General features: G+C 71.2%; 191 protein-coding genes, 1 tRNA gene, 1 pseudogene and 1 riboswitch (2 of these 194 cut by a window edge). Of the genes and pseudogenes, 75 read left to right on the top strand and 118 right to left on the bottom strand.

From position 1 onward, the window contains the following. Positions 1 to 982: the 3' portion of a thiolase family protein gene (locus OG782_RS33355; RefSeq protein WP_406457446.1), read on the top strand. 194 nt of this gene lie to the left of the window's left edge; the window shows 982 of its 1176 coding nt (coding positions 195-1176); its start codon lies beyond the left edge, outside the window; the stop codon is at positions 980 to 982. Positions 983 to 1052: 70 nt separating this feature from the next. Here OG782_RS33355 and OG782_RS33350 read toward each other — a convergent pair whose 3' ends face one another. The 5 genes from OG782_RS33350 to OG782_RS33330 all read right to left on the bottom strand — a co-directional run bounded on the left by OG782_RS33350 (position 1053) and on the right by OG782_RS33330 (position 5956). Continuing rightward, positions 1053 to 2168 carry a CaiB/BaiF CoA transferase family protein gene (locus tag OG782_RS33350; RefSeq protein WP_406457444.1) on the bottom strand — a complete coding sequence of 372 codons (1116 nt, stop codon included), beginning with the start codon at positions 2166 to 2168 and terminating at the stop codon, positions 1053 to 1055. Positions 2169 to 2301: 133 nt separating this feature from the next. After that, positions 2302 to 3459: an acyl-CoA dehydrogenase family protein gene (locus tag OG782_RS33345; RefSeq protein ID WP_406457442.1), complete on the bottom strand. Its 1158-nt coding sequence runs from the start codon at positions 3457 to 3459 to the stop codon at positions 2302 to 2304. Positions 3460 to 3571: 112 nt separating this feature from the next. Next, positions 3572 to 3961: a MaoC/PaaZ C-terminal domain-containing protein gene (locus tag OG782_RS33340; protein WP_406457440.1), complete on the bottom strand. Its 390-nt coding sequence runs from the start codon at positions 3959 to 3961 to the stop codon at positions 3572 to 3574. Continuing rightward, positions 3958 to 4416 carry a MaoC family dehydratase N-terminal domain-containing protein gene (locus OG782_RS33335; RefSeq protein ID WP_406457438.1) on the bottom strand — a complete coding sequence of 153 codons (459 nt, stop codon included), beginning with the start codon at positions 4414 to 4416 and terminating at the stop codon, positions 3958 to 3960. The genes OG782_RS33340 and OG782_RS33335 overlap by 4 nt, the downstream gene beginning before the upstream one ends. Positions 4417 to 4633: 217 nt before the next feature. After that, positions 4634 to 5956, bottom strand: coding sequence for an MFS transporter (locus tag OG782_RS33330; protein ID WP_406457436.1), 1323 nt, complete (start codon positions 5954 to 5956; stop codon positions 4634 to 4636). A 152-nt stretch (positions 5957 to 6108) separates the two neighbouring features. Between OG782_RS33330 and OG782_RS33325 the strand changes: the two genes are divergently transcribed. Both OG782_RS33325 and OG782_RS33320 read left to right on the top strand, forming a co-directional pair. Continuing rightward, complete coding sequence (locus OG782_RS33325) at positions 6109 to 7374, top strand: PucR family transcriptional regulator (RefSeq protein ID WP_406457434.1); 1266 nt, start codon at positions 6109 to 6111, stop codon at positions 7372 to 7374. Between the two features lie 108 nt (positions 7375 to 7482). Next, the gene (locus OG782_RS33320; protein ID WP_406457432.1) at positions 7483 to 8706 is read left to right on the top strand and encodes a TetR/AcrR family transcriptional regulator; all 1224 of its coding nucleotides are present in this window, start codon (positions 7483 to 7485) and stop codon (positions 8704 to 8706) included. 62 nt (positions 8707 to 8768) lie between these two features. On the opposite strand, the gene OG782_RS33315 is transcribed toward OG782_RS33320, so the two are convergent. After that, a complete protein-coding gene (locus OG782_RS33315; RefSeq protein WP_406457430.1) occupies positions 8769 to 10676 on the bottom strand; it encodes an alkyl/aryl-sulfatase in 1908 nt (635 codons plus the stop codon). A gap of 190 nt (positions 10677 to 10866) precedes the next feature. Beyond that, positions 10867 to 12777: an alkyl/aryl-sulfatase gene (locus OG782_RS33310; protein WP_406457428.1), complete on the bottom strand. Its 1911-nt coding sequence runs from the start codon at positions 12775 to 12777 to the stop codon at positions 10867 to 10869. Between the two features lie 766 nt (positions 12778 to 13543). Between OG782_RS33310 and OG782_RS33305 the strand changes: the two genes are divergently transcribed. The 8 genes and pseudogenes from OG782_RS33305 to OG782_RS33270 all read left to right on the top strand — a co-directional run. Then, complete coding sequence (locus tag OG782_RS33305) at positions 13544 to 14557, top strand: ISAs1 family transposase (protein WP_406457426.1); 1014 nt, start codon at positions 13544 to 13546, stop codon at positions 14555 to 14557. A 119-nt stretch (positions 14558 to 14676) separates the two neighbouring features. Further along, positions 14677 to 15582, top strand: a complete 906-nt coding sequence (locus OG782_RS33300) for a sterol desaturase family protein (RefSeq protein ID WP_406459413.1) — start codon at positions 14677 to 14679, stop codon at positions 15580 to 15582. A 147-nt stretch (positions 15583 to 15729) separates the two neighbouring features. Continuing rightward, positions 15730 to 25056: an amino acid adenylation domain-containing protein gene (locus OG782_RS33295; protein WP_406457424.1), complete on the top strand. Its 9327-nt coding sequence runs from the start codon at positions 15730 to 15732 to the stop codon at positions 25054 to 25056. Then, a complete protein-coding gene (locus tag OG782_RS33290; RefSeq protein ID WP_406457422.1) occupies positions 25043 to 26728 on the top strand; it encodes a phytoene desaturase family protein in 1686 nt (561 codons plus the stop codon). Before OG782_RS33295 ends, OG782_RS33290 begins: the two co-directional genes overlap by 14 nt. An 11-nt stretch (positions 26729 to 26739) precedes the next feature. After that, positions 26740 to 28383 (top strand): phytoene desaturase family protein, encoded by a 1644-nt coding sequence (locus tag OG782_RS33285; protein ID WP_406459411.1) that lies wholly within the window; start codon positions 26740 to 26742, stop codon positions 28381 to 28383. Further along, the gene (locus OG782_RS33280; RefSeq protein ID WP_406457420.1) at positions 28380 to 29435 is read left to right on the top strand and encodes an MDR family NADP-dependent oxidoreductase; all 1056 of its coding nucleotides are present in this window, start codon (positions 28380 to 28382) and stop codon (positions 29433 to 29435) included. Before OG782_RS33285 ends, OG782_RS33280 begins: the two co-directional genes overlap by 4 nt. Beyond that, positions 29432 to 30526, top strand: a complete 1095-nt coding sequence (locus tag OG782_RS33275; RefSeq protein WP_406457418.1) for a Rieske 2Fe-2S domain-containing protein — start codon at positions 29432 to 29434, stop codon at positions 30524 to 30526. The genes OG782_RS33280 and OG782_RS33275 overlap by 4 nt, the downstream gene beginning before the upstream one ends. Positions 30527 to 30637: 111 nt before the next feature. Then, positions 30638 to 30870: pseudogene (locus OG782_RS33270) on the top strand (site-specific integrase); the annotation flags it as partial. A 118-nt stretch (positions 30871 to 30988) separates the two neighbouring features. Here the strand turns inward: OG782_RS33270 and OG782_RS33265 are convergent. Further along, a tRNA-Pro gene (locus OG782_RS33265) sits at positions 30989 to 31062 on the bottom strand. Between the two features lie 128 nt (positions 31063 to 31190). On the opposite strand from OG782_RS33265, the gene OG782_RS33260 reads away from it, so the two are divergent. Together OG782_RS33260 and OG782_RS33255 are read left to right on the top strand one after the other, a co-directional pair. Continuing rightward, positions 31191 to 31892, top strand: a complete 702-nt coding sequence (locus OG782_RS33260) for a transketolase (RefSeq protein ID WP_406457416.1) — start codon at positions 31191 to 31193, stop codon at positions 31890 to 31892. Positions 31893 to 31946: 54 nt separating this feature from the next. Continuing rightward, on the top strand, positions 31947 to 32849 hold the full coding sequence (locus tag OG782_RS33255) for a transketolase family protein (RefSeq protein ID WP_406457414.1): 903 nt from the start codon (positions 31947 to 31949) through the stop codon (positions 32847 to 32849). Between the two features lie 107 nt (positions 32850 to 32956). Here the strand turns inward: OG782_RS33255 and OG782_RS33250 are convergent, their stop codons facing one another. The 5 genes from OG782_RS33250 to OG782_RS33230 form a co-directional block, all read right to left on the bottom strand. Then, complete coding sequence (locus OG782_RS33250) at positions 32957 to 35155, bottom strand: right-handed parallel beta-helix repeat-containing protein (protein WP_406457412.1); 2199 nt, start codon at positions 35153 to 35155, stop codon at positions 32957 to 32959. Beyond that, complete coding sequence (locus OG782_RS33245; RefSeq protein WP_406457410.1) at positions 35152 to 36618, bottom strand: M1 family metallopeptidase; 1467 nt, start codon at positions 36616 to 36618, stop codon at positions 35152 to 35154. The genes OG782_RS33250 and OG782_RS33245 overlap by 4 nt, the downstream gene beginning before the upstream one ends. Next, positions 36615 to 38288: an extracellular solute-binding protein gene (locus OG782_RS33240; protein WP_406457408.1), complete on the bottom strand. Its 1674-nt coding sequence runs from the start codon at positions 38286 to 38288 to the stop codon at positions 36615 to 36617. The genes OG782_RS33245 and OG782_RS33240 overlap by 4 nt, the downstream gene beginning before the upstream one ends. Positions 38289 to 38339: 51 nt before the next feature. Further along, complete coding sequence (locus tag OG782_RS33235) at positions 38340 to 39200, bottom strand: carbohydrate ABC transporter permease (RefSeq protein WP_406457406.1); 861 nt, start codon at positions 39198 to 39200, stop codon at positions 38340 to 38342. A gap of 82 nt (positions 39201 to 39282) precedes the next feature. Then, complete coding sequence (locus OG782_RS33230) at positions 39283 to 40296, bottom strand: ABC transporter permease (protein ID WP_406457404.1); 1014 nt, start codon at positions 40294 to 40296, stop codon at positions 39283 to 39285. Positions 40297 to 40635: 339 nt separating this feature from the next. Between OG782_RS33230 and OG782_RS33225 the strand changes: the two genes are divergently transcribed. The 5 genes from OG782_RS33225 to OG782_RS33205 all read left to right on the top strand — a co-directional run bounded on the left by OG782_RS33225 (position 40636) and on the right by OG782_RS33205 (position 48705). Next, positions 40636 to 41622, top strand: coding sequence for a hydroxyacid dehydrogenase (locus OG782_RS33225; protein WP_406457402.1), 987 nt, complete (start codon positions 40636 to 40638; stop codon positions 41620 to 41622). Between the two features lie 62 nt (positions 41623 to 41684). Further along, positions 41685 to 42779, top strand: a complete 1095-nt coding sequence (locus OG782_RS33220; RefSeq protein WP_406459409.1) for a LacI family DNA-binding transcriptional regulator — start codon at positions 41685 to 41687, stop codon at positions 42777 to 42779. A 158-nt stretch (positions 42780 to 42937) separates the two neighbouring features. Then, a complete protein-coding gene (locus tag OG782_RS33215; protein WP_406457400.1) occupies positions 42938 to 44296 on the top strand; it encodes a M60 family metallopeptidase in 1359 nt (452 codons plus the stop codon). Positions 44297 to 44318: 22 nt separating this feature from the next. Further along, a complete protein-coding gene (locus tag OG782_RS33210; protein ID WP_406457398.1) occupies positions 44319 to 46733 on the top strand; it encodes a polysaccharide lyase 8 family protein in 2415 nt (804 codons plus the stop codon). Between the two features lie 34 nt (positions 46734 to 46767). After that, positions 46768 to 48705, top strand: a complete 1938-nt coding sequence (locus OG782_RS33205) for a DUF2264 domain-containing protein (protein WP_406457396.1) — start codon at positions 46768 to 46770, stop codon at positions 48703 to 48705. Between the two features lie 35 nt (positions 48706 to 48740). Here OG782_RS33205 and OG782_RS33200 read toward each other — a convergent pair whose 3' ends face one another. The 10 genes from OG782_RS33200 to OG782_RS33155 all read right to left on the bottom strand — a co-directional run bounded on the left by OG782_RS33200 (position 48741) and on the right by OG782_RS33155 (position 58325). Then, complete coding sequence (locus OG782_RS33200; protein ID WP_406457394.1) at positions 48741 to 49328, bottom strand: GAF domain-containing protein; 588 nt, start codon at positions 49326 to 49328, stop codon at positions 48741 to 48743. Continuing rightward, positions 49325 to 49894: a GTP-binding protein gene (locus OG782_RS33195; RefSeq protein WP_406459407.1), complete on the bottom strand. Its 570-nt coding sequence runs from the start codon at positions 49892 to 49894 to the stop codon at positions 49325 to 49327. The genes OG782_RS33200 and OG782_RS33195 overlap by 4 nt, the downstream gene beginning before the upstream one ends. A gap of 244 nt (positions 49895 to 50138) precedes the next feature. After that, entirely contained in the window at positions 50139 to 50510 is a 372-nt protein-coding gene (locus OG782_RS33190; RefSeq protein WP_406457393.1) for a DUF742 domain-containing protein, read from the bottom strand. Between the two features lie 2 nt (positions 50511 to 50512). Further along, complete coding sequence (locus tag OG782_RS33185; RefSeq protein WP_406457391.1) at positions 50513 to 50947, bottom strand: roadblock/LC7 domain-containing protein; 435 nt, start codon at positions 50945 to 50947, stop codon at positions 50513 to 50515. Positions 50948 to 50954: 7 nt separating this feature from the next. Beyond that, positions 50955 to 52892 carry a sensor histidine kinase gene (locus OG782_RS33180; RefSeq protein WP_406457389.1) on the bottom strand — a complete coding sequence of 646 codons (1938 nt, stop codon included), beginning with the start codon at positions 52890 to 52892 and terminating at the stop codon, positions 50955 to 50957. A gap of 356 nt (positions 52893 to 53248) precedes the next feature. Further along, complete coding sequence (locus OG782_RS33175) at positions 53249 to 54244, bottom strand: alpha/beta hydrolase (RefSeq protein ID WP_406457387.1); 996 nt, start codon at positions 54242 to 54244, stop codon at positions 53249 to 53251. Then, positions 54241 to 54954: a C39 family peptidase gene (locus OG782_RS33170; RefSeq protein ID WP_406457385.1), complete on the bottom strand. Its 714-nt coding sequence runs from the start codon at positions 54952 to 54954 to the stop codon at positions 54241 to 54243. Before OG782_RS33170 ends, OG782_RS33175 begins: the two co-directional genes overlap by 4 nt. A gap of 174 nt (positions 54955 to 55128) precedes the next feature. Beyond that, entirely contained in the window at positions 55129 to 56121 is a 993-nt protein-coding gene (locus OG782_RS33165; protein WP_406459406.1) for an ArsR/SmtB family transcription factor, read from the bottom strand. A 401-nt stretch (positions 56122 to 56522) separates the two neighbouring features. After that, the gene (locus tag OG782_RS33160) at positions 56523 to 57785 is read right to left on the bottom strand and encodes an MBL fold metallo-hydrolase (protein ID WP_406457383.1); all 1263 of its coding nucleotides are present in this window, start codon (positions 57783 to 57785) and stop codon (positions 56523 to 56525) included. 99 nt (positions 57786 to 57884) lie between these two features. Beyond that, positions 57885 to 58325 carry a PPOX class F420-dependent oxidoreductase gene (locus OG782_RS33155; protein ID WP_406457381.1) on the bottom strand — a complete coding sequence of 147 codons (441 nt, stop codon included), beginning with the start codon at positions 58323 to 58325 and terminating at the stop codon, positions 57885 to 57887. 266 nt (positions 58326 to 58591) lie between these two features. On the opposite strand from OG782_RS33155, the gene OG782_RS33150 reads away from it, so the two are divergent. Together OG782_RS33150 and OG782_RS33145 are read left to right on the top strand one after the other, a co-directional pair. Further along, the gene (locus tag OG782_RS33150; RefSeq protein ID WP_406457379.1) at positions 58592 to 59800 is read left to right on the top strand and encodes a Glu/Leu/Phe/Val dehydrogenase dimerization domain-containing protein; all 1209 of its coding nucleotides are present in this window, start codon (positions 58592 to 58594) and stop codon (positions 59798 to 59800) included. Between the two features lie 123 nt (positions 59801 to 59923). Next, positions 59924 to 60514 (top strand): TetR/AcrR family transcriptional regulator, encoded by a 591-nt coding sequence (locus OG782_RS33145; RefSeq protein ID WP_406459404.1) that lies wholly within the window; start codon positions 59924 to 59926, stop codon positions 60512 to 60514. A gap of 180 nt (positions 60515 to 60694) precedes the next feature. On the opposite strand, the gene OG782_RS33140 is transcribed toward OG782_RS33145, so the two are convergent. Both OG782_RS33140 and OG782_RS33135 read right to left on the bottom strand, forming a co-directional pair. Beyond that, complete coding sequence (locus OG782_RS33140) at positions 60695 to 61696, bottom strand: DUF6745 domain-containing protein (protein WP_406457377.1); 1002 nt, start codon at positions 61694 to 61696, stop codon at positions 60695 to 60697. A 90-nt stretch (positions 61697 to 61786) separates the two neighbouring features. Beyond that, positions 61787 to 62113, bottom strand: a complete 327-nt coding sequence (locus OG782_RS33135) for a hypothetical protein (protein ID WP_136330525.1) — start codon at positions 62111 to 62113, stop codon at positions 61787 to 61789. Between the two features lie 175 nt (positions 62114 to 62288). On the opposite strand from OG782_RS33135, the gene OG782_RS33130 reads away from it, so the two are divergent. The 5 genes from OG782_RS33130 (at position 62289) to OG782_RS33110 (ending at position 67588) form a co-directional block, all read left to right on the top strand. Beyond that, positions 62289 to 63242, top strand: coding sequence for an STM4015 family protein (locus tag OG782_RS33130; protein ID WP_406457375.1), 954 nt, complete (start codon positions 62289 to 62291; stop codon positions 63240 to 63242). Positions 63243 to 63331: 89 nt separating this feature from the next. After that, a complete protein-coding gene (locus tag OG782_RS33125) occupies positions 63332 to 64477 on the top strand; it encodes an STM4014 family protein (protein ID WP_406457373.1) in 1146 nt (381 codons plus the stop codon). A gap of 37 nt (positions 64478 to 64514) precedes the next feature. Next, positions 64515 to 65330, top strand: a complete 816-nt coding sequence (locus tag OG782_RS33120) for an STM4013/SEN3800 family hydrolase (protein WP_406459402.1) — start codon at positions 64515 to 64517, stop codon at positions 65328 to 65330. After that, a complete protein-coding gene (locus tag OG782_RS33115) occupies positions 65327 to 66691 on the top strand; it encodes an STM4012 family radical SAM protein (protein ID WP_406457371.1) in 1365 nt (454 codons plus the stop codon). The genes OG782_RS33120 and OG782_RS33115 overlap by 4 nt, the downstream gene beginning before the upstream one ends. Positions 66692 to 66697: 6 nt before the next feature. Next, entirely contained in the window at positions 66698 to 67588 is an 891-nt protein-coding gene (locus tag OG782_RS33110; RefSeq protein WP_406457369.1) for an STM4011 family radical SAM protein, read from the top strand. A 14-nt stretch (positions 67589 to 67602) separates the two neighbouring features. Here the strand turns inward: OG782_RS33110 and OG782_RS33105 are convergent, their stop codons facing one another. Both OG782_RS33105 and OG782_RS33100 read right to left on the bottom strand, forming a co-directional pair. Then, entirely contained in the window at positions 67603 to 68448 is an 846-nt protein-coding gene (locus OG782_RS33105; RefSeq protein ID WP_406457367.1) for an SGNH/GDSL hydrolase family protein, read from the bottom strand. Positions 68449 to 68631: 183 nt separating this feature from the next. Beyond that, positions 68632 to 69579 carry a peptidoglycan DD-metalloendopeptidase family protein gene (locus OG782_RS33100; protein WP_406457365.1) on the bottom strand — a complete coding sequence of 316 codons (948 nt, stop codon included), beginning with the start codon at positions 69577 to 69579 and terminating at the stop codon, positions 68632 to 68634. 5 nt (positions 69580 to 69584) lie between these two features. Continuing rightward, positions 69585 to 69742: riboswitch (cyclic di-AMP (ydaO/yuaA leader) on the bottom strand. 413 nt (positions 69743 to 70155) lie between these two features. On the opposite strand from OG782_RS33100, the gene OG782_RS33095 reads away from it, so the two are divergent. After that, positions 70156 to 70968, top strand: a complete 813-nt coding sequence (locus tag OG782_RS33095; RefSeq protein WP_406457364.1) for a tyrosine-protein phosphatase — start codon at positions 70156 to 70158, stop codon at positions 70966 to 70968. Between the two features lie 24 nt (positions 70969 to 70992). Here OG782_RS33095 and OG782_RS33090 read toward each other — a convergent pair whose 3' ends face one another. The 18 genes from OG782_RS33090 to OG782_RS33005 all read right to left on the bottom strand — a co-directional run bounded on the left by OG782_RS33090 (position 70993) and on the right by OG782_RS33005 (position 91055). Then, on the bottom strand, positions 70993 to 71169 hold the full coding sequence (locus OG782_RS33090) for a DUF6126 family protein (protein WP_326740262.1): 177 nt from the start codon (positions 71167 to 71169) through the stop codon (positions 70993 to 70995). A 48-nt stretch (positions 71170 to 71217) separates the two neighbouring features. Continuing rightward, positions 71218 to 71826 carry a helix-turn-helix domain-containing protein gene (locus OG782_RS33085; RefSeq protein ID WP_406457361.1) on the bottom strand — a complete coding sequence of 203 codons (609 nt, stop codon included), beginning with the start codon at positions 71824 to 71826 and terminating at the stop codon, positions 71218 to 71220. 71 nt (positions 71827 to 71897) lie between these two features. Continuing rightward, on the bottom strand, positions 71898 to 73295 hold the full coding sequence (locus OG782_RS33080; RefSeq protein ID WP_406457359.1) for an aspartate aminotransferase family protein: 1398 nt from the start codon (positions 73293 to 73295) through the stop codon (positions 71898 to 71900). Beyond that, positions 73292 to 75220: a 1-deoxy-D-xylulose-5-phosphate synthase gene (gene dxs / locus OG782_RS33075; protein WP_406457357.1), complete on the bottom strand. Its 1929-nt coding sequence runs from the start codon at positions 75218 to 75220 to the stop codon at positions 73292 to 73294. The genes OG782_RS33080 and dxs overlap by 4 nt, the downstream gene beginning before the upstream one ends. A gap of 104 nt (positions 75221 to 75324) precedes the next feature. Beyond that, positions 75325 to 76344, bottom strand: a complete 1020-nt coding sequence (hpnH, locus tag OG782_RS33070; RefSeq protein ID WP_406457355.1) for an adenosyl-hopene transferase HpnH — start codon at positions 76342 to 76344, stop codon at positions 75325 to 75327. Positions 76345 to 76349: 5 nt separating this feature from the next. Further along, a complete protein-coding gene (locus OG782_RS33065) occupies positions 76350 to 77009 on the bottom strand; it encodes a 1-hydroxy-2-methyl-2-butenyl 4-diphosphate reductase (RefSeq protein ID WP_406457353.1) in 660 nt (219 codons plus the stop codon). Further along, on the bottom strand, positions 77009 to 79012 hold the full coding sequence (gene shc, locus OG782_RS33060) for a squalene--hopene cyclase (protein ID WP_406457351.1): 2004 nt from the start codon (positions 79010 to 79012) through the stop codon (positions 77009 to 77011). The genes OG782_RS33065 and shc overlap by 1 nt, the downstream gene beginning before the upstream one ends. Positions 79013 to 79119: 107 nt before the next feature. Beyond that, the gene (locus tag OG782_RS33055; protein WP_406457349.1) at positions 79120 to 80223 is read right to left on the bottom strand and encodes a polyprenyl synthetase family protein; all 1104 of its coding nucleotides are present in this window, start codon (positions 80221 to 80223) and stop codon (positions 79120 to 79122) included. Then, positions 80220 to 81608 (bottom strand): hydroxysqualene dehydroxylase HpnE, encoded by a 1389-nt coding sequence (hpnE, locus tag OG782_RS33050; protein WP_406457347.1) that lies wholly within the window; start codon positions 81606 to 81608, stop codon positions 80220 to 80222. The genes OG782_RS33055 and hpnE overlap by 4 nt, the downstream gene beginning before the upstream one ends. A 119-nt stretch (positions 81609 to 81727) precedes the next feature. Continuing rightward, complete coding sequence (gene hpnD, locus OG782_RS33045) at positions 81728 to 82648, bottom strand: presqualene diphosphate synthase HpnD (protein ID WP_406457345.1); 921 nt, start codon at positions 82646 to 82648, stop codon at positions 81728 to 81730. A gap of 29 nt (positions 82649 to 82677) precedes the next feature. Then, positions 82678 to 83598 (bottom strand): squalene synthase HpnC, encoded by a 921-nt coding sequence (hpnC, locus tag OG782_RS33040; protein WP_406457343.1) that lies wholly within the window; start codon positions 83596 to 83598, stop codon positions 82678 to 82680. A gap of 438 nt (positions 83599 to 84036) precedes the next feature. Further along, entirely contained in the window at positions 84037 to 84822 is a 786-nt protein-coding gene (locus OG782_RS33035; protein ID WP_406457341.1) for an ABC transporter ATP-binding protein, read from the bottom strand. After that, the gene (locus OG782_RS33030; RefSeq protein WP_406457339.1) at positions 84815 to 85744 is read right to left on the bottom strand and encodes an ABC transporter permease; all 930 of its coding nucleotides are present in this window, start codon (positions 85742 to 85744) and stop codon (positions 84815 to 84817) included. Before OG782_RS33030 ends, OG782_RS33035 begins: the two co-directional genes overlap by 8 nt. A gap of 105 nt (positions 85745 to 85849) precedes the next feature. Further along, the gene (locus OG782_RS33025; RefSeq protein WP_406459400.1) at positions 85850 to 86722 is read right to left on the bottom strand and encodes a glycosyltransferase family 2 protein; all 873 of its coding nucleotides are present in this window, start codon (positions 86720 to 86722) and stop codon (positions 85850 to 85852) included. An 8-nt stretch (positions 86723 to 86730) separates the two neighbouring features. Then, positions 86731 to 87510, bottom strand: coding sequence for a CDP-alcohol phosphatidyltransferase family protein (locus OG782_RS33020; protein ID WP_406457337.1), 780 nt, complete (start codon positions 87508 to 87510; stop codon positions 86731 to 86733). After that, positions 87488 to 88549, bottom strand: a complete 1062-nt coding sequence (locus OG782_RS33015; RefSeq protein ID WP_406457335.1) for an iron-containing alcohol dehydrogenase family protein — start codon at positions 88547 to 88549, stop codon at positions 87488 to 87490. Before OG782_RS33015 ends, OG782_RS33020 begins: the two co-directional genes overlap by 23 nt. Then, positions 88537 to 89274, bottom strand: coding sequence for a sugar phosphate nucleotidyltransferase (locus OG782_RS33010; protein ID WP_406457333.1), 738 nt, complete (start codon positions 89272 to 89274; stop codon positions 88537 to 88539). The genes OG782_RS33015 and OG782_RS33010 overlap by 13 nt, the downstream gene beginning before the upstream one ends. After that, positions 89271 to 91055, bottom strand: a complete 1785-nt coding sequence (locus OG782_RS33005) for a DUF5941 domain-containing protein (protein ID WP_406457331.1) — start codon at positions 91053 to 91055, stop codon at positions 89271 to 89273. Before OG782_RS33005 ends, OG782_RS33010 begins: the two co-directional genes overlap by 4 nt. Positions 91056 to 91570: 515 nt before the next feature. Here OG782_RS33005 and OG782_RS33000 point away from each other — a divergent pair. From OG782_RS33000 to idi, 3 genes are all read left to right on the top strand, one after another. Beyond that, positions 91571 to 92512 carry a cation diffusion facilitator family transporter gene (locus OG782_RS33000; RefSeq protein WP_406457329.1) on the top strand — a complete coding sequence of 314 codons (942 nt, stop codon included), beginning with the start codon at positions 91571 to 91573 and terminating at the stop codon, positions 92510 to 92512. A 226-nt stretch (positions 92513 to 92738) separates the two neighbouring features. Further along, positions 92739 to 93329, top strand: coding sequence for a GNAT family N-acetyltransferase (locus tag OG782_RS32995; RefSeq protein ID WP_406457327.1), 591 nt, complete (start codon positions 92739 to 92741; stop codon positions 93327 to 93329). Positions 93330 to 93475: 146 nt separating this feature from the next. After that, entirely contained in the window at positions 93476 to 94069 is a 594-nt protein-coding gene (gene idi, locus OG782_RS32990) for an isopentenyl-diphosphate Delta-isomerase (RefSeq protein WP_406457325.1), read from the top strand. 24 nt (positions 94070 to 94093) lie between these two features. On the opposite strand, the gene OG782_RS32985 is transcribed toward idi, so the two are convergent. Further along, complete coding sequence (locus OG782_RS32985) at positions 94094 to 94549, bottom strand: ATP-binding protein (protein WP_406457323.1); 456 nt, start codon at positions 94547 to 94549, stop codon at positions 94094 to 94096. Positions 94550 to 94682: 133 nt separating this feature from the next. Then, on the bottom strand, positions 94683 to 95306 hold the full coding sequence (locus OG782_RS32980; RefSeq protein ID WP_406457321.1) for an HdeD family acid-resistance protein: 624 nt from the start codon (positions 95304 to 95306) through the stop codon (positions 94683 to 94685). A gap of 80 nt (positions 95307 to 95386) precedes the next feature. On the opposite strand from OG782_RS32980, the gene OG782_RS32975 reads away from it, so the two are divergent. After that, positions 95387 to 96145 (top strand): enoyl-CoA hydratase/isomerase family protein, encoded by a 759-nt coding sequence (locus tag OG782_RS32975; protein ID WP_406457319.1) that lies wholly within the window; start codon positions 95387 to 95389, stop codon positions 96143 to 96145. Between the two features lie 13 nt (positions 96146 to 96158). Here OG782_RS32975 and OG782_RS32970 read toward each other — a convergent pair whose 3' ends face one another. Together OG782_RS32970 and OG782_RS32965 are read right to left on the bottom strand one after the other, a co-directional pair. Then, on the bottom strand, positions 96159 to 96794 hold the full coding sequence (locus OG782_RS32970; protein WP_406457317.1) for a DJ-1/PfpI family protein: 636 nt from the start codon (positions 96792 to 96794) through the stop codon (positions 96159 to 96161). Positions 96795 to 96815: 21 nt separating this feature from the next. Further along, positions 96816 to 97817, bottom strand: coding sequence for a GlxA family transcriptional regulator (locus tag OG782_RS32965; RefSeq protein WP_406457315.1), 1002 nt, complete (start codon positions 97815 to 97817; stop codon positions 96816 to 96818). Positions 97818 to 97951: 134 nt separating this feature from the next. Here OG782_RS32965 and OG782_RS32960 point away from each other — a divergent pair, with 134 nt between their 5' ends. After that, positions 97952 to 98809 carry an SCO6745 family protein gene (locus OG782_RS32960; protein ID WP_406457313.1) on the top strand — a complete coding sequence of 286 codons (858 nt, stop codon included), beginning with the start codon at positions 97952 to 97954 and terminating at the stop codon, positions 98807 to 98809. A gap of 155 nt (positions 98810 to 98964) precedes the next feature. Further along, entirely contained in the window at positions 98965 to 101406 is a 2442-nt protein-coding gene (locus OG782_RS32955; protein ID WP_406457311.1) for a Tex family protein, read from the top strand. 138 nt (positions 101407 to 101544) lie between these two features. Here the strand turns inward: OG782_RS32955 and OG782_RS32950 are convergent, their stop codons facing one another. Next, a complete protein-coding gene (locus tag OG782_RS32950; RefSeq protein ID WP_406457309.1) occupies positions 101545 to 102753 on the bottom strand; it encodes an amidohydrolase family protein in 1209 nt (402 codons plus the stop codon). A 106-nt stretch (positions 102754 to 102859) separates the two neighbouring features. Further along, positions 102860 to 104497: an ABC-F family ATP-binding cassette domain-containing protein gene (locus tag OG782_RS32945; protein ID WP_406457307.1), complete on the bottom strand. Its 1638-nt coding sequence runs from the start codon at positions 104495 to 104497 to the stop codon at positions 102860 to 102862. A gap of 71 nt (positions 104498 to 104568) precedes the next feature. On the opposite strand from OG782_RS32945, the gene OG782_RS32940 reads away from it, so the two are divergent. Beyond that, positions 104569 to 105528 carry an FAD-dependent oxidoreductase gene (locus tag OG782_RS32940; protein ID WP_406457305.1) on the top strand — a complete coding sequence of 320 codons (960 nt, stop codon included), beginning with the start codon at positions 104569 to 104571 and terminating at the stop codon, positions 105526 to 105528. Positions 105529 to 105575: 47 nt separating this feature from the next. On the opposite strand, the gene OG782_RS32935 is transcribed toward OG782_RS32940, so the two are convergent. The 3 genes from OG782_RS32935 to OG782_RS32925 form a co-directional block, all read right to left on the bottom strand. Continuing rightward, on the bottom strand, positions 105576 to 107321 hold the full coding sequence (locus tag OG782_RS32935) for a BCCT family transporter (RefSeq protein ID WP_406457303.1): 1746 nt from the start codon (positions 107319 to 107321) through the stop codon (positions 105576 to 105578). A 74-nt stretch (positions 107322 to 107395) separates the two neighbouring features. After that, positions 107396 to 108700: a M14 family metallocarboxypeptidase gene (locus OG782_RS32930; RefSeq protein WP_406457301.1), complete on the bottom strand. Its 1305-nt coding sequence runs from the start codon at positions 108698 to 108700 to the stop codon at positions 107396 to 107398. Positions 108701 to 108788: 88 nt separating this feature from the next. Continuing rightward, a complete protein-coding gene (locus OG782_RS32925) occupies positions 108789 to 109688 on the bottom strand; it encodes an oxygenase MpaB family protein (protein WP_406457299.1) in 900 nt (299 codons plus the stop codon). Between the two features lie 294 nt (positions 109689 to 109982). On the opposite strand from OG782_RS32925, the gene OG782_RS32920 reads away from it, so the two are divergent. Then, on the top strand, positions 109983 to 110981 hold the full coding sequence (locus OG782_RS32920) for an oxygenase MpaB family protein (protein WP_406457297.1): 999 nt from the start codon (positions 109983 to 109985) through the stop codon (positions 110979 to 110981). On the opposite strand, the gene OG782_RS32915 is transcribed toward OG782_RS32920, so the two are convergent. Together OG782_RS32915 and OG782_RS32910 are read right to left on the bottom strand one after the other, a co-directional pair. Then, the gene (locus tag OG782_RS32915) at positions 110899 to 111531 is read right to left on the bottom strand and encodes a TetR/AcrR family transcriptional regulator (protein WP_406457295.1); all 633 of its coding nucleotides are present in this window, start codon (positions 111529 to 111531) and stop codon (positions 110899 to 110901) included. The genes OG782_RS32920 and OG782_RS32915 overlap by 83 nt on opposite strands. Positions 111532 to 111904: 373 nt before the next feature. Beyond that, positions 111905 to 112384, bottom strand: coding sequence for a macro domain-containing protein (locus OG782_RS32910; RefSeq protein WP_406457293.1), 480 nt, complete (start codon positions 112382 to 112384; stop codon positions 111905 to 111907). A 133-nt stretch (positions 112385 to 112517) separates the two neighbouring features. On the opposite strand from OG782_RS32910, the gene OG782_RS32905 reads away from it, so the two are divergent. Beyond that, positions 112518 to 113249: a MerR family transcriptional regulator gene (locus OG782_RS32905; RefSeq protein WP_406457291.1), complete on the top strand. Its 732-nt coding sequence runs from the start codon at positions 112518 to 112520 to the stop codon at positions 113247 to 113249. A gap of 59 nt (positions 113250 to 113308) precedes the next feature. Here the strand turns inward: OG782_RS32905 and OG782_RS32900 are convergent, their stop codons facing one another. The 4 genes from OG782_RS32900 to OG782_RS32885 all read right to left on the bottom strand — a co-directional run bounded on the left by OG782_RS32900 (position 113309) and on the right by OG782_RS32885 (position 119176). Then, positions 113309 to 115480 carry a 3-hydroxyacyl-CoA dehydrogenase NAD-binding domain-containing protein gene (locus OG782_RS32900; RefSeq protein ID WP_406457289.1) on the bottom strand — a complete coding sequence of 724 codons (2172 nt, stop codon included), beginning with the start codon at positions 115478 to 115480 and terminating at the stop codon, positions 113309 to 113311. Between the two features lie 38 nt (positions 115481 to 115518). Beyond that, positions 115519 to 116733 carry an acetyl-CoA C-acetyltransferase gene (locus OG782_RS32895; protein ID WP_406457287.1) on the bottom strand — a complete coding sequence of 405 codons (1215 nt, stop codon included), beginning with the start codon at positions 116731 to 116733 and terminating at the stop codon, positions 115519 to 115521. Positions 116734 to 116882: 149 nt separating this feature from the next. Then, positions 116883 to 118025 (bottom strand): acyl-CoA dehydrogenase family protein, encoded by a 1143-nt coding sequence (locus OG782_RS32890; protein WP_406457285.1) that lies wholly within the window; start codon positions 118023 to 118025, stop codon positions 116883 to 116885. Then, positions 118025 to 119176: a CaiB/BaiF CoA transferase family protein gene (locus OG782_RS32885; protein ID WP_406457283.1), complete on the bottom strand. Its 1152-nt coding sequence runs from the start codon at positions 119174 to 119176 to the stop codon at positions 118025 to 118027. The genes OG782_RS32890 and OG782_RS32885 overlap by 1 nt, the downstream gene beginning before the upstream one ends. A 207-nt stretch (positions 119177 to 119383) precedes the next feature. On the opposite strand from OG782_RS32885, the gene OG782_RS32880 reads away from it, so the two are divergent. Continuing rightward, positions 119384 to 120574, top strand: coding sequence for a saccharopine dehydrogenase family protein (locus OG782_RS32880; protein WP_406457281.1), 1191 nt, complete (start codon positions 119384 to 119386; stop codon positions 120572 to 120574). A 7-nt stretch (positions 120575 to 120581) separates the two neighbouring features. Here OG782_RS32880 and mmpA read toward each other — a convergent pair whose 3' ends face one another. The 3 genes from mmpA to OG782_RS32865 form a co-directional block, all read right to left on the bottom strand. Beyond that, the gene (mmpA, locus tag OG782_RS32875; RefSeq protein ID WP_406457280.1) at positions 120582 to 120725 is read right to left on the bottom strand and encodes a morphogenic membrane protein MmpA; all 144 of its coding nucleotides are present in this window, start codon (positions 120723 to 120725) and stop codon (positions 120582 to 120584) included. Between the two features lie 82 nt (positions 120726 to 120807). Continuing rightward, entirely contained in the window at positions 120808 to 121470 is a 663-nt protein-coding gene (locus OG782_RS32870; protein ID WP_406459398.1) for an endonuclease V, read from the bottom strand. A 55-nt stretch (positions 121471 to 121525) separates the two neighbouring features. Further along, positions 121526 to 122599 (bottom strand): WD40/YVTN/BNR-like repeat-containing protein, encoded by a 1074-nt coding sequence (locus tag OG782_RS32865; protein WP_406457278.1) that lies wholly within the window; start codon positions 122597 to 122599, stop codon positions 121526 to 121528. Positions 122600 to 122812: 213 nt separating this feature from the next. On the opposite strand from OG782_RS32865, the gene OG782_RS32860 reads away from it, so the two are divergent. Together OG782_RS32860 and OG782_RS32855 are read left to right on the top strand one after the other, a co-directional pair. Beyond that, a complete protein-coding gene (locus OG782_RS32860; RefSeq protein WP_406457276.1) occupies positions 122813 to 123226 on the top strand; it encodes an SsgA family sporulation/cell division regulator in 414 nt (137 codons plus the stop codon). A 379-nt stretch (positions 123227 to 123605) separates the two neighbouring features. Beyond that, the gene (locus OG782_RS32855) at positions 123606 to 125237 is read left to right on the top strand and encodes an ABC-F family ATP-binding cassette domain-containing protein (RefSeq protein ID WP_406457274.1); all 1632 of its coding nucleotides are present in this window, start codon (positions 123606 to 123608) and stop codon (positions 125235 to 125237) included. 46 nt (positions 125238 to 125283) lie between these two features. On the opposite strand, the gene OG782_RS32850 is transcribed toward OG782_RS32855, so the two are convergent. Further along, positions 125284 to 125688 carry an ATP-binding protein gene (locus OG782_RS32850; RefSeq protein ID WP_406457272.1) on the bottom strand — a complete coding sequence of 135 codons (405 nt, stop codon included), beginning with the start codon at positions 125686 to 125688 and terminating at the stop codon, positions 125284 to 125286. Positions 125689 to 125912: 224 nt separating this feature from the next. On the opposite strand from OG782_RS32850, the gene OG782_RS32845 reads away from it, so the two are divergent. The 3 genes from OG782_RS32845 (at position 125913) to OG782_RS32835 (ending at position 128224) form a co-directional block, all read left to right on the top strand. Continuing rightward, on the top strand, positions 125913 to 126764 hold the full coding sequence (locus OG782_RS32845) for a helix-turn-helix transcriptional regulator (RefSeq protein WP_406457270.1): 852 nt from the start codon (positions 125913 to 125915) through the stop codon (positions 126762 to 126764). Positions 126765 to 126775: 11 nt separating this feature from the next. Next, on the top strand, positions 126776 to 126967 hold the full coding sequence (locus OG782_RS32840; protein WP_406457269.1) for a hypothetical protein: 192 nt from the start codon (positions 126776 to 126778) through the stop codon (positions 126965 to 126967). Positions 126968 to 127246: 279 nt separating this feature from the next. Further along, positions 127247 to 128224, top strand: a complete 978-nt coding sequence (locus OG782_RS32835; protein ID WP_406457267.1) for an acyl-ACP desaturase — start codon at positions 127247 to 127249, stop codon at positions 128222 to 128224. Positions 128225 to 128359: 135 nt separating this feature from the next. Here OG782_RS32835 and OG782_RS32830 read toward each other — a convergent pair whose 3' ends face one another. From OG782_RS32830 to OG782_RS32785, 10 genes are all read right to left on the bottom strand, one after another. Beyond that, entirely contained in the window at positions 128360 to 131716 is a 3357-nt protein-coding gene (locus tag OG782_RS32830; protein WP_406457265.1) for a hypothetical protein, read from the bottom strand. Between the two features lie 48 nt (positions 131717 to 131764). Next, positions 131765 to 132019 carry a WhiB family transcriptional regulator gene (locus tag OG782_RS32825; RefSeq protein ID WP_406457263.1) on the bottom strand — a complete coding sequence of 85 codons (255 nt, stop codon included), beginning with the start codon at positions 132017 to 132019 and terminating at the stop codon, positions 131765 to 131767. Positions 132020 to 132095: 76 nt separating this feature from the next. Beyond that, positions 132096 to 132896 (bottom strand): VOC family protein, encoded by an 801-nt coding sequence (locus OG782_RS32820; RefSeq protein ID WP_406457261.1) that lies wholly within the window; start codon positions 132894 to 132896, stop codon positions 132096 to 132098. A 282-nt stretch (positions 132897 to 133178) separates the two neighbouring features. Beyond that, positions 133179 to 134252: an LLM class flavin-dependent oxidoreductase gene (locus OG782_RS32815; protein WP_406457259.1), complete on the bottom strand. Its 1074-nt coding sequence runs from the start codon at positions 134250 to 134252 to the stop codon at positions 133179 to 133181. Positions 134253 to 134256: 4 nt separating this feature from the next. Then, entirely contained in the window at positions 134257 to 135156 is a 900-nt protein-coding gene (locus tag OG782_RS32810) for an ABC transporter substrate-binding protein (RefSeq protein WP_406457257.1), read from the bottom strand. Then, the gene (locus OG782_RS32805) at positions 135157 to 135945 is read right to left on the bottom strand and encodes an ABC transporter ATP-binding protein (RefSeq protein WP_406457255.1); all 789 of its coding nucleotides are present in this window, start codon (positions 135943 to 135945) and stop codon (positions 135157 to 135159) included. After that, complete coding sequence (locus tag OG782_RS32800) at positions 135942 to 136826, bottom strand: ABC transporter permease (RefSeq protein ID WP_406457253.1); 885 nt, start codon at positions 136824 to 136826, stop codon at positions 135942 to 135944. Before OG782_RS32800 ends, OG782_RS32805 begins: the two co-directional genes overlap by 4 nt. After that, positions 136823 to 137845, bottom strand: coding sequence for an NrtA/SsuA/CpmA family ABC transporter substrate-binding protein (locus OG782_RS32795; protein ID WP_406457251.1), 1023 nt, complete (start codon positions 137843 to 137845; stop codon positions 136823 to 136825). Before OG782_RS32795 ends, OG782_RS32800 begins: the two co-directional genes overlap by 4 nt. Beyond that, a complete protein-coding gene (locus OG782_RS32790) occupies positions 137842 to 138870 on the bottom strand; it encodes an ABC transporter substrate-binding protein (protein ID WP_406457249.1) in 1029 nt (342 codons plus the stop codon). Before OG782_RS32790 ends, OG782_RS32795 begins: the two co-directional genes overlap by 4 nt. A gap of 143 nt (positions 138871 to 139013) precedes the next feature. After that, positions 139014 to 139124 (bottom strand): putative leader peptide, encoded by a 111-nt coding sequence (locus OG782_RS32785; protein WP_311309001.1) that lies wholly within the window; start codon positions 139122 to 139124, stop codon positions 139014 to 139016. Between the two features lie 193 nt (positions 139125 to 139317). Between OG782_RS32785 and OG782_RS32780 the strand changes: the two genes are divergently transcribed. Both OG782_RS32780 and OG782_RS32775 read left to right on the top strand, forming a co-directional pair. Then, positions 139318 to 140100, top strand: a complete 783-nt coding sequence (locus tag OG782_RS32780) for an IclR family transcriptional regulator (protein ID WP_406457247.1) — start codon at positions 139318 to 139320, stop codon at positions 140098 to 140100. A gap of 106 nt (positions 140101 to 140206) precedes the next feature. Next, complete coding sequence (locus OG782_RS32775; protein WP_406457245.1) at positions 140207 to 142405, top strand: DEAD/DEAH box helicase; 2199 nt, start codon at positions 140207 to 140209, stop codon at positions 142403 to 142405. Here OG782_RS32775 and OG782_RS32770 read toward each other — a convergent pair. Beyond that, positions 142399 to 143412 carry a multicopper oxidase domain-containing protein gene (locus tag OG782_RS32770; protein WP_406457243.1) on the bottom strand — a complete coding sequence of 338 codons (1014 nt, stop codon included), beginning with the start codon at positions 143410 to 143412 and terminating at the stop codon, positions 142399 to 142401. The genes OG782_RS32775 and OG782_RS32770 overlap by 7 nt on opposite strands. Before the next feature lie 261 nt (positions 143413 to 143673). Here OG782_RS32770 and OG782_RS32765 point away from each other — a divergent pair, with 261 nt between their 5' ends. Together OG782_RS32765 and OG782_RS32760 are read left to right on the top strand one after the other, a co-directional pair. Continuing rightward, positions 143674 to 146166, top strand: coding sequence for a ThuA domain-containing protein (locus OG782_RS32765; RefSeq protein WP_406457241.1), 2493 nt, complete (start codon positions 143674 to 143676; stop codon positions 146164 to 146166). Beyond that, complete coding sequence (locus tag OG782_RS32760; RefSeq protein ID WP_406457239.1) at positions 146163 to 148400, top strand: OmpL47-type beta-barrel domain-containing protein; 2238 nt, start codon at positions 146163 to 146165, stop codon at positions 148398 to 148400. The genes OG782_RS32765 and OG782_RS32760 overlap by 4 nt, the downstream gene beginning before the upstream one ends. Before the next feature lie 14 nt (positions 148401 to 148414). Here the strand turns inward: OG782_RS32760 and OG782_RS32755 are convergent, their stop codons facing one another. Beyond that, positions 148415 to 149494 (bottom strand): ABC transporter permease, encoded by a 1080-nt coding sequence (locus OG782_RS32755; protein WP_406457237.1) that lies wholly within the window; start codon positions 149492 to 149494, stop codon positions 148415 to 148417. Further along, positions 149491 to 150501 (bottom strand): non-homologous end-joining DNA ligase, encoded by a 1011-nt coding sequence (gene ligD / locus OG782_RS32750; RefSeq protein WP_406459396.1) that lies wholly within the window; start codon positions 150499 to 150501, stop codon positions 149491 to 149493. Before ligD ends, OG782_RS32755 begins: the two co-directional genes overlap by 4 nt. A 97-nt stretch (positions 150502 to 150598) precedes the next feature. Here ligD and OG782_RS32745 point away from each other — a divergent pair, with 97 nt between their 5' ends. Further along, entirely contained in the window at positions 150599 to 151663 is a 1065-nt protein-coding gene (locus OG782_RS32745) for an ATP-dependent DNA ligase (protein WP_406457235.1), read from the top strand. Positions 151664 to 151746: 83 nt separating this feature from the next. Here OG782_RS32745 and OG782_RS32740 read toward each other — a convergent pair whose 3' ends face one another. From OG782_RS32740 to OG782_RS32675, 14 genes are all read right to left on the bottom strand, one after another. Next, complete coding sequence (locus OG782_RS32740) at positions 151747 to 152976, bottom strand: lytic murein transglycosylase (RefSeq protein ID WP_406457233.1); 1230 nt, start codon at positions 152974 to 152976, stop codon at positions 151747 to 151749. A gap of 22 nt (positions 152977 to 152998) precedes the next feature. After that, positions 152999 to 153742 (bottom strand): hypothetical protein, encoded by a 744-nt coding sequence (locus OG782_RS32735; RefSeq protein WP_406457231.1) that lies wholly within the window; start codon positions 153740 to 153742, stop codon positions 152999 to 153001. Positions 153743 to 153780: 38 nt separating this feature from the next. Continuing rightward, positions 153781 to 154311 (bottom strand): nuclear transport factor 2 family protein, encoded by a 531-nt coding sequence (locus tag OG782_RS32730; RefSeq protein ID WP_406457229.1) that lies wholly within the window; start codon positions 154309 to 154311, stop codon positions 153781 to 153783. A gap of 95 nt (positions 154312 to 154406) precedes the next feature. Next, positions 154407 to 155132 carry a hypothetical protein gene (locus OG782_RS32725; RefSeq protein WP_406457227.1) on the bottom strand — a complete coding sequence of 242 codons (726 nt, stop codon included), beginning with the start codon at positions 155130 to 155132 and terminating at the stop codon, positions 154407 to 154409. Further along, on the bottom strand, positions 155129 to 155650 hold the full coding sequence (locus tag OG782_RS32720; RefSeq protein WP_406457225.1) for a hypothetical protein: 522 nt from the start codon (positions 155648 to 155650) through the stop codon (positions 155129 to 155131). Before OG782_RS32720 ends, OG782_RS32725 begins: the two co-directional genes overlap by 4 nt. After that, complete coding sequence (locus tag OG782_RS32715) at positions 155647 to 156909, bottom strand: MCE family protein (RefSeq protein ID WP_406457223.1); 1263 nt, start codon at positions 156907 to 156909, stop codon at positions 155647 to 155649. The genes OG782_RS32720 and OG782_RS32715 overlap by 4 nt, the downstream gene beginning before the upstream one ends. Then, positions 156909 to 158063 carry an MCE family protein gene (locus OG782_RS32710; RefSeq protein ID WP_406457221.1) on the bottom strand — a complete coding sequence of 385 codons (1155 nt, stop codon included), beginning with the start codon at positions 158061 to 158063 and terminating at the stop codon, positions 156909 to 156911. Before OG782_RS32710 ends, OG782_RS32715 begins: the two co-directional genes overlap by 1 nt. After that, positions 158060 to 159175 (bottom strand): MCE family protein, encoded by a 1116-nt coding sequence (locus OG782_RS32705; RefSeq protein WP_406457219.1) that lies wholly within the window; start codon positions 159173 to 159175, stop codon positions 158060 to 158062. The genes OG782_RS32710 and OG782_RS32705 overlap by 4 nt, the downstream gene beginning before the upstream one ends. A 1-nt stretch (position 159176) precedes the next feature. Beyond that, the gene (locus OG782_RS32700; protein WP_406457217.1) at positions 159177 to 160196 is read right to left on the bottom strand and encodes an MCE family protein; all 1020 of its coding nucleotides are present in this window, start codon (positions 160194 to 160196) and stop codon (positions 159177 to 159179) included. Then, positions 160193 to 161224 (bottom strand): MCE family protein, encoded by a 1032-nt coding sequence (locus tag OG782_RS32695; protein ID WP_406457215.1) that lies wholly within the window; start codon positions 161222 to 161224, stop codon positions 160193 to 160195. Before OG782_RS32695 ends, OG782_RS32700 begins: the two co-directional genes overlap by 4 nt. Beyond that, positions 161221 to 162534 carry an MCE family protein gene (locus tag OG782_RS32690; RefSeq protein WP_406457213.1) on the bottom strand — a complete coding sequence of 438 codons (1314 nt, stop codon included), beginning with the start codon at positions 162532 to 162534 and terminating at the stop codon, positions 161221 to 161223. The genes OG782_RS32695 and OG782_RS32690 overlap by 4 nt, the downstream gene beginning before the upstream one ends. Continuing rightward, positions 162534 to 163337 (bottom strand): MlaE family ABC transporter permease, encoded by an 804-nt coding sequence (locus OG782_RS32685; RefSeq protein ID WP_406457211.1) that lies wholly within the window; start codon positions 163335 to 163337, stop codon positions 162534 to 162536. The genes OG782_RS32690 and OG782_RS32685 overlap by 1 nt, the downstream gene beginning before the upstream one ends. Positions 163338 to 163340: 3 nt before the next feature. Then, complete coding sequence (locus tag OG782_RS32680; protein ID WP_406457209.1) at positions 163341 to 164189, bottom strand: MlaE family ABC transporter permease; 849 nt, start codon at positions 164187 to 164189, stop codon at positions 163341 to 163343. Further along, positions 164186 to 165181 carry an ABC transporter ATP-binding protein gene (locus OG782_RS32675; protein WP_406457207.1) on the bottom strand — a complete coding sequence of 332 codons (996 nt, stop codon included), beginning with the start codon at positions 165179 to 165181 and terminating at the stop codon, positions 164186 to 164188. The genes OG782_RS32680 and OG782_RS32675 overlap by 4 nt, the downstream gene beginning before the upstream one ends. 1024 nt (positions 165182 to 166205) lie before the next feature. On the opposite strand from OG782_RS32675, the gene OG782_RS32670 reads away from it, so the two are divergent. Next, positions 166206 to 166388 carry a hypothetical protein gene (locus OG782_RS32670; protein WP_406457205.1) on the top strand — a complete coding sequence of 61 codons (183 nt, stop codon included), beginning with the start codon at positions 166206 to 166208 and terminating at the stop codon, positions 166386 to 166388. Positions 166389 to 166532: 144 nt separating this feature from the next. Here OG782_RS32670 and OG782_RS32665 read toward each other — a convergent pair whose 3' ends face one another. From OG782_RS32665 to OG782_RS32650, 4 genes are all read right to left on the bottom strand, one after another. After that, on the bottom strand, positions 166533 to 167408 hold the full coding sequence (locus tag OG782_RS32665) for a RimK family alpha-L-glutamate ligase (protein WP_406457203.1): 876 nt from the start codon (positions 167406 to 167408) through the stop codon (positions 166533 to 166535). A 241-nt stretch (positions 167409 to 167649) separates the two neighbouring features. Then, the gene (locus tag OG782_RS32660; protein ID WP_406457201.1) at positions 167650 to 168609 is read right to left on the bottom strand and encodes a hypothetical protein; all 960 of its coding nucleotides are present in this window, start codon (positions 168607 to 168609) and stop codon (positions 167650 to 167652) included. A gap of 60 nt (positions 168610 to 168669) precedes the next feature. Continuing rightward, complete coding sequence (locus OG782_RS32655; RefSeq protein WP_406457199.1) at positions 168670 to 170115, bottom strand: DUF6801 domain-containing protein; 1446 nt, start codon at positions 170113 to 170115, stop codon at positions 168670 to 168672. A 296-nt stretch (positions 170116 to 170411) separates the two neighbouring features. Then, entirely contained in the window at positions 170412 to 171056 is a 645-nt protein-coding gene (locus OG782_RS32650) for a hypothetical protein (protein WP_406457197.1), read from the bottom strand. A gap of 953 nt (positions 171057 to 172009) precedes the next feature. Between OG782_RS32650 and OG782_RS32645 the strand changes: the two genes are divergently transcribed. The 6 genes from OG782_RS32645 to OG782_RS32620 all read left to right on the top strand — a co-directional run bounded on the left by OG782_RS32645 (position 172010) and on the right by OG782_RS32620 (position 178691). Next, positions 172010 to 173224: a helix-turn-helix domain-containing protein gene (locus tag OG782_RS32645; RefSeq protein WP_406457195.1), complete on the top strand. Its 1215-nt coding sequence runs from the start codon at positions 172010 to 172012 to the stop codon at positions 173222 to 173224. A 222-nt stretch (positions 173225 to 173446) separates the two neighbouring features. Then, the gene (locus OG782_RS32640; protein WP_406457193.1) at positions 173447 to 173710 is read left to right on the top strand and encodes a hypothetical protein; all 264 of its coding nucleotides are present in this window, start codon (positions 173447 to 173449) and stop codon (positions 173708 to 173710) included. 87 nt (positions 173711 to 173797) lie between these two features. Then, complete coding sequence (locus tag OG782_RS32635) at positions 173798 to 174271, top strand: SCP2 sterol-binding domain-containing protein (protein WP_406457191.1); 474 nt, start codon at positions 173798 to 173800, stop codon at positions 174269 to 174271. 4 nt (positions 174272 to 174275) lie between these two features. Beyond that, entirely contained in the window at positions 174276 to 175490 is a 1215-nt protein-coding gene (locus OG782_RS32630) for an acyl-CoA dehydrogenase family protein (RefSeq protein ID WP_406457189.1), read from the top strand. Positions 175491 to 175735: 245 nt separating this feature from the next. Further along, on the top strand, positions 175736 to 176563 hold the full coding sequence (locus OG782_RS32625; RefSeq protein WP_406457187.1) for a hypothetical protein: 828 nt from the start codon (positions 175736 to 175738) through the stop codon (positions 176561 to 176563). A gap of 55 nt (positions 176564 to 176618) precedes the next feature. Then, positions 176619 to 178691: an MDR family MFS transporter gene (locus OG782_RS32620; protein WP_406457185.1), complete on the top strand. Its 2073-nt coding sequence runs from the start codon at positions 176619 to 176621 to the stop codon at positions 178689 to 178691. A gap of 19 nt (positions 178692 to 178710) precedes the next feature. Here OG782_RS32620 and OG782_RS32615 read toward each other — a convergent pair whose 3' ends face one another. The 4 genes from OG782_RS32615 to OG782_RS32600 all read right to left on the bottom strand — a co-directional run bounded on the left by OG782_RS32615 (position 178711) and on the right by OG782_RS32600 (position 181255). Next, complete coding sequence (locus tag OG782_RS32615) at positions 178711 to 179166, bottom strand: YchJ family protein (RefSeq protein WP_406457183.1); 456 nt, start codon at positions 179164 to 179166, stop codon at positions 178711 to 178713. Between the two features lie 81 nt (positions 179167 to 179247). Next, positions 179248 to 180057, bottom strand: a complete 810-nt coding sequence (locus OG782_RS32610) for an SAM-dependent methyltransferase (RefSeq protein ID WP_406457181.1) — start codon at positions 180055 to 180057, stop codon at positions 179248 to 179250. A 101-nt stretch (positions 180058 to 180158) separates the two neighbouring features. After that, a complete protein-coding gene (locus OG782_RS32605) occupies positions 180159 to 180395 on the bottom strand; it encodes a DUF397 domain-containing protein (protein ID WP_406457179.1) in 237 nt (78 codons plus the stop codon). Then, on the bottom strand, positions 180395 to 181255 hold the full coding sequence (locus OG782_RS32600; RefSeq protein ID WP_406457177.1) for a helix-turn-helix domain-containing protein: 861 nt from the start codon (positions 181253 to 181255) through the stop codon (positions 180395 to 180397). Before OG782_RS32600 ends, OG782_RS32605 begins: the two co-directional genes overlap by 1 nt. Positions 181256 to 181461: 206 nt before the next feature. Between OG782_RS32600 and OG782_RS32595 the strand changes: the two genes are divergently transcribed. The 3 genes from OG782_RS32595 (at position 181462) to OG782_RS32585 (ending at position 186151) form a co-directional block, all read left to right on the top strand. After that, complete coding sequence (locus OG782_RS32595) at positions 181462 to 181920, top strand: ATP-binding protein (protein WP_406457175.1); 459 nt, start codon at positions 181462 to 181464, stop codon at positions 181918 to 181920. Then, positions 181914 to 182354, top strand: coding sequence for a hypothetical protein (locus OG782_RS32590; protein WP_406457173.1), 441 nt, complete (start codon positions 181914 to 181916; stop codon positions 182352 to 182354). The genes OG782_RS32595 and OG782_RS32590 overlap by 7 nt, the downstream gene beginning before the upstream one ends. 188 nt (positions 182355 to 182542) lie before the next feature. After that, positions 182543 to 186151, top strand: a complete 3609-nt coding sequence (locus OG782_RS32585) for a DUF4132 domain-containing protein (protein ID WP_406457171.1) — start codon at positions 182543 to 182545, stop codon at positions 186149 to 186151. Positions 186152 to 186226: 75 nt separating this feature from the next. On the opposite strand, the gene OG782_RS32580 is transcribed toward OG782_RS32585, so the two are convergent. From OG782_RS32580 to OG782_RS32550, 7 genes are all read right to left on the bottom strand, one after another. After that, positions 186227 to 186826 carry a hypothetical protein gene (locus tag OG782_RS32580; protein ID WP_406457169.1) on the bottom strand — a complete coding sequence of 200 codons (600 nt, stop codon included), beginning with the start codon at positions 186824 to 186826 and terminating at the stop codon, positions 186227 to 186229. Positions 186827 to 186896: 70 nt separating this feature from the next. Beyond that, entirely contained in the window at positions 186897 to 188237 is a 1341-nt protein-coding gene (locus tag OG782_RS32575) for a 6-phospho-beta-glucosidase (RefSeq protein ID WP_406457167.1), read from the bottom strand. A 131-nt stretch (positions 188238 to 188368) separates the two neighbouring features. Beyond that, the gene (locus tag OG782_RS32570) at positions 188369 to 189958 is read right to left on the bottom strand and encodes a cytochrome P450 (RefSeq protein ID WP_406457165.1); all 1590 of its coding nucleotides are present in this window, start codon (positions 189956 to 189958) and stop codon (positions 188369 to 188371) included. A gap of 92 nt (positions 189959 to 190050) precedes the next feature. Continuing rightward, positions 190051 to 190665 carry a GTP-binding protein gene (locus tag OG782_RS32565; protein WP_406457163.1) on the bottom strand — a complete coding sequence of 205 codons (615 nt, stop codon included), beginning with the start codon at positions 190663 to 190665 and terminating at the stop codon, positions 190051 to 190053. Next, complete coding sequence (locus OG782_RS32560) at positions 190646 to 191017, bottom strand: DUF742 domain-containing protein (protein WP_406457161.1); 372 nt, start codon at positions 191015 to 191017, stop codon at positions 190646 to 190648. Before OG782_RS32560 ends, OG782_RS32565 begins: the two co-directional genes overlap by 20 nt. After that, the gene (locus OG782_RS32555; protein ID WP_024494673.1) at positions 191014 to 191421 is read right to left on the bottom strand and encodes a roadblock/LC7 domain-containing protein; all 408 of its coding nucleotides are present in this window, start codon (positions 191419 to 191421) and stop codon (positions 191014 to 191016) included. The genes OG782_RS32560 and OG782_RS32555 overlap by 4 nt, the downstream gene beginning before the upstream one ends. Continuing rightward, on the bottom strand, positions 191418 to 193019 hold the full coding sequence (locus tag OG782_RS32550) for a sensor histidine kinase (RefSeq protein WP_406457159.1): 1602 nt from the start codon (positions 193017 to 193019) through the stop codon (positions 191418 to 191420). The genes OG782_RS32555 and OG782_RS32550 overlap by 4 nt, the downstream gene beginning before the upstream one ends. 485 nt (positions 193020 to 193504) lie before the next feature. Between OG782_RS32550 and OG782_RS32545 the strand changes: the two genes are divergently transcribed. Next, positions 193505 to 194293 (top strand): IclR family transcriptional regulator, encoded by a 789-nt coding sequence (locus tag OG782_RS32545; RefSeq protein ID WP_406457157.1) that lies wholly within the window; start codon positions 193505 to 193507, stop codon positions 194291 to 194293. Positions 194294 to 194324: 31 nt separating this feature from the next. Here the strand turns inward: OG782_RS32545 and OG782_RS32540 are convergent, their stop codons facing one another. Both OG782_RS32540 and OG782_RS32535 read right to left on the bottom strand, forming a co-directional pair. Beyond that, positions 194325 to 194831, bottom strand: a complete 507-nt coding sequence (locus OG782_RS32540; protein WP_406457155.1) for a MarR family winged helix-turn-helix transcriptional regulator — start codon at positions 194829 to 194831, stop codon at positions 194325 to 194327. After that, positions 194828 to 196540: an FUSC family protein gene (locus tag OG782_RS32535; RefSeq protein ID WP_406457153.1), complete on the bottom strand. Its 1713-nt coding sequence runs from the start codon at positions 196538 to 196540 to the stop codon at positions 194828 to 194830. The genes OG782_RS32540 and OG782_RS32535 overlap by 4 nt, the downstream gene beginning before the upstream one ends. 138 nt (positions 196541 to 196678) lie before the next feature. On the opposite strand from OG782_RS32535, the gene OG782_RS32530 reads away from it, so the two are divergent. Next, the gene (locus OG782_RS32530) at positions 196679 to 197443 is read left to right on the top strand and encodes a VOC family protein (protein WP_406457151.1); all 765 of its coding nucleotides are present in this window, start codon (positions 196679 to 196681) and stop codon (positions 197441 to 197443) included. A gap of 32 nt (positions 197444 to 197475) precedes the next feature. Here the strand turns inward: OG782_RS32530 and OG782_RS32525 are convergent, their stop codons facing one another. From OG782_RS32525 to OG782_RS32515, 3 genes are all read right to left on the bottom strand, one after another. Beyond that, the gene (locus tag OG782_RS32525) at positions 197476 to 198747 is read right to left on the bottom strand and encodes an MFS transporter (RefSeq protein ID WP_406457149.1); all 1272 of its coding nucleotides are present in this window, start codon (positions 198745 to 198747) and stop codon (positions 197476 to 197478) included. Positions 198748 to 198885: 138 nt separating this feature from the next. Next, entirely contained in the window at positions 198886 to 199497 is a 612-nt protein-coding gene (locus OG782_RS32520; protein ID WP_406457147.1) for a GNAT family N-acetyltransferase, read from the bottom strand. Between the two features lie 84 nt (positions 199498 to 199581). Next, on the bottom strand, positions 199582 to 200163 hold the full coding sequence (locus OG782_RS32515) for a helix-turn-helix domain-containing protein (RefSeq protein ID WP_406457145.1): 582 nt from the start codon (positions 200161 to 200163) through the stop codon (positions 199582 to 199584). 117 nt (positions 200164 to 200280) lie between these two features. Between OG782_RS32515 and OG782_RS32510 the strand changes: the two genes are divergently transcribed. Further along, the gene (locus OG782_RS32510) at positions 200281 to 201405 is read left to right on the top strand and encodes an aryl-sulfate sulfotransferase (RefSeq protein WP_406457143.1); all 1125 of its coding nucleotides are present in this window, start codon (positions 200281 to 200283) and stop codon (positions 201403 to 201405) included. 8 nt (positions 201406 to 201413) lie between these two features. Then, the gene (locus tag OG782_RS32505; RefSeq protein WP_406457141.1) at positions 201414 to 202754 is read left to right on the top strand and encodes a uracil-xanthine permease family protein; all 1341 of its coding nucleotides are present in this window, start codon (positions 201414 to 201416) and stop codon (positions 202752 to 202754) included. A gap of 78 nt (positions 202755 to 202832) precedes the next feature. Here OG782_RS32505 and OG782_RS32500 read toward each other — a convergent pair whose 3' ends face one another. Further along, positions 202833 to 203732: a phospholipid scramblase-related protein gene (locus OG782_RS32500; protein ID WP_406457139.1), complete on the bottom strand. Its 900-nt coding sequence runs from the start codon at positions 203730 to 203732 to the stop codon at positions 202833 to 202835. A 143-nt stretch (positions 203733 to 203875) separates the two neighbouring features. On the opposite strand from OG782_RS32500, the gene OG782_RS32495 reads away from it, so the two are divergent. From OG782_RS32495 to OG782_RS32480, 4 genes are all read left to right on the top strand, one after another. Next, positions 203876 to 204316 (top strand): hypothetical protein, encoded by a 441-nt coding sequence (locus OG782_RS32495; RefSeq protein WP_406457137.1) that lies wholly within the window; start codon positions 203876 to 203878, stop codon positions 204314 to 204316. 81 nt (positions 204317 to 204397) lie between these two features. Further along, entirely contained in the window at positions 204398 to 205048 is a 651-nt protein-coding gene (locus OG782_RS32490) for a DUF3105 domain-containing protein (RefSeq protein WP_406457135.1), read from the top strand. A gap of 26 nt (positions 205049 to 205074) precedes the next feature. Then, positions 205075 to 205692, top strand: coding sequence for a DUF305 domain-containing protein (locus OG782_RS32485; RefSeq protein ID WP_406459394.1), 618 nt, complete (start codon positions 205075 to 205077; stop codon positions 205690 to 205692). A 112-nt stretch (positions 205693 to 205804) separates the two neighbouring features. Continuing rightward, complete coding sequence (locus OG782_RS32480; RefSeq protein ID WP_406457133.1) at positions 205805 to 207049, top strand: ROK family protein; 1245 nt, start codon at positions 205805 to 205807, stop codon at positions 207047 to 207049. Positions 207050 to 207181: 132 nt separating this feature from the next. On the opposite strand, the gene xylA is transcribed toward OG782_RS32480, so the two are convergent. Further along, entirely contained in the window at positions 207182 to 208351 is a 1170-nt protein-coding gene (gene xylA, locus OG782_RS32475; protein WP_406459392.1) for a xylose isomerase, read from the bottom strand. A gap of 286 nt (positions 208352 to 208637) precedes the next feature. On the opposite strand from xylA, the gene xylB reads away from it, so the two are divergent. The 4 genes from xylB to OG782_RS32455 all read left to right on the top strand — a co-directional run bounded on the left by xylB (position 208638) and on the right by OG782_RS32455 (position 214063). Continuing rightward, on the top strand, positions 208638 to 210140 hold the full coding sequence (xylB, locus tag OG782_RS32470; RefSeq protein WP_406457131.1) for a xylulokinase: 1503 nt from the start codon (positions 208638 to 208640) through the stop codon (positions 210138 to 210140). A 94-nt stretch (positions 210141 to 210234) separates the two neighbouring features. Further along, a complete protein-coding gene (locus OG782_RS32465; RefSeq protein WP_406457129.1) occupies positions 210235 to 211509 on the top strand; it encodes a VWA domain-containing protein in 1275 nt (424 codons plus the stop codon). Continuing rightward, entirely contained in the window at positions 211509 to 212333 is an 825-nt protein-coding gene (locus tag OG782_RS32460) for a hypothetical protein (protein WP_406457127.1), read from the top strand. The genes OG782_RS32465 and OG782_RS32460 overlap by 1 nt, the downstream gene beginning before the upstream one ends. A 179-nt stretch (positions 212334 to 212512) precedes the next feature. Beyond that, positions 212513 to 214063, top strand: a complete 1551-nt coding sequence (locus OG782_RS32455) for an aspartate:alanine exchanger family transporter (RefSeq protein WP_406457125.1) — start codon at positions 212513 to 212515, stop codon at positions 214061 to 214063. Here the strand turns inward: OG782_RS32455 and OG782_RS32450 are convergent. From OG782_RS32450 to OG782_RS32440, 3 genes are all read right to left on the bottom strand, one after another. Next, positions 214042 to 214782, bottom strand: coding sequence for a GNAT family N-acetyltransferase (locus tag OG782_RS32450; RefSeq protein WP_406457123.1), 741 nt, complete (start codon positions 214780 to 214782; stop codon positions 214042 to 214044). The genes OG782_RS32455 and OG782_RS32450 overlap by 22 nt on opposite strands. 97 nt (positions 214783 to 214879) lie before the next feature. Beyond that, positions 214880 to 216067 carry a GDSL-type esterase/lipase family protein gene (locus tag OG782_RS32445; RefSeq protein WP_406457121.1) on the bottom strand — a complete coding sequence of 396 codons (1188 nt, stop codon included), beginning with the start codon at positions 216065 to 216067 and terminating at the stop codon, positions 214880 to 214882. Positions 216068 to 216145: 78 nt separating this feature from the next. Then, complete coding sequence (locus tag OG782_RS32440) at positions 216146 to 216715, bottom strand: TetR/AcrR family transcriptional regulator (protein WP_406457119.1); 570 nt, start codon at positions 216713 to 216715, stop codon at positions 216146 to 216148. 224 nt (positions 216716 to 216939) lie between these two features. Here OG782_RS32440 and OG782_RS32435 point away from each other — a divergent pair, with 224 nt between their 5' ends. From OG782_RS32435 to OG782_RS32425, 3 genes are all read left to right on the top strand, one after another. After that, positions 216940 to 218307, top strand: coding sequence for a cytochrome P450 (locus OG782_RS32435; RefSeq protein ID WP_406457117.1), 1368 nt, complete (start codon positions 216940 to 216942; stop codon positions 218305 to 218307). 117 nt (positions 218308 to 218424) lie between these two features. Beyond that, positions 218425 to 218667 (top strand): hypothetical protein, encoded by a 243-nt coding sequence (locus OG782_RS32430; protein WP_406457115.1) that lies wholly within the window; start codon positions 218425 to 218427, stop codon positions 218665 to 218667. A gap of 279 nt (positions 218668 to 218946) precedes the next feature. Further along, positions 218947 to 219486 (top strand): DUF4232 domain-containing protein, encoded by a 540-nt coding sequence (locus OG782_RS32425; protein WP_406457113.1) that lies wholly within the window; start codon positions 218947 to 218949, stop codon positions 219484 to 219486. 69 nt (positions 219487 to 219555) lie between these two features. Here the strand turns inward: OG782_RS32425 and yicI are convergent, their stop codons facing one another. Both yicI and OG782_RS32415 read right to left on the bottom strand, forming a co-directional pair. Next, positions 219556 to 221835 (bottom strand): alpha-xylosidase, encoded by a 2280-nt coding sequence (yicI, locus tag OG782_RS32420; RefSeq protein WP_406457111.1) that lies wholly within the window; start codon positions 221833 to 221835, stop codon positions 219556 to 219558. Between the two features lie 70 nt (positions 221836 to 221905). Beyond that, on the bottom strand, positions 221906 to 224782 hold the full coding sequence (locus tag OG782_RS32415; RefSeq protein ID WP_406457109.1) for a glycoside hydrolase family 3 C-terminal domain-containing protein: 2877 nt from the start codon (positions 224780 to 224782) through the stop codon (positions 221906 to 221908). A gap of 456 nt (positions 224783 to 225238) precedes the next feature. Here OG782_RS32415 and OG782_RS32410 point away from each other — a divergent pair, with 456 nt between their 5' ends. From OG782_RS32410 to OG782_RS32395, 4 genes are all read left to right on the top strand, one after another. After that, complete coding sequence (locus tag OG782_RS32410; protein WP_406457107.1) at positions 225239 to 226912, top strand: extracellular solute-binding protein; 1674 nt, start codon at positions 225239 to 225241, stop codon at positions 226910 to 226912. Between the two features lie 100 nt (positions 226913 to 227012). Then, the gene (locus tag OG782_RS32405; protein ID WP_406457105.1) at positions 227013 to 228125 is read left to right on the top strand and encodes an ABC transporter permease; all 1113 of its coding nucleotides are present in this window, start codon (positions 227013 to 227015) and stop codon (positions 228123 to 228125) included. Further along, positions 228122 to 229093 (top strand): carbohydrate ABC transporter permease, encoded by a 972-nt coding sequence (locus OG782_RS32400; protein ID WP_406457103.1) that lies wholly within the window; start codon positions 228122 to 228124, stop codon positions 229091 to 229093. Before OG782_RS32405 ends, OG782_RS32400 begins: the two co-directional genes overlap by 4 nt. A 90-nt stretch (positions 229094 to 229183) precedes the next feature. Beyond that, positions 229184 to 230686 carry the 5' portion of a WD40/YVTN/BNR-like repeat-containing protein gene (locus OG782_RS32395; RefSeq protein WP_406457101.1) on the top strand. Its footprint extends 744 nt past the window's final position, so the window shows 1503 of its 2247 coding nt (coding positions 1-1503); it begins with the start codon at positions 229184 to 229186; its stop codon lies beyond the right edge, outside the window.

Here is a 230686-nt window from a genome sequence, read left to right as displayed (position 1 = left end):
CGTCGGCAGGTTCGCCGCGCTGGCGGCCGGCTGGCCGGAGTCCGTGCCCGGGGTCTCCGTCTCGCGCGCCTGCGGTTCCTCGCAGCAGTCGGTGCACTTCGCGGCGGGGCTCGTCGTCGCCGGTCAGTACGACATCGCCGTCGCCGGCGGTGTGGAGTCGATGAGCCGGGTGCCGATGGGATCGGCCCGAGACGTCCCGGGCGCCGGAAGGGCGTACGGCCCACTGCTCCTCAACCGCTACTTCCCCGGCGGACGGGGCACCTTCGACCAGGGAGTCGGCGCCGAGCTGATCGCCGAGCGGTACGGCTTCAGCCGCGCGCAGCTCGACCAGCACGCCCTTGACTCGCACGCCCGCGCCGCCCGGGCCATCGACGAGGGCCGCTTCACCGCCCAGACCGCCCCGGTCACCGTCACCGGCGCGGAGGGCACCACACGGGTCTTCGCCACCGATGAGGGCGTGCGCCGCGGGTCGACCCCGGAGAAGCTCGCCACCCTCAGCACCCCGTTCAAGGAGGGCGGCGTGGTCAGCGCCGGCAACTCCTCGCAGATCTCCGACGGCGCCGCCGCGCTGCTCATCACCACCAGCGAGATCGCCCGCCACAACGGCTGGACCCCGATCGCCCGTGTCCACACCGCGGTCCTCGCCGGCGCCGATCCGGTCACCATGGCCCTCGGCCCGGCCCCGGCCACCGCGAAGGCCCTGAAGCGCTCCGGCCTGTCGATCGGCGACATCGGGGCGTTCGAGATCAATGAGGCGTTCGCACCGGTCACGCTGGCATGGCTGAAGGAGACCGGTGCGGACTACGCGCTGATGAACCCGCTCGGCGGCGCGATGGCGATCGGCCACCCGCTCGGCGGGTCCGGTGCGCGCCTGATGACGACGCTCGTCCACCACATGCGGGACAACGGCATCCGTTACGGCCTCCAGGCCATGTGCGAGGCCGGCGGCATGGCCAACGCGACGATCCTCGAACTCTGCTGACGTACCCTCCGAGAACGCGGAGAGGGGGTGCTGCCCCACCGGGCAGCACCCCCTCCGCGCGCACACCGTGTCACCGCACGACGCCGGCCTCCGCCAGGACCTCCCGGGTGTGCGCGCCGACCACCGGCGCCGGCCGCGGTGTGCCCGGCGGGGTGCCACGAAAGCGCGGGGCGGGGGCGGGCTGGAGCACACCGCCCTCGGTGTAGTAGGTGCCACGCGCCAGGTTGTGCGGGTGAGTGGCGGCCTCCGTCAGTCCGTACACCGGCGTGACGCAGGACTCGGTGCCCTCGAAGGCAGCGGTCCACTCCTCGCGGGTCCGCCCGGCGAAGACCTCCTCCAGACGTGTGCGCATGGCGGGCCAGCCGTCCCGGTCGTGCTGCTGGGCGAACAGCGGGTCGCCGGTGAGGCCGAGTACCTCCAGGAGCACGGCGTAGAAGAGCGGTTCGACGCTCCCGACGGCCATGTGACCGCCGTCAGAGGTGCGGTAGGTGCGGTAGAAGGGGGCACCTCCGTCGAAGAGGTTGACGCCGCGCGTGTCCTCCCACCGGCCCACCGCCAGCAGGCCCTGGATGAGGGCGAGCTGGACGGCCGTGCCATCGGTCATGGCGGCGTCGACGACCTGCCCCTTGCCCGTGCGCCCCGCGCTGACCAGTGCGGTGGTGATGCCCAGGGCGAGCAGCATGCCGCCGCCCCCCATGTCGCCCACGAGGTTCAGCGGGACGGGCGGGTTCTCGTCCGCGCCGCCCATCGCCCCGAGAGCGCCCGCGACGGCGATGTAGTTGATGTCGTGGCCGGGCGCCTGGGCGAGCGGCCCGTCCTGGCCCCAGCCGGTCATCCGGCCGTAGACGAGCCCCGGATTGCGGGCCAGGCAGACGTCCGGCCCGAGGCCCAGCCGCTCGGCGACACCGGGGCGGAACCCTTCGATGAGGGCATCGGCGGTGTCGATGACGGCGAGTACGGCCTCGACGTCCGCCGGGTCCTTCAGATCGAGCACGACGGAGCGGCGGCCCCGGTGCAGGATCGGATGCCTGGACGCGGTGCCGGCCTCGGCGGGCCGGTCGACGCGGATGACCTCGGCGCCCTGGTCGGCCAGGAGCATGCCGGCGAAGGGGCCGGGGCCGATGCCGCCGAGTTCGACGACGCGGATGCCGGCCAGCGGGCCGGCGGGAGTGGGTTCGGTACTCACAGGGGGTCGGCTCTTTCCGGGCGACGGGGAGGGGGAACGGCCGCCCCGCCAGGGGGTGGGACGGGGCGGCCGGGGTGCCGGCGGGCAGCCCGCCCGGGGGCGGCCGGACGGCCCGGGGCACGTGGGTACGGGCCTACAGGCCCAGGTCCTTGGCGATGATCGTCTTCATGACCTCGCTGGTCCCGCCGTAGATGCGCGAGACGCGGGTGTCCGCGTACAGGCGGGCGATCGGGTACTCCAGCATGTAGCCGTAACCGCCGTGCAGCTGAAGGCACTTGTCGATGACGCGCCCCGCGGTCTCGGTGCCGAACAGCTTGATCTTCGCGGCGTCGGCGCCGGTCAGTTCTCCCGCGTCGTCGAGTTCGATGCCCTTGTCGACGAGCGCCTGGAGGGCCTCCACCTCGGTGGCGCACTCGGCGAGGACGAACTTGGTGTTCTGGAACGCGGCCACCGGCTTGCCGAAGACCTGGCGCTCCAGAACGTACTCGCGTGCGAACTCGACCGCGGCCGTGGCCGTGGCGACGGCGCCCACGCCGATGGAGAGCCGCTCGCGGGGCAGGTTCCGGCCGAGGTAGGAGAAGCCCTTGTCCTGCTCGCCGAGGAGGTTTTCGACAGGCACCCGGACGTCGGTGAAGGAGAGTTCGGAGGTGTCGGAGGAGCGCAGTCCGATCTTGTCCAGCTTACGGCCGTACTCGAAGCCCTCGCTGCCGGTCGGGACGACCAGCAGGCTGAGGCCGTGGCGGCGGTCGTCCGCGGTGGCCGGGGCGGTGCGGGCCGCGACGACACACAGTTCGGAGTTGCGGGCGCCGGTGATGAAGGTCTTGGAGCCGTTGAGAAGGTAGTGCGTGCCGTCCTCGGAGAGCCTGGCGGTGGTGCGGATCCCCGCGAGGTCGGAGCCGGTGCCGGGCTCGGTCATCGCGATGCAGAGCATGAGGTCCCCGGAGGCGACGCCCGGGAGCCAGCGCTGCTTCTGCTCGTCGTTCGCGAGGTCCAGCAGGTAGGGCAGCACGATGCCGGTGGACACGCCGTAGTGGCCGAAGGAGACGGCGGCGCGGGCGCACTCCTCGTTGATGACGACCTGGTACTTGTAGCTCGTCTCGCCGGCGCCGCCGAGCTCCTCGGGGATGTCGAAGCCCATCACGCCCAGCGCGCCGAGCTTGCGGAAGAGGTCCCGGTCCACGAGGTTGTCGTGCTCCCACTGCTCGAAGTGGGGTTTCACCTCCTTGGCGATGAAGTCCCGGATCATCGCCCGGAAGTCCTCGTGCTCCTGGGTGTAGAGGGTGCGCTTCATGTGTCGGTCCTGTCGTGGCGCGGTGCGTGGATGAGGGGGTGGCCGGCGGGAGCCGCGTCGACGGTCGGACCTGCGCGCCGCCCCATGGTGAGGTGCGTCCTCGTGCCGAGGGTCAGTCGGCGGTGACGACGGCGGAGCCCCGGAGGGTCACGGTGCCGTCGGGCAGGGTGACGGTCAGGTCGACGTGGGCGAGCCCGTCCTCGATTCCGGTGACGGTGCCGGTGCAGACGGGCGTGGCGTTGACGGGTGTGATCGCGGAGAACCGCACACCGAAGGAGCGGATGCGGCCCTGCTCCACCCAGTCGGTGAGCAGCCGGCCGAGGTAAGCCATGGAGAGCATGCCGTGGGCGAAGACGTCCGGGATGCCGACCGCCTTGCAGGCGTCGGTGTCGATGTGGACCGGGTTGTGGTCGCCGGAGGCACCCGCATAGAGGGCGAGCGTGGTGCGGGTGACCTTCGGGGCCTGGATGGTGAGCGTGTCGCCCGTGATCAGGGTGGTCATCGCCGGTCCGCCTTCGGGTCGCGCACCACGACTGTGCTGGTGAGCGTGGCGACCGGTGCACCGTCCCGGGTCACCTCGGTGTCACGCACGATGAACCGCAGTGCGCCGCCCTTCTTCTCGTACACGTCCCTGACCTCGGTGACGAACGTGAGCACGTCCCCGGCGTACGCCTGTGCGTGGTAGGTGAACTCCTGGCCGCCGTGCAGGACCGCGCGGACATCGATGCCGAGGCCGGCCAGGATGCTGCCCCGGTCCGGGTTGTCCATCTCCAGGCAGAACAGGAACGTCGGCGGAACGGGGAGGTCGCGGTGACCGGCGGCCCTGGCGGCCTCCACGTCGCAGTGGACCGCCTCCGCCTGGCCGGTGGCGTGGGCGAAGAGGCGGAGCCGGCCGCGTTCGGCCACGGTCGAGAAGGCGGGGGTGCGGCTGCCGATGACGGCTGGATCGATAGCCATGGGTCAGGACACCTCCTCGAAGAGGGTGACGCCGCCGGATCCGAGGTGGCACTTCCCGGCGGCGCCGGGCGTGGCGAACGGAACCATCGCGACCCCGGCCGCCGGCACTCTGCAACCCATACAACTCTCCTATCATCAGGTTATTCCATATTCACTTTCTTTCGCATCATGGCTGGTGTCAAGGGCTCCGCTAAGAAGTACAGGCGATTTCAATGATTCACTCCGAAGTGAACTTCGCAGCATCGCGCGCAGGGTTGACCAGCAGGAGCGCGGCCAACGCTCCGACGATCATCGTCACGCCGAGGACCAGAAAGCCGTCCCCGTAGCCGAGCGCGACGGAGTCCCCGGCGTCCACCAGCCTCCCGACGACCAGCGGGGCCACGACGCCGCCGAGGCTGTAGATCCCGGTCACGATCCCGAAGACGGTGCCGCGCTGCTTCGCCGGCACGACGTCGGCGAGCCCGGCGAAGGCGACCCCGTACCCCGCGGAGTTCAGACAGGAACTGAGCACGAGCAGCACCATCTGCGGCACACCCCGGTCCAGCGAGGAGAACGCGATGGTGCACACGCCGGAAGCAAGGACCATCGCACCGGGCAGGACGCCCCGGGTCATCCGGCTCCCCACACCCCTCCGGGTCAGCGCGGCGGAGAGCACGCCGACGGCGATCACCGCGATCGCCGAGCCCAGGTACGGCAGCGCTACCAGCTTCCCCGCCGTGGTGGCGTCGTAGCCGAGCCCTTCGCGCAGGTAGAGCGGCAGCCAGCTGACCTTGACCGAGGTGTTGGCGTAGGCGACGAAGAACAGCAGCGACATGCCGATGAGCGTCCCGGTCGAGAAGAGGCGCCGCAGCGGCACCCGCTCGGGCAGCACGGGCGCGGTCGCCGCCGCACCATGGCCGCCTTGCGCACCCTCCGGTCCGGAATCGCCCCCGACCAGCCAGAGCAGGGTGACCACGGCGCCGCAGACCGCGAGCACCGCGAAAGCGGCGTGCCAGGAGTAGGTGAGGATCACCCAGGTAAGAACGGGCGCCGCGATCAGCGGGCCGATGCCCGCGCCGGCGACGACGATCGAGCTCGGGACCGCCCGCCGGTGCGCCGGGAACCACGAGTGCGCCACCTGCATCGCGATCGCCGTGGTCGGCCCCTCAGCGAAGCCGAGCAGCACCCTGCACACGACGATGGTCGTGAAGCCGACCTGGGCGGCCATCGGTGCAAGGCTCAGGGCCCACAGGGCCCCGATGCCGGTGAGGAGCCGGCGCGCCCCGACCTTGCCCCCGAGCAGGCCGCCGAGGACGCTCCCGACGGCGAAGAGCCAGAAGAAGCTGCTCTGGATGACGCCGAACCCGGCGTCGTCCAGGCCGAGATCCTCCTTCATGCCGACCCCGGCCAGCCCCACCACGACCTTGTCGGCGTAGTTGACCAGCATCAGACACACGAGCAGCGCGAGGACGATCCACGCCTTGCGCCGCACCGGGGCCACGCACTCCGGGGCCGCACCCCCCGGCTCGGATGCGGACACTTCCTGCTGTTCGACGGCCACGACGGCCCTCCCTTGTCCAGCGGGGCGAATGTGGCAGGAAGTGAACCATCCCTAACCCATATGGACAAGCACTCAAGTTGATATTGCAGGACACTGGACGCAGGAGTGACTCGTCTCTAACTTGACAGTGTTCGACTCACGCGGAGGTGACGATGAACCAGCGGCACACCGGGGAGCCCGTACGGCCCGCACGCCCGGCTCATCGGCCGCCCGGGCTCCCCGGGGAACCCGCCAAGGAGGGCGCCGCCCGCGTGCTGCGCCATGCGGCGGAGCTGCTTCATCCCCGTATCCCGGCCTTCGCCGAGTCGGCCCTGACGGAGCTGCGCGGCGCCAGCTCCTACTACGGGAACCCCCTGCTCGAACCGCCCGGCCTCCGGGAATCCGCCCACACCGCGCTGGAGTGCTTCGCCGGCGGGATGGTCGAGCCCAGTCGCACGTCGGAGTCCGGCGAGTACGCCTGGCACCTCGGCGGCAAGCGGGCCGAGGAGGGTGTCCCGCTCCAGGCCGTGCTGCACGCCTACCGGGTCGGCGGCGCCGAGATCTGGGACACCCTGGTCGGCCTCGTCATGCGCGACTGCCCCGAGCAGGGGCATCTCATGGCGTTCGCCGCCAATGACGTGTGGGGCCGGGTCGACCGGGACACCGCCCTGGTTATCGAGGCGCACCGGCGCGCCGCCGGCCGCCTCCCGGAGGACGACGGCCGCAAACAGCTCCCCCTGCTGAAGATCCTGTTGCGGGGATATACCGAGGCCACCCGTGTGTCGGCCATCGCGGTCGCGTTCGGCCTGCCGCTGCACGCACGCTACGCGGTGGCGCTGCTCCGCGGCGGAGCCGCGGAGCGCCCCGTCACGGAGCCCTCCCGGGAGGTGCGCGACGGAATGGCACTCCACTGGTGCCCCCAGGAGGACGGCCTGGCCGTGGTGGCGCTGCTCGGCGACCGTTCCGTCGACGACCTCGCCTCGGCGATCCCCGCGTCACCGGGGCGGCGTGGCGGGATCAGTACCGTCGTCTCCGGCCTCATGGAGCTGGGGCACGCCCGGGAGCTAGCCGAACTCGCCCTCAGCAGCGGCTCGGCGGACGGCGAGGTGGTCCGCCTCGCCGACCGGCTGCCAGGCGCGTTCATCCTCGCCCGCCCCGACCTGGCCCAGGAGTTCGCCGTCCAGGTACTCGGCCCCGTACTCGAAGGGGATCCGGTGGAACGCGATCAGCTGCTGGCCACCCTGGCGGCCTGGCTCGACTGTCAGGGCTCGACGGAGGAGGCGGGAAAGAGGCTGTACTGCCACCGCAACACCGCCCTCAACCGGCTGCGACGCCTGGAGCGGCTGACCGGACGGCTGCTGGCCCGGCCGCGCGACGTGGTCGACCTCGCGTTCGCGCTGGAATCGCCCCGGCTCACCGGCAGGCCGTCCCGCGGGTGAGCAGGCATTCGCTTTCCGCGTACCTCGGCAGTCCTGTAGCGCGTCCGAGTGAGACAGGCAGGGTGAGCATGTGATCACCGGGCGACGGCGATGTTGTACTTTTCCCAGATGACCGACAGTGAGGGACGCGCGGGGATGCAGACCGACGGGACGAGGCGGAGACCCGCGCGCAGGCCTCCCGACCGCAAGGCCCGGATCATCGCCGCCGCGGCCGAGCTCTTCCGTAGCCGTGGCTACCACAACGTCTCGCTGGCCGATGTCGCGACCGATGTCGGGATCACCGCCCCGGCGCTCTACCGCCATTTCCGCGGCAAACCCGACCTACTGCTCCACGTCGTGGACTCCACCGTCGCAGCTGTCGCCGCCTCCGTCGCGGCAGCGCCGGACCTCGACACCTATCTGCGCGCATCGGCGTCCGAGACACCGGACCGTCGCGGGTCGGCCGTCCTGTGGCAGCGCGAGGCGCGCCATCTGCCGGAGGACCGGCGCAAGGAACAGCGTCACGCGCTCAACGGTGTCGCCGAGGCAATCGGCGGTCTGATCCACGAGGCGCGGCCCGAACTCGGCCACGCCGACCGGCAGTTGCTGGCCTGGGCCGTCCTTGCCGTGTACGGCTCCGTCTCCTGGCACCGTACGTCGCTCCCCCGCCGCCGCTTCGAGGCTCTGCTCTACCGGCTCGCGTACGCCGCGGCGCACTGCCCCCTGGGAACCGGTCCGTCCCACGGGGCCGCACCGCCTCCGGGCGGCTACGCCGGTCTCGCGGTGTCCCGGCGCGAGGAGATCCTCGTCGAGGCCATCCGGCTCTTCGACGAGCGGGGCTTCCAGTCGGTGAGCACCGACGACATCGGCGAGGCCGCCGGGGCGACGGGCCCGAGCATCTACAAGCACTTCCCCACCAAGACCGACCTGCTGGTCGCCGCCGTGGTGCGGGGCGGTGAGCAGCGCAGGGCAGGCACGGCACGGGCCCTGTCCGCTCCGGGCACCCCGCGCGAGACGCTGGATCGGCTGCTGCGCTCGTACGTCGAGTTCGCCGTGGACCAGAGCCATCTGATCGGTCTGCTGATCGGCGAGCTCGACCAGCTGCCGGAGAAGGAGCGCAAGGGGGCGCGGCAGACCCAGCGCGAGTATCTCGGGCTCTGGGTGAGGCTGCTGGACGAGGTACGCCCGGGTCTCGACCCGGCAGAGGCGAGGATCACCGTCTCCGCCGTTCTCACCGTCATCGACAACGCCGCCCGGACCGGCGCCTCCGGCGATCGCCCCGACCTCGCCGACCGTCTGACCGAGATCGGCAGCGCCGTACTGCTCGCACAGAGCGCGGCCGACCCGGCGTAGGGTCCCGCGTCCGGATCCTGCCGGGGCCGTGCGGCGCCCCGGCAGGATCCGGCGCCTCGCTGTTACGGGGTGGCGATGGCGAAGTGGGGGTCGAACGTCTCGACCACGGCCCCGAGTGCGGTGAGCGCCGCCAGGTCACCCTCGGCGATCAGCCCGTGCCGCTCGATGGCATCGGCTGCGGAGCCGGGTGCCAGCAGGAGCGCGGCGAGCGCGGCTTTGGGGCCCTTCACCGTCAGCTGCGCGTCGCCGGCGTGGCCGGGGCGCGCGTTGAGTACCCCGTTGCGCACCCACATGGTCCAGTCACCGCCGGAGTCGGCAAAAGTGAAGTCGATCCGGATGTCGGCGTCGGCGGCCTTGGTGCCGTCGATGTGGACGCCGACGAAGTCGAAGAGCAGATCGACGGGCATCGCCAGGATCGTGTCGATGCTGTCGGTGTGGACCCCGCCCTCCGCCCGTACGCCCTCGCGGAGTTCCTGCGCCGCCGTGAGGAAGATGGCCCGGTACTGCGGGACTTCGGCCTGGTAGCCGAGCTGTTCGTACGCGTCGGCCTGGAGGTTCTTGCCTTCGGTGTCGTCGGGGTCGGCGAAGACGAGATGGTGCAGGACCTGGACGGCCCACCGGTAGTCGCCGCCCTCGATCGCGTCGCGGCCCTCCTTCAGGATCCTGTCGCGGCCGATCAGGCCGACGTGCCGCCTGGCGTGGTCCTGGGGAAGCAGCGGCATGATGGTGGCCGGATCCCCGTCCCAGAAGCCGAGTTCCTTGTGGAAGACGGCGCGGACGTTGTGGTGCAGCCCGCCGTGGTAGTAGCGGTTGAACCATTTCTTGCCCAGCGCGTCGGGCAGTTCGACGATCTCGGCGGCCTCCAGGGGCGTCAGCCCCTGGTTGGCGAGGCGCAGCGCCTGGTCGTGGATGTACTTGTACATGTCGCGCTGGGACTCCAGGAACGCGACGACGTTCTCGTTTCCCCACACCGGCCAGGTGTGGGGTCCGTAGTGGACCACGGCCTCCTCGCCCCAACGGACCAGGGTCTCGTCCAGATAGCGGGCGAAGTTCCGGGCGTCGCGGGTGCGGGCACCGCGGATGGTCTGGATGTTGTGCATGGTGTGGTTGGCGTTCTCGGCGCAGGTGAGGGCCTTGATCGCGGGGATCCAGATGTGCATCTCCTCCGGCGCCTCGGTGTCCGGGGCGTAGAGGAACTCGAACGTCCAGCCTCCGAGCGTACGCGTCTCACCCGTCCGCGTGATGGGGTCGGTGGGCGGGATGTAGCTGAACTTCGTACGGAACCCGTCGTCCTCGGACCCGATGCCACCGGTGACCACCCCGCAGTCGCAGTGCGGCAGCAACAGGCCGAAGGTGTACGCCATCCGCCGGGACATCGCGTTGCCCGTGATGACGTTCTCGCCGATCGCGTGCTTGTTGAACGACTCGATCGTGCCCGGTGCGACGATCGGGATCTTCCCCGAGGTGACGTCGGCCTCGTCGACGATCCCCTTGATCCCGCCGTAGTGGTCGAAGTGCGTGTGGGTGTAGATCGCGGCCACCACCGGCTTGTCGTTCCCGGTCTCGCGCCGGAACAGCTCCAGGCCGGCCTTCGCCAGTCCGATGTCGGTACCGAAGTCGATCACGACAAGACCGTCCGGGGCGTCGACGATCGTGATGTTCGCGCTCAGCCGCACCTGGTAGAGGCCGTCGACGACCTTGTACAGGCCCTCCCTCCTGATCAGCTGGGACTGCCGCCACAGGCTCGGGTTCACCGAGTCCGGGGCCGGTGCGTCGTCCGTGACGTAGTCGAGCATCCGCCCGTCCCGCAGTAGTTCGCCCTCGTCGCTGTAGAGCTTCTCCGGGAAGGCGGCGACGAACCCGCGGTCGACGTCGGCGAAGTCCTCACGGTCATCCATCGCGTAGGACGCCGACGCCGACTTGTTGACCGCTGCCGTGAAGGACGACGCCTGCTGTGAACCAGCCACCATGATCTCCATCCCTTGAACGAAACCGCAAAATGCTATATATGCAACAACTCGGACGCTATTGGGCTGCGCACTCCGCCGCCACCGCACGACGTGATCGCCCTGACTGCTCGCCGCCGCAGCCCCGCGCCAGGGCAGCGGACCGTGCGGGGCCGGTGCCCGGTCACGCGCACCGGCCCCGCGACTTCGGCGGTCAGGGAGTGACGATGGGGAAGTCGGGGTCGAAGTCGTCGAGCAGCCCGGCCAGCGTCTGAAGAACGGTCTCGTCACCGTTCAGGGTGATCTGTCCCGCCCGGGCCAGCTGAGGGGCGCTCGCCGGCTTGAGAAGAGTGCCGACGAGTGCGGCCTTGGGACCGGCGACCGTGAGCTGCGCCTCGGGCGATGCTCCGCGGCGGGCGTTGAGCACCCCTCGGCGCACCCACATCGTCCATGTCTCCTCGGCCCCGGCGTCCGTGAAGTGGAAGTCGACGCGTAGGTCGGCGGTGGCGGCCTTGTCGCCGATGAGATGGACGGCGACGTAGTCGAAGAGGATGTCGACCGGCATGGCCAGGATCGAGTCCGGGCTGGCCGTGGCGAACGCCGCCGGCAGCACACCCTCGCGGAGTTCCTTGGCGGCGGTGAGGAAGATGCCCCGCCACTGGGGCCCTTCGGCCTGGTAGCCCATCTGCTCGTAGGCGTCGGCCTGGAGGTTCCTCGCCTCGGTGTTCTCCGGATCGGCGAACACCAGGGCGTGCAGGATCTGGGCGGCCCACCGGTAGTCGCCGGCGTCGAACGAGCGGCGCCCCTCGGCGAGGATCCGCTCGGGACCGATCAGGTCGGTGAGGCGGCGGGCCGTCTCGGTCGGGGGGTGCGGGTGGAGGGAGACGGGATCGCCGTCCCACATGCCGAGTTCCTTGGTGAACACGGCCCGGACATCATGGTGGAGCGTGCCGTGGTACCCGCGGTTGAACCACTTGCGGCCCAGTTCCTCCGGCAGCTCGACGACCTCGGCCGCCTCCAGCGGCGTGTACCCCTTGTTCGCGAGCCGGAGCGCCTGGTCGTGGATGTACTTGTACGTGTCGCGCTGCGACTCCAGGAACGAGGTGATCTGCTCGTTTCCCCAGACGGGCCAGGTGTGCGGCCCGTAGTGGACCGCGGCCTCGTCACCCCAGCGCTCCAGGGTCTCGTCGAGGTAGCGGGCGAAGTTGCGGGCGTCCCGGGTCCGCGCACCGCGCAGGGTCTGGATGTTGTGCAGGGAGTGATTGGCGTTCTCCGCGCAGGTGAGAGCCCCGAGCTGAGGAATCCAGATGTGCATCTCCTCAGGCGCCTCGGTGTCCGGGGCGTACAGGAACTCGAACTCCAGGCCGCCCAGTTCGCGCTTCTCACCGGTCTTCGTGACGGGGTCGGTCGGCGAGATGTACGAGACCGTGACGCCCGGCACGGTGGAGATGCCGATGCCGCAGGTGACGCAGCCCGTCGGGCCGTTGTCGAGCAGGCTGTTGAAGGCGTACCCCGCACGGCGTGACATGGCGTTGCCCGCGATCACGTTTTCGCCGATGGCGTGCTTGTCGAAGGAGGCGATGGTGCCCGGTGCGATGATCGGCACCTTCCCCGAGGCGACGTCTTCGGCGCTCACCACACCCTTGACGCCTCCGTAGTGGTCGATGTGGGTGTGGGTGTAGATGACGGCGGCGACGGGTTTGTCGCTGACGTGCTCCCGGATCATGCTCATGCCCTGGCTGGCCGCTTCGACGGAGGCCATGCAGTCGACGACGACCAGACCGGTCTCGCCCTCGATGACGGTGAGGTTCGCGATGTCGTTGTTGCGGACCTGGTAGACCCCGTCGACCACCTTGTAGAGGCCGCCCTTCCGGATCAGCTGCGACTGCCGCCACAGACTCGGATTCACCGTGTCGGGGGCGGGAACGTCGTCGCCGATGTAGTCGAACCGCGCCGCGTCGAAGATCACCCGGCCGTCCCCGCCGTACAGCTTGTCGGGCAGCGGGGCGATGAAGCCCCGGTCGCGGTCGGCGAAGTCCTGCCGGTCCTCCATCGCGTACCGGGCGAGCGCCTCCCGGTTGACGGCCGCGGTTGCGGCGCTGGCGGGCTTGGACGAGTCGGCCATGGTCTTCCTCTCCGTCACGGGCGAGGCGGGGGATTCCGGCACGCCCTGGCTTCGAGCCTCGTGCGGCGGTTTCCGGTCGGCCAGACGGGTAGTCCGTTCGGGTGAGCGTTGGCTCGTCCAGAGGGAGCCGCCGGTGCGTACACGGCGCTCGATCCCCTGCGGCGCGCTCGGGATCGGCGGAAGCATCGGCGCAGGCGTCGGCCGATCCGCTGTCGCTCGCTTCGTGCCGCGCCGGAGCCGGGCGGCTCGACCATGCACGCGCTCCCGCGCACTGACCGCCGACCCGATCGGTCCCCGAAACGACCGAGAGGCCGCTCCGGATTTCTCCGAAAGCGACCTCCGACCTGCGACTCATTCGAGTCGGGACGACAGGATTTGAACCTGCGACCCCTTGACCCCCAGGAGTGAGGGTCAAGGGTATTTTCTGGATAGAGCGGACTTAATCCGGGTGCGAGTTGTGCGTGTAGGCATGCATCGTGCACCACCGCACGTACCGTGTGGTCCCCAACTGGTCCCCAGGATCGCCGTCCTGGCGGTGAGGATCGCTCCAGCATCTCTGGTCACTGCAGGGTGGAGAGGGCAGATTGACCGGCGGACTGTCAGTGCTTTGCCCCCGGCCCGCTCACCGGGCAGATCCCCATCCCGCATATTGCGACCGTCCGTCGCCTTCTGGAACGTCTCGACGGCGATGTCCTGGACCGGGCCATCGGCGCCTTCCTCGACACCCGCCTCAACCAGACCTCCCCGGACGGTGAGCGGGCCCCGCATGCGGGCCGTCGGGCTGTCGCGGTGGACGGCAAGGCGGTGCGCGGCTCACGCACGACCGAGAAGACCGCGGTGGTCCTGTTCGTCGCGATGGAGCACCGGCACCGTCCTGGCCCAGCGGCAGATCGCCGACAAGAGCAACGAGATCCCCGCCTTCGCACCCCCGCTGGATGCGATCGAGAATCTGGACGGCGTCGCGATCACCGCTGACGCGCTGCACACCCAGCACGCCCACGGCGCCTACCTCCGCTCCCGCGGGGCCCACTACCTGGCGATCGTGAAGAAGAACCACGCCAAGCTCCACGACCGGGTGCGTCATCCGCCCTGGCGGGACATGCCGTTGGAGCACTACGACCGCACCCGCGCCCACCACCGCATCGAGATCCGCAGGCTGAAGGCCGCCGCCTTTGATCACCTCGACCACCCCGACGCGAAACAGGCCCTCCAGATCGCCCGGTGGCGCCTGGACCGGGCCACCGGAGAACTCACGATCGAGCGGATCCACCTGATCACCAGCCTCGCCCCCGGCGCCGCGACCGGCCCCGAACTCGCTTCCTGGATCAGAGGCCACTGGGGCATCGAGAACCCTCTGCACCACGTCCGCGACCGGACCTTCCGCGAGGACGACTCCAAGCTCCGCACCGGTCATCTGCCCCGCACCATGGCCTCCCTGCGCAACCTCGCCATCGGGATTCACCGCCAGGACGGTGCCGCCAGGTTGGGTGGGCCTGTATACCCGGGCAATTCTCTCCTTGCGGGCTCCTGTGCGGTCCGGCCGCCCGAGTTGTACAGCTCGCGTTCCGCCCGTGGCCCCACACGCACCCCCACGGGGCGATGGTTTCGGGCATATCCGCCGGGCCCGGACCCCGCGGTATCCGCTCTTTACGCGGGTGGCGACCGGCATGGCCGGCGCCGCCCACGCGAGTGCGGAATCGTTACTTCCGGTCACCGGCACCCCGTGCCCTCCACCCCGCCCCTACGGGCAGCGAACAATAAAAAGAACTTCTTCTTATAAATTACCCTCGTGCGCCCCCTTACCGTGCTGGCCAAAAAACGCCGTTCACTCATTCACGTCCCCTCACGTCCGCTGCTACTCTGCGAACTCCCTATTCGGATGTGATGGAGATTCTCCGCATGGAAGATCGACCCGATACGGGGTCGCTGCCGGCGAATGCGCGGACCACCGGCGCGTCCGCCCGCGAGTGTCTCCGCTATGCCGCTTACCCGATTCTGCTCCTGTCCGCAGTCTGGCTCTTCACCTCGGTTCTGCGCTTCGACTGGGACCGGGGCCGGGCCGTCCAGCTCTTCCTGATCGGCACCATCGTCTATCTCGCGGCGCTGGAGCGGCTGATCCCGCACCGGACCGACTGGCACCCAAGCGGCCGGGAACTGTGCTGGTACGCAGCCTATTTCGGGTTCACCATGGCCGGCGCCGTGCTCGGCCAGTCGGTCGTCGCGGCCGTTCTGGCCGCGACCCCCGTCACGGGACCGGGGCTCGCGCTCGGGGCCGAGGTGCCCCTCGCGCTGCTGGCCTCCTCACTGACCGGCTACCTCGCCCACCGCTGGGCGCATTCCAATCGGTGGCTGTGGAAGGTACACGGAATTCATCACGTCCCGGGAAAGGTGAACGTCGCCAATAACGGCGTCAACCACCTACTGGATGTCGCCTTCAAACAGGGCGCGGTCCAATTGACACTGGGATTTCTCGGATTCTCCGCCGACTGCCTTTTCGCGGTGGCGCTCTTCACCCTTGTCCAAGGCTATTTCGTGCACGCGAACGTGGACGTCCGACTCGGTCCGCTCCACCACGTTCTGGCCAGCCCCGAGCAACACCGGCTGCACCACAGCGCCGACCTGGCCGAGGCCGGTCACTTCGGCGTGGACCTCTCGGTCTGGGACCGCCTCTTCGGCAGTTTCACCTGGCGACCGGACCGCCGCCCGGCGATCGTCGGTGTCAAGGACCGCGCCACGTTCCCGGAGACCGGCTCGATCGTCGCCAGCCTGCTCCACCCCGTGCGCCGCCCGCCCCACACCGCGTAGTCCCCCGTACCGCGCACACCCGCTCCGTACCGCGACCTCCCCGCGCCGTACCGCGCCGTACCGCGCCGTACCGCGCCGTACCGGCGTCGTGCCCCCATACACCCCCGCCCGGCCCGTACCGAGGCGTCGTCTCCACCGGATTGGACCATGACGGACTCACCCAGCGCCGCCCACCGCGACAAGGTCGCCATCATCGGCATCGGCTGCCGGCTCCCCGGACACGCGGGTGACCACCGGTCCTTCTGGCGCAATCTGATCGAAGGCCGGGACTGTCTCGTCCCCACCCCGGCCGACCGGTACGACACCACGACCCTCGGCAGCCGCGACCGGGCCAAGCCGGGCCGGCTGACCGGCGGCCGGGGCGGCTACATCGACGGCTTCGACGAGTTCGACCCCCACTTCTTCGGGATCAGCCCGCGCGAGGCCGAGCACATGGACCCGCAGCAGCGCAAGCTCCTGGAGGTGTCCTGGGAGGCGCTGGAGGACGGCGGGCAGCGGCCCGCCGAACTGGCCGGGCGGGACGTCGGCGTCTTCATCGGCGCCTTCACCCTGGACTACAAGATCCTGCAGTTCGCCGACCTCGGCTTCGAGACGCTGGCCGCGCACACCGCGACCGGCACGATGATGACGATGGTCTCGAACCGCATCTCGCACTGCCTCGACTTCCGCGGCCCCAGCGTCTCGATCGACACCGCGTGCAGCTCCTCCCTGGTCGCGGTCCACCTGGCCTGCCAGAGCCTGCAGCGCGGCGAGAGCGAACTCGCCCTGGCCGGAGGCACCCTGCTGCACCTCGCGCCGCAGTACACCATCGCCGAGACCAAGGGCGGCTTCCTCTCCCCCGACGGACGCTCCCGCGCCTTCGACGCCTCCGCCGACGGTTACGTACGGGCCGAGGGCGTCGGCGTCGTGGCGCTCAAGCGCCTCTCGGACGCGCTGCGCGACGGCGACCCGGTGCACGCCGTGGTGATCGGCAGCGGGGTGAACCAGGACGGACGCACCAACGGCATCACCGTGCCCAGCGCCGACGCCCAGGCCAGGCTCATCGAGCGGGTCTGCGCCGAGGCGGGAGTGACACCGGGCAGCCTCCAGTACGTCGAGGCGCACGGCACCTCCACCCCCGTCGGCGACCCGATCGAAGCGCGGGCGCTGGGCCGGGTGCTGGCGCAGGGCCGGGCGCCCGGGGCGCGGTGCTACGTCGGCTCGGTCAAGACCAACATCGGGCACACGGAGGCCGCCGCCGGCGTCGCGGGCCTGATCAAGACGGCGCTGGCCCTCCGGCACCGCCGCATCCCACCGCACCTGAACCTCGAACAGCCCAACCCCGCCATCGACTTCGCCGCGCTGCCCTTCGAGATCCCGACCGCACCGGTCGACTGGCCGGAGCACGAGGGACCCGCGCGGGCAGGCGTCAACTCCTTCGGCTTCGGCGGCACCAACGCCCACGTCCTGCTGGAGGAGGCGCCGCCCAGCCCGCCGGAGGAGCCGCGCGCGACGGCCCGGACGCCCGCCCGCTCGGTCCTCCCGCTGAGCGCCCGGCACGCGTCGGGCCCGGCCGAACTGGCCGCGGGCGTCCGCCGCGAACTTGCCGCCGGAGTGCCCCTCGCGGACCTCGGGCACACCCTGGCCCACCGCCGCCAGCACTTCGAGGAGCGCCTCGCCGTCGTCCACTCCCCCCTCGGCCCGCCCGGCTCCCTCGACGAGGTACTGGCCGCCTGCGAGCACGGGGAGCAGCACCCCCGGGCCGTGCGGGGCCGCATCCGGGAGCCCGGCGCGCAGCGGCTGGTGTGGGTGTTCACCGGCATGGGGCCGCAGTGGTGGGGCATGGGGCGCGAGCTCCTGGACGCCGAGCCCGTGTTCCGGGAGGCGGTCGAGCGCTGCGATCGGGAGGTCCGGCGCCAGGCGGGCTGGTCGCTGCTCGACGAGCTGACCCGGCCCGAGGCTGAGTCCCGGATGGCTGAGACCTGGCTCGCCCAGCCCGCCAACTTCGCCGTCCAGGCGGGGCTCGCGGCGCTGTGGGAACATCACGGGGTGCGGCCGGACGCCGTCGTCGGGCACAGCACCGGCGAGATCGCGGCCTTCCACCAGGCCGGGGTGTACGGCCTGGAGGACGCCGTCCGGATCGCGCTGGCGCGCAGCGCCCTCCAGCACCGGCTCGCGGGCACCGGCGTGATGCTGGCGGCGAACCTGTCCGAGGAGGAGGCCGAGCGGCTGGTCCGCCCGTACCGGGACCACGTGTCGGTCGCCGCCGTGAACAGCCCGGCGTCGGTGACGCTGTCCGGGGACCGGGACACCCTCGGGGAGCTCGCCGGGCGGCTGGAGCGGGAGCAGGTCTTCGCCCGGTTCCTCGACGTCGAAGTGCCGTACCACAGCGTGCGGATGGACCCGATCGAGGCCGAGCTGCACGAGGCCCTGGCCGGGATCGCACCGCGCGCCGCCGGTCTCCCGCTGTATCTGACCGCCCGCGAGGGGCGTGCGCGGGGGCCGGAGCTGGACGCCGCGTACTGGTGGGAGAACGTCCGGCGGCCCGTCCGGTTCCGTGCCGCGGTCGACCGGCTGGTCGACGACGGGTACACGCTGTTCCTGGAGATCGGTCCGCACCCGGTGCTCGGCCACTCGATCCGGGAGTGCCTGGAGGGCCGGGCCGTCGAGGGGGTGACGCTGCCGTCGATCCGGCGCCGGGAGGACGAGCCCGAGCGGTTCGCCCGCTCCCTCGCGGAGCTGTACACGCTGGGCGTCGACGTGGACTGGTCGGTGCTCCAGCCCGTGGGGCGGCCGGTGCCGCTGCCGGGCTATCCGTGGCAGCGGGAGCGGTACTGGGTGGAGCCCGCGCCGGTGGAGCAGATCCGGCTCGGCCGGCTGGACCACCCGCTGCTCGGCCGGCGGACCTCCGCGCTGCAGCCGACCTGGGAGAGCCGCCTGGACACCGAGCGGCTGCCGTACCTGGCCGACCACCGGATCGAGGACAGCACGGTCTTCCCGGCCGCCGGGTACCTGGAGATGGCCGCGCAGGCGGTCCGGGCGCTGACCGGCGGCGACACGGCGACCCTGGCCGACGTCGAGTTCTCCCGGGCCCTGTTCCTGCCCGACGGCGAGGCGACGACCGTCCAGCTCGCCTTCGCACCGGAGGAGGCCGGGTTCACCATCGCCTCCCTCGCCGGTTCCGGGACCGGGGCTCCGGACCGTACGGTCCACGCGAGCGGGGTCGTCCGCACCGGGCAGCCACGCCGGCTCGCGGAACCGCTGGACACGGACGCGGTACGGGCGCGGGCGGGGCGTCGGCTCGACCGGGAGGCATGCTACGGCGAGCTGGCGGCGCTCGGCTACCACTACGGCCCGGCGTTCCGGGCGATCGACGAGGTGTGGACGGCGCCTGGCGAGGCGCTGTCGCTGATCCGGCCCACCCCGGGCATGGGCGACGGGGCCGCGGACTGCCATGTGCACCCCGTGCTCCTGGACGCCTGCTTCCAGACCATGCTCACCGCGATGACGCCGGACGACGGCCGGTCCGCCGGGATCCGGCTGCCCGTCGGCATCGCGGAGCTGCGGCTGGACGCGGTCGGCGACCGGGCCCTGTGGGCGCACGCGACGGTGACCGCGGAGAGCGACGAGGAACTGGTCGGCGACCTCGCCCTGTACGCCGAGGACGGGACGCCGCTCGGCCGGATCAGCGGCTTCCGCGCGGCGGCGGTGGACCGGGTGGCCTCCTCGGTGAAGCTCGGCACCATCGACGGCTGGCTGGCCGAGGTGGTCTGGGAGGAGACGCCCACCGAGGCGCCGGAGGACGGCGGGACCGCCGAGGGGACCGGGGACGGTCCCGACGGCTCCCCCGCGCCCGACCTGGTGGTCTTCGCCGACGAGGGCGGACTCGGCGCGCGGATGGCCGAGGCGGTCGTGGCGCGCGGCGGGCGGTGCCGGCTGGTCCGCCCGGGCAGCCGATACCGAAGCGGGGCCCGGCACATGACCGTGCGACCCGATTCGGCGGCCGATCTGCGCAGGCTGTTCGACGAACTCGGGCCGGGGTTCGGAGCCGTGGTGCATCTGTGGAACCTCGATCTGCCCCCGCTGGACACGGTCGGCGCGGCGGACCTCGACGGGATCGGCACGGTCGGCGGCTACTCGCTCGTCCTGCTCGCCCAGGTGCTGCCCGAGGCGTGCCCGGAGGGGCGTCTGCACATCGTCACCCGGGGCGCCCAGGCGGTGGTGCCGGGCGAGCCGGTGGAGCCGTTCGGCGCGCCCGCCTGGGGCATCGGCCGGGTGCTGTGGCAGCAGGAGCTCACCGGTCACAGCGGCAAACTGATCGATCTCGACCCGGCCGGGGGTCCCGGCGAGGCCGAGGTGCTGCTGCGCGCGCTCACGGCGGACGACGGCGAGGGCGAGATCGCGCTGCGGTCCGGGCGGCGGCACCTCAGCCGGCTGCGTCCGCCCGCGGGGCTGACCCGTCCGCTGCCGCTGCGGCTGCGCGCGGACGGCGCCTATCTGGTCACGGGCGCGTTCGGGGCGCTGGGGCGGCTGCTCTGCCGCACCCTGGTACGGCGCGGGGCCCGGCGCCTGGTCCTGCTCGGCCGCACCGGCGTGCCGGAGCGCGGCGCGTGGCGGGGGCTCGATCCGGGCGGCCCCGAGGGGCGGCGGGTCGCGTTCCTGCGCGAGCTCGAAGCGCTCGGCGCAGAGGTGCTGGTCGCCGCGGTAGACGTGACCGACGCAGCGGCCATGGAGGGCTGGCTGGCCGGGCGTCGGGCCGCCGGTCTGCCGCCGGTGCGGGGCGTGTTCCACCTCGCGGGACAGGTGCGGGACGTCCTGCTGCCGTCGTTGGACCGCGAAGCGTTCGACGCGGGCTACGGGCCGAAGGTGCACGGCGGGTACCTGCTGCACCGGCTGCTGCGCGACGAGCCGGTCGAGCACTTCGTACTGTTCGCGTCGGTCGCCTCGCTGCTGACCACGGCCGGTCAGGTCAACTACGCGGCCGGGAACGCGTTCCTGGACGCGCTCGCCCATCACCGCCGGGCGCTCGGTCTGCCCGCGCTCAGCCTGGACTGGGGGCCGTGGGCCACCGGCATGATCGAGGAGCTCGGGCTGGTCGCCCACTACCGGGACGCGCGCGGGATGAGCTCGCTGGCGCCGGAGGCGGGCATGGCGGTCCTGGAGCGGGTGATCGGGCAGGACCGGGCCCAGTTGCTGGTGGCCGCGGTGCTGGACTGGCCGGTGTTCCTGTCCTGGTATCCCACCCCGCCGCCGCTGGTGTCGGCGCTCGCCGCCGCGGCGGCGCGGGAGGTCCCGGCGGGGCAGGGCGGCAGTCTGCTCGACGCGTTCCGCGCCGCCGACGAGGCAGCGCGTACGGCGTTGGTGGCCGAGCGGTTCTCGGCCCTCGCGGCGGGTGTGCTGCGGGTGCGGCCGGAGCTGGTCGACGCGGACGCCCGGCTCGGCTCGCTCGGTCTGGACTCGCTGCTCGCCATGGAGCTGCGGGCCCGGACCCACACCGAGCTGGGGGTCTCGCTGCCGGTGGTGGCGCTGCTCAGCAATGGGCCGGTGAGCGAGCTGACCGAGCGGCTGCACGCGGGGCTGACCGAGCTCGCGGCGGCCGGGGGTCCGGTGGCGGAGACGGCGGTGGAGTTGTTCACCGACGAGGCGTGCTACCCACTCACCCACAACCAGCAGGCCCTGTGGTTCCTCCGGCAGCTCAACCCGGACGGCTTCGCGTACAACATCGGCGGCGCGGTGGAGGTGCGCGCGGAGCTCGACCCGGAGCTGCTGTTCGATGCCTTCCGGACGCTGATCGCCCGGCATCCGAGCCTGCGCGTCAACATCACCACCGAGGACGGGCGTCCGGTCCAGCGGGTGCGGCCCGAGGCCATCGCCGACACCGGTCTTCTCGATGTGTCCGGGCTGCCCTGGGACGAGGTCCGCGCCCGGCTGGTAGCGGAGTACCGCAGGCCGTACGACCTGGAGCGGGATCCTCTGGTGCGGCTGCGGCTGTTGCGACGGGCACCGGACCGCTGGGTGCTGATGAAGGCGGTCCACCACATCGTCTCGGACGCGATCTCCACCTTCACCTTCATCGAGGAGCTGTTCGAGGTCTACCACGGGCTGCGCACCGGCCGGCCGGCGGAGCTGGCCCCGGTCCGGGCCCGCTACCTGGACTTCCTCAACCGGCGGAACCGCTTCCTGGCCGGGCCCGAGGCGCGGCGGATGCTGGAGTACTGGCGGGAGCACCTGCCGCGGGAGGTCCCGGCGCTCGAACTGCCCACCGACCGGCCGCGCCCGCCGGTGCAGACCGACAACGGCGCCTCCGAGTTCTTCCAGCTCGACGACGAGCTCAGCGCCCGGGTGCAGACGCTGGCCCGGGAGCACAACGTCACCGTGTTCACGGTGCTGCTCACCGCGTACTACCTGCTGCTGCACCGCTGGTCGGGGCAGGACGAGATCGTGGTCGGCAGCCCCGTCACCGGGCGCACCGAGGAGGAGTTCGCCTCCGTCTACGGCTACTTCGTCAATCCGCTGCCGCTGCACGTGAGCCTGGCCGGGGAGCCGTCGGTGGCCGAGCTGCTGGGCCGGGTGCGGGACACGGTCCTCGGGGGCCTCGACAATCAGGAGTACCCGTTCGTGCTGCTCGTGGAGCAGTTGGGCCTCCAGCACGACCCGAGCCGCTCGGCGGTCTTCCAGGCGATGTTCATCCTGCTCACCCACAAGGTGGCCGTGGAGCGCTTCGGATACACACTGGAGTACATCGAACTCCCCGAGGAAGAGGGGCAGTTCGATGTCACGCTGTCCGCGTACGAGGACCGGTCCGACGGGCGCTTCCACTGCGTGCTGAAGTACAACACCGACCTGTTCGACGCGGCGACGGTGCGCCGGATGGCCGCGCACTACCGGAACCTCCTCGACGGCCTGACCCGCGCGGAGGGCGAGCGCCCGGCGGGACGGCTGCCGATGCTGGGGGCCGGGGAACGGGAGCGGATCGTCACCGGGTTCGGCGGCGTCGGCCGACGGATCGACCACGACGTGCCGGTGCACGAGCTGGTCGGGAAGATCGCCGCGCAGTTCCCGGAGGCGGTCGCGGTGTCCGTGCCGGGCGGGCGGCGGCTCGGCTACCGGGAGCTGGACCAGCGCTCGCGGCGCGTGGCGGCCTCGCTGCGCGAACGCGGCGTCGGTGCCGGGACGGTGGTGGCGGTGCGTCTTGCGAAGTCGCCGGAGCTGGTGATCGCGCTGCTCGCGGTGTGGCGGGCCGGGGGCGCGTATCTGCCGCTGGACCCGGACCACCCGGCGGAGCGGCTGGCCGAGCTGATGGAGAACGCCGGGGCCACGCTGGTTCTGACCGACGGGCGGCGGGGCCGGGCGGCCCGGCTGCCGGGACGGCCGGTCACCCTCGACGAGCTGGACCGGCCGGGGACCGAGGAGCGGCCGGAGCCGGCCGTGGGCCTCGACCAGACGGCATACGTGATCCACACCTCGGGTTCCACCGGCCGCCCCAAGGCGGTGCGGGTCAGCCACCGCAACCTGGCCTCGGTGTTCGTCGCCTGGCAGCAGGAGTACCGGCTGGACACCGACGTCCGGGTGCACCTGCAGATGGCGGGCGTCTCCTTCGACGTGTTCACCGGGGACCTGGTCCGGGCGCTGTGTTCGGGCGGGACGCTGGTCCTCGTCGACCGGGACCTCCTCTTCGACACCGCGCGGCTCTACCGGACCATGCGCGCGGAGGGCGTGGACTGCGGCGAGTTCGTGCCGTCGGTGGCGCGCGGGCTGCTGGCGCACTGCGAGCGGGAGGGGCTGGGCCTGGAGTTCATGCGCCTGGTGATCGTCGGCTCGGACGCCTGGCGGGCGGGCGAGCACCGGAGGCTCGTCGCGCTGTGCGGGCCGGGGACCCGGGTGGTCAACTCGTACGGGCTGACCGAGGCCACCATCGACAGCGCCTACTACGAGGGGCCGGCGGAGGGGCTGGAGCCGGGCCGGATGGTGCCGGTCGGCCGGCCGCTGCCCAACAGCGAGCTGTACGTCCTCGACCGGAACGGCGAGCCGGTGCCGCCGGGGGTGGCCGGTGAGCTGTGGATCGGCGGCGCCGGCGTCGCCGACCGCTACCTGGGCGATCCGGAGCGGACGGCCGAGCGGTTCGTGACCCTCGAACCGGGCGGCGAACCCGTACGGCTGTACCGGACGGGGGACCTCGGGCACTGGGACGCGGAGGGGGTGCTGCACCTCCTCGGGCGGGCCGACGGGCAGGTGAAGGTGCGCGGCCACCGGGCGGAGACCGGGGAGATCGAGACGCGGCTGGCCGCCCGGCCCGAGCTGGCGCAGGTGTGCGTGACGGTACGGCCGGACGAGACGGGCGAGAACGTGCTGTGCGCCTACTGCGTGCCCGCGCCGGGCGCGGTGGCCGACGCCCGGGAGCTGCGCCGCCACCTCGCGGAGCAGCTGCCGACGTATCTGATCCCGACGCACTTCACGGAGCTGTCCACGCTGCCGCTGACCGCGAACGGCAAGGTCGATCTCGGCGCGCTGCCGGAGCCGCGCGCGGAGGCGGGACCGGAGAGGTACGAACCGCCGGTGACACTGTACGAGACGCGGATGGCGGGGCACTGGCGGTCGCTGCTCGGGCTGGAGCGGCCGGGGCTGCGGGACGACTTCTTCGAGGCGGGCGGCAGTTCGATCAAGCTGATCGAACTGATCCACCACCTGCGGACCGAGTTCAACGCGTCCGTGCCGGTCGGGCCGCTGTTCCGGACCAGCACCCTGCACGGCATGGCCCGCACCCTGGAGGACGTCGTCACCGGGCGGGTGCCCGGCGCCGAGCCGTATCTGTGGTTCAACCCGGGCGCGGACCCTGCGGCGACGGTGTTCTGCCTGCCGCCCGCAGGCGGGCACGGGCTGGTGTACCGGCAGCTCGCGGCACGGCTGCCCGAGCACCGCTTCGCCGCGTTCAACTACCTGTCCGGTCCGGACAAGGCGGCCCGGTACGCGGATCTGGCCGAGGAGCTGCACCCGGGCGGGCCGTACACGCTGTTCGGTTACTCCCTCGGCGGCAACCTCGCGTTCGAGATCGCCGGGGAGCTGGAGCGGCGGGGCCTCGCGGTGGACCTCGTGCTGATCATGGACTCGTACCGGATCGCCGAGGCCGTCGCCCTCGGCGAGGAGCACCTGGCCGAGTTCGAGGCGGAACTCGCGGAGCACCTGCGGCGGCACACCGGTTCCGAGATCGTCGCCCGGGAGACCGTGGAGCAGGCCCGCGAGTACCTGGCGCACTGCGGTGCTCACCCGTCGCTCGGTGTGCTCGGCGCGCCGATCGCGGTGATCTCCGACCAGGACAAGCTGCTCCGCTTCGCGGCGGACGAGCTCGGCGGCTGGCACGGAGTCACCGCCGCCGGGTGCACCGTACGCCAGGGGCACGGGCGGCACGCCGAGATGCTCGACGGCTCGTTCCTCGACGGGAACGCGGAGCTGGTCCAGGCGCTGCTGGCGGGAGGTGCCGCGGATGGGCGTGCGTGACGGCGGGCCCCGTTGGGGGGCCCGGCCTCCCGGCGGGCGGCCCCGGGTGATCATCATCGGCGCGGGCATGTCGGGTCTGGCCGCCGGCTGCTACGCGCAGATGAGTGGGCTGGAGAGCCGGATCTTCGAGAAGCACGTGCTGCCAGGGGGCTGCTGCACCGCCTGGGCCCGGCAGGGCTACCTCTTCGACTACTGCATCGACTGGCTGATCGGCACGGCACCCGGGACCGGAGCGAACGACGTGTGGCGCGAGCTCGGGGCGCTGGACGGGAAGCGGATCACCCATTTCGACCAGTTCAACCGGGTGGTGACGGAGGACGGCCGGTCCGTCACGTTCTACAACGACCCGGACCGGCTCCAGAAGCACCTGCTGGAGCTCTCGCCCTGCGACGAGCGCCTGATCCGGGCGTTCTGCCGGGACCTCAGGCGCTTCGCGGGGCTCGCCCCGCACTGGGAGCTGAAGCCGCCGCCGCTGAAGTCCCTGACGGAGAAGGCGCGAACGCTGCTCGCGATCCTGCCGGCGTTCCGGCTGTACTGGCGCACCGCGGCCACGCCGATGCGCCGGTTCGCGGACCGCTTCGAGGACCCGCTGCTGCGCCAGGCGTTCCCGAACATGTTCCTCCAGGAGCTGACCGGCTTCCCGCTGCTCCCCTTCCTCTTCACGATGTCCTGCGCCTTCAACGGCAACGCGGGCTTCCCGGAGGGCGGTTCGCTGGGTCTGGCCCGGTCGGTGGAGGAGCGGTACACGGGGCTCGGCGGGCACATCGGCTACCGCGCCAGGGTGGAGCGGATCCTCGTCGAGGACGGGCGGGCGGTCGGCGTACGGCTGCGGGACGGGCAGGAGCACTTCGCCGACCATGTGATCGCCGCCTGCGACGGGCCGACGGTGCTGGACCGGCTGCTGGAGGGGCGGTGGAGCAGCCCGCGCACCGAGCGGCTGTACACGGAGCTGCTGGACCGGCCGGACAACCTGTACCCGGCGGTGGTCTCCGCGTTCGTCGGGATCGACGGCCCGCTGCCCGCCGGTGAGCCACACAGCACCACGTACCTCCTCGGTCCGGAGCGGGGCGCGGCGCTGCCGGGGAGCCTCCAGCACAGTCTGGTGGTGCAGCGGCGGTCCGACTACGCCGACGGCTTCGCGCCGGCCGGGAAGTCGGTGCTGCACTGCACGTACTTCACCGACCACCGGTCCTGGCAGGATCTGCGGAAGGCGGACCGGCGGGCGTACCGGGAGCGCAAGCAGGAGGTCGTCGACTTCCTGCGGGGCTTCCTGGCCGAGCGTCATCCGGGCCTCGAGGAGCGGATCGAGCTGGTGGACGTGGCGACGCCGGCGACGACGGAGCGGTACACCGGCAACACCTACGGCAGCATCCTGGCCTGGAAGGCGTTCTCCGAGGCCGACGACGTGTCGACCGCGCTGGTGGACCGGGACCGGATGCGGCTGCCGGGGCTGAGCGGCTTCTCGATGGCCGGGCAGTGGACCGGGATGGGCGGCCTGATCCGGGCCGCGACCAGCGGCCGGTACGCGGTCCAGTTCCTCTGCGACGAGCTGGGCCGGGAGTTCCGGGCCTGGCCGAGCGAGGGTGCCGGGCCGTGGCATCCCGGGAAGCTGGGCCGGCTGCCACGACTCGAACAGCGGGGCGACGCCGGGAAGGCGGCGGTGGCCGAATGACCAGAAGGACCATGCTGATCATCGGCGGAGGGCTCGGCGGGCTCTCCACCGGCTGCTACGCCCAGATGAACGGCTATCGCAGCAGGGTGCTGGAGATGCACGAGATCCCGGGCGGCTCCTGCACGGCCTGGGACCGGGGCGACTTCACCCTCGACTGCTGTGTGAGCTGGCTGCTCGGCAGCGGGCCGGGCAACGAGATGCACCAGATCTGGCTGGAGCTCGGCGCGCTCCAGGGCAAGCGGATGCGCAACTTCGACGTGTTCAACACGGTGCGCGGCCGGGACGGGCGGGCGGTCCACTTCTACTCCGATCCGGACCGCCTCGAAGCGCACCTGCTCGCCCTCTCCCCCGGCGACGCCCGGGTGATCCGCGACTTCTGCGCCGGGCTGCGGACCTTCCGCAAGGCACTGGCCCGCTACCCGTTCCTCACCCCGGTCGGGCTCATGGGCCGCCTGGAGCGCTGGCGGATGCTGGCGTCCCTGGTCCCCTACTTCAACGTGATCCGGCGCTCCATCGGCACGCTGATGCGGGACTACTCGCAGCGCTTCCGGGACCCGCTGCTGCGCGAGGCGTTCAACTTCATCCTGTACGAGAAGCATCCCAACTTCCCCGTGCTGCCGTTCTACTTCCAGCTCGCGGCGCACGCCGACGCCTCGGCCGGTGTCCCCGAGGGCGGCTCGCTGGGCCTGGCCCGCTCGGTCGAGGAGCGCTACCGGGGGCTCGGCGGCGAGGTCATGTACAACGCCAGGGTCGTGGAGATCCTGGTGGAGAACGACCGGGCGGCCGGGGTCCGGCTGAGCGACGGCACGGAGCTGCGGGCGGACATCGTGGTCTCCGCCTGCGACGGGCGCACCACGCTCCTCGACCTGTTGAAGGGCCGCTACCTCACCGACACGTACCGGGAGCTGTACACCCGGACCATCACGGAACCCGACATGGTCTTCCCCGGCTACCTCACGGTCTTCCTGGGGCTGCGCCGGCACTTCCCGGACGGCGAGCCCTGCACCACGTACCTCCTGGAGGACGCGGTCGCGGAACGGCTCACCGGCATCCGGCACCCCAGCGTCAACGTGCAGTTCCGCAGCCGCCACTACCCGGAGCTGTCGCCGCCGGGCACCTCCGTGGTGTACGCCACGTACTTCTGCGACATCGCGCCGTGGCGGGAGCTGAGCACCGGTCCCGAGCAGTTCACCCGGATCCGCCGCGGCGAGGAGCTGCACACACTGCCGGTCGGGCGCGGGCGCGACTACCAGCGGGCCAAGCGGCAGGTGCGGGACACGATCGTGGACTTCCTCGACGAGCGGCACCCCGGGCTGCGGGACGCGATCGTGGTGCGGGACGTGTCCACCCCGCTCACCCAGGTCCGCTACACCGGCAACTACGACGGCACGGTGCTCGGCTGGCAGCCGTTCGTGGACAGCGGCGAGACCGTGGAGCAGGAGGTCAAGCGACACGGTCCGGGACTGCCGGGGCTCGCGGACTTCTATCTGTCCGGCGTCTGGGCCACCACCGGCGGCCTGATCCGGGCCGCGGCCTCGGGACGGCACGTCATGCACTTCGTCTGCCGCGACGACGGGCGGCCGTTCACCGCCTCCGTCGACGGCAGCGCCCCTCTCCCCGTACAACTCATCGAACCCGCAGGAGCGACCCCGTGAAGACCGAGAAGTGGATCGTCAGCGAGCACAACGACGGCGTGCCGGACGTGGACCGGATGTACGTGAAGGTGGTGGAGGAGCTCGACACCGACCTGGCCGAGGACGAGATGCTGCTGCGCACGCGGTACGTCTCCGTCGACCCGTACCTCCACGGGATCGCCCTGGACACCCCGGTGGGCGACCACATGGGCGCCGACTCGATCATGGAGGTGCTGGCGGCCGGACCGCGGGCGATGTTCGGCGTCGGGGACCTCGTGCAGGGCTTCGGCGGCTGGCGCACCCACCTGGTCAGCAACGGCGCGGGGGCGCTGTGGCAGACCGGCACGTTCCCGATGGTCTTCCCCGCGTACCGGAAGCTGGACCCGGCCCACTACGACGAGGGGTTGCCGCTGAGCACCGCGCTCGGCATCCTCGGCGGCGCCGGGATGACCGCGTGGGGCGCCCTCACCACCTTCCTGGCCGTACGGCCCGGCGACACGGTCCTGATCAGCGGCGCGTCCGGCGCGATCGGCACGCTGGTCGGGCAGCTGGCGAAGCGGGCGGGCGCGCGGGTGGTGGGCACGACCGGTTCGCCGGAGAAGGCGGCGCGGCTGACGGCGCTCGGCTTCGACGCCGTCGTCGTCTTCCGGCACGGCGGGGACCCGGCGCAGCTCCGCGAGGACCTGGCGAAGGCGGCTCCTGGCGGCGTCGACCGGTACTTCGACAACCTCGGCGGGGTCATGACCGACACCGTCTTCACGATGCTCACCGTGGACAGCCGGGTCGCGGTGTGCTGGCAGTGGGCGAGCCAGGTCGGCGGCGAGTGGACCGGGCCCCGGCTGCTGCCGTACATCATGTTCCCGCGCACGACGATCCGCGGGATCTTCGCGCTGGAGTGGTTCACCGAGGACAACTGGGCGGCGCTGCACGCCGAGCTGGGGCCGCTGGTGCGCGCAGGTGAGATCCGCTACCAGCAGACCGTGCACCACGGCTTCGACTCCATTCCCGCCGCCTACCGCAGCCTGTACACCGACCGCGCGGCGTCCTTCGGCAAGGTGCTGGTCGAGCTGTGAGGCGCGGACACACCCGGGCGCTCACGGAGGGCCCGAGCCCGGCCGACGCGCACGAGCCAGTCCTGCCGTACCCCGACGGCTGGTTCTCGGTGGCGTTCTCCTCGGAGGTGGTGCGGGGGGCGCTGCTGACCCGGCCGCTCCAGGGCGAGGACGTGGTGCTCTACCGGCTCCGCGACGGCGAGGTGCGGGCGGTCCGCCCGTACTGCCCGCACCTGGGGGCGCACCTCGGGCTCGGCGCGCTGGAGGGCGACGAACTGCTGTGCCCCTTCCACCGCTTCGCCTTCGGCCCGGACGGCGCCTGCACGCGGACGGGGTACGGCACGCCCCCGCCGCCGTCCTCGGACCTGACCCTGCTGCCGGTGCGCGAGGTCGACGGCGCCGTCTTCGTGTGGCGGCACCACGACGGGCGGGCGCCGGACTGGGAGCTCACGCCCTGGCACACGCTCGGGACGCGGGCGCCGCGGTGGGCCGCGTGGGAGATGGCGGGGCACAGCCAGGACGTGGTCGAGAACACGGTGGACATCGGGCACTTCACGCCGCTGCACGGCTGGGGCGCGTCGGAGGTAGCCGAGCCGGCGGTCTTCGAGGGGCGGTCCTTCCGGGTCTCTGTCCGCTCCGAGGAGCGGGTGCCGCTGCTGGGAGCTAGTCCGCTGGAGGTGACGCTGGAGGGCAACGGGATCAGCCGGGTGCACGTGTGCACGGCGCTCCCTCGGTTCGGGGTGCGCACCTGTGCCGTATACACGACCACGATGATCGCGCCCGCGGCCTTCCAGCTGCGCCAGACGAGCCGCTTCGAGGTGGCCGAGCCGGCCGCCCTCCCGGCCCCGCTGGCCCGCTGGGTGAGCGGCTCGGTACACCGGCTGCTGGCGGGTCTGATGTTCCGGGGCAACTGCGCTTTCGTGTCCCAGGACTTCCCGGTCTGGGCGACGAAGCGGTACGTGTCTCCGCCCCGGCTGGCCCGCGGCGACGGCCCGATCGGCCCGTTCCGCCACTGGGCCCGGCAGTTCTACCCGCCGGACCGGCTGCGGGCGCGGGTGCCGTCGTCGGTGATGCGAGGAGCGGCGGGGGAAGCGGAGAGCAGGGTGACGTAGCCTGGCCGCTCCGAGAAGCCGGGGGCGGGGGCTTCGCCGGACGGGAGGACGGGGCGGTTCGGATGACGGCGGGCCGCCAGGCGCTCCGCCACGCCGGTGCTCTTCGAGCGCGAGCATCTGCGCCGCCACGACCTCCGACACACCGGGCTGACCTGGTTCGCCGACGCAGGCGGCAGGTCCACGTCCTGCGACGCATCACCGGCCGCGGCTCCCTGACCACCACCCAGCACTACCTGCACCCCGACGTACACAAAATCACGGCCGCCGGGGCGGCGCTCTCCGCACACCTCAGCGTGCTGCGCGCACCACGCTCACTCCCGAGCCCCATCGTCATGACCCGCTGACCCGCTGCCCCGGTCAAGGACGCCGGACCTCCAGCTGGTCCCCAACTGGTCCCCAAAAATGGTCAAGGGCCGGTTTCGGATTGCTCCGAAACCGGCCCTTGACCTCGACTGTCTCCAGTCGGGACGACAGGATTTGAACCTGCGACCCCTTGACCCCCAGTCAAGTGCGCTACCAAGCTGCGCCACGTCCCGTTGCCCGCCTGACCTGGGCTTTCCCCCTGGCCGAACGCGCATGAGAACAATACCGCACTTCAACGGGTGGTCACGAACCCCTTTCACCGCTTGACCTCAACCATGGTTGACGTTGAACGCTGAGCGGCATGACGAACACGACTGCCGCGCCGGCGCCCGAGTACACCGAGCTGGCCCGGCTGATGAGCCTGATGACCGGGGACGAGAAGCACGGCCCCGCCGCCACCTCGACCCTGGACGCCCTGTGGGTGCTGTACGACCGGGTGCTGCGGGTGACACCGGAGACCGCCGACGCGCCCGGCCGGGACCGCTTCCTGCTGTCGAAGGGGCACGGGCCGATGGCGTACTACGCGGTCCTCGCCGCACACGGCTTCTTCGACGAGGAGCTGCTGGCGGGCTTCGGCGCGTACGACTCGCCGCTCGGCCACCACCCCGACCGACTGCTGGTACCCGGCGCCGAGATCGGCAGCGGATCGCTCGGGCACGGGCTGCCCCTGGCCGTGGGGAGCGTGCTGGGGCTGCGGGCCCAGGGCCTGACCGGCCCGCGGGTGTGGGTGCTGACCGGGGACGCCGAGCTGGACGAGGGCAGCAACCACGAGGCGATCGCCTACGCCGGTCCGGCCGGCCTGGAGCAGCTGCACACCGTGGTGATCGACAACGCCTCGGCGACGTACGGCCGCCCCGGCGGAATCGCCGACCGGTTCGCGACCGCGGGCTGGTCGGTCGGCTCCGTGGACGGGCGGGACCACGAGGCGCTGTACGCGGCCTTCACCGCACCGCACCCCGGGCAGCCGCGGGCCGTGGTCGCCGGGGTCGCCCCCAAGCGCTGAGCCGCACCGCCCGCAAGCCCGACGGAAACCAGGAACGGAAGAAGAGGCCCCCCCATGGACACGATGCGTGACCGCTTCATCGCCACCACCACACGGCTGCTCGACGAGGACCCCCGTCTGGCGCTCGTGCTGGCCGAGATCAGCCGCGACGGCTTCGGCCGGGCCGAGCGGGACCACCCCGACCGGGTCGTCAACGTCGGCATCCGCGAGCAGCTGCTCATCGGGGCCGGGGCCGGGATGGCGCTCACCGGGATGCGGCCGATCGTCCACACCTTCGCGAGCTTTCTGGTGGAGCGGCCGTTCGAACAGGTGAAGCTGGACTTCGGCCACCAGGGGGTCGGCGGGGTGCTGGTGAGTGCCGGGGCCTCGTACGACTGGCCGGCCGGCGGATTCACCCACATGTCGCCCGGGGACGTCGCGCTGATGGACACCCTGGACGGCTGGACCGTGCACGTCCCGGGCCATCCCGACGAGGCCGAGACGCTGCTGCGGGCGGCGGCCGCCGGGGACGGGCGGGTGTACGTGCGCCTGTCGCTGCAGTCCAACGACCGGGCGCGCCCGGTGGGCGGGGCGGCCGGGTTCACCACCGTGCGGGAGGGCGGGCGCGGAGTGGTCGTCGCCGTCGGACCGATGCTCGACAACGTGCTCGCCGCGACGGAGGGGCTCGATGCGACCGTGCTGTACGCCACGACCGTGCGGCCGTTCGACGCCGAGGGGCTCCGCCGCGCGGCCGGCGACCGGGCCACCGCCGATGTGGTCGTCGTCGAGCCGTACCTGGCGGGCACATCGACGGGCGCGGCCAACGACGCGCTCGCCGCCCTCCCCCACCGGATCCTGGGACTCGGTGTGGCCCGCGAGGAGCTCCGGCGCTACGGACAGATGGATGAACACCTCGCGGCGCACGGACTGGACCCGCACGGACTGCGGCAGCGGATCGGCGGATTCCTGGCCGCGTGAGCGGGCGGACGAGCGGGCGGACGAGCGGGCGGACGAGCGGGCGGACGAGCGGGCGGACGCCGGACCGGCCTCGACGGCCGGCCCGGCGTCCGGGTGCGGGGCGGGTGTCAGGGGTGGATCAGTACCTGGGAGAGGGCGACCCGGCCCGTTCCCGAGGTCACGATCCTCACGGTGCGGGTCCGGCTGTCCAGGTCGATCACGGTGGGGCGCAGCGCCTTCCCGCTGACATGGACGGTGGCGTCGTCCGTCACGATGTCGAAGTCGGCCGTGGTGGAGGAGGAGTTGTTCCAGACCTCCACCTGCCGGATGTGCCGGACGGTGCCGAGGTCCGCCTGCCACCAGGCACCCGCTTCGGCGAGCGTGCGGGTGTCCGTGTTGGTGTCGGCGTCCAGGGCGAGCGCCGCCGTGGCCGTGCCCTCGGTGGAGGACTGGGTGGCCGTGCCGGTGCGCGCGAGGTCGGTGCGCAGCTGCTCGACCGGTCCGCCGCGGGAACCCGCGCGAGCGGCGACGGCGAGTGCTTCGGCGGGCAGCCGGTCCAGTCCGGTGAGGTTGTCCGTCATGACGGAGCCGGTGCCGGCGAGCGCGGGCGCGGCGGTGTCGGTCCAGTTGCCGCGCGCGGCGTTGGCGATCCCGTAGTCCGCCCAGTTGGAGACCCACTTGTAGCCGATGCGGGTGATGACGTTGTGCTCGACGGTGATGTGCGAGGACTGCTCGTCGAGGTAGATGCCGTTGCCGTCGCGTTCGGTGTTCCCGTAGGCGGAACGGTTGATGTAGTTCCCGCTCAGGACGGTGCCGGGCTGTGCGCCCTGGGTGTAGATCGCGCCGCCGTCGTGCTGCTGCTGTGCGACCTCCATGACGTCGGTGATGCGGTTGGCGGTCACCTTGTTGTCACGCAGTACGGACTTCTGGGCCTCGGGCTGGTTCCAGCCCCAGCCGACGGAGATCCCGGAGTACGGGAGGTGGTCCAGGCTGTTGTGGTCGACGGTCAGCTCCGCCTCGTAGCCGGCCCAGATGCCCACCGAGTCGGTGTACTCGACACCGGAGCGGCTGATCGTGTTGTACGCGACGGTGTTCCGCTCCCCGGCGAGTTCGGCCCCGGGCAACGGCTCGGTGTCGCCGACGTACACCGCTCCCGAGGACAGATCGGTGAAGGACGAACGGGTCAGGGAGCTGTCCTTCGTGCCGGCTTCCAGGATCGCGCCGGCCCCGCCGAGATGGGTGAAGCGGCTGTTGTCGATGCTCACCCGCCGGCCGCCGCGGACGGTGACCGCGGCGGCGGGCTTGGTGTAGTAGCGGCCCGCGTGGTCGACGGGGCCGGTGGCTCCGGTCAGGGTGAGACCGGCCTGCATGCCCGCATAGCCCTCGTCGGTGCCGGGCTGTCGGTACGCCGCATACGCGAAGCCGATCCCGCCGACGGTGACGTCGTGGGCGCCGTCGACGACGAGCAGCTGTTCGGTGTGCGGAGTGATGGCCTGCGCCCGGCGCATGTCCTCGCCCTTGCGCGGCAGGTAGGTGACGGTGCGGTCCTGCGAGTTCCAGACGAACTCGCCCGGACGGTCGAGGAGTTCGGGGGCGTTCTCGAAGAACGCGACGCCGCTGTAGCGGGTGGAGTCGACCGTGGTGGAGTCCCAGGCGGGGCCGGTGCGGTCCGTGCCGCTCGCCGAGTTGGTCCAGCAGGGCTGGGCGAAGGTCATGGTGTCGCCGCTGACGCCCGTGATCCGGCAGTGGTAGTCGCGCCAGCGGACCCGGATGACGGCCTCGGCGTCGGTGGGGCGCTGCCAGCGGTCGATCCCGGTGGCGGTGGCGCCCGTCATGCCGGTCTTCGTCGCGTCGCACGTGGCGGCCGCGCACGCCTCGCCGCGGGCGCGGGTCGCGCGCCTGCCGTCGACGAAGAGCTGGCGCGGGGTGAGGCCGGCGGGGACGCGGGCGCTCCAGGTGCCGTCGGTGTTCTGCCGCCAGCCCGTGATGTCCTGTCCGCCGGAGAGGACGGGGCGGGCGCCGGGGGCCGCGGTCCAGGAGACGCCGGAGTCCGCGGCGCCGAGCTTCAGGGGTGCGTCGAGCCGGTACGTACCGTCCTCGAGGACGACGCGGACGTCGCGTCCGGTCACCGTGCGGGCCAGGTCACGGGCCCCTTCGGGGGTACAGGGCCGGGCCTGGGTGCAGGAGGCGCCGCGGCCGTCCGGGGCCGCGTACAGGGTGCGGGCGCCGGGGGCGGCCTGGGCGGCCGGGGCCGTGAGGAGGGCGGCCAGGACAGCGGCGGTGGCGGCAGCGGCGGCTGTTCGTACGACGTTCACGGTGCGGTTCACGCGGTGGCCTTCCAGTCGGGGTGGCCGGGCATGGGCGGGTTGACGGCCCCGAAGAGCCAGTCGCGCAGGAACGGGTCCACGGAGCTGTCGCCGGTGACGTCGGCGGTGTGCCGGATGAAGGCCTCGCTGGTGTAGGTGGAGTCCTTGAAGCGCGTCACCCACTCACGCATGACCTTGTCGAACGCGCGCCCGCCGATCTGCTGGTTCAGGGCGTACAGGACGAGCGCGCCGCCGTCGTAGATGTTCGTTCCGCCGAGCGCCTTGGGCAGTCCGGGCGGGCCGTCGGCGGCGCGGACCGCGTCGAGCTTCTCGTACGTCGACTTCATCTTGTCGGCGAGGACCGACCAGCCGCGCTCCTCGCCGTAGAGGCCCGCGTAGTACACCGCGGGTCCCTCGTTGAGCCAGGCCTGCTGCCAGTCGTCCGGGGTGACGGAGTCGCCGAACCACTGGTGGACGAGCTCGTGGACCATGGTGGTCTCGTAGCCCGGCTGACCCGCTGCATTGAGCTTGAACCAATTGGTGGAGAACAGCGAGAGGGTCTGGTTCTCCAGGGCGTCGGTGTAGCCGTCGTAGATGTGGAGCCCGTAGACGGAGAAGGGGTAGCGGCCGAACTTCGCCTCCAGCCACGCGAGATGGTCGGCGGTCCGGGCCACGATCGGGCCGTACCTGTCCTCCTGGCCCTGCGGGACGATGTGCCGCAGCGGCAGTCCGCGATGGCTGCTGCCGTACAGGTAGGTGCCCTTGACGACGGCGATCCCGATGAGTTCGGTGGCCATGCGCTCGCGGAGGGCGAAGTGCCAGACGGCCGAGCCGTCGGCGCGCGGGGTCCGGTGCGTCAGCTCGCCGTTGGCGGTGGCGACGAAGCCCTCGGGGGCGCTGATGTGGAAGGTCCACGTCGCCTTGTCGGACGGGGTGTCGTTGCACGGCAGGAAAGTGTCGGCGCGCGAGGACTGGGCGGCCGAGGCGAAGCCGCCGTCGGTGCCGAACTTCCAGCCGGTGAGGCCGAGCCGGGGTGCCTTGCCGTTGCCCCGGTAGCGGATCTCGGTGGTGAACGCCTGTCCGTCGTGGAGCGGGCGGGCCGGGGTGATGGTGAACTCCTGGCCGCTCTGTCCGGGTGTCAGCTCCCAGGCGGCGGGGCGCCCGGCGACGGTGACGGAGTCGATGGTGTGGCCGTCGGTGTCCAGGTTGAAGGCCGAGAGGTCCTGGGTGGCCCTGGCGTTGATCTTCACGGTCGCGGTGAAGTCGTACGTCACCGGGGTGAAGTCGAAGGTCAGGTCGTAGTGGACGACCTGGTAGCCGCCGTTGCCGAGGGTCGGGAAGAGCGGGTCGCCGACGCCGTTGGAACCGGGCTGCGGGTCGAATCCGTGCGGCCGCGCCGAGGCCGGAGAGCCGAGGACCGGGACGGCGACGGCCGCGGCGACCGCGGCCCCGCCGAGTGCGAGTACCGAGCGTCGTGTGGTCACTTCTCGCCCTTCTGGAAGGCGTCCTCGAACTCGCCGCGGGCCTGCTCGCCGCCCTTGGCCAGGTAGTCCTTGACCAGCTGGTCGTAGGCGGACATGGGCTTGCGGCCGGCGATGATGTCCTTGAGCGCGTCCTGCTTGAGCGTGTAGAGGCTGCCGTAGCCCTTGGAGTCCCAGGTGGGCGAGGAGTACTGGAGCGTCGGGTCCGGCTCCATGATCGGGATCATCCTGGTGAAGGCGTCGTGCACGTGGCGGACGCCCTGCTCCGAGTCGGCGCTGAAGATCGCGGGAACCGCGGAGGCCATGAACTTCCAGGGCACGGTGACGTCCTGTGTGCCCTGTTTGGTGAGCGCGGGGTTGCCCTGGGCGTCGCGGGTGAAGTCCTTGCCCTCGACTCCGTAGTTGATGAGGGTGTACTCCTGGCTCCCGAACGGCGAGGCGGCGAAGTCGGCCAGCGCGAGGACCTGCCGCACCCGCTCCTCGGACGCCTTCTTGACGTGGGTGTTCTCCAGCTTGACGTTGTCCATCCAGGCGACGGGCGCGGAGCCGAACGGCACGAAGGGCCTCGGGTCGTACTTCTTGTCGATCGCCTTCATGGCGGCGATGTAGCCGACACCGGGTGCCAGGTAGGTGGGCATGCCGTCGTAGACGTACGCGCCCTTGCCGTTCTTGAACATGTCCGTGTACTGGGCCTTCTGCGCCCCGGACATCTGGAGGGTGCCCGGGTAGAAGCAGCCGGCTTTGTAGAGCGACCGCGCGGTCTCCACCGCCTTGCGGAACTCCGGGGTCTCCAGGTCGGTGGTGAACTTTCCGGTCTTGGCGTCCATCCGCCAGGAGTACGGTGCGCCGGCCGACATGGCGAGGACGTTGGTGACCCCCGCGATGATCGCGTACTGGTCCTTCTTGGGCCGCGTCAGCTCCTTGCACGCCTCGACGAACCGGTCGAGGCCGGTGATCTGGTCGAGGCTCGTGATGCCGATCTCCTCGAACAGGTCGTGCCGGTAGAAGCCGGCGCCGCCGGTCCCCGTACGCGCGATCGGGATGCCGAAGAGCTTTCCGCCGAAGATGGCGGCCTGCCAGGCACCCTTCGGGATCGCGGCCAGATTCGGGTAGTCCTTGACCTTGTCGCCGGCGAGGTACGGAGTCAGGTCGGCGCACGTGGCCTGGAGGAACCCGGACTTGTTGTCGACGCCGCCGACCTCCGGGTACATGAAGAGGTCGGGCAGGCTGTCACTGGCGACCATGGTGGAGAACTTGGTGCCGTAGTCGTCGGCGGGCACTGCGGTGATGTTCACCTGGCCGCCGAGGAGCTTCTCGATCTCCTGCCAGGCGGCGTTCCTGCCCCGCGAGGGCGGCGGCGGGGAGAACGTCTCCATCGTCGCGCTGATCGGCTTCGCGCCCTTGAGCGGGGTCTTCCCGGTGGCCCTCAGCGGCTTGGCCGGGTAGCTGAAGAAGCCCTGCGGGACACCGGCGGCGGTGCCGGCCAGATCGGGCTTGAGGCCGATGTTGCGGACGGCGGTGTCCGGGAGCAGCGAGGCGCTCTTGGCCTCCGCCTTGGCGGTCGTGCCGCCGTCGCCGCAGGCGGCGAGCAGCGGGGCGGCGGCCAGTCCCAGACCGATGCCCGCACCCATGCGGAACAGTGATCTGCGGTTGATGGGGGTGGAGCTCGACACCTGGATCTCCTTGGGAGAGGGGAAGGAAGGAGTGGGGGGCGGGGGCTGCGCTCAGCCCTTGACGGCGCCCGTGAGCACGCCCTTGGTGAAGTAGCGCTGGAGGAACGGGTAGACGCAGAGGATCGGGACGACGGCGATCACGAGGACCGCCATCTGGACGGCCTGCTGCGGGGCGAGCACCTCACCGGCCGACGCGGCGTTCAGGCTCTGGCCCTGGAGCACATAGGTCCGCAGCACCATGGGCAGCGGCCACTTCTCGGAGTCGTTGAGGTACAGGAGCGAGTTGAAGAAGGCGTTCCAGTACGTCACCGCGTAAAAGAGGCTGATCACGGCGAGTACGGCCTTGGACAGCGGCAGGACGATCCGCACCAGGATGCGCAGGTCGCCGGCGCCGTCGACCTTCGCCGCGTCGTACAGCTCCTCCGGCAGGTTCATGAAGAACGAGCGCAGGACGACGAGGTTGAAGGCGCTGACCAGGGTGGGCATGACGAGCGCCGCATAGGTGTCGTACAGGCCGAGTCCCTTGACCAGCAGGAAGTTCGGGATGATGCCGGCGTTGAACAGCATCGTGAACAGGGCCGTCATCAGGATGAAGCGGGAGCCGGTGACCTCGCGGCGGGAGAGTCCGTACGCCATGCCGACGGTGACGAGCAGGCTGGCGAGGGTGCCGAACACGGTGATGCCGAGCGAGACGATCAGCGCCCGGGTGACGACGCCGCCGGTGAAGATCGTGCGGTACGCGTCGAGGGTGGGGTGGCCGGGCCACAGGACGAGGCCGGAGCTCTTGATGATGTCGGTCTGCGAGGCGAAGCTCGTGCCGATGACGCCGGCCAGTGGGTAGGCGACGGCGAGGACGACCACCACGACGGCGACCGCCTTGGCGGCCTGTCCGATGCGGGTCGGGCGCTCCATCCACGGGGGCCTGCCGTCGGACTTGCGGGGAGGAGCGGGACGGGGCGCCGGCCGGGCACTCCCGGTCGTGGCGCGCGTCTTCTCAGCGGTCAGCACTGCGGTACACCCCTTCGTGGCCGAGTCGGTGGGCGAACTTGTTCGCGCCCAGCACGAGTGCGGTGCCGATGACCGCCTTGACGAGTCCGACGGCGGCGGCGACGCCCCAGTCGTTGTCCTTGATGCCGTGGTAGTAGACGTAGGTGTCCAGGACCTCGCCCGCGTCCGGGCCGACCGCGTCGCGCTGGAGCAGGATCTGCTCGAAGCCGACGGAGAGGATCTGCCCGAGGTTGAGGATCAGCAGCAGGATGAGTACGGGGGCGATGCCCGGCAGCGTCACGTGCCACAGGCGGCGCCGGGGCCCGGCGCCGTCGATCGCGGCTGCCTCGTACTGCTGCCGGTCGATGTTGAGGAGCGCGGCGAGGATGATGATCGTGCCCCAGCCCGCGTCCTTCCAGGCCACCTGGAGGGTCAGCAGCCAGGGGAAGGCGTCGGGGTCGCTCATCATGTCGTAGCGCGGCAGCCCCAGTCCGCCCAGGACGTCGGGCAGCACCCCGGCGCCGCCCAGGATCTGCTGGAAGATCGAGACGATGATGACCCAGCCGATGAAGTGCGGCAGATAGACGACGCTCTGCACGAAGCGCCTGATCCGGTCGCTGGCGATGCTGTTGAGCAGCAGGGCCAGGGCGATGGGGACCGGGAAGAAGAACACCAGCTGGACGAGGGCGATCTCCAGGGTGTTGAACGTCGCACTCCAGAAGGCCGGTTCGGCGAACGCCGCGGAGAAGTTGGCGAAGCCCACCCAGACGCTGTGCATGTATCCGAGGTACGGCTGGTAGTCCTGGAACGCCACCACGTACCCGAGCAGCGGCACGTAGTGGAAGACGACGAAGTAGAGCAGGCCGGGCAGGGTGAGCAGCAGCATCACCCGGTCGCGCTTGATCCGCTGCCCGAGTGTCAGCCGGCGTGGGGCCGCGTGAGCCCGGCCGGCCGGCGGGGCGGGTTCTTCGACCCGCTTCCGCCGCTTTTCCCGCGGCAGCGGGGGTGCTGTGTCAGCCATGGTGCGTCCTGTTCGGCTGGGTGGCGCGTGGTGAGCCTTATGCGGCCGCAAGTTAGTAAGCGGTTAACCCAAGCGTCAAGAGATCTGGGCGAACGTCTTTGTTCCGGGATGTTCCAGGAAGGAATTTCGTGCGCCCAGATGACTAAATAACGTCAGAATCAGGGCAATTCACGGAGCACGAAGCTTGACGGTCGGCCGTCACGCTCCCTAGCGTGCCGGTCATTCCATAGAAAACGATTACTGTCCGGAGGCAGGGTGCGAACCACCGAAGAGGCGCCGGCTCATTGCGGTGCCGATGCTGCGGCCCCGCCCGGGAGGCGCCCGCGCACGGTCCTGGTCATGAGCCCCGGGCTGCTGGACGACGTCTTCCCACCCGCTGTCCGGGCCCGCCTCGAGGAGACCGCCGAACTCCTCGAGCCGTCCGTGATCAGCGAGTTCGACTCCCCCGCCGCCACGCGGGCACTGGCCGGCGCGGAGGTGCTGCTCACCGGCTGGGGGTGCCCGCCCGTGGACGCCGCACTGCTGGAGAGGGCTCCGGAGCTGCGGGCGGTGATCCATGCGGCGGGGACGGTGAAGACGTTTCTGTCCCCGGACGCCTTCGACCGCGGGATCCAGGTCTCCTCGGCCGCCGCGGCCAATGCCGTGCCGGTGGCGGAGTTCACCCTGGCCGCGATCATCATGGGCGCGAAACGGGTGTTCCCCCTGGCGGGGCTCTTCCGTACCCGCCGCACCCACCGCACCGGGGCCGACCTCGACCGGCAGCACTGGCTCGGCACCCACGGGCTGACCATCGGCATCGTCGGCGCGTCCCGGATCGGCCGCCGGGTGATCGAACTGCTGCGGGTCCTGGACGCCCAGGTGCTCCTGTACGACCCGTACGTGAGCGCGGCCGAGGCCGAACTCCTCGGAGTGACCCCGGCCGACCTGGACACCCTCGTGGCGACCAGCGACGTGGTGAGCGTCCACGCCCCGGACACCCCCGAGACCCGCGGGATCATCGACGCCCGCAGGATCGGCCTGATGCGCCCCGGCACCCTGCTCGTCAATACGGCGCGCGGGCCCCTGGTGGACACCGAGGCGCTGACCGGACACCTGGTCAGCGGGCGGCTCGACGCGGTCCTGGACGTCACCTCACCCGAGCCGTTGCCCGCGGATCACCCGCTGTGGGACCTGCCCAACGTCTTCCTCACCCCGCACCTGGCGGGCGCCCAGGGCAACGAGGTGGGCCGGCTCGGGGCGCTCGCCGTCGACGAGCTGGCGCGGTACGCACGGGGCGAGCCCTTCGCCCATCCGGTGCACCGGGCCGACCTGGGGAGGATCGCATGAACAGCGTGCCGGGGCAGGCTCTAGGCTCGGCGGCACACAACAGCCACCAGGGGGTGAGCCGGATGCGCCGGCAGAGCACGGCCGCGGACGGACAGCGGCGGGCGACGGTCACCGACGTCGCACGGCGCGCAGGCGTCTCGACGGCCACCGTCTCCCGCGTCCTCAACCGCAACTACCCCGTCGCCGAGGCGACCCGGGAGCGGGTCGAGTCCGCCATGCGCGAGCTCGGTTACGTGGTCAACGCGCACGCCCGCGCACTGGCCGGTGTCTCCAACCGCACCGTCGGCATCATCGTCAACGAGGTCATCGACCCGTTCTACGCCTACATCGCACGCGGCGTGGAACGCGAGGCGGCGCTCGGCGGGCGGCTCTGCCTGGTCTGCTGCACCCAGGGCGACCCCCAGCGCGAGCTGGCCTTCATCGACCTGATGCACGAGCGCAGGGCGGACGCGGTCGTGGTGGTCGGCGGATCCATCGCCGACCGCGGCTACACCTCCGAACTGGCCCGTCGGGCCCGCGAGCTGGACGCGGGCGGGTCGAAACTGGTGCTGTGCGGCAGGCCGCCCCTGGGCGAGGCCGCACCGACCGCGGCGGTCGAGTACGACAACGAGGGCGGCGCCTTCGCCATCACCGACCACCTGCTGATGCAGGGCCACGAGCGGATCCTCTACCTCGGCGGCCCGCCCAAGCTCTCCACCACCCGCGACCGGCTGGCCGGCCACCGGCGCGCCCTGGAGCTGCGCGGGGTCGCCATCGATCCCGAACTGGCTCAGCCCGGCGCCTTCAGCCGTAACTTCGGCTACCGGCGTATGACCGAACTCCTGCGGGACGGGCCGGAGTTCACCGCTGTCTTCGCGGCCAACGACATGGTCGCGGCCGGGGCGGCGCAGGCTCTGGAGGAGGCCGGTGTGCGGGTGCCCAGGGACGTCTCGCTGGTGGGGTACGACGACATCCCGGTCGCCCAGGAGCTGCGTCCCCGGCTGACCACCGTCCATGTCCCGCTGGAGGAGATGGGACGCCAGGCGGTGCGGCTCGCCGTCTCGGGCGGCGACGAGGACGACTGGCGCGAGCCGACCACGGGTGCGCTGCGGCTCGGCACCCACATCGTGGTACGCGATTCCGTTGCGCCCCGGGCCGACAGGTCCAGCCGCATGTGACCGGTTACTGTCCGCCTGTCCGCAGTTGGCCATAGTAAATAACAGTAACTTCCCGACTCCCCTTGCGGCTCGATAGCAACCGCTTACATGCTGACGGAACGCCTCACCCCGTTCCGCACGCTTCCGCCCCTCATTCGTTTCTGCAGGGAGAGTTCCGCATGCGTAAGCCCAGTTCCTCCACCCCGCATTCCCCCTCGGTCGGCCGTCGCGCCGTCCTCGCCGCAGGTGCGGGAGCGGTGGTCGCGCTCGGCGCCACCGCCACCGCCGCACAGGCCGCCCCCGGCCGCCCCGGCGTCCGCCCTCTCTCACTGACCGTCACCGCCCGCCCCGCCGCCGAGGCCGAACGGCTGCGGCTGGCGCAGGCCCTGCGCGGCTCGGAGTTCCAGCCGACCGGTCTGTACGCTCCCGCAGCCGCCCCGCTCTCGCTCACGGTCCAGCCGTACGACGGCCTGGTGCCCACCCTCTGGATCGGTGCCTGGGACTACTACGGCGAGATCACCGAGCCGCGCGGCTACCCGCTCACCGCGGGGGCCAACACCGTGACCGACCCGCACGGCGGCCCGGTCTATCTGACCCTCACCGGCCATGGCGAGCGGGCGGGCGTGGTGTTCCGCTCCGGCGCCGTCCCCATGCCGGTCTTCACCCTGGGACGCACCACCGAGGCCGAGTACCAACGCCGGCTCGACACGCTGACCGCCTCGCCCTGGGTGGAGCTCCACGGACCGAACACGATCATGACCCTGACCCGTGAGGGCGCACTGCTGTACCGCGGCGAGGACCATGCCGCGCTGCTCTCGCTGGTCGAGACGGTCATCGACTCGCACGCCCGCATCAGCGGACTCGACGGCTCGAAGCCGGTGCACCGGCGCAAGGCGGGGCCGTACCACTTCACCGAGGTCAGCAAGGTGCCCACCGGTGTCGGCGCCTACGCCACGCACGGCTACAACGGCTTCCCGAGGGCGTACCTCGACCGGGCCACCACCGTGGAGGGACTGCGCACCCGCGGCTGGGGGCTCTACCACGAGCTCGGCCACCTGCACCAGCAGATGGCGTACAAGCCGGGCGGCCTGACCGAGGTCACGGTGAACATCTACTCGCTGGCCGCGCAGCGCACCCTGCACCAGCCGTCCAATCTGCTCACCGTCGACCCGGCGACCGGGCTCACCGCCTTCCAGACCTCACGGGCGAAGTTCGGCACCGCCGGCCTCACGTACGAGAAGTCCTTCGGCGCGTACGAGAAGCTCGTGCCGCTGCGGCAGTTGGAGCTCGCCTTCGGGGACGACTTCTGGCCCCGGCTGCACAAGCTGGTGCGTGAGGAGAACCCGCAGTCGGACTACACGGAGAACGACAAGCGCTACCGGGCGCTGGCCACCTGCTCCAGCCGGATCGCGGGCTACGACCTCACGGACTTCTTCGTGAACACCTGGGCGTTCCCGGTCGACGCCGTCGGCCGGGCTGAGCTCGCGGCCCTGAACCTGCCGCAGCCGCCCGTCGACCCCAGCACACTCACCGACTGACCACGCGGGAAAGGGAGTCACCATGCAGCTGAGCAGAAGGACGCTGATCGCCGCGGGCGGCGCGACCGTGTCCGGAGTCCTGAGCACGGGTGCGGCACGGGCCGCGGAACCGGCACGGAGTGCGGCGCAGAGTACCGGCGAGGACTTCGACGTACTGCTGTCCCGGGCCGAAACCCTGCTGACCGGGGGCGCGTTCGACCCGTCGGACCCCGACTTCGCCGCCGGCCTCGCCGCGCTGGACCGTACGGCGAAGGGCCTCTGGGACACTCTGGACCGCGGCGCCGGACGCACCGCGCTGTGGCCCGATCTGGCCCCCGTCACCGACCCCGGGAACTTCGGCCAGAGCTATACGCGGCTGCGCACGCTCGCGACCGCCTGGGCCACCCCGGGGACCTCCATGTCGGGCAGTGCGGAGACGGCCGTCGCGCTGCTGTCCGCGCTGCGGTTCACGTACGACACCGCCTACCGCCCGGACGCCCGCGAGAGCGGCAACTGGTGGTTCTGGGAGATCGGTGCGCCACGCGCCCTGATGGACTGCTGTGTCCTGTTGCGCGGATCGCTGCCGGCCGGGGATCTCGCGGACTACCTGGCGGTCGTCGACCGCTTCTGCCCGGACGCGGACCGCCGTACCAACTCCCCCGCCCTGTCCGAGACCGGCGCCAACCGCACCGACAAGGCCGTGATCGTCGCGCTGCGCGGACTGCTCGGCAAGGACGCGGACAAGGTGGCGTCCGCCCGCGACGCACTCTCCGATGTGCGCGACGCCGGACGCAACAGCCTGTTCCGGTATACGAGTTCGGGTGACGGCTTCTACGAGGACGGTTCGTTCGTCCAGCACGACGTGGTCGCGTACACCGGTTCGTACGGCACCGTGCTGCTCGGCGGCGCCGCGTATCTGCTCTCGCTCCTCGCCGGATCCCCCTGGGCGGTCGCCGATCCGAAGGTCTCGGTGATGTACGAGGCCGTGGAGCGCAGCTTCGCACCGGTGGTCTTCGACGGGCTGATGATGGACGCGGTCCGCGGGCGCGCCGTGTCCCGGGAGCGCGCGGGCGACCACCGGGACGGCGCGACGGCCGTGGCGGCGATCCTCCTCCTCGCCTCCGGCGCACCGGCCGACCGGGCGGACCGCTGGCGGGCGCTGGCCAAGGGCTGGCTGACCCGCAACCGCACCGCTCCCTTCGCCGCTCTGGCCACCCTCCCCCAACTCGCCCTGGCCAAAGCCGTACTGAACGACCCGGCCATCCGTGCCGGAGCCCGGACCACGGGCAGCTTCGTCTTCGCCGACATGGACCGCGTCGTGCACCGCCGCCCCGGCTGGGCCTGCACACTGTCGCTCTCGTCCAAGCGGATCTCCGCCTACGAGGCGGGCAACGGCGAGAATCTGCACGGCTGGTACACCGGCGACGGCATGACGTACCTGTACGACGGCGACGACCTCGGGCAGTACAACGACGGCTTCTGGCCGACCGTCGACCCGTACCGCCTCCCGGGCACCACGGTCGACACCCGGGCCCGTGACGATCTCGGCACGGGCGCGGGCACCTCCACCTACCGGCCGGCGAACGCCGTCGCGGGCGGTGCGGTACTGGACGGCCGGTACGGGGCCGCCGCGATGGAGGTCATGGGCGCCCCGGGCAGCACCCTTCGGGCCAGGAAGTCATGGTTCCTGCTCGACAACGCGGTGGTCGCGCTCGGCGCGGGCATCACGGCGGGCGACGGCCGGACGGTCGAGACGGTGATCGAGAACCGCAACCTAGGTGCGGAAGGCCGCAACCGCCTGCTGGTCGACGGTGTGCCACTGCCCGTTCAGCAGGGCAGTGCCCATACGTTCGGCGGGGCCCGGTGGGCGCACATCGACGGCGTCGGCGGGTACGTCCTGCCGGAGGGCACGGCTCTGCACGCCCTGCGCGAGGAGCGCACCGGTACCTGGCGGGCGATCAACACCGGGGCGGACACCGGCGGCAGCGCCGATCCCGTCACCCGCCGCTACCTCACCCTCTGGACGGACCACGGCATCTCCCCCACCGACGCGGGATACGCCTACGTGCTGCTGCCCGGCGCCTCGGCGGCGGCCACCGCGGCGTGGTCGCACTCCAGGCCGGTCCGGGTCATCGCCAACGACTCCACCGCGCAGGCCCTGGAGGACCGCAGGACCGGATTGACGGCCGTTCACTTCTGGGGCGCCGGCACGGCGGCCGGGATCACCGTGTCCGGTCCGGCGACGGTCCTCGTACGGCGGCGGGGCGCACAGGTGTCCGTCGCGGTGGCCGATCCGGGCCGGGCCCAGACCGCTCTCACGGTCGAACTCCCGTTCCGGGTAAGGACCTTGGCTGACGCCGATGAATCCGTGACCCTCGCCCCGGGGCGCAGGCCCGTCCTCACCGTCGCCGTCGGCGGCTCGCGAGGTCACACCCACCGCGCCGAACTCATCCAGTAACCACCCCGCACCGACCCCGAGGAGCAGCACCACCATGTCCGTCCCGCCGTATCTGCAGCTGCCGCCGACCGACCGGATCCTGTCTTCACGTACCGGCTGGACCCGGGCGCACTGGGAGGCGACGGCCGACCGGATGCTGGACGCGCTGACGCCGTACGCGACCCCCGGATTCGCTCAGTACCGGCTGCCCGGCCGGGGCAGCTGGTCCGGGGTCGTCTCCGACGGGCTGGAGGGTTTCGCCCGGTCGTTCCTGCTCGCCGCCTGCCGGATCGCGGGTGCGCGCGGAGCGGTCGATCCCGCGCTGACCGAGCGGTACGCGGCCGGGCTCGCGGCCGGTACGGACCCGGGCAGCGGGGAGGCGTGGCCGCGTCTGACGGACTGTTCGCAGCAGATGGTGGAGGCCGCGTCGGTCGCGGTAGCGCTGCACGAGACCCGGCCGTGGATCTGGGACCGGCTGGACGCACGGGTACAGGAACGGGTGGTCGACTGGTTCTCGGGGTTCGTCGGCGGACGCACCTGGGACAACAACTGGCGGCTCTTCCAGGTGGTGTCCGAGCAGTTCCTCGCCTCGGTGGGTGCTCCGTACAGCTCCTCGGACATCGAGGAGGGGCTGGACAGGATCGAGGACTGGTACGTCGGTGACGGCTGGTACACGGACGGGGACGGCCGCAACTACGACTACTACGTCGGCTGGGCCATGCATCTGTACCCGCTGCTGTGGGCCCGGATCGCGGGCCCGGACGGCGACGGCGGCCGGGCAGCGGCCTACCGGCAGCGCCTCGGCCGGTTCCTGGAGGACTACCAGCACTTCTTCGGCGCCGATGGCGCCCCCGTCCACCAGGGCCGGTCACTCACCTACCGGTTCGCCGCGCTCGCCCCGGTCTGGATGGGCGCGCTGGCCGACTGCACCCCGCTGGCGCCCGGGCTGACCCGTCGGCTCGCCTCGGGTACGCTGCGGCACTTCGCGGAGCGCGGGGTGCCGGACGAGCGGGGGCTGCTGAGCCTCGGCTGGTACGACACCTTCCTGCCGTCGACCCAGCCGTACTCCGGACCGGCGTCGCCGTACTGGGCGAGCAAGGGCTTCCTCGGCCTGCTGCTTCCCGCCGACCACGAGGTGTGGACGGCGCGGGAACTCCCGCTGCCCGTCGAGGAATCCGACACGTACACCGCGCTGCCCGCCCCCGGCTGGCTGCTGCACGGCACCCGGCACGACGGCATCGTCCGGCTGGTCAACCACGGCAGCGACCACCAGCCGCCCGCCCCGGACGCCACGGCCATCGAGGCCGGTGCCGATCCGGACGAGGGCGCCGGTGAGGACGATCCCCATTACGCGAAACTGACGTACTCGACGGCGACGGCACCGGAGTCCGCACCGCACGCCCTGGCGCGCAACATCGACGGGCAGCTGGCCCTGATCGCCCCCGACGGCACTCCGTCCCGGCGCCGCCGCATCCATCCGCTGCGCTGCGAGGGCCGCGTCGCCGCTTCCTGGTCAGCGGCCCGGCTGCCGGGTGACGAGCGCGTCTACCGGATCGAGTCGGCGAGTGTGCTGCACGGCCCGTGGGAGATCCGGGTGCACCGTGTCGACGCGCCCGAGGGTGCGGTGGTCAGGGAGGGCGGCCACGCTGTCGCGCACGCGCAGAGTCCGTTCGCCTCGTCGGGGCCGGACTGGGCGCTCGCCCGCACGGCCGAGGGGCTGAGCAGTGCGGTGGTCGCCCTGCACGGTTGGGACGGGGGCGTCGAAGGGGCCGCCGTGGCGCGCGATGTCGAGTCCAACGCGTACGGGCCCCACTCAGCGGTCCCGTATCTGCGCAGCGGCCCGCATCCGGGCGGCCGGAGCATCCATGTCTCGCTCGTCGTGCTCTCCCGCGACCGTGTCCATCCGGAGGCGCTGCGTACGGCCGTGCGGGTGCGGGTGGACGGCGACGCGGTGGCGCTGACGTTCCTGGACGGCAGCACGGTCGAGGTCTGACGGCGGTGACCGGCACCGGGCACGGCGGGCGGAACTCAGAGTCCGAAGGCGTTGTCCTCCCTGCGGTGGAGGTGCCCGAGGAGCTCCTGCGCCAGTGACTTGATCGTGTCGAGCCCCGCCCGTCCCCATGGGCGGGGCACGGTGTCCACGGCGCAGACGGCGCCCAGGGCGACACCCGTACGGTCGATGAGCGGCGCCCCGAGGTACGAACGGATGCCTATGTCGTCGACGACCGGATTGCCGGCGAAGCGCGGGTAGTCGCAGACGTCCTCCAGGACCAGCGCCTTGCGCCGTACGACGACGTGCGGACAGTAGCCGTGGTCGAGCGCCACGTACCGGCCGTTGCGCCCACTGCCCGCCGCCGTGGCCCCCAGGTACGAGCCCTTGCGGGTGCCGGCTGGGGTGTGCATCCCGGCGAAGAACTGCCGGTTGCCATCGATGAAGTTGACCATCGAGAAGGGCACGTCGGTCACTTCGGCCACCCGGTCGGCGAAGGCGTCGAAGTTGTCGAACGAGAAGTCGGCCCGCTCCCCCAAACCGAGGCTGCGCAGCCGCTGGGTCCGGACGACCGCCTCCTGGTCGACGGGTGTCAGCAGCAGCCGTCCCAGGGCATGCGGGGTCACTGACGGGCTCCGAAGCTTCCGTGACCGGAGAACGGGGCCGGTTCGGCTGTGGCGTTGATGAGGTGCTGGACCAGGGTGACGAGCGCGCCGGTGCCCGAACTGGCGATGCGGGCGTCGCAGAGGACGACCGGCACCTCCGGTGCGAGGTCGAGAGCGGCCCGTACCTCCTCCGGGCCGTAGCGGAAGGCCCCGTCGAACTCGTTGACGGCGACGATGAATCCGATCCCGCGCCGCTCGAAGAAGTCGACGGCCGCGAAGCACTCCTCCAGTCTGCGGGTGTCGGCGACCACCACCGCGCCCAGCGCGCCCTGGGAGAGTTCGTCCCACATGAACCAGAACCGTTCCTGGCCCGGTGTGCCGAACAGGTAGAGGACATGCTGTTCGTCCAGCGTGATGCGGCCGAAGTCCATCGCCACCGTGGTGGAGGTCTTGGACTCGATGCCCTCGAGACTGTCGGTCGCCGCACTGACCTGGGTCAGCAGCTCCTCCGTGCTCAAGGGCGCGATCTCGCTGACCGCGCCGACGAAGGTCGTCTTGCCGACACCGAACCCGCCCGCCACCAGCACCTTGAGGGCGACGGGAAATCCCTCGGAGCCGCCGGGGGCCTGCGCGTACCCGGAGGCAGAGCTACCGGTGCCGTCCGCATACCCGGAGGTGCCGGATCCGTCCGGGTACCCGGAGGTGCCGGATCCGTCCGGGTACCCGGAGGTGCCGGGTCCGTCCGCGTACCCACCGAACCCGGAGCCGTCCGCGTAGCCGACGTGTCCGGGGCTTCCGGTGCCCGCGTACGGGGCGGGGCTGTCGAAGCCGTCAGAGCTGTCGTCGTAAGCCATCGAGCACTGCCTCCAGCAGGGATCGGTCAGTGGGCATGTCGTAGAAGGCGGGCGGGTGCGCGGTGACCGCACCGCAGTCGACCAGGTCCGAGAGCAGCACCTTGGTCACGACTGCGGGCAGCCGCAGATGCGCGGCGATCTCGGCCACCGAGGTGGGACCGCCACACAGGCCCAGCGCCACCGAGTGCTCGGGGCCCAGGTGCGTCTGCGGAACGGTCCCGGTGGCCATCACCAGGGACAGCAGATCGAGCACGGTCGTAGGACGGGTACGGCCGTTGCTCACGGTGTACGGACGGATGAGGCGGCCTGCCGCGTCGTCGAGCAACGGCCCGTCGTGCGTGGCCGGCATGTTCACAGCCCCGAGGCGCCCGGCACCCCGGCCGCTTGTCTCGTCGGCGTCATCAGATAGGGCCGGACGCTCTTGACCAGCATGGTCATCTCGTATCCGAGCACGGCGGCGTCGGCGTTCCGCCCGGCCAGCACGGCCAGACAGGTGCCGGAGCCGGCGGTGGCGACGAAGAGCAGCGTCGAGTCGAGCTCCACCACCACCTGCCGGACCTCCCCGTTGTCCCCGAAGCGGGCCCCGGCACTGCGGCCGAGCGAGTACAGGCCGGCGGCCAGCGCCGCCATGTGGTCGGCGCTGTCCGCGTCCATGCCATGGAGGGATTTCACCAGCCCGTCGGCGGAGAGCAGTACCGCACTGCGCGTGTACGGCACGCGCTGTACCAGTCCGCTCAGCAGCCAGTCGAGGTCCGAGACCTGACCGGACGGCATTTCGGTCGCCATGGTGCATCTACTCCTTGGTGGTGTTCGCGTCGAGTGGGTCTTGATCGTTGTGGTACGAGCCGGCCTGGAGCAGTTCCACGGGTGCGGCGGCGCCGCGGACCGGGAGCGGATCCAGCGGCGCCCTGACCGGTGCGGCCGCTGCCACGAGGCCCGGACCGCCCTCCGGCGTGCCGACGCCCGGGTCCGTCCCGAAGCCGTTGTCCGTTTCCGGCTCCGCCTCGGACTCGGCCCGCGCCTCGGCGAGATCGATGCCGCGCCGGAACGCCGCCACGAGCCCGGGGTCGTGCAGGACCGGCTCGTCTACCGTCCGCGGGGCGGGAGCCTCCCGGAGCTGCGGGACCAGGTGCTCCTGGTTGGCGCGCCTGGGGAGCTGGGGCCGGCCCATGGTGCCGCGTACGGCCCCGGTCTCCTGAGGGAGTGCCGGGACGGCGTCGTCCGCGGGCCGGATGCCGGGGAAGGCCTCGGCGGGGGCGGGCCGGTCGAGGCGTTCGGCGCGCAGCGGGAGCGGCGGGCCCTCGCCCTGGCGCCGGGTCTGCTGCGGCGTCTGGTGCAGCCGCAGCTGCTGGTTGGGGACGAAGGGCCGGCGCTCCGGCTCGGGGGCGGGCGCCGGTGCGGGGATCCGGAGGGCCGCGGTGTCGTCCTGGGGCGGCGGGCGGTGCACGGGGCCGGGGGGCGGAACCGGCGCGTCCGCGGAGTCGCCGGTTGCGCCGTCATCGGCACCGAGCAGGGTCTGCGGGAGGACGAGTACGGCTTGCGTGCCCCCGTAGATGTTGCTCTGCAGACGTACGGCGATGCCGTGCCTGCGGGCCAGCGAGGCGACGACGAACAGTCCGATGCGGCCGTCCTGGAGCAGGCGGGCGACATTGACCTGGTCGGGGTCGGCCAGCAGGGCGTTCATCCGCTTCTGCTCGTCCCCCGGCATGCCGAGTCCCCGGTCCTCCACCTCCAGGGCGAGACCGGCGGTGACGTGCTGGGCGCGGAGCAGTACCTGGGTGTGCGGGGCGGAGAACACGGTGGCGTTCTCCACCAGTTCGGCCAGGAGATGGATCACGTCGGCCACTGCGTGCCCGCGGAGCGTGCCGCCGATCGGGGGTACGAGTTTGACCCGCGGATACTGCTCGACCTCGGCGATCGCCGAACGCAGCACCTCGGTCATGGTGACCGGGTTGCTCCACTGCCGCCGGGAGACGGCGCCGCCGAGGACGGCCAGGTTCTCCGCGTGGCGGCGGATCCGGGTGGCCAGGTGGTCGACGTGGAAGAGGCCCTTGAGCAGATCGGGGTCCTCGACCTCGTGCTCCAGCTCGTCGAGCAGCTGGATCTCGCGGTGCACGAGCGACTGGAGCCGGCGGGCGAGGTTGACGAAGACCTCCACCTTCTGGTCCTCGCCGGTGTGCTCGGACAGCCGGGACGCCTGTACGACGGCGGCCACGGCGGCTTCCTGCTGGCGTCCGAGCTCCTGGCCCAGCAGCTCGAAGGCGTCGCTGCCGGGTGCGACGGGCTGCGGGGAGCGGCGCGCGGGCACGGGTTCGCCGTTGCGGAGCTGTTCCACCACCCGTTGCAGGTCGGCCTGGCCCTGGGCGCTGGCCCGGCGCAGGGCCAGGCAGCGGCCGAGGACCGTGGTGGCCACCCGGTTGGCGGCCAGGAAGGCGGCCACCATCGCGGCGAGCGCCAGTGCGCCGGCGGCGCCGAGCGCCGTCCAGAGCTCCCTGGAGGGCGGGGTGGAGCCGGAGCGGGCGGTGAAGATGACGGCCGCGGCACCGGCGAGCGCGACGGCGACGGCCGGCAGCACTGCGGTACGCAGGAGTTGGGGGCGTATACGCGCCTCTGGGGACGGCCGGGCAGCACGTGGTCTGGCCGCGGCCGAGTGGGATCGGGCTCCCGGTCGGCCGTGCCGCCCGCCCTCTCGTCGTTCCGGTCGCGCGTCGGGTGCGCGAAGTTGAGACATCAGCGTCCTCGGTACGTGGGGCCCCAGGCATCGGCGTTCATGTGGTGGCACCTACGGTGGTCGGTCGTTCTCGGGTCATCGGCCGGGCAGGCTCGGAGAATATGAGCCCACCGTTGATCACCGGGCACACACGGTAGTCGCCTGTGGCGAGGGTGCGACGGGCAGTTGTGGAACTTGCCCGCCATCCGTCCCGCTCTGGTATGACCTCTCGCACGGGCGCCCGATTTCCAGGGCGGGTCACCAGGGACACCCACACCCGAACGGCGGTGTCCCCGAAAGCCGGAGCACCGTGCCGGCCTACTCACACGGCAAGCCCCCTCGACGGTCGTCGAGGGGGCTTGGCGGTGCGGGTTCGCTCAGGCCTTGCGGAGCCGGGCGATGATGCCGTCGAGGTCGCGCCGGAACATGTAGTCGCGGAAGACGTGTCCGCCGGGCTCCTCGTACCACTCGTGCGGGATGCCGGCCGCGCCGAGGAGGGACCGGAACTCCCGCTGCCCGGCCAGCACCTGGCCCTCGTTGGCCTGGTCGAACCAGTTGACCGGATCGGGACTGGTGCCCGCGACCAGGAAGACGCGCTTGTTCCGGTAGCTCTCGATCCGCTGGACCGGGTTGTCGGCGCTGACCCTGGCCTCGTCCCACAGCGGTACGCCGTAGACGGTGCCGCCGGCCAGTTCCACGGCGGCCGACGACGCGTTGGCCCAGTGTCCGACCAGGCCCGAGTCACGGCGCAGGCTCGCCGGGCCCGAGTGCGCGCTGACCGAGGCGAAGTGGCCGTAGTACTTGGCCGCGTACTTCAGCGCGCCGAAGCCGCCCATCGAGAACCCGGCGACGGCACGGCCGTCGTACTCGGCGTACGTACGGAAGTTGGCGTCGATCCAGGGCAGCAGCTGGGCGATGTGGAAGGTCTCCCAGTTGCGGGGACCGGCGTTGGAGCTGACGGGGTTGGAGTACCAGCCCGCGTGACCTCCGTCGGGCATCACGACGATGACCGGCTTGCCGGCCGTCCAGTCGCGGATGCCCATGCGGTCGAAGGTGATGAAGTCCTGGTCCGTGCCGCCGCCGTGGAGCAGGTAGAGCACCGGATAGGAGCGTCCGCCGGTGTGGTAGCCGTCGGGGAGCAGGACGTTCACCCCCGGGTTCCAGCCGATGGCGTCGGTCGCGAACCGGTAGTACCACATCCGGGGGTCGCCCTCGTTGCGGTCCACGATGCGCAGTCCGAATCCGTCGCCGGCCGCACTGGCCGGCGACGCCGACGCGAGGATTCCCCCGGCTCCCAGAGCCATCGCCGCGGAGATCCCGCCGGCGGCCCTGATGACGCTTCTGCGGGTGGGGCGGGGCCCGTTCGCGCTCATGCGGAGTAGCCCTTCGGCGGGATCAGCGTGGCGAGCTGATCGAAGGAGATCCAGTAGATCTGGTTGCCGCTGAAGGAGGCGGGGTCGGCTATGAGAACGGTGCGGTCCACCTCGTCGTAGCCGAAGACGGTGAAGTAGTGGTAGATCGTCTGGTTCGACGGGTAGCCGGGCGGCTGATTGCCGGGCGGGGCCACGATGTTGGCCACCAGCGGGTAGTTGCGGTCGATGTCGAAGACGATGTCGTACCAGAGCAGGTCGCGCTGGGCCTGGGTGGGCGGGTCGTTCGGCATCTCCTTGGTCTCGTACCAGCCCCCGCCGAGGTTCGAGTTGAGCACGTTGGTGACCTGACCGATGTGGTCGGTGCCCGCTTCGGTGGTGCCGAGCTGCCAGGCCAGATCCCCCTGGCTGGGCGGGGCCATCCGGGCGGAGAGCGCGATACGGGTGGCGGCCGGACCGCACCAGTAGCCGGTCTCCTGGACCTGGTAGTCGATCTGCAGCCAGTGCGCGCTCTGAGTGCGTCCGGCATCGACCGTCAGCCGGGTGCCCGGCCGGTTGTGTCCGCTGACGACGGCCGTTCCGGCCTTCGAGCCGTTCGCGAGCACGGACACCGACGGCGTGTGCGGTGTGGACGAGGCCAGTGCGGTGCCGGGATGGAGCAGGGCTCCGACGGCGGCCGCGGCAATCGCGGTGGACACAAGTCTCCTGCGCATGAAGGCTCCTGAGGGTGGGGGGGGCGGCCTCGTGGGAAGCAGCGGCTTCGTGGAAGCGCTCAGTCGTCTGCGACGGGCCGGGATCAGCGTCGCGCCTGCCCGACTGCCGGCGCAAGCGGCGAAAGTTCAGGCTTACGAGTGAACTTGACGGACCGTCATTCCTGAGGTCCCGCGCTACCCCCGCGCCCGTTCCTCGGCGGCCAGCAGCGCGCGGCCTTCCGCGGTCGCGACGTGGAAGGACCGCCCGGCCCTGCGCACGGTGGTGACCAGGCCCGCCGCCCGCAGCACGTTCAGGTGCTGGCTGACGGCGGGGTGGGTCACGTCCAGGAGGCGGGCGGCCTCGACGGTGGAGCAGCCGGTGCGGGTGGCGCGCAGGATGCCCGCACGGGTGTGCCCGAGCAGCGGTCCCAGCGGCCCGGACCCCGTTCCGGGGCGGGCGTCGGCGGGACCGGCCCAGTCCGCGGTGTGGTGGATGGGATAGACCAGAACGGGCGGCAGGTCCCCGTCCGCCAGCGTGATGGGGGTGGGCCAGCAGAAGAACGAAGGCTGCAGTACGAGGCCCCGGCCGCGCAGCCGCAGTTCCTGCTCGACGGGGTACGTCACCTCCAGCACCGGCGCGCGCCAGCGGAACTGCGGGCCGAGTCCCGCCAGCAGCCCCTCGGTGCCGCCGTCGAGGAGGCTGTGCAGCCGCAGGGCGCGGTCGGCGTCGATGTCGGCGTGGACGCGCCGCCAGTACGGCGCGAGCGCCTCCAGCTGGTACGTACGCAGGGCTCCGCCCAGCAGGTGCAGGGTTTCGGTGTCGCCTCCGGCCAATGACCGCACCCAGCCGGGCAGTTGCAGCGAGGACGCGAGCTGGTTCAGATCCGAGCGCAGACGGGGGCGCGGAGTGCTCATCAAGGTGTCGACGGAGGCCTGCAGTGTGGCCCGGTCGCCGGCCGTGGGGGTGAGGAAGTCCGGCGAGTACCCGCGCGGGGGCAGCAGGCAGGAGAGCAGACGGGGACTGCCGGAGAGCCGTGGCCGCACCCAGCGGCGCCACGCGCCGAACACCCTCTCGCCGTCACGTCGTTGCAGGGTCTGCACGCTGTTGCTGATCTCCCAGAGGAAGTCCGGCCCCGGAGCCACCCGGACCCGCGCCAGGTCCTCCGACGTGAAGTACACCCGCAGCATGGTCGCTCCCTCGGGAAGTGGAGGTGTACCGATACCGACCACGGCCGTGCCCATCGGATCAGCGAGCGGTGGAGGGGAGTCGCACCGGGAGCCGCCGTGCCGCACCGGCTCCCTCCGGGCAGCGTACCGCCGCCCGGCCCCCGCACGGCTGTCACCCGAGGCAATCACGGGGCATGGATCCGGGGCTCCCGAGGCCCCGTTGCGGAGTGCGGACGGGCAGGGGGGCGGGTGGGTCGCCGGTGAAGGGGCGCCGCCCTTCCGGCACGAGGATCGCGCGGGTCGGGTGACCGGGTCCGGCCGGCGGCCGGCCCCTGGTTCGGAGCGGCTCGGCTCACCCGGCCGGGTGGCCGGCTCCGCGAGGTGGGCGGACAGGACCGCGGGAACGCCCGACCGCCCACCCGTCACACCTGGGGCGCGCGGTCCCGGTCACGGTCGGGTGCGGGAGTCGCGGCCGCACCGGGGAGCTGTACGTGGACCGGGGGCCAGTTGCCCCATCCCTGCGACGGCTCGGCGGCCACGGCCCGCCACCACGGCTCGACCGCCGGCGGATCGGCGGGCTCGAACGGCTGGCCGGGCCGGGGGGAGGCCATCCTCACCCCGGCGGCCCGGGTGGCGCGCATGGACCATTCGGCGGGTTCGGCCCAGGGATGCAGCGCGAGATTGAACGTCCCCCAGTGGATCGGCAGCATGACGCCCGCCGCCGGGTCATTGCCCTGGAGGTCGAGGTGGGCCTGGACACCCTCGTCGGGACTCATGTGGATGTCCGGCCACGCGCCGGGCTCCGGCCTGCCCTCCGTCCGGTCCTTGGGCCAGTACTGGCTGTACGCGCCGATCTGGATCATCGTGGCGTCGAACGGACCGTGCTCGGCGCCGATGGCCTTGAAGCCGGGGAAATAGCCGGTGTCACCGCTGTGGTAGATCCGGTGCACGGGACCTGCGACGGCCCAGGACGCCCAGAGGGTGTGCTGCTGGTTGCGCAGACCGCGGCCGCAGAAATGGCGGGCCGGGGTGGCGGTGAGGCTGATCCCCGCCACGGTCGTGGTCTCGTTCCAGTCGAGCTCCCGGATCCGGTCCGGCGGGACGCCCCAGCCCTCCAGATGCGCACCGACTCCCAGCGGCACCGCGAAAACGGTGTCCGTACGCGCCAGAGCTCGGATCGTCGGAAGGTCTAGGTGGTCGTAGTGGTCGTGCGAGATCACGACCACATCAACCGGGCCGAGCACGCCGAGCGGCAGCGGGGCGGGGTGCACACGCCTGGGGCCGGCGAAGGCGAAGGGCGAACAGCGCTCGCCCCAGACCGGGTCGAAGAGCACCCGCCGGCCGTCGATCTCGGCGAGCACGCTGGAATGCCCCATCCAGGTGAGCCGCAGCCCGGACGCGGGAGGCTCGGCGAGGTCGGCCAGGGTCGTGGCGTGCACGGGCACCGTGCCGGCCGGCGCCCTGAGCACCCGCTCCTCCTTGCGGAAGTAGACCTTCGCGAACTCCAGGGCGGACCCGGACGGTCTGGTCCGCGCCCCCACCGGGTTCTGGAAGACCCCGTCGGCGAAGTTGGGGGAACGGCGGATGCGCTCCATCCGGGCACCGGCCGGGTCGGCGCCGAAGGCCGCGGGTCGCAGCGCGCGCAGCCGGGTGCGGAGCGAAAGCTTGGAGTCAGCGCCGGTCACAAGATCTCCTGAGGGAGTCGGTGTCGTCCCATTATGGACAGGGGGTACGACAGTGCGAGAGCAGAGCACCCAACGGGATGGCGCTCCGGAAGGACGGCTTCAGCCACGCTGCTGCCCGTACACGTGCTCGACATGGAGCCTCAGGACCACGCGCCGGTCCCTGACCATGGCCCTGCGGTAGTCGTCCCAGTCGGGGTGCTCGCCCTGCACATCCCGGTAGAGCTTGATCAACTCCGCCACGGTGGCGTCATCGGGATCGGCGGCCACCGGAGTGAGCTCGGCGGTGCCGTCCGCGACCGTCCAGGCCCAGCGGTCCTGGCTGGTGACGTGGTAGCTCGCCCGCGGGTCCCGGCGGAGGTTCCGGGTCTTCGCGCGGCCCTCGGTGACCGAGACACGGACGATGCGCTCGTCGGGGTAGTAGAAGTGGTTGACGTTGGACAGCTGGGGACGGCCGTCCTGCTTGAGTGTGACCAGTACGCCGCTGTTCTCCTCGGCGAACAGGCGAAGCAGCGCGTCCTGGCGTACATCGAATCCCGTCATGACGAATCCAACGTTGCGGACGTGCGCAGGATTCCGCATCCGGATCCGCGTCCGCCGGCCCGCCCTCCGTTCCGGCCGGGGCCTGTGCACCGGCCGGAACCGGCCATCGGGCGGTGTCGCGGCGAAGGCCGCGTTGACAGGGACTCCTCCGCCTCCCGATACTGACCGACGGTTCAGTAATCGAGCCCGGACCGGCCCTCGCGAGAGGCCCCGGTGACGCGGAGCCGCCGCCGGGCCCGCCCCCGCAGCGACCGAGGAGTAACCCCATGACGACGCCTCCGGTGTCCCCGCCCGCCCCACTGATCTCGTTGACGTGGACGGATCACACCACCGGCCATCAGGGACATCTCGTCGTCGACCGGCTGGTGCGCGGGGTGTCCAGCGGCGGGCTGCGGATGCGGCCGGGCTGCACCCTGGACGAGGTGGCCGGGCTGGCCCGCGGCATGACGATGAAGGAAGCCCTCCACTTCGACGCGGACCGGACCGGTGCCCGCTACATACCTCTCGGCGGCGCCAAGGGAGGCATCGACTGCGACCCCCGCGATCCGGCGGCGTACGGCGTCCTGGTGCGCTACCTGCGGGCCATGCGTCCGTACATCGAGAGCATCTGGACCACCGGCGAGGACCTGGGGCTCACCCAGGATCTCGTCGACCGCGCCGCCGCCGAGGCCGGTCTCGTCTCCACGGTCCAGGCCGTCTACCCGCTGCTCGACGACGAGAGCGGGGCCCGCCGGCGGCTGGCCGACGCCTTCGCCCTCGATGTGGACGGCATCGGCCTGGACGAGCTGGTCGGCGGCTGCGGGGTCGCGGAGTCCGCGCTCGCCGCGCTGGACCGGGCCGGGGTCGCCCACGGCGACGCGCGGGTCGCCGTGCAGGGTCTGGGCACCATGGGCGGGGCGACGGCCAGGTTTCTGTCCCGGGCCGGGCTCCGGGTGGTCGCCGTCGCCGACATCAAGGGCACGATCGCCAATCCGGCCGGTCTCGACGTCGAGGCGCTGCTGGCCGCCAGGGACGCCCATGGCGCGGTGGACCGCGGCGCCCTGCGCGCCGCCGACCGGGAGCTGCCCGCCGCCGACTGGCTGGCCCAGGACGCCGAAGTACTCGTACCGGCGGCCGTCTCCTATGCCGTGGACGCGACGAACCAGGCAAGGATCAGGGCCCGTTGGGTGGTCGAGGCGGCCAATATGCCCGTGCTGCCGGAGGCAGAGGCGCTGCTCGCCCGGCGCGGGATCACGGTGCTTCCCGACGTGGTCGTCAACTCCGGTACCAACGCCTGGTGGTGGTGGACCCTGTTCGGCGACATCGGCGCCGACGCGGACGAGGCGTTCGCGCACGTCCGGCACTCGATGCGCGCCCTCATCGATCTCGTGCTGACCCGCGCGGCGGCGGACGGCAGCACGCCGCGGGCGGCGGCGCACGCCGTCGTCGCCGACCGGCTGCCGGTGATGGCCGAGCGTTTCGGCTGGTACCGCTGAGCCGCGCCCCCGACTCCGGCCGCCATGGCATCCGGTGCCGGCCACGCCGCTCCGGACCCGCCCCCGGCCTGCTCCGTGGCGGGCATTGGTTAGGGTGACGGCGTGGCAAGAGTGCGGTTGGGTGTGGCGGAGCGGCGCGAGGAGTTGCTGCGCGCTGCCATCGAACAGATCGAGGTGCGCGGTGTCGCAGCCGTACGGATCGCCGATGTCGCGTCCGTGCTCGGTGTGAGCAACGCACTCGTGCTCTACCACTTCTCCACCAAGGAGAAGCTGGTCGCGGCCGCGTTCGCACACGCCGCCGAAGCCGATCTCGCCCAATTGCGCAAGCTGTTGGGCCGTCGCACCACTGCTGTACGCAGGCTGCGCGCCGCCGTCCGCTGGTATGCGCCGACGGGTCAGGCCAAGGGCTGGCGGCTGTGGATCGAGGGCTGGGCCGCGTCCCTCCGCGACCCTGCGCTGCGCAATGTGGCGGGCGATCTCGACCAGCAGTGGAAGGCGGAACTGGCCGAGGTCATCGAGGAGGGTGCGGCGGCGGGCGAGTTCCACTGCGACGACCCGATGTCCGTGGCCTGGCGGCTGACCGCACTGCTGGACGGTCTGGCGGTGCAGATGACGTCGTACGCCGGGCCGCTGTCCAGGCCCACGATGCTGGAGTGGACCGAGCAGGCCCTCGCCCGCGAACTGGGCATCGACCACGAGACCCTGACGGCCTGACCGCTCCGCCTCCCCCGGTCCCGGCAGCCGGGACGCCGCCCGTCCCCCGCCATCCGGTCCCGGCGGCCGGGACGCCGCCCCCGTCCCTCCGGGACAGCCCCCCGTGCGCTGTCCCGCTGCCCGGCCGCCACCGCGTCCGCCGCCCGCCCGCGCCCTCTCCCCCCGCCTGCCGGACCGCGCTCAGGTCTGGCGCAACGGTGCGTAGGCCTCGCCCTGGAGCCCGAACGTCCACGCGACCCCCTCCTTGGCGGTCCTGGTCCTCGGCGGCACCCGCAGCCAGTACGTGCGATGCGTCCCGTCCGGCTCCGGGGTGGAGTTGACCACCTCGACCATGACCACATCCTCGTCACCGTCGAGCGCGATCCGCCAGAGGATGCCCGTCTCGTCACGGTGGACCGGCTCGGCGCCCGACTCGGTGAGATAGCGGTCGTATCCGTAGAACTCCAGCATCACGCGGCGCAGCTCCGCGTTCCCCTCGGCCCGGATCCGCTCGGGGGTCAGCGCTGCCAGCTCCGCGAGGAAGGCGGCGGGTACGGGCATGCCGCGCCAGGCGTACAGGGCGAAGCCGTCACGGTAGGAGAGTGCCGGGCCGTCGCCCCGGTCCAGCCTTCCCGCCTCGTCGCGGTGGAGTGCCTCGGGTCGTTCGCTGATCACCACGGCGCGCTCGTAGGGCCACCACCAGCCCGCGTTCCTCGCGACGGCCGCGAGTCCGTCGAGCCGCTCGCCCCGGCCGTCGAAGGCGGCGAGCCAGGCCGCGTCGTGCTGGCCCAGAACGGCGTCGAGCAGCACGAGGCGGACATCCGATTCGTCCTCGGGCTTCGCGGCGAGGCCGTCCACGACGCCCGCCCGTATCCGTTCGGCGAGGGCCGCCGTGGTCTCCCAGAGCTGGGCGCCGGTGGCCGACCACAGCGCGGCCCAGCCCGCCGGGCCCAACTCGTCGTACATCCGGCGCCGTTCCTCCGCCCAGGGGCGGGTCCGCACCTCCTCCCGGACGGAGCGCCCCGCGTCGGCCAGCTTCTCCACGGCCTCGACGGCCGCCCTGGGCGAATCGGCCCAGACGAACTCCTGCGGCTCGGCCAGACCCGCGCGGCGGTAGGCGAGCCGCACCCCGTCCTCGGCCGCCGCCCGGTCCGCCGCGCCGGTCGCCGCCGCCACGGCCCGCCATGAGTCCACGTACTGCATCGGTTTCCCCGTCCCCTGTTCCCTGTTCCTGAATTCCCGGATCGTGCTGCGCTGCCACGCGTCCCCGGCCCACCGGCCGGGGCGTCCCGCTCAGTCCGCGACGATGCGGACCGCCCCCGGCGCGTACTCCCGCTGGCGCACGACCCGGAACCAGCCCTTCGGCAGCGAGATCACCGCATGCTCCTCGTGCACCACGCGTCCGCCGTCGGGGAGGTGGAGCAGCATCGGGCCGAACACCCCGCCCTCCCGGATCAGCCGTCCCGGTCCCGGCACCGCGTGCGCGTGTCCGGTGACCTCGCCGAGCGCGAGCACCAGCCGGCCGCGCCCGTCCCGCAGTTCACCCGGTGCCTCCAGGAGGTTCGCCGGGACCGCGGACTCCTCCAGAGCCATGATCAGTACGTCGCCCTGCCGGTACACAGATGTCTCCCCTCCGCACCGGCACCCGCTGTGCCGGCCACATCGAAAACGCTACGGCGGGGGTCTGACAATCGGCCGGTGAGCGCCGTCGGCGGGGCCCGGTCGTCCCGTTGTCAGTGGGACTTGATAGACCTTGCGCACATCAATCCGTCGCCGTCATCAGGAGCTCAGGGCCATGTCCGATGTGGACCACCTGCACGAGTTGCTCGGCCTTCCGGCCGTCGATTTCCAGTCCGGCACGAACGACAGCCCCCGGCCGGCCGCGGATGCCGCGGCCTGGCGCGTGTTCGTCGAGCCGTACGAGGACGAGGACCGCACCTGGGAGCAGGAGTTCGCCGCGTTCCTCGACGAGGTGGACCCGGCCGGTGTCCGCGCGCTGATCATCGGGCAGTGGGGCGAGTCGTACGAGGAGAGGTCGTCCTACCCGATCGGGCTCGTGATCGCCGCCGCCGAGCGGCTGACGTCGCTGGAAGCGGTGTTCGTCGGCGATCTGACCATGGAGGAGGCCGAGATCTCCTGGATCGAGCAGAGCGATGTCACCGAACTGCTCACCGCCTTCCCCGCACTGGTGGAACTCGGGGTACGGGGCGGTTCCCACCTCGTCTTCCCCGCCACGAAGCACGAGCGGCTGCGTTCGCTCACCATCGAGACGGGCGGGCTGCCGGTGCAGGTGGTGCGCGGGGTGCTGGACAGTGAGCTGCCCGCGCTGGAGCGGCTCGACCTCTGGCTGGGGGTCTCCGCCTACGGGGGCGACGCCGATGTCTCGGATCTCGCGCCGCTGCTGTCGGGGACGCGCTTCCCGGCCCTGCACCATCTCGGCCTGCGCAACAGCGAGGTGGAGAACGAGATCGCGGCCGCCGTCGCCTCCGCCCCGGTCGTGGCCCGGCTGCGCACGCTCGATCTGTCGTGCGGCACGCTGGGCGACGAGGGTGCGGCGGCCCTGCTGGAGGGCCAGCCGCTGACCCATCTCGAAGTCCTGGATCTGCACCACCACTTCCTCACCGAACCGATGGAGCGCCGGGTCACCGAGGCCCTCGAGCCGCACGGGGTGCGGGTGGATCTGTCGGACCGCTGCGAGCCGTGGGGCGACCGCGGGGCCGCGGGCCGGTACGTCACGGTGTCGGAGTGAGTGCCCCGTGACCGCCATCGAGCGCCCCGGCACCGTCCACGGCCGGCCCGTCCTGACCGTGCCGCTCGCCGAGGGTGACGAGCCCCGCCATGTCGCGGTCGGCGCGTAGCGGGCCGCCGCGCCTGGCGGTGGTCGGCAATCCCGGCAGCCGCCGGGTCGCTCTCTTCCAGGACGCCGTGCGGGCCGCCGGGCTGCCGGGGGCCCGTGTGGTGTCCTGGCTCGAGGTGTTGCACGGGAAAGCGGACTTCCGGCCCGGGGAGACCGTGCGTATCGACTCGCCCGGCGAGGACGCCGACGTCGAGCGGCTGCTGCGCGGCGTCGACGACCCGACCAGGGTGGAGGGTTCGGCCCTCTGGTACGCGCGGTTCACCTCGGCCGTACGGGACGTGGCACGGGCGGCGGAGACCGCGGGTGCGGTGCTGCTGGACAGTCCCGGCGACATCGCGTCGCTCTTCGACAAGCGCCTGTGCCACGGCGTCCTGGACACCGCGGGCGTGCCCGTGCCCTACTCGCCGACGTCGGGTCCGCTCGCGGGTCCCGTGCGGGGCTGGGCCGATGTGCGGGAGCTGATGGCCGGCCATCGCATGCCCCGTGTGTTCGTGAAGCCGGCCCACGGGTCCTCCGCCTCCGGGGTGATGGCCGTGGAGACGGCGGGTCCCGGCCGGGTGCGGGCGAGCACCTCGGTCGAACGCGACCCGGCCGGCCACCTCCACAACTCGCTGAGGGTGCGGCAGTGCACAACGGAACGCGAGGTGGCGGCGATCGTCGACGCGCTCGCACCGGACGGTCTGCACATCGAACGATGGCTGCCGAAGGCCTCGCAGCGCGGCCGGGCCGCGGATCTGCGGGTCGTGGTGGTCGACGGCCGGGCCACCCACGCCGTCGTCCGCACCAGCCGCTCCCCCATGACCAATCTGCATCTCGGCGGCGCGCGCGGCGATCTGGACGAGGTGCGGGCCGCCGTCGAGGCGGCGGGCGGCAGCTGGAGCCGGGCGCTGGCCGTGTGCGAGCGGGCGGCCGCCGCCTTCCCGGACACGCTGTGCGTGGGCGTCGATCTGCTGCCCGCGACCGGCTGGCGGCGCTTCGCCGTCGGCGAGGTCAACGCCTTCGGTGACCTGCTGCCCCGGCTGACGGGTCTGCCGGGCAGCGGCGCCGAGGGCCTGGACACCTACGCGGCGCAGGTCGCCGCCGTACTGAACCGAGCAAGGAACCACCGTGGCAGCGCAGCACCCTGAACCACCCTCCGGCGTCATGGAAGCCGTCGACCCCGATATGAGCGAGGTGGTGGGCAGCCACGATCTGCTGCTCGTCACCCTGGACACCCTGCGGTACGACGTCGCGGCCGAGCTCGCCGCCGCCGGGCGCATCCCCAATCTGGCCCGGCATCTGCCGGGCGGCGTCTGGGAGAAGCGGCATGCCCCGGGGAGCTTCACCTATGCGTCGCACCAGGCGATCTTCGCGGGGTTCCTGCCCACACCCGCCTCCCCCGGACCGCATCCCCGGCTGTTCGCCGCACGGTTCGCCGGCAGTGAGACCACGGCGGAGCACACCTTCGTCTTCGACTCCCCCGACCTGGTCTCGGGGCTCGGCGCGGCCGGATACCGCACGGTGTGCATCGGCGGCGTCGGGTTCTTCAACCGGCAGGCACCGCTCGGCTCGGTGCTGCCCGGTATGTTCCACGAGGCGCACTGGGAGCCGGAGTTCGGTGTCGCCTCGCCCACCTCCTTCGAGGCCCAGGTGGCCCGCGCCGAGCAGATCGTCGAGGAACTCCCGGCCGGGCAGCGGCTGTTCCTCTTCGTCAACGTCTCCGCCCTGCACCAGCCCAACTGGTTCCACCGCCCGGGTGCGACCCGCGACGCAGGTGACAGCCGTGCCACCCACGCCGCCGCCCTGGAGTACGTGGACGCCCACATCGGGCGCCTCTTCGCCGCCGTGAGCAGCCGCCGCCGCGCCTTCGCCGTGGTCTGCTCCGACCACGGCACGGCGTACGGCGACGACGGCTACACCGGTCACCGGCTCGGCCACGAGTCGGTCTGGACCGTTCCGTACGCGCATTTCTTCCTGGAACCGGGGGCCACCGCACGATGACCAGTCGGCACACCATTCGTCCGTACCAGAGCTACGTGTACGCCTACCCGCACAAGACGGCGTACGGCAGGCTCTCCGAACATCCCGGCGGGCGGCCCGCGCTGAAGGATCTGTGGGCCGGTGAGAACAAGGACGCGCTCTCGCTGTATCTCCACATACCCTTCTGCGAGGTCCGCTGCGGCTTCTGCAACCTCTTCACCCGGATCGGTGCGCCCGACGAGCTCACCTCCCGGTATCTCGACGCGCTGGACCGGCAGGCGACGGCCGTGCGGGACGCGCTCGGTGACGGGGAACCGGTGCGCTTCGCCGCCGCCGCGTTCGGCGGCGGGACGCCCACCTTCCTGACCGCGGGCGAGCTGGAGCGGCTGTGCGACATCGCGGAGAAGCGCATGGGCGCGGATCTGCGGTCGGTGCCGCTGTCCGTCGAGACGTCTCCGTCGACGGCGACGGCCGACCGGCTGGCCGTCCTCGCCGACCGGGGGACGACCAGGATCAGCATCGGTGTGCAGAGCTTCGTCGAGGGCGAGGCCCGTGCGGCCGTCCGCCCGCAGCGCCGCGCGGATGTGGAGGCGGCCCTCGGCCTGATCCGGGAGACCCGTATCCCGGTCCTCAACATCGACCTGATCTACGGCATCGACGGGCAGACCGAGCAGAGCTGGCGCACCTCCCTGGACGCCGCGCTGCACTGGCGGCCCGAGGAGCTGTACCTCTACCCGCTGTACGTCCGTCCGCTGACCGGCCTGGGCCGGCTCGGGGCCGGTGACGAGGCCTCGGCGGACGCGGCGTGGGACGAACAGCGGCTGCGGCTGTACCGGGCCGGCCGCGACCATCTCCTGGCCCACGGCTACGAGCAGGTGTCGATGCGGATGTTCCGCCACGCCGACGCCCCACGGACCGACGGCCCCGACGACTACGCCTGCCAGACAGACGGCATGATCGGGCTGGGCTGCGGCGCCCGCTCGTACACCTCGCGGCTGCACTACTCCTTCGACTACGCGGTGGAGATGCGCGAGGTGCGGGCGATCATCGACGGCTACACGGCAACCGAGGACTTCTCGCACGCCGAGGTGGGACGGTTCACCGACGGCGACGAGGCGCGCCGCCGTCACCTTCTGCAGTCCGTCCTGCAGGCCGAGGGCCTGCACGTGTCCGAGTACCGCGAGCGCTTCGGTACGGATCCGGGCGAGGACTTCGCCGGGGAGCTGGCCCGGTTCGGGGCCCGGGGCTGGCTCGACGCAGATGCCGCGTCGAGCGGGCTGCTGCGCCTGACGCCCGAGGGGCTCGCCCACTCCGACGCCCTGGGACCCGACCTCTTCTCCCCCGCCGTACGGGCCGCGATGGCCGCGTACGAGCTGAAGTGAGCCCTCATGGACCTGACGATTCTCTACCGCGGTCCGCTCGCCTCGTGCGACTACGACTGCCCGTACTGCCCGTTCGCCAAGCGGCGCGACAGCCGGGAGCAGCTGCGGGCCGACCGGGCGGCGCTGGAGCGCTTCACGGCGTGGACGGCGGCGCAGACCGGGGACCGGATATCGGTGCTGTTCACCCCGTGGGGCGAAGGACTGGTCCGCTCCTGGTACCGCCGGGCGCTGGTCGAGCTGGCCGGGCTGCCGCACATCCGGCGGGTGGCGATCCAGACGAACCTCGGCGGCCGTACGCAGTGGCTGGCCCAGGCGGGCACCGCGGGCCGCGACAAGATCGCGCTCTGGTGCACGTACCACCCGGGACAGACTCCGTACGAGCGCTTCCTCGCCCGGTGCGAGGAGCTGACGTCGCTGGGAATCCGCCACAGCGTCGGCGTGGTCGGCCTCGCCGGCCATCTCGGCGAGGCCCGGCGGCTGCGGGAAGCCCTTCCCGAGGAGGTGTACCTCTGGGTCAATGCCGCGGAGGGCCACACCTATACGGACGAGGAGGCGGACCGGTGGACGGCGATCGACCCGCTGTTCCCGTACAGCCGCCATCCGCACCGTTCGGCCGGGCTGCCCTGCCGGACCGGTGAGTCGGTGATCTCGGTGGACGGTGAGGGAACGGTGCGCCGCTGCCACTTCGTCCGGGCCGAGCTCGGCAATCTGTACGACGGGAGCTACCGCGCGGCGCTGGGGCCGCGGGCCTGCCCGCTCGCCGTCTGCGACTGCCATATCGGTTACGTGCATCTGGAGACGCTGCCGCTGTACGACGTCTTCGCCGGCGGTGTGCTGGAGCGCATACCGGCGCATCCGCTGTCCCCCGCCGCCGCGACGAGCTCCCCGGGCGGCTGAGGACAGCGGATGCGTCAGAGCGGCAGCAGGTCCGGCCGCTTGGCCTCGACGTGGTCTCCCGAGGACTCGCCGCGCAGCCGCCGGCCGATCCACGGGACCAGGTACTCGCGCGCCCAGTGGATGTCGTCGCGCCGTACTTCGAGCGTTCCGCGCTGTGCCTGCGGCGGCCACGCCTGGTCCGGGTCGGCGGGCACGTCGATACCGAGGACCTGGGCGGCGCGCAGCGCGACCCGGGTGTGCCCCTCGGGCGACAGGTGCAGCCGGTCGTTGTCCCAGGCCCGCCGGTCCTGGACCGAGCGCAGGGACCAGAGGTCGAGCACCGGGCAGTCGTAGCGGTCGGCGATGGACCGCACATGGGCGGTGTAGGTGGCGATCTTGCCGCGCAGATGGCGCAGCACGGGAACGTTGCGGGTGTCGAAGCCGGTGGTGACCATGACGGTGCCGACCGACTGCGTCAGCTCGGCGACCGCGCGCTCGAAGCGCTCGGCCACGTCGTCGGGGTCGGTGCCCGGCCGGATGATGTCGTTGCCGCCGGCGCAGAAGCTCACCAGATCGGGGGCGAGTTCCCTGGCGCGCGGCACCTGCTCCGCGACTATCTGGTCGAGGAGGCGTCCTCGTACCGCGAGATTGGCGTATCCGAAGTTCCCGTGCGCGGTTCCTGCGGTGCCCGTTGCCGCGTCGGGGTCCGGGAGCTGGTCCGCGAGGAGTACCGCGAACCGGTCGGCCCAGCCGACGAACGTTCCGTCCGGGCCGGGGTCACCGACTCCCTCGGTGAAGCTGTCGCCAATCGCCGCGTACGACTCGATGACGCCCTGTCGGTTGATGACGCCCTGCTGGATGTTGTTCGAATCGTCTGCCACAACGGCATATCCTGCACCGCCGAATGTGACCTACGCGACCGTAATAAGGGGTTGACGGGTGGTGAGATAGACCACCTGGTCAGTTTTTGGTAAAGGGGGAATAAGCAGAGGGACGGTGCGCCGCCGCACACCGTCCCTCTATGCATTGCTCAGGTCCGGATCACCGGACCGTTGTTGCCTGGATCAGACGTTGATCCCGTGCGACGCCAGGTAGGCGATCGGGTCGATGTCCGAGCCGTACGCCGGGCCCGTGCGGACCTCGAAGTGCAGGTGCGGGCCGGTGGCGTTGCCGGTGGCGCCGGACAGGCCGACCTGCTGGCCCGCGGTCACGGTCTGGCCCGCCGAGACGGAGAGCGAGGACATGTGGCCGTACTGCGAGTAGTGGCCGTCGGCGTGCTTGATGACGACCTCGTTGCCGTACGCGCCGCCCCAGCCCGCGGTGACGACGGTGCCGGAGGTGATGGCCTTCACGCTCGTGCCGGTGGACACGGGGAAGTCGATGCCGGTGTGGCTGCCGCTGGACCAGTTGGCACCGGAGGCGCGGTAGGCGGTGGTGTGGTTGCCCGGGACCGGGTGGACGTAACCGGAGCTGTTGCTCTCGGTGGCCGGGGCCGCGGGGGCCTTCGACTCGGTCTCGGCCGGGGCCTGCGACTCGGTCTCGGCCGGGGCCTCGGGGGCCTTCGACTCGGTCTTGACCGGGGCCTCGGCCGGGGCCTTCGACGGGGTGGTGGCACCCGTGGAGGTGGCCGCGGTGCCCCAGGCCTTGCCGCCGAGGGTCAGCTTCATGCCCGGGAAGATCAGGCTCGGGTCGTCGCCGACGACCTTGCGGTTGTCCTGGTACAGCTTCTCCCAGCCGCCCTTGAGCTTGTGCTCGGCGGCGATCTTCGACAGGTAGTCGCCGGAGACCACGGAGTACGTCTTGGAACCGGCCTGCTTCTTCGCGACCGGCTTGGCCGGGGTGGCGTGGGCGGCGACCGAGTTCGAGGCGGCGGGAGCGGACTGCTCCGCGGCGCTGGCGCCGGTGGCACCGAGCAGCGGAAGCGCGATGACGGCTCCGCCGGCACTCGCGACGACGATGCCGCGGGCGATGGTGCTGGACTTGGGACGACGGTGCTTACCCGATATGGGCATGAAGGTTTTCCTCTCCGTCGCCTGCGAGGTGAGCTGTCGGGTTCGGGCTGGAGATGCCCGGCCGCGTCTGGCGCGGCTTCACCCCGAGCCGGCCGGATTTCCCGGTCGGCGGCTTACCTGGTTCCCCCGCTCCTGCCACACGGTGAGTGGGTGCGAATTCCGGGCGGCGGCAGGATTAGGCGTTCCGTCCGGATTGACAGCGAACGTAAGCGAGCCGGGACGACGGAAACAAGCCATGGGTTCCACACCGGATTCCGCACCGGAAATTCGGCCCGGAATTCCGGTCACACTCCGTGGATTACGGATCTTGCCTTTCCGCGCGGCGTACGGAGTACCCAACCGCCGCGTCACCACACACCGTCACGGATATGATCCCGCTCACGAGAGGGTGATCATCTCCCTTAGAAGTAGGGCATGTTCGACTAAATACCCCAATACGGACACGTCTCGCTCATAGCCCGCCGCGCGGCCACAGAGGGCATCGACAGAGATGGTTGCCCCGGGAATCGATGTCGTATCGTCACAAGAGTGGACCCGTCGGCGACACGCGCCGGGGCAGAGCCTCCAGGAGTGACCGTGACGCAGCAGCTGCCGCAGACCCCGTCGACGGAGCCCGAACTGGACGGGGTCCGCAACTTCCGTGACGTGGGCGGGCTGCCCGCCTCTGACGGCCGCAGGGTTCGGTACGGACGGCTCTTCCGCAGCGGTCACCTGGCACACGCCACGGCCCGGGACGCCGCGTTCCTCACCGGGCTCGGGCTGCACACCGTCTTCGACTTCCGCAACGCCGCGGACCACCGGCTGGACGGCTTGGACGTGGAACTGCCCGGCGTGCGCAATGTGAGCATCCCGCTCAGCGACCCCGCGGACGGCGCCGAGTTCTGGCGGATGGTGCGCGACGGGAACATGGACGAGCTGCGCTCCATCCTGGCCGACGGCAAGGGAACGCAGCGCATGACCGCCTCCTACCGGACGATCATCCTGGAGCGCACCGCCGAGCACAGCCGCGTACTGCACGCGCTGGCCGAGGACAGCGTTCCCGCCCTGATGCACTGCGCGGCCGGCAAGGACCGGGCGGGTCTCTCCATCGCGGTGTCGCTCCTCGCGGTCGGCGTCGAGCGGGAGGCCATCGAGGCGGACTACCTCAAGTCCAACGACGCCCACCGCCGCTACCGGGTCCGGCGCAGCGACACCTCGGCGGCCGGAATGTCGCCCGAGGTGATGGAGCTGCTCAATCCGCTCTTCGGCGCCCACTCCGACTATCTCGCCGCCGCCTTCGCCGCCATCGACGAGACCTGGGGCGGCACCGACCGCTACCTCGCCGAGGGGCTGAAGATCGCCCCCGAGACACGGGAGCGGCTGCGCGAGCGCCTTCTCGACGAGGCCTGATCCACCCGGGCGGCGCCCCCTCGGCTACTGGTTGTGCATCCCCACGGCAAACAGCAGATAGAGGAAGCCGGCGATGATGTGGCCGGCCACCAGGTAGGCGAAGAGCCTGATGACGAGCCCGCGAGGCATCTTCTTCTCCTGCGGGTCGTAGTTCTTGGGCCGGCCCGGGCCGAGCGGGTCGTAGTTCTCGGAATCGGACATGACAGGTCCTCTCTGGCCGCCGGGCGTGCCGGTGGCGGGAACGACGCCTCAGCGGTGGTGGATCCCGCTGCCGAGACACAGCTCGGCGGCGGGGCTCTGCAGCAGGGTGTGAACGAAGAGCAGCTCGGCGCCGTCGGCTTCGGGGGCCGCGATCCGGTGCGGGGTGAGCGAGTCGAAGTGCGCGCTGTCACCGGGGGCGAGGTCGTGCACCGTGTCCCCGAGAGTCACCCGGAGATGCCCGGCCAGGACATACAGCCACTCCTCGCCGGGATGGACGCGCACCAGGTCGCCCTGTACTCCGTACGGAACCCGGACGCGCAGCGCCTGCATCGCACGGCCGGAACCGCCGGCCTGCTGATACGTCCAGCCGTCGGCCTCGGCCCCCTCGAACCTGCGGCCGCGGACGATCGCGTCACGTTCCGGCGGCATCTCGCCGAGCAGCTCGGAAACCGTCGTACCGTAGATCCTGGCGAGTCCGAGCAGCATCGGCAGCGAGGGCTGGCGACGGCCCGTTTCGAGCCGGGACAGATGGGCGGGTGAGAGACCGGCCCGCTGAGCGGCGGCCTCCAGGGTCAGACCACGGCTGCGGCGCTGATCGCGCAGGCGGGGCGCGACACCGGGCAGCTCGTCGGCCGCCCCTGCGTCTGGAGGATTCATGTCTCCATTGGGCCAGGAACTTTCCTCGGAGGCAAATTTCTTGCCTCCGAGGCAAACCCTGAAAGTACTGGTCAGCGGTTGGCGACGGCCTGCTTCACCAGGGTCCGCCCGAAGTCCCACATCAGCCCGCCGCCGCTGTGCGCGTCGTCCATGACGGCCGTGAACGCGGCTACAAAGCGCTCCACGTCCGCCTCGTCGATCACCAGCGGCGGAATCAGCTTGATCACTTCGAGATGGTCACCGGAGACCTGCGTGAGGATCCGGTGCTTCTGGAGGAGCGGCACGACCACCATCTGCGCGAAGAGCCCCTTGCGGGCCGCCTGCAGCATGGTCCAGCGGCTGCGCAGTTTCAGCGAGCTCGGCCGGCCGAACTCGATGCCGATCATCAGTCCGCGCCCCCGCACCTCGTGCAGCAGCTCGTACCGGCCGACCAGCGCGGCCAGCCGTTCGCGCAGCAGATCACCGGTGCGGCGGGCGTGCGCCACCGTCTCCTCGTCCTCCATCACCGAGAGGACCGCGAGTCCGGCCGCCATCGCCTGGGCGTTGGAGCCGAAGCTCGCCGAGTGGACCAGGACCCGGTCCATCGAGGAGTAGACGCGCTTGAAGATCCAGTCCTTGCCGAGGGTCGCCCCGACCGGCACGTATCCACCGGACAGGGCCTTGGCGACGCAGACCAGATCGGGTTCGACGCCCTCCTCGTGCTGGTAGGCGTAGAAGTCCCCGGTCCGGCCCAGACCGGTCTGCACCTCGTCGGCGACGAGCAGGGCCTTGTGCTTGTGCAGCAGCTCCTGGGCGGCGCGCAGAAATCCGGGCGGTGAGGCGTGCACGCCCTTGCCCTGGATCGGTTCGACGACGAGTCCGGCCACGTCCCCGCGCTTCAGCTCGCGCCGCAGGGCGTCGAGGTCGCCGAGCGCGATGGCGGTGTCGGGCAGCAGCGGGGCGAATCCGTCCCGGAAGCCCGCCTCGCCGTTGACCGACAGCGAGCCGGTGGTCAGCCCGTGGAAGGCGTGCGTGCAGTACAGGATCCGGGGCTTCCCGGTGGCGTACCGGGCGAATTTGAGGGCCGTCTCCACGGCCTCCGTACCGCTGTTCCCGAAGAACACCCGGTCCAGGTGCGGGCTGTGGGTGAGCAGCTTCTCCGCCAGCAGTCCCGGCAGCGGCTGGCAGTCGAAGCGGGTGAGGTCGGCGAGGGAGGCGTCCAGCACGTCGTGCAGCGCCTTGCGTACGACGGGGTGGTGCCGGCCGAGCCCCATCACACCGAATCCGGCGAGCATGTCCAGGTAGTCGTTGCCCTGCGCGTCCCAGAAGTGCGCACCCTCGGCCCGTTCGTAGACCTTGTCGAAGCCGATGGTGTGCAGCATGCGCGGGAGCTGATGGTTGAGGTACTTCGTGTGCAGCTCGTAGCGTTCGGCGCCGCGCTCCGCGAGGAGCCGCGCCAGATCGAAGCCCTTGGGCCCGTCGTCCTTCATGCCCCGCTCTCCTTGTGCCCGTTGCCCGGGGTGCCCGGCCCGCTGCCCGTGGCCGCGTCCCGGGCGGCCAGTACGGCGCCGATCCGGCCCGCGATCTCGACGGGTGTGAGCCCGATGTCGGCCAGCACCTCGGAGCGCTTGCCGTGTGCGAGGAACTGCTCGGGAATGCCGAAGGTCCGCAGCGGCACGTCGACCCCGGCGTCGCGCAGCGCCTGCCCGACCGCCGAGCCGACTCCCGCGGTCCGGCTGTTGTCCTCGACGACGGCGACGAGCCGGTGCCGTGCGGCGAGCGGCGCGAGGTGCTCGTCGACCGGTTTGACCCAGCGCGGGTCGACCACGGTGCAGCGGATTCCGGCTCCCGTGAGAAGATCGGCGGCCCGCAGACAGACGGGGGCCATCACGCCGACCGCGACCAGCAGCACATCGGCGTCCTCGGCGCGGTGCAGGACGTCCATCCCGCCGATCCGGCCGATCGCGGGGACCGGCTCCCCCACCGACTCCTTCGGGAACCGGATCAGGGTCGGCGCGTCGTCGACGTCGACGGCCTCGCGCAGTTCGGCCCGCAGCTGCTCGGCGTCGCGCGGTGCCGCGATCCGGAGCCCCGGCACGACCTGGAACACGGACAGGTCCCACATGCCGTTGTGGGAGGCGCCGTCCGGCCCGGTGACCCCGGCGCGGTCGAGGACGAACGTGACACCGCAGCGGTGCAGGGCGACGTCCATCAGCAGCTGGTCGAAGGCCCGGTTGAGGAAGGTGGCGTAGACGGCGACCACCGGGTGCAGCCCGCCGGTCGCCAGCCCGGCCGCCGAGACCGTCGCGTGCTGCTCGGCGATCCCGACGTCCCAGACCCGGTCGGGGAACGCCTCGGCGAACTTGGTGAGTCCCACGGGGTGCAGCATCGCCGCGGTGATCGCGACGACGTCCGGCCGCTCCGCGCCGATCGCGGCGATCTCGTCCCCGAACACGGAGGTCCAGGAGGGACCGGCCGCGGGTGTGAGCGGGACGCAGGTCAGCGGGTCCATGGCGCCGACGGTGTGGAACCGGTCGGCCTCGTCCCGGAGCGCCGGAAGATAGCCGCGGCCCTTCTCGGTGAGGCAGTGCACGAGCACGGGCCCGTGGAAGCGTTTCGCCCGGTGGAGTGCGGACTCGACCGCGGCGGTGTCGTGGCCGTCGATCGGTCCGACGTACTTCAGGCCCAGGTCCTCGAACATGCCCTGCGGGGCGAAGGTGTCCTTGAACCCCTTCTTGGCGCCGTGCAGCGACTCGTACAGCGGCTGCCCGATCACCGGTGTCTGCTGCAGGACGCCCTTGCCCCAGGACAGGAAGCGCTCGTAGCCGTCGGTGGTGCGCAGGGTCGCCAGGTGGTCGGCCAGTCCGCCGATCGTCGGGGCGTACGAGCGCTCGTTGTCATTGACGACGATGATCAGCGGGCGGTCGCCGGCGGCGGCGATGTTGTTCAGCGCCTCCCAGGCCATCCCGCCGGTGAGGGCACCGTCACCAATGACCGCGACGACGTGGTCGCGGCGGCCGAGGACCTCGTTGGCCTTGGCCAGGCCGTCGGCCCAGCCCAGCACGGTGGAGGCGTGCGAGTTCTCGATGACGTCGTGCTCTGACTCCTCGCGGGAGGGGTAGCCGGAGAGGCCGCCCTTGCCGCGCAGCTTGGAGAAGTCCTGCCGCCCGGTGAGGAGCTTGTGTACGTAGCTCTGGTGGCCGGTGTCCCACAGGATGCGGTCCACGGGCGAGTCGAAGACCCGGTGCAGGGCGATGGAGAGCTCCACCACCCCTAGGTTGGGGCCCAGATGGCCGCCGGTCCTGGCCACGGCCTGGACCAGGAACTTCCTTATGTCATCGGCGAGTTCGCCGAGCTGTGGTGCACTCAGCGCCTTGAGATCCTGCGGCCCCCGGATGCTCTGCAGCAGCGTCATGTCCGGGCCCCCTCTCCTGGTCCTGTTCCAGCTCACAGTGACGGCCACCGCCCCCGGCAGACCGCCGGAGAGCCGGTGCGACCGGCTCTCCGGCGGCCCTCACCTCACCGGTTCCCGCCGATGGTCTCCCGTGCGGCACGCAGGGACTCCTTCAGCGACCCCATGGTGGCGAGTACGGCAGTGGGTTCGTAGCCGCAGTGCGCCATGCAGTTGGCACAGCGCGGGTCCTTGCCGCGGCCGTACTTGTCCCAGTCGGTCTCCTCGATGAGCTCGCGGTACGTCGGCACGTACCCGTCGCTCATCAGGTAGCAGGGCCGCTGCCAGCCGAACAGCGAGTAGTTGGGAATGGCCCACGCCGTGCACGGGAAGTCGGCCTTGCCCTCCAGGAAGTCCAGGAAGAGCGGCGAGTGGTTCAGGCGCCACTTGGCCCGGTTGCCGCCCGCGAAGGACTTCTTGAACAGCTCGCGCGTCTGCTCGACGCCCAGGAAGTGCTCCTGGTCGGGCGCCTTCTCGTACGCGTAGGCGGGCGAGATCATCATCTCGTCGACCTTCAGGTCGTCGTTGAGGTAGTTGAGGACCTCGATGATGGTCTGCGGGGTGTCGGTGTTGAAGAAGGTGGAGTTGGTGGTGACCCGGAAGCCGCGCCGCTTGGCCTCCTTGATGGCGGCCACCGCTTCGTCGAACACCCCTTCCTTGGCCACCGATTCGTCGTGCCGCTCACGCAGCCCGTCGATGTGCACGGCGAACGCGAAGTACGGCGACGGCGTGAACTTCTCGATCTTCTTGCGCAGCAGCATCGCGTTGGTGCAGAGGAAGACGTACTTCCTCTTCGCCACGAGCTGGCGGACGATCTCGTCGATCTGCGGATGCATCAACGGCTCGCCGCCCGCGATGGAAACCATCGGGGCACCGGATTCGAGTACCGCGCCGACGGCCTGGGCCACCGGCATGCGCTGCTTGAGGACTCCGGCCGGGTGCTGGATCTTCCCGCAGCCCTCGCAGGCGAGATTGCAGGCGAACAGGGGCTCCAGCTCGACAATCAGCGGGAATTTATCCCGCTTTCGGAGCTTCTGTTCAATGAGGTACGTCGCAACCTTGATGGTCTGACGGAGTGGCATGGCCATCTAGCTCACCTCCTGGGGAGCAGCAGAGATCGGTGCCATTCATAGAAAGCCGGAAGGACGGCACGGAGAACGCGGAAAGCCGATATTCCACCGCGGACCGTGCTGATACGGACGAGCTCATGCTCCGGAGCGTCCACGACCACCCGTACGGCCGCAACCGGGCGCGGTCCGGACCGCAGAGCGGTGCGCAGTGTCGCGGCGGACTCCATGTCCACCGCGATCGCTCCGGTGGCCCGCAGCTCGGCCCGCTCGTGCCCGCGCACGACATGGCCCGAGCCGGTCAGCGGACCCCTGTGGACGGTGCGGCCGGGTACGGCCCTGGCCAGCGCCTCGGCCAGCAGGTCCGTACCGGTACAGGGGACCGGCTCCCCCGCCATCCGGGTCTCGTCGGCCACCACCAGGTCCCCGGGGTGCATTCCGGGGGCCAGCCCGGCGCAGAACCCGGAGGCGATGACCGCGGCGCCGGACGCCCGGCCGTCGCCGAGCGCACGCGCCACGGCCGCTTCGGCGGCCTTGGGCCCCATGCCGGTACGCAGCACGGTCACCCGGCCCGGGGCGTCGCCGGTCCCGCCCCGGCCGGTGCGCAGGGCGAGCTGTTCGATGCCGAGCGCGCAGGCGATCAGCAGCGGGGTCTCCGGGGTGTCCGGCCCCGGGGTGGGCCCCATCAGGCACCCTCGTGCACAGCCGTGCGGCCCGCGAACGGGTCGCCGTACACGTACCGCCCGAGTGCGGTCAGCGGGAAGACCTGCCGGTAGAGGTGGTAGTTGATGGAGAAGTCCCACGGGAATCCGGTCCCGGTGAAGTACGGCTCGTCCCAGGAACCGTCGGCCAGCTGGGTCTCGGCGAGCCAGGCGATGCCGCGCGATACGGCCACGGTGTCCCGCCGGCCCGCGGACAGCAGGGCGAGCAGCGCCCAGGCGGTCTGGGACGCGGTCGAGGCTCCGTGGCCGATCCACTTGTCCTCACTGTAGGAGCGCAGGTCCTCGCCCCAGCCGCCGTCGTCGTTCTGGACGGACTCCAGCCAGGCGACCGCGCGGCGGATCGCCGGATGCGATGCGGGCAGTCCGGCGGCGACCAGCGCGGGCACCACCGACCCGGTTCCGTAAACGTAGTTGACGCCCCAGCGTCCGAACCAGCCGCCGGCCGCGTCCTGTTCGGCGAGCAGCCACTCGATGCCGCGCCGGGTGGCCGGGTGGGCGGAATGGCCCTCGAAGGCGAGCATCTCCACCACGTGCCCGGTGACGTCGGCGGACGGCGGGTCGATCACCTCGCCGAAGTCGCAGAAGGGCAGCCGGTTGGGGAACGCGCTGGTGTTGTCCGCGTCGAACGCGCCCCAGGCCCCGTTGCGGGACTGCATACCGACGTTCCAGCGCACACCGCGCTCGATGGCCGCCTCGATCCGGGCCGGATCCGGGTGCCGGATCCGGCGCAGTGCGAGGACCACCTCGGCCGTGTCGTCGATATCGGGGTAGTTGTCGTTGTGGAACTCGAACGCCCAGCCGCCGGGGGCCAGTTGGGGCCTGCGAACCGACCAGTCACCCGGCCGGACGATCTCCTCGCCGAGCATCCAGTCGGCCGCCCTCACCAGCGCCGGGTGGTCCGGACTCACCCCCGCGTCGGCGAGTGCGATGGTGGCGAGGCAGGTGTCCCAGACCGGGGACTGACAGGCCTCGATCATGCGGGCCCCGTCCTCGCGCCAGACCGCGAACCGGTCCAGCGAATCGAGTCCGGCCCGCATCACCGGGTGGTCCAGGTCGTATCCGAGCAGATGCAGGGCGATGACGGAGTAGACGGCGGGCGGCTGGATCCCGCCCCAGCAGCCGTCGTTCTCCTGGCGTTCGATGATCCAGCGGGCTGCGGCGTTCATCGCGACCCGGCGCAGTCTGCGGGGCGCGAACCGGTGATAGACGTGCAGCGCCTTGTCGAGGCGCTGGAAGACACCGTCCCAACTGGCCGCCGGAGCAGGGCGCCTGGGAGGATTGGGGATGTCCGGGTCGGTGTGCAGCTCGTCCAGGGCGAACGGAGCGGGCCGGACCGGCCGCTTCGCCGAGACCACCGTGAGCGGCACGATGGTCTGGCGGGCCCAGCAGCCGAAGTCGTAGATGTTGAGCGGGACCCACTTGGGGAAGAACATGAGCTCGGGCGGGAGCTCCGGCAGGTCGTCCCACTTCCACCAGCCGAAGAGGGCCAGCCAGATCCGGGTGAACACCCGGCTCGCGGCGATCCCGCCCTGCTCCCTGACCCACCCCGCGGCGCGGGCCATGTGGAGGTCCTCCGGCAGGTCGCCGGCCAGGCGCAGCGCCACGTACGCCTCGATGGTGGCGGAGAGGTCGCCGGGACCGCCGTGGAAGGTGGCCCAGGTTCCGTCGCCCAGCTGCTCGCCGCGGATGAAGCGGCCGGCCGCCTGGACCGTGGCGGGATCCTGAATGCCGAGGAACTGGCGGAGCAGGAGGTCCTCGGCGTCCATGGTCACGTTGGTGGCGAGGTCGCCCTTCCACCAGCCCTGCTCGTCCTGCCTCCCGAGGAGGTGCTCCACCGAGCGTTCCGCGGCCTGCCGCGCGGCGGCCAGTACGTCGTCCGCGGCGATGGTTGATTCGGTTGTCGGTCTACTGGCCGAGGCTGCGCGGGGGTCCACAGCCCCGGTGCTTCCGTCGGTCGTCGCTGTCATGGCTTCCCCTTCGTGCAGTTGGTCCTCTGCTGTGCTGGGGTCTCCGTCGGCCGGCGCCCGTGCGGGGCACCGGCCGGCGACTGCGAGTCATATGGACCAGATAGTGATCATCTCTTTCGTACGACGACGAAGTCCGCGAGCGCCGTGAGCTGCGCCCGCACGGTTTCGGGCATGTCGACACCGTGCAGCGCCTCGATGGCGACCGCATGCTGACGACGCGCCTCCTGGGCGGTCCACTCGCGGCCGCCCGCCTCCTCGATGAGCGCCGCACGGGCGGCGAACTCCTCTTCGGAGAAGCTGTCGAAGTCGCTGCTCTTCGCGTCCGCGGCGAGCAGTTCGCCCAGGCGCTCCGAGGCCGGTCCGCCCGCGGCGAGCGCGGCGACGACCGGCAGGGACTTCTTGCGCTGGCGCAGATCGCTCCAGGTCTGCTTGCCGGTGGACTCCGGGTCGCCCCAGATCCCGAGCAGGTCGTCGACCGCCTGGAAGGCGAGGCCCAGGTGGTAGCCGTACGCCTCGAGGACGTCGGCGGTGCGGTCGTCGGCGCCGCCGAGCACCGCGCCGATGGAGCAGGCGCAGGCGAGCAGGGCGCCCGTCTTGTTGCCCTCCATCTCCAGGCACTCCTCGACGGTGACCCGCTCGCGGTGCTCGTAGGAGATGTCCTGGGCCTGCCCGTCGATGAGCTTGCGGGTGGCCGAGGTCAGCCGCCGCGCCGCGCGTCCGGCCTCGACCGTGCCGAGCTCCAGCAGGATCTCGTTGGCCAGTGCGAAGAGTGCGTCGCCGACCAGGATCGCCTGGGCGGGGCCGTGCACCTTCCACACCGTGTCCCGGTGGCGCCGCTGCTCGTCGCCGTCCATCAGGTCGTCGTGCAGCAGCGAGAAGTTGTGCACGAGTTCGACGGCCACGGCGCCGGGGATGCCGGCCCCGGCCGGGGCGCCGGCCGCTTCCGCGGACAGCAGGGCCAGCGCCGGGCGGACGGCCTTGCCGCCGTCGCCGTCGGAGGGCCTGCCCTGGGCATCGATCCAGCCGAAGTGATAGGCGGCCACGGTGTCCATGGGCGGTGCGAGCCGGTCAACGGCGGCCCGGAGCACCGGCGTGGAAAGGGCCCGTCCGCGCTCCAGAAGCGCGGTGACGTCCGTGGTCTCCGCCACGGTGTCGGAAGCCGGATTCGCCGGGGTCACTGACTCTCCTCTTGTTCCGGTGGTACTGCTCATGCCGCCTCCTGCAGCGGATGTTCGTGGGGGCGGCCCAGCGCCAGGAGTGCGGCGTCCGCTGCGCCGGCACCGCTGCGCACGGCGCCCTCCATCGTGGCGGGCCAGCCGGTGGCGGTCCATGCGCCTGCCAGGAGGAGGCCGGGGGCGTGGGTACGCGTCCCGGGCCTCAGCCGGCCGACGCCGGGCGCGGGCGCGAAGGTCGCCGTACGCTCCCGGGTGACGAAGAAGTCCCTGATCCCGGCCCCGCGGGCGGCGGGCAGGAGCCGCTCCAGCTCGGGCAGGTAGCGTGCGCGCAGCTCGGCGACGGGCAGGTCGATCTCCTCACCGGCCGCGGACTGGGAGACCGCGAGGTACTGCCCGGGGCCGGTGAGCCCCGATGCCTCGGTACGGTCGAACACCCACTGGACCGGTGAGCCGAGCGCGGCGAAGAAGGGCTGCCGCAGCACCTTGCGGTCGTAGACCACGTGCACGTTGAGGATCGGCGAGTTGCCGATTTCCAGGAGCCGCTCCGGTGCGTCGAGAGCGCCCTCGGGCAGCAGGTCGTGGGCCTCGCGCTGCGGAACCGCCAGCACGACGGTGTCCGCCTCGAGCCGCTCGGCCCCGGTGTCGACCACCCAACGTCCGTCGTCGGTGCGGGTGAGCGATCCGGCCTTCGTCCGCAGTTCGGTGCGGACGCCGGCGGAGTCCAGGGCCTTGCGGCCGAGCGTGTCGTGGACGTCGCCGAGCGGTACCGAGGCCCAGCCGATATCGGCGGCGCCGGGTTCGGAGAGGAGTCCGGTCTTGAAGACCTTCGCGGCGAGCGCGAGCGAGGAGTTCGGTGCGGTGGCGTTGAGGGTGGCGACGCCGACCAGGTCCCAGAGCGCCTCGACGGTGCGGGGCGACTGGCCGTGCCGGGCGAGCCAGGAGCCGAAGTCGATGTCGTCTAGCGCGGGGTCGTCCGGGTCGAGCCGGCCGAGAGCCAGTGCGGCGCGGCCGACGCCCGCCCGCTCGGCGAGCGAGAGGTGCGGGTATCCGGCGAGTCCCGCGGCGAGGTGGAACGGGACCGGCAGCGCGTTGCGCCGCAGCCGTCCGAGCCGGGGTCCCGAAGGCCGCCCGACGTCGAGAACGGGAACGTCCAAACGGTTCTGCAGCGGTGCCAGCGCGGCGCCTTCGACCCGGTCGAGGAACCAGCGGTAGGCGGTGCAGCAGCGCAGATAGACATGCTGGCCGTTGTCGACCGTCAGCTCGCCGCGCCGGAAGGAGAAGGCGAGGCCGCCGAGCCGGGGCCGTCCTTCGAGCAGGGTCACGTCAAGCCCGGCGTCGGCCAGCCGCAGGGCCGCCGTCATACCGGCCAGCCCGCCGCCGATCACGACCGCACGGGAGGAACGCAGGGCGTCGTCCGTCATGCGTCCCCCTCTCGCCAGGTCATTTCCGTCAGGGACGCATCCGTGCGGCAGGAGGTTGCCCCCCGGCCGGACTGATCATCCATCATGCACATGGTGCGCGAGATGTCCGTCAGACGCATTCAGACACGCCCTCGGGCCGTACGCCGTGAGATGTGGCGCGCGTCGAGACCGGAAAGCCCCCGCACCGCCACGTACGCCTTCTCATGGCCCGGCAGCGAGACCCGGCCGCGCAGCACCGCCTCGGGATCGCGCTCGATCCGGTCCAGGAGCCTGCGGTAGATCCCGGCCATGGCCGCCACACAGGCACCGCTGCGCCGGTCGAGCATGGGCAGCAGCCGGTATCCCTCGGCGAACAGGGCCCGGGCGCGCCGCACCTCGAAGTGGACCAGTCCGGCGAAGTCGGAGCCGGGCGGCGGGGTGGCCCGGTGGAAGCCCGCGGAGCAGCCGAACTTGGCGAGGTCGTCGGCGGGCAGATAGGTGCGCCCATTGCCCGCGTCCTCCCGCACGTCGCGCAGGATGTTCGTCAGCTGGAGCGCGAGACCGAGCGTGTCGGCGTACTCCGCGGCGCGCTCGGCGCCGGGGGCGCCCGGCTCCGTACCGAAGACGCCCAGGCTGAGCCGGCCGATGGCGCCGGCGACGCACCGGCAGTAGATCTTGAGGTCGTCCCACGTCTCGTAGGTCGCGCCCCGCACGTCCATCAGCACGCCGTCGATGAGCTCGTCGAGCCCTTCGAGCGGCAGCGGGAACCTGCGGGCGGCGTCGGCGAGCGCGACGGCCACCGGGTCGGTGTCGTCCTCGTCGACCGCGCCGTCCCGGATCCGGTCCAGCAGGGTGCGGGTGCTCTCCAGCCGGACCCGCTTGGTCTCCGGCTCCAGCTCGCCGTCGCCGATGTCGTCGACACGGCGGGAGAAGGCGTACAACGCCGACATGGCCTGTCGCTTCTCCGCCGGCAGCAGCCTGATGCCGTACGCGAAGTTACGCGCCTGCTGTCCGGTGACCGCCTCGCAGTAACTGTATGCGGCCTGTACCGGTGCCGACATGTACGTCGTCTGTCCCTCCACGGTCCGGCTCACCCCTCTCTACGCGCTTTTCGCAAGACAACTCCCACCTCGCGCAGCAGGCTGGGCTTGGTGGGCTTGGGCGGTCCGGGCAGTACGTCGAACCCGGCGGCCGCGATCGCGGTGAGGGCGGCACGCCCCCCTCCCACGAATCCGGCGAGAAGCAGCTTGAGCCTGCCGTGGACGCTACCCACCAGAGGGGTGCCTTCATTCAGCAGATGCCCGGCGCGTTCCGCCTCGTAGGCAATCAGTGCCCGCACCGACGCACTCCCGGAGGGTGCTGCCAGGCCGGATTCGGTGACATGGAAACGTGCCATGTCATCGGCCGGCAGATAGATCCGGTCGCGGCCGAGGTCCTCGGTGACGTCCTGCAGGTGCTCGACGATCTGCAGCGCGGTGCAGACGGCGTCGGAACGGCGGATGCGTTCGGGGCTCGCGGTTCCGGTGAGCTGAAGGACCAGGCGGCCGACGGGATTGGCCGAGAGCTCGCAGTACCCGAGGAGCTCCTCGTACGTCCCGTAGCGGCGGATCTTCTGGTCCTGCCGGTTGGCCTCGATGAGGCCGAGGAAGGGTTCGGGGGTGAGCGAGCAGCGCCGCACGGTGGGGCGCAGTGCTTGCAGGAGGGGGTGGTGCGGGGTCTCGCCGGTGGTGGCGAAGACCCGGCGCAGGTCGGTTTCGAGCGCGTCGAGCATGGCGAGCCGGTCCTCGCCCTGTGCGGGGTCGAGACCGAGGTGGCGGGCGTCGGCGCCGCCGGGGGCGAGATCGCCGTCCCCGATGTCGTCGACGAGCCGGGCGAAGCCGTAGACGGCCATCAGATCGTCGCGCCAGGCGCGCGGCAGGAAGAAGGGGGCCACCGGGAAGTTCTCGTCGGCGGCCTTGTCAAGGGTTCCGGGTACGGCGGAATCAAGCCGCGTCTGCCGGGTACGGGTCACTGCGGACCGCCCTGCGCGGGGACGGCGTGAGCACCTCGGAGCTGGAGATCTTCCGTCATTGCCGTCACATCTCCCGTTCTACACTGCCGACCCAAAACATCCCATTCCGGACACGCCGCCCGTCCTCCCGAGTGCGGAGGGCGACTGCGGGCCGTCCGTCCAGGCGGTATCGCCCTACTTGCAACGAATCAGCACCGCTACAGCTTACGTTGTACAACGCTCATCCATACGCCGGGGTGCGGGGCACGTCACAGCGGCGTGCTCCTGCCCGTCAACTTTCCCCTTGCGCAAGGAAATTGACGTCATCCGGCGGGAGGAGATCCGGGTACGGCACGGAGCGGCCGAGAACATCCGGTCGCCGCCCCGTCGCGGACGCGACGCGGCCCCTGCCGGGATGATCCGGCAGGGGCCGCTGCGGAGCGTGGATCCGGCGCCGTTCTACTTGCCGGTCTCCCGCTCGTAGGCCTTCAGGACCTCGTCGGTCGGGCCGTCCATGAGCAGCTCGCCCTTCTCCAGCCACAGCACCCGGTCGCAGGTGTCCCTGATCGACTTGTTGCTGTGGCTCACCAGGAAGACGGTGCCGGCCTCCTTGCGGAGCTCCCTGATGCGCGCCTCGGAGCGGATCTGGAACTTGCGGTCACCGGTCGCCAGCGCCTCGTCGATCATGAGGACGTCGTGGTTCTTGGCGGCGGCGATGGAGAACCGGAGCCTGGCGGCCATGCCCGAGGAGTACGTCCGCATCGGCAGGGTGATGAAGTCGCCCTTCTCGTTGATGCCGGAGAAGTCGACGATGTCCTGGTAGCGCTCGCGGATCTCCTCGCGGCTCATGCCCATCGCCAGCCCGCCGAGGACGACGTTGCGCTCGCCCGTCAGGTCGCTCATCAGCGCCGCGTTCACCCCGAGCAGCGAGGGCTGGCCGTCGGTGTACACCTTGCCCTTCTCGGTCGGCAGGAGACCGGCGATGGCCCGCAGCAGGGTGGACTTGCCGGAGCCGTTGGTCCCGATGAGGCCGATCGCCTCGCCCCGGTAGGAGGTGAAGGTGACGCCGCGCACGGCGTGCACCTTGCGGACCCCGCGCTCCTCGCCGTTGCCGCGGCGCAGTATCCGGCTCAGTGCCGCGGTGGCGCCGCCCTTGCCACCGCCGCCGCCGTTGACGCGGTACACGATGTGCACGTCGTCGGCGATCACGGTGGGGACGCGCCCCGCGGTGTTGTCCTCAGCCACGGCCGTACCGTTCCTCTGCCTTCCAGAAGTACACGAAGCCCACGACGCCCACCAGCAGCGACCAGGCGAGTCCGACCACCCAGACGTGCGACGGCAGGTTCTCCGAGCCGTATCCGTCGATCATCGCGAACCGGACCAGGTCCATGTAGATGGCGGCCGGGTTGTACTGCAGTACGTCGCCGATCCAGGCCGGCTTGTCCGCGAGCATCACCGGGATGGAGAACATGACGCCGGACGCGTACATCCAGGTCCGCATGATGAAGGGCATCAGCTGGGCCAGGTCGGGGGTCTTGGCCCCGAGCCTGGCCATCACCAGCGCCAGTCCGGTGTTGAAGAAGAACTGCATCGCCAGGGCGGGAATCACCAGCAGCCAGGACAGCCGCGGATAGCTGCCGAACGCCATGGTCACGATGATCAGCACGATCATCGAGTACAGCAGCTGCTGGAGCTGCTGGAGCGAGAAGGAGATGGGCAGCGAGGCACGCGGGAAGTGCAGCGCCCGCACCAGCCCGAGGTTGCCGGCGATGGCGCGGACACCTGCCATCACCGAGCTCTGGGTGAAGGTGAAGACGAAGACCCCGGTCACCAGGAACGGGATGAAGACCTCCTGCGGCATCCCCTTCTTCGTACCGAGGATCAGGCCGAAGATGAGGAAGTACACCGCGGCGTTCAGGAGCGGGGTGGCCACCTGCCACAGCTGGCCCAGCTTCGCCTGGCTGTACTGCGCCGTCAGCTTCGCCCGGGAGAACGCCATGATGAAATGGCGCCGCCCGCGGAGCTGGCGGACGTACTCGAGGAGTCCGGGCCGGGCACCGCTGACCGTCAGACCGTACTTGGCGGCCAGCTCGGCCGCGCTCAGGCCGTCGTCGGCCGAGGGCGGGGTGCTCAGCGCAACCGCACCATCATGGGTTGTGTCACTCACCAGATGAAACTCTCGTATTCAAAATGCGCAGCCAGTCGCGGGCGCGGCTCAGGGCGGACAGGTCCCGACAAGAAAAATACGCCTCATGCTCCCAGAGGCGGGCTCTCAGATCACCGGAGGGCGGCCGAGTCTGGTCAGCCGCCACACCGTACGCCACTTCATCGGACGGCGGGGTCCGCAGGGCGTCGACCAGCCTTCCCGGAAGCCGCCGAACCATGCCTTCAGCGCCTCGCCCGAGGGCCTGCGCAGCAGGGTCAGCAGCATCCAGACCCCGAGGTACACGGGGACCAGCGGCGCGGGCAGGTTCCGCCGGGCCAGCCAGACCCGGTTCCGGGCCACCATGCGGTGGTACATGGCATGCCGCGACGGGGCGGTGGCGGGGTGGTTGAGGACCATGTCCGCGCGGTAGTCGATCAGCCACCCGGCGTCCAGGGCACGCCAGGCGAGGTCGGTCTCCTCGTGGGCGTAGAAGAAGTCGCCCGGCAGCGGGCCGACCTCGGCGATGACGCGGGTGCGTACGGCGTTGGCGCCGCCGAGGAACGTCGTCACACGTGACGAGCGCATCGGGTCGGCGGCACGCAGCCGCGGCACGTGGCGGCGCTGGGTGACACCGGTGTCCGGGTCGGCGATCCGGAAGCTGATGATGCCGAGCTTCGGATCGGCCGCGAACGCCTGCCGGCACAGCTCCGCGGTGTCGGTGAGCGGCAGATGACCGTCGTCGTCGAGGAAGAGCAGGGCGTCGACGTCGGCGCCGGAGGGCCCGAACGCCTCGATGCCCACGTTGCGGCCGCCGGGGATGCCCAGGTTCTCGGGCAGCTCGACGGTCCGCACACCGGCGGGGACATCCGGTACGGGCGAGCCGTTGCCGACCACGACCACCTCGATCCGGTCGCCGTCCTGCTCGGCGACCGAATCGAGCAGGGCGCGCAGCTCGGCCGGGCGGTTGCCCATCGTGATGATGACCGCGCCGAGTTTCATGGGGGTGCTCACTTCAGCCTGCTCGATGCCAGGACCGACACGAGGTGCAGGAGCGTCTGCAGCAGGGCGATGCCGGCCAGGACCGCGACCGCGAGGCGGCTGAAGAAGAAGTCGTCCCGGACCGAGTCCAGAACGGCCGCGACCAGGATCACCAGCGACGCCTCGACGCACAGGATCAGCCGGTGGAACTTGAACGCACCCGCGGCGCGACGCGCGAACGCCATGCCGGACGAGCGCGGCTCGGACGCGGCTTCCTTGACCGGCGGCAGCCCGCCCTGATGGCGTGCGACCCCGACCAGGTCGGTCTCGGCCTTGATCAGGATGGCGCCCAGGGCGGCGAGCGTGCCCAGGAAGGCCCACAGCCAGTCGATCCGTCCGCTGCCCCACAGGTCGGCGGCGCGCAGGCCGAAGCCGACCAGCACGGCGGCGTCGCAGAGATAGGCGCCGACCCGGTCCAGGTAGACCCCGCTCAGCGAGAACTGCTTCTTCCAGCGGGCCAGCTCGCCGTCGACACAGTCGAGCAGCAGGTAGAGCTGCACCATGAGCACGCCGAGCAGCGCGCCGGGGATGCCGGGCACGAGCAGGGCCGGAGCGGCGAGCACACCGGCGACGGTCATCAGGTAGGTCAGCTGGTTGGGCGTGACCTTGGTGTTCACCAGGTACCGGTCCACGCGCAGCGAGACCTCGCGCATGTAGATCCGGCCCGCCCAGTGTTCGCCGCTGCGCCGGTCCTTGACGCCCGGGGGGTGAACGACCGGGCGGAGTTCAGCTACAGATGGTCTTGGCATAGTCGGCGTACGCGTCCCTGATCTGGTCGGTGGACAGGTTGAGGTGCTCCAGGACCGTGAAGCGTCCCGGACGGGTCTGCGGGGCGTACTCGACGGCCTGGACGAATTCGTCGGCGGTGAAGCCGATCTCCTCGGGCAGGACCGGCAGCCCGTGCCGGCGCAGCACGTCGGCGAAGAGGCCGGACTCCTCGCGGGCTCCGCGCAGGTGCATGGCGAAGGCGGCGCCGAGGCCGACCTGCTCGCCGTGGCTGGCGGCGCGCTTGGGGAAGAGCAGGTCGAAGGCGTGGCTGATCTCGTGGCAGGCACCGGACGAGGGCCGGGTGTCCCCGCTGATCGAGATGGCGATGCCGGAGAGCACCAGCGACTCGGCGAGGACGGTGAGGAACTCGTCGTCGGCGACGGTGCCGGGGTGGCGCAGTACGGCTTCGCCCGCGGTACGGGCCATGGCCGCGGCCAGTCCGTCGATCTGCTCGTTGTTGACCTGGTGCGAGAGTTCCCAGTCGGCGATCGCGGAGATGTTGGAGATCGCGTCGCCGATGCCGGAGCGCACGAAGCGGTCCGGGGCCTCGCGGATCACCGAGAGGTCGATGACCATGGCGATCGGCATCGGGACTCCGTAGGAGCCGCGCCCGTTGTCGTTGTCCAGGGTCGCGACGGGTGAGCAGAGGCCGTCGTGCGCGAGGTTCGTGGCGACCGAGACCAGCGGCAGGCCGACCCGGGCCGCGGCGTACTTCGCCACGTCGATGATCTTGCCCCCGCCGAGGCCGACCACGGCGTCGTACCGCTTGCCCTTGATGTCGTCGGCGAGCTTCACGGCGGCGTCGATGTGGCCGCCGGCGACGCCGTACCAGTCGGCGCCCGGCAGGGCCGGGGCGAGCTTCTCGCGCAGGGCCTGCCCGGAGCCGCCGCTGATCGCGATCGCGAGCTTGCCGGATGCGGAGATCCGCTGGTCGGCGAGGAGACCGGCCAGGTCGTCCATGGCGCCCCGGCTGATGTCGACGAAGACCGGGGAGGGGATGAGCCGGGTCAGTACTGGCACGCGATCTCCCTGCCCTTCGCGAGGTCGTCGTGGTTGTCGATCTCGACCCAGGTCACCTCGCCGATGGGGGCCACGTCGACGGTGAAGCCGCGGTTGACGAGCTCCTGGTAGCCGTCCTCGTAGTAGAGGTCCGGGTCACGCTCGAACGTCGCCTTCAGGGCGTCGGCCAGCTCCTCGGCGGCCTCGGCCTCGATGAGGGTGACGCCGATGTACTCGCCGGTGGCGGTGGCGGGGTCCATCAGCTTCGTGATGCGCCGCACGCCCTTGTCGCCGTCGGTGATGACCTTCATCTCCTCGTCGGCGAGGTTCTTCACCGTGTCGAGGGCGAGGATGATCTTCTGGCCCTTGCCGCGCGCGTCCAGCAGGGTCCGCTCGACGGACACCGGGTGGACGGTGTCGCCGTTGGCGAGGATCACGCCGCGCTTGAGGACCTCACGGGCGCACCACAGGGAGTAGGCGTTGTTCCACTCCTCGGCCTTGTCGTTGTCGACGAGGGTGAGCTTCAGGCCGTACTTCGCCTCCAGCTCCTCCTTGCGGTCGTAGACGGCTTCCTTGCGGTAGCCGACGACGATCGCGACTTCGGTGAGCCCGATCTCGGCGAAGTTGGCCAGCGTGAGGTCGAGGACGGTCCTGTCCCCGTCCACCGGCACGAGCGCCTTGGGGAGCGTGTCGGTGTAGGGGCGCAGGCGCCGTCCTGCGCCGGCTGCCAGTACGAGGCCGATCATGCGGGTTCTCCTTCGTCGTGAACGGCGGGCGCCCCGGAGGACACCCAGAAGCGGATGGACTCCACCAGCACGACCAGTGCCACGGCCACTGCGAGAGCGGTGAGTGCCACGGTGAAGCCCGAGGCTCCGGTGAGTACGGCGGCGAGTACGGCCACCACCAGGGTCCGGCCCTCGTGCCCGCCGATCGTGCGCACCAGCCACTGGGGCGGCGCGCCGGTGCCGCCTCGAATGCGGTACACCGTGTCGTAGTGATGGTAGGCGACGGCCGAAACGAGCCCGAAGGCCGCGGGGAGCGCCCCGTCGATGTCGCTCCGGGCGGCCAGGGCGAGGATCGTGCAGTACTCGGCGGCCCGGAAGACCGGGGGGACGAGCCAGTCGAGTGCGCCCTTGAGGGGGCGGGCCACGGCCAGACCGGAGCAGATCGCGTAGAAGAGGGCGGCGACGATCATCTGGCGGCTGCCGAACGGCTGCTGAAGCGCCGCCGCGATCAGCGCGCCCGCGCCGACGACGGCCAGGACCGGAGCGGTCCACGCGCCGGGTATCCGGGGGCCGCGGGCCGCCACGAGCTGGGCGAGCGGGCCGGAGTCGGCGAGGTCCGCCAGCGCCTGCGCGGCGCGGTCGGTGCGGCGGGCCTTGCGGGTCAGGGAGCGCAGCAGCCGGCCGGCGGTGGTGTAGCAGGCCGCGAACGAACAGCCGATGAGCAGGGCGTAGAAGACGATCCGGGGGGTGGTCACCGCGGTCAGCACGGCGATCATCGCCCAGCGCTCGCCGATGGGGAGCACGATCATCCGGCGCAGCCAGACCGTCCAGCCGACGCTGTCGAGCTTGTCGGAGAGGGCGGCCGTGGGGCTCGAGTTCGCCACCGCGTCGTGGTTCGCCTCGTTGAACGAGAAGTCGATGACGTGCCGGCAGGACTGGAGCACCATCGCGCCGAGCGCCAGGGCCCAGACGTCGTCACCGCCGCGTGCGGCGCCGAGTGCGAGCCCCGCGTAGTAGGCGTACTCCTTGGCGCGGTCGAAGGTGGCGTCCAGCCAGGCGCCCATCGTGGAGTACTGCAGCGAGTAGCGGGCGAGCTGCCCGTCGGTGCAGTCCAGGACGAAGGAGAAGAGCAGCAGCAGTCCCGCGGCGACGTATCCGCCACGGGTACCGGTGGCCGCGCAGCCCGCCGCGATCAGTGCGGTCAGCAGGGACGCGGTGGTGACCTGGTTCGGGGTGAAGCCGCGGCGCGCGCACCAGCGGGCGATGTAGCGCGAGTACGGGCTGATGCAGTACGTGGTGAAGAAGCCGTCGCGTGCCTTCACGGCGCTGCGCAGCCGGACCGCCTCGTCGTCGACGGCGGCGACACCGGAGCGTGCGGTGGCACGGGCGGCCTCGTCCGTCGGTACGGCGGCGACGAGCGAGCCGAGTTCCGGGCGCTGCACATCGGTGCCCTCGGCGTCCATGGTGGCGGCGAGCCGCCCCGGCACCGTGCGGTCGGTCACCGCGACGGCGCCTGCGGCCGGACCGGTGGGGACGCCCGCGCCGACTGCCTCGGTGGTGGTCCGCAGGGCGCGGACCAGCGCGGGGCGCGCTTCGGGCTGCGCGGTGAGGGCGCCGGGCACGGCGGCGGCGGGGTAGCGGGGGTCGGTCAGCCCGAGCCGCAGGGCATGGACATGGCCGACGAACCGGGGGTCGACGAGCGCGACCCGGCTCTGCGCCGGGACGGCGGACAGCAGCCGCGCCGCCTCGGTGACGTCGGCGGCTTCCTGTACGTCAAAGCCCAGCGACCTCAGATCGTCCACGAGCGATGATCCGGGCACCGGGGCACCTGTGAGAATGGCGGTCGACAGACGAACTCACTCCTTGGGTGCTGACACGGATCGGCACGCGACAGTGCGGCCCGATGCGGCCGGCGGCATGTCGGCAGAGGCTATCGGATGAACGGAAGCGGGAATTCACTGCCCGTTCGTGCTCCGTTCCGGGCGGACCGGCATCATGCGCCCCGTCCGCGATCATCATCGTCGATGGCCGCCTCACCTGACAAAACGCGGTGGGATGGACCTGGCGCGACCGGCACGACACGGCAGATCACCGACGGAGCCGGATATACCGGGGCACACCCTCATCGGGTCACCACCGGTGCCGGGACGGGCACCGAGACCGGCCGCACCCCCTGCTACCTGCACCCATTTCCGCAGGTCAGGGCAGTTGACAACGGTGTTCAGTGCCGTGTTGCCCCATACCCCCCACCCGTAGTTCACTGGCAGTGCCCGGGCCGATCGCGCCCGGGTCCGCGAGACGACCGGGAGGCGTCCCCATGGGGGCAGGGCACGATCACGGACATACGCACGGCGGGCCCGCGCCCACCGGTACCGCGGCCGCCGCGTACAAGGGACGGCTGCGGATCGCGCTGGGCATCACGCTCGCCGTGACGGTCATGGAGATCGTCGGAGGGCTGCTGTCCGGCTCCCTCGCGCTGATCGCCGACGCGGCCCATATGGCGACCGACGCCCTGGGGCTGGGCATGGCGCTGCTGGCGATCCACTTCGCCAACAAACCGGCCGGCCCGAACCGCACCTTCGGCTACGCCCGCGCCGAGATCCTCGCCGCCCTGGCCAACTGTGTACTGCTGCTCGGGGTGGGCGGCTATCTGCTCTTCGAGGCGGTGGAGCGCTTCATCAGCCCGGCCGAGACCCGGGGCGGGCTCACGGTCGCCTTCGCCCTGGTCGGTCTGGTCGCGAACATGATCTCGCTGTCCCTGCTGGTGCGCGGGCAGAAGGACAGCCTCAATGTGCGCGGCGCCTATCTGGAGGTGCTCGCGGACACACTCGGCTCGGTCACCGTGCTGATCTCGGCGGGCATCATCATGGCGACCGGCTGGCAGGCCGCGGACCCGATCGCCTCGCTGGTCATCGGCCTCATGATCGTCCCGCGGACGGTGAAGCTGCTCCGGGAGACACTGAACGTACTGCTGGAGTCGGCCCCGCAGGGTGTCGACATGGACGAGGTGCGCGACCACATCACCGCGCTTCCCGGGGTGCTGGACGTCCATGACCTCCACGCCTGGACGATCACCTCGGGCATGCCGGTGCTCTCGGCCCATGTGGTCGTGCGCCAGGAACTGCTCGACTCGATGGGGCACGAGAAGCTGCTCCACGAACTGCAGGGCTGCCTCGGTGACCACTTCGACCTGGAGCACTGCACCTTCCAGCTGGAGCCGAGCGGGCACGCCGAGCACGAGGTGAGGCTCTGCCACTGACCCGGGAGCGACCGCAGCCGAGGTGTAGTGTTTTCGCAGAGGTGTACGAACCTCCACCCGTGTGAGATCCATGTACGAGAAGAGGAGCTGGGACTGATGACGGTCGCGAAGGCGCCCGCCCGGCGCACCAACCGGTCCCACTTCCACTCCAGGGTTCTCGGCTAGCACTGCGGCTCGCACCGAGTCCGCACGTCGGCCGGAGCCCGCTCACCCAAGGGTTTCCACGTTGACCGACAAACACCACCACCTCGACGACACGAACGGCATGACAGCTTCCTCCGCGCGCGGGCCGGAGCAGCCGCCGGCCGCCGCTCACTGGACCACCCGTCCCGAGACGGCCGACGACACCACAGCCGTGCACGCGGTCAACGCCGCCACGTTCCCGACGGAGGCCGAGGCCGTCCTGGTCGACACCCTGCGTGCCGACCCGACGGCCTGGCTGCCGGGCCTCTCGTACGTCGCCGAGACCGCCGACGGCTCCGTCGCCGCCTACGCCCTGCTGACCCGCTGTCTGGTCGAGGGCGTTCCCGCACTGGCCCTCGCCCCGGTGGCCACGGCGCCGGAGCATCAGCGCCGCGGCGCGGGACAGGCCGTCGTACGGGCCGCGCTCGACGCGGCCCGGCTCCACGGGGAGTCCCTGGTCCTGGTGCTCGGCCATCCCGAGTACTACCCGAGGTTCGGCTTCGTCCCCGCGTCGCGCTACGGAATCCTGGCGCCCTTCGAGGTGCCGGACGAGGCGATGATGGCGCTGGTCCTCGATGATTCCGCGCCTGTTCCACGGGGCACGATCGAGTATCCGGAGGCATTCGGGATCTGACGTGCCGTCCGCCCCGCCGCACCCCTGCGGTGCGGCGGGGCGGACATGCCAGGACCCGAAGTGCGGACAAGCCGCTTTTGTACGGCAGACTTGACCGGACTCGACGGGACCGGCGCACGGGGCCGGGACCACAGCGAAGGATGGGTATGCCGACCACACCAGCCACCGCGGCGAACAGCTCGTCGAACGGCACCGCAGAAGCGATCATGCTCGAACTGGTCGACGAGGACGGCAACACCATCGGCACGGCGGAGAAGCTCGCCGCCCACCAGGCACCGGGCCAACTGCACCGGGCGTTCTCCGTGTTCCTCTTCGATGAGCAGGGCCGATTGCTGCTCCAGCGCCGCGCCCTGGGCAAGTACCACTCCCCCGGCGTCTGGTCCAACACCTGCTGCGGCCACCCCTACCCGGGCGAGGCACCCTTCGCCGCCGCCGCCCGGCGTACGTACGAGGAGCTGGGCATCTCGCCCTCGTTGCTGGCCGAGGCGGGCACCGTCCGCTACAACCACCCGGACCCCGCATCGGGCCTGGTGGAGCAGGAGTTCAACCACCTCTTCGTGGGCATGGTGCAAAAACAGCTGCGGCCGGATCCGGAGGAAGTGGGCGAGACGGCTTTCGTCACGGCCGACGAGCTGGCCGAACAGCATGCGCGGGCACCGTTCTCCGCCTGGTTCCTGACGGTGCTGGACGCCGCCCGGCCCGCTGTCCGCGAGCTGACGGGCCCGGCCGCCGGCTGGTAACGCCGGCTGCCGGCGGCGGAAGGGTCACAGGCCGGCGCGGAGCGGCAGCGCCGCCCAGATGACCTTTCCGCCGCCCGCGGTGTGCTCCACGTCGCAGGTCCCGCCCGCTTCGCGGGTGATCTCGCGGACGAGCAGGAGCCCCCGCCCGCCGGTCTGCGCATAGTCGGTCTCCAGCGCCGTCGGCCGGTACGGGTGATTGTCCTCGACGGACACCCTGACCCACTCGGCGCCCACGGCCACCTCCACGGCGAGCTCCGGGGAGAGCAGCGCGGCGTGCTTCACGGCGTTGGTGACCAGTTCGGAGACGATGAGCAGCAGCCCCTGGGCGATGTCGTCGTCCAGCGGCACCCCCTGGCGGACCAGCAGGTCGCGTACGGCGTGCCGGGCCTGGGGGACGGAGACATCCGTGGCCGGGGCGGTGAACCGCCAGACCCCTTCGTACGGCACGGGCCGGGCAGGGACACTCCCGCGGCTCTCCATAGACCGGTACCCGCTCTCGACTCGATGTGACTGCACGTCGAATACAGAGTGCGGTGCGTAGTTGGTCCGGCCCGTACTACTGAACAGAAGTCGACTTCTATCGACAGAATTTGACTGAATAGCTGCGGATGTATCAGCTATCGGACTGCTTTTGCTCGTCTTCTGCGGACGGGTCGGGTCCTTCCGCAGGCACCATCTGGTCCGAGACCATCGAGACGATACTGCGGCCCCCGACACCCACCGCGATGAGCCCGAGCCCGTCGAAGAGCAGGGCCAGCGAGAAGAAGCAGCCGAGCACATAGAGGCTGCTGTGCGGCCAGTCGAAGAGGACGAGCAGGCCCAGCAGCAGGCCGAAGGCCCCCTGCAGCAGCGTCCAGCCGAACTGCGGGCCGCGTACCACGACGCTGCCGACGAGGCGGAAGACCCCTCCCGTCAAGAAGAGCAGCGCGGCGAACATCGTCAGGGCCTCGGCCGTACCGTGCGGGTGGCGGATGACGACGACTCCGGCGGCGATGTTCAGGGCTGCCACCACGACGCCCAGCCAGAAGTAACTGGTGCCGCGCGACTGGATCGCGTGCAGCAGCCCGACCACGCCACCGATCAGCAGCAGCCAGCCGAAGAGGATCATCGAGGTCAGCGTCGCGACGCCGGTGTAGACAAGGCCGACCAGGCCGGCGACGACGAGCAGGATGCCGAGCAGTGCCAGACCGCCGAAACTGCGGCTGAGCTTCCTGCCCTCTTCTACGGGATCGGCCACCACAGGCTCCTCAGGGTGCGTCCTTGCTTCGCGACCCCTTCTTGATCATAGGTTCGAACAGCATGGATAGCATCCGGCGTATGGACCGTACGGAACCCCGGCTGGAGCACACCGTCGTGGACGGCGTCGCCACCGTAGTCATCAGCAACCCCGCCAAGCGCAACGCGATGACGGCCGCCATGTGGCAGGCCCTGCCCGTGCTGCTCCACGCGCTGACCGCCGACCCGTCGGTGCGCGCGCTGGTGCTGACCGGCGCCGGGGACACCTTCTGCGCCGGTGCGGACATCGGCTCGCTCCGTGACCCCTCGGGCGCGCCGCAGGGGCTCGCCGTGGCGGCCGAGGAGGCGCTGGCCGCCTTTCCCCGGCCGACGCTCGCCGCGGTGCGCGGCTACTGCGTGGGCGGGGGCAGCCAGTTGGCGGCCGCCTGCGATCTCCGGTTCGCGGAGGAGGGCGCGTCCTTCGGGGTCACCCCGGCCAAGCTCGGGATCGTCTACGCGGCGTCGTCGACCCGGCGGCTGGTCGCGCTGACGGGCCCGGCGACGGCGAAGCACCTGCTCTTCTCCGGCGAGCTGATCGGGACGGACCGGGCGCTGCGGACCGGCCTCGTGGACGAGGTGCTGCCGGCCGGCGAGCTGGACAAGCGGGTCGACGCCTACGTACGGACCCTGGTGTCGCGTTCGCAGCTGACTCAGGCGGCGGCCAAGGAGTTCGCCACGGGCCGCGAGGACAGGGACACCCACTGGGCGGAACAGGCACGCCGCAGCGGCGACACCGCGGAGGGTGTCGCCGCGTTCCTGGAGCGCCGCACCCCGCGCTTCACCTGGCCGTCCGGCGCGTGAGCGCTCCCCGCTGCTACTGAAGGAGGAAGCGGCTCCTGGCGCGCCACTCCTCGACGATCACGGCCGGGGCCTTCGCGGGGGACCCCGCGTCGTAGGGCGGCTGCGGGTCGTACTCCGTCAGCAGCTGTACGGACTGGGCGTGGCGGTCACCGGCGATCCGGCCGAGCAGGGTGAGACCCATGTCGATGCCCGACGAGACACCGGCGGCCGTGACGTACTTGCCGTCGGTGACCACGCGTTCGCCGGTCGGCTCGGCGCCGTACTCCTTCAGTGTGTCCAGGGCGAGCCAGTGCGAGGTGGCGCGCCGCCCCGTCAGGAGTCCGGCCGCCGCGAGCAGCAGCGAACCCGTACAGACCGACGTCGTCCAGGTGGTGTGGGCATCGGCCCGGCGCAGCCAGTCGAGCAACGCGTCGTTGTCCATCTGGGCGCTCTGCCCGGGGCCGCCGGGGACGATCACCAGATCGGGCGCGGGGACGTCGTCGAGCGTCCGGTCGGCGACCAGCGCGAGGCTTCCGCTCTCGTTGCGCACCTCGCCGGCGGACTCGGCGACGAAGACGGTCTCGGCGCCGGGCGTGCGGGACAGGATCTCGTAGGGGCCCACGGCGTCCAGAGCGGTGAAGCGGTCGAACAGGAGGATGGCGATCCGCATGGGTGACTGCCTGCCTTTCGGTCAGTGACTGAGGTACTCGGTGGTGCCGGAGCGGTCGAGGGGCCCGGCCGCCGGGTGAGAACTGAAGCGCCGCCGGTATTCGGCGGGCGCCGTGTCCAGTGCCTTGACGAACGCCCGGCGCATGGCCTCCGGGGTCCCGTAGCCGCAGGCCCTCGAGATCCCGGCGACGCCGTCGGTGGTGTCCTCCAGGAGCCGGCGGGCCTGTTCGAGGCGGACGCGGTCGACATACCGGCCGGGCGTCACGCCGGTCTCCGCCTGGAACGCGCGCGCGAAATGGCGCGGCGAGAGCCGGGCGCGGGCGGCGAGAGCGTCGACGGAGAGGTCCTCGCCGGGGTGTTCGGTGATCCAGTGCTGGACCTCGCGCAGCGGTTCGCGGCGGGCGGTCTGGGCGGTGAGCTGGACGCTGAACTGCGCCTGGTTCCCGGGCCTGCGCAGAAAGACCACCAGGTGGCGGGCGACCGTGAGCGCCACGTCCCGGCCGTGGTCCTCCTCGACGAGTGCCAGCGCGAGGTCGATGCCGGCGGTGACTCCGGCGGAGGTGGCGAGCCTGCCGTCGCGTACGAAGACCGGCTCGGGGTCGACCTCGACGGCCGGGTAGCTGCGGGCCAGGTGCTCGCAGAGGTTCCAGTGGGTGGTCGCCCGGTGCCCGTCGAGCTGCCCGGCCGCCGCGAGCAGCAGCGCGCCGCTGCAGACGGAGACGAGCCGTTCGGGCCGCGGGCCGTGCGCGCGGAGCCACTCGACGAGCGCGGGGTCGGGATCACGGGTGCCCACGCCGCCGGGGACCAGCAGGGTGTGGGGCGGTGCGGCGTCGGCGAGGGCGCCGTCGGGAACCAGGGTGAGGCCGCAGGACGAGCGGACCGGGGCGCCGTCCAGCGAGGCGGTGCGCAGCTCGTACGAGGCGCCGGGGAAGCGTGAGGCGCCGGCGAAGACCTCCAGGGGCCCCGTCACATCGAGGCTCTGGATGCCGTCGAAGAGGACGACGAGTACGGATTGCTGCTTCATGTCTGCCATCGTGGGCGGCCCCGGGGACGGCCGCAATGACGAGATGCCCACCTTTCCTGCCATGTCCGGCCGCGGCGCATCTCACCCGGGCACCGGGGTTCCGGCACGTACCGACCAGTCGGTAACGTGCGGGTATGAGTACTCTTCCGCCCCGTGCCGGACGCCGCTGCCACAACGCCCTCAACCCGATCCACTCCACGCTCTACTTCTCCCCCGACCTCGGCAAGGAGCTCGGCGGGATCGGGATCGACGATCCCTCCGCCGCGTACTTCGCCACGCGCGCGGCCGCCCTGGGCGCGGTCGGCCCCGGTACGGTCACCGCGACCTTCTACAACTTCAACCACGAGCTCGTGGCCAGGCACGTGCCCGCCGTCTGGGACATCGCCTCCCCCGAGACGGTCCTGGCGGCGCGGCTGCGCGCCGCCGACGCGACGCTGCGCCGGCTGCTCGGCGAGGAGATCATCGCCTCCGGGGAGATGGCCGAGGCGGCCCGGCTGGCCCTGCGCGCCACCGAGGCCTGTGCGCGACACGCCCGGCCGCTGTACGCGGCGCACGCCGATCTCGCGGTACCGGAGCAGCCGCACCTGGCGTACTGGCACGCGGCCACGCTGCTGCGTGAACACCGCGGTGACGCCCACCTCGCCGTCCTTCTCGAGGCGGGTCTCGACCCGGTCGAGGCCCTGGTCAGCCACACCGCAACCGGCAAGGGCATGGCTCCGCGCTGGATCCTGGCCACCCGCGGCTGGCGGCGCACCGACTGGGACGACGCCTCCGCGCGGCTGCGCGAGCGTGGACTGCTCACCGCCGAGGGCGGGTTGACAGAAGCCGGCATCGCGCTGCGGGCCGGCATCGAGGAGAGCACGGACCGGATGGACCTGGCCCCGTACGAGCACCTGGGCGGTGCCGGCGTGGCCCGCCTGACCGAACTGGGGCGCGGATTCCTCGGCACGGCGCTGGCCGCCGGCGCGTTTCCGACGGATGCGACCAGCTGACCGGCCGGGGAACCGACGGCCGGTATGTGGGGTGGTCGGGCGACACGGCGCCCGGCCACCCGGCACAATGCAGGCGAGTGGCCCCGGGCCGGTCCGAACCGCCGGCCCCGGGCCTGACCAGCACAGCCAGTACGAGAAGGCGAGTCGGTAGAACCGTGACGACGTCCATCGAAGGCAGGATCGCCGAGGAGCTCGGCGTACGCGAGCGACAGGTGAAGGCGGCCGTCGAGCTGCTCGACGGCGGATCGACCGTGCCGTTCATCGCGCGCTACCGCAAGGAAGCGACCGAGATGCTCGACGATGCGCAGCTGCGCACGCTCGAGGAGCGGTTGCGGTATCTGCGGGAGCTGGAGGAGCGCCGTGCGGCGATCCTCCAGTCCGTACAGGAGCAGGGCAAGCTCGACGAGGCGCTGGAGGCGCAGATCCGGGCCGCCGACACGAAGGCGCGCCTCGAGGACATCTATCTGCCGTTCAAGCCCAAGCGGCGGACGAAGGCGCAGATCGCCCGGGAGGCCGGGCTGGAACCGCTCGCCTCCGGGCTGCTCGACGACCCGTCGAGGGACCCGCTCGCGGCGGCCTCGGCCTTCGTCGACGCGGACAAGGGAGTCGCGGACCCGGCGGCGGCCCTGGAGGGGGCCCGCGCCATCCTCACCGAGCGGTTCTCCGAGGACGCGGACCTGACCGGCGAACTCCGCGAGCGCATGTGGTCGCGCGGGCGGCTCGTGGCCAGGGTGCGGGACGGCAAGGAGGAGGCGGGCGCCAAGTTCGCGGACTACTTCGACTTCACCGAGCCGTTCACCGCGCTGCCCTCGCACCGGGTGCTCGCGATGCTCCGGGGCGAGAAGGAGGACGTCCTCGATCTGGTCCTGGAGCCGGAGGAACCGTCCGAGGCGCCCGGCCCGTCGTCGTACGAGAACATGGTGGCCCGCCGCTTCGGGGTGAACGACCGCGGGCGTCCCGGCGACAAGTGGCTCGGCGACACGGTGCGCTGGGCCTGGCGGACCCGGATCCTGGTGCACCTCGGCATCGACCTGCGGCTGCGGCTGCGCACGGCGGCGGAGGACGAGGCGGTGCGCGTCTTCGCGTCGAACCTGCGCGATCTGCTGCTCGCCGCACCGGCCGGCACACGGGCCACGCTGGGGCTCGACCCCGGGTTCCGTACCGGGGTGAAGGTCGCCGTGGTCGACGCGACGGGCAAGGTCGTCGCGACCGATGTGATCTACCCGCACGTGCCGGCCAACAAGTGGGACCAGTCGCTGGCGAAGCTGGAGCAGCTGGCGAAGGCCCACGATGTCGACCTGATCGCGATCGGCAACGGCACGGCGTCCCGCGAGACGGACAAGCTCGCCGGTGAACTGTGCGACAAGCACCCGGAGCTGAAGCTCACCAAGGTGATGGTGTCGGAGGCCGGCGCGTCCGTGTACTCGGCGTCCGCCTTCGCCTCGCAGGAACTCCCGGACATGGACGTGTCGTTGCGCGGAGCCGTGTCGATCGCGCGCCGTCTCCAGGACCCGCTCGCGGAGCTGGTGAAGATCGACCCGAAGTCGATCGGGGTCGGCCAGTACCAGCACGACCTGTCCGAGGTGAAGCTGTCGCGGTCGCTGGACACGGTCGTCGAGGACTGTGTGAACGGGGTCGGGGTCGACGTCAACACCGCGTCGGCGCCCCTTCTCTCGCGTGTCTCCGGCATCGGTTCCGGGCTCGCGGAGAACATCGTCGCGCACCGTGACGCCAACGGGCCGTTCCGCTCCCGCAAGGGGCTGAAGGACGTGGCCCGGCTGGGCCCGAAGGCGTACGAGCAGTGCGCGGGCTTCCTGCGGATCCGGGGCGAGGACCCGCTGGACGCGTCGAGTGTGCACCCGGAGGCGTACCCGGTGGTCCGGGCGATGGTGAAGCGGACGGGCGGCGACGTGGCCTCGCTGATCGGCAACACAGGGGTGCTGCGGTCGCTGCGGGCCGACGACTTCGTGGACGAGAAGTTCGGTCTGCCGACCGTCACCGACATCATCAAGGAGCTGGAGAAGCCGGGCCGCGACCCGCGTCCGGCCTTCAAGACGGCCACCTTCAAGGAGGGCGTCGAGAAGATCGGCGACCTGGTGTCCGGGATGGTGCTGGAAGGCGTCGTCACGAACGTCGCGGCGTTCGGCGCGTTCGTGGACGTCGGTGTGCACCAGGACGGACTGGTGCATGTGTCGGCGATGTCCAGGACCTTCGTGAAGGATCCCCGCGATGTCGTGAAGCCGGGTGACGTCGTCAGGGTCAAGGTGATGGAGGTCGACATTCCGCGGAAGCGGATCTCGTTGACGCTGCGGCTGGACGACGAGGCCTCGGCGGGCTCCGGTGACGCCGGTGCCCCGGCAGGCGAGCGCGGCGGGCGTCCGCCCCGGCAGCGGCAGGGCCAGGGCGGCGCGGGGGCGCGGGGCGGGCAGGGCGGTGGCCAGGGCGGTCAGGGCCAGGGGCGTGACCGGCGCGGTGGTGGCGGTGGCGCGGGCGGCGGGGCTCGTCCGGCTCCGGCCGCTCCGGCGAGCGGGGCGATGGCCGACGCATTGCGGCGGGCCGGGCTGCTGGATCCGAAGCAGGGCGGCAGGAAGCGGTAGCCGGAGGGGGCGGGGCGGGCGCGGAGTGGGGTGGTTCGCCTGCGACGGGCCTTCTCCCCGCCCCGCCCCCTCCCGTATCCGGGGCTCCGCCCCGGACCCAGCTCCTCAAACGCCGGAGGGGCTGAGAGCGGCGGCTGTTCAGTCGACGAGGTTCAGGCCGTCGGCTACGACTCGGCCCCTGTGCAGGACCGTACGGTCCGCGCTGCGGTCCATCACGGCGGACGCCACCGTCTCGCCCTCGACCAGCAGCAGGTCGGCGCTGTCGCCCGCGGCGAGGCCGGGCCGGTCGGCGACGGAGTTCAGGCGGGGCGGGCCGTCCTGGAGGATCGACGCGCCGCCACGGCTCGCGACGGCCACGCAGTGCTCGATCAGTTCGTCAGCGCGGTAGCCGTTGGTGAAGGCGAGCTGCCAGGTGCGGTCCAGCATGTCCGCGTTGCCGTACGGCGACCAGAAGTCGCGCTGGCCGTCCTCACCGAGACCGACCCGCACACCGGCGGCGGTCAGCGCGGCCAGGGGCAGACCGCGCTGCTGGGCGGGTGCGACGGTGGCCATCGCGATGTCCAGCTCGGCGAACTCCTCGATGAGCCGGCGCGTGGTCGCCTCGGAGACGGAGCCGAGGTCGTAGGCGTGCGAGAGCGTCACCCGGCCGGCCATGTCCAGGGCGCGCACCCGTTCCAGGATGAGGTCGACGCTGAACACACCGAGTGCGCCGGGCTCGTGGAGGTGGATGTCGACCGGTGCCTGGTGACGCTCGGCGAGGTCGAAGACGATGTCGAGGTGGCGTACGGGGTCGCGGTCCAGGGTGCACGGGTCGATACCGCCGACCACGGCGGCGCCCGAGGACAGCGCCCGGTCCATCAGCGCGGGCACGCCCTTCTCCCGGAGCAGACCGGCCTGCGGGAAGGCCATGATCTCGACCTCGCACCGGCCGGCGTGGGCCTCCTTGGCGGCGAGGACGCCCTCGAAGCGCTCCAGACCGCAGTCCGCGTCGATCTGCGCGTAGCTGCGCACCCGCGTCGTACCGCGCTCGATCATGCGGCCCAGGGTGTACGTGGCCCGCTGGGCGACGCTCCACTCGTCCTCGCGCCAGTGATCGCGGTCGTTCATCATCATGCCCCAGACACCGGGGGCACCCGTGTGGGGGCGGAAGGGCAGCCCCATGCGGGTGGAGTCCAGATGGCAGTGGACGTCCGCGAGGGAGGGCAGCGCGAGCCGTCCCCGTCCGGCCACGGTGTCGCCCGTGGCCGCTCGGGCGGGGTCGTGCGGCATGACCCCGACCGTCACGCCGTCCTTGATCTCGATGTCACAGGGCTCGCCGCCCCAGGGACGGACGTTTGTGATCAGCATGTGGTGCTACTCCTCGGATGGTTGCCATCGGTGGACGGAACCGGCCGGGGCAGGGCACCGGGCCGCTGCCGCCTCGGCCGGGACCGCCGGGGAAGGGCCTGCGGTCTCAGATCTCCGTCAGCTTCCCCGCCGCCACCTCGACGCGGCGCGTCGTACGCACCGCCTCCAGCATCCGGCGGTCGTGCGTGACCAGCAGCAGCGTCCCGGTGTACGAGTCGAGCGCCGACTCGAGCTGCTCGATCGCCGGCAGGTCGAGGTGGTTCGTGGGCTCGTCAAGAACCAGGAGGTTGACGCCACGCCCCTGGAGCAGTGCGAGCGCCGCCCGGGTGCGCTCTCCCGGGGAGAGGGTGGTCGCGGGGCGCATCACATGGTCGGCGCGCAGACCGAACTTGGCGAGCAGGGTGCGGACGTCGGCCGGTTCCGTGTCGGGCACCGCCGCGCAGAACGCCTCCAGGATGGACTCCGTACCGTGGAACAGCTGCCGCGCCTGGTCCACCTCGCCGACGACCACGCCCGAACCCAGGCTCGCATGCCCCGAGTCCAGCGGGAGACGGCCCAGGAGCGCGGCGAGCAGGGTCGACTTGCCGGCACCGTTGGCGCCGGTGATGGCGATCCGGTCCGCCCAGTCGATCTGGAGCGAGGCCGGGCCGAACGCGAAGTCGCCGAGGACGACCTGTGCCTCGCGCAGGGTCGCCACGACCGATCCGGAGCGGGGCGCGGAGGCGATCTCCATCCGCAGCTCCCACTCCTTGCGCGGCTCCTCCACGACATCGAGGCGTTCGATCATGCGCTGGGTCTGCCGGGCCTTCGCGGCCTGCTTCTCGCTCGACTCGCTGCGGAACTTGCGGGCCATCTTGTCGGAGTCGGAGGCCTTGCGGCGGGCGTTCCTGACGCCCTTGTCCATCCAGGAACGCTGCATCAGGGCGCGGCCCTCGAGCGCCGAGCGCTTGTCGGAGTACTCCTCGAACTCCTCACGGGCGTGCCTGCGAGCGCGCTCGCGCTCCTCCAGGTACGCCGCGTAGCCACCGCCGTACAGGTTGATCTGCTGCTGGGCCAGGTCGAGCTCGAGCACCTTGGTGACCGTGCGCATCAGGAATTCGCGGTCGTGGCTGATGACGACCGTGCCGGCGCGCAGTGCGGAGACGTACCGCTCCAGCCGCTCCAGGCCGTCCAGGTCGAGGTCGTTGGTGGGCTCGTCGAGCAGGAAGATGTCGTACCGCGACAGCAGGAGCGAGGCGAGCCCGGCGCGGGCCGCCTGGCCGCCGGAGAGTGCGGTCATCGGCAGGTCGAGTCCGACCGTCAGGCCGAGCTCGGCCGCGACCTCCTCGGCCCGCTCGTCCAGGTCGGCGCCGCCGAGGGCGAGCCAGCGCTCCAGGGACTCGGAGTACGCGTCGTCGGAGCCGGGGGCGCCGTCGACGAGGGCCTGTGTGGCGGTGTCCATCGTGCTCTGGGCGTCGGCGACGCCCGTACGGCGGGCGAGGAACTCCCGCACCGTCTCGCCGGGACGCCGCTCCGGTTCCTGCGGCAGGTGTCCGACGGTGGCGGTGGGCGGGGAGAGCCGCAGCTCGCCCTCCTCCGGCTGGTCGAGCCCGGCGAGCAGCCGGAGCAGCGACGATTTTCCGGCCCCGTTGACTCCGACGAGACCGATCACATCGCCGGGGGCGACCACGAGGTCGAGTTCGGCGAAGAGAGTGCGGTCGCCGTGTCCGGCGGCGAGGTCCTTGGCGACGAGGGTGGCAGTCATCAGGGTGTCGATCCTAATCGTCGCCCTGAGCTCCCTGCTCCTGCCCTGTTGCTACGGCTTAGAGTCCCGCCATGAACGGAATCCGGGCGGGGAAGAGCGGCGGGGCGGCGGCGGACGTGATCGTGCTGGGGGGCGGGGTCATCGGTCTCACCACGGCACTGGTCCTGGCCGGGCGGGGACACCGGGTGCGGGTCTGGTCCGGGAAACCGGCCGCGGCCACGACCTCGGCGGTCGCGGGCGCCCTGTGGTGGCCCTACCGGATCGAACCGCGGGACCGGGTCGGGGACTGGTCGCTGAAGTCGCTGCGGTGGTACGAGGAGCTGGCCGGCCGCCCGCGGGAGACCGGCGTCCGGCTGGTCGACGGGGTGCACCGGGGGGAGCGTCTGGCCGCTCTGGGGGCGTGGGCCGGGCAGCTGAAGGGCGTCGTGGAGGCGGGCGAGGGACTGCGGTGCCGGCTGCCGCTGATCGATATGCCGGTCCATCTGGACTGGCTGGAGGGGCAGGTCAGGTCGGCCGGGGGTGCGGTCGAGCGGCGCACGGTCGCCTCGTTCGACGAGGCGGCGGCGGAGGCCTCGGCGGTGGTCAACTGCACGGGGCTCGGTGCCCGGAACCTGGTCCCGGACCCGGGGATGCGGCCGGTGCGCGGCCAGTTGGTCCTGGTGGAGAACCCGGGGATCCAGGAGTGGTTCACCGAGGCGGACCCGGCGTCGAGCGAGACCACGTACTTCTTCCCGCAGCCGGGCCGTCTGGTGCTCGGCGGCACGGCCCTGGCCGACGACTGGAGCACGGTGCCCGATCCCCGTACGGCCGGGGAGATCGTGGCCCGGTGCGCGCGGGTCCGGCCGGAGATCGCCGCGGCGCGGGTCATCGGGCACCGGGTGGGGCTGCGGCCCGCCCGGGACGCCGGGGTGCGGATCGAGGCCGAGGCGCTGCCGGGCGGCGGGCGTCTGGTGCACAACTACGGGCACGGGGGCGCGGGCGTGACCGTGGCCCTGGGCTGCGCCGAGGCGGCGGCCCGGCTGGTGGGCTGAGCCGCCGTGCGCGAGAGCCCGCGGCCGTGTGTCGCCGCCCCGGGGTCTCAGTCGCCCGCGGGGCTCGAACCGCCGCCCCTGGGCCCGCGTTCGGTGGTGATCTGGCTGCCGCCGGGGCCGATCCGGATCTCGAAGTCGCCGTCGTACTTGGCGTGGCCCTCGATGACCGCGGACTCGACGGCCTCCACGCCGAACTCGCGGCGCACGATCAGCGGGTCCTCGCGCAGGTCCCGCATCAGGGCGACGCACATGCCGATCATCACGAGGGTGAACGGCGCCGCGACCAGGATGGTCAGGTTCTGAAGTCCTGCCAGCGCGTCGCCCTTTCCGTTGCCGATGAGCAGCATGATGGCCGCCACGGCGCCGGTGACGACGCCCCAGAAGATGACGACCCACTTGGCCGGTTCGAGGATGCCCTTCTGGGAGAGGGTGCCCATCACGATGGAGGCGGCGTCCGCGCCGGAGACGAAGAAGATGCCGACCAGGATCATCACCAGCAGGCTCATCACGGTGGGGATCGGGAACTCCTGCAGCACGCCGAAGAGCTGGGCCTCCGGGGTGTCCGCGCCGCTCAGCCGGCCGGCTTCCTGGAGCTTGATCGCGGTGCCGCCGAAGATCGCGAACCAGACGAGGCTGACGGTGCTGGGCACCAGGATGACTCCGCCGATGAACTGACGGATCGTCCGGCCGCGGCTGATCCTTGCGATGAACATGCCGACGAAGGGCGTCCAGGAGATCCACCAGGCCCAGTAGAAGACGGTCCAGCTGCCGAGCCAGGTGGCCACCTCGCCCTCGCCGGTCGCCTCGGTGCGGCCGGCGAGCTGCGGAAGGTCACCGAGGTAGGAGGCGATCGAGGTGGGGAGCAGGTCGAGCACGATGATGGTGGGGCCCGCGATGAACACGAAGACGGCGAGGATCAGGGCCAGCACCATGTTGATGTTGGACAGCCACTGGATGCCCTTCTCCACACCGGAGATCGCCGAGGCGACGAAGGCCACGGTCAGGACGGCGATGATCAGGACGAGCAGTCCGGTGCCGGTCTTCTCCTTCCAGTTCAGTTCATGGAATCCGCTGCCGATCTGGAGGGCGCCCAGGCCCAGCGAGGCGGCCGAGCCGAAGAGGGTGGCGAAGATGGCGAGGATGTCGATCAGCCGGCCGACGCCGCCGTGGGCGTGGCGGGCGCCGATGAGCGGCTCGAAGACGGCGCTGATCGTCTGCCGCCTGCGGCGCCGGAAGGTGCTGTACGCGATGGCCAGCCCGACCACGGCGTAGATCGCCCAGGGGTGGAGCGTCCAGTGGAAGAGGGTGGTGGCCATCGCCGTCTGCATCGCCTCGGCGGCGTCGGCGGGGTGGGTGCCGGGCGGCGGGTGGATGAAGTGCGCCAGGGGCTCGCTGACCCCGTAGAACATCAGGCCGATGCCCATGCCGGCGCTGAACATCATCGCGACCCAGGAGACCGTCCTGAACTCCGGCTCCTCGCCCTCCTGGCCGAGGGAGATCTTTCCGTACCGGCTGATCGCGAGCCAGAGGGCGAAGACCACGAACCCGGAGGCGGCCAGCATGAAGCCCCAACCACCGTTGTGGATGAGGCCGTTGAGCATCTTGCTGGAGATGTCCTCCAGCGAGTCGGTGGCGGTGGCCCCCCAGACGACGAAGGCGAGGGTGAGGACGGCGGTGACACCGAACACCACCCGGTCGGTCGTGGGGCGCCGGCTCTGGGTCGGGTCATCGGGCAGATCCGCCGTCACCGACAGATCCCCCCTGCCGCCCGCTCTCTGATCGTCCTGCGACACGAATGGCACCTTTCACGGAAGCTGAGAATTCACTCTCCGTAGGCAGTACCACACGTAACGTGCATCTCCCGGGATCAACAAGCGGTATCGGGTTGACCGTTTACGAGGTGAAATGTCGCCCGCTCGTCCAGGAGGAGCGGGATCAGCTTCCGCGCGGACTGCCGCATGGACACATACACACCGTCACCGTCGGGCCGGGAAACGACGCCGTGGAGGGCGAGTTCGTCCCCCACGGCAGCGAAGCCGTCCGCCGTGAGCCGGTATCCGCAGGGCGGGTCGGCGAGGATCCGGTCCGGCGCCGCCGGCTCGTTGTCCGCTCCCCCGAGATACACGGGCCCCCGGCCGGTGAACCCTGCGGCCCGGGAGCCGGCGGTGGCGGCCCGGATGCGGTCGCGCCTCTCGTCCGCGTACCGGAACAGCCCTTCGAGTGCGGCGAGTTGGGTGCTCACCCGGCGGCGGCGGCCGAGTGCGGGGTCGGCCCGTTCGGCGTCGGAGAGCGGGTCCGTACGGGATTCGGCCAGCAGCGCGACCGCGTGCTTGATGCCCGCGGTGTTGCGCAGGATGCGCTCCTGGCCGTCTCCCGCCTCCTGACTGACCGGTTCGCCGGTGACCGGATCGGTCCAGATGCCGTAGTGGCCACTGCTGAATCCGGCGTCCCGCTCGGCGGGCCGTACCCACTGTTCGGACAGGAGACGGGACTCCTCGTGCAGCCGGCCGTCGGTGTTGGGATTGCGCGGCCACAGGACGTAGAGGTCCTTCTCGTAGTACGGCGGGGTCGCCGCGTACTCGTGCAAGTCCACGATCACATCGGGTTCGTGGTCCCGGACGACTGCCGCGAGGGCGCGGGCCTCGGCGGTCCGCAGGGCGATGTGGTCACGGTTGATGTCCATGCCGTCAGAGTTGCCCCGGGTTCCAGCGGCCAGCCCGTCGGGGTTGGCGGTGGGAAGGACGAGGATCTCGGTCCGGGAGAGGAAGGCGCGCGTCCTGGGGCCGGTGGAGTGGCCGAGGTCGCGGATCGTCGTCAGGCAGGCCTCGCGGCCGCCGGGTTCGTCGCCGTGCTGGCCGCAGACCAGCAGCACGGTGAGGGTGGCGGGAGCACGGCCGCCGATCCGCACGAGGCGCAGGGGGCGCCCCTGCTTCGTCGTACCGATCCGCTCCACGGACACCCGGTCGCTGTGACGGTCGACCGCCGCCAGCAGGGAGCGTTCCTCCGCCGCACCGGTCCAGTGCGCCCCCGCGGCGGACTCGAAGCCGGTACGCGGCGGGGCGTGCACCGCTTCGGAGGGCGCGGTGGCAACCGGGACGGCCAGTACGGCGGCCACGGCCGCCAGTGCGAGCGGCCGGTATGTCGGGCGGGCCCCCCGCGCAGGCGTCGGCATGGGCGGAAGGTACCCCCGCGCGCAGCCCGCGCAACAGACTCGTGCGCACAACGGTTCCGGGCCGTGCGGCAGCCGGGCACGGTGCCGGTCAGGCCTGCGGGGTACGGGCCGTCGCGGTCCGCCGTCCCGCTGCGCGGTGCGCCGCCCGGGCCCGGCGCGCCCGTGGCAGATAGCGGACCCGCTCCGGCAGCACCGGGACCACCACCCGCAGCACGGCGCAGAACCGCCGCAGTCTGCGCTCCTGCGCCTGCGTCCACTCCAGACCGATCGCCTCACGTGCATCCGGCGGCATCAGCCCCACGGTCAGGAAGCCGCGGAACCGGGCGAGCGGCGGCAGCAGCACCGGCCACAGGACGCCGAGCAGGAGCCGCAGCGGCAGCGGGCCCCGGTCGGGCGGCGGCACGGGGCTGCCGGCGGCGACGAGCTCGTCCACGACGACGGTCCGTTCGACCTCGGTGGCGAGCATCTTGCGGTAGTACGGCCAGAACTCCTCGACCGTCTGCGGCATGTCCCGGTCGTGGATGCCCAGCACGCGGCCCACCTGGAGCCACTCCCGGTACAGCGCGCGTTCCTGCGCCGGGGTGAGCGGCCGGATCAGATAGCGCGCGCCATGCCGGAAGACGGGGAAGCCGGTGGCGTGCACCCAGGAGTAGTTCGCCGGTGACAGTGCGTGGTAGGGGCGGCCCCGGGTGTCGGTCCCCCGGATGGTGCGGTGCAGCCGGCGGAGCCTGCGCCCCTCCTCGGCGGCCTCCTCACCTCCGTACACCCAGAGCTGGAGCGAGCTCAGCGAGCGCTCGCCGCGCCCCCACGGGTCGGTGCGGAAGACGGAGTGCTCGTCGACGCCCGCACCGACGGCAGGGTGCGCGACCTGGAGGGTGAGAGCGGCGGGCAGCATCAGCAGGGCCCGGATGTCGCCCGACATGCTCCACAGCACACCACCGGGCGGGGGCGGTACGGGATCGGCCTCTCTGGCTGCGGCGCTGCTCATCAGGTGCTCCCTGCGGTCGGCGGCCGCACGGCTCACGCGCCCGGCCCCTGCGTGATCCAGTATGCGAGCCCTCCGGGAGGGATGCGCACCGGCCCCCGGCCGCCTTGCCGGGCACCCCTTCGCCGATGGTGTTGACGGGACCCATGAAACAAGTCAATAGTATTTGTAACTTTGACTCCTCGACCAGACGGCCCATCACATCCCTTGCGGATCAAGGGAGTTGGTCCGACACAGCACGACAACGCACAGGAGCGGTCCCGTCGGGAGTCGGCATACGGACAGGGAGTGCGCACCATGGGCCGATACAGCCGCCTGCGCGAGATCCGCCGGATGGATCCGGCGCGCGACTACGCCGAGATCCTCCGGCTGATCTCGCAGTACGAGTTCCCCTGGGACTACCGGCAGGGGGTGAGTGTCGCCTTCCTCCGGGATTACGGGGTCCCCCGGATATCCGTGCTCCTGGACCGGACCCAGGAGTTCGAACGGGCCGGGCAGAAGCGTTACGACGACACGGTGCTGATCGGGTACGAGATGGCCGCCGACGGCTTCGACTCGGAGCGGGCCCGGGCCGCGGCGCGTCATCTCAACCGGATCCACGGCAAGTACCGCATCCCGAACGACGACTTCCGCTATGTCCTGGCGACCACGGTCGTGGGGCCGAAGCGCTGGATCGACCGGTTCGGCTGGCGCCCCCTGTGCGAGCAGGAGATCCAGGCACTGGTGGAAGCCGGCCGGAAGACGGCCGCGATGATGGGCATCGAAGGCGCACCCGAGACCTACGAGGGGTTCGAGCGGCTGCTCGACTCCTACGAGGAGCGGATGTTCGCCTACGACCCGGCGAACCGGCGGGTCGCGAACGCCACCTTCCGGGTCATGGCGAGCTGGTACCCGCGTCCGCTGCGCCCTCTCGTGGCGAGGTTCTCGCTCGCGCTGCTGGACGAGCCGCTGCTGACGGCGCTGGGTTTCCGGCCGCAGCCGCGGTGGGCACAGGCCTCGGCATCGGCGGCGCTGCGGCTGCGTGCGCGCTGTGTACGCCGGCTGCCGGCCCGGCCGCGCCGGTTCCCCTCGCGCCCGCAGCCCCGTTCGTACCCCTTCGGCTGGCGGCTGGACGACCTCGGGCCGCACTGGGCGCGCAGCCGCCCCCTGGAGCCGCTGCCCGGCGAGGCGGAGCCGTCCGCCGGCCCACGGCGAGCAGAGCCGGAGGTCTCCCCTATCCCGCCGCGAGCAGCGGAACCAGACAGCGGCGGGCGAACTCCCGCACCTGGGTGTCGTCGTCCAGCTCGAAACAGCTGACGGGATTGAGGAGGAAGGAGACGGTGATCCGCACCATCAGTTCGGCCACGGGGGTCGGATCGCTCACCGGCCGGCCCTCCGCACGCCGCGCCTCGCTCAGGCGGCCGGCCAGGTACTCACGGATGGCGAGGAAGGCCGGTCCGCTCTCCACGGTCAGGAACGGCAGCATGGTCTCGGGCTCCAGCCGCAGCAGACCGCCGATGAGCGGATGCTCGCGGATGTGCCGGAGCACGGCGGTGAAGCCCTCGACGAGCCGGTCCTCCGTCGTGGGCAGCGCGGCCACCGCGTCGTCCACCTCGACGACGAACCGGCGGTACTCACGCAGCAGGCAGGCGGAGACGAGGCTGTCCTTGTTGCCGATCCGCCGGTACACGGTCACCCGCGAGACCCCGGCGCGCTTGGCGACGTCATCGACGGTGGAGCGGCGCAGCCCGAAGGTCATGAACTGCTCGCGTGCGGCGTCCAGGATCTGCTCGCTCAGCGCGTCGGAGGGCGGGCTGCCGCGGAGCACCAGGGCCAGCAGTGACTCGTCGGCGCTCCGTGCCGTCATGGGCCCTCCCCGTTGTGTCGGCTCCACCCCACCATAGAAGGCGGGTGCGCTACAGAGTGACCCGTTCCGTCATCCTGTAACAGCGGGGCGGGGGTCCTCCGGAGCCCGGCGGGGCGGAGGAACCTGCTGACCGGAGGGCGCCCCTGCGGCGGCCGTTCAGGCGGCGACCGGCTTCCGGTAGCGCACGAACTCGTTCGGGCGCCGGGCCCAGCCGCACAGCGGCCATCGCAGCGTGGTCCTCGTGGCCCCGGCAGGCCCGGAAGGCATAGCCGCGCGGCGGCTGCCCGGCCTTGGGCCCGCTCCCCTCGTTCCCGCCCACAGCAGGGTCCCCTCCCGTTGGACATGTCCGGCTCCGCACGCGGCCCCACGGACCCTACGGGCCGAAGTCGTACACCGTCACCGCGATATCCCGGGCCACCAGCCGCTGCTCGATCAGCGGCTCGATCCGGGACCACTTCCCGCCCGCGAGACCGCAGCCGATCCGCGGCATGTGGACCGAGGCCCCCAGCTCGGCGGCGCGCTCGGCCACGGCTCCCAGCGCCGTGCCGATCGCCTCGTAGCGCACCGGAACCCCGTTGCTGCCCGTACGCATACCGCGTTGTCCCACCGCGTTCGCCACCCATATGTACGGGCTCACCTGGACGAACTGGGCCGCCCCGAGGCCGAAGTCGTTGCCCGCGCGCTCGCGGTGCCACCGGCGGTACGCCGCTTCCGGCTCCGGCCACCGGCGCGAGAGGGCCAGGACGAACCCCTTGCCCCAGCCGCCGAGATCGTTGCAGACGTGGACGATCACCTTGACGCCCTTGCCGTGAGGCGAGGTCGCGTCCCCCTGTACGTATCTGATCCCGGACACGGCAGCAGGCTACGCGCCGCCACCGGCCGGCAGCGAGGCATTTTCACATCACTGGTGAGACAGCAATACTGTTCCACCGGGGTGACGCACCCGCACAGCGTCTCATCCGCAGGGCCGGACACGAGGAGCAGATATGGCGACCGGGGCCGAGGAGCCGACGCTCACCGTCGACGAGCTGGCGGCACGCGCCGGGGTGACCGTGCGCACGGTGCGTTTCTACAGCACCCGGGGGCTGCTGCCGCCCCCGGTCATCGGGCCGCGCCGGGTCGGGCACTACGGGCACGACCACCTCTCCCGGCTGGCGCTCATCGAGGAGCTCCAGCACCAGGGCATGACGCTGGCCGCGATCGAACGCTATCTGGAGCAGCTGCCGCCCGATCTGAGCGCCCACGATCTGGCGATCCACCGTGCGCTGGTGGCCTCCTGGGCGCCCGATTCGGCACAGGAGACGACCCGGACGGAACTGGAGCGACGTGCGGGACGGCAGCTGGCCGAGCAGGACATCGACCGGCTGGCGGCGATGGGCGTGCTGGAGCGCTCCGGTACGGGTGAGGGTGTGTACCGGGTGGATCCGGGGCTGCTGCGGCTCGGGGTGGAGCTGCTCGACGTACCGATCGCGCACGAGACGATCCTCGCCGCCCGTACGGTCCTGCTGGAGCACACCCGCTCGGCCGCGCACGAGCTGACCCGGCTGTTCCGGGACGAGGTGTGGAATCCGTACCGGGAGCGGGAGTCGGATCCCGAGCATCTCAAGACCATGAAGTCGCTGTCCGCGCATATGCAGCCGATCGTGCTTCAGGCCCTGGTGACGGCGTTCCAGCGCTCGCTCAAGGAGGAGCTGCGGGCCGCCTTCGCGGCCGAGTAGCAGCCGGACGGGCCACACCGATGGGTGCGGCCCGTCGCGGCGTCGTCAGTCGTGGAAAGTCAGTCGTGGAAGGTCTCGCCCTTCTCCGCCTTCGCCACGAGCAGGGCGGGCGGCAGGAACCGGTCGCCGTACCGTTCGGCGAGCTCTTGGGCGCGGGCCACGAAGCCGGGCAGGCCGCCCTCGTACCCGTTGATGTACTGGAGCACGCCACCGGTCCACGCCGGGAAGCCGATGCCCATGATGGAGCCGATGTTGGCGTCGGCGACGGTGATCAGGACGTTCTCCTCCAGGCAGCGGACGCTGTCCAGGGCCTCCGAGAAGAGCATGCGCTCCTGCATGTCGGTGAAGGAGATCTCCGTGTCCGGCTTGCCGAAGTGCTCCCGCAGGCCGGGCCAGAGGCGGGTGCGCTTCCCGTTCTCGTCGTACTCGTAGAAGCCCGCGCCGCCGCTGCGTCCGGGGCGCCCGAACTCGTCGACCATCCGGTCGATGACCACGTCCGCGGGGTGGGCGGCCCAGCTGCCGCCCGCCTCCTCGACGGCCTTGCGGGTCTCGTTGCGGATCTTGCGGGGCAGGGTGAGCGTCAGCTCGTCCATCAGGGAGAGCACCTTGGCCGGGTAGCCCGCCTGCGCGGCGGCCTGCTCGACGGAGGCCGGCTCGACGCCCTCACCGACCATCGCGACACCCTCGTTGATGAACTGACCGATGACGCGCGAGGTGAAGAAGCCGCGTGAGTCGTTGACGACGATCGGCGTCTTCTTGATCCGGCGGACCAGGTCGAAGGCGCGGGCCAGGGCCTCGTCGCCGGTCTTCTCGCCCTTGATGATCTCGACGAGCGGCATCTTGTCGACGGGCGAGAAGAAGTGCAGCCCGATGAAGTCGGCGGGACGCTCGACCCCTTCGGCCAGTGCCGTGATGGGCAGCGTGGAGGTGTTGGAGCACAGCAGGGCGTCGGGCTCGATGATGTCCTGGATCTCCTGGAACACCTTGTGCTTGAGCGCGGTGTCCTCGAAGACGGCCTCGATGACGGCGTCGCAGCCCGCGAGGTCGGCCGGGTCACCGGTCGGGGTGATGCGGGCCAGCAGCTCGTCCCGCTTCGCCTCGGTCGTGCGGCCCCGGGAGAGCGCTTTGTCGAGCAGCTTCTCGCTGTACGCCTTGCCCTTCGCGGCAGCCTCCGTGGAGACGTCCTTGAGGACGACCTCGATGCCGGCCCGCGCGCAGGAGTAGGCGATGCCCGCACCCATCATCCCGGCGCCGAGGACGGCGACCTTGCGGACCTGGCGCTCCTCGATGCCCTGGGGGCGGCTGGCGCCGGAGTTGACGGCCTGGAGGTCGAAGAAGAACGCCTGGATCATGTTCTTCGAGACCTGGCCGGTGACCAGCTCGGTGAAGTACCGGGCCTCGATGGTCAGGGCGGTCTCGAAGTCGACCTGCGAGCCCTCGACGGCCGCGGCCAGGATGTTGCGCGGCGCCGGCATAGGGGCGCCCGCGAGCTGCTTCTTCAGGTTCGAGGGGAAGGCCGGCAGGTTGGCGGCGAACTTCGGGTTCGACGGGGTGCCGCCGGGGATCCGGTAGCCCTTGACGTCCCAGGGCTGCTGCGACTCGGGGTGGGCGTCGATGAAGGCGCGGGCCTTCTCCAGCATCTCCTGCGGGGTGGCCGCGACTTCGTGGACCAGGCCGTTCTCCAGTGCGCGCTGCGGCGTGTACTGGGTGCCCTGGAGGAGGACCTTCAGCAGCGCGTCGGCGATGCCCATGAGCCGTACGGTGCGCGTGACACCGCCCCCCGCGGGCAGCAGGCCGAGGGTGACCTCGGGCAGGCCGATCCGGGAGCCGGGTGCGTCGAGGGCGACACGGTGGTGGGAGGCGAGCGCGATCTCGTAACCGCCCCCGAGGGCCGCGCCGTTGATGGCGGCGACGACGGGCTTGCCGAGGGTCTCGATGCGGCGCAGCGAGCTCTTGATCGCGGTGCCGGTGTCGAAGACGGCCTGGGCGTTCTCCGGGCCGACCTTGATCATGTCCTTGAGGTCGCCGCCGGCGAAGAACGTCTTCTTGGCGGAGGTGTAGATGATGCCGCGGATGGAGTCCTTCTCGGCCTCGGCGCGCTCCGCGACGGCCGCGATGGAGTCCTTGAAGGCCTGGTTCATCGTGTTGGCGGACTGGTTCGGGTCGTCGAGGACGAGGGTGACGACGCCGGTGCCGTCCTGTTCCCAGCGGATGGTCGTGCTCTCGGTCATGACTCTTCTTCTCCGTAAACAGGGATGGCCGGGGACGGTCAGAGACGCTCGATGACGGTGGCGACGCCCATGCCGCCGCCGACGCAGAGGGTGGCGAGGCCGTAGCGCTTGTCCCGGCGCTCCAGCTCGTCGATGAGCGTGCCGAGGATCATCGCGCCGGTCGCGCCGAGCGGGTGGCCGAGCGCGATGGCGCCGCCGTTGACGTTGATCTTGTCGAGGGAGAGCCCCATGTCCCGGGCGAAGCGCAGGACGACGCCGGCGAAGGCCTCGTTGATCTCGACGAGGTCGATGTCGTCGATGGTCAGCCCGGCCTTGGCGAGCGCCTTGCGGGTGGCGGGCGCCGGACCGGTGAGCATGATGGTGGGCTCGGAGCCGGAGACGGCGGCGGAGACGATCCGGGCACGCGGGGTGAGGCCGTAGCGCTCCCCGATCTCCTTGGAGCCGATCGCGACCAGCGCGGCCCCGTCGACGATGCCGGATGAGTTGCCCGCGTGGTGGACGTGGTCGATCTTCTCCACCCAGTGGTACTTCTGGAGCGCGACCGCGTCGAAGCCGCCCATCTCCCCGATCGCCGCGAACGACGGCTTGAGCGCCGCGAGGGAGTCTGCGGTGGTGCCGGGCCGCATGTGCTCGTCGTGGTCGAGGACGACAAGACCGTTGCGGTCCTTCACGGGGACGACGGAGCGCGCGAAGCGGTTGTCCTTCCACGCCTCGGCGGCCCGCTCCTGCGACAGGGCGGCGAACTCGTCGACATCGCGGCGCGAGAACCCCTCGATGGTCGCGATGAGGTCGGCGCCGACGCCCTGCGGTGCGAAGCCGGTCTCGTAGTTCGTCATCGGGTCCATCGCCCAGGCACCGCCGTCCGAGCCCATCGGCACCCGCGACATCGACTCGACGCCGCCGGCGAGGATGAGGTCCTCCCAGCCCGAACGGACCTTGGCGGCGGCCAGGTTGACGGCCTCCAGGCCCGAGGCACAGAAGCGGTTCTCCTGAACGCCCGCGACGGTGTCCGGGAGGCCGGCCGCGATGGCGGCGATGCGGGCGATGTCGGAGCCCTGGTCACCGAGCGGGCTGACCACACCGAGCACGATGTCGTCGATGGCTGCCGGGTCCAGGCCGGGGAAGCGGCTGCGGATCTCGTGGATCAGGCCGACGACGAGGTCGATCGGCTTGGTGCCGTGCAGGGCGCCGTTGGACTTGCCGCGGCCGCGCGGGGTGCGGATCGCGTCGTAGACGAACGCTTCGGTACTCAAGACAGCTGCCTTTCGAGGGTGGTGGCGCACAGGAGGAGGTGCCCCGGAGGAGCGGTGGCCCGGCAGACGCCGGGCGGGCAGAGGTCAGGCCGGACAGGTCGGGCCGGCCGGGCCGGCCGGCCCGGCCGGGCCGGCCGGCCCGGCCGGGTTCAGGCGAGCAGCGAGCGGCCGATGATCTCCTTCATGATCTCGGTCGTGCCGCCGTAGATGGTCTGGATACGGCCGTCGGTGAACGCCCTGGCCACCGGGAACTCGGCCATGTACCCGTATCCGCCGTGCAGTTGCAGGCAGCGGTCGGCGACGCGCTTTTGCAGTTCGGTCGCCCACCACTTCGCCATGGAGGCGTGTACGGCATCGAGCGTCCCGTCCGAGTGGTCGACGATGCACCGGTCGAGGAAGGTCCGGGTGACGGCGCACTCGGTGGCCATCTCCGCGATCTCGAAGCGGATGTGCTGGAGCTTGGAGAGCGGCCGCCCGAAGGCCTCGCGCTCCTTGACGTACGCGGTGGTGATCTCCAGCAGATGTTCGGCGGCGGCGATCCCGGCGACGGCTATGCCCATCCGCTCCTGGGCCAGGTTGGTCATCAGGTGGATGAAGGCGCCGTCCAGCTCGCCGAGGAGGTTCTCCTTGGGGACGCGCACGTCGTTGAAGAACAGTTCGGCGGTGTCCTGCGACTTCTGACCGATCTTGTCGAGGTTGCGGCCCCGCTCGAAGCCCTCGCTGCCGCGCTCGACGACGATCAGCGAGAGCCCCTTGGCGCCGCCCTCGGGGGTGGTCTTCGCGACCACGACGACCAGGTCGGCGAGGATGCCGTTGGAGATGAACGTCTTGGAGCCGTTCAGCAGCCAGTGGTCGCCCTTGTCCTCGGCGGTGGTGCGGATGCCCTGGAGGTCCGAGCCCGCGCCGGGCTCGGTCATCGCGATGGCGGTGATGATCTCACCGCTGCAGAATCCGGGCAGCCAGCGCCGCTTCTGCTCCTCGGTGCCGAGACCGGTGAGGTAGGGGCCGATGATGTCGTTGTGCAGTCCGAGCGCGAGGCCCGGGGCGCCTGCCCGGGTGAACTCCTCGGCCAGCACGGCGCTGTAGCGGAAGTCGGCGTTGCCGCCGCCTCCGTACTCCTCGGGAACGGCGAGGCCGAGCAGCCCCTGCCGGCCTGCCGCGAGCCAGGCCTCGCGCGCGACGATGCCGTCCTTCTCCCACTGCTCGTAGTACGGGAGGACTTCCTTGGCCAGGAAGGTGCGGACGGCTTCGCGGAACGCGTCGTGCTCTTCGGTGAAGATCTGCCGCTGCATCAGTCGGTGGTGTCCTTCCGGGTGGTCCGCAGGGCCGGCACGTCCCAGTCGGCGGCCACGGCCTCGGTGTCCGCGCCCGGCTGCGCCGGGCCGCTGTACACCGAGGAGGGCGTGGCCGAGAACCGGGGCGCGGGCGCGGGCTGGGTGAGTCCGCTGTGCTCGACGAAGGTGGAGCGGGCGGCGAGGTGCGGGTGGTGCGGTGCCTCGCGGAGCGAGAGAACGGGTGCCACGCAGGCATCGGAGCCGTCGAAGACCTCGGTCCACTCGGCACGGGTGCGGGTGCGGAAGCGGTCGGCGACCATGGTGCGCAGCTCGTCCCAGCGGGAGATGTCGCCCCGGTCGGGGGCGGTTTCCCCGATGCCGAGGAGGTCGGTGAACTCGTCGTAGAAGCGCTTCTCGAGCGGGCCGACGGCCATGTACTCGCCGTCGGCGGTCTCGTACGAGCCGTAGAACGGGCAGCCGCCGTCCAGGAGGTTGGAACCGCGCCGGTCCTGCCAGCCACCGGCCGCCAGCATGCCGTGGATCATCGTGGACAGGTGTGCGGCGCCGTCGACGATCGCCGCGTCGACGACCTGTCCGGTGCCGCCGGGGGTACGGGCGTGCTGGAGGGCGGCGAGGACGCCGACGACGAGATAGAGCGAGCCGCCCGCGTAGTCGCCGACCAGGTTGGCCGGCACGGTGGGCGGCTCCCCCGGCTTGCCGATCATGGAGAGGGTGCCGGTGAGGGCGATGTAGGCGATGTCGTGCCCGGCGCGTTCGGCGAGCGGCCCGTCCTGGCCCCAGCCGGTCATCCGTCCGTAGACGAGCTGCGGATTGCGGGCCAGACAGGCGCCGGGGCCGACTCCCAGGCGCTCGGCGACGCCCGGCCGGTAGCCCTCGATCAGGATGTCGGCGCGTTCGACCAGGTCCAGGACCGTGTCCGGACCGGACGCGGCCTTGAGGTCGACGAGGACGGAGCGCTTGTTGCGGTTGGTGAGGTCGCGGGCGGGGTCGATGCCGAGCCCGGCACCGCCGGGCCGGTCGACCCGCACCACATCGGCACCCAGATCGGCGAGCAGCATCGCGGCGAACGGACCGGGTCCGATGCCCGCCAGCTCGACCACCCGCACGCCGTCGAGCGGGCCGTGCGGGCCGTTCCCTGTCGTTTCCATCGAGCCCCCAGCGGTGTGACACAACCGATGTAACATCGATGATGCTAAGAACGCACCGCGCTCCGCACAACCCCCTGGGCCGAGCAAGCGCTTAGTTCCTTCTCCTGCTGGATCCTCCCCCAAGATGCCCTCCCAGCCGTACACCGCCACGTCGGGCCGCGCTAACCTCTGGCTGCTATATCGGCACCGGCCCTCGCGGAGGCACTCGTGAACAGGCAGAACGGGGCACAACGCCCCTACGACGTAGTCCTCTTCGGTGCCACCGGATTCGTGGGCGCGCTCACCGCGGAGTATCTGGCGGCCCACGCCCCGGACAGCTGCCGCTGGGCGCTCGCCGGACGCAACCGCGCAAAGCTGGAGCAGCTGCGCACCCGGCTCACCGCCCTCGATCCGCGGTGCGCGGACCTCCCCCTGCTGCACGCGGACTCCGACGACGCGGACGCGCTGCGCGAACTGGCCGAATCCACCCATGTGGTGGCCTCCACCGTCGGCCCGTACGTCTGGTACGGGGAGAAGCTGGTGGCCGCCTGCGCCGAGGCCGGCACGGACTACGCGGATCTCTCGGGCGAGCCGGAGTTCGCCGACCGGATGTATCTGGAGCACGACGCCCGGGCACGCGAGACCGGGGCCCGCATCGTGCACGCCTGCGGGTTCGACTCCGTGCCGCATGATCTCGGCGTGTACTTCACGGTCGGGCAGCTGCCCGAGGACGTACCCCTGCGCATCGACGGATTCGTCCGCAGCAACGCCGTCTTCTCGGGCGGCACGTTCGCCTCGGCACTCACCGCGATGGGCCGCGGGCCGCAGATGCTGCGCGCCGCGAAGGAGCGCCGGCTGCACGAGCCCCGTCTGGTCGGCCGCCGCGTCCACGCCCCGCTCGGGTCTCCGCGCTTCAGTGCGGAGACCGGCACCTGGGCGCTTCCGCTGCCGACGCTCGACGCGCAGATCGTCGAACGGTCCGCCCGCGCGCTGCCCCGGTACGGCCCCGACTTCCGCTACCGGCACTACGCCTCGGTCAAGCATCTGCCGGTGGCCCTCGGGGGCACGGCGGCGCTGGGCACCCTGCTCGGCGCGGCGCAGCTGCCGGCCGCACGGAGCTGGCTGATGGAGCGCTACGAGCCCGGCGCGGGCCCGGACGCGGAGCGCAGGCGGCGCAGCTGGTTCACGGTCCGGTTCGTCGGCGAGGGCGGCGGCCGCCGGGTGTTCACCGAGGTGTCGGGCGGCGATCCGGGCTACGACGAGACGGCGAAGATGCTGGCCCACTCGGCGCTGTGCCTGGCCCTGGACGAGCTTCCGCCGACGTCGGGGCAGGTCACCACGGCCGTGGCGATGGGTGACGCGCTGCTGGAGCGGCTGCGCGGGGCGGGGCTGCGCTTCCGGGTGGCGGCCTCGCGCTGACGCGCCGCTACAGGATCCAGGAGGCCAGGGTGTACAGCATCGCCCCGGCCCAGACGAAGGCCACCGCACCCCCGATCAGCATGCCGACCGCCACATGGCGCTGCGCGGGGTGAAGGGGTGCGGGGCGGACGGACGTGCGAGATGCGTTCATGTGTCCAGACTGCCGACCATGATCGCCGGGCGCTATCCGTACGGATACTCAGGCACCCGGGCGCGGGTTCCCCCGCCCCCCGTCAGGCCGTCGCCTCCCGGAGCGCCCGCCTGCACAGCGCGTCGGCCCTGCGGGTCGTCTCCGGCTGGCGGAAGTCACGGGCCAGCAGGAGCGTGTGCGCACAGGCGTTGTCCAGGCCGGTGCGGTGCCCGACCGAGACGTACACCGGCTTGGTGCCGTCCTGGGTGCGCAGCGCCCGGCCCACCTCCTCGCCCCCGTCCAGGAGCGGCGACCGGTCACCGCGCCGGGGGCCCGGCTGTTCGTACGTGAAGGTGAACGGGTTCTTGGCGACGCCGATGACCGGAAGTCCGGTGAGCACGCCCAGGTGGCTGGCGAGCCCGAAGCGGCGCGGGTGGGCCCTGCCGTAGCCGTCACAGACGACGAGCCCGGGATCGACCGGCAGGGACTCCAGGGCCGCGAGCACGGTGGGGATCTCACGGAAGGCCAGGAGGCCCGGCACGTACGGGAAGGTGATCCGGCCGACAGCGGTGGTCTCGGCCACCACCTCCAGCGTGGCCGCGTCGAGCACGACGGCCGCCGCGGCCACGACATCGCGCTCGTCGTCGTAGGCGACGTCGACACCGGTCACCCGGCCGGTACCCGGCGGCGGGCCGGGCTCGTCGAGCACCACCCGGGCACGCAGGGTGTCCTGGATCGCGCGGGCCTCGGCCGCGTCGGAAGGCATCTGAAGAGCTGTCATGGTGCCGGCCAGCTTAGGGGGACCGGCAGTCGGGGGCGGCTCACCGAAGTACAGCGCGCCCGGCCCGCCCCTGCTCGCCCGCCGCCCAGCAGCTGCCGTCCGGTGTGCAGTCCACCGTGTCGTACGAACCCGTGGAGACGGTGCGCCAGGTGCGCCCGCCGTCCGTGGTGAGGTCCGTGCCCGTGGGGCCGACGGCCAGCGCGGCCGACCGGCTGTGCGGGAGCCACGCGACTCCCGAGCGGTAGGCGGCGGGGGCGGTGGCCGACTGCTGCCAGCCGCGGCCGCCGTCGGCCGTGCGGGCCGAGGCGAGGGGCGACTGCTGGTCGGGGCGGTAGTCGCCGCCGACCGCGATGCCGTGGGTACGGTCACGGAAGGCGAGGCCGAAGACGCCCCGGGCCGGGTCCCCGGCCGGGATCGTCGATGCGGACGCGGTCCAGGTCAGGCCGCGGTCGGCGGAGTGCAGGACCCTGGCGGTGACCGCGCCGCCCGTCGCCAGCCAGACGTCCTTCGGGCCGGAGCTGACCAGGCACTGCCCACTGGCCGCGAATCCCGCCTCACCGGGCTGGGCCTGCGGCATGCCGGCGTCGGGCAGCACCTTCCAGCTGCCGCCGCCGTCGTCGGTGGACAGGATGCGGAACCGGCCGTCCACCGGGTCGCTCATGGCCAGACCGTGCCGGCTGTCGAAGAAGGTGAGGCAGTCGTAGAAGGCCCGGGCGTCGGTGTTGCGGAAGGACTCGGTCCAGGTGGCCCCGCCGTCGTCCGTGCGCAGGACCCGGGACGCCTCGCCCTCACCGATGGCCAGGGCCACCGCCCGCCGGGCGTCGAATGCCTCGATGTCGCGGAACTCCAGCGCCTCCCCCGCCGCGCCGGGCGGGGAGACGTCGTGCCAGTGCCGGCCTGCGTCGGTGGTGCGCAGCACCGTGCCCTTGGAGCCCGCGAGCCAGGCGGTCCGGCTGCTGACGGCGGCGAGGCCGCGGAAGCGGGCATCGGTCGCGGTGTCGGTGGACGTCCAGGCCGGAACACGGCCGGGCCCGTGCTGTCCGCCGGATGCCGCATGGGCCGCCGGTGCGGCCAGTGCGGCGACGAGCGCCGCCCCGCACAGTACCGGTGACATCAGTCGTCGCGTCTTCCCCATCGCCCTCATGGCGCTGGAAGCTAACCCACGGGCCGCGCCCCGTCCAGGGTGCGCCGCCCGAAAGCGGGCACGCGAAAGGGCGGCGGTGTGCGGTGATGCAGCTCACGCCGCGTCCCGATGCACGGATCGGCGAGTTCTGCCGTCTGTAGGAGTGCCGGGAACCGTTCGTCCGGTCGTGAGAGGGAGCAGGTCTTGTCCACCGTTATCGAGCAGTCCGTACAGGCCCGCATGGTTGCGTCCGCCCCGCAGATGGAGACGCTTCCCGCCGTCCTGAGCTACGACCGCAGGGATCCGTTCGCGGTGCGCATGGTGTTCCCCGCGCCGGCGACGCTCGAGGGGACCGAGGTGTCCTGGGAGTTCGCCCGGGAACTGCTCGCCGCGGGGCTGGACACCCCGGCGGGGGTGGGTGACGTGCGGGTCAGACCGTTCGGTTACGACCGTACGGTGCTGGAGTTCCACGCCGCCGAGGGGATCGCGATGGTGCATGTCCGCACGGCGGAGGTGCGGCGGTTCCTGCGCAGGGCGCAGGGGCTCGTGCCCGCGGGTGACGAGTTCCGGTTCCTGGACCTGGACGGAAGTCTGACGGAGCTGCTCGGCGGCTCCTGACGGGCGCGCAGGCCGCGGGGGCGCGCCTCGGGGCGGGCCCGCGGGAGCAAGCGTCCGGGCGGCTCGCGGGAGCGCGCATCCGGGCCGGCGCGCGGGCCCGTTAATTCGTTTGCCCCCTGCCGTGGACCGGCCTAGGGTTTCTCCTGTCCTTGTTGTCGCCGAACGGAGTAGGACGTTGCTCGTCTGAGGTCTCGAGACACCGTGTTGTGCGTCGTGTCATGTCTTGCCATGTCCGCGCGCCCGAGTGTGACCTCAGCTCTTCGAGCCGTCCTCCGCGACCAGGGCCTTCCTCCCACTTCCGGAATTCTTCCGTGGAACGCCAGTGACCGGTGTCTCGCCCCGTTGCCCCTGTCCTTCCTCGCAACCGGGAGATTCCTGTATGTCTACCCCTCTCAGTCACATCACCTGTTCGTCGCTCACCTTCGCCTGGCCCGACGGCAGCGAGGTCCTCGACGGCTTCCATCTCACCGTGGGGCCCGGCCGCACGGGGCTCATCGGCCTCAACGGCGCGGGCAAGTCGACCCTGCTGCGGCTGATCGCCGGCGAACTCACCCCGGCCGCGGGCCATATCAGGACCGCGGGCGAGGTCGGCTATCTGCCGCAGAACCTGGTCCTGGACACCGGGCTGCGCGTCGATGCCGCCCTGGGCATCGCCGCGACCCGTGAGGCGCTGCACGCCATCGAGGCGGGCGACGTCGGCGAGGAGCGGTTCACCGCCGTCGGCGACGACTGGGACGTCGAGGAGAGGGCCCGCGCCACCCTTGACCAGCTCGGTCTCGGCCACATCGGGCTGGACCGCACGATCGGTGAGATGTCGGGCGGCGAGTGCGTCCTGCTGCGGCTGGCGGCACTGCTGCTGGCCCGGCCCGAGGTACTGCTGCTGGACGAGCCGACGAACAATCTGGATCTGTACGCACGCGAGCGGCTCTACGCCGCGGTCGACGCGTGGAACGGGGTCCTCGTCGTCGTCAGCCACGACCGCGAACTCCTGGAACGGGTCGACCAGATCGCGGATCTGCGGGATTCCGAGGTCACCTGGTACGGCGGAAACCTCTCGGCGTACGAGGAGGCCCTGGCCGTGGAGCAGGAGGCCGCGGAGCGCATGGTGCGGGTCGCCGAGGCCGATGTGCACCGGCAGAAGCGCGAGCTGGCCGAGGCCCAGGTGAAACTGGCCCGGCGCAAGCGCTACGGACAGAAGATGCACGACCAGAAGCGCGAACCGAAGATCGTCATGGGCGCCCGCAAGCGCGCCGCCCAGGAGTCCGCGGGCAAGCACCGGATCATGCACGCGGGGAAGCTGGCCGAGGCGAAGGAGCGCCTCGACGACGCTGTCGAGGCGGTGCGGGACGACGACGAGATCCGGGTCGAGCTGCCGCACACCAAGGTCCATCCGGGCCGCGGCGTGCTGGTGCTGCGTGACCTGGAACTCGCCTACGGGGCACGGGTGCGGGGGTCGTACGAGGTGCGCGGTCCGGAACGCATCGCGCTGGTGGGACGCAACGGAGCGGGCAAGACCACGCTGTTGCGGACGCTCGCCGGCGAGCTGGCACCGGTGTCCGGCGAGGCGACGGCACAGCTCCCGCTGCGTTTTCTGCCGCAGCGGCTGGATGTACTGGACGACGATCTGAGCGTGGTGGAGAACGTGGCGCGGTTCGCACCGGATGCCACGGACAACCGGATCAGGGCGAGGCTGGCACATTTTCTGTTCAAGGGGCCACGGGCGGACCGGCCTGCCGGGACCCTGTCGGGCGGGGAGCGGTTCCGTGCGGCTCTGGCCGCGCTGTTGCTGGCCGAGCCGGCGCCTCAGCTGCTGATGCTCGACGAGCCGACCAACAGTCTGGACATGGCGAGCGTGCGCAGGCTGACTGCGGCACTGGATTCGTACGAGGGGGCGCTGATCGTGGCGAGCCACGACATCCCGTTCCTGGAATCTCTCGGGATCACGCGCTGGCTGATGCTCGACGGCGAACTCCGGGACACCACGGCCGAGGAGGTGCGCGCCGCACTGTAGGGGTGCGCACGGGCGGGGAAAGGGGCTGGGGGTGAGCGTCCGGCTGCTATCGGTGGAGTAAAGCCCAGGCCTTGCAGCCGCCGGACGGTGTCAGCGAGGGGGCGAGCCCCCAGTCCCCTCCGTGTGCTTCCACGGCGGCTGCCAGCAGCCACATGCTCTCGCTGCGGGCCTCCCGGCACTCCTCGGACCTCTGTGGCTGCCCGTGGGACTGGTGCTGGTCGTAGAGAATGATCCGCAGGGCGTCGAACTGCCAGTGGACCCGCAGGAGCATCTCCTGGTCCGGCGTGAACCGGTAAGCGGCGGAGACCAGTTCCGAAGCGGCGAGAACCGCCGTCTCACGGAGTTCCACGAGGCCGTGCCGGGTGAGCAGCTCACCCACGGCGCGGCGGGCGAGGCCGGCGCAGAAGGCGACGCCCGGCAGTGCGAAGGAATAGCTGAGATTGTCCGCCACGGGCGGATGGGTTCCGGCAGGTGCCAGGGCCGGGAGGCAACGCAGTGCGCCCTTCATCAAGATGCTCACATTTCCGATATATGTGGTGACGATCACACTGAGAGGCGCGGTCGCCCCGTGTGAGACTTGCGCTACCGACCGTAGCGCACGAGTGGAGCACAGTGCTACTACTTGTGTGGTTCCGGTCATTTCGCACCCCCTCCCCCCTCGGAAGGACACACCCCGTGCCACCCAGAAGCACCCCGACCGCACGGCAGCAACGCCTCGGGTACGAACTGCGCAAGCTGCGCGAACAGTCGGGGATGACGGCGCAGCAGGCAGCCGCACTTCTGGGAGTCGACCGCACCCGCATCCCCAACGTCGAGTCCGGCAGGTTCGGCATAAGCGCCGAGCGGGTCCGCACCCTCGCCTTCAACTACGGCTGCCCGGACACGGGCCTCGTCGACCTGCTGGCGGACATGGCGCAGGAGCGGGCCAGGGGGTGGTGGGAGGAGCATCGCGGACTGCTGCTGCCGAGCCTGCTGGACATCGCCGAACTCGAGTTCCACGCCGTCGAGTTGATCACCGCGACCACCACGCACATCCCCGGTCTGCTACAGACCGAGGAGCACGCGCGGGCGGTCTTCGGCACGGCCGACCCCCAGCTCCCGGGCCCCGACCTGATCGCCCGGCTCTCCCTGCGGCTGCGCCGCCAGGAAGTGCTCGAGCGCGACCGGCCGCCACTGTACGAGGCGGTGATCCACGAGGCAGCGCTGCGGATGCAGTTCGGCGGCCCCAAGGTGGCGCGGGCCCAGCTGGAACACATTCTCGACCAGTCCGAGCGGGGCAGGATCACGGTCCGGGCCATCCCGTTCACGGCCGGCGGTTTCCCCGGCGCCGGACAGTCGTTCACCTATGTCGGCGCCGCGGTCCCCCAGCTCGATACGGTGCAGCTCGATTCCTCGCACGGCTCGATGTTGCTGGATTCCGACATGCAACTGCGCCGCTACCGGGGGCTGTTGGAGCGCCTGCGTACGATCGCGCTGCCCGTCGAGGAATCGCGCGATTTCATCCGATGCATAGCCCAGGACCTCTGAGGAGAGAGAGCATGAACGACATCTGCTGGGACGAAGCCTTCTGCAGCGAGGGCGCGAACTGCTTCCGTTTCGGACTCGACGACCAGGGCCGCGCCTACATCGGCTCCACCACCGACACCGCCACCTACGTCAGCGACTCCATGGAGGCACTGCGGGCGCTGATCTTCGCGGTGAAGTCCGGCGCGGCGGATCATCTGCTCTGACCCCGCACCACCGACCACCGACCGCGCCCCCCGTGCCTGCGCTCCGAGTACGCCGACTGTTCAGAGCTCATCACGCGGGGCCCGGCCCGGTCTTTTCCGTTTTCCGATGACCTTCACCGCATACGCCTGACTCTCCGTAAACGCGTCTGACCTGCATAGATAACGTAACGTGACGAACTGTCGCCGGGACGGGCTTGGCGGCGGCCTTACCGTCGCTTTAACCTACGGTCTCGTAACCTACGAAGCCGTAGGTAATTCTCCCGTCCCCAGGAGCCCCCCGTGACGATCACCTCTCCCCACCTCGGCAGTGCGCAGGCGTGGACCGACGCCCAACTGCTGTACGCGCTGGAAGAGGTGGTGGAGAAGGAACTCAACCGCCATCTCAAGGTCGCCAAGGACTGGATGCCGCACGAGTACGTCCCGTTCTCCGACGGCCGGAACTTCCCCGGCATCTTCGAGGACGGCCAGGCCTGGGAGGCCGAGCAGTCCAAGGTCACCGACATCGGCAAGATCGCGCTGGTCGTGAACCTGCTGACCGAGGACAACCTCCCCAGCTACCACCACGAGATCGCCTCGCTCTTCGGCCGCGACGGCGCCTGGGGCACCTGGGTGCACCGCTGGACGGCCGAGGAGGGCCGCCACGGCATCGTGATGCGCGACTACCTGCTCACCTCGCGTGCCGTGGACCCGGACAAGCTGGAGCAGTTCCGGATGGCGCACATGGCCGAGGGCTTCGAGTCCGACAACCGGCACTCGATGCTGCACTCCGTGGCGTACGTGGCGTTCCAGGAGCTGGCGACGCGGGTCTCGCACCGCAACACCGGGCACCAGTCGGGTGACCCGGTCTGCGACCGGATGCTGGCGCGGATCGCGACCGACGAGAACCTGCACATGGTGTTCTACCGCAACCTCCTCGGCGCGGCCTTCGAGCTCGCCCCGGACCTGACGATGCAGTCCGTGCGCGACGTCGTCGTGAACTTCCGGATGCCCGGCCACGGCATGCCCGGCTTCGAGCGGGCCGCCGCGCAGATGGCGATCGGCGAGATCTACAACATGCGGATCCACCACGACGACGTCATCCAGCCGGTGCTGCGCTACCTGAAGGTGCTGGACATCGACGGTCTGGGTCCGGAGGGCCTCAAGGCGCAGGAGGAGCTCGGTCTGTACATGAACGGGCTGGACAGCGAGGCGTCGAAGTTCGACGAGAAGCTCGCCGCGCGCAAGGCCCGCATGGCGGCCCGCGCCGCCCAGGCCTGACGACCGCACCCCGGCCGCCCTCGGGCCGGCCGCCACGGACCGCCCCCGTTCCCCGACGGGGGCGGTTCGCTCATTCCCGCACGGTGGCTTCCGTACGGTTCGCTCATTCCCGCACGGTGACTTCCGGGCGTTCACTCATTCCCGCACGGTGACTTCCGCGTACGCCGCGTCGCGGACGTCCGGGTCCGGATGGCGCCGCAGCAGTCTCAGCTGGGTGCGCCACTCACCGCTCCAGCCCGTGTTCCGGCCGGCCACCGCCGCCAGCTCCACCGCCATCAGGCCGTGGGCGGGAGCGCCGTCCTCGGCGAGGTGGGCCACGACCCCGAGCAGCCTCCCCGAGCCGTCCTCGCCGGGTGAGGTCCGGATCCGCGTGCCGAGTACGCGCGCCGTCCGGGCGGCCAGCACGGGCCTGCCCTCGTGCAGCCGGGCGAGCCGGTCGAGGGCGGTGTACAGGGCGTCGGGCCCCGCATCCGGATCGACCGACCTGACCAGCAGCTCCGCGGCCTGCGGTACGTGGTCCCGGTGGCGGGCGAGCAGTTCTCCGGCGGTGCCGAGCAGGGGCCTCAGCGTGTCGCCGGTGTGCGCCCCGGCCGATGAGGCGAGCCGGTTCACGAGGTGGACGACCCGCTGCCTGCCCGGCCGGTCGCGCTCGCTGCCCGCGTCGTCCATGGCCACGGTGTCGGTGAGCGTGCGCAGCGCCCGTATGAGCGCCTGAGCCGCCTCAGCCGTGGCGGGCGCGGCCGTGACCAGCGCATCGGCGGCCGACCGCCAGGAGCGGCGGCGGGCGAGATCCGTCGTCGCGGCCACCAGCACGTCGCAGGCGCCCGGCTCCCACGGCACCCAGCGGGCCACCACGGCGTGGGCCGACGCGGCGAGCTCCTCGTCGTCCGTCCGGCACACCTCCCGCACCAGCCGGGCGTAGCGGGTGCGGTGCGGTGCGGGCAGGTCCATGGGCCGGACACGCAGCACGGCGGTGCGCAGCGCCGTGGAGCCCGCTGCCGCGTCGTCGAGCATCTCCCACATCCGCTCGTCGCCGAGCAGTGCGATGCCCCGGGCCGCACAGGCCGCCCGCACATCGACGTGCTGGTCCGGCACCGCGTACGCCTCGGCGACCAGCCCGGCGGCCTGCGGCAGGGGGAGCCGGGTCGCGGCGAGGCGGACCGCTTCCTTGCGGGCGGTCACCTTGCCGGTGCCCGGTGCGAGCCGCTCCCTGAGGAGGGGCCCCAGCACGGAGGGGCGGACGTCCTGCGCGGCGCGGCCGGCCGCGAAGACGGCGACTCGAGCCCGCTCGCCCCCGCTGTGGGCGAGCAGCCCCGCCAGCACGTCCGGCGCCCTGTCCGTCCCGCCGAGCGCCGTGAGGGCCGCCTCCGCGAGCACGACCTCGTCCGCGCCGGTCCAGCCGAGCACCGCTTCGACGCCGGTCGAGGGGATCCGGGCGAGTCCGCCGATCGCCGCGGCGCGGGTGTACAGGGGCAGCTTTTCGTCCCGTGCCGTCCGCTCCAGGGCACGCGCGGCGGCGCGCCACTGGCGCGGCACCCAGCGGCGGACCTCGGGTCCGGGCACCACGGTCCACGGTGTGCCGTGCGGCAGGAAGCGGCCGTAGGGCGGGGAATCGCCCAGGTACGGGTCGAGGAGGTCGGTGCGGCAGCCGGTCAGAACCCGCAGCACCTCGGGCAGGGCGGCGGCTGAGGGGTCGACGGCCAGGAGCCGCTCCACGCGCTCGCTGCGGTGGGTGACCGGCTCCAGCCACAGCCCCGCCGCGGTCCGCGCGGTGCTGTTCTCGCCGAAGCGGACCGCCTGCCACAGGAGGTCCTGCAGCTCGGGCAGTCCGGCCGCGCGGCGGCCGAGCGCCCTGGCCAGGGCGAACACGAGCCCGTAGTCGGCCTTCTCCGCACCCGCTTCGAGCCAGGGGCGGAGCGCTTCAAACACCGCGGTCTCCTGGCCGCGCCGCAGGGTGCGGTCGAGGCGTCCGAGGTCGGCTCCCCCGGTGTTCCCGGAGATCCGTACGAGGGTGCGCAGGGCCCAGTTGACCAGGGCGCGCTGTCCCGTCGCGGCGTGCCCGCGCAGCAGCCGCAGGGCGAATGCGCTCAGTGCGTGCCGGGTGGCGGGCGAGGAGTCCCTGGCCTCGACCGCGTCGGCGGCGATCCGGTCGAGTGCGGGCACCACGTCGTCGGTGAGGAGTGCGGCCGGGACGGCCGCCAGGGCGGCGAGCGCGGCCGAGCGCACCGGGTCCTGCTCGTTGCGCAGCCGCTCCATGGCGGCGAGTACGTCCACGACGGTGTCCGGGGCGCCGGAGCGGCCGGCGTTGCGGATCAGCAGCGACCACGCCTGTGCGCGGTCCTCGGCCACGGATCTGCGGGTGGCGGCCAGCAGCCGCTCGCGTACCTCGGCGGCCGGCAGATACGACTCGGCGAGCAGCACGGTGCTCCGGTCCGCACCGCGTCCGGCCGCCCGCACGGCCATGCGCCGCGCCTCGTCGGCGACGCCGTTGCGCGGCAGTGCGTCGAGGAGAACGGCGTCCACGTCGGCGAGTCGCCCCTGCCCCCGTCCGGCCGCGACCGAGGCGTGGAAGGAGGTGCGCCGGCCCGGCGGCAGGGCGGCGAGGAGCCGGGCGAGCGCCCGGGAGTCCTGGGCCATGAACCGGCCGAGCTCCACGAGGAGCTCTTCGGGTGCGGTACGGGCCAGCCGGTACAGGACGCCGGGCCCCAGTGCGGCGCCCAGCGTCACCGGCCGGGTCTCCGGGCGCAGCAGCAGGCGGAGCAGCCGGGCGGGGCCGGCTGCGGCGAGGGCGCCCAGCCGGCTGGTCAGTGGCCACGGCAGGGTGGCCGGGCCGTAGCGGTCGAGCAGGCCGAGGACGCGGTCGGGGAGGTGGGTGACGGTGGCGCCGACGCCGGGGGCGTACCGCTGCCACCAGCCGGCACGGTGCGGCTCGGGGAGATCCGCCAGCTGCCGTTCGGCCACGTCGAGGAGAAGACCGGGATGCCTGCGGCCCAGGGCGCTCCAGCCGCGTACGGCGTACAAGAGCTCGGGCAGCAGCCGGCCCGCGGCCTCGGCCGAGCACCCCGGCAGCAGCACGGTGGCATCGGCGTCGCCCCAGGTGGTGCGCACCTGGTCGATGAGGCGGTCGGCGAGCGCGGTCCGGCGGTCGGTGACGACGGCCCGGAGCAGTCGCAGGCGTGCGGTGCGGGGCGCGTCGTGCAGTGCCCGCTCGTATGCCTCGTCGGGCACCCCGAGGCTGTTCGCGACCCGCAGGGCGTGCCCCTGCACGAAGGGGTCACGGTCGGCGAGGTGTGCGCCGATCCAGTCGCGCTCCCCGCCGACGGCGGCCGCGACGACGGCTGTCCCCCGCTCGTACGCATCGCCGCGGTCCAACTCGTCCAGAACGGCAGGCAGACGCCCCGAACTGGACAAATCTTTTGCCCGTACGGCGAGTTCGCGCATGCGCCGCGGGTACGGGAGCGAGTCGAGGGCCATCAGCAGGGCTTCGGTCATGGGGCGATTGTGCCGTGCGGGGGTACGCCCTCCCCAGGGGCGGGAGGGTCAGCCCTGGTCCCGGCCGACTCTGCGCAGCCTGTCCCGCTCCTTCTCGGACAGGCCGCCCCAGACGCCGAAGCGCTCGTCGTTGTCGAGGGCGTACTCCAGGCAGGCCTGACGTCCTTCGCAGGCGTTGCAGAGTTGCTTGGCCTCACGTGTGGAGCTGCCGGGGGCGGGGAAGAAGAACTCGGGTCCCGCTTGCGCGCACAGGGCTGTCTCCTGCCATGCGAGTGCCGGGTCGGTCGCGGTGTTGATCAGCATGCGGCACACACTGCCCGCCCGCGATAAACGACTGATCAACGCCTCGTCAATCCGCAGGCCGGAGCGGGGCACCGGGTCAGCTCCCGGATGCCGTGGCGCTTGTGATCACGGCGAACGCGGCGCCGTACGGATCGGTGACGTTGGCGAATTTGCCGACGCCCTCCATCTCCAGCGGCTCCAGGGTCAGCTTGCCGCCCAGCCGCTCGACCTGCGTCACCGCGGCGTCGCAGTCGCCGACTTCGATGTACGGCAGCCAGTGCGGTCCGGCGGCTGCCCGTACGGGCACGGCGTCGAGCGGGACGAGCCCGCCGAAGCTCGCTTCCTCGCCACCGCCGGCGGTCCTGATCAGCGTGTACGCACCGCCACCGCCGGGATAGGGCATCTGGGCGCTCTCCCAGCCGAAGACGGCGGAGTAGAACGCCGCCGCGGCCGGTACGTCCGGGGTGTACAGCTCGGTCCAGCAGAGACTGCCGGGGTCGGTGACGACGCCGAGTCCCGGGTTCTGCTTGGGCTGCCAGACGCCGAAGTACGCCCCGGCCCGGTCGGTGAATCCGCCCATCCGGCCGTACTCCAGCACGTCCATCGGCGAGAACGGCACCGACCCGCCGGACTTCTCCACGGCCTGCGCGGTGGCGTCCACGTCCGCCGAACAGAAGTACACCGACCAGGACGGCTTCCCCTGCTCCTCGGTGACGGTCATGGCGCCCCCGACCGTCTTCCCGTTGAGCATGAACATCCCGTAGCCACCGGTCTCGGGGCCGCCGGCCTCGTAGTCCCAGCCGAAGAGCGAGGTGTAGAAGGCCGTGGCGCCCTGGAGGTCCGGGGTGCCGAGATCCATCCAGTTGGGTGCTCCGTCAACAAAACGGGTGGTGAGCATCGTGCGCTCCTTCGGTGGTCCCGTTCTCGGACAGCAGGGATTTCCTGACTCTCCGAGTCTGGCACCGGGCACTGACAACCGCAGTCCTGACGCCCGCCCCGGGCAGCGCTCCGAACTGTCGCCGGGCGCCGTCCGGAGGAGAGCGCCACGGCAAGGTCCCCGTCATCGGCCGCTGTGCTGGGGTGCCGGCCCGGCGGGGGTACCGTCCACGCCCTCCCCCGCCGTCCGTTCCCGCCCCGCCGGTCCGCTCCCGCCCCGCCCGTTCGCTCCCGCCCCCTCCCGTCAGGGCGTGACCCCCAGGGCCGGCAGCACCGTCTCCGCGACCCGGTACGCCTCCTCCAGCAGCGGGTTCCCGGAGAGGATGAAGGTGTCCACGCCCAGGTCCTCGAACTCCTTGAGCCGTTCGACGACCTGCGCGGCCGATCCGACCACCGCGGTGCCGGGTCCCGGCCGGAACAGGCTCATGCCCGGCCACATATTGGGGTGGACCTCCAGCTCACGGGCGTGCGCGGGGACCTTTCCGCCGTGCTGGCGGAACTGCCGCTGCCAGCCCACGCCGTCCTCGCCCGCCCGGTCGCCGAGCTGACGGGCGTACGTCGCGTCACTGGTGACGTCGAGGAGCCGGTCGGCCGCCGCCCAGGCCTCGTCCTCCGTGTCCCGGACGATGAGGTGCAGCCGCAGTCCGATCCTGAGGGTGCGGCCGTACGCGGCGGCCCTGGCCCGGACCTTCTCCAGCTTCTCCTTCAGCAGGTGCGGCGGCTCGCCCCACGTCAGGAACACGTCGACGTGCTCGGCCGCCATCTCGATGCCGGGATCGGACGAGCCGCCGAACCACAGCGGGATGTGCCCGTCCTGGACCGGCTTCAGCTCCCGGAACGAGGCTCCGGCGTTCTTCAGGTCGTAGAAGCGGCCCTTGTGATCGAAGACCTCGCCGGCCGTCAGCCGCTTCACGATCGACCAGTACTCCGCGCTCAGCTCGTACCGCTCGTCGTGTTCCACATGGAGTCCGTACTCCTGGAGCGACTTCGTCGAACCGTTGACCACGTTGAAGCGCAGCCGGCCCCCGAAGAGCGTGTCGAAACTGAGCGCCATCTTGGCCAGCAGCGTCGGCGAGATGAGACCGGGGTGGACGGCGAGCAGGGGCTTGAACCGCGTGCTGGTCGAGGCCGCCAGCGCGCTGCCGAGCGGCCAGACGTCGTACAGGTCGGTGGCGAGGAGCGCGCCGCTGTAGCCGAGCCGCTCGACCGTCCCGGCCAGCTGCGCGAGGTAGCCCAGATCGACCGGGCGCCGGCCCGCGGGCTCCCAGGGGTAGGCGCCCTCACGCGGAATGATGTACCAGAGGACTTCGGTCGCCATGTCGTCATACCGCCTTGCCGGCTGCGGTACGGGTACCGGCGTGGGCACGGGCGTGGGCGACGGTGACCGGACGGTCGATGAAGCCCGTGCGGTGGAAGATGTCGGCGGCCTCCTGCTGCTCGGCGATGAACGCGTCGGAGACGGGCTCGATCGTCCAGGGCAGCGATGCGAGCGCGGTCTCCCAGTCGTCGGCCGATCCGCCGAGGTCGGCGGCGGCGATCTCGGCCACCTTCCGGGGGTGGGCCGCGGCCCACTCGTCGGCGCGCTTCAACGCCCGGGTCAGTGCCTCGACGACCTCGGGCCGGGATTCGGCCAGGTCGCGGCGGGTGAAGAAGACGGAACGGTCGCTGATGACGTCGCCGGTACGGACCAGGGTCCGCAGCCCGCCGGTGCGCCGGGCGGCCGCCAGTTCGGCGCCCTGGGCGACCCAGGCGGCGATCTCCCCGGTGCGCAGCAGCTGCTCGCTGTCGGCGGTGGAGCGGACGGCGGTGATGTCCTCGGCGTAGGACAGTCCGGCGTCGTCGAGCGCCTTGGCGATGAGATGGGTCTGCCAGGAACCGATCGCGAGGTGCACGGTCGAGCCCTTGAGTCCGGCGACCGTACGCACGGGGCTGTCCTCGGGGACGAGGACCGCGCCGTGTTCGGGGCGCGGGGCGGAGACCGCCGTGTAGACGATGTCGTGCCCGGCGGCCTGCGCGGTGACGGGCGGGGTGGATCCGGTGCCGCCGAAGTCGATGACGCCCCGGGTCAGGAGCTCACCGGTGCGCACGCCGTTGGTGTACGGGTGGAAGACGACGCTCTCGCCGAGCGGGGCCAGCTCCTCCTGGGCGAAGCCCAGGCGGGAGAGGTGGTACAGGTGGTAGAGGGACGGATTGCTGCTGTGGACACCGATGGTGAGGGTCATTCAGATCACTCCGGCTTCGGAACGGGCGGGGGAAGGAAGGGAAGGCGCGGGGGACGGAAGGGGAGGCTCGGGAGACGCGGGGGCCGCTACGCCGAGGTCGGCGAGGAGGCGCCGGCGCAGGGCCGCGAAGGCGGGATCGCCGGGGTCGCGCGGCCGGTCGACGGTGACGGTCTCGTCCGTCACCAGGCGGCCGTCGCGCAGGACCGCGACCCGGTCGGCGAGCCGTACGGCCTCGTCGACATCGTGGGTGACCAGCAGGACGGCGGGCCGGTGCCTGCGGCACAGCTCGCCGACCAGGTCCTGCATCTTCAGCCGGGTCAGCGCGTCCAGTGCGGCGAACGGCTCGTCGAGCAGCAGGAGTTCGGGTTCGCGGACCAGGGCGCGGGCGAGTGCGACGCGCTGGGCCTCACCGCCGGAGAGGGTGGCCGGCCAGGCATCGGCGTGGCGCTCCAGACCGACTTCGGCCAGGGCCCGCAGGCCGTGCGCGGAGCGGCTGCGCGGCAGCGCGACCGTGACGTTGGCGAGGACCTTCTTCGACGGGACCAGCCGGGGCTCCTGGAAGACGATGGTGCGCGCCTCGGGGACGAGCACCTCTCCCCCGTCGGCGCCGTCGAGGGCTCCGAGGATGCGCAGCAGCGTGGTCTTGCCGCTGCCGCTGGCCCCGAGCAGTGCGACGAACTCGCCCCTTGCGATGTCCAGTTCAAGGTCGTCGAGGACGGCACGGTCGCCGAAGACGCGGCGCAGTCCCCGTACGCGTACGGCGGGCGCGGGTGCCGGATCGATGGTCATCGGGTGGCTCCCCGGGGAGTGCGCCACGGCATCAGCAGGCGTTCCAGCAGCCGCACGAGAATGTCGGCGGCCAGTCCGAGGAGCCCGTACACGAGGATGCAGACGGCGAGGATGTCGGTCCGGGCGTAGCTCTGCGCCTGGGACATCAGATAGCCGATCCCCGCGGTGGCGTTGATCTCCTCGGCGGCGATGAGCGCGATGACGCTGAGTGTCATCGACAGGCGCAGTCCGGCGAGCAGCGACGGCAGGGCGCCGGGCAGGACGACTTCGCGTACGAGGGCGAGGCGTCCCATGCCGAAGCTCCGCATGGCCTCGATGAGTTTCGGGTCGGTGTTGCGGACGCCGCTCGATGTCGACACGTACATCGGGAAGGTGGTGGCGACGGCGATGAGGAGGATCTTCGCCGTCTCGTTGATCCCGAACCAGACCATGAACAGCGGTACCAGGGAGAGGAAGGGGATGGTGCGCAGGGTCTGGAGCGAGGAGTCGAGGAGTTCGTCGCCGAGGCGGGTGAATCCGGTGGTGATGCCGAGGGTCAGTCCGGCGGCGAGTCCGATCAGGAGGCCGAGTCCGGAGCGGGTGAGGGAGGTCGTGAGGGCGTCGGGAAGCTGGCCGTTGATCCACAACTCGCCTACGGCTCTTACTACTTCGGCTGGCGACGCCAGGACGTCGGGAGTGAGGAGCCCGGTGGCGGATGCCACCCACCACAGGACCAGCAGCAGGACCGGGCCGATGGTGCGGACGGTGAGCGCGTAGCCCCGGCTGCGGGCCTTGCGGAGCTGAGGGCGCGGCCGGACGAGTCCCTGGGGCGCGGTGCCGGTGCCGCTCGGGCCGGGGCCCGGCCGGACGAGGCCGGGCGCCGCGGTGGCGGTGTCGCTCATGTCAGCTTCCCGACGTCGAGCAGGTGGGCGGCGATGTCGACCTCGGCCTCGGTGACCTTCTGCTCGGCGTAGAAGGCGGCGACGTCCTTGAAGCGCTCGATGTCCTCGGGCCCGATGGGGTCGACGGTGCCGCCCTTCGCGGTGAACTCCGCCTGGACCTTCTCGGCCTTTCCGGTCACGGCGGTCGGGCCGGCGTCCGTGAAGACGTTGAGGTACGCGGCCGGGTTCTGCTTCTCCTTGGCGCTGGCCTCGTGGAGGTACTGGTAGAGGGCCTTCACGACCTTCGGGTGCTGCTCGGCGAAGTCCGTCCGTACGGCGTTGAGGCTGTAGTTGTCGGAGCCGATCGCCGCGCCGTCGGCGACGAAGTGCGCCTTGCCGCTGCCGATCTCGGCGACGGCGTAGGTGGCCCAGACGGCCCAGGCGTCGACCTTGCCGGCGCTGAAGACCGCCGCGGTCTGGTCGGGCCGCAGATAGACCCGGGTGACCTTGTCCGCCGGAATGCCGGCCTTGGCGAGGGCCTTCAGCAGCAGGTACTCACCGGTGCCGCCCTGGTTGACGGCGACCTTCTTCCCGACGAGATCGGCCACCGAGCCGATGCCCGAGCCGTTCCTGACGAGGATGCCCTCCCCCGCCGCGTCCGGGTCGACGGCGGTGAAGAACTTGAAGCCCGGCCGCTGGGCGAGCGAGGTGATGCCCGAGGTGATGGAGCCCGTGGCGATGTCCAGCTGATCCGCGTTCATCGCCTGGGCGGCCGGGGCGAACGGCCCGGCGCTGCCGGTCCACCGCACCTTGGCACCGGCCTTGGACAGCGCCTTGTCGAGGCTGCCGTCCTTCTTCCCGAGGGCGAGCACCCCGGAGTTGCCCGGGTCGGGGATGCGGACGGTCACGGTGGCCCCGCTGCCGGAGCCCCCTGCGGCGCTGTCGGCCTCGGACGTGCCGCAGGCGGTGAGGGCGACGAGTGCGGAGACCGTGAGGAGCGCCGGAACGGCTGTCGTGCGCAGTGGTCGGGGGAGATTCATGATGAGGGTTCCTCTGGGCTCAGGGGGGCGGAGGTTCGGCGGGCCAGTGCGGCTGCCCGGCGCAGCGGCCCGGGGTCGGCCCAGGCCGCGACGTCGACGGGCTCGGGCAGGAAGCCGTGGGCGCGCAGCCCGGCCTCCTGCGCCGCGAGCAGGCCGAGGCGTTGTGCGGACAGGTCGGGGTGGAGGGTGAGATGGGTGCCGGGCCGGTAGGCGCCGGCGACTCCGTCGGCGCCCGCCCCGGTCTCGGCGCCGAGGATGCGGGCGACCTCGTCGGGCTGCCCGGCGGCCCAGTCGGCCGCCCGCAGCAGCACGGCGAGGAAGCGGTCGACCAGGCCGGGATGGTCGTCGAGGAGCTGCTGGTGGACGGTGATGGGGCGCGGGGTGCCGTTGTTGACGCGGAAGCGGCGATCGGGCAGGTCGTCGAGTTCGACGGCCACTTCGGCACCGGCACGGCGGGCCGCCTCGACGGCCAGTGCGCCCTTCACGTACACGGCGTCGACGTCGCCGCGCCGCAGCGCGGCCAGTTCGGCCGCCCACTGGCCTTCGTGCCCGTCGGCGGGTACGTCGACGAGGGAGGCGTCGTCGAGCGCGAGTCCGGCGGAGGCGAGCACCCCTTCGAAGCCGCGCAGGGCCATGGCACGCCAGAAGTCGATGGCGATGTCGTGCTTCGGCACGGCGAGCCGCAGCCCGCGCAGAGCACCGGCGCCCCGGATTCCGGAGCCGGGTGCGACCAGGACGGTCTGCCGTTCCTCGATCCAGGTGAGGCCGATCAGCCGGGTGCGCTCGCCCTGTGAACGGGCCCACAGGGCGGGGACGTTGCCGCCCTCCCGGAAGAGGCCGGGCAGGGCGTGGGTGTAGTGCGCGGCGCGGTCGGCGTCCGGGGAGGCGTCCTGGAGGGAGCGTACGGAGATGCCGTCGGGGGCGAACTCGTCGGTGAGCCACTGCCGGTCGGCGGCGATGCCGGTGGCGGTGGGTACGGGACAGCGGGTGAACCAGAGGGTCCGGGGCAGGACGGCAGGCGTCATGGAGTCTTCCCGAGGATCGGCGAAGCGGAGGGAGCCGGCGGGCGCGGCACATGAGGTCCCGGATCCGGGCAGCACGTACGGCAGGGGCCCGCGGCGCGTCGGAGCGACGCGTCAGGCGAAATGAAGGGGGCGGGAGCGGAGGGTCAGCGACAGGCGGCGCTGGACACGCGGGCCAGGTCGATGTGACGGCGCAGCGTGAGGGCGAGCGGGACCGGAGCGGCGTGGGCGGGGGTCGCGGTTCGGCGGCCGGCCATGGCACTGCTCCCTTCAGCTCGTCGGTGGTGACGGCTGCAGCCTGCCACGGGGCGGCGCCCGCCCACAACTCGCTTCCCATGATGTGGGATTGGATATGAACGCAGTGTTTCACCAGTCGGATATGACCCGCTGGGACTCCCGTAATGTGGCAATGTCGGGCCCCGCATCCCCACGAGCGGAGAGTGACCCCCCATGACCGAGGCCGCCGCGGTACGCGCTCCCGGCGGGGCGCAGGCGGTACAGCGCGCCCTGGACGTCCTGCACTGTTTCCACGACAACGGTCCCGATCTCAGCGCCTCGGATCTCGCCCGCCGGCTCACCCTGTCGGTCTCCACGGCCCACCGGCTGGCCCGCACCCTGCTCGGCGCCGGATTCCTGGAGCAGGACGCCCGGACGTCCCGCTACCGGCTCGGCCCGGCCGTGACCGAGCTGGGCAGGCTCTCCTACCATCAGCGCGGTCTGCATCTGGCCGCACCCGAGCTGGCCGATCTCGCCGAGCGCACGGGCGCCACCGCCGACCTGGCGCTGCGCAGCGGACCCCACGCGGTGATCGTCGCGGGCGGTTCGGTGACCCCCAAGGTGGGGCTGCGCCGGCCGCTGCACTCCACCGCGCTGGGCAAGGTGCTGCTGGCGTGGGCGAGGCCCGGCGAGGGCGGGCCATCCTCGCTGCCGCCGCTGCCCGCCTTCACCGACCGGACGATCGTCGAACCGGCGGCGCTGGAGGCGGAGCTGGCACGGGTGCGGTCCGACGCCTACGCCGTCAACGACGGCGAGTCGGCCCACGGGGTACGGACGCTGGCGGTCCCGGTGCTGGACGGCGCCGGGTGCGCGCGCTTCGCGCTGGCGGTGCGCGCCACCCCGTCCGTGATCACCGATGCGCGCACGGACTGGTTCCTGGCGCAGGCGCGCTCGTGCGCACGCGCCCTGGAGGTCCTTCTGCTGTCACCGGCGGAGCGCCGCCCGCCCGCGCCCTGAGCCCTGCGCCGGGACCCGGTTGTCAGTCGCGCATGGGACGATACGAGTCGTTGCGGACGGATACCGGGCGGAGCGGCGGCACGGCAGCGGGGACAGAGGGACGTACATGACTGAGGGCGGGTCCACCGAGGCCGGCGCACCGACCGGGCGAGCGGCCCGGGAGCTGCTCGTGCGGGCCGACAAGCTGCTGGAAGCGGCTCGCGGGGTCCTGTCGGACCATGCCCGCGCCGTGACGGCGGTGCGTACCGCCCTGGACCCGCTCCTCGACTCCCTCGTCCGCGACGAGCTGTCGGTCATCCCCGTGTCCCGGCTCAAGGACGTCACCGAGGGCAGGCTGCGCCTCGGCGCGGTCGAGCAGGCCGGGTTCACGACGGTCGGGCAGGTGTACGGTTCCAGCCGCTACGAGCTCCGCCAGATCCCCGGCGTCGGTGCGCAGACGGCCGACCAGACGCTGGCGGCGGCGGGCCAGATCGCGCACGCGGTGCGGGACACCGTCGCGCTGCGGATAGACGTGGACACCCCTGACGACGCCACGACAGCGCTGGTCGGCGCGTTGTACCGGCTGGTCGAGGCCGGGCCGGACGTGCGGCGGGCCGTGGACGGGGCCCGGCGGCTGGCCGACCGTCTCGAACCGCTGCTGGCCGCGGCCGGTCCGGCCCGGGGGCGGCTGCGGATGGTCTTCGTCCGGCGGCGGGTCCGGTCGCAGGCGCTGGAGGCGGTCGTCTCCGTGCGGGCGGCCGTGGCCGACGCGGCGGAGCGCGAACTCCCGTTGCTGTTCGGGCAGGTGTCGGTCGATCTGCTGCGGGACCCGGACTCCGACGTCGCGGCCTGGGTCGACTTCGAGCTGCGGTCCGCGGAGTACTACAGCCTGCTGGCCGAGATGTCCGGCACCGGACCTGACCGGGACGCGGCCGAGGGGTTCCTGCCGTCCGGGATCGCCGACCGGGTGCGCGGACTGCGGCTGGACGACGCCCGGCTGCGGGTCTCGCTGCGCGGCTACCAGTCGTTCGGCGCGCGCTTCGCGCTCGCCCAGAAGCGGGTGATCCTCGGCGACGAGATGGGGCTCGGCAAGACCGTGCAGGCCATCGCCGCGCTGGCCCATCTCGCGGCGCGCGGGGAGACGCACTTCCTGGTGGTGTGCCCGGCGAGCGTGCTGATCAACTGGACACGGGAAGTCCGGGCCCGCTCCACGCTGCACGCCCTGCCCGTCCACGGACCGGAGCGGCTGGAGGCGTTCGCCGAGTGGCGCGAGAGCGGCGGGGTCGCGCTGACCACCTTCGACGCCCTGCACACCCTGCCCCTCGCGGGCGACAGCGGCATACGGCCGGGCATGCTCGTCGTCGACGAGGCCCACTACGTCAAGAATCCGGCCACCCGACGCTCGCGTGCGGTGTCCGGCTGGTCGCAGGGGGCCGAGCGCGTGCTCTTCCTGACCGGCACGCCGATGGAGAACCGGGTGGAGGAGTTCCGCAGCCTCGTCCGCCATCTCCAGCCCGAACTGGCGCCGGCGATCAGCACCACACACGGCGCTGCCGGTTCGCAGGCGTTCCGCCGTGCCGTCGCCCCCGCCTATCTGCGCCGCAACCAGCAGGACGTGCTCACCGAACTCCCCGCGCTGGTGCAGGTCGACGAGTGGGAGGAGTTCAGCGAGGCCGACCAGCGGGCCTACCGCGAGGCGGTGGGCGCCGGGCACTTCATGCGGATGCGCCGGGCGGCGTACGCCCATCCGGCCACGTCCGCCAAGCTGAACCGGCTGCGCGAGCTGGTCGCCGAAGCGGCGGGCAACGGCCTGAAGGTCGTCGTGTTCTCCTACTTCCGCGAAGTGCTGGAGACGGTCCACCAGGCCCTGGGGGACGGCGTGTTCGGCCCGCTGTCCGGCAGCGTGCCGGCCACCCGGCGGCAGGAGCTGATCGACGGCTTCGCCGCGGCGGACGGCCACGCGGTGCTGCTGAGCCAGATCCAGGCGGGCGGGATCGGGCTCAACATGCAGGCCGCATCGGTGGTCATCCTCTGTGAGCCGCAGATCAAGCCGACGATGGAGCACCAGGCCGTGGCCCGCGCGCACCGGATGGGCCAGATACGCACGGTCCAGGTGCACCGGCTCCTCGCGACGGACAGCGTCGACCAGCGGATGCTGGACATTCTGGCCCGCAAGGAGCGGCTGTTCGACGCGTACGCACGGCGCAGCGACGTCGCCGAGACGACGCCGGACGCCGTGGACGTGTCGGACGGCTCGCTGGCCCGCCGCATCGTCGAGGAGGAACAGAAGCGCCTGGCCGCGGTGACCGACGCGGCTGGTCAGTGACCCCGGTGCGCCGACGCCTCCCCCGCGGGCTTCGTCTCCGGTGATGAGGCCATCGTGTGCCCCTCGTGCCCCGGCACGGTCCCGTCGGCCTTGGCCACCAGCAGCATTCCGGCCATGCCCATGTCGGAGTGGCTCTGCACATGGCAGTGGTACATCCAGGCGCCCGCGCCCACGCGTTCACCCGCGATGATCTGGAAGCCGAAGGAGTCGGCGGGCCCGACGATCTTCGTGTCGATGACCCGGCTCGGGTCATCGGGTCCGGTGAGCAGGCCCGTGCGGTTGTCGGCCCAGCGATGACCGTGGACATGGAACGTGTGGTAGTACTCGCCGTGCGTGATCATGACGACTTCGAGCCGGTCCCCCACCGTGGCCTCGAAGTCCGGGCTCTTGCCGGCGGGCTTGTTGTTGATCGTCATGTCGTTGAAGACGATCGTGATCGTCTTGTCGGGCAGGATGTCGCCCTGGCGCCGGACGATCACCGGCCCGTACAGGCCCTTGCGGATGCCGCCCGTGCCGTGGTCCGTACCGACGACGTGGTCGTGGTAGTGCCAGTAGCCCGCACTGCCCGGCTGCCAGGTGCCGTCCTTGCGCCGGCCCGGGGCGTGGGTGCGCCAGGTGTACGTCCGGGTCTCGCCCGGTTCGACGATGCTCTTGTTCATCCGGGTGCCGTCGCTCGCGATGTCGTAGTCGACGCCGTGCGCGTGGAGACTGGCCGCCACATCCATCGTGTTCTCGAACTCGATGTGCAGGGTGTCGCCCTCGTTGATCTCGATGAGCGGACCGGGAACGGACGCCTTGCCCTTCTCGAACCCGTACCCCATCGAGCCGTCCGCCAGCTTCTCCGCGTACATCTTGAGATGGCGGACCACCCCTCCCGCGGGCGCCGTGCGGGGCGGGTTCTCCGCGGAGGTCGCCTCGATCGCGCCGAGGGACAACGATGTCACGCCGGTCGCCGCCACCACCCCGCCGCCCATCAGCATCCGCCGGTTGAAGCTCCTGCGGTCCATGTCGAACTCCCCACTGCTAGACGGGTCTTGCGGAGAAAACCGGATCAACTACGGCGCGAGGCACGGAGGTACGCGGGCCGGGCGGCCGGCGGGCCATGGGCGCGGCCGCCTCCGGGACGGGCCATACCGTAGCCCGGGGATCTTCGTTTATCCACACTAAGGACAAAGTTCGTTTCATTGCTGCCATAGCTATTGGCGAGTCGCGAAAAGAGGTCTAGCTTCATGCGCTGTTGCAGTGACCAAAGAGGGGTGGGTGACCACATGCAGCGCACACCACATCACAGGTCCAGATCGCGACGCGGTGTTGCGGCGGCCCTGGCGGCCGGCGTAATGACCGCATCCCTGCTCGGCGGCAATGCCGCCAGTGCCAGGCCGGACCCCGGGATGCCCGGGGCCATGGCGACAACGTTGTCCCTGCCGTCGCCACCCGGCGGCGCCGACGTCAAGGTGCTCGTCTTCCACGCCTCGGCCACCGAGGAGTCCCCGACGGTCGACGCCGGTATCGCGGCGATCGAGAAGATCGGGCTCACCGGACCGGAGGCGGGCAGGTTCACCACCGTGGCTTCCGACGACCCGGCCGTCTTCACCAACGGCAGGAAGCTCGGCAAGTTCAACGCCGTCGTCTTCCTGACAGGTGGCGGGGATGTCCTCGACCCGGAGCAGGAGGCCGGCCTGGAGGCGTACATGGAGGCCGGCGGCGGCTTCCTCGGCATCCATGACGCGGCGCGCACCGAGCCGTACTCGGACTGGTTCACCGGACTGGTCGGTGCGCGTCCGGCGGCCGGCAGCCCCACCTCCGTACAGCGTGCGACGGTGGAGATCGGCGACCGGCAGCACCCGGCGACCAAGAACCTGCCGCTGGAGTGGAAGCGCCCGGACAAGTGGCTGAACTGGAAGGACAACCCGTCCGGCAGCGTGCACACCGTGGCACGGGTCCGCGAGATCACCTACAAGCCGGGCGCGAGTGCCAACGGCTGGGACCACCCGGTCTCCTGGTGCCGTGACTACGACGGCGGCCGGTCCTTCTACACCGCCATGGGCGGTACGGCCGACAGCTTCGCCGAGGCCGACTTCCGTGACCATCTGCGCGGCGCGCTGGACTGGACGACCCGGATCTCCCAGGCCGACTGCAAGGCGACGATCACCTCCAACTACACGGCGGAGAAGGTCACTCAGCCCAATCAGCCCGGCCGGAACGACCAGATCGGCGAGCCGCACGGCCTGGTGACCGCCCCCGACGGACGGGTGCTGTACATCGGCCGCGGCGGCGCCGACAGCAGCAAGCCGGTCGTCACCGACTGGAACGACCCGAACATCGGCAAGGGTCTGGGACAGATCCACGTCTACGACCCGACGACCAAGAAGGTCACCCTCGCGGGTGAACTGACCATCTTCGGGAACAAGGGCGGCGGCGACGAGCTGATCAAGGTCGAGGAGGGCCTGCTCGGCATCGAGCTCGACCCGGACTTCGAGAAGAACGGCTGGGTGTACCTGCACTACACACCCCACGACAAGATCGACCGCGACAAGCAGATGGCGGTCCGTCAGGTCTCCCGATTCACCCTGGACCTGGCGACCAACAAGCTGGATCTGTCCTCGGAGAAGGTGCTGCTGCACTGGCCGGTCCAGATCCACAGCTGCTGCCACGCCGGCGGCGGCATGGCATGGGACTCGAAGGGCAACCTGTACATCGCGACCGGTGACAACAACTCCTCCGGTTTCAGCGACGGTTACTCGGGCAACAACCCGCAGCCGAACTACAAGGGCGTCTCGTTCGCCGACGCCCGGCGCACCGCGGGCAACACGAACAACCTCAACGGGAAGATCCTGCGGATCCACCCCGAGGACGACGGCACCTACACCCTGCCCGCGGGCAACCTCTTCACCGGCAAGGAACCGGACGAGGGCGGCGGCAAGACCCGCGGCGAGATCTATGTGATGGGCGTGCGCAACCCGGCCCGCATCTCCATCGACAAGTCGACCGACACCCTGTACGCGGGCTGGGTCGGCCCCGACGCGGGCTCCCCGAGCACCACCTGGGGTCCTGCCAAGTACGACACGTTCTCCGCGATCACGCAGGCGGGCAACCACGGCTGGCCGTACTGCATGGGCAACAAGCAGCCCTACCGGGACCGCAATCTGCCCGACCCGAGCAAGCCGCTCGGCTGGTACGACTGCGACCACCCCAAGAACGAGTCGCCGAACAACGACGGTCTGGTGAATCTGCCGCCGATCACGTCCAACACCATCTGGTACTCGCCGCAGGGCGGTGGCGTGGACTACCCACGCGACGCCAACGGCATCCCGAGCTACAAGGTGGAGGACCAGAAGCAGCTCCTGCCCTGGCTCAAGGGCGGTGGCCAGGCCACGATGAACGGCCCGGTCTACCGGTACGACGCGGCGAGCACCGGCGCCGGCAAGTGGCCCTCGTACTGGGACGGCAAGTGGTTCGTCGGTGACTTCTACGACGACACGCAGCCGCGGCACGCCGTGCTCACCGATCCGAGGACGGCCGGCAAGGGCGGTCTGCCCACCCACGCCGAGTCGCTCAAGAAGATCATCCCGGTGGGCGCGGACGGCATCCGCAACCTGATGGACTGGAAGTTCGCCCCGGACGGTTCGCTGTACGTCCTGGACTACGGGCGCGGCTTCTTCACCTCCGACTCCAAGTCCGCGCTGTGGCGTGTGACGTACAAGGGCGGCGCAGCGACCCCGGCCGTCAAGGATCTGGCCAGGAAGGCGGCAGTGCAGTGAGACACCGTTCGATCTTCTTCCGCAGGCGGTTCCGGCCCGCGCGGCTGTGGCTCGCGCTGCTGGGGTCGTTCCTGATGGTGCTGGGACTGACCTCGACGGCGGCGTACGGCCGTACGGCGGCCCCGGCGGACGCGGCGGCCGACCAGGTGCTGACCTGGACGGCGGGCGACTCCATCGACCACTACCTGTCAGCGCCGAAGACGGCGGTGGCCGGCAAGGCGACCATCGTCTTCGAGAACAGTGCGGCGACCGGGAACACCACGGGCATGCCGCACACGCTGACCTTCAGCATCTCGGACCCGGAGTTCAACAACGACGTCCCGCTGAACCTGCTGGCCAACCCGGGCGACGACCGGGGCGGCAAGCAGACGGCGGAGGTCACGCTCTCCCCCGGCCGGTACTTCTACCACTGCACGATGCCGGGGCACGAGGCGATGCAGGGCATCCTGACCGTCACCGAAGGGGGCGGCGGTGAGGACACCACCGCGCCCGAGACCTCGGCGAAGGTCGACGGCGACAAGAACGCCGACGGCGCCTACATCGGCCAGGCGACGGTCACCGTCGCCGCCACCGACGAGGGTTCGGGCGTCGGCACCGTCGAGTTCGCCCTCGGGGCGGACGGTGCCTGGCAGCCGTACACCGTGCCGGTCGTCGTCAACGAGGTCGGCGCGCACACCGTGCGCTACCGGGCCACCGACAAGGCGGGCAACGCGGCCGCCGAGAAGACGGCCGAGTTCACAGTCGCCGCTCCGCCGACGGACGACACGACGGCTCCCGAGACATCGGCGACCGTGTCCGGGGAGAAGGACGACCAGGGGCAGTACCTGGGCATGGCGACGGTCACCGTCACCGCGTCCGACACCGGGTCGGGCGTCAACACCATCGAGTACGCGCTCGGGGCGGACGGCGCCTGGCAGCCGTACGCCGGTCCCGTGATGGTGCACGAGTTGGGGGCGCAGAAGATCCGCTACCGCGCCACCGACAAGGCGGGCAACGCGGCCGCCGAGAAGGCGGTGGAGTTCACCGTCGTCGAGCCCCCCACCCAGGACACGACGCCGCCGGAGACGTCCGCGAAGGTCGAGGGCGACAAGAACTCGGACGGCGCCTACCTCACCAGCGCCAAGGTGACGGTCACCGCCACCGACGCCGGCACCGGGGTCGACAAGGTCGAGTACTCCCTGGACGACGGCCCGTACCTCGCCTACACGGCCACGGTCATCGTCGACCGCGTCGGCTACCACACCGTCGCCCACCGGGCCACGGACAAGGCGGGCAACACCTCTGCGGCGAGGAAGGTGTCGTTCACCGTCGCGCAGAGCGGCGGCGTACCGGCGCCGAACTGCCCGGAGTTCGATGAACGCCTCACCGTCATCGTGGGCACCGTCGACACCGGGGTCCCCAACCGCATCACAGGCAACCGCTGCACGATCAACGAGCTGATCGAGGACGAGAAGGACTGGTCGTCGCACGCGCTGTTCCTCAAGCACGTCGACAAGGTCCTCGACAAGCTGCTCACCGCCGGGGTGATCGATGCCCGCGAGCACACGAAGATCTACCGGGCGGCCAAGCAGTCCGGCATCGGCAGGCCGGGCCAGGACGAGGGCTACCGCAAGCTCTTCGACGGCACGGCCGCCTCGCTGGCCAAGTGGCAGCAGGTCGGCGGCGGGCAGTTCGCGCTCAACGAGGCGGACAGCGCGATCACCAGCTCCACCACGGTGGACGGCATGGGCATGCTCTGGTTCCCGGAACGCCGGTACGAGAACTTCTCGCTGAAGCTCCAGTGGCGGGACGACGCCCCCGGCACGGGCAACGCCAACGGCGGGGTGTTCGTACGGTTCCCCAATGTCCACGACAACCCGGAGGAGTCGCGTCCGGAGTGGGTCGCCATCAAGTACGGCCATGAGATCCAGGTCAACGACCGGCCGGACGGCGACATGTACAAGACCGGGTCCGTCTACGGGTTCGACCGGGTGGGTCTCGCGGGCGCCGGGGTCACCCCCAAGGGGACCTGGAACGACTACGAGATCCGGGTGGTGGACCAGCACTACTCGGTCTACCGCAACGGTGTCCTGCTCAACGAGTTCGACAACACCGGCGGCCAGGTCTTCGAGCCGCCGCGGGGCGACGACCCGGGCACCGACGGCCGGCGGTACGCCTCCGGGTACATCGGGCTCCAGGTCCACAGCACCTCGGACGTGATCTCCTACCGGGACATCCGCATCCAGGAGCTGTAACCACGCTCGTGGGATCAGGTGGCCGTGGCCTCGTGCTCAGGCATGTGGTCGCGGCCTCCCTGCTTGCGGCGGGTGCCCACCCAGAAGACCGTGCAGGAGACCAGGGCCCAGCCCGCGAGCACCAGGAACGGGAAGATCCGCTGGTGACCCTGGTAGTAGACGGCGGTGTGCTGGGCGTTGACGGAAGCTCCGGGCGGCAGCCAGCGTCCGATGTGCCCGAGCACGGACGGCAGCAGCGGCCAGGACACGGCTCCGCCGGAGGACGGGTTCCCCAGGAGCACCATCAGGCCCCAGGTCGGGATCATGGCCCATTGCCCGATCAGGGTCTGGAACATGAGGAAGACCATGCCCGTGGTGAACATGGTGAACGACAGGATCATCCAGGACTCGAAGAACGGCAGTTGGACGGCGCCCAGCAGCCAGTCCACCACGGCGGCGATGCAGAACCCGCCGAGCAGCGCGTAGGCGATCGTGAACGCGATCCGTTCCGGCGGCAGCAGGCCCTTGGCGTGCACTTTCATCTGGGTGGAGCCGACGAAGCCGATGACGACTGCGGCGAGCGTGATGTAGAAGAGCGCGAGTCCGCGCGGGTCGCCCTTGTGAAGTGGCTTGACGTCGACGACGGCGATGGGGATGTCGAGCGCGTGCCCCACCTTCACCGCGGACTCCGTGAGCACCTGGGCGACGGCGGCGCCGGAGGCACTGGCCACATCGAGTGCCACCCCGCGGCTGCCGGACCGGATGATCGCGAAGACCTGCTGTTCCTCCAGTGCCTCGCGGGCCGCGGCGGGAGTCGCGAAGACATGGATGACGAGGGAGGCGTCCAGGGCCTTGTCCATCGCGGCGACGAACTCCTTGCCCCGGGCCGTGTCCGGCTGGCTGACCACCGCGGTCGGAATCCGGTGCGGGGTCGGATTGGCCATCGCGTACGTGTAGGAGCCGGCGAAGAGTCCGGCCGCGGCGGCGAGGATGAACACCAGGACGGTCGCCGGGTAGTAGGGCGACTTCTTGAACTCCGCCCATTTCTGGCCCCGGGTCAGTGGCCGGCCGTGCGCCCCGTGCGGATGCTCGGTCTCCGGGCCGGACTCGCTCATGCCTCGTCGTCCCCGTCGTGGCGGGCGCGGCTGGGCTGCACCCGCTTCGGTTCGCCCGGCATCTTCGGGTACTCCGGCGGATAGGGCATGTCGCCGAGGCCGCGCTCCTTCTCGTCGCGGTCGGCGAGCTCCAGCAGTGCGTCGATCCGGAAGGCCTCCTGGTCCATGTCCGCGTGCACATCACCCAGTTCCGCGAAGCGCACCGGCATGGTCCGGATGTCGAAGTCGCGCGGCCGTGCGTCGTCGATCTCCTCCCAGCGCAGGGGCGCCGAGACCGGGGCGTGCGGGCGGGGGCGTACGGAGTAGGCGGAGGCGATCGTGCGGTCCCGGGCGGTCTGGTTGAAGTCGACGAAGATCCGTTCGCCTCGCTCCTCCTTCCACCAGGCGGTGGTGACCCGGTCGGGCATCCGGCGCTCCAGCTCGCGCCCGGCCGCGATGGTCGCCCGCCGGACCTCGGTGAACGTCCAGCGGGCCTCGATGGGGACGAAGACGTGGATGCCGCGGCCGCCGGAGGTCTTGGGCCAGCCGCGCAGCCCGTGGTCGTCCAGGACGGAGCGCAGTTCGTGGGCGGCCCGGACCGCGTCGGCGTAGTCGGTGCCGGGCTGCGGGTCGAGGTCGATGCGCAGTTCGTCGGGGTGGTCGGTGTCACCGCCCCGGACGGGCCAGGGGTGGAAGGTGAGCGTGCCGAGGTTGGCGGCCCAGATGACGGCGGCCACCTCGGTGGGGCAGATCTCGTGGGCGGGGCGTCCGCTGGGGAAGGCGATCTCGGCGGTGGGGATCCATTCGGGGAGGTTCTTCGGGGCCCGTTTCTGGTAGAAGAACTCGCCCTCGACCCCGTCGACGAACCGCTGGAGGGTGGTGGGCCGGTTACGCAGGGCGCGGATGATCCCGGGGCCGACGGCCAGGAAGTACTCGGCCACGTCCCTCTTGGTGTAGCCCTTCTCCGGGAAGTAGATCTTGTCCGGACTGGACAGCCGGACGGCCCGCCCGGCCGCGTCCAGTTCCACCGCTTTACCCGCTGATGCCATGTCGGCCACGGTAGGCCGGGCGCACATATGCCGCATATCGGAGGACTCCGCTCGCCGTACGGTCCACAATCGGGGCATGGACCTGCCGGTGATGCCGCCCGTGAAGCCGATGCTCGCCAAGCCCGTGAAACGGATCCCGCCGGGCATGCAGTACGAGGCGAAGTGGGACGGCTTCCGGGCGATCGTGCACCGGGACGGCGACGAGGTGGTGATCGGCAGCCGCACCGGCAAGCCCCTGACCCGCTACTTTCCCGAGCTGGTCGGCGCGGTCCGGGACAACCTCCCGCCGCGCTGTGTCGTCGACGGCGAGATCGTGATCGCGTACGACGGGCGGCTGGACTTCGACCGGCTCAGTGAGCGCATCCACCCCGCCGACTCCCGGGTGCGGCTGCTGGCCGAACAGACCCCGGCGAGCCTGGTCGCCTTCGACCTGCTCGCGCTGGGCGACGACTCGCTCCTGGAGACCCGCCAGTCCGACCGCCGTGCGGTGCTGGAGGCCGCGCTCGCCGAGGCCTGCGCCCCGGTCCATCTCGCCCCCTCGACCACCGACCCGGCCGTGGCCCAGGAGTGGTTCGAACGGTACGAGGGGGCGGGGCTCGACGGGGTCGTGGCCAAGCCGCTCGATCTGCCGTACCGGCCGGACACCCGGGTGATGTACAAGATCAAGCACGAGCGGACCGCCGACTGTGTGGTGGCGGGCTACCGCTTCCACAAGAGCGGCCCGGTCGTCGGCTCGCTGCTGCTCGGTCTGCACGACGAGGCGGGTGTTCTGCAGCACGTGGGCGTCTGCGCGGCCTTCCCCATGAAACGCCGGGCCGAGCTGGTCACCGAACTCGAACCCCTGGTGACCGATGTCGCCGGCCATCCCTGGGGGTCCTGGGCGGACGCCGAGGCGCACGAGCACGCCCGGATGCCCGGCGCCCCGAGCCGCTGGTCGGGGAAGAAGGACATGTCCTGGGTTCCGGTGCGTCCGGAGCGGGTCTGCGAGGTGGCGTACGACCACATGGAGGGCAACCGGTTCCGCCACACCACCCAGTTCCGCAGGTGGCGGCCGGACCGCACCCCCGCCGGCTGCACCTACGCGCAGCTGGAAGAGGTGGTGCGGTACGACCTGGCCTCCGTGCTGTCGGCGGACGGCTGAACGATTCCGCCGGGATCGGACGGCGGACGGCTCAACCGGTCCCCCGGGATCAGCAGGGGGACGGCTGAACCGGTCCGCCGGGATCAGCCGGCGGCCGGCGGCACCGAGGCCGTGGAGCAGGGTTCCCCGGTCTCCGTCGGGTCCGGCGACGGCGACTCGGTGGAGCCCGTGGTGTCCGTCGGGTCCGGCGACGCGGTGTCCGTCGGGCAGCCCGGACCGGACGGCGAGGTGCTCGGGTCGGGGGTGGTGCCCGGGTCGGGAGTCGTGGAGGGATCCGGGGTGCTGGAGCCGGTGTCGGTGGGGTCGGGCGACGGGCCCGGGTCGGTGGAGCCGCCGGGGTCCGGGGAACCCGACTCGCCGGGCGTGGGGCCGGGGGATCCGGGAGTCGTCGGGTCCAGCGAGTGGCTGGGCTGCGGACCGACCTCGATGCCGCCGCCGTCACCGTCGCCGGTGCCGGGGCCGCCCACGGGGCGCTTGGGCTCGTTCGGGCTGCCGGCGCCGGGGCTCTTGGGGACGGTGCCCTTGCCGTCGGCCACCGCGTGGGTGCCCTTGCGGTAGAACTCCAGCCAGGACAGCACGGTGCGCAGATAGGTGTCCGAGTGGTTGTAGCTCAGGATCGCCCGGTCGAGATCGCCGCCCACCGTCAGATCGCGCGACCCGGCGCAGAGATACGCTCCGGCGGCCAGGGCCGCGTCGTAGACGTTGCTCGGGTCGCTGCGTCCGTCGCCGTTGCCGTCCCTCCCCCAGTGCGCCCAGGTCGAGGGGATGAACTGCATCGGGCCGACCGCCCGGTCGTAGGTCTTGTCGCCGTCGTACGCCCCGCCGTCGGTGTCCGGGATGTTCGCGAAGCCGGCGCCGTTGAGCACCGGTCCCAGGATCGGGGAGAGCGTCGTGCCGTGGACGTCGACCCGGCCGCCGCCCGCGTGCCCGGACTCGACCTTGCCGATCGCCGCCAGTAACTGCCACGGGAGGCGGCAGCCCGGGTCACTGCGCCCGAGCGCGCTCTGCGCCTTGCGGTAGGCGGCGAGGACGGTGGCCGGAATGCCGGCCTCGGCCCACGACTGGACGGCGGCCGGGCTCCGTTCGACCCCGGCCCTCGGCGGCTCAGGGCTCTTCAGGGGCGGGAGTTCGGTGTGGTACGAGTCGTCGTTGGGTACCTCCGACCACTTGACCTCGTCCGTCTCCCTGGTCTGCTTCTGCGGCTTGTCCTGTGCGACGAGTCCCGGTGCCTGGGACGCGGTGAGCGCTGCCATCGCGGCGACGGCGGCCGCGGTGCCGCCGAGTCCGCGGCGCATGGTGCCGTTGAACCTCATGCGTGCTCTCCTCTCCCCCGGGTCACCGGGTGAACGTGTCGATGGCGGATATCCGCCAGGTACCACCCCGGCGGACGGCGTCCACGGCGAACATGGCCGCGGCGTACGTGGTCTCCTCGGACTTGCCCGTACGGGTGTTGCTCTGGTCGGCGAAGATCAGCAGCCGGGCCCGGTCGCCGTCGAGCAGCTCCACGCCGCTCTCGGTGACGGTCGTGGTGAGGACGAGCTTCTGCTTGGGCGCCTGCGCCCGTACCTCGGCGAGCATGTCCCGGTGCTGCTGGACCGCCCTGCCCGTGAGATAGGTCTTCACCGCGGCGTCGGCCTTGGCGGGCGAGGCGTAGTTGTACGAGAACACCGCGCCGACGGCCTCGGTGATCTGCCCCTTCACCTCGCTGGTGCGGCTGATGTCGGTGAGCGCGGTGTTCTGCCGGCTCGGGTCGTCACGCAGACTGCCGGCGGAGGTGAACGACCAGACGGCGAAGGCGCCGAGCAGCACGGTCGCGGCACACAGCACGGCGGGCAGCCGGATCCGGAGGCGAGGTGGCCGGCCCGGCCGCGGCTCCTTGCTCTCCGGCTTCTCCGGCTTCTCCTGCGGTTCCGCCTCGCCATCGGCGGCCTCCACGCCGGCTGCGTCCTTGCCGGTGTTGTCGTCGGGCAGCTTCCCGGGCTCAACAGGGTTGGGTACGGGGGCGGGTGCGGCTGTGCGTTCGGCGGCGACGGTGGCCAGGCGGCGCTGCCGGTTGACGAGGTGACGGGTCGTCGACATGTCCGGGGTTCCTCTCGGTGCGGGGCGAGTCGGTCGGGTCAGCCGGCGGTGTTGCCTACGGGCGCCTGGCCGAGGGCGCTGAGTTTCCACCCCTCGGAGGTACGGGTGAGCTGCCCCAGCATCCGGCTCTCCTTCACCGCGGGCTTCCCCTTGGGCGCGGTCACGGTGACCCGCAGCGCCACCATCACGCCCGCCTTGCCGGCCCGGTCGTCGAGCTCGGTGACCGCACCGGACAGCACCTTGGCCGTGCTGACGGTCTTCGCCGCCTGGATCTGTTTCACGAACCCGTCGCGTCCGTCGATGAGTTGCTGGTGCAGGTCCCCGGTGGTGGAGTCCTCCCAGCTGTCGAGTCCATCGGCCAGCCGCTCGTGATCGAGCGTGTTCATGTTCTGCACGGCCTGCTCGCCTGCGGCCAGTACGTCGTCGCGGGCCTGGGCGTACGCCGCCGAGCCGTCGTGCGCCGCCTGGTACCGGGACACCCCGCCCCAGCCCGCGGCGCCGGCCGCCGCGACCGTCAGCACGATCGCTGCCGCCACCAGCGGATTCCTCGTCATCCGTACCCGTGCCATTGCTGCCTCTCCCTGCCGGCCGGTCTGTGCTGTGCTGTGCTGCCTGTGCGGTGCTGTGCTGCGTGCGCTCGGTGCCGCCTGCGGCCGCTGCCGCGCTATCTGGAGGCGATCTCGACGATCGTCCAGTGGTCGTCGCGGAGTCGGGCGGTGACGGAGAGCTGCGCGGCCGCCCTGCTGGCGGCCTTGCCCTTGCGTTCGTAGACCTGGTCCAGGAAGACGAGCAGGTGGGCGCTGTCGTGGGTCAGCCTGGTGACTCCGGCGCGTACGACATGGGTGGTGAGCGTGAGTTTCTGGTCGGCGGCCTGCTTCTCCACCTGGCCGAACAGCGCCGCGTACTGCTGGAGTGCCTTGCCGGCGAGGAGCTGCTTCGCGGACTCCTTGGTGACGGCGGTGGCCTCGGGGCTGTAGGAGAACACCTTGCCGATCGCGTTGGTGACGTCCCCCGCGACCCGGGTGGTGGCCTGACTGTCGGTCAGCGCCCGGTTGGAGGTGGCAGGGGTGTCGCGCAACTGGCGTCCCGCGGCGAAGAGTCCGCCGCCGGCCGCGAGCAGCGCGACCACCAGCACCCCCGCCACCACCCGCAGCCGGCGGCGCCCCGCACCCGGTGCCGGATCGCCCTCGCCGGACCCGGAGTCACCGTCCGCCGGGATGTCCGCCGCGGTCTCATCCACCGCGGTCTCGCCCGTCGCGGCCTCGTCCGCCGCGGCCTCATCCGCCGCGGCCTCATCCGCCGACGCCTCGCCTGCCGTGGCGTCGAGTTCCCCGGTGTCCTCCACATCCGTGCCGGTGGTCACGACCGCCGCCCCTCCCTGCCGCTTCATGTGCCGCTCCCGACCGCGATCGCCGTGAGCGCCTTGACCTTCCAGCCCGCCGCGGTCCGGGCGAGGGTGGCCTCGAAGCGTTTGCGTTCGGTGCCGCCCTTGCCGGTGCGCGGGGTGACCTCGACATCGACGGTCGCGATCATCTCGGCGGTGCCGGTCCGCTCGTCGAGGGCGGTGAGGGCCGCGTCGGTGACCTTCCCGCGCGCCGTGGAGCCGGACTTCGTCAGCTCGCCCGCGTCCTTGCTCCGGGTGCGCTTGAGCTGTTCGTGCAGCGGACCGGTCGAGGAGTCGAGCCAGCCGCCGAGTCCGGCGTTCACACTCCTGGCGTCCTTGCCGTCCAGGCTGTTGAGCCGGGCGAGGTGCCGCTTCCCGTCGGCCAGGGCGGCGTCCCGGCTCTTGGCGTACGCCAGGTCCTCGTCGCCGCGCGCCTGTGCGTACGACCAGCCTCCCAGTGCGCAGATCAGTACGGCGGCGAGCAGCACGGCCCAGCCGCTCAGAGTCCTCGTACGGGGTGTCATGCGCCGCCTCCCTGGCCGAGACCCAGCAGCCCGGCCATGCCGTCGACGGCCGGGGCGGTGGCGGCGGGGACACCGAGCGCGCCGGGGAGCCGGTGATCCGCGTCGTCGGAGAGGAGCATCGAGCCGGGTATGGCCGGTGCGGGCAGTGCCCCGCCCTTCGGGGCGTTCGCGCTGCCGCGGACGTTGATGCCGGTTCCCGGTGACGAGGTGCAGCGGGCCCTGGTGTTGAGCGCGGGGCCGGCCGTGACATCGAGGCCGTTGCGGTAGGTCGTGGCGCCGTAGCCCGAAGTGCAGGGCAGCGGCTCGAAGAAGGTGACCGACATCCCGAACCTGGCACCGTTCTCGTCGACCGCGCTGGAGCCCGCCGCCACGACGGCGGGGAGCTTCACGAGCAGTTCCTCCAGCCCGCGCTGCCGGGTGACGGCGACGTCAGAGGTGGTGAGGAGGTTGGCGACGACGACACCGAAGCTCGGGTCGAGGTCCCGCAGCAGTCCGCTGATCTGAGCGGTCGCGTCGGGGGCGACCGTGATCAGCTTGCGCAGATCGGTGTCGGATCCCTTGAGCGTTGCGGCGAGTTCCTTGGCGCCGGAGGCGAAGCCCTTGAGCGCGTCGCCCTGTTCGGCCTGGGTGCGCAGCACGGTCTCGCCGTCGACCATCAGCCGGGTGTTGACGGGCAGTGCGTCGTCGGCGGCATCGACGAAGTCACTGCTGGTGTCCAGCAGCACCTGGAGGTCGTCGCCGCGCCCCTCGAAGGCGGTGCCGAACTCGTCGACGACCGTGCGCAGCGACTCCAGGTCGACGGAGCCGGCGAGATCGTCGACGCTGGTGAGGACGTCGGTGACGGGTGCCGGAACGGTGGTGTCGGCCTGGTCGATGACGGAACCGTTGGCCAGGTACGGGCCCTCGGTACGGGTGGGCCGCAGGTCGACGTACTGCTCGCCGACCGAGGAGAGGTTGGCGACGACGGCCTTCAGTCCGTCCGGGATGGACGGGGCGTCCTTGTCGATGCGCAGTTCGGCCTCCACCCCGTCGTCGGTGAGTTCGATCGGTCCGACCCGGCCCACGGACACGCCCCGGTAGGTGACGTTGGAGTGGGTGAACAGGCCGCCGGTCCGCGGGAGCTGGACCTTGACGGTGTAGTAGCTGCGCATGCCGATGTAGTGGCCGAGGTCGGCGTAGCGCACGCCCAGGTAGCCGAGGACGAGGACCGCTATGACGAGGAAGGCGATGTTCTTGAGCCGGATGGCCGGGGTGATCATCAGCTGCTCCCCTTCGTGCTCGAGGTGACCGAGGGAAGGGGCAGCGGCAGGGCCGCGCCGGACCTCTGCGCGGTGCCGCCGGAGACAGCCGGGGGTGTGGTCCCGGCCGGTACGATCGGCGGAATGATCTGTGTGCCGGGCATGGCCGTCACATCCAGGTAGACGTTGAGGTAGTCGCCCTTCACCCCGCGCAGCACCTCGTCGGTGAACGGATAGGTGAGCAGCACCTGAAGGGAGTCGGGCAGGTCCTGTCCCGAGTCGGCGAGGGCCTGGAGGGTGGGCGCGAGGGCCTGGAGGTCGGCGATCATGTCGGCCTTGCTCTTGTTGACCGTGTCGACGGCGACGGTGGAGAGCGTGTCGAGCGAGCGGAGCATGGTCATGAGTGATCCGCGCTGCTTCTCCAGGACCTTCATGCCGGGGGTGAGCCCGGTGAGGACCGTGCCGACGTCCTGCTTGCGGGTGGCGAGGGTGGCGGAGAGCCGGTTGACGCCGTCGAGGGCGTCGGTGATGTCCTCCTTGTGCCCGTCCAGGTCGGTCACGAGGGTGTTGACCCGCTTGAGCATGGAGCGGACCTGGGGTTCCTGCCCGGTGAGCGCCTTGTTGAGCTCGGTGGTGATGGTCTTGAGCTGGTTGATGCCACCGCCGTTGAGGAGCATCGACAGGGCGCCGAACACCTCCTCGACCTCCGGGTTCCGGTTGGTGCGGTTGAGCGGGATGCGGTCGCCGTCGGCGAGGGCCCCCTGGGCGGTGCCTGCGGCGGGCGGGGAGAGCTGGATGTACTTCTCACCGAGGAGGCTGGACTGCTCCAGGTGCGCGTAGGCGTTCGCGGGCAGTTTGATCTTTCCGTTGACCCGCATGGTGACCTTGGCGTTCCAGCTGCCCGCGGCCAGGGAGATCTTGGTGACGCGGCCGACGGCCACGTCATTGACCTTGACCGAGGACTGCGGGGCGAGGCTCAGTACGTCCGCGAACTCGGCGGTGATCTCGTACGGGTGGTCGCCGAGGTCCGCGCCGCCGGGCAGGGGCACCTGGTCGATGCCGGTGAATGCGGGCAGGTCGACCGTGGTGGCGACCAGTGCGAGGCCGACGCCCACCGCGAGCACGGCGGCGACGCCGGTCGTGCGGGCGCCGGGTCTGCGCAGCGCGCGGCTCATCGCTTCGCCCCCTTCTTCTGCGTGGCGGTCTTCTCGGGGGTGCCGTAGACGGTGCCCACCGCGGGCAGCGGCAGCGAGGGCAGTGCCTTCTGCCGGGCGGCGTCCGCGGGTGCGAGGCCGGTCAGGCCGGCGGACTCGTCGGTGAGCGGTCCGCCCATCGAGAGTTCATTGAGGTTGGTACGGCCGTTGAGCGTGCGGTTCAACGGGTCGTACGCGTTGAGCACGTTGTCCGCGGCGAGCGGCAGCGTGTCCATGGACTCGGCGAGCGAGGCGCGCTGGTCCACCAGGGTCTGGGTGATCGGGACCAGGGCGTCCACGTTCGCCTTCAGGGCGCCGCGGTTCTTCTTGATGAAGGTCTTGACCTGGCCGAGCGCCGTGCCCAGCTCCTTCAGTGCGGCGCTGAGGTTCGCCTTGTCGTCGGCGAGGAATCCGGTGACCGAGTTGAGCTGCTGTTCGGCGTCGCGGACGTTGCCGTCGTTGTCCTTCAGCATGGTGGTGAAGGTCTGCAGGTAGGAGAGGGTGTCGAAGAGGTTGCCGCTGCTCTTGTCGAGGGTCTTCGTCGCCTTGCCGAACTGCTCGATGGAGTCCCCGATGGCCTTTCCGTTGCCGTCGAGGTTCTTCGCGCCGGTGTCCAGGAGCTCGGCCAGCGCGCCGTTCGCATTGGCTCCGTCGGGGCCGAGCGCGGTGGAGAGTTCCGTGATGGAGGCGTAGAGCTGGTCGACCTCGACCGGCGTCGCGTTGTTCGTGGCCGGCAGTTCGGCCTCGTCCGCAAGGACCGGTCCCCCGGTGTAGGCGGGGGCGAGCTGGATGTACCGGTCGGCGACCAGGCTGGGGGCGACGACCACGGCGTGCGCTTCCTTGGGCACCTTGACGCCCTTGTCCACGCGGAGTGTGACCTTGACCTCCTTGCCCTTCGGCTGCACCGATTCGACCCTGCCGACCTTCACTCCGAGGATCCGCAGGTCCGATCCGGCGTACACCCCGGTGGCCTGGTCGAAGTAGGCGGTGACGGTCGTCGTGCCCTCCTCGTCCATGGCCATCACCCCGGTGGTGGCCGCCACGGCCACGACGGCGAGTCCGGCGCCGATGCCGACGATGCGCGTGAGTCTCATGTCAGCGGCCGCCTTGCTGCTTGGGTGGCATGCATCCGGTCGCCGGAGGTGTGCCTGCGGGCAGGTAGTTCCTGGGGACGACCCCGCAGACGTAGTTGTCGAACCAGCGGCCGCTGCCGAGTGTGTTGCCGACGAGCCGGTTGTACGAGCCGGCCAGTGACAGCACCTTGTCGAGGCTCTTGCGGTTCTTCACCAGGACGGCGGTGACCCGGCCGAGCGAGTCCAGGGTCGGCTTCAGCTGCTTGTTGTTGTCCGCGACCAGACCGGTGAGCTGGCTGCCCAGGTCCCTGGTGCCGGTGAGCAGCAGATGGATGGAGTCGCGGCGGGCCTGGATCTCGCCGAGGAGCAGGTTGCCGTCCTCCAGCAGGGTCTCGAAGCTGCTCTTCTTGTGGGCGAGGGTCTTGGTCAGCTGCTTGCTGCCCTTGAGGAGGGTGGCCAGCTGGGCGTCCCGTTCGGAGACCGTCCTGGACAGTGCGGAGAGCCCGTCGGCGGCGCTCTTCACGTCGGGGGGCGAGTCCTTGAAGGTGGCGGAGATCGTCTCGAAGCTCTTGGCGAGCTGCTGGGTGTCGATCTCCCCGATGGTCTCGCCCAGTCCGTTGAAGGCCTGGGTGACGTCGTACGGGGAGGTGGTGCGGCTCGCCGTGATGCGTTCGTCCGGGTCCTGGGGTCCGGTGCCCAGCGGGTCGACGGCGAGGTACTTGTCGCCCAGCAGCGTCTTGATGGCGATGCCCACGGTGGAGGAGTTGCCGATCCACGCGTCCTTGACCCGGAAGCTGACCTTGACCTTGGCGCCGTCGAGGGAGACTCCGGTGACCTCGCCGACCTTGACGCCGGCGATCCGTACCTCGTCGCCCTCGCCGAGGCCGGCGGACTCGGTGAAGTCGGCGGTGTAGGTGGTGCCGCCGCTGATGAAGGGCAGTGAGTCGGCGCGGTAGGCGCCGAAGCCGACGAGGGCGAGGACGAGGAGTCCGACGATGCCGACGGCGACGGGACTGCGTTCGCGCAGGGGTCTGATTCTCATGCCAGGCACCTCGGCTGGGTGATCGCGATGCCGGTGGGCGGCGCGCTGCCGTCCTCGGTCGTCACACCGCTGATCCTGGCCTCGCAGAGGTAGAGGTTGAGCCAGGAGCCGTACGAGGCGAGGCGGCTGATCGCCTCCATCTTGGCCGGGGTCTTCTTCAGCATGTTCTCGATCTGCGGGCTGCCCTTGTCCAACTGGTCCGACAGCCGGCCGAGTTGCCTGATGTCGTCCTTGAGCGGCTTGCGGCCGTCCTGGAGCAGATCGGCGGTGACCGTGGTGAGCGCGCCCATCGCGGTGACCGCCTCTCCGAGCGGTTTGCGGTCTCCCGAGAATCCCGTGACGAGCTTCTGGAGCGTGTCGACCAGGTCGTTGAAGCCGGCTTCCCGGTCGTTCACGGTCTTCAGCACCGTGTTGAGGTTCTTGATCACCTCGCCGATCACCTTGTCCTTGGCCGCGACCGTGCTGGTCAGGGAGCCGACGTGCTGGAGGATGCTGTCGACGGTGCCGCCCTCGCCCTGGAGTACCTGGACGATGGAGCCCGCGAGCTGGTTGACGTCCGGCGGGGACAGCCCTTCGAAGAGCGGCTGGAAGCCGTTGAAGAGCTGGGTCAGGTCGAGCGCCGGGGTGGTGCGGGAGAGCGGAATGGTCGCTCCGGCGGCGAAGCTCCTGCCGACCGGTCCCGCGCCCTGGTCGAGGTCGATGTAGCGCTGGCCGACCATGTTGAGGTACTTGACCGACGCGGTCACCGAGGCGGGCAGCTTGCGTCCCTTGCGGACGGCGAAGCCGACCTCGGCGAGCCGCTTGTCGGCGACCTTGATGGACTCGACCTGTCCGACCTTGACCCCGGCGATCCGGACGCTGTCACCGACGATCAGTCCGGTGGCGTCGGTGAACCTGGCCCGGTACGTGGTGGTGTCCCCGACCCCGGTGTTGGCGATGGACAGCCCCAGTACGGTGGTGGCCAGAACGGTCACCACAATGAAGACGATCGATTTCGCGAGCGGTCCCGCGAGGGAGCGGCGCTTCACTTGAGCTTCACCTCCGCACCGCGGAAGGCCGGACCGATGAGCACGCTGCTCCAGTCGGGCAGGGTCTGCGGCTGGACTTTCAGTGAGGGAGCGACCAGCTCGTTGACGAGCCGGCTCTCCTGAGGCGAGTTGGGCATGCCGAGTGCGGTGTCCCGGCCGGTGGGCGCGGCGGCGGTCTGTTCGCCGGTGTCCGCCTTGTCGCCGGGGGCGAGCGAGGCGGCGGCCCGCCCTGCGGCGGTCGGCGCGGTCGTCCCGACGTACGGCACGGAGTAGCAGTGCGGTCCGCCGGTGGCGTCGTACACCGGGGTGTCCTTGCCGGGCACGTACTTCCCCCGGGACTTCACGGACTTGACGCTGACGTGCAGGCCCGGCTGGTCGGTTCCCTTGCCGAGGGCCTTGTCCATGGCCGGGACGAATCCGGCCACGGTCCGCAGCGTGCAGGGGAATTCGTCGGAGTACTTCGCCAGGAGTTCCAGCGTCGGCCTGCTCGTGGCGGAGAGCCGGATCAGGTTGTCCTTGTTCTCCTGGAGGAACGAGGTGACGTCCTGCGCGGTGGCCGTCGTGGAGCCGTAGAGGTCGGCGAGTTCCGCCTGCTGATCGGCGATGGTGCCGCTGGTGGTGGTGAAGTCCGTGAGCGCGTCCAGGACGTCGGGGGCGGCGTCCCCGTACACCCTGGTCACCTTGACGAGCTCCTTGATGTCGGCGTTGAGCGTGGGGAGCTGGGGGTTGAACTTCTGGAGGTGGGCATCGAGCGTGACGAGGGTGTCGCCGAGCTTCTCGCCGCGGCCCTGGAGTGCCTGGGAGACCGCGTTGAGGGTGGCGGAGAGCTTCTCCGGCTTCACCGCGGTCAGCAGCGGCAGGACGTTGTCGAGGACCTCTTCCAGCTCGATGGCGTTGCTGGAGCGGTCCTGCGGGATGACGGCCCCGGCCCGCAGGGTCTGTGCGGAGGGCACGGCCGGCGGCACGAGGGCCACGAACCGTTCGCCGAACAGGGTGGTGGGCAGCATCTGGGCGGTGACGTCGGCCGGGATCCGGTCGAGCTGGGCGGGCTGGATCGCCAGGGTGAGCCGGGCGCCCTCGCCGTCGGTCGCGATGTCGCGGACCTGTCCGATGACGACGCCGCGCAGCTTCACGTCGGCGTTGTCGTGCATCTCGTTGCCGACGCTTCCGGTGCGTACGGTCACGATGGCGTCGTCCGTGAACTGCTTGTCGTACACGGCTACCGACACCCAGATGAGCAGGGCGGGCACCAGCAGGAAGGCGACTCCGGCAGTTCGGCGGCGGGCCGACTGCGTGGTCCGGTTACTCATCAGCCGGCCACCTTCACGGTCGTCGTGGCGCCCCAGATGGCGAGCGAGAGGAAGAAGTCGGTGACGCTGATCAGCACGATCGCGTTGCGCACCGACCGGCCGACCGCCACACCCACTCCGGCGGGTCCGCCGGAGGCGTGGTAGCCGTAGTAGCAGTGCGCGAGGATCACCATCACGCTGAAGATCAGCACCTTGAGCACCGACAGCAGTACGTCCTGCGGGGAGAGGAAGAGATTGAAGTAGTGGTCGTACGTGCCCGCCGACTGTCCGTTGAACAGGACCGTGACGTAGCGCGAGGCGAGGTACGAGGAGAGCAGCCCGATCGCGTACAGCGGGATGATGGCGACGACGCCGGCGATGATGCGGGTGGTGACGAGGTAGGGCATGGAGCGCACGCCCATCGACTCCAGGCCGTCGATCTCCTCGTTGATCCGCATGGCGCCGAGCTGGGCGGTGAAGCCCGCGCCGACGGTCGCGGAGAGGGCGAGCCCGGCGACGAGCGGGGCGATCTCACGGGTGTTGAAGTAGGCCGAGATGAAGCCGGTGAAGGCGGCGGTGCCGATCTGGTTGAGGGCCGCGTACCCCTGGAGGCCGACGACGGTGCCGGTGGCCAGGGTCATCGCGATCATCACGCCGATGGTGCCGCCGACGACACCGAGGCCGCCGCTGCCGAAGGCGACCTCGGCGAGCAGGCGCTGCACCTCCTTGAGGTAGCGGCGCAGGGTTCTGGGGATCCAGACCAGGGCCCGTACGTAGAAGGTGAGTTGGTCACCGGATCGGTCGAGCCAGCTGAGCATCGACATCGGTCAGCTCCCCTTCGCGGGGACGATCTGGAGATAGATCGCCGTGAGGACCATGTTCACGAAGAACAGCAGCATGAAGGTGATGACGACGGACTGGTTGACCGCGTCGCCGACGCCCTTCGGACCGCCGCGCGGGTTGAGGCCGCGGTAGGCGGCGACGATGCCGGCGATGAATCCGAAGATCAGGGCCTTGATCTCGCTGATGTACAGGTCGGGCAGCTGCGCCAGCGCCGAGAAGCTCGACAGATAGGCCCCGGGGGTGCCGTGCTGCATGATCACGTTGAAGAAGTAGCCGCCGAGCGTGCCGACGACGGAGACGAGGCCGTTGAGCAGGACGGCGACCAGCATGGTGGCCAGCACCCGCGGGACGACGAGGCGCTGCACGGGCGAGACGCCCATGACCTCCATCGCGTCGAGCTCCTCGCGGATCTTGCGCGAGCCGAGGTCGGCGCAGATGGCCGATCCGGCGGCCCCGGACACCAGCAGCGCCACGATGATCGGGCTGGCCTGCTGGATGACTGCCAGGACGCTGGCGCCGCCGGTGAACGACTGGGCGCCGAGCTGCTGGGTGAGCGATCCGACCTGGAGGGCGATGACCGCGCCGAACGGGATGGAGACGAGGGCGGCGGGCAGGATGGTGACGCTGGCGACGAACCAGAACTGCTCGATGAACTCCCGTACCTGGAAGGGCCGGCGGAAGGTCTCACGGCACACGGTCCCGGCGAGCGTGAACAGCCTCCCGGTCTCGCGCAGCGGGGCGAGCAGCCGGGTCGGGCGTCTCTCCTCGGGGACCTTCGGCGGCACCCGGTCCGCCGGCGGCTCGGGGGGCCGCACCGGCATGGGGGCGGTCACGGGCGCCCACCGCCCGCCGCCGGGCTGTAGCTGTTCAGGATGGCGGTACGGGCGGCCTCCGGCAGCTGCCCCATCATCGCCATGACCCGCTCCCGGCGGCGCAGGGCGCCCTGCCGTACGGGAAGGCCCGGCGAGGGCTCCAGCTGCGGGACGACGGTGCGCGGGGCGTTGGCCGAACTGATGCCCCGCCCGTAGCCGTTGAGCTCCTCGGCGGCGAGGGTGGCGGCGTCCTTCTCCTCGGACATTCCGATGGGCCCTTCGCGCCGCCCGGCGAGGAACTGGGAGACGACGGGCAGATCGCTGGTCAGCAGCACCTCGCGCGGCCCGAAGGTGACGAGGTTGCGGCAGAACAGCATCCCCATGTTGTCCGGGACGGTCGAGGCGATGTCGAGGTTGTGGGTGACGATCAGCATCGTCGCGTCGATCTGGGCGTTGAGGTCGATCAGCAGCTGCGAGATGAACGCGGTGCGGACCGGGTCGAGTCCGGAGTCCGGCTCGTCGCAGAGAATGATCTGCGGGTCCAGGACGAGTGCGCGGGCCAGACCCGCCCGTTTGCGCATTCCGCCGGATATCTCGCCGGGAAGTTTGTCCTCGGCACCGAGGAGGCCGACGATATCGATCCGTTCCATGACGATCCGGCGGATTTCCGATTCCCTTTTGCGGGTGTGTTCACGCAAGGGAAAGGCGATGTTGTCGAAGAGGGACATCGACCCGAAGAGCGCACCGTCCTGGAACATGAGCCCGAACAGCTTCCGGGTCTCCATGATCTTCCGCTCGGGGCTGTTCACCATGTCGACGCCGTTGATGAGCACGCGCCCCTGCTCGGGCTTGAGCAGGCCGATGATGGATTTCAGGAAGACGGTCTTGCCGGTACCGGAAGGCCCGAGCATCACGCTCACTTCGCCGGCGGGCAGGGTGAGGCTGACGTCCTGCCAGATGTTCTGCTTGCCGAAGGATTTCGTGAGGCCTTCAACGACTACTTCGATTCCCATCGGCCCTCCCTCGACGTATCGGTGAACGAAGTCATCTGTCAGCGCTCCGGCTCTGAGAAATCCAATGGCGGCTCGTCACACATGCACCAGGAGGCGCACGTTATGTCCGTCGAAACCGCCAGGACAAGCCGTTGAACAGCGGAAATCGACGAACCAGGTGCTCGGTGTGGATCACTTGTCACCGAGTGACAAAGCCGCTCACGGGCTTTGTCGGAATCTGCGCAAGATCTCCGGCGTGCGAGTCGGGGACCCCACGGTCCATGGGGCCGGATCCAGGGACCCCGACAGCGGGATCGCCCCCCCCTGGACAGAGGGTCAGGGGCTGAGGCGTCCCGTTGCGGAGTCCGGGTCAAGGGGGGCGCGACCTGGACTCCATGTGCGTCGAACGGGCAGTTACGGACGCGTTTCCGCGATGCCCACCTGGGACGCTACGGCTCAGTAACCAGCCTTCGCAATAGCGGTTCCTGAACTTTTTGCACGGTGATTGCGGGGCGCACTGTTCTTGTCCGGCATTGAGTAATGGGCGCCGGACACTTATTGAAAAGTGAGTCCTTTCGAGCCGCGCTACGGACCGGTTCAGCATTCGCTGCGCATAGGAGCTCACCACAGGATCCAGCTGGAGCGCACCGGCGGAGCGCGACCGGCGTAACGATTCGGCCGTTCGCGAGGGCGCGGACAGCGGACGGTCGACCGTGGACCGCGGGCGATGCGTGGTCGGCACCGACCGAGTCGTCACCCAGCCCTTCGCCCCGGTCGACAGGGTCCCGGTCGTCGCGTGCGGGGCCGGCCGGCCCACGCCGGGTCACGGATCGGCAATGTCAGCACCCGCTTTCCGTAACGCTGGCACATTGGATTGACCGACCAGCGAATGGGGCCCCCAATGCCGTCTCCGAATCCACCTCAGCCGCCTCGCGGGGCACAGATATACCTCGACAGCAACACAACCCTGACAGTCGGCCAGTGGCACACTCCCGCGAAGGGCGCAAGCATTCAGACCATCGACGGCACGGGCAAGCGGATCACCGTGACCCGATTATTCGCCACCGGCCTGTTCGCCTTCGCCCTCAAGAAGAAGACGGGTGCGCTGTCGGTCGTGATCTGCGGAAGGGACGGAGACAGCACAACGGTGAAGGTCTCGGCCAAGAGGGCACAGGACGTCATGGCCTGGGCCGTCGCCTTCAACGGCTGGTCCGAAGCCAATAGTTGACCGGCGCCGTTCCGCACCCGCACGTCTGCCTGTCGCTCACACGGCGGTCCGCAGCCACATGTCTCCTGTCGCTCACACGACGGTCCGCAGCCACATGTCTCCTGCCGCTCACACGGCGGTCCGCAGCCACATGTCTCCTGCCGCTCACCCGACCGGCCGGGCCTGTTCGGCGACGTAGCGGGCCATTTCATGGGCGACGGTTCGGCCGGTGAGCGTCGGCAGGCCGACGACGACTCCGCAGTTCGTGTTGCATTCCAGGATCACCGGGCCATGCCCGGGGCTCTCCAGGATGTCCACGCCGGCGATGCCCAGTCCGCACGCCTGCGCTGCGCGCACGGCGAGTTCGACGGCTGCCCGGTCGGGCCGGATCGCGACCAGCGCGCCACCGAGACCGCTGTTGGTGCGGAAATCACCCTCGGGCGCATGCCGCCGGTAGGCGGCTATCACCTGGCCGCCCACCACGATCAGCCGTTGGTCCGTACGGTCCGCGGCTTCGGCGAAGGGCTGGACGATGCGTGCATCCAACGCCCCTGGATCCACTGCCAGTTCTACCGAGATCGCTTCGGTGCCGGTGCGACGGATGACACCTTGGCCGCTGTGACCGGCACGGGGCTTGAGCACCAGGTCCTCCCCCAACTGCTCCATGACCGCGCCCGCGTCGGCTCCGGGAGGTACGAGCAGGGTGGGGAGGACGGGAACCCCGTGCTCCAGCAGGCGCTGGGTGCAGAGCCATTTGTCGCGCCCGGCACGCTGGGCGGACGGTGCGTTCACGATGAGGTGTCCCCTGCGGGCCAGTTCCTCCTGGACGTCCAGGCTCCACAGGGCGGAGGCACGCGAGTGCGCGACGTCGGCCGCCGGCGCCGGCAGCAGCACCCGGCCCCCGGCAACCGGCAGGACGTTCCGCAGATGCCGCACGCGTACGTGGTGACCGAGGCCGACATGCGCGTCGGCCAGCAGGGTCACGCCGTGCTGCGGCGGATCCTCCGCGACCAGGAGGTCGACACGGAGCGGCCGGGTCATGTTGCTCCTCGTGCGTCGCGGCGGGATACGCGGTGCTCATGGAGCGCCACCCAGGTACCCGGGCCCTGCCCGCGATCATCGGGAGATCGTCGGCGAAGCCCGGCACGGGACAGACGATAGTCATCGCGAGCCTGTGAGTCCGCGAGATCCGGATCTTCACCGGGCGCCCTCACACGGTGGCCCCGCCCCGAACCGATACGGGGGGCGGGGCGCACGCATGGACTTTCCGGCCGGTGAGGGCCTACTGCACCACTCCGGCGTGCCAGCTGTCCGAGAGCGCCTGTCCGGCACTGGGCGCGGAGCTGCCCGGGGCGGTCAGGCCCGCCGTGTAGGTGGAGGCGTTGTTCAGCACAAGGTTGTTGTTGCCCGCCGCCGACGGAAGACCCGTCTTGAGGTTGACCGCCCAGTTGAGCTCGCCGAGGGTCAGCGGCCCGCAGCCGCTCACGGCCGGTACGGCGAAGCCGCTGTCCCCCTGGTTGTTGCCGGTCAGGGCGACGCGGTTCAGCAGGCCCCTGGTGTTGGGGGTGCCACTGGCATCGAAGCGCTGGCTGGCCAGGGCCGGCGCCGTGAGGTTCTGCGGACGCAGCACGACCGGGCTGGAGCTGGTCCCGATGTAGCACTTGGATCCGAGGAAGGTGTTCTCCAGGTGGATCCGGACCGGGATGTCCACGATCACCTTGCCGCTCTGCATCCCCGCGCTCAGATCGAAGTTGCTGGGCGTACCCGCGGACTCCACCGTGGCGACGACCCGGTTGAGGTTGACGTCTGCCAACTGGTTACAGATTCCGGAGATCACCGGTACGCCGTTGGGGCACATGATTCCCAGCAGGCCGCCGGGAATCTCCGTCGGCGCGCCGATGATCGAGCCACCCTGGGGCGCCACGACCCGGGCAACCCCGGTCGACGCGTTGCGGACGACGCCGAACTGAAGGTCGTTCGCCCCGGTCGTCGCCGCGGTGTTGCCGAGCTTGATGGAGCCGCTGTCGGAGTGCGAGGCCACGCATATCGCGATGTCCGTCGACCCGTCCGCCGCGAGCATGGCCGGGTCGTCGACCGGGCACCGGCTGAAGGGCGCCCAGTTGCCGTTCATTGCCTGGGCGGAGGCGGCGCTCGCCGGCGAGGTGCTCAGCGGAATGCCGACGGCCACCGCCACCAGCGCACCGAGAAGAGCGGGTCTGACACGGCTCGGGGCAGCACTCATGAAGGGGTCCAGCCTTTCTGGAGGAGAGTGGGTCAGTGTTGCGGCGCGAGTGCGCCTGCTTCAGCGTTCGGGAGTGGGCTTGGTGGGCGGGCAGACCGACTTGGGGTTGCTCTCCACGCAGAGCGGAGCCTGCGTCATCTTGACGTAGTTCCCCTTGCCGGACACCGAGGCGGTGAACACGCTGTCCAGATCCTCCGTGACGCCGCATCCGCTGAAGGGAGGTACTTCGGCATACCCCGTGAGGGGTCCGCCGCCGACCACGGTGTACCCCGACGGCGGCTTCGGCGGCCGGCCTCCCGTCGCCCCGTCGCCCCTGAGGTTCAGGCGCATCGGCCGGGCGGTACGGCACTGCGAGCCGACGTCGAGCGGCACTCCGTTGACCTTCACGTCATAGAGCCGGACCGACATGTCGGCGGCCGCGATGGTCGTCTCGCGGAACCGCATGTCGGGGTCCCGCTTCCGCCACGCCATGGTGGCGATGTCGATCTTTCCGTCGAGAGTCATCTCGACCTTCGCGGTGGTCGGCATGAATCCGAAGGTGAGGAACGTCGCCTCGGTCGGCGGCATCTGCGGCTTGCCGTGGTAGTCGAGTGTCGCGTCCGTCATGAGCCAGGTGGCCGTGTCGTCGGAACAGACGAGGTTGGCGCTCAGCGCGTAGTTCATGCGCAGGTTGAGGAATCCCGGGTCCTTGAACAGCATTGCGCCGTTGAGCTTCTCGGCGTTCGAGTAGCCCCCCATGTACCCGCTGCCGCTGATACCGCCGGTGGGCGGCGGCACCGGCTTGGGCTCCATGCCCGGAGGGAAGTAGCAGCCTTCCGGCGGCAGCGCTTTGCCCAGCGGGACCTCGCCCTCCCCTGCGGTGGCCTTCTGCGACCGGCGCCCCGGAGGGGATATCTCCGGACCTGGCGGCTCCACCGCTGTCGAGCCCGATGGCGTCTCCACGGCTCCGGCCGGCACACGGACGGTCCCCAGCTCCACCGGCCCGCCTTCGGCCGGCTTGCAGGAGACAGGGAACGACGGCTGTGCCGCGGCTGTCCCGTCGGCCGGATCCGTGACCAGTTCCAGATCGAGTTGCCCCAGGGTGAACGCGATGTCGCCGCTCGACCGCGGGGTGATGGTGGGCACGGCCCCCGTGGCCCGTACCCGCACATCGTCATCCGCGGCGACGGTCGTTTCGGCGATAGCCAGGTTCTGCCAGGGCACTTCGGTCGTTTCGCCGCGCTGCGTCACCTCGGTGAGGAGTTGCGTGACGCCGGACACCTGCTTCGCGCCGGTGCCGAGGAAATCAGCGAGGAACGTGCGGGGCAGGGTCAGCGAGACGGTCACGTCCTCGGGCTGGATCACCGAGCCGGTACTGGACGTCACCGGCAGCCCGGCCGACACCTGTACGGCAACCGGCTGGGGTCCCCCCGGGAAGCCGCAGGTGTAGGTGAGCTCGGCCGACGCCACTTGCGTGTCGCTCGCGGAACCCGTTCCCGGCACGAGACCTGCCGCCAGAGCCAGCACGCCGACGGTACCGACATGCGCCGCCCGCCGCCTTCGGCTCGTCCTGAATCTCATCTCGCCAACCCATCATCTTCTCGGAGCCAACCAGTCGGTGCACAGGGGAACAACGTGATCCAGCACCCGTGGACCATGCGGGGACAGTACGTCCGCCACACAGCCCACCGTCAGCATGTAGGTGCTCCACGGGATGGAGGGGTGCGAGTGAAATGGTGCGGACCCGGAGCGACCGGATGGGGGCTGCGCGCCGGAAGGAAGCCCTCCGGTGCGCAGCCCCGGCCATCGCGGTCGCTACCGGATCACGGTGAGGTGACGGTGATGGGCTTGGCCAGCTTGTACACGGCCGAGAACGTGGCGGCGTCGCCGTTGTTCATCAGCGAGGCGCAGTTGCTCACGTTGGAGATGGTGAGGCCGGCGCCGTTGGTGATGGACAGCTCACCTGTGGCGTTGTTGTACGCGGCGTTGCTCGCGGTTCCGGAGATCTTGGCGGTGCACACCCCGAAGAGGGTGTCTCCGGTGATGGTCACGTTCACGTTCGAGAGCGAGCCCGAGGTGATCCCACCGCTGTAGCTGGCGGCGTTCAGATTGATCGTGGAGGTCGACACGGCGCTGAACGAGGATCCGAGCGGCCCGTCACAGGGGTCACTGACCGGGTCGCCGAACGTGGCCGAGGTGATCGTGGCCAGCGGCGGGCCCGTGTGCGTCCCGTTGGTGGCCAGGCCGCTCGCGGTGGCGGAGTAGCAGGTCACGGACTGGTTGGTGGCCGTGTCCAGCAGGTCGGCTGTCGTACCGGCCTTGAGCGAGGCCGTGAACGATCCGTCCGCGTTCGGATTGACGATGGTGAAGTTGGCCTGCGCGGTGGCGGAGGCCGAGGTGACGGCGAGGCCGAGCGCGGCGGCTGCGACGGCGGTGGCGAACAGGGAGCGGCTGATGATCGTTCTCACGGAACTACCCTCCGGTGGGGTGGAGTTGGACGTGCCCGAATGCCTCGCACCATGCCCGGTATTGGGCTCGGCACGAGGGCGGCTCACTTCGTGGAACGCAGAAGTCCAAGGACTCGACTGCGTGATCGAACTCCGTGCGGATCGAACGTTACGAGCCAGTAGCCCAACGCTGCAATACCCGGCACAGAAATTCCCTGACGCTCCCGATAAACTCATTCCGACTTAGCGAGAACTCAGCAGATCGCCACGATTTTCTATACGAAAGTGAGCACTTACGCGCGAGTACGTGCCTCGTACAACCTCGGGTTGCTCACCCCGGACCGGGGTGGGCGCCCCGCGGACGGACCGCCCGGCACCCCCGTACCGGCCGGTAAGATCGTCCATACAGTGGCGCAATGCCGTACGGTGCAGCTCGTCGCCCGCACCGCGCCACCCCGCACGCCGGCAACCGGCCAACCGCACGGCCGAGGAGCCCGCCACCACGGAGCGATCACGAGCCGATTTCCGCCACGGCAGGAATCCGTGATTTCCCCGAATGCGATAGCACTCCCCCGCGGGTCGAATTGAATTAGAGGATCCCTGGAAATCCGGCCCGGTTATCCAGCACCGGCCGGCCCGCCACCCCTGAAACCACCCGGGCCACTCCTCATCCGGCCCCTCGCACCCCGCTCGACCCCTACTTGCCGTTACCCAGGGTTACTTTCTTGTCCCCGCAGGAGTAAATGTCCAAAAAACATTGTCCGGAAGTGAGCACTCGCGTCCCACCTGCACCGGAGCACCACAACGGGGCCGAGATGTGTGCCCCTTGCACTTCGATCTTGTTCAAGTGGTGGGCACCACCGCTGACTTGGTCTATCTTCATCGCGAACTCGGTACGCACCTGTCGGTTCGTGGGAGCGCTTTCCCCCACCGCCTCACCCCCCACCGGGCGCCGGAAAGCTAGGGGACACGCCATGCCGAAAGTCATTTCACCGTTGGACACGGGGGATCCGCTGGGACCGCTCCCCCAGGAATTCGCCACAATCATGCGGCCCGAACTGCCCAGCCTGATCAAGGAGATCGGCGTCGAGGTCACCCGGGCCTATCCGGAGTACGCGCGCCTGCTCAGCGGCCCCAACGGCCAGTCCATCCGGGTCGGCGTCGAGCAGAGCCTCTCCTCGTTCGTGGACCTGGTCGCCGAACCGTCGTCATCGACATCACTGCGTGACGACATGTGCCGCAGGTTCGGACGCTTCGAGGCCTACGAGGGCCGCACCATGGAGACGCTCCAGGGCGCCTATCGGCTCGGCGCGCGCGTGGCGCTGCGCCGGGCCAAGAAGGTCGGCCGCAGCTACAACTTCTCGCCGACCCTGATGCTCAGTTTCGCCGACGCGCTCTTCGCCTACGTCGACGAGCTGGAATCGCTCTCCCGGGAGGGATTCCTGGAGGTGCAGTCGCAGACCGGCGAACAGAGCGAGGCCATGCGCCGGCGCCTGCTCCACCTGATCCTGGCCGGGCGCCCCGTGCCCCGCAGCGCCATCGCCGAACTGTGCGAGCAGACCGGATGGACGCTTCCCGAGGAGGTGACCCTGGTCGCGGCGCGTGCTCCCGCCGGGCTCGACCGGCTCAGCGCCGACCGCGACATCCTGGTCGATCTCAGCGACCCCCAGCCTCACTTACTCATCCCGGGGCCCCTCGACGACGCCCGAAGAACCATGCTCGACCAGGCGCTTCTCGGCACCCGCGCGGCGATCGGGCTGACCGTTCCCACCGCCCTGGCCTCGGACTCGATCCGCTGGGCCAGGAGGATCCTCGAACTCGTCGACGCGGGCGTCATCGACGACGCGCCGTTCATCCTCTGCAAGGACCACCTCATCACCCTGTGGCTGCTCTCCGATCCGGCCCTCCTGGATCAGCTCGCCCAGCGGGAGCTCGCGCCCATCGCCGGCATCAGCGCCACCCGCCGCGAGCGGCTGGTCGAGACCCTGCGCATCTGGCTCGACACCCGGGGCACCGCCGCCCACATGGGCGAACTGCTGGACGTGCACCCCCAGACCGTCCGCTACCGCATGCGCAACCTCGAGTCCATCTTCGGTGAGCAACTGATCGACCCGGAGAGCAGGTTCTCCACCGAGGCGGTACTGCGGGCGCTGCAGCTGCAGGCCCGCAGCGAGGGCACCGCCCGGTAGTCCACCCGTCCGCAGAACGGTTTCCGGCCGGATCACGGCCTTCACTGCGCGTCAACTTACTTATGGGTAAGGGGAAATATCCGGTCACTCCCAAACGGTTGCCACACGGAGACGTTCTCAACGAGAAACCCGGAACTGCGTCCCGTACATATGGAGGAGTCGGCCGCCCACCCGGCGGCCGCAACGCCCCACCTCCTGGCCACCATTCGAGAGGGAACCCCCATGACCGCCCCGCACCTGCTCGTCCCCGTCCCCATTCCCGACAGCGTCGCCGCGCTGATCGGCTCCTGCATCCCGACACACATCCTGGAGGCGGAGTTCGACGCCGAGTGCGCCGCGCGCGAGGTCCGCAGGTTCCGCGGCCCCCGGCTCGGCATCGAGGACCAGGCCGACCGCGAGCAGGCCCTGTCGGAGCTGGCCCGCGCCAACAAGGTGCTCGCCGCCCACCACCCCCGGCTGGCGGTGCGCCCCGGCAGCTCCTGGTGACTCCCCCGCACCGCGCCCGCCTTGCGGAGGCGTCACCCTGCCCTTACCTTACTCAAAAGTAAGTTTACTCCAGAGTAAGGAGCTGGCGTGGCCGACAACAGCAGCGACGACCTCACCGATGAACTGGCCGCACTCGACTTCGCGGCCGTCTCCCCGCCGGAGTTCGCGCGGATCGTGAAGGGCCTGTCCGCCAGGCAGCTCGGCGAGGTCATGCACGGCGAACTGCGCACCCGGGTCCTCGGCGAGGTCTTCGGACGGATGAGGCAGCAGTTCCGCCAGGATGCGGCGGGACAGCTCGAGGCGCTGATCCGCTGGAAGATCACCGGCGACACCGACGAGGTATACGAGACCTCGATCGCGAACGGTGCCTGCACCGTCAGCCAGGGCCGCTCCGACGCCGAACCGCGCACGACGCTGGTGATGGGCGACGCGGAGTTCCTCAAGCTGGTGTCCGGCAACGGCAATCCCGTCACGATGTTCATGATGCGCAAACTCAAGGTGGCCGGCGATATCGGCCTGGCCTCCGGCCTCACCCGTTACTTCGACATCCCGAAGGCCTGAGCCGATGAGCTACTTCTCCCTCGCGCTCACCGAGGAACAGCAGGACCTGCGCAACTGGGTGCACGGCTTCGCCGCCCAGGTGGTGCGCCCTGCGGCCGCCGAATGGGACGCCCGCGAGGAGACGCCCTGGCCCGTCATCCAGGAAGCGGCCCGGATCGGTCTGTACGGATTCGAGTCGCTGGCCGACATGTACGGCGACCCGTCTGGGCTCTCGCTCCAGATAGCCAACGAGGAGCTGTTCTGGGGCGACGCCGGAATCGGCATGGCGCTCTTCGGCACCTCCCTCGCCGTCGCCGGGATCTTCGCCTCCGGGACACCCGACCAGCTCGCCGAGTGGGTGCCGCAGTGTTACGGCGACGAGGACGACCCGAAGGTGGCGGCGTTCTGCGTCTCCGAGCCGCAGGCCGGGTCCGACGTCTCCGCGATGACCACCAAGGCCCGTTACGACGAGGCCGGGGACGAATGGGTGCTCTCCGGCCAGAAGGCGTGGATCACCAACGGCGGGATCGCCGAGATCCATGTCGTCGTCGCCTCGGTCGATCCGTCACTCGGCGCCCGCGGACAGGCCGCTTTCATCGTGCCGCCCGCTACGAAGGGCCTGGAGGCGAGCCGCACCATCAAGAAACTGGGCCTGCGCGCCTCGCACACGGCGGACGTGTTCCTCGACGACGTACGGGTTCCCGGGCACTGCCTGCTCGGCGGCAAGGAGAAGCTGGACGCCCGGCTCGCCCGCGCCCGTGAGGGCTCCAACGCCAAGGGCCAGGCGGCGATGGCGACCTTCGAGGTCAGCCGCCCCACCGTCGGCGCCCAGGCGCTGGGCATCGCGCGCGCGGCGTACGAGTACGCGCTGGAGTACGCCGGACAGCGCGAGGCGTTCGGCCGGCCCATCATCGAGAACCAGTCGATCGCGTTCGCGCTGGCCGACATCCGTACCGAGATCGAGTCCGTACGGCTGCTGATCTGGCAGGCCGCGTGGATGGCCCGCAACGACCGGACCTTCGACGCCGGCCAGGGCTCCATGTCCAAGCTGCGCGCGGGCGAACTCGCCGTGTCCGCGACGGAGAAGGCCATCCAGATCCTCGGCGGCGCCGGGTACAGCCGGGAGCACCCGGTGGAACGGATGTACCGCGACGCCAAGATCTACACGATCTTCGAGGGGACCAGCGAGATCCAGCGCCTGGTCATCGCACGGGCGATCTCGGGACGCCACATCCGCTGAGCCCGCCGGACGCCCGCGCGAACGCCGTCCGTGCCGGCCCGGGACAGGGCGTGCCACCGCACGCGTCGGCCGTCCGGGCGAGGAGACGGCCGGGCGCACCGGGAGCGGCAGGACGGGGCCGGTGTCCGGCGGGAATGCGCACTGGCGAGGATGGGGTGTCCGCCCGGTCGGCGGGCTCGCTGCCCGCAGCATGCCGCACGGGCCCCGGCCGACCGTCCGATCGCTGTCACATCCTGGGGAACACCATGCCCGCCGGCCCGCGCCCGTCCGTCCTCTTCGTCACCGACCTCGCCTACGAGGCCCGCGGACGCCGCTACTGCGACGAGGACATCCATCTGACCTCCCGGCTGCGGGAGGACTTCGATATCGCCCTCTGTCACCCCCGCGACGCCGCCGCGCTGCTGGACGGCTTCGACGCCGTCGTCGTGCGCAACAGCGGTCCGGTGCTGCACTACCAGGACGCGTACGACGCCTTCTGCGCACGCGCACGTGAGCTGGGCACGCGGGTCTACAACCCGCTGACCGGGCGGGGCGACATGGCCGGCAAGCAGTACCTGGTCGATCTGAGCCGGGCCGGATATCCGGTGATACCCACCGTGGACCGGGCGGCGGATCTGGGGCTGCTGCCCGAGGCCGCGAGTTACGTCATCAAGCCGAAGCTGGGAGCGGACTCGGTCGGGCTGCGCTTCGTACGGACCCCCGAGGCGGAGCCGGACGCGGACGGCACGCAGCTGATCCAGCCTCGGATCGACTTCCGCTACGAGGTGTCCTTCTACTTCGTCGACCACGACTTCCAGTACGCGCTGAACGCGCCGCACCCGGATCAGCGGTGGGTGCTGGAGCCCTACGAGGCGAGTGCGGCGGATCTGGACTTCGCCCGGTCGTTCATCGACTGGAACACCCTCGACCACGGCATCCAGCGGGTCGACGCGTGCCGGACCGCGACGGGCGAGCTGCTGCTCGTCGAACTGGAGGACCTCAATCCGTATCTCTCGCTGGACCGGGTGGCCCGGCCGGTGCGGGAGGCGTTCGTCGCGCGGATGACGGCTTCCTTGAAGGATCTGCTGGCCTGACACGTCCGGCCGTCCTCCGCATGCGGGTGACATGGGGCGGTGTGAGGGTGCAAGGGTGACCACTGCCAGCGAGACCGCCCCCGCCGCGCAGAGTGCCGCCGCGCCGCCCCTGCTCGATCCGCGCCGCCGCAACATCGTCTTCGCCACGATCGTGCTGGGCATTCTGCTGGCCGCCCTGGACCAGACGATCGTGGGCACCGCGCTGCCCACGATCGTCTCGGACCTCGGGGGCGCCGCCCACATGTCGTGGGTGGTGACCGCGTATCTCCTCGCGGAGACCGTGGCGACGGTGCTGGTCGGCAAGTTCGGTGACCTGTTCGGCCGGAAGATCATCTTCCAGCTCTCGGCGATCATCTTCATCACCGGTTCGTTCCTCTGCGGTCTCGCGACCAACATGACCCTCCTGATCGTGTGGCGCGGTCTCCAGGGCATCGGCGCGGGCGGTCTGATGGTCACGTCGATGGCACTGATCGCCGATGTGATCCCGCTGCGCGACCGGGGCAAGTACCAGGGCGCCATCGGCGCGGTCTTCGGCGTCTCGACGGTGATCGGGCCGTTGCTCGGCGGCCTCTTCACGGACCATCTGACCTGGCGCTGGGCGTTCTACGTCAATGTGCCGATCGCGATCGGGGTGGTCATCGCGGCGGCCCGCACCATTCCGTCCGTGAAGGCGGTGGGGCGTCCGGTCATCGACTACCTGGGCATCGCGCTGGTCACGGTCGGGGCGAGCGCCCTGATCCTCGCGACGAGCTGGGGCGGCAACCAGTACGCCTGGGGTTCCTCGGTCATCATCGGCCTGTTCGTACTCGGCCTGGTCGCCCTGGCCGCCTTCTGCTTCGTCGAGTTCCGGGCGAAGGAACCGATGCTGCCGATGCGGCTGTTCGGGAATCCGGTCTTCACGGTCTGCTCGATCCTCAGCTTCATCGTGGGGTTCGCGATGCTCGGCGCGATGATCTTCCTGCCGACGTATCTGCAGTACGTGGACGGGGACTCGGCGACGCTCTCGGGCGTCCGGACGCTGCCGATGGTCATCGGTCTGCTCGTCGCCTCGATCTTCAGCGGCAATGTGGTCAGCAAGAGCGGCCAGTACCGGGTCTTCCCCATCGTGGGCACACTGATCATGGCGGTCGGGCTGTTCCTGCTCTCCCGGATGGGTCCGGACAGCGGAGTGTGGCGGGAGTCGCTTTACATGCTGGTGCTCGGGGTCGGCATCGGGCTGTCCATGCAGGTGCTGACGATCGCGGTGCAGAACACCGTCGACTACGCGGACCTGGGCACGGCGACCTCGGGCGTGACGTTCTTCCGTACCCTCGGCAGCGCCTTCGGCACGGCGGTGTTCGGGACGATCTACTCCAACGCGCTCGGCCCCAACCTCAAGGACGGGATCGTGGAGGCGGCGCGGGCGGGCGGCGATCCGGCGGTGCTGGTGAAGGCCTCCCAGAGCCCGGAGGGACTGCACGCGCTGCCCGGCGCCCAGTCGGCGCCACTGGCCCAGGCGTACGCCGACACCCTGCACACGGTGTTCCTCTGGACGGTGCCGGTCGCCCTGCTCGGCTTCGTCGTGGCACTGTTCCTGAAGCAGGTGAAGCTGCGGGACACGGTGCGGGCCGGCTCGACCGACATGGGTGAGGGGTTCGCCTCGCCGAGCTCCGGGGACTCCGCCCGGCTGCTGGAGTTCTCGGTGGCCAAGGTGCTGCGCCGGGTGGACCCGGACACGGCCCGGCAGATCGTGGCCGCGTCCGACACCCGGCTCGACATGGCGGGGGCCTGGGCGGTGATGCAGGTCGAGCTGTTCACCCGGATGGTCGGCCATGCGGGGCTCCGGCTGATCGCCGCCCGGCACCGGATTCCGCCCGAGGTCCTGGTGCCCGTCTTCGACCGGATGATCGAGGAGGGTTATCTCACCGGGGACGGCCACCTGTTCACCCACACCGAGGCGGGCAGCCGCGAGGCCGCGACCATCAACGACGCGTGGGCGACCTGGCTCAACGAACAGCTGGGCGACGACGGGGGCCGCCCGGACGATGTCCGGCTGCGGGCCGCGGTCGACGTGATCGCCAAGCGGCTGCTGGCGGAGGACCTCGCCCACGAGCTGTCCCCGGCGGCCCCGGCCGGTGCGGCGGTCTGACACCGCTCCGGTACGGGCCTCAGTCGGCGAAGACGGCCGACTCGTAGACCCAGGCACCCTCGTGCCGGACGAAGCGGCTCTTCTCGTGGAGCGAGTCGCTGTGCCCGCCGGCCGTGTAGTGCGCCCGGAAGGTGACCGTGCCGGTGGTGTGGAAGGCGCTGCCCTCCGTCGCCCCCAGGATCTCCAGCCCCTGCCAGCGCTGCCCGGGATCGAGATCGAGTACGTCCGGCCGGTGATCCGGGTGCCAGGTGCGCAGCAGGTACCCGGCATCCCGGACGACGAAGGCGGTGTACCGGGAGCGCATCAGCGCCTCGCACGTCGGCGCCGGCGCTCCGGCGTGCAGCCGTCCGCAGCACTCCCCGTATGTGGCGGGCAGCCCGCACGGGCAGGGCGAGGCGGCGGTGACGTCGGGGGCAGCAGCGGTGCGGGCGCTCGCGGCGGAGGGGCGCCGGGGGCGTGAGGTGCGTCGGGACATGCGTCCATTGTGGCCTGCGCCGGGACCTCCGCGGGCATCACCCGCTCGGTCAGCAGACAGTGACGGTGCCCGGTCCGCCGCTCAGAGCTTTCGGGCCACGCCCGCGTAGCCCGGGATCGGCTCGTCGCCCGGGACGTCGATGACCTCGCCGAGTTCCGGGTGCCAGTCCGCGGAGAGCGAGACTCCGGGAGCGACGAGTTCGAGGCCGTGGAAGAAGGCGCTGAACTCGGCGTGGGTGCGGGGGCGCAGGGTCATCCCGCGGGCCCTGTACATGGCGGCCGCCTGTGCCGCGCCCTCCGGGTTGAAGTCGCCGGTGGTCTGCGAGAGGACCAGGTAGCTGCCGGGCGCGAGCTGGTCGACCAGACGGTCCACCAGTTCGGCGGCACCGTCCTCGTCGTCCAGGAAGTGCAGCAGGGCCAGGAGCGACAGGGCGACCGGCTCGCTGAAGTCGAGGATCTTGCCGGCCGATTCCAGGATGACCTCCGGCCTGCGGGCATCGGCCTGGATGTACTCGGTGGCGCCCTGTGGGGTGGAGCGCAGCAGCGCCGCCGCGTGGGCGAGAACGATCGGGTCGTTGTCGCAGTAGACGATGCGCGCGTCCGGCGCGGTCCCCTGTGCGATCTGATGGAGGTTGGGCTCGGTCGGGATGCCGGTGCCGATGTCGAGGAACTGGCGGATGCCGTTCTCGGCGAGCCAGCGCGTGGCGCGGTGCATGAACGCGCGGTTGACCCGGGCCATGTCGCGCCCCCGCGAGTCCACGGCCAGCAGCTGCCGGGCCATCTGCTCGTCGATCGGGTAGTTGTCCTTGCCGCCGAGGAACCAGTCGTACATCCGCGCGGGATGCGGCTTGCTGGTGTCGATCTCGACGGCGGGGGGCTCGTGCCCGGTCATAGCGCGCTCCTTGGGTCCGTGGGCCGGCGAACAGAACAACGAAGAGAGTGCGCGACGACCGGGAACGTCGGCTCGGTGCGAGTCAGGTCAGTCAGGGTCGGTCAGGTCAGGAGGAAGTCTGCCTTACCGGCCTTGGCTCCCTGGATGAAAGCCGCAATCTCGTGGTGGGTGTAGATCAGGGCCGGACCGTCGGGGTCCGCGGACTGGCGCATGGCGATTCTCCCGTCGGCCAGCTTCATGGCCTCGACGCAGTTGCCGCCGTTCCCACCGCTCCACGGCTTGTACCAGCCCTCGGAGCCGAGTTCAGCGGCCGGCATGCCGTTGTATATGGGTGTCATCACAGCTCCTTGCGGAAGTCCCGGAGGATTTCCTTCGTGCGTTGTGCAGTCGCGGCCTGGGCCGCCATGCGGTCCATGACCTCGAGGTAGGAGGCCACCTCCGGGCGGGCGTCGAAGTAGACGGCCCCGGTCAGGTACTCGCTGTAGACCATGTCGGGGAGTTCGGGGACGGCGAACCGGAAGAGGACGAACGGCCCGTAGGTGCCCGGGTGATGGCCGGTGGAGAACTCGGCGATCTGCAGGGTCACATTGGGCAGCGTGGTCGCCTCCAGCAGCCGGTCGACCTGGGCGCGCATGGCGTCAGGACTGCCCACCGGGCGGCGCAGCACCGTCTCGTCCATCACCACCCACAGTTTCGGGGCGTCCGGCCGGGTGAGCAGCGACTGCCGCTCCAGCCGCAGCGCCACATGGCGCTCGATGTCCTCGGGCCTGGTCTGACCCACCGCTCCGGTGCGCATGACCGAGCGTGCGTAGTCCTCGGTCTGGAGGAGTCCGGGGACGAAGTGCGGCTCGTACATGCGCAGCAGGCTCGCGGCGCCCTCCAGGCTGACGTACATGCTGAACCAGTCGGGCAGCACGTCGTGGAAGCGCTGCCACCAGCCGGGCTTGTTGGCCTCCTCGGCGAGGACGACGAAGGACTCGGCCTCCTCCTCGGTGATCCCGTAGGCCTTCAGGAGCAGTTGCACATAGGGGATCTTGAGAGCGACCTCGGCCGTTTCCATCCTGCGTATCGTCGCCGGGGCGACCCGCAGCACCTTGGCAGCCTGGTCCCGGCTCAGGCCGACGCGCTCCCGCAGATCCTGCAGGCGCTTGCCGAGAACGACCTGACCCACGGTCGGGGCGGACCGCGGTTCGCTCACTTCAGACCTCCCGATGCGCTGTTTTCGAGCAGTGTGCCATGCGCGTGCCGCCAAAGACACAGCCACTCTGGAAATTTCAGAGTGCCTCTTGCCAAGTGTTCGCGACAGGGGGAGAGTTGGGGGAGCGAATCAGTTGACCAGTCATGCCCGCCCTCTTCCGTGAAGATCGCGAAGCGTGACGCAGCCCCCACTGTGAGGATTCGGTCGTGGCACCTGGCAGTGCGCTCATCCCCCGGCTCATGGACCTCAGCCCCGGGACGGAAGCGCTCCGGTACTGCTTCGCGCTGCCCGCGCACCCGGAGTCGGTGGCGGGCGCCCGGCGGCTGGCGCAGGCCCGGCTGGGCGAGTGGCGGATGGGCGAGGAGACACGCGACGCGGCGGTCCTCATCGTGTCCGAACTGGTCACCAACGCGGTCGTGCACACGGCCAGCGCCCGTGTCGTGTGCGAGCTGCACTGCCTCGAGAACCGGCTGCGCATAGCCGTACAGGACCAAGGACACCAGCCCGGCGGCCCGCAGTTGTGCCGCAGCGCCGACGACGAGCACGGACGCGGCCTGCTGCTCGTCGACGCGATGTGCAGTGCCTGGGGGTCCCGCGACACGGGGGACGGCTCGGGCCGCATCGTCTGGGCAGACCTGCCGCACGGCTCGGAGCACTCATGTTGAAGAACGCCATGTCCCACCTCCTCGGCACCCGCCGCCTCCGGGAGCCGGGCGCCCCCGCCCGCGCCGGACGGATCCAACTGCCGCTGCCGACGACCCTTTCGGCGTCCCTGGGCTGCGACGCGGTGGGGGTCCCGGCACGGTACGGCTTCCGCCTGATGTCTCATCTGCCGCGCACCGGATGTGTCTTCGCGGACGCCGAGCGCTGGTGGTGGATCGTCCCCTCGGGCTCCGACCTCGAGCTGGACTGGCCCGAGCAGGCCTTCTACGCGCGAGGGGCGTACGTCCCCGCGGTGCGGCCCAGGCTGATCCACCAGCCCGACAGCCGTACGCCGTACACCCCTCCCATCCCGCTGTTCCTGATGGTCTGCCAGGTGACCGGCGTGACGCCGTCCTGGACGCGCACGGGCGGACAGCACGTCGTCCCCGCTCCCTGACCCGTTCCCCTCTGCCCCTGTCTCTGCCTCTGCCTCTGCCTCTGCCTCTGCCTCTGCCTCTGCCTCTGCCTCTGCCTCTGCCTCTGGAACGGTCACGCTGCGTTGTCAGTGGTCGGTTCTAGTGTGGAACCACTGATCGAAAAGCCCGTGGCAGTGCGGGTCGTGACGGGTGTGAAGGGGGCGGGCCTGTGCGTCGCTGGGAGTACGTCGAGGGCAGTGCGTCGAAGTTCTGGGAGACCCGGGCCGACGGCGCCGTGGTGACGGTGCGGTACGGGCGCTGCGGAAGCGGCGGGCGCACGCAGACGAAGGAGTTCGCCTCGGCCGGGGCGGCGGACGCGCACGTGTCCAGGACGATCGCGGAGAAGGAACGCAAGGGGTACGAGGAGGTCGCGGCGCCGGCGCCTCCGGACCGCTCGGGCACACCGTCCGGAGTGGAGCCGGGCGAGACCGGCGAGGGCCCCGGCGCCCTGCCCGACGAGGACACCTTCGTCCTGCCGGTCAGCTGGCAGCGCTCGCTCCATCCCCGACGCGGTGGCATCGCACGGACACCCGCACGCGCCCAGAAGAAGACCCTGGACGCTCTGGCGGCCCGGACGGCCGAGGAAGAGCCGTGGATCCAGGAGTTCCTGAACGCGCCGCGCAGCGACCCGGGACTCGTCGAGCAGGTGCGCCACTACCTCGCGGGCGGCCCCTCACCGGCCGGGGCTGCCGCGCTGGCCTCGATCGTCGGACACTCCTCGCCCCAGGCCGGCTCCTGGGCCGACAGATGGGTGCAGCTCCACGGACTGCCGTTCGCGGCCTGTGCGGCCGTGGAGCTGTTCATGACCCGGACACACTGGACGCAGAGCGGCCGAAGGCGCTCGGAGCCCTGGCTGGAGGCGCTCCCCCGGGCGCGGTACGGCTACGCGCAGGTCACCCGCCGGCCGGCCGCCGACCGCGTCCGCGCACTGCTCGCCGCCGCGGACGACGAGACCTACCGGGCCGCGGTCGAGGCACTCTCCCGATACCGCACCGATGCCCACCGGAAGATCATCGCGGCCTATCTGGTGCCGAGCGAGACCGACTGGGTGACCGCCCTGTGTGCGGATCCCGAAGTGACGGCGGAGCAGGACCCCGGTCTTCTCTCCCTGGTGTACTGCACACTCAACTCCCCCGGCCAGGCGGCGGCCTTCGCGCACTGCCCCTCCTTCTGCCAGAGCGTCATCCTGACCGCGACGGCGGCCGAGGGCATCGGCTCGGCCATCGTGCCGATGCTCGGCGAGGAGCTCACCCGCACCTTCTCCTACGCGGACACCGTGAAGCAGATCGCCGGTGCACTCGTGGAGTTCCCCACGGACGAGGCATTCCTCCACCTGCTCGGCCGGGCGGACACCAAGCATGTGCGTACCGCTCTCCTCGAGGCCATGAGCCGCTATCCGGTCCGGGCACTGCGCCTGCTCACCGCCGAGGTCATCGGCGGTGCCGATTCGGCATCGAGCACCACGCAGCAGTTGCTCCGGGGACACATCGCCACCCACCGCACGCTCGTGGAGGCCGCGCTGCCGGCGCTCCCCGGCGAGCTGGCGGACGTCATCGAGCCGCTCCTCAACCCGGCGGGCCGGATCGCCGACGCGCCCGGTGGCGCGCTTGCGGACGTGCTGACGTCACCTCCCTGGACCCGGCAGCGGAGCACCGCGAAGGCCATCGTCGTGACCGGCCTGACGCCGGTCTGCGCGCCCGCGGTGGAGTGGCTGCCCGGCGAGCGGGAACAGTGGGCCGCCACCACCAGCTGGTACACCCGGCGGCAGGGCGTGGAGGACTGGGAGAGGGAGGTCGCCGAGCTGCGCCACAGCCTCGACGAGTCCGGCCTGCAGCCCGCGTGGGTGTACATCCACGGGCCCGAGAAGCTGGTCGCGCCGCTGCTCGCCGTCTGGGACCCGACCGAACTGTGGGGCGGTGCGGACACCCTGAAGCCGGTCGCGGCCCGCTTCGGACTCGCCGCACTGCCGCTGCTCCTGCGCGCCGTGCCCCGGCAGCCGAGCGCCCTCGCTCATCTGCTGCTTCCGTTCGTCGACGCCTCCGTCGCCCGGCACATGGCCGACTGGGCGGTGCGGCTCAAGTCCACGAAGGCCACGGCCCGTACCTGGTTCGAACGGCACGGCGTCCGGGCCGCCCCGTTGCTGGTGCCCGATGCCGTCGGCAGGGCCGGCACCGCACGGCGCGCCGCCGAGCAGGCCCTGGTCCGGATCGCCGCCCTGCACGGCGATGACGTCGTGCTCCGGGCGGCCGGGGTGTACGGCGCGCAGGCAGCCGATGCGGTGGCCGGGCTGTTGGCCGCCGATCCGCTGGAGCGGGCGCTGCCCGCCGTCATCCCGGTGTTGCCGGGGTGGGCGGATCCGGCTCTGCTGCCACAGATCACTCTCACATCGGGCGGCGCCCTGCCCGAGGAGTCGGTACGTCATGTCCTGACCATGCTCGCGATGTCCAGGCCGGGTGAGCCGTATCCGGGTCTCGGTGATGTCACGCGGACGGTGGATTCCGCTTCGTCGGCGGAGTTCGCCTGGGCGCTCTTCGAGCAGTGGCGGCTCGCCTCCCTTCCCGCCGAGGAGTCCTGGGCGGTGCACGCCCTGGGTGTGCTGGGCGACGACGGGACGGTGCGCCGGCTGACACCGGTGATCCGTGCGTGGCCGGGTGAGGGCGCCCACCATCGTGCCGTCGAGGGCCTCGACGTGCTGGCGGCGATCGGCAGCGATGTCGCGCTCCTGCATCTGCACGGCATCTCCCAGCGGGTGAAGTTCAAGGCGCTGAAGGTCCGGGCCACCGAGAAGATCGCCGAGGTGGCCGCGGCTCTCGGACTCACCGGCGAGCAGCTCTCCGACCGGCTGGTGCCCGACTTCGGCCTGGACGCGAACGGTTCGACGGTCATCGACTACGGAACCCGGACGTTCACGCTGGGCTTCGACGAACAGCTGCGGCCGTATGTCCGGGACAGCGGCGGAAAGCACCTCAAGGACCTGCCGAAGCCGGGCACGCGGGACGACGCGGAGCTGGCCCCGGACGAGCGCAAGCGCTTCATGGCCCTGAAGAAGGGCGTGCGGACGGTCGCGTCCGACCAGGTGCGCCGGCTGGAGGCGGCGATGGTGGCGGGCCGGTCCTGGACCGTGCGGGAGTTCGGCGAGCTGTTCGTCGGCCATCCGCTGCTGTGCCACCTGGTGCGACGGCTGGTGTGGCTGAGCGAGACGGACGGGGAAAGGACCGCGTTCCGGGTGACGCGGAACCGTACGTTCGCGGATGCCGGGGGCGAGACCTTCGTCCTCCCCGCCGGGGCGGCCGTGCGTCTGGCCCATCCGCTGCACCTGGGCGAGGAGTTGGCCCTCTGGTCGGCGGTGTTCGCGGACCGGGAGACCGTGCAGCCGTTCCCCCAGCTGGGGCGTGCCGTGTTCGTACCGACCGAGGAGGAGGCCGCCGGCCACCGTCTGAACCGCTTCGAGGGGACGAAGGTGCCGACGGGCAAGGTCCTCGGCCTGGAGCGCCGTGGCTGGCAGCGCGGGGTGCCCCAGGACGCGGGCGTGGAGCGCTGGATCTCCAAGCGGCTCGGCGACGACTGCTATCTGGTGATCGCTCTGAACACAGGCATCGCGGTCGGCGTCGTCGACATGTTCCCCGACCAGACCCTGGAAACCGTCTGGCTCGGCACCCAGCCCGCCGACTACTGGCAACGCGACAGCTATGAGCTGCGCTTCGGCGACCTGGACGCGGTGACCGTGTCCGAGCTGCTCGCCGATCTGGCCGGACTCACCGAGAACGGCACGTCATGACCGTACGGGAGGAGGCGCCCGCCGGACGGGCCGCGCCGTGCCACGGCCTCCGGCGGCCGTGCCGGGCACAGCTCCTCAGGCGGGGAAGGCCCTGGCCAGGCCGGCCAGGTTCTGCGGACAGGCCCATACGTCCCGCGTGAGCCGGCCCCCGTACCAGGACCGGAGCCATTCGTCATCGGCGGACGCTTCCCCCTTGGCGAGTTCCTCGGCCAGGGCCGCCGCGTGCTCCGCGTCCTGTTCCGGATGGGCCAGCAGCTCCAGGACCGCGGGAAGGCCTTCCAGGTCCCCGTCCCCGGGGACGTCGTCGCAGGGGTGCGCCGCGTGGCCGCACGAAATGGCCTCCATGGCGCGCCCGGCCCCGGCCATCACCGCCCTGACCCGGTCCTCGGAATCGCTGTGGGGCGAGGAGTGGATGACGTATCCCCCGATGTAGTACAGCCCGAGGGTCCACTGCGCCGTCTCCGGGGCGCCGGCTGCGGCACTCGACTCAAGGTGCCGGGCGCATTCGAGCACCGCGTGCCGGGCGCTGCCCAGGTAGTAGCCCTGGTACACGCCCTCCCAGTCACCCGCCAGCGTGTCCCACTCACCGGGCGTGGCCGGCGCCTCGATCGGCACCGACCGCTCCTCCTCGTACTCCAGGTCCTCGGGTGACTCCGTAGCCGCTTCGCCGCTCATGGCCCGAGCATCTCACACGGTGCCGGCAGTGCCCCGACGCCGGCCGGGCCCAACTGCCGTGCACACGCGGCTAAGTAAGGTAGGCGAGCCCGGGGTGGACCTGCCTGTAGCCGTCGACCAGCCGGCGGGCGACCGAGACCGAGTCGACCAGCGGATGCAGCGCGAAGGCCCGGACCGCGTCGGCGCGCGAACCGCTCGCTGCCGCGTCGAGCACCGCGCGTTCGACGGCCTTGACCGAGGTGACCAGGCCGGTGGCGTGGTACGGGAGCGGATCGACGGCGACCGGATGGGCACCGTTCGCGTCGACGAGACACGGAACCTCGATGACGGCGTCCGCGTCGAGCACCGAAAGGGTGGTGCGGTTGCGGACGTTGAGGATCAGTGAGGTCTGCTCGTCGCGGGCGACGGCCCTCATGAGGGCGAGCGCCACCTGCTCGTATCCGCCGGAGTCCAGATCGCTCTCGTCGCGCTCACCGGCGCCCGCGACATCCCGGTTCTCCGACATGTACGTGGCCTCGCGTTCGGCACGGGTGCGGTCCCAGGTGGCCAGCGCGGGCGTCGCCGGGTCCTTCATCCGGCCGTAGAAGCCCTCCTGCTGTTCGCGGAGGAAGGCCCCCCGGGTCTGCTCCGCCTCCTGGTAGGCGCGGACCGCTTCCCGGTTGAAGTAGTAGTAGTGCAGGTACTCGTTGGGGATCGCGCCCAGCGACCGCAGCCAGTCCGCGCCGAAGAGCCGGCCCTCCTCGAAGGAGCCGAGCAGCTCCGGATCGGCGAGCAGCCGCGGCAGTTCGTCCCGGCCGTCGACGTACAGCGCGCGTACCCAGCCGAGGTGGTTGAGGCCGACGTAGTCGGCCCGCGCCCGGTCGGGGTCCGCGCCGAGCACCCGGGCGATACGGCGGCCGAGGCCGACCGGCGAGTCGCAGATGCCGATGACGCGGTCGCCGAGGTGCCGGGACATGGCCTCGGTCACCAGGCCCGCGGGGTTGGTGAAGTTGATGACCCAGGCGTGCGGGGCGAGCCGGGCGATGCGCTGCGCCAGATCGACGGCGACGGGAACGGTGCGCAGCCCGTAGGCGATTCCGCCCGCGCCGACGGTCTCCTGGCCGAGGACGCCTTCGTCGAGCGCGACACGTTCGTCGGCCGCCCGGCCCGCGAGTCCGCCGACCCGGATCGCCGAGAAGACGAAGTCGGCGCCGCGCAGCGCCTCGTCCAGTTCGGTGGTGGCGACGACGGTGGGTGCGTCCGGGATGCCCTCGGCCTGTTCATCGAGCACCCGGGCGACGGCGGTGAGCCGGTCGGGGTCCGTGTCGTAGAGGGTGACGGCCGAGACGCGGCCCTCGGCGTGGTCGGCGAGCAGCGCCCCGTACACCAGAGGAACCCGGAACCCGCCGCCACCCAGAATTGTCAGCTTCACGCTTCCGCATGGTACGTGGGGTGCGCGGAGGGCTCCGCGCGACCGGCCGGTGCTCCCCCGCGACGACGGCGGCCCGGTGGAACGGACACCCACGTCCGCTCCACCGGGCCGTCGCCGTCAGGCGCTGCCGGTCAGTGGCCGTTCCACCAGCGCGTCACGACCCGCCACAGCCGGGCCGGGGCCGCGGACCTGCGCTGCTGCGGGATCGTTCCGGCCGCGGAGCCCCCGCCGGCCAGCGCGTCCACGGACCCGTCCGTGGTGGCGGTCGCTCCCGCCGGGCCGGCGCCGGCCGCCGCGCGGGCCGGTTCCGAGGGTGCGGGCACGGAGGCGCGTACGGGGGTCGGCGCCGTGTGGCGTACCGCGGACTGCACCTCCCAGTCCTGGCGCGCCGGGTTCGGCTTGCCCATGGACGGCGGCTCCCGGTCGTCCTGCGGGGAGCGCGGCGCGAACTCGGCCGGGAGTTCCACCAGGTGGCGGCCCATGATGTTGCCGACCCACTGGAGTTCGCTCTCGTCGACGGCGAGTTCGAGGTCGGGCAGGCGCATCAGCAGGGCGTCGACGCCGACGTCCGCGATGGCGCGCCCGATGTCCTGCCCCGGGCATTCGTGGGGTCCGCCGCTGAACGCGAGGTGGGCCCGGTTGCCCTCCATGTTGGCGTTGAGGTCGGGCCGTACCACCGGGTCGGTGTTGGCCGGGGCGATGCCGACGATCAGCGCGTCACCCGCCTTGATGCGCTGTCCGCCCAGTTCCGTGTCGCCGACCGCCCAGCGGCCGAAGACGGCGGTGAACGGCGGCTCGTCCCACAGGGTCTGCTCCACCGCCTCGGGCACGGTCATGTGACCGCCGCTGAGCCTGGCCCGGAAGCGCGGATCGGTGAGCACCATGCGGAGCACATTGGCGATCAGGTTGGTGGTGGCCTCGTAGGAGGCGATCAGGATGAGCCGCAGATGCTCGGCCACCTCCTGGTCGGTCATGTCCGCGGGGTGCTCGACGAGCCAGGTGGCGAAGTCGTCCGCGGGTTCGTGGCGGCGCCGCTCGACGAGACGGCTCAGCGCGCCGAGGACGTAGGCGTTGCTCTGGACCGCGGTCGCGGTGCCCCGGGTCATGTCCCGGGCGGCCTGCACCATCCGGTCGTTGTACTCCTCGGGCATGCCGAGGATCGCGCACATCACCATCATGGGCAGCCGCTCGGCGAAGCCGGTGACCAGGTCGGTGCGGCCCTCCCGGCAGAAGTCGTTGACGAGCCTGTTGCTGTAGCGGTTGACGTGGCGCCGGACGCCGCGGGTGTCGATCCGGCCCATGGAGTCGGTGACGGCGCCGCGCTGACGTTCGTGGGTGGCACCGTCGGCGAAGACGCAGATCGGCTGCCAGGTGAAGATCGGTGCCAGTGGGTGGTCCGGGGCGACGCTGCCGTCCTGCAGCGCCCGCCAGCGGCGCGAGTCGCGGGAGAACTGCGAGGGGGTACGGGTCATGTGCAGGTTCTCGCTGTGCCCGAGGACCAGCCAGGCCGGTACGTCACCGTGCAGCAGCACGGGTGCCACCGTGCCGTGTTCGGCGCGCAGTTTCTCGTACAGACCGTGCGGGTCCTGTTCGGCCTCGGGACCGTACAGCCGCCGCAGGCCGCCGGGACCGATACCGATACCGAGGCCGTGGGCCGGGCACTCGGGGGGCGGTACCGGCCCGGTGGCCGCTCCGGGCTCGTAGTGGAATGGGGTTGTCACGATCGCTCCAGGGATCAGGCTGCCAAGGGCCGGACGAATGGGGTACGCGGTGGGGGCGCGCGGAACGGGTGCGGGCAACGGGTGCGCGGACGTCAGCCGAGCGGGACGGCCAGCGTGTGCAGGTAGCGCATGAGTGTCAGCAGCACATCGCGGCTGGAGGCGCGCAGCCGTGCGTCGCAGTCGATCATCGGGACCTCGTCCGGCAGGTCCAGGGCGCTGCGCAGCGCCTCGACGGGGTGTTTCGGCGCGTCCGGGAAGGTGTTGACGGCGACGACGAACGGCACGCCGCGCTCCTCGAGCCGGCCGATGACGTCGAAGCTGACCTCGAGCCGGCGGGTGTCGATGAGGACGACGGCGCCGAGCGCACCCTCGAACAGCCCGTTCCACAGGAACCAGAAGCGCTCCTGGCCCGGGGTGCCGAACAGGTAGAGGATCAGCTCCTCGGTGATGCTGATCCGGCCGAAGTCCATGGCGACCGTGGTGGCGGTCTTGCTCTCCACCCCGAAGTTGTCGTCCACACCGACGCCTGCCTGCGTCATGGTCTCTTCGGTGGTCAGCGGCCGGATCTCGCTGACCGAGCCGACCATGGTCGTCTTGCCGACGCCGAACCCTCCGACGATCACGACCTTCACCGCGGCGGTGGCCGTGGTGGGAAGGACGTCCTCGCTCCGGGGGCCCGTGATCGTGTCAGAGTTTCTGAAGTCCATGCATCACCGCTTCGAGGAGAGACCTGTCCGGGAGGGTTGCGCGGACGATGGGCGCGCGCGATTCGATCAGTTCGGTCGCCAGGAGTTCGGTGAGGAGCGATGTCACCACGCTGAACGGAAGGCTGAGGTAGGCGGAGAGCTCGGCAACGGATAACGGGGCCTGGCAGAGCCGCAGGATCACGGCCTGCTCCGGCTGGACCGTCGGCGATGGCTCCGACTTCGAGACCACCATCGTGACCAGGTCGAGCGCTGCCCGCTCGCTGCCGTCCGGATCGCCGGTGATGACATAGAGCCGTTCCGGATCGCTCAGTGCCGGATCGGCCTTGCGGCGTTCTCGACGGGAAGAACTCATCCGGCCTGCCCGTCGTGTCGGGGCGGGCTCGTGAGGTGGGCGCCGATCCGTACGACCATGTCGCGCATCCGTGAGCCGACGAGTCCGGCGTCCACCGTCTCGCCCGCGAGTACCGCGAGATACGCGCCCGCCCCTGCCGCCATCAGGTAGAAGAACCCGCCGGTGACCTCGATGACGACGAGCCGCATCCGGCCGTCGCTGTACGGGATCTCGGAGGCGACGGCGGCCGCCAGGCTCTGCAGCCCGGCGCACGCGGCCGCGAGCCGGTCGGCGACATCGGGGTCCCCGCCGTGCCGGGCGATACGCAGGCCGTCCGCGGAGAGCACCACGATCTGGTGGATGTCGGGAACGTCGTCGGCGAGCTCTTTGAGCATCCAGTCCATGTTGCCCCGTTGCTGGATCACTTCAGATCTCCCTTGTCCCACGCGTCGTCAGAGTCTTCGTCCGCCCGGGGGTCCTGGGGGACACCGTTGGCGCCCTTGGTGAACGCCTCCAGCCAGATCCCGGGGGGCGGTTCCTTTCCGCTGTCGTGACCGTTGCCGTGGCCGTTGGCGCGGCCTGCGGCAGGGTCGTGGGACTGCGCGGGAAGGTTGTGCGAACCCAGCGGCGCACGGCCGCGGCTGCGGCGCTGCGGGAGTCCGCCCGCGGTCCACTCGGTCACCACGGGGACGTCGTCCTCCATGGCGACGGCGGGGGCGGCCGGGGCGGCCGGCCGGGTGGCGGGTGCGACCGGTCCGGTGGCCACATGGCGCGGCTTGCGGTGGCTGCTGCGGGTCGGGACGACGTGCTTCATGTCCGCGAGGTCGATGTCGCTGGTGGGCCGCGACGTGGCGCCGATGCCGTGGGCGATGCCGGGGGCGGGACCGGTGGTGATCATGGCGCGGGGCACGATGAGCACGGCGCGGACACCGCCGTACGCGGACTGCCGCAGGGAGACCTGGAGGTCGTACATCCGCGACAGCCGGCCGACGACCGCCATGCCGAGGCGCGGGGACTCGCCGAGGTCGTTCATGCTGGAGCCGGCCTGGGCCCTGGCGAGCATGTTCTCGGCCCGGGCGCGGGCCTCCTCGCTGAGGCTGACGCCGCCGTCCTCGATCTCGATGGCGATGCCGGTCTGCACCTCGACGGCGGTGACGTGCACGCGGGTCTGCGGCGGTGAGTACCGGGTGGCGTTGTCGAGGAGTTCGGCGCAGGCGTGGATGAGCGGTTCGACGGCGGTGCCGATGATGGCGACCTTGGCGATCGAGTGCAGATCGACGCGCGGGTACTCCAGGATGCGCGACATGGCACCGCGCAGGACGCTGAACAGCGGTACGGGCTTGGGCCACTGGCGGCTGGGGCGGGCGCCGCCGAGCACCGCGATGGAGTCGGCGAGCCGGCCGATCAGTGCGGTGCCGTGGTCGATGCGGAGCAGGTCGTCGAAGACGTCGGGGTTGCGCCCGTGGTGCTCCTCCATCTCCCGCAGTTCACTGGCCTGCCGGTGGACGATCGCCTGGACGCGGCGGGCGACGTTGACGAAGGCGCGCTGCGCGGAGTCACGCGTCGCCTCCTCGTTGTCGATGATGTCCAGGACCGTGTAGACGAGGGCGCGCTGGGCGTCGGGGAGATGGCGGTAGACCTCGTCGCCGTCCACCACGTCCCGGAGCACCTCATCGGGCGAATTGCCCACCCGCAGCCGGTGGATCGCGGCCGGCAGGAGTTCCTTGCTGATCCGTACGGATTCTTCGTCGTGGTCGGCGATGCGCCTCTCCAGCGCGGTGACGCGCCTCTCGTAGGCGGCACGCTGACGGCGGAGCGTACGTCCGCGGCGGGCGATTTCGACGGCGAGAACGGCGACCACGGCTGTGGCGAACACGCCGCACCAGGCGACTGGTATCCGCGCGGCCTCGGCAACCATCGCCACGGCGGCGGCAGTCGCTCCGGTCATCACGACAACGGGCAGCAACAGGGCGCGGGCGACGGGTGTTTCCCGGTCGATCGGCGGTGATTCAACACGAGCCATCTAAAACCTCTGGCGGTTGATTCGGGCGGTATTCCGGAGATACAGCGCTTGCAGAACAAAGGGGAACAAGCGCTCGAATTCATCTCAACTCGACTTCACTGCGCGTGAGCTTAGTCAGATCGAAACAGTGGTTCGGCATATTCACCCAACCCCCTGCGCGAGCACTCCAGCGGTAATACACTCACGAGTTTTTGCACGCAGCGCCTTCAAGCGTGTGCGGGGAGTTACGAGGGGGAGGGATCCGGAGCTATCGCACTCGTTCGTCCCACTCGGAGGGACAGCATCAGCACCACCCGGCCCTCCACGAAGAGCTGGCCATGCCCAAAGGAGCTACGCTGCAAAGGAGTTCACCCAGGAACTCAACCGCTCCCCACTCCACTTCGTCCCGCAGAGAAGGACAACAGCACATGTGATCGAAGCGGATCGAAAGGAGCAGATTCAGGACCACCGGACGAGCACGGGGAACAAAGTTGCGAGAAGCGGAGATGCGGGAGACGAAGGGCCACGCCCACCCCACGGGGCCGGCGCGCGACTACACCATCGAGTCACTCGACACCGGGCTCCGGCTGATGCGACTGTTCCTCACCCATGACGCGTTGACCGTGTCCGGGGCGGCGGAACTGCTGTCCATCGGCCGCTCCACCGCCCATCGGGTGCTCAGCACCCTGGAGGGGCGCGGCTTCGCGGTCCGGGACGTCACGGGCCGCGGCTACTCGGCCGGTCCCGAACTGGTCCGGCTGGGCGCCCCGGCCGGATTCGGCGCCGAGGTCCGTGAACGGGTCGGCTCGGTACTGGACGATGCCGTGCGGCGCACCGGCGAGACCGTGCAGAGCGCCGCACTGATCGGGGACCGGATCATCGTCACCGACTGCCGGGAGTCCCCCCACCCCGTCCGGGTGGCGCCGGCACCGGGCCGCACCCGTCCCGCACACGCGACGGCGGGCGGCAGGATGCTGCTCTCCGGGCTGACCGATGAACAGGTCTGCGCCCTGTATCCGCGGGAGGGGCTGGACGGCGCTCCGCACGCGCCCGCCTCGATGCCGGCGCTCCTGGCGGAGCTCGCGGAGACCCGGGAGCGCGGATACGCGCTCAGCCGCGGCGAGTCGGTGCCCGGCCTGTACGCGGTCGCCGTACCGCTGACCGGTTCGACCTGGCGCGACCGGCTCGCGCTGATCGCCTGCGCACCGGCCGACCGCGGCGACGATGCCGCACTGGCGCGTCGCGCCGGGGAACTGCGCCGGTCCGCCGGGCTGCCGGGGGGCCGGCGCACCTGACGACCGGGCCGTGGCCCCCTTGCGGGGAGGGTCAGCGACGGGCACCGCCGATGCGGCCCTCGAGCTGGACCAGCAGTTCGCTCAGCTGCGCACTGAGCCGGTCGCGGGATTCGGGGTCGAGGCCGGAGAGCACGGCGCGTTCGTACGCCAGTTGCCGGGGCAGCAGCCCGTCGACCAGGGCCAGCCCCTCTTCGGTGAGGCGGACGTAGACGACCCGGCGGTCCCGGTCGTCGCTGCGGCGGCCGATCAGGTCACGCTCCTGGAGGACCCGGAGGCGTTTGGTGACGGCGGCGCCGGAGGAGAACGTCTCCCTGGCCAGTTCGCCGGGGGTGAGTTCACGGTCGGTGCGGCGCAGCGCACCCAGCAGATCGAACTCGGGCCGGGTCAGGCCGGCGGCCCGCAGCGGGGCGTCCTCGGCCTGCTGCAGCAGCGCGGAGCAGCGGTTGATGCGGCCGATGAGTTCCATCGGCCCGGTGTCGAGCTCCGGGTTCACGGCCTGCCACTGCCGTACCACCGAGGCCACGATGTCGTCGGTCACACCGCTCCGTTCTCCTGGGCCGGGGCGGTCGTCCCCTGCCGTGTCGCTGTAGCCGCGAGCGTACGGTGTCCGGCCTGCTCGGCCGCGAGTACCGCCTCGCGCGGCAGGGCGCGCTGCCACCATTCGCCGGCCGCGGCGTCGTCCGCCTCGCGCAGTTCGACCAGGGTTCCGGTGAGCCGGCGGCGGGCCGCGTCGAGGGTGGCGGGAGCGGGAGCGGGGGCCGCCAGGGTGTGTACGGCGTGGGCGCGGGCCTGCTCGGATGCGGCGAGGGCCTGCTCGACGCGGCCTGCGGCGCGGCGGTTGGTGACGAGCACGGCGACGAGGATCCCGACGGCGGCGCCGATGACGGTGTCCAGGACCCGGTCGCCGATGAGCTCGCCGACCGGGTGGCTGCCCGCGTACTCCAGGACCAGCAGGGCCATCGGGGTGACGGCCACGGAACCGAGCCAGTAGTTGCGGGTCATCAGGGCCTCGGCGGCGAACGCGAAGAGGAGGCAGAAGCCGATCAGGGCCAGGGGGCCGGTCCGGGCGGCCGGGAGCACGGCGGCGAAGACCAGGACGCCGAGGAGGTTGCCGAGGGTGCGCTGGAGTGTCCGGTTCCAGGAGAGCGTGACGTTGGCCTGGTAGAGCGAGGCGGCTGTGACGATGGCCCAGTAGGGGCGGCCGACGCCGACGGCCGAGCAGATGTATCCGGCCAGGGCGCAGCCGATGAGGGTGCGCGCCGCGATGGGCAGCAGCGGGGAGCCGGGTCCGATGCGGTGGAGCAGTGCGCGGACGGCCCCGGCGCGGGCGGTGGGACGCACGGCGGCGCGTTCGGCCTCGGCGCCGAGGAGTTCGGCCGCGGTTGCGGGGGCGGACGGCGGAGTGGGGACGGGCCCGCGCGCGCGGGTCTGCCGGGCCCAGTCGCGGAGCCGGTCGGCGTGGGAGCCCGAGCTGGCCGTATCCGGGACCGCGCCCGGCTCGCTCCCGGTGATTGCGGATTCGGCGTGCACGACGAGGCGCTCGAGGGCGCGGCGTACGGGGGTGGAGCGCCCGGCCGCGAGGAGTGTCTGCCAGGCCGCGTGCACGGCGGCGACCGCGGCGCGCCGGGTGTGGTGGTCCGGCTCGGCGACGTACGCGGCGGCGGTGTTCAGCGCGCGGGCGGTCGCACGGCGCTCGGGTCCCTCGCGGCGGATCAGCGCGGGGGCGACGGTGACGAGCCAGGACACCGCGCCCGCCCCGAGGGTCAGGGCGAGATGGCCGGGCACCTGGCCGGGACTCTGCGGGGCGAACAGGGCGGCGGAGCTCACGAACGTGAAGATCACCGGGCCGGGGGGTCCGATCCGGGTGGCGTCGCAGAGCAGCTTCTGCCCGGCGGCCAGGAGTGCGCCGACGGCGATCAGGACGGCGGTCGATCCGGTGAGCGACGCGGTGACGAGGGAGACCGCCAGTCCGGCCACCATGCCGAGGACCACGGCGGCGATGGTCCTGGCGCGTCGCGCGTACGGCAGGTTGTGGCCGTACAGCGCGCACAGCGAGCCCGCCATCGTGTACATCACGAGGTCGAGGCGGTCCAGGGAGAACAGCACCAGGTTGGGTATCGCCGTGGCCACGACCACGCTGGCCGCCGGCTTGAACCACATGTCCGAGGGCCGGGCCAGCCGCAGCGGGCCCGTCAGCGGGAGTCTGCGGAAGGAGGGGCGCCGGGACCGGATGGTTGTATCGCTCACCCATATACTTTAACAGGTATTACACCTGTAAAACACTTCGGCCTGCGTCTCCGCACCGATGGCCCGCCGACGCGCCCGGTCATAGCGTTCAGCTGTGCCGGAAAGTCGCGCACGCCACCCACGCACCCAGGAGTCCGAATGAAGCTCACCGCACCGGTGCCCGGCGGTCCCTGCTGGACCGAGCTGAGCACCTCCGACGTACCGGCGGCCAAGGCGTTCTACGGCGCACTCTTCGGCTGGCGGAGCGAGACCGACCCGCGCGAGGAGGCCGGCGGCTACACCACGGCGCACCTGGGGGACGCCCGCGTCGCCGCACTCAGCCCGGTGTACCAGCCCGGACAGCCGCCGGCCTGGACGGTCTCGTTCGCCGTCCGGGACACGGACGGGGCGGTCGAGAAGGTGAAGGCGGCGGGCGGCTCGCTGCTGGTCGGCCCGATGGACGTCTTCGAGGAGGGCAGGTTCGCCGTGGTCGCGGACCCGTCGGGTGCGGTGTTCTCCCTGTGGCAGGGCCGCGCCTTCGCGGGAGCCGATCTGTTCAACGATCCGGGCGCGCTGGGCTGGGCCGAACTCGTCACCCGGGAGAGCGAACCGGCGCTCGCCTTCTATCCGGCCGTCTTCGGCTGGACGGTCACCGCCTCGGACACCTACCCGCAGTGGGGCATCGAAGGGGCGGACTTCGGCGGTCTGCTGACGATGGACGACAAGTTCCCGCCGGATGTGCCGCCGCACTGGCTTCCGTACTTCGCCGTCGCGGACGTCGACGCGGCCGCAGCCACGGCGCTGGGGGCCGGCGGGGAGCTGCTGATGCCCCCGACGACCATTCCGCAGGGCCCCAGGATCGCCGTGGTCCGCGACCCCCAGGGCGCCGTGTTCGGCGTCCACCGCTCGGGCTACAAGGAGTAGACGGCCCGCCAGGAGCACCCGGTGCGGTCCGGTCAGCTGCCGAGCCGCTGAGGATCGCGCTCCTGCCGGTCTCCGGGCGGCCGTACGGGTCCGGGCGAGGCCGCGCCCGGAAGCAGGGCGGTCCCGCACAGGGCGAGGATCAGCATCGAGGCGACCAGGGTCCAGGCCGTGGCCCGGACCCCGAGCGCCGCCAGCAGATAGCCGCCGAGGACCGCGCCGACCGGGATCGCGCCCCTGGGCAGGATCTGAGTCGCTCCGGCCACCCTGCCCAGCGCGGCGGCGGGGACGGCGTTCACCTCGTAGACCGAGACCGAGATGGCGGCCGCGGCTCCCGTCGCCCCCACACCGAACCAGGCACCCGCCTGGACGAACGGGTCGCCCGCGGCGGCGATCACCGTGATGAGTGCGGTCCAGGACCACAGCGCGGCGATGAAGACCGTCCGCACGCAGCGGCCACGGGCCAGCCGGGGTGCGGCGGCGGACCCGGCCAGGCCCCCGATGCCGGAGCCGGCCAGGACCGCGCCCAGCAGCCATGGCGGCTGGTGCTGTTGATGCGCCGTCACGATGAACAGCAGGATCACGCACTGCCAGATCACGTTCGTTGCCCCGAACAGCATGTTGACGGTACGCAGGAAGGGGTTCCGCCACAGCCACACGAGGCCGTAGCGCATACCGCCCCGCGCCCCGCCCTCGCTCCCGGAATCCCGCGCGAGCGGCTCCGTGGCCCTGCCGTTCACGCCGGCGACGGTCATGACGGAGACGAGGTACGAACCCAGGTTGACCAGGAACGGCAGCCACTGCATGAGGCCGAACATGAGCACGCCCAGGGCCCGTGAGACGAGCACGGTCGCATGCGTCTGCGCCTCGTGGAGCGAGATCGCCGCCGGGCGCTGCTCCACGGTGACGACATCGCGGACCGCCCCCAGCTCGGCCAGATCGAAGAAGACGTAGAAGCACCCCTCGGCGAACGCCAGCACGATCAGCGCCGCCAGAAATCCGGGCGCTCCGAGCATGCCGAGAAGGAGCAGCGCCAGGGCGGTGAGTGCGCCTCCGGCCTGGCAGATGAGCATGGTCGTACGCCGGTTGCGCCGGTCGGCCACCACACCTGCGGGAAGCTGGAGCAGGATGTTCGGCAGGGATCCCGCGAAGCCGGCCCACCCGGCCACGACGGGCGAACCGGTGACGGCCAGCGCGAGCAGGGGGTAGGCGATCCGGGCGCCGTTGGTGCCGAGCTGGGAGATGCCGTTGCCGGCCCACAGCAGCCGGAAGTCGCGATTGCCCCAGGGACCTGCGGCCGCCTTCATCTGCCGGCCGCGCCCGGCCGGTTCACCGGCCGGGTGTCATCCGCCCCCTGAAGGCTCGTGGCGGCCATGGGCGTCAGCCTTCTCCTCCGCTACGGCCGGACGGCACCGCGCACCGGGTGATGCGCCCGCCTGTGCGCATCATCCCGGAAAGCTGTCGTCGCGCAGGCGCGCGTGAACGTGCATGTCGTGCCAGCCGTCGGCGTGCAGATGCCCGTGCCGTCTGGTTCCTTCCGGCGCGAAGCCGGACTTGAGGGCGACTCGGCACGATGCCTCGTTCGTGACCGAGTGGACGAGTTCCAGCCGCTCGAAGCCCATCGCGTCGAACGCCCAGCGCGCCACGGCGCCGGTCGCCCGCGGTGCCACGCCCTGACCGCGCGCGGCGGGCACCGTCCAGTAGGCGCATTCGGCGTGTCCGATGCCGAGGATCATCGAACGGAGCGAAATACGGCCGAGCACCTGGTCCGCTGCGGTGTCCTCACCGGCCCCGGGCCGCACGACGGCCCAGTGCGCGGCGGTCTCGTTGTGCCAGGCGTCCCGCCACTGCCCGATCCAGTCGCGGGCCTCGTCCTCGGAGTCGGCCCGCCGCACGTGCCAGCGCTGGATGGCCGGATCGGCGAAGGCGGCGACGACCGCCGGAGCGTCCGCGTGCTGCCAGGGCCGCAACAGCAGGCCGTCGGCCACCGGCAGGAGGGGTTGCGCGGAGCTCGCGAGGCGGCCCGGCGGAATGAGCGGAGGCACCAGGTACGGCATGTGCGCATCATTTCACGGCAGTTCGACACCGGCCGGATCCGGGTGGCGAGCGGCGGCGGACACGGGTCCGCCCCTTACGTCCCGTCAGCCGCCCTGTTCGTCCGTCGCCTGGACGTGGTCCGCGATGCCGACCACCAGGACGCGGGTACCCGGTTCGATCGGGCGCCAGCGGTGGACGAGGCCGCCTGCGCAGTAGAGGGTGTCGCCCCGCTCCAGGCGGTAGAAGCTGCCGTCCGCCTCGACCTCGGCCGAACCGTCGGCGACGTACAGGATCTCGTCGTTGCGGTGCCTGAACTCACGGCCCCAGTCGTGGTCCCCGGTGAACTCCAGGGCGTGCAGACGCTGATGTCCGCGGACCAGCGGGCGCATCCGGCCGTCACCGCCGCCCGCCTCTCCGGTCTCCCGGACGGAGGCGGACGTGCCGCGCACCACGTCGACGGGGCGGGGCGCCTCCGCCGTGGACAGCAGCTGGACCGCGGTCGTGTCGAGCGCGTCCGCGATGCGTTGCAGCGACCCCATGCTCGGCCGGGAGCGGCCGTTCTCGATCTGGCTGAGGAACGGGGTGGAGAGGCCGGCCCGCCGCGCGACCTCCGCGAGGGTCAGTTCCAGGGCGCGGCGCCGTCGGCGAATACCAGGGCCGACCAGCGGGGTGTCCGCCTCGCTCATATCGCTCACTCCGTGTCCTGCGTGCCGCACACCACAGCCGGCGGGGCGGTGAGCAGCCTACCGGGCCGGTTAATCTTTTAAGTCCCACCTAATAAAGTTAACCGGGAGGACCGATCCATGCCCCTCGTGGACCAGAACCAGCGACGACGCCGCGGCACCGGGCTCATGGCCCTGGACGAGGAGGCCAGCTGTGGCGGCTACACGCTCTTCGCCCCGCTGACCGGTGGTGGCGAGGTCTATCTCATCGACATGCGCGGTGACGTGGTCCACCAGTGGAATCTCCCGCACCGCCCGGGGCGGCACGCCCGGATCCTGCCCAACGGCAATCTCGCGTACAGCGGCGTGCTCCCGGACGAGCCGGCGCTCTTCCCCATGTGGCACAAGTACCGCGGCGGGATCATGCAGGAGATCACCCCGGACGGCACGGTCGTGCGCGAGCACCGTGACCGCTACCAGCACCACGACGCCTACCACTACGGCGACGGCCGGCTCCTGTACTCCGCGCTGGAGCCGCTGACGGGCGAGGCCGCCGACGCGGTCCGGGGCGGGGTGCCCGGCTCCGAGGCCGACGGCACCGTGTGGGCGGACACCATCGTCGAGGTGGACGCCGACGGGAACACCGTGTGGGAGTGGAAGGTCTCCGAGCACCTCGACCGCGAGGCCTTCCCGCTGCACCCCGACTACTCGCGCGAGCACTATCCGCTGATCAACAGCGTGCTGCCGACCAGCGACGGCAACATCCTGGCGAGCTTCCGCTCCGTCTCCGCCGTGGTCGTCATCAGCCGGGAGACCGGCGAGATCATCTGGCGCAGCGAGCCCGGCACCGTATCGCAGCAGCACTGCCCGACCGAGCTGGAGAACGGCAACTTCCTCGTCTTCGACAACGGCGTCTTCCGCCCGCACTGGGACGTACCGTTCAGCCGGGTCATCGAGATCGAGCGGGCGGGTGGCACCATTGTCTGGGAGTACCACGACCCGGCACGCGAGTCGTTCTTCGCCCCGTTCATGGGCAGCGCCCAGCGCCTGCCGAACGGGAACACGCTCGTGACGGACTCACCCGCGGGACGTCTCTTCGAGGTGACCGCGGACGGCTATCTGTGCTGGGAGTACATCGTGCCGTTCTTCGGCGGCTACCAGGAAGAAGAAGTGCGCAAGCTGTTCCCGTCCGAGCCCAACGCCGTGTTCCGCTCCTACCGCTACTCGGCCGGGGAGCTCCCCTGGCTCGACGTCCCGAAGGGCTGAGCCGGACCATGGCCTCCTCCGTCCCCGACACGGCCGCCCCGGCCGTTGGGGCAGTTCCGGCTCCCTCCGTCGCGCCGGTCGACGAGCGGCTCCCGCTCCACCGGCTGGTCCCGCTGGCTTTCCAGCATCTGCTCGCCGGAGTCGCCGCCCCCGTCTCCTCGGTGATCCTGATCGGCACCACGCTGTCCCTGACGGCGTCGCAGACGGCGTCGCTGCTCAGCGCGACACTCGTACTGTGCGGTGTCGGCGCGCTGCTTCAGTCGCTGGGCGTGCGGGCGTTGCGCATCGGCGCCCGGCTGCCGTTCCTGATGCTGCCGGGCGGCGCGGCGGTGGCGATCTTCCTCCAGGTCGCCAAGGAGCACGGGCCGGCCACCGCCTCCGGTTCGGTGCTGATCGCAGCGGTCTTCCTGATCGCCGTACTGCCGCTGTACGGGCGCCTCGTGCGGTTCTTCCCGCCGCTGGTGATGGGCACCACGGTGGTCCTGATCGGGATCAACATGATCAAGATCACCGCACCGATGATCGCCTCGGGGCCGGGGCTCGGCTTCGCCACGCTCGGCATCACGGCCCTGTTCTTCCTGTTCATGCGCGGTGTCTGGCGGCAGATGTCGGTGCTCTTCGGCCTCGTGGGCGGCACACTGGTCGCCGCGTTGACCGGCACGGCCTTCCACATGGCGCAGGGCAGCACGTTCGCGCTGCCCGACCCGTTCCCGTACGGCACACCGCACTTCGATCTGCTGGCCGCCGTGCCGCTGCTGGTCTTCGCGCTGGCCTCGCTGGCGGAGGCGACGGGGCAGACCGTCCTGAACAGTGAGGCGGTGGGCCGTACGCCCGACGCGGCGCGGGACGTGCCGCGGATCTCCCGCGCGGACGCCGTGACCTCGCTGGGCGCGGGCATCTTCGGTACGTCGCTGATGGTGACGAGTGCCGAGAACATCGGGATAGTCCAGCTCACCCGGGTGCGCAGCCGCTTCGTCACGGCGGGTGCGGGGGTGCTGCTGATCCTGTGCGGTCTGATCACGCCGCTCACCCGGCTGCTCGCCGCGATCCCGGAGCCGGTGGTCGGCGCCGCGGGGCTGATCATCTACGCGGTGATCGCCACGATGGGCTTCGGCATGCTCAGCCGCGAGAACCTCAGTCACGGAACGAACGGCATCGTCGTCGCGCTGGCTCTCTGTGTCGGCCTGCTGCCGGTCTTCGCACCCGAGATGTACGCGGGACTGCCGGTGTGGGCCCGGACCGTCTTCGGCAGCGGTGTCGCCGCCGGTGCGCTGGCCGCGGTGATCCTCGCCGCGGTCTTCGCCAGGCTGGGACCGCCCGACGAACGGCAGGATCCAGAGGCCGGCTGAACAGCAGGCACCGCGGAACAGCCGGTGCCCCCACGCGATCGCGTGGGGGCACCGGCTGTTGCTCGCACGGTCCCCGGCTCAGCCGAGGCCGCGGGCGTCCTGCTTGAGGGCGGTGTCCACAGTCAGCGCCGTCGCGACGACGAGGCTCAGCAGCGGCTCGGGCAGCTGGTAGTGGATCTGGAGCACGTAGTTGTCCGCCGTGGTGAACAGCGTCTTCGCGAGGCCTTCCCAGGTCTTGGTGATCCGGGCTATCTCGGCGTCGTTGTGGTCGACGATCGCGAAGTTCCAGGCGCGCCAGTTCTCGGCCTTGATCGCACCGATCTGCTGACCGTCGACCATGATCGCGAAGTTGATCTTGCCGATGGCGTTCTGCTGGACGATCTCGCCGACGGACTGACCGTCCGGACGCTGCACGATGACCCGGGACTTGATGAACTTCGCCGGGCGCGTGAGCAGGAGCTGCGGCTGACCGTAGCCGTCGCGGATCTCGAGACGGTGGGTCAGGTACTGGTCGATGCTGGTGAGGAACCGCAGCACCTTACGGAACGCGCCCTGCCCGACCTGGACGACGGAGCCGATGGTGTTGCCGTGCTGGTCGAAGACGCTGTACTCGTTGGTCAGCTCGATCAGCTTGGCCTTCTGGTTCACCACCAGAACCTGCTGGTTGAAGAGCGAGACCCCGCCGGGGGCGCCACCCTGCTGCGGAACGGCGGCAGGCTGCTGCTGGGCGGCCGCCTGCTGCTGGAACTGCTGCTGCGGGACCGCCTGCTGTTGCGGGGCCGCCTGCTGCTGGAACTGCTGCTGCGGGACCTGGACCTGCGCGGGGGCCTGCTGCTGGACCTGCGCGGGCGCCTGCTGCCGGCCGTCGGCCGGATTGGTGTGCTCGGTCCACTGGGAGCCGTCCCAGTAGCGCAGCAGCTGGGGTGCGCCGTGCGGATCCGGATACCAGCCCGCAGATACGTTCGATTGCGTTGTCACCGGGGCACACTATCCCGGCGCGCCGACAGCGGAACCCCTTCGCGCGCGATCCACAGGTTCACCGGGTTCGCCGGATGAACCGGGATCGACCGGAGTCAGTCCCGCACTCATTGAAACTTCACAGACCCCGTACGATGTCCGGGATGAACTGGCTGAGCGCACGGACGGACCGGCTGCGGAGCACCCGCGCGTCGGTGCTGCTCGGCTGGGTGCTCGTCCTGCTCGCCATGGTGTCGTGCTGTTCGCTGACATCCGCGCAGCCCATGTCCGCGCGGCCCTCGTCCCCGCATCACGCCACCGCCTCGCCGGCCGCCGGCCGGGCCGCCACCCCCACGCCCGCGGCAGCGGCGCGGATCGTGGTGGCCGATGCCCCGGGCGACCGCGGCATCGGGAGCTCCTGCCACGGGGCTTCGGAGCACTCGGCACCGGTCGTGCTGCCCGGCCAGCCGGCACCGGCCGCGCTCCCCTGCGCCACCGCGGCTCTCCCGCCCGGCCCGCTCACCGGGGCGGCCGCGATCCGCGGCCCGTCGAACGACGCGGTGGGCGACGTCGACCGGCTACGCCTTCAGGTTCAACGGATCTAGACACCGCCGCCGTCCTCGGATGTCCGAGGGCGGTTCCGTGTGCCCGCAACCCATCCGTGTGACCGAACCGAAGGACCAGCCATGGCCTCCGTCAAGAAGCAGAACACCCCTTCCGCAGCCCGCCGGGCCAAGCTGGAGGAGGCCCGCCGCAAGGAGCGGGCCCGCGAGCGCCGCAGCCGCATCATCACGATCAGCGCGGCCGTCGCCGTCGTGGCCGGTCTCGTCGTGGGCGGCGGCTACCTGATGAACGCCGCCGACGAACAGGACAAGGCCGAGACGGCCGCCAAGTCCTCGCCCGTCCAGGGCGAGAAGAGCTGGGACAAGCTCGCGCAGAACCACGTCCAGAAGAAGGTCGACTACCCCATGAACCCGCCGGTCGGCGGAGACCACAACCCGGTGTGGATGAACTGCGACGCCGATGTCTACACGCAGGAGATACCGAAGGAGAACGCCGTCCACTCCCTGGAGCACGGCGCCGTCTGGGTGACGTACACGAGCAAGGCGAAGCCCGCCGACCTGAAGAAGCTCACGGAACGGGTGTCGGCCACCCCGTACTCCCTGATGAGCCCGGTGGAGGACCAGGGCGCCCCGCTGATGCTCAGCGCCTGGGGAAAGCAGCTGACCGTGAAGAGTGCGGCCGACGCCCGGGTGGCGCAGTTCTTCACGAAGTACGTCCAGGGCCCGCAGACTCCTGAGCCGGGTGCTGCCTGCTCCGGCGGGATCGCCAAGTGACGTCCTCGGCGCGCGCGTCACGGCCGATGGTCCTGGCCGGCGGGGCGGTCCTGCTGCTGGCGCTCGGCCTGGTCGTGCTGATGCTCGTACGCCCCTCCTCGTCGGCCCCCGCCGCCGCGTCGTCCACGGCCGCTCCCGCCGAGGCCTCGGCCGATGTCGGGTTCGCGCGCGATATGGCGGTCCACCACCAGCAGGCGGTCGAGATGTCGTTCATCGTCCGGGACCGCACCTCCGACGTTGCGGTGCGCCGGCTGGCGTTCGACATCATCAACACCCAGGCCAACCAGCGCGGCATGATGCTGGGCTGGCTGGAGATGTGGGGCCGTGCGAAGAGTTCCTCCGGGCCGCCCATGGGGTGGATGGGCCATGCCGTCACCCCGCGCGGCGACGGCGCGCTGATGCCCGGCATGGCGACGGACGCCGAACTCGATGCGCTGCGGGCGGCGAAGGGGAAGGACGCCGAGGTGCGGTTCCTCAGGCTGATGACCGAGCACCACCGGGCCGGTGCGGAGATGGCGCAGGCCGCCGCCGACGCGGCGGGCACCGCCGAGATCAGGAACCTGGCCTCGGGCATGGTGCTGGGCCAGCAGTCGGAGATCGCACTCATGGCGGACATGCTCAAGGAGCGCGGAGCCGCCTCCTGAGTACCCCCGGCCCGGCCCCGGTCACGCTCCTGCGCGCAGGGCGGGACCGGGGCCCGGTCCATCGGCATCGCGACCGTACTGGAGTACGGGATCGCATAGGCTCGGGAGCGATATGAAGAGCAACCTCACGCCGCTGGGGCCCAAGGCCGACAAGGACACCGTCCGGCGCAGCAACCTCAGCCTCGTGCTGCGCGCCGTCCGTGACGAGGGCGAGGGCGAGGCGACCCGGGCCGGGGTCGCCGCGCGGGTGGGACTGACCCGGGCCGCCGTGTCCTCGCTCGTCGAGCAGCTGATCGACAGCGGATTCCTCACGGAGTCGGGCAAGACGTTCAGCGGCCAGGCGGGCCGCCCCGGAACCGCCCTCAAGACGGCCCGCACCGGGCCGGCCGGGCTCGGGGTCGAGGTCAACATCGACTACGTGTCGGTGTGTGTCGTCGATCTGGCCGGTACCGGCCGGGTCCGGCTCACCGAGCATCTCGACAACCGGGGCGCGCCGCCCGCCGAGGTGCTGGCGCGGGCGGCCAGGATCGCCGCGCGCACCCTGGAGTCGGCGCGCGAGCAGGAGCTGTTCCCCGTCGGTGTGGCCCTCGCACTGCCCGGGCTGGTCTCGGGCGGCGCGGTGCGCCAGGCGCCGAACCTGGGCTGGAACCAGGTCCCGGCCGAGGACCTGTTCGCGGCGTCGCTCGCCGCCGAGCGCCCCGGTCACGAAGCACTGAGCGTGAATTCGGAGAACGAGGCCAATCTCGCGGCCCTGGCCGAGCTGTGGTTCGGCGGGCTGGAGCGGATCCGGAACTTCCTCTATCTGACCGGTGAGATCGGCGTCGGCGGGGCCGTGGTCATCAACGGTGAACTGCTGCGCGGGGCGCACGGCTTCGCCGGGGAGATCGGCCATGTGGTCGTGGACTCGGACGGACCGCAGTGCCGGTGCGGGGCGCGCGGCTGCCTGGAGCAGTACGCGGGCCAGGCGGCGCTCCTGCGGGCGGCCGGGATCGAGGAGACCGGCAGCGGGATCGGGGTGTCCGAACTCGAGCGGCGTGTCCGGTCGGGGGACGCGCGGGCGGTGAACGCGGTCGCGGAGGCCGGCCGGATGCTGGGGCGGGTCCTGTCGGGCGCGGTGAACCTGCTGGACCCCGACGCCGTGGTGCTCGGCGGGATCTACCGCAACCTGATGCCGTGGCTCTCGCCGCCCGCCGACCAGGAACTGACGGACCGGGTCGTGTCCGGGCTCTGGTCCCCGGGCAGCGGCCGGCTGCGGGCCTCGTCCGGCGCGGGTGACGCGGCCCGGGGCGCGGCGGCGCTGGTGATGACGGACGTACTGGCCGACCCGGTGGCGTACGCGGGGCGGGCCACGGCCTGAGCGCGCCCGGGTGCAGCGCCCTGTGAAGGCCGGGGACGCGGCCGGCGGGCCCGGACGCGCAGGCCCGGGGGCAGAGCGGACGGCAGGGACACGCCGGGGCGTGTCCCTGCCGCCGCTTGAAGCAGCGCGGCGTCAGCGGACCCCGAGCAGGTGGTCCATCGCCAGCTGGTCCAGGGCCTCGAACGCCATGCCGCGCTCCGCCGCGGCGGTCACGTCGAAGTCCTCGAACGCCGAGCGGTCGGCCAGCAGTCCCGCCACGCCGTCCTCTGCGGTGCGCTGGGCCAGCTCGTCAAGACGGGACGCGCGCAGCGCCTCCTGCACGGCCGGGTCGGCCCGGAAGGCGGCGGCCCGCTCCTTGAGGATCAGGTAGTTGCGCATGCAGCCCGCGGCGGAGGCCCAGACACCGTCGTAGTCCTCGGTGCGCGGCGGCTTGAAGTCGAAGTGGCGCGGACCCGTGTAGTCCGAGTTCTCCAGCAGGTCGACGAGCCAGAAGGCCTGGCGCAGGTCGCCGGCGCCGAAGCGCAGGTCCTGGTCGTACTTGATGCCGGACTGGCCGTTCAGGTCGATGTGGAAGAGCTTGCCGGCCCACAGGGCCTGCGCGATACCGTGGGCGAAGTTCAGTCCGGCCATCTGCTCGTGGCCTACCTCGGGGTTCACGCCGTACATCTCCGGGCGCTCCAGGCGCTCGATGAAGGCCAGGGCGTGGCCGACGGTCGGGAGCAGGATGTCGCCGCGCGGCTCGTTGGGCTTGGGCTCGATGGCGAACCTGAGGTCGTAGCCCTGGTCGACGACGTACTCGCCGAGCAGGTCGAAGGCCTCCTTCATCCGGTCCAGTGCGACCCGTACGTCCTTGGCGCCGCCGGACTCCGCACCCTCACGCCCGCCCCAGGCGACATACGTCCCGGCGCCCAGCTCGACGGCGAGGTCGATGTTGCGGATGACCTTGCGCAGCGCGAAGCGGCGGACGTCGCGGTCGTTGGAGGTGAAGCCGCCGTCCTTGAAGACGGGGTGGGTGAAGAGGTTCGTCGTCGCCATGGGCACGACGAGCCCTGCGGCGTCCAGGGACTGCCGGAACCGCTTCACGATGCCTTCGCGCTCGGAGTCCGTCGAGCCGAACGGGATCAGGTCGTCGTCGTGGAAGGTCACACCGTACGCACCCAGCTCCGCGAGCCGCTGTACGGATTCGACCGGGTCGATCGGCTCCCGGGTCGCGTCGCCGAACGGGTCGCGCCCCTGCCAGCCCACGGTCCACAGGCCGAAGGTGAACCTGTCCTGCGGGGTGGGTGCGAAGCGTTCCGTCATGGTCCAGCCGCCTTCGGTGCCATGGGCCAGCAGCCGGTCGGGCAGCCGAACCTCAATTTGTTCACTGTCATGACTAATCATGCACGGGCCACCCCGGTCACGAAACCCCCCGCCACCGGAATTCCGGAGCGACCCCTGTTCCGGACGGGTTCGAGCGCGTAATTTGTTTTCTGTACGATCAAATCCCGGCACCGCGAGGAACCGCCGGGCGGGACGCCGGACGGGAGTCCGCGGGCCCGGGAACCCCCTGAAGCAGAGATTCCTGAAGCAGAGAATGAGGTCAGCCATGCCGCCGCACACGGTCGTCATCGGTGTGGACAGCTCCACCCAGTCCACCAAGGCTGCGTTCGTCGACAGCGCCACCGGCCGGCTGCTCGCCGTCGGCCGCGCCCCGCACGTCGTCACCGGCGAGGACGGCGCCCGCGAGACGGACCCCGAGGTGTGGTGGCAGGCACTGCGAGACGCGGTCGCCGCCGGGCTGAAGGAGTCCGGCGCCGCCGCCGAGGACATCGCCGGGATCGCCGTCGCCGGACAGCAGCACGGACTGGTCGTCCTCGACGGTGCGGGCCGCCCGCTGCGCCCGGCCCTCCTCTGGAACGACACCCGCTCCGCACCGCAGGCCGCCGCCCTCACCGCCGCGCTGGGCGGGGCCGAGGCCTGGACGGCACGCACAGGGTCGGTCCCGGTGGCCTCGATGACCGCGTCGAAGTGGCAGTGGCTGCGGGAGAACGAACCGGAGACCGCCGCCGCGGCCGCGGCGATCCGGCTCCCCCACGACTTCCTGACCGAGCGGCTCTCCGGCCGCGCCTTCACCGACCCCGGCGACGCGTCGGGCACCTGCTGGTACTCCACCGCGACCGGCGCCTACGACCCGGAGCTGCTCGAGCTCCTCGCCATCGACCCGTCGTTGCTGCCGGAGGTGGCGCCCAGCGGCGCGGCCCGGATCGGCTCGCTGACGGAGGCGGCCGCCGAGGCACTCGGGCTGCCCGCCGGGATCGCCGTCGCGGCGGGCACCGGCGACAACATGAGCGCCGCCGTCGGCCTCGGGCTCGGTGGCGCCGGACTCCTCGACCACCCGGTCCTGAGCCTGGGCACCTCGGGCACGGTCTTCGCCGCCTCCCGGGCCAGGCCCGCCTCGCCCGGACTGTCCGGCTTCGCGGCGGCGGACGGTACGTACCTCCCACTGGCCTGCACCCTCAACTGCACGCTCGCCGTGGACAAGGTCGCCGCCCTGCTGGGCCTGGACCGCGACGACGCGGAACCCGGCGGCGAAGCCGTACTCCTCCCCTATCTGGACGGCGAACGCACCCCCGACCTGCCCACCGCCTCCGGCCTCCTCACCGGCCTGCGGCACGACACCACGGCGCAGCAGCTCCTGGGAGCCGCCTACGAGGGCGCGGTGGTGACCGTGCTGCGCGCGCTCGACACCCTGTTGCGCGCCTGCGGGCTCGACCCGGACGACCCCGAGGTGGCGGCCCGGCCGTTGCGCCTGATCGGCGGCGGCGCCCGGGGGCAGATGTGGGTGGAGACGGTACGGCGCCTCTCGGGGCGCCCGGTGACCGTTCCGGGCGGCGGGGAACTGGTCGCCCTGGGCGCGGCGGCGCTCGCCGCGGCAGCGGCCTCGGGCGTCGACCCGGTCGCGATCGCCGCGGGGTGGGACACCGGCGAGGACCTTCGACTGGAGGCGGTGGAAAAGGACCTGACGACCTGGGAGCGGGTCGGTTCGGTGCTGGAGAGCGCGGCGGAACCGCTGCTGGGGGCGACCGGCGTGGCCGGCCAACGGAACTGACCGTCTGTCATGTCCCGCCGCACGCACCGCACCGGTGCGCGCGGCGGTCCTCGGCCGTTTTGGATAGCGAACTGATGTTCACTACTATCCGGCGATGATCATAAGAAGAAGGCTGACGGTCGGGGTGGGCATCCTGCTCGCCACCCTGACCGCCGGGCTCGGCTCGGCGCTCCCCGCCTCGGCCGATGAAACCCCCACCAAAGCCTCCCCCAAGGTCGAGCTGGTGCTCGACGTCAGTGGCTCCATGCGGACCCGTGACATCGACGGCCAGTCCCGTATGACCGCGGCCAAGCAGGCGTTCAACGAGGTCCTGGACGCGGTGCCCGAGCAGGTGCAGCTGGGCATCCGCACCCTCGGCGCCGACTACCCGGGCGACGACCGGAAGGTGGGCTGCAAGGACACCAAGCAGCTCTACCCGGTCGGCCCGCTGGACCGTACCGAGGCCAAGACCGCGGTCGCCACGCTCGCCCCCACCGGCTGGACCCCGATCGGGCCGGCCCTGCTGGGCGCCGCAGACGATCTGGAGGGCGGCGACTCCACCCGCCGGATCGTGCTGATCAGCGACGGCGAGGACACCTGCGGCCCGCTCGACCCGTGCGAGGTCGCCCGTGACATCGCGGCGCGCGGCATCCACCTGGTCATCGACACCCTCGGCCTGGTGCCGAACGCGAAGATCCGCCAGCAGCTGACCTGTATCGCGGAAGCCACCGGCGGCACCTACACGGCTGTCCAGCACACAGATGAACTCTCCGGCCGCGTCAAGCAGTTGGTGGACCGGGCGGCCGAGCCCGTCGTCACCCCGGTCGCGACCGAGGGTGCGGGCAGCTGCACCGGTGCCCCGAAGCTGGAGCCCGGTCTCTACACCGACCGCGAGAAGATCGCCGAGCACCGCTGGTACCGGGTCGACGTGCTGCCCGGCCAGGAACTGCGCGCCTCGGTGAGCGTGTTCGCCGACCGCGCCGTCAACAACGACTACGGCATGCTGCTGCGTGCGGTGACGCTGAGCGGCCGGGAGATCGTCAGAGGTTCGGAGTCCGGTACCGGACGCACCGACGCGATCTCGTCCGGGCTGCGCTACCCGAAGGCCGAAGAGGACACGGACGGCGATGTCAAGCCGGCCGCCGAGACCGTCTGCCTCCAGGTCAGCAACTCCTTCTCGGCCGCCGCCTCGGTGAAGAGCGCCACGGGTATGCCGCTCGAACTGACCGTCGATCTCGTGGACGCCCCCGACACGTCGGCCGACGCCGCGGCGTTCGGCCTCGGCCACGGCTGGTGGCTGCTGGGCGTGCTCGTCCTCACCGGACTGATCGCGGGCCTGCTGACCGGCTGGATCTCGCGCTGGCGCGTCGCTGTCTGGAGGACCAACTGATGTCCCGTACAAGACGCGTACTCGCGGGTGCGCTGCTGACCGGTCTCGCCCTGCTGAGCGGGGCCGAGGCCGCCGTCGCGGACGACCCGTCGCCGAGCCCGAGCGCCTCCGGCGACGGGTCCGGCCCCACCGAGGCGGGCACCACCTTCCGCACCGCCACGGCGATCCAGCAGGACCAGACCGCCACCGCCGGAGCCGCCACCGGCGACTACCTGTACTGGGTCTTCCCGGCCGACGCCGGCCAGCGGGCCACGGTCAGGGCGAAGGTCACCCTGCCGGAGAGCGCCACCCGGCACGGTGCCTCGACCTGGCAGGTCGACGTGTACGACGGGCTGCGCCGCCGTCAGGCCTGCATGTACGGCAAGCAGACCGGCAAGGCCACGGCCGACGCCGCCTCGGTCGAGCTCACCTGTGTGCTGCGGACCGTCCGGGCCCTGTCCGAGCCGTGGGCCAACGACCCGCTGCCCGGCAGCTACTACGTCCGCCTCACGGTCGTCGACCTGCCCTCGGCGGACCTCGGCCTGCCGGTGCAGACCGAGGTCGAGGTCACGGCGGCCGGCCAGGGCGGTTCGGCGGACGTCGACGGCAGCCTGTCCAAGCCGTTGGTTCCCGGTGTGTCCTCGGCCGAACAGGCCGCCGACGGAGCGTCGGCCGCCCCGGTCGCGCTCGGCAGCGAGCCCGAGGACGGCTGGGCGTCGGGCTGGTGGACCGACCGCTGGCTGTGGACCGTCGGCGGCGGAGTGCTGGCAGCGTTCGCGGCCGTCTTCGGCTACTCCCTGACGCGCGGCCACGGCCGCCCGTCCCGGGTCCCGCCGGGCGTCTGACGGCGGGCCACCGTCGGGCGGGCTCGTCCCCGCCCGCCCGGCGGTGCACCGACGCACGGTCAGATGTTCCCGAGTGGCAGCCTCCCGCCGGCTCGAAGATCATGGCCCGGTCAGGCAAAGCCCGCTCTTCGCCACGGGAGGCCCGCACCGTGTGGCAGTTCTTCGCGGACAATCCCTGGGTGGCGGTGTTCTCCGTGATCACCGTGGGCGCCCTGCTCGGGATGGTCAGATTCGGCCCGGTCAGACTCGGCGCCGCCGGTGTCCTCTTCGTCGGCCTGCTGGTCGGCGCGCTCGACAAGGACATCGCGCCCGCCGTCCCCACCGGGGTCTCGGCACTGGGTCTGGCCCTGTACGTGTACACGGTCGGCCTGGAGTCCGGGCCCGCCTTCTTCCGTGAACTGCGCAGCCAGCTGCCCGTGATGGCGGGCGCCGTGGTCGCGCTCGCGCTCACCGCGGTCGTGGTCGGCTACGTGGGACACCGCGGGTTCGGAATCAGCGGACCGTTCCTGGCCGGCGGGTACGCGGGGATCGGCACGACCACGCCGGGGCTGGCCGCCGCCCAGGAGGCCTCGACGGATCCGTCCCAGCCCGCCGTCGGGTACGCGATCGGCTATCCGCTCGCGGTGGTCATCACCATCATGTTCGTCTCCGCGATCGCGGCCCGCCGCAGCTGGGTGGCGCGCCGCGACCCCGACCCCGGGCTGCCGCCGGTGCTCGTCACCCGTACGGTCCAGGTGGATCGCGGGACGGACTGGGCGGGCGTGCCGGGCGTCGCGGACCACCGGGTGCTGGCCAGCGAGTACCGCCCGTCGGGCGGCGACGTACGGGTGGCGCACGGGCTGGAGCGGCTGGACCCCGGTGACCTGGTCGTGCTGGTCGGCGGCGAGGACGACGTGCGCGCCGCGACCGAGCACCTGGGCTCACCCGCCCCGGTGCATCTGCTGGACAACCGCAGGACGGTCGACTACCGCCGTGTCCTGCTCACAAATCCGGAGCTCGCCGGCCACACGATCGCCGAGCTCGGTCTGCGCGAGCGTTACGGGGCCGCCGTCAGCCGGGTCCGCCGCGGAGACCTCGACATGCTCGCCCATGACGACCTGGTGCTCCAGCTGGACGACCGGGTACGCGTGGTGATGCCGCGCGAACGGATCACCGAGGTCTCCACGTACCTCGGCGACACGGAGGCGAAGGTCAGCGAGGTGAGCGCGGTCAGCCTGGGGCTCGGCCTGACCCTCGGTTTCCTCATCGCCATCCCCTCGCTCACCGTCGGCTCCACCACCCTGGCGCTCGGCACGGGCGCCGGGCCGCTGGTGATGGGCATGATCCTGGGCTGGCGCCGGCGCACCGGTCCGCTGGTGTGGACCCTGCCGACCCGGGCCAACCTCACGCTGCGCCAGATCGGTCTGCTGCTCTTCCTCGCGGTCGTCGGCCTCACCTCGGGCTACTCCTTCCGCCAGAACGCGTTCTCCGTGTTCGGTCTGAAGCTGGTGGCCGTCCTGGTGATCGGCGCGGTGGTCAGTTACACGCTGATGGTGATCGTCGCCAAGCTGCTCGGGCAGAGCAGGGAACGGACGATGGGGCTGCTTTCGGGCTACGTGGGCAATCCCGCGATCACCGCGTACGCCAACAGCCGGGTCAGCGACAGCCGCGTCAACAACGGGTACTCGACGCTCTTCGCCCTTGCCATTCTCGTGAAGATCGTCTGCATTCAGCTGATCGTCGGGCTCTGAGTCCCGCGGACGCTCAACTGGGTGCCCAGCTCCCGGAAGCCCAAAGCCCTGGCCACGCCGCGCGACGCCGCCGGCCTCGCCCGCCACTGCGGCAGGCATCCGGCTGCCAGGGCGTGCGCGGTCGCGGCGGAGGCCACCTGCCGGGCCAGCCCCCTGCCCCGCACATGAGGTGCCGTCAGAACGCACAGGTGGGCGGTGTCCCCCGGCCAGTCCCGGTATCCCGCCGCCGCGACCACCGCGGCTCCGTCCCGTACGACGAACGCAGGCGAGGTGATCTCGTCGAGGCCGCACTCCCCCGCGTCCTCCTCGCTCACCGAAGCGAGCAGCCGCAGGAGATCTCCATGGCCCGCGGGCAGGCGGTCGGCCTCGGCGCCTCCCGGTCGCGACGGGTGGAAGTCGTCGGCGGACAGATAGGCGAGGGTGGCGGGCCCGAGCACCTCGGCGACCGGCCACGCCCGGGCCATCGCACCGGGGTCGGTGAGCGACGGGGCCGGGACACCGGCCAGGGCACGGCGAATTGCGCCCGCCACGCCGTCCGTGGGCGCGGTGACGACCGCCGCGTCCCCGAGCAGCACGATGCCCACCCAGCCCGGCGGGCACAGCGCCGATGCGGGAGCCGTGACCACGGCCGGACCGCCGGCCGCGGCGAACGACACGGGCACACCGGCCAGCGACTCCCACAGGAGGCGGGCCCGTGCCATGAGGGGGTCGGTGTCCATGGCCGGATCCTCCCATCGGGCGGGGGCGGTCCGCTCCGGATACTCCGGCCCGCCCGCGCGCCGGCTGCCGCGCCACCGGGAACGGCCGGCCGTCGGTTCAGGCGGTGCGACCCGCGGCGAACGGGCCGTCGGCGGTGAACGCAAGGGTGGCGAAGCGCTCGCCGATGCGGTGGTGGGTGGCGGCATCCGGGTGGAGCCCGTCCGGCAGGGGGAGTTCGGCGAAGTCCTGCTCTCCGTAGAGGCTGCGGCCGTCGAGGTGGTGGAGGTTGGGGTCGCCGGCCGAGCGCTGCGTCACGAGTCGGCTCAGTTCGTCCCGGATGACGTTGAGGGTCAGCTTCCCGGCGGCCCGTTCCGCCGGGTCGCCCGCGGCCCGGAACCGGAGCCGTCCCTCGCCCATGCTGCTGAAGTCCGGGGCGCTCGGGCCGGGGGTGTCCTCGTGGATGGGGCACAGGATGGGCGACACGACCAGGAGCGGCGTGGTGGGGTGCCCCTCGCGGATGGTGTCGAGGAAGCCGTGCACCGCCGGGGTGAAGGCGCGCAGCCGCATCAGGTCGGTGTTGACGAGGTTGATGCCGATCTTGACGCTGATCAGGTCCGCGGGGGTGTCGCGCAGCGCGCGGGCCGTGAACGGGTCGAGCAGGGCGCTGCCGCCCAGGCCCAGGTTGATGAGTTCCACGCCGCCGAGGGAGGCGGCCAGTGCCGGCCAGGTGGTCGTGGGGCTCGCGGCGTCGGAGCCGTGGCTGATCGAACTGCCGTGGTGCAGCCACACCTTGCGGCCCCGGTCCGGTGCGGGCTCGACGGGGGCGTCGGTGCGCAGGGCGACGAGCTCGGTGGTCTCGTTGTACGGCAGCCAGATCTCGATGTCCTTGACGCCCTCGGGCAGTCCGGGGAACCGGACGGTGCCGACGGGGCCGGGCCGGGTCTCCGCGGACCCGGTGGTCATGTCCACCATGAGGACGTTCCCGCCGGTGACGCCCGCCGCTCCGGCGAGGCGGCCGTCGACGAGCAGGTCGTACACGCCGTCCGGCCGGGGCGGTGCGCCCAGGTAGGCCGTCCTGGTGCGCAGGGCGTCCAGTTCGACAACGGTGGCACGGGTGCGGAACACCAGCCGTACGCCCGAGGGCTGGGCCTCCGCCATCGCCAGTTGGCCGTCGGAGTACTGAGCGCGGGCCCATGCGGGCAGCCGGTGCGGGCGCAATCCGTGTGCGGTGCTTTCGAGGTCGAGGGCACCGCGCAGGAGGTCAGCGGTGATCGGGGTGGTGATCAGGTCGGGCTCGTTGCGCATGTCTCTGCCTGTTGCTCGGTACGTCTGAGGTCTTCGGTCTCACCGGGGCGGCAGCCGCCGGCCGGTAGGCAAATGCGGTCAGGGTGCGGGCCAGTTCCGCAGCAGCGCGTCCATGGCGTCCAGGACCCGCGTCCAGGATTCCTGCGAGTCGGGCGCACTGTGGCTGAATCCGCCCTGTATCTCCAGGCTGACGTAGCCGTGGAAGACGCTGCCCAGAAGCCGGACCGCATGTGTCTGGTCCGGTTCCGTCAGGTCGTAGCCCCGCAGGATCGCCCGGGTCATCTGGGCGTGCCTGCCGCCCGCACTGGCGGCGGCCGCCTCCGGGTCGAGCCTGAACTGGGCTGCGGCGTAACGCCCCGGGTGCTCCCTGGCGTAGTCGCGGTAGACGTCCGCGAAAGCGCACAGGGCGTCCTTGCCGGCTCGCCCCGCGAGTGCGGCCGCACCCCTGTCGGCAAGCTCCTCCAGGGCCAGCAGGGCGATTCCGGTCTTGAGTTCGTGGGAGTTCTTCAGGTGCGAGTACAGGCTCGCGACCTTGACGTCGAACCGCCGGGCGAGCTCCGAAACGGTCACCTGGTCGAAGCCGACCTCGTCGGCCAGCTCCGCCCCGGCCCGGGTCAGCCGCTTCGGGGTCAGTCCCGCACGCACCATTGCCTTCTCCTTGTTCGACAACACCCATCATGCATTTGCCTAAAGCATTTAGGCAAATACTGAACACCCCAAGCGGCAGTGCGGGCCGTGGCCGGATCCGTACGACGCGTCACCGGGCCACCCCGCCACCCATGACATGTCCCGGCTACTCTCGACAACTCACCTACTCCACAAGGCCGGTGGCGAGTCAACGGCCGGCCGGACCGTCAGAGCGGAGACCTTCCATGTCCACGGAGACCGGCCCGGCCCTCGATGCCGAGCCGCGCAGCCACCGGATCGTGCCGGGCCCGAAGGGCCTGCCGTTCCTCGGGAACATGCCGCAGTTCGGCAAGAACCCCCTCGCGTTCTTCGAGCGGCTGCGCGGCCACGGGGACATGGTCCAGTGGCGTTTCGGCCCCAACTCCTGCATGTTCATCGCCGATCCGGAGTGCATAGGCGAACTGCTCACCGAGACGGAACGCAGCTTCGACCAGCCGGCCCTCGGCATCGCGTTCCGCACCGTGATGGGCAACGGCGTCGTGGTGGCGCGCGGGACCGACTGGCGGCGCAAGCGTTCGCTCGTGCAGCCGTCCGTGCGGCCCAAGCAGGTGCGGTCGTACGCGGCGACGATGGCGGGCAGCACGGTGGAGCTCGCGGACACCTGGTCGGGCGGCGAACGCATCGACATCAAGCGGGAGATGGCGGCCCTGACGCAGAAGATCGCCGTCCGCACGATCTTCGGCGTCGACACCCCCGCCGACGCCGAGGCGATGGGCCGGGCCATGGATGTGGCGCAGGCGGAGATCGGCAAGGAGTTCGCGGGCATCGGCGCGCTGCTGCCGGACTGGGTCCCGACCCCGGGGCGGGCCAGGATCAAGAAGGCGGCCGCGGTCATCGACGCCGAGGTCGGACGGGTCGTCGCCCGGCACCGCGACGGCGGGGACGAACGCCCGGACCTGCTCAGCCGGCTGCTCACCGCCGTCGACGAGACGGGCGCGCACCTCACCGACCAGGAGATCCGCGACGAGACGGTCACCCTGTACATCGGCGGCCACGAGACGACGAGTTCGACGCTGGTGTGGGCCTGGTACCTCCTGTCCGGCAACCCCGGAGCACGGGCCGCACTGGCCGAGGAGCTGGACCGGGTGCTCGGCGACCGCGAGCCGGGGTTCGACGACTACGCGCACCTCACGTACGCCCAGGCGGTGATCAAGGAGACGCTGCGGCTCTACCCGACCATCTGGCTGATCACCGGGGTCGCGAAGGACGGGGCGCGAATCGGTGGCGTACCCGTACCGGAGGGCACCAGGGTGTGGACCAGCCAGTGGGCCACGCACCGCGACGAGCGGTGGTTCCCCGAGCCGGAGGAGTTCCGGCCCGAGCGCTGGGACGCGGACGCGGGCGACGAGATCCCGGAGTACGCCTGGTTCCCGTTCGGCGGCGGACCCCGGGTCTGCCTGGGGACCCGGTTCGCCATGGTCGAGGCGGTGCTGATCCTGGCGGTGCTCGCGCGCCGGTTCGATCTGGAGGTCGATCCGGGCACCGTCAATCCCGTGCCGACTCTGACGTTGCAGCCGGACCGCGAGGTGATGGCCACGGTCCGGGCGCGGTAACGGGCGCGGGAGCCGTGGGGGCGGCGCGCCAAGGTACGGGTGAATGGGGGCGATTCCGCGGCCCGGTCGCTTTGCTGACCGAGCAGCACCCCACCCCCCTAGCCAAGGACAGCAACCATGCGCATGCGCACTGCTCTCGCACTCCCCGCGCTCGCCGTCGTCGCGATCATCGGCCTGGCCGGCACGGCCGCGGCGGACGGCGACGCCGGTAACGGCAACGGTGACGGCACGACCGCGACCCAGACCATCAGCGGCAACTCGATCTCGGACTCCGCGTTCCTGGGGCACGCGTTCCACGTGGGTAACACCGGCATCCAGCAGACTCCGGTCACGGTCACGTTCGCCTCGATCGGCGGCTGACGGAAGCCCGGGCCCGCAGGCCGCCCAGGAGGCACACGGGCGACTGCGGGCCTGCGGCGCGGCTCGACACGGCATCTCGCCGCGCCGGGCCGCGCCGGATTCCGCCGCACCGCATCGCATCGCACGACAGATGCCGAACCGATATGTCGGATCTATCGCCATGAATCGCACATAAAGCACAGAATGTCCGTGTCGGCCGTACCGGCCACCGGGACCACGTGGGCCACCGGGGGTGTTCCGGCCACGACCGCAGGCTGTCGATCCAAGGGGAGAAACATCATGCGTCTGTGCTCCGCTCTCACCGCCGCGCTCACCGCGACGGCCGCCCTGGCCCTGACGGCCACCGGGGCCTCGGCCACCACCGGCACGGCCGCCACCACCGCGGCGTCGAAGCGCCCCGCCCACTGCCAGGAGAAGGCCCTCAGGATCTCCGCCTCGCCCGGCGGACAGCGCGATGCGGCCCGGATCACCGTCACCAACCGGGGCGGCCGCGCGTGCGTCGTGGACCGCATCCCGACGATCACGTTCCGGGGCCTCGACGGCTCGGCCGAGCCCGTACCGCCGGCGACCAGCGGCTCCTATGTGCTCTCACCCGGTGAGCGCGGGTACGCGGCCGTCCGTACGGCGGCACGGGGTACTACCCGGGGGCATGTCGTCCGCAGCCTGTCCGTGGCGGCGGACCCCGCGCACTACGGGGTCACCTTCGGCGCGGCGGCCGTGGGCATGGACCGCGGGATCCGGGTGTGGGAGCCGGTGACCACGCTGTGGCACACGTCCCGGGGCGCGGCGGACCGGGCCCTGGCCCGCGCGACGCACTGACCCCGCCGAGGGCGGAGGGCGGGGTGCCGGAGCCGTGAGGAACGGCTCCGGCACCCCGCCCCGGGCTCCTCAGGCGCCGTCCGCCGTGACCGTGCCCGTCCCCTCCCCCGTGGCTCCTGTCGCCTCCGCGACCACGCGGTACGGGCGGTCCGTGCCCTCGGACGTGACGGTGAGGGTGTCCCCGTCCCGGGTCACCCGGAAGGCGGCGGCGGTCGCGCCCGTCAGGTCCGGGACCGTGACCGTCGTGACGGCGCCTTCCGCAGCTCCCGCGAAGGCCCGCAGGGTGAGTCCTTCCAGCCACTCGCCGTCGGGGCGCCGGTCGTCCGCGCCCCAGGGAAGCACCGCGCCGGGGCGCACCAGGACCGGCAGGCTGTCGAAGCCGTGGGTCTCGTGGCGCCAGAGAGGCCCGGTGACGGTCTCGCCGGTCAGCAGGACGGTCCAGGTGCCCTCGGGGACGTAGTACTCGACCTGCCCGTCCTGCGTGAAGACCGGCGCGACCAGCAGGTCCGGTCCCAGCATGTACTGGCGGTCCAGCATCCGGGTCGTCGGATCGTCCGGGAACTCCAGCAGCATGGGACGCATCATCGGGATGCCCGTGCGGTGGGCGGTGGCGGCCGCCCCGTACAGGTACGGCATCAGCCGGTGCTTGAGCAGGGTGAACTTCCGGGCGACGTCCACCGCCTCCTCGCCGAACGCCCACGGCACCCGGTAGGACACGTTGCCGTGCAGCCGGCTGTGCGAGGACAGCAGGCCGAAGGCGAGCCAGCGCTTGAAGACGGCCGGGTCGGGGGTGCCCTCGAAGCCGCCGATGTCATGGCTCCAGAAGCCGAACCCGGACAGCGAGAGGGAGAGCCCGCCGCGCAGCGACTCCGCCATCGCGGTGAACGAGGCGAAGCAGTCGCCGCCCCAGTGCACCGGGAACTGCTGGCCGCCGGCCGTCGCCGAGCGGGCGAAGAGCACCGCCTCGCCGTGGCCGCGCTCCTTCTCCAGGAGCTCGAAGACCGTGCGGTTGTAGATCTGCGCGTAGTAGTTGTGCATCCGCTCCGGGTCGGAGCCGTCGTGCCAGACGACGTCGGTGGGGATGCGCTCGCCGAAGTCCGTCTTGAAGCAGTCGACCCCCTGGTCGAGCAGGACCCGGAGCTTGCTGTTGTACCACTCGCGCGCCGCGGGGCTGGTGAAGTCGACCAGGGCCATGCCGGGCTGCCACAGGTCCCACTGCCAGATGTCGCCGTCGGCCCGGCGCACCAGGTGGCCGAGCTCGGCACCTTCCGCGAACAGGGCGGACTTCTGGGCGATGTACGGGTTGATCCACATGCTGATCCGCAGCCCGCGTTCCTTGAGCCGGGCCAGCATGCCCTCCGGGTCGGGGAAGACCTCCGGGTCCCACAGGAAGTCCGACCACTGGTACTCGCGCATCCAGAAGCAGTCGAAGTGGAAGACGGACAGCGGGATGCCGCGCTCCGCCATGCCGTCGACGAACGAGGTGACGGTCTCCTCGTCGTAGGAGGTGCAGAAGGACGTGGTGAGCCAGAGCCCGAAGGACCAGGCCGGCGGCAGCGCGGGGCGGCCGGTCAGCGCGGTGTAGCGGGCCAGCACCTCCTTGGGCGTCGGCCCGGCGACGATGTAGTACTCCAGCGACTGGTCCTCGACGCTGAACTGCACCTGGCCGACCGACTCCGAGCCGACCTCGAAGGAGACCTTGCCGGGGTGGTTGACGAAGACGCCGTAGCCGCGCGAGGAGAGGTAGAACGGGATGTTCTTGTAGGCCAGTTCACTGCTGGTGCCGCCGTCCGCCTGCCAGATGTCGACGTTCTGGCCGTTCTTGACGAACGGGGTGAAGCGCTCGCCGAGTCCGTAGACGTTCTCCCCGATGTCCAGGGCGAGCTGGGCGACCATGTGGTGGGCGCCGTCGGGGGTGGTGGCGAAGGCGGTGCCCTTGGCGTCGACGCCGGTGAGGCGGCGGCCGTCCGCGTCGAGGAAGGTCAGTCCCCAGGGGCCGTCGCCGTCCATGCGCAACGTCAGCGGTCCGCTGGTCAGTTCGGTGACCGGGCCGTCCTGCACGGTGCGGGCGCCGGCGGCTGCCGGGTCGAGTCCGGGGAGGCTGAAGTCGGGCCCGCGGTGGACCCTTCCGGCGTGGTGCGTGGCGCGCACACCGATGACGCCCTCGGCCGGGGAGAAACAGTCGACCGTGATGAGCGGGGTGTTGAGGGTGTCGCCGCGTCCGGCGACGTGCTTGACCGCCGCGTATGCGGTGAACCGGTCGGCGCCGACCCGCAGGTCACGGATCTCGGTCGCGTAGGAGGCTTCTACGCCCTCGCGCATGAGCCAGAAGCCGTCGGTGAACTTCATGCGGACTCCTTGCCGGGGGCAACCGGAGGGGGAGGGACAGGGACAGAGGTGCGCGGGACGGTCGTCCGGTTCATTCGCCGGCCCCCGTGAAGGCGGCCCCGGTGAAGGCGACCCGGGCCAGGCGTACCGTGCCGCGCAGGGTGATGCGCAGGTCGCCGGTGCCGGAGGCGCTCAGTCCGGCCCGCACGGTGCGGTAGTCGTACGGTCCGCCGGTGGCGGGGACCGGCACCGTGACCGTGGTGCCGTCGACGGTGATCAGCACGTCCCCCTCCCCCGCGGCGGACACCTCGACCTCCTGCACACCGGCTCCGAAGTCGCAGTCCCGGTAGAGGAGTTCGTTGCGCCCGGCGACGGCGGTGACCGCGTCGCCGTCCGTCCTCGCCCGGTCGACGATCTCGGTGGCCAGCTGCTCGTCGTAGTCGGCGGCCTCCAGACCACGGGCCAGGACGGGTCGCGGTCCGGAGGGTTCGCCGTCCACGGTGACGACGGCGGTGAGCCGGATGTCCGCGCTGGAGGCCCCGGCCTGGATCTCGTACGCGCCGGGTTCGACGGTCCAGCGGCCGTGGGCCACATCCCAGTGACCGAGTTCGGAGAGGGCGACGGTGAAGCCGACGCGCTCCGCGGCGCCGGGCGCCAGGTGCAGCCGGCGGTGGCCGGCGAGCTGGCGCAGCGGCCGGACGACGGACGGCGCCACCGCCCGTACGTACAGCTGGGCGACCTCGTCGGCGGCGGCGCAGCCGGTGTTGGTGACGGTCAGCGACACGTGCAGCAGGTCGCCCTCGCGCTCGGCGGTCAGCGCGCTGTAGGTGAAGTCGCTGTACGAGAGGCCGTGGCCGAACGGGTAGAGCGGGTTGCCCTCGTAGTAGAGGTAGGTCTGGCGGGAGCCGATGATGTCGTAGTCCAGCAGGCCGGGCAGCTCCGCGTCGCTGGTGTACCAGGTCTGCGGCAGCCGGCCGGCCGGGGAGACGTCGCCGGCCAGGACGCGGGCGAGGGCGGTTCCGGCGGCCTGTCCGCCGTGTGCGGTCCACAGCAGTGCGGGGAGCGTGGCCGCCGCGTCGGTGAGGGCGTACGGGTAGGCGGAGGTGACCGCCAGCACGGTGCGCGGGTTGGCGGCGTGGGCGGCGCGCCAGAGGCGTTCCTGCTGGGCGGGCAGGTCGAGGGTGGTGCGGTCCTCGGTCTCGCGGCCGTTGATGTGGGCGTCGTTGCCGGCCACCACGATCACGGTGTCGGCCGCCGCGGCGGCGCGGGCCACGGCGTCCTCGCCGCGCTCGGTCAGCTCGATCTCGAAGACCGCGGCGGGCAGCGAGGATTCCTCGCCCGCGGCGGCAACCTTTACGCCGTCGGCGGCAACAGAGACATACCCACCCGTTCCCACATGCAGAAGGCGGTGCCCGCCGTCGTGTCCTTCCACCGCCTCCCACCGGAACGTCTCCTGGACGATCCAGCCGCCCGGCTCGTCCGCGGAGGCGCGTACATAGCCGTCCTCGGCGACCGAGAGGTAGCGGCCGGCCGGTTCCCGCAGGGTGATGACGCCGTTGCCCCAGTCCACGAGCGCCAGCTCCGACGGAGCACTGCCGCAGGTCAGCGGGGGCAGGTCGGTGCGGCCGGCGAGCAGCGCCGGGTCGAGGGCGCCTTCCGCGCCGCGCACCGGTTCCCGGCTCTCGTCCGCCGCGGGGATCTGCAGCCAGCCGTCCGCGCACTTCAGCCGGACCAGGTCGGCGCCCTCCGCGAAGACGATGTGCTCCGCGCCGAAGCGTGCGCGGAGCCCGTCGAGCGGGGTGGAGCGGTGGATGAGCGTGCCGCTGTACCAGTCGAGTTTGCAGGCGTCCGCGAGCAGTCCGACGACGGCGACGGTCTTGCCCGCGCCCGGGTCGAGCGGCAGCAGCCCGTCGTTCTTGAGCAGGACGACGGCCTGCTCGGCGGCTTCGAGGGCGAGGGCCCGGTGGCCCTCGGTGTCGAAGTCGGCGGTGTCCGCGTACGGGTCGAGTCCGGGGTCGAACTCGCCCAGCGAGAAGCGCAGTCCGAGCAGGCGCCGGACGGCTGTGTCGATGTCGTGCTCGTCGAGCAGGCCGCGTTCCAGGGCGCCTCGGATGCGGCCGGTCATGACGGTGGGGTCCTGGCCGTGGTCGGTGAAGCTGTCGACGCCGGCCCGCAGGGCGGCGGCCGTCGCCTCCTCGTGGGTGTCGAAGTAGTGCTCGGAGTCGACGAGGTTGGACGGCGCCCCGGCGTCGGAGCAGACCACCAGGGACCGGTCGGTCCAGGCGCGCAGTTGCTGGGACAGCAGCGGGGAGACGTGGTTGGGGCGCCCGTTGACCAAGTTGTACGCGGGCATGACACCGGCCACGGCGCCCGCCCGCACGGCGTCGCGGAAGGCCTTGAGGTCGTACTCGTGCAGGACCCGGGGGCGGACCGAGGAGGAGGCGGTGTCGCGGTCGGTCTCGTTGTTGTGGGCGAGCCAGTGCTTGAGGACGGGGGCGGTCCGCCAGTAGAGCGGGTGGTCGCCGCGCAGTCCCCGGGTGTAAGCGACCGCGATGGCGGAGGTCAGGCCGGCGTCCTCGGAGTACCCCTCCTCGCCACGCCCCCACAGCGGGTTGCGCAGCAGATTCACGGTCGGGGCCCAGACGTTGAGCCCGACCCGGTCGTCCTCGGCCCGCTTGGCGCGCACCTCGTTGCCGACGGCCTCGCCGACGCGTCGCACCAGTTCACCGTTCCAGGTGGCGCCCAGCGCGACGGCCTGCGGGAAGACGGTCGCCGGGCCCATCCAGGCGACGCCGTGCAGGGCCTCCTGCCCGGTGCGGAAGGCGCCGATACCGAGCCGGTCGACCGCCGGTGCGAACTGGTGCAGCATCGCGATGCGCTCGTCGAGGGTGAGCCGCTGAAGCAGATCGTCGATGCGCTTGGCGAAGGGCAGCTGCGGGTCGCGGAAGGGCTGCGGTTGTTCCGTCACGTGCGGGTCCCCTTGGAGAGGTGGGAGGTATTCCGGTGCCAGTGCCTCGTACGAGCCCCCGAGGGGCATCAGAAGATCCTTCGAAGCGCTTCGATGCTCTGCGTCCGACCCCGTGCGTGTCAAGGCCCCACCCTTGACCTCCGGGCGTGGCACGCTCCCCGCACCTCAGGAAACGGTTCGGAAACAGGTCGGAGGAATCTGGAAACGGACTCTTGTGCGGCCGGAGCCCTTCACTTAACCTCGCTGCAACATCGAAGCGCTTCGACAGAGCTTCGACGGGGCGCCCGGCGCCCTTGAGTTTCCGGGACGGCGACAAGCTCTGCCGCCTCCCTGTTGAACCGCTTCACCTGCGGCCGGTCTCACCGGCTCAGCCAGTAACGCTCCACCTCAGACACAGGAACCGAACGGCGGTCGCCCGCCACGTGTCGTCCTGGTGCGCCTCGAAGGGTTGACGCAATGACGCCGAATTCCTCCCCCTCCTCCGCGGCTCCGAGCCGGAGAAGCTTCCTCGCCACGAGCGCGGTCGCCGCTGTCGCCGTGGCCGGCGGGGTGCCGCTGCTCGCCGCGTGCGGTGGCTCCGGTTCAGGTTCCGGGGCCAAGGAGGGCACGACAACGGGCAAGGCACTCAAGAAGGTTGTGCCGTCCTACGCCCCGCTGAACCTGGTCCAGCCCGATGTCGCGAGCGTCAACGGTTCGAGCCCCGGCTTCACCAAGCTGCCCGACCCGCTGGCCGTCTCGGTGAAGTCGGTCCCGGGCAAGGGCTCGGAGTTCCGGGTCATGACGCCGCTGTGGGGCACCGTCCCGAAGAAGAACAACCCGTACTACGCGGCCGTGAACAAGGCCGTCGGCGCCACGCTCGACTTCGACCCGCAGGACGGCAACACCTACCAGGACAAGATCGGCGCGGTCCTCGCCGGTTCGGACATCCCGGACGTCATGACCATCCCGGGCTGGAACATGCAGGGGCAGATCCGCAACGCGATCAGCGCCAAGTTCGCGGACCTGTCGCCCTACCTGGCGGGCGACGCCGTCAAGAAGTACCCGAACCTGGCGAACATCCCGACGGGCGCCTGGCAGTACTCGGTCTTCGGCGGCAAGCTGCGCGGCCTGCCCATGCCGACGCCGGTCATCGGCAACGCGATCTTCTACCGCAAGGACCTGATCGGCTCCGGCGCCGTCCCGGCGAGCGCGGACGACCTGCTGGCCTTCGGCAAGGAGTACACCGACGCCAAGAAGAAGGTGTGGGCCTTCGACGACCTCTGGACCTGCATCCAGAAGATCTACGGCCTGCTGCCCGACGCCCCGCACTACTGGCAGCTGGAGAACGGCAAGCTGGTCCACAAGGTCGAGACGAAGGAGTACCGCGAGGCCCTCGCCTTCGCCCGCAAGCTCCACGACGGCGGGTACGTCCACCCGGACGCCGAGGCCAACAAGGACGCCGACTCCAAGATCCGCTTCACCAGCGGACACGTGATGATGTACAACGACGGCACCGGCGGCTGGAAGGGGATGGTCACCGAACAGGCGGCCGCCAACCCGAAGTTCGACATGCAGGCGCTGGACTTCTTCAACCAGGACGGCGGCAGGCCGGTCCTGTGGCAGGACGACCCGGCGGGCATCTTCACCTTCCTCAGCAAGAAGCTGCCCAAGGCGCGGATCGAGGAGTTCCTCGCGATCGCCGACTACGCGGCGGCGCCGTACGGCACCGAGGAGTTCATGCTCACCAACTACGGCGTGAAGGGCACCCACTACACCCTCAAGGACGGGGCGCCGACCTACACCCCGCAGGGTGTCCAGGAGGCCCAGCCCTCCACCTTCCTGTTCCTCGCCTCACCGCCGACCGCCATCGCCTACCCGGACCAGCCGCAGCTGGCCAAGGACTACGCGGGCTGGATGGCGCGCCAGGCCCCGAACATCAAGAAGCCCCTCTTCTTCGGCATGCAGGTCGTCGAACCGCAGCGGTACGCCTCCCTGTACACGCCCTTCGACGACCTCCAGAAGGACATCCGCCGCGGCCGCAAGAAGGTCAGCGACGTCGACGAAGCGGTGAACACCTGGAAGAAGAGCGGCGGCGACAAGCTGCGCGCCTGGTACCAGGACATTCTCGACAAGAACGGCTCCGGCAACTGACGCGTACGACGCGCATCGACCGTACGCAGGACAGCACGAGGGCCGCCGGGCGCACGATCCCCGGCGGCCGGGGCGGAGAGCACGACATGGGGAGCACACGGTGAAGCCACGGGCCACGGTCGCGACCGACCCGGACCGCACCGCCGACGGGGCCGGCGCCCCGGCGGGCGGCAGCGGTGACGGCGACGGTGACGGCAGGGACGAGAGCGGCGGACGGGCGGACGGGTCCAGGGCGGCCGGCACCGGCCGTACCCGTACGACGAGGAGGAGACCGGCCTGGACCGTCCCGCAGGCGGGCGGCATCACCTGGCGCCAACGGCTGCGGCGCGACCGCACCCTGGTGCTGATGACGCTGCCGGCCATCGCGCTGCTGCTGATCTTCAACTACATCCCGTTGCTCGGGAACATCGTGGCCTTCCAGGACTACGACGTGTACGACCTGGGCATCACCGGCAGCCCGTTCGTCGGCTTCGACAACTTCACCCGGATCTTCGAGGACTACCGCTTCTGGGAGGTCCTCACCAACACCCTGGTCATCTTCGTCACCCAGCTCGTCCTCTTCTTCCCCATCCCGATCGCCATCGCGCTGCTGCTCAATACGATCATGAGCGCGCGGGTCCGGGCCTGGGTCCAGGCGGTCGTCTATCTGCCGCACTTCTTCTCCTGGGTGCTCGTCGTCACCGTCTTCCAGCAGATGTTCGGCGGCGCGGGGCTGGTCGCCCAGTGGCTGCGTGAACACGGTCATGAGGGCTTCGACCTGATGACCAATCCGGGCTTCTTCAAGTTCCTGGTCAGCGCCCAGGCCGTGTGGAAGGACGCCGGCTGGGGCGTGATCGTCTTCCTGGCCGCGCTGGCCGCCGTCAACACCGACCTGTACGAGGCCGCTGCCGTGGACGGCGCGGGCCGCTGGCGCCGTATGTGGCACGTCACGCTGCCCGCCCTGCGTCCGGTGATCGCGCTCCTTCTCGTCCTGCGGGTCGGCAGCGCGCTCAACCTCGACTTCGAGCAGATCCTGCTCCAGCGTGACCAGGTCGGCGCCGGCGCTTCGGAAATCCTCGACACCTACATCTGGTGGACGGGCATCAAGACCGGCGACTTCGGTTACGCGGCCGCCGCCGGCATCTTCAAGGGCTTGTTCAGCGTCGCCATGGTGCTGGGTGCCAACAAGGTCGCCCACATGCTGGGCGAACAGGGGGTGTACTCCAAGAAATGACAACTCTCCTGGAACTCGAGAAGGACCCGGCAGACGCCTCGCCCCGGGGGCAGACACCGTTCCAGCGCGCCCTGCGCATGGAACCCCGCCCCGTGTGGGAGGAGGAGCCCACCAAGGCGGGGCTCGCCTTCAAGGGCTTCGGTCTCGTCGCGATCTGCGCGATCGTGATCATCCCGATCTGGGTGGTGCTGGTCACCAGTGTCTCCGACACCAGGACCATCAACGACGCGGGCGGCCTGGTCGTGTGGCCCCGGCACATCACCTTCGTCGCGTACAGGGAACTCCTGAGCGGCGGCGCGGTGACCCGCGCGGCGGCCGTGAGCGTGGGCCTGACCGTCGTCGGGACCGTGGTCAGCATGGGGGTCTCGATCCTGTGCGCCTACGGGCTCAGCCGCCGCGACTCGTACGCCCACCGTCCGCTGCTGATGACCCTGATGGCGACGATGTTCTTCGGCGCCGGGCTCATCCCCACCTATCTGCTGGTGACGGGCATCGGGCTGAGCGACAGCTACTGGTCGATGATCCTGCCCAGTGCGATCAGTGTCTTCAACGTGCTGGTCCTGCGCGGCTTCTTCATGGACACCGCGCCCGAACTCATCGACGCGGCCCGCATCGACGGCGCCGGCGAGTGGCGCATCCTGCTCCAGATCATCATGCCGCTCTCCCGCGCGGTCATCGCGGTGATCTCGCTCTTCTACGCGGTGGGCTACTGGAGCCAGTGGTTCAACGCGATGCTCTACATCCAGGACAGCGAGAAGTACCCGCTCCAGATGATCCTGCGCCAGCTGGTCCTCCAGCACCAGGTGCCGCCCGGCGCCATGGGCGCGGCGGTGAGCAACGGGTCGATCAACAGCCTCGCCGTGCAGATGGCGGTCATGATCCTCGCGCTGATCCCGGTCGCGATCCTGTCGCCGTTCGTCCAGAAGCACTTCCAGAAGGGCATGCTCACCGGCGCCGTCAAGGGCTGATCCCTGCCGCGCCGCAGGGGCCGGTCCGTGCCGTTCCCGGTACCGGCCCCCGCTTCTTCCTCCTCTCCCCCTGTCCGGAAGGTGTTCGCCATGCGCGCTTCCTCCGCGCCCACGCCCAGCCGCAGAACCGTGCTCGCCGCGACGGCCGTTGCCGCGGCTGCCGCGGCCCTGCCGGTCGCCGGCCCCGCCGCAGCCGCCTCGAAGCACCGTCACGACCTCACCACCGAGCCCCATCGCTGGCGGACCTCCGCGATCGGCGGCACGGGATTCGTCACCGGGGTGCTGTTCCACCCTTCCGTGAAGGGACTGGCTTACGCCCGTACCGATATCGGCGGCGCCTACCGCTGGGACGACGCGACGGCCCGCTGGACCGCGCTCACCGACCACATCGGCTGGGACGACTGGAATCTGCTCGGCATCGAGGCCCTGGCCGTCGACCCGGCACACCCGGACCGCCTCTATCTGGCCTGCGGTACGTACGCCCAGTCGTGGGCGGGCCCCGGCGCGGTGCTCCGCTCCGAGGACCGGGGCACGACCTGGCAGCGCGCCGACCTGACGGTGCGCCTCGGCGCCAACGAGGACGGGCGCGGCGCCGGCGAGCGGCTGCTCGTGGACCCGCTGGACAGCGACACGCTGTGGCTCGGCACCCGGCACGACGGGCTGCTGCGCTCCACCGACCGTGGTGCGACCTGGGCGCCCGTCGATTTCCCGGCCACCGCTTCGGCGGGCGGCCAGGGTGTCGTGTTCCTCGCCGCCGCGGGCCGGGCGGTGTACGCGGGCTGGGGTGACGGCGGCAGCGCGCTCTACCGCAGCAACGGTTCCGGCGGCTGGGAGGCCGTGCCCGGTCAGCCGTCCGGCGGCACGTCGACGAAGGTGCCGATCCGTGCCGCGTACGACGCCCGCGACCGTGCCCTGTACGTCACCTATGCGGACGCCCCGGGCCCCAACGGACAGTCCGACGGATCGGTCCACCGGCTGGACACGACCACGGACACCTGGAGCGAGGTCACCCCGGTGAGGCCCGACGCCGCGGCCGGTGACGGCTTCGGCTACGGCGGTGTCGCCGTCGACGCGCGCCGCGCCGGCACGCTCGTCGTCACCACCAACAACCGCTGGTCGCAGATCGACACGGTGTTCCGTACCACCGACGGCGGTGCGAGCTGGACCTCACTGAAGGACACCGCCATCCTCGATGTCGCCGAGACCCCCTATCTGCGCTGGGGCGGGGAGGCGGCCAAGTTCGGCTGGTGGATCCAGGCCGTGGCCGTCGATCCGTTCGACTCGCGGCACATCGTGTTCGGGACCGGCGCCACGGTCTTCGGTACCCGCGACCTCGTCCACTGGGCCCCGGAGATCAGGGGACTGGAGGAGTCGGCGGTACGGTTCCTGCTCGCCCCGCCCGGGAAGGGCGCCCGCCTCCTCAGCGGCCTGGGCGACATCGGGGTGATGTATCACGACTCGCTGACCACGTCCCCGTCCCGCGGCATGGCGTCGAACCCCGTCTTCGGCACGGCCACCGGTCTCGCCCTGGCCGCGCTCAATCCCTCGTACGTCGTGCGCACGGGCTGGCCCTCCGGATCGGACTCCGCCGGA

This window comes from Streptomyces sp. NBC_00876 (assembly GCF_045207435.1).
In the GTDB taxonomy this organism is placed as follows: Bacteria; Actinomycetota; Actinomycetes; order Streptomycetales; family Streptomycetaceae; genus Streptomyces.
Note: the sequence above shows the minus strand (reverse complement) of the source record. Positions and strands in the feature narration are given on the sequence as shown.

Excerpts from the sequence above, each read along its gene's own strand:
- OG782_RS32430 (WP_406457115.1), top strand. The coding sequence starts at position 218,425 with ATGCGCATGCGCACTGCTCTCGCACTCCCCGCGCTCGCCGTCGTCGCG.
- hpnE (WP_406457347.1), bottom strand. The coding sequence starts at position 81,608 with ATGACGGACGACGCCCTGCGTTCCTCCCGTGCGGTCGTGATCGGCGGC.
- OG782_RS33340 (WP_406457440.1), bottom strand. The coding sequence starts at position 3,961 with ATGACCACCCTGATCACGGGCGACACGCTCACCATCCAGGCCCCGAAG.
- OG782_RS32485 (WP_406459394.1), top strand. The coding sequence starts at position 205,075 with ATGGTCCTGGCCGGCGGGGCGGTCCTGCTGCTGGCGCTCGGCCTGGTC.
- OG782_RS33320 (WP_406457432.1), top strand. The coding sequence starts at position 7,483 with ATGACCGACAGTGAGGGACGCGCGGGGATGCAGACCGACGGGACGAGG.
- OG782_RS33335 (WP_406457438.1), bottom strand. The coding sequence starts at position 4,416 with ATGGCTATCGATCCAGCCGTCATCGGCAGCCGCACCCCCGCCTTCTCG.
- OG782_RS32610 (WP_406457181.1), bottom strand. The coding sequence starts at position 180,057 with ATGACCGGGCACGAGCCCCCCGCCGTCGAGATCGACACCAGCAAGCCG.
- OG782_RS32495 (WP_406457137.1), top strand. The coding sequence starts at position 203,876 with ATGAACTGGCTGAGCGCACGGACGGACCGGCTGCGGAGCACCCGCGCG.
- OG782_RS32645 (WP_406457195.1), top strand. The coding sequence starts at position 172,010 with ATGCCGAAAGTCATTTCACCGTTGGACACGGGGGATCCGCTGGGACCG.
- OG782_RS33205 (WP_406457396.1), top strand. The coding sequence starts at position 46,768 with ATGTCCGTCCCGCCGTATCTGCAGCTGCCGCCGACCGACCGGATCCTG.
- OG782_RS32490 (WP_406457135.1), top strand. The coding sequence starts at position 204,398 with ATGGCCTCCGTCAAGAAGCAGAACACCCCTTCCGCAGCCCGCCGGGCC.
- OG782_RS33090 (WP_326740262.1), bottom strand. The coding sequence starts at position 71,169 with ATGTCCGATTCCGAGAACTACGACCCGCTCGGCCCGGGCCGGCCCAAG.
- OG782_RS32630 (WP_406457189.1), top strand. The coding sequence starts at position 174,276 with ATGAGCTACTTCTCCCTCGCGCTCACCGAGGAACAGCAGGACCTGCGC.
- OG782_RS33120 (WP_406459402.1), top strand. The coding sequence starts at position 64,515 with ATGAGCGAGGTGGTGGGCAGCCACGATCTGCTGCTCGTCACCCTGGAC.
- OG782_RS33260 (WP_406457416.1), top strand. The coding sequence starts at position 31,191 with ATGACGAACACGACTGCCGCGCCGGCGCCCGAGTACACCGAGCTGGCC.
- hpnH (WP_406457355.1), bottom strand. The coding sequence starts at position 76,344 with ATGGCCATGCCACTCCGTCAGACCATCAAGGTTGCGACGTACCTCATT.
- OG782_RS33295 (WP_406457424.1), top strand. The coding sequence starts at position 15,730 with ATGACGGACTCACCCAGCGCCGCCCACCGCGACAAGGTCGCCATCATC.
- OG782_RS32755 (WP_406457237.1), bottom strand. The coding sequence starts at position 149,494 with ATGAGCGAGTCCGGCCCGGAGACCGAGCATCCGCACGGGGCGCACGGC.
- OG782_RS32975 (WP_406457319.1), top strand. The coding sequence starts at position 95,387 with ATGGACCGTACGGAACCCCGGCTGGAGCACACCGTCGTGGACGGCGTC.
- OG782_RS32580 (WP_406457169.1), bottom strand. The coding sequence starts at position 186,826 with ATGAGCGGCGAAGCGGCTACGGAGTCACCCGAGGACCTGGAGTACGAG.
- OG782_RS32985 (WP_406457323.1), bottom strand. The coding sequence starts at position 94,549 with ATGGAGAGCCGCGGGAGTGTCCCTGCCCGGCCCGTGCCGTACGAAGGG.
- OG782_RS32970 (WP_406457317.1), bottom strand. The coding sequence starts at position 96,794 with ATGCGGATCGCCATCCTCCTGTTCGACCGCTTCACCGCTCTGGACGCC.
- OG782_RS32425 (WP_406457113.1), top strand. The coding sequence starts at position 218,947 with ATGCGTCTGTGCTCCGCTCTCACCGCCGCGCTCACCGCGACGGCCGCC.
- OG782_RS33190 (WP_406457393.1), bottom strand. The coding sequence starts at position 50,510 with ATGCCGGCCACGCACGACGGGCCGTTGCTCGACGACGCGGCAGGCCGC.
- OG782_RS33220 (WP_406459409.1), top strand. The coding sequence starts at position 41,685 with ATGCGCCGGCAGAGCACGGCCGCGGACGGACAGCGGCGGGCGACGGTC.
- OG782_RS32840 (WP_406457269.1), top strand. The coding sequence starts at position 126,776 with ATGAACGACATCTGCTGGGACGAAGCCTTCTGCAGCGAGGGCGCGAAC.
- OG782_RS32460 (WP_406457127.1), top strand. The coding sequence starts at position 211,509 with ATGTCCCGTACAAGACGCGTACTCGCGGGTGCGCTGCTGACCGGTCTC.
- OG782_RS32640 (WP_406457193.1), top strand. The coding sequence starts at position 173,447 with ATGACCGCCCCGCACCTGCTCGTCCCCGTCCCCATTCCCGACAGCGTC.
- OG782_RS33285 (WP_406459411.1), top strand. The coding sequence starts at position 26,740 with ATGCTGATCATCGGCGGAGGGCTCGGCGGGCTCTCCACCGGCTGCTAC.
- OG782_RS32930 (WP_406457301.1), bottom strand. The coding sequence starts at position 108,700 with ATGCCGACGCCTGCGCGGGGGGCCCGCCCGACATACCGGCCGCTCGCA.
- OG782_RS32925 (WP_406457299.1), bottom strand. The coding sequence starts at position 109,688 with ATGAGCAGCGCCGCAGCCAGAGAGGCCGATCCCGTACCGCCCCCGCCC.
- OG782_RS32590 (WP_406457173.1), top strand. The coding sequence starts at position 181,914 with ATGTTGAAGAACGCCATGTCCCACCTCCTCGGCACCCGCCGCCTCCGG.
- OG782_RS32810 (WP_406457257.1), bottom strand. The coding sequence starts at position 135,156 with ATGACCCTCACCATCGGTGTCCACAGCAGCAATCCGTCCCTCTACCAC.
- OG782_RS32800 (WP_406457253.1), bottom strand. The coding sequence starts at position 136,826 with ATGAGCGACACCGCCACCGCGGCGCCCGGCCTCGTCCGGCCGGGCCCC.
- OG782_RS32410 (WP_406457107.1), top strand. The coding sequence starts at position 225,239 with ATGACGCCGAATTCCTCCCCCTCCTCCGCGGCTCCGAGCCGGAGAAGC.
- OG782_RS32690 (WP_406457213.1), bottom strand. The coding sequence starts at position 162,534 with ATGAGTAACCGGACCACGCAGTCGGCCCGCCGCCGAACTGCCGGAGTC.
- OG782_RS32740 (WP_406457233.1), bottom strand. The coding sequence starts at position 152,976 with ATGAGGTTCAACGGCACCATGCGCCGCGGACTCGGCGGCACCGCGGCC.
- OG782_RS33130 (WP_406457375.1), top strand. The coding sequence starts at position 62,289 with ATGTCCGATGTGGACCACCTGCACGAGTTGCTCGGCCTTCCGGCCGTC.
- OG782_RS32830 (WP_406457265.1), bottom strand. The coding sequence starts at position 131,716 with ATGACCGAAGCCCTGCTGATGGCCCTCGACTCGCTCCCGTACCCGCGG.
- OG782_RS32705 (WP_406457219.1), bottom strand. The coding sequence starts at position 159,175 with ATGAGACTCACGCGCATCGTCGGCATCGGCGCCGGACTCGCCGTCGTG.
- OG782_RS33115 (WP_406457371.1), top strand. The coding sequence starts at position 65,327 with ATGACCAGTCGGCACACCATTCGTCCGTACCAGAGCTACGTGTACGCC.
- idi (WP_406457325.1), top strand. The coding sequence starts at position 93,476 with ATGCCGACCACACCAGCCACCGCGGCGAACAGCTCGTCGAACGGCACC.
- OG782_RS32715 (WP_406457223.1), bottom strand. The coding sequence starts at position 156,909 with ATGATCACCCCGGCCATCCGGCTCAAGAACATCGCCTTCCTCGTCATA.
- OG782_RS33230 (WP_406457404.1), bottom strand. The coding sequence starts at position 40,296 with ATGGCTGACACAGCACCCCCGCTGCCGCGGGAAAAGCGGCGGAAGCGG.
- OG782_RS32660 (WP_406457201.1), bottom strand. The coding sequence starts at position 168,609 with ATGAGTGCTGCCCCGAGCCGTGTCAGACCCGCTCTTCTCGGTGCGCTG.
- OG782_RS32905 (WP_406457291.1), top strand. The coding sequence starts at position 112,518 with ATGGCGACCGGGGCCGAGGAGCCGACGCTCACCGTCGACGAGCTGGCG.
- OG782_RS32625 (WP_406457187.1), top strand. The coding sequence starts at position 175,736 with ATGCCCGCCGGCCCGCGCCCGTCCGTCCTCTTCGTCACCGACCTCGCC.
- OG782_RS32615 (WP_406457183.1), bottom strand. The coding sequence starts at position 179,166 with ATGTCCCGACGCACCTCACGCCCCCGGCGCCCCTCCGCCGCGAGCGCC.
- OG782_RS32505 (WP_406457141.1), top strand. The coding sequence starts at position 201,414 with ATGGCCTCCTCCGTCCCCGACACGGCCGCCCCGGCCGTTGGGGCAGTT.
- OG782_RS32675 (WP_406457207.1), bottom strand. The coding sequence starts at position 165,181 with ATGGGAATCGAAGTAGTCGTTGAAGGCCTCACGAAATCCTTCGGCAAG.
- OG782_RS32400 (WP_406457103.1), top strand. The coding sequence starts at position 228,122 with ATGACAACTCTCCTGGAACTCGAGAAGGACCCGGCAGACGCCTCGCCC.
- hpnD (WP_406457345.1), bottom strand. The coding sequence starts at position 82,648 with ATGTCGGCACCGGTACAGGCCGCATACAGTTACTGCGAGGCGGTCACC.
- OG782_RS32515 (WP_406457145.1), bottom strand. The coding sequence starts at position 200,163 with ATGAGCGAGGCGGACACCCCGCTGGTCGGCCCTGGTATTCGCCGACGG.
- OG782_RS32720 (WP_406457225.1), bottom strand. The coding sequence starts at position 155,650 with ATGACACCCCGTACGAGGACTCTGAGCGGCTGGGCCGTGCTGCTCGCC.
- OG782_RS32685 (WP_406457211.1), bottom strand. The coding sequence starts at position 163,337 with ATGTCGATGCTCAGCTGGCTCGACCGATCCGGTGACCAACTCACCTTC.
- OG782_RS33300 (WP_406459413.1), top strand. The coding sequence starts at position 14,677 with ATGGAAGATCGACCCGATACGGGGTCGCTGCCGGCGAATGCGCGGACC.
- OG782_RS32770 (WP_406457243.1), bottom strand. The coding sequence starts at position 143,412 with ATGGACCGCAGGAGCTTCAACCGGCGGATGCTGATGGGCGGCGGGGTG.
- OG782_RS32520 (WP_406457147.1), bottom strand. The coding sequence starts at position 199,497 with ATGCCGTACCTGGTGCCTCCGCTCATTCCGCCGGGCCGCCTCGCGAGC.
- OG782_RS32900 (WP_406457289.1), bottom strand. The coding sequence starts at position 115,480 with ATGACCGAGAGCACGACCATCCGCTGGGAACAGGACGGCACCGGCGTC.
- OG782_RS33020 (WP_406457337.1), bottom strand. The coding sequence starts at position 87,510 with ATGCCAAGACCATCTGTAGCTGAACTCCGCCCGGTCGTTCACCCCCCG.
- OG782_RS32870 (WP_406459398.1), bottom strand. The coding sequence starts at position 121,470 with ATGCCTTCCGACGCGGCCGAGGCCCGCGCGATCCAGGACACCCTGCGT.
- OG782_RS32960 (WP_406457313.1), top strand. The coding sequence starts at position 97,952 with ATGAGTACTCTTCCGCCCCGTGCCGGACGCCGCTGCCACAACGCCCTC.
- OG782_RS32825 (WP_406457263.1), bottom strand. The coding sequence starts at position 132,019 with ATGCTGATCAACACCGCGACCGACCCGGCACTCGCATGGCAGGAGACA.
- OG782_RS32815 (WP_406457259.1), bottom strand. The coding sequence starts at position 134,252 with ATGGCGACCGAAGTCCTCTGGTACATCATTCCGCGTGAGGGCGCCTAC.
- OG782_RS32765 (WP_406457241.1), top strand. The coding sequence starts at position 143,674 with ATGCAGCGCACACCACATCACAGGTCCAGATCGCGACGCGGTGTTGCG.
- OG782_RS33325 (WP_406457434.1), top strand. The coding sequence starts at position 6,109 with ATGAACCAGCGGCACACCGGGGAGCCCGTACGGCCCGCACGCCCGGCT.
- OG782_RS32565 (WP_406457163.1), bottom strand. The coding sequence starts at position 190,665 with ATGGACTTCAGAAACTCTGACACGATCACGGGCCCCCGGAGCGAGGAC.
- yicI (WP_406457111.1), bottom strand. The coding sequence starts at position 221,835 with ATGAAGTTCACCGACGGCTTCTGGCTCATGCGCGAGGGCGTAGAAGCC.
- OG782_RS32435 (WP_406457117.1), top strand. The coding sequence starts at position 216,940 with ATGTCCACGGAGACCGGCCCGGCCCTCGATGCCGAGCCGCGCAGCCAC.
- OG782_RS32450 (WP_406457123.1), bottom strand. The coding sequence starts at position 214,782 with ATGGACACCGACCCCCTCATGGCACGGGCCCGCCTCCTGTGGGAGTCG.
- OG782_RS32545 (WP_406457157.1), top strand. The coding sequence starts at position 193,505 with ATGCGGGAGACGAAGGGCCACGCCCACCCCACGGGGCCGGCGCGCGAC.
- OG782_RS32665 (WP_406457203.1), bottom strand. The coding sequence starts at position 167,408 with ATGACCCGGCCGCTCCGTGTCGACCTCCTGGTCGCGGAGGATCCGCCG.
- OG782_RS32820 (WP_406457261.1), bottom strand. The coding sequence starts at position 132,896 with ATGCTCACCACCCGTTTTGTTGACGGAGCACCCAACTGGATGGATCTC.
- OG782_RS32440 (WP_406457119.1), bottom strand. The coding sequence starts at position 216,715 with ATGGTGCGTGCGGGACTGACCCCGAAGCGGCTGACCCGGGCCGGGGCG.
- OG782_RS32795 (WP_406457251.1), bottom strand. The coding sequence starts at position 137,845 with ATGAATCTCCCCCGACCACTGCGCACGACAGCCGTTCCGGCGCTCCTC.
- OG782_RS32480 (WP_406457133.1), top strand. The coding sequence starts at position 205,805 with ATGAAGAGCAACCTCACGCCGCTGGGGCCCAAGGCCGACAAGGACACC.
- OG782_RS32700 (WP_406457217.1), bottom strand. The coding sequence starts at position 160,196 with ATGAGAATCAGACCCCTGCGCGAACGCAGTCCCGTCGCCGTCGGCATC.
- OG782_RS33210 (WP_406457398.1), top strand. The coding sequence starts at position 44,319 with ATGCAGCTGAGCAGAAGGACGCTGATCGCCGCGGGCGGCGCGACCGTG.
- OG782_RS33175 (WP_406457387.1), bottom strand. The coding sequence starts at position 54,244 with ATGAGCGCGAACGGGCCCCGCCCCACCCGCAGAAGCGTCATCAGGGCC.
- OG782_RS32890 (WP_406457285.1), bottom strand. The coding sequence starts at position 118,025 with ATGCAGCGGCAGATCTTCACCGAAGAGCACGACGCGTTCCGCGAAGCC.
- OG782_RS32920 (WP_406457297.1), top strand. The coding sequence starts at position 109,983 with ATGGGCCGATACAGCCGCCTGCGCGAGATCCGCCGGATGGATCCGGCG.
- OG782_RS32915 (WP_406457295.1), bottom strand. The coding sequence starts at position 111,531 with ATGACGGCACGGAGCGCCGACGAGTCACTGCTGGCCCTGGTGCTCCGC.
- OG782_RS33315 (WP_406457430.1), bottom strand. The coding sequence starts at position 10,676 with ATGGTGGCTGGTTCACAGCAGGCGTCGTCCTTCACGGCAGCGGTCAAC.
- OG782_RS32445 (WP_406457121.1), bottom strand. The coding sequence starts at position 216,067 with ATGCGCAACGAGCCCGACCTGATCACCACCCCGATCACCGCTGACCTC.
- xylB (WP_406457131.1), top strand. The coding sequence starts at position 208,638 with ATGCCGCCGCACACGGTCGTCATCGGTGTGGACAGCTCCACCCAGTCC.
- OG782_RS32725 (WP_406457227.1), bottom strand. The coding sequence starts at position 155,132 with ATGAAGCGGCAGGGAGGGGCGGCGGTCGTGACCACCGGCACGGATGTG.
- OG782_RS32710 (WP_406457221.1), bottom strand. The coding sequence starts at position 158,063 with ATGAGCCGCGCGCTGCGCAGACCCGGCGCCCGCACGACCGGCGTCGCC.
- OG782_RS33140 (WP_406457377.1), bottom strand. The coding sequence starts at position 61,696 with ATGCAGTACGTGGACTCATGGCGGGCCGTGGCGGCGGCGACCGGCGCG.
- OG782_RS32530 (WP_406457151.1), top strand. The coding sequence starts at position 196,679 with ATGAAGCTCACCGCACCGGTGCCCGGCGGTCCCTGCTGGACCGAGCTG.
- OG782_RS32510 (WP_406457143.1), top strand. The coding sequence starts at position 200,281 with ATGCCCCTCGTGGACCAGAACCAGCGACGACGCCGCGGCACCGGGCTC.
- OG782_RS33100 (WP_406457365.1), bottom strand. The coding sequence starts at position 69,579 with ATGCCCATATCGGGTAAGCACCGTCGTCCCAAGTCCAGCACCATCGCC.
- OG782_RS32950 (WP_406457309.1), bottom strand. The coding sequence starts at position 102,753 with ATGCTGATCACAAACGTCCGTCCCTGGGGCGGCGAGCCCTGTGACATC.
- OG782_RS32790 (WP_406457249.1), bottom strand. The coding sequence starts at position 138,870 with ATGACGCCTGCCGTCCTGCCCCGGACCCTCTGGTTCACCCGCTGTCCC.
- OG782_RS33225 (WP_406457402.1), top strand. The coding sequence starts at position 40,636 with ATGAGCCCCGGGCTGCTGGACGACGTCTTCCCACCCGCTGTCCGGGCC.
- OG782_RS32775 (WP_406457245.1), top strand. The coding sequence starts at position 140,207 with ATGACTGAGGGCGGGTCCACCGAGGCCGGCGCACCGACCGGGCGAGCG.
- OG782_RS33000 (WP_406457329.1), top strand. The coding sequence starts at position 91,571 with ATGGGGGCAGGGCACGATCACGGACATACGCACGGCGGGCCCGCGCCC.
- OG782_RS33085 (WP_406457361.1), bottom strand. The coding sequence starts at position 71,826 with ATGAATCCTCCAGACGCAGGGGCGGCCGACGAGCTGCCCGGTGTCGCG.
- OG782_RS32735 (WP_406457231.1), bottom strand. The coding sequence starts at position 153,742 with ATGTCGACGACCCGTCACCTCGTCAACCGGCAGCGCCGCCTGGCCACC.
- OG782_RS33180 (WP_406457389.1), bottom strand. The coding sequence starts at position 52,892 with ATGTCTCAACTTCGCGCACCCGACGCGCGACCGGAACGACGAGAGGGC.
- OG782_RS32805 (WP_406457255.1), bottom strand. The coding sequence starts at position 135,945 with ATGACCATCGATCCGGCACCCGCGCCCGCCGTACGCGTACGGGGACTG.
- OG782_RS32550 (WP_406457159.1), bottom strand. The coding sequence starts at position 193,019 with ATGGCTCGTGTTGAATCACCGCCGATCGACCGGGAAACACCCGTCGCC.
- xylA (WP_406459392.1), bottom strand. The coding sequence starts at position 208,351 with ATGACGGAACGCTTCGCACCCACCCCGCAGGACAGGTTCACCTTCGGC.
- OG782_RS33080 (WP_406457359.1), bottom strand. The coding sequence starts at position 73,295 with ATGAAGGACGACGGGCCCAAGGGCTTCGATCTGGCGCGGCTCCTCGCG.
- OG782_RS33110 (WP_406457369.1), top strand. The coding sequence starts at position 66,698 with ATGGACCTGACGATTCTCTACCGCGGTCCGCTCGCCTCGTGCGACTAC.
- OG782_RS32865 (WP_406457278.1), bottom strand. The coding sequence starts at position 122,599 with ATGTCACCGGTACTGTGCGGGGCGGCGCTCGTCGCCGCACTGGCCGCA.
- OG782_RS33215 (WP_406457400.1), top strand. The coding sequence starts at position 42,938 with ATGCGTAAGCCCAGTTCCTCCACCCCGCATTCCCCCTCGGTCGGCCGT.
- OG782_RS33185 (WP_406457391.1), bottom strand. The coding sequence starts at position 50,947 with ATGGCGACCGAAATGCCGTCCGGTCAGGTCTCGGACCTCGACTGGCTG.
- OG782_RS33010 (WP_406457333.1), bottom strand. The coding sequence starts at position 89,274 with ATGATCGGCCTCGTACTGGCAGCCGGCGCAGGACGGCGCCTGCGCCCC.
- mmpA (WP_406457280.1), bottom strand. The coding sequence starts at position 120,725 with ATGAACGCATCTCGCACGTCCGTCCGCCCCGCACCCCTTCACCCCGCG.
- OG782_RS32885 (WP_406457283.1), bottom strand. The coding sequence starts at position 119,176 with ATGGAAACGACAGGGAACGGCCCGCACGGCCCGCTCGACGGCGTGCGG.
- OG782_RS32605 (WP_406457179.1), bottom strand. The coding sequence starts at position 180,395 with ATGACACCCATATACAACGGCATGCCGGCCGCTGAACTCGGCTCCGAG.
- OG782_RS33345 (WP_406457442.1), bottom strand. The coding sequence starts at position 3,459 with ATGAAGCGCACCCTCTACACCCAGGAGCACGAGGACTTCCGGGCGATG.
- OG782_RS32855 (WP_406457274.1), top strand. The coding sequence starts at position 123,606 with ATGTCTACCCCTCTCAGTCACATCACCTGTTCGTCGCTCACCTTCGCC.
- OG782_RS33290 (WP_406457422.1), top strand. The coding sequence starts at position 25,043 with ATGGGCGTGCGTGACGGCGGGCCCCGTTGGGGGGCCCGGCCTCCCGGC.
- OG782_RS32730 (WP_406457229.1), bottom strand. The coding sequence starts at position 154,311 with ATGGCACGGGTACGGATGACGAGGAATCCGCTGGTGGCGGCAGCGATC.
- OG782_RS32945 (WP_406457307.1), bottom strand. The coding sequence starts at position 104,497 with ATGACTGCCACCCTCGTCGCCAAGGACCTCGCCGCCGGACACGGCGAC.
- OG782_RS33150 (WP_406457379.1), top strand. The coding sequence starts at position 58,592 with ATGACGACGCCTCCGGTGTCCCCGCCCGCCCCACTGATCTCGTTGACG.
- dxs (WP_406457357.1), bottom strand. The coding sequence starts at position 75,220 with ATGACGCTGCTGCAGAGCATCCGGGGGCCGCAGGATCTCAAGGCGCTG.
- OG782_RS33255 (WP_406457414.1), top strand. The coding sequence starts at position 31,947 with ATGGACACGATGCGTGACCGCTTCATCGCCACCACCACACGGCTGCTC.
- OG782_RS32940 (WP_406457305.1), top strand. The coding sequence starts at position 104,569 with ATGAACGGAATCCGGGCGGGGAAGAGCGGCGGGGCGGCGGCGGACGTG.
- OG782_RS32525 (WP_406457149.1), bottom strand. The coding sequence starts at position 198,747 with ATGAAGGCGGCCGCAGGTCCCTGGGGCAATCGCGACTTCCGGCTGCTG.
- OG782_RS33155 (WP_406457381.1), bottom strand. The coding sequence starts at position 58,325 with ATGACGGGATTCGATGTACGCCAGGACGCGCTGCTTCGCCTGTTCGCC.
- OG782_RS33305 (WP_406457426.1), top strand. The coding sequence starts at position 13,544 with ATGCGGGCCGTCGGGCTGTCGCGGTGGACGGCAAGGCGGTGCGCGGCT.
- OG782_RS32745 (WP_406457235.1), top strand. The coding sequence starts at position 150,599 with ATGGACCTGCCGGTGATGCCGCCCGTGAAGCCGATGCTCGCCAAGCCC.
- OG782_RS33165 (WP_406459406.1), bottom strand. The coding sequence starts at position 56,121 with ATGCTGCGGGTGTACTTCACGTCGGAGGACCTGGCGCGGGTCCGGGTG.
- OG782_RS33065 (WP_406457353.1), bottom strand. The coding sequence starts at position 77,009 with ATGGGGCCCACCCCGGGGCCGGACACCCCGGAGACCCCGCTGCTGATC.
- shc (WP_406457351.1), bottom strand. The coding sequence starts at position 79,012 with ATGACAGCGACGACCGACGGAAGCACCGGGGCTGTGGACCCCCGCGCA.
- OG782_RS33125 (WP_406457373.1), top strand. The coding sequence starts at position 63,332 with ATGTCGCGGTCGGCGCGTAGCGGGCCGCCGCGCCTGGCGGTGGTCGGC.
- OG782_RS33310 (WP_406457428.1), bottom strand. The coding sequence starts at position 12,777 with ATGGCCGACTCGTCCAAGCCCGCCAGCGCCGCAACCGCGGCCGTCAAC.
- OG782_RS33025 (WP_406459400.1), bottom strand. The coding sequence starts at position 86,722 with ATGAAACTCGGCGCGGTCATCATCACGATGGGCAACCGCCCGGCCGAG.
- OG782_RS33055 (WP_406457349.1), bottom strand. The coding sequence starts at position 80,223 with ATGAGCAGTACCACCGGAACAAGAGGAGAGTCAGTGACCCCGGCGAAT.
- OG782_RS32560 (WP_406457161.1), bottom strand. The coding sequence starts at position 191,017 with ATGAGTTCTTCCCGTCGAGAACGCCGCAAGGCCGATCCGGCACTGAGC.
- OG782_RS32785 (WP_311309001.1), bottom strand. The coding sequence starts at position 139,124 with ATGGCCGGCCGCCGAACCGCGACCCCCGCCCACGCCGCTCCGGTCCCG.
- OG782_RS32780 (WP_406457247.1), top strand. The coding sequence starts at position 139,318 with ATGACCGAGGCCGCCGCGGTACGCGCTCCCGGCGGGGCGCAGGCGGTA.
- OG782_RS33170 (WP_406457385.1), bottom strand. The coding sequence starts at position 54,954 with ATGCGCAGGAGACTTGTGTCCACCGCGATTGCCGCGGCCGCCGTCGGA.
- OG782_RS32965 (WP_406457315.1), bottom strand. The coding sequence starts at position 97,817 with ATGAAGCAGCAATCCGTACTCGTCGTCCTCTTCGACGGCATCCAGAGC.
- OG782_RS33235 (WP_406457406.1), bottom strand. The coding sequence starts at position 39,200 with ATGGAGCGCCCGACCCGCATCGGACAGGCCGCCAAGGCGGTCGCCGTC.
- OG782_RS32465 (WP_406457129.1), top strand. The coding sequence starts at position 210,235 with ATGATCATAAGAAGAAGGCTGACGGTCGGGGTGGGCATCCTGCTCGCC.